The 227,233-nt window shown below is 69.2% G+C and carries 185 protein-coding genes, 1 tRNA gene, 1 other RNA gene and 1 pseudogene (1 of these 188 cut by a window edge); 109 read left to right on the plus strand and 79 right to left on the minus strand.

All coding sequences use genetic code 11. The annotated features are described in order from the left end of the window. The 3 genes from AC1PLR_RS02775 to AC1PLR_RS02785 all read left to right on the plus strand — a co-directional run. On the plus strand, nucleotides 1–89 hold the 3' end of the coding sequence (locus AC1PLR_RS02775) for a DUF4253 domain-containing protein (RefSeq protein ID WP_481102587.1). 583 nt of this gene lie to the left of the window's left edge; only the last 89 of its 672 coding nucleotides appear in the window; its start codon lies beyond the left edge, outside the window; it ends in the stop codon at nucleotides 87–89. Nucleotides 90–326: 237 nt separating this feature from the next. Further along, entirely contained in the window at nucleotides 327–989 is a 663-nt protein-coding gene (locus AC1PLR_RS02780; protein ID WP_481102588.1) for a CPBP family intramembrane glutamic endopeptidase, read from the plus strand. Nucleotides 990–1,360: 371 nt separating this feature from the next. Further along, nucleotides 1,361–2,599: a sensor domain-containing phosphodiesterase gene (locus AC1PLR_RS02785; RefSeq protein ID WP_481102589.1), complete on the plus strand. Its 1,239-nt coding sequence runs from the start codon at nucleotides 1,361–1,363 to the stop codon at nucleotides 2,597–2,599. 43 nt (nucleotides 2,600–2,642) lie between these two features. Here the strand turns inward: AC1PLR_RS02785 and AC1PLR_RS02790 are convergent, their stop codons facing one another. Continuing rightward, the gene (locus AC1PLR_RS02790) at nucleotides 2,643–3,347 is read right to left on the minus strand and encodes an SDR family NAD(P)-dependent oxidoreductase (RefSeq protein WP_481102590.1); all 705 of its coding nucleotides are present in this window, start codon (nucleotides 3,345–3,347) and stop codon (nucleotides 2,643–2,645) included. Between the two features lie 156 nt (nucleotides 3,348–3,503). Here AC1PLR_RS02790 and AC1PLR_RS02795 point away from each other — a divergent pair, with 156 nt between their 5' ends. From AC1PLR_RS02795 to AC1PLR_RS02805, 3 genes are all read left to right on the plus strand, one after another. Beyond that, complete coding sequence (locus AC1PLR_RS02795) at nucleotides 3,504–4,424, plus strand: LysR family transcriptional regulator (protein WP_481102591.1); 921 nt, start codon at nucleotides 3,504–3,506, stop codon at nucleotides 4,422–4,424. 100 nt (nucleotides 4,425–4,524) lie between these two features. Further along, a complete protein-coding gene (locus tag AC1PLR_RS02800) occupies nucleotides 4,525–5,259 on the plus strand; it encodes a hypothetical protein (RefSeq protein ID WP_481102592.1) in 735 nt (244 codons plus the stop codon). Nucleotides 5,260–5,452: 193 nt separating this feature from the next. Next, the gene (locus tag AC1PLR_RS02805; RefSeq protein WP_481102593.1) at nucleotides 5,453–6,277 is read left to right on the plus strand and encodes a DUF6348 family protein; all 825 of its coding nucleotides are present in this window, start codon (nucleotides 5,453–5,455) and stop codon (nucleotides 6,275–6,277) included. Between the two features lie 45 nt (nucleotides 6,278–6,322). Here the strand turns inward: AC1PLR_RS02805 and AC1PLR_RS02810 are convergent, their stop codons facing one another. Further along, nucleotides 6,323–7,156, minus strand: coding sequence for a lysophospholipid acyltransferase family protein (locus tag AC1PLR_RS02810; protein WP_481102594.1), 834 nt, complete (start codon nucleotides 7,154–7,156; stop codon nucleotides 6,323–6,325). A 311-nt stretch (nucleotides 7,157–7,467) separates the two neighbouring features. Between AC1PLR_RS02810 and AC1PLR_RS02815 the strand changes: the two genes are divergently transcribed. After that, on the plus strand, nucleotides 7,468–7,695 hold the full coding sequence (locus tag AC1PLR_RS02815) for a hypothetical protein (RefSeq protein WP_420008813.1): 228 nt from the start codon (nucleotides 7,468–7,470) through the stop codon (nucleotides 7,693–7,695). A gap of 129 nt (nucleotides 7,696–7,824) precedes the next feature. Here AC1PLR_RS02815 and AC1PLR_RS02820 read toward each other — a convergent pair whose 3' ends face one another. Together AC1PLR_RS02820 and AC1PLR_RS02825 are read right to left on the minus strand one after the other, a co-directional pair. Beyond that, nucleotides 7,825–8,253 (minus strand): hypothetical protein, encoded by a 429-nt coding sequence (locus AC1PLR_RS02820; RefSeq protein WP_481102595.1) that lies wholly within the window; start codon nucleotides 8,251–8,253, stop codon nucleotides 7,825–7,827. A 153-nt stretch (nucleotides 8,254–8,406) separates the two neighbouring features. After that, a complete protein-coding gene (locus tag AC1PLR_RS02825; protein ID WP_010342424.1) occupies nucleotides 8,407–8,613 on the minus strand; it encodes a hypothetical protein in 207 nt (68 codons plus the stop codon). A 74-nt stretch (nucleotides 8,614–8,687) separates the two neighbouring features. Here AC1PLR_RS02825 and AC1PLR_RS02830 point away from each other — a divergent pair, with 74 nt between their 5' ends. Beyond that, entirely contained in the window at nucleotides 8,688–9,815 is a 1,128-nt protein-coding gene (locus AC1PLR_RS02830; RefSeq protein WP_481102596.1) for an exodeoxyribonuclease III, read from the plus strand. A 71-nt stretch (nucleotides 9,816–9,886) separates the two neighbouring features. On the opposite strand, the gene AC1PLR_RS02835 is transcribed toward AC1PLR_RS02830, so the two are convergent. After that, a complete protein-coding gene (locus AC1PLR_RS02835; protein ID WP_019800317.1) occupies nucleotides 9,887–10,705 on the minus strand; it encodes an HDOD domain-containing protein in 819 nt (272 codons plus the stop codon). 157 nt (nucleotides 10,706–10,862) lie between these two features. After that, complete coding sequence (locus tag AC1PLR_RS02840; protein WP_017913175.1) at nucleotides 10,863–11,336, minus strand: YehS family protein; 474 nt, start codon at nucleotides 11,334–11,336, stop codon at nucleotides 10,863–10,865. Nucleotides 11,337–11,496: 160 nt separating this feature from the next. Here AC1PLR_RS02840 and AC1PLR_RS02845 point away from each other — a divergent pair, with 160 nt between their 5' ends. The 4 genes from AC1PLR_RS02845 (at nucleotide 11,497) to glpK (ending at nucleotide 16,724) form a co-directional block, all read left to right on the plus strand. Continuing rightward, nucleotides 11,497–12,339, plus strand: a complete 843-nt coding sequence (locus tag AC1PLR_RS02845; protein WP_481102597.1) for a DeoR family transcriptional regulator — start codon at nucleotides 11,497–11,499, stop codon at nucleotides 12,337–12,339. A 285-nt stretch (nucleotides 12,340–12,624) separates the two neighbouring features. Further along, nucleotides 12,625–14,139 carry a glycerol-3-phosphate dehydrogenase gene (gene glpD / locus AC1PLR_RS02850; RefSeq protein WP_481102598.1) on the plus strand — a complete coding sequence of 505 codons (1,515 nt, stop codon included), beginning with the start codon at nucleotides 12,625–12,627 and terminating at the stop codon, nucleotides 14,137–14,139. 160 nt (nucleotides 14,140–14,299) lie between these two features. Next, complete coding sequence (locus tag AC1PLR_RS02855; protein WP_017916383.1) at nucleotides 14,300–15,121, plus strand: MIP/aquaporin family protein; 822 nt, start codon at nucleotides 14,300–14,302, stop codon at nucleotides 15,119–15,121. 103 nt (nucleotides 15,122–15,224) lie between these two features. After that, entirely contained in the window at nucleotides 15,225–16,724 is a 1,500-nt protein-coding gene (gene glpK, locus AC1PLR_RS02860) for a glycerol kinase GlpK (RefSeq protein WP_152180520.1), read from the plus strand. A gap of 112 nt (nucleotides 16,725–16,836) precedes the next feature. On the opposite strand, the gene AC1PLR_RS02865 is transcribed toward glpK, so the two are convergent. After that, nucleotides 16,837–17,055 (minus strand): hypothetical protein, encoded by a 219-nt coding sequence (locus AC1PLR_RS02865; RefSeq protein ID WP_010342416.1) that lies wholly within the window; start codon nucleotides 17,053–17,055, stop codon nucleotides 16,837–16,839. Nucleotides 17,056–17,221: 166 nt separating this feature from the next. On the opposite strand from AC1PLR_RS02865, the gene AC1PLR_RS02870 reads away from it, so the two are divergent. From AC1PLR_RS02870 to AC1PLR_RS02900, 7 genes are all read left to right on the plus strand, one after another. Continuing rightward, the gene (locus tag AC1PLR_RS02870) at nucleotides 17,222–17,929 is read left to right on the plus strand and encodes an HAD-IA family hydrolase (RefSeq protein ID WP_481102599.1); all 708 of its coding nucleotides are present in this window, start codon (nucleotides 17,222–17,224) and stop codon (nucleotides 17,927–17,929) included. Beyond that, nucleotides 17,926–18,384, plus strand: coding sequence for a hypothetical protein (locus AC1PLR_RS02875; RefSeq protein ID WP_481102600.1), 459 nt, complete (start codon nucleotides 17,926–17,928; stop codon nucleotides 18,382–18,384). The genes AC1PLR_RS02870 and AC1PLR_RS02875 overlap by 4 nt, the downstream gene beginning before the upstream one ends. Before the next feature lie 411 nt (nucleotides 18,385–18,795). Next, nucleotides 18,796–19,830 carry an aldo/keto reductase gene (locus AC1PLR_RS02880; RefSeq protein ID WP_481102601.1) on the plus strand — a complete coding sequence of 345 codons (1,035 nt, stop codon included), beginning with the start codon at nucleotides 18,796–18,798 and terminating at the stop codon, nucleotides 19,828–19,830. Next, nucleotides 19,827–20,708 carry an amidohydrolase family protein gene (locus AC1PLR_RS02885; RefSeq protein ID WP_481102602.1) on the plus strand — a complete coding sequence of 294 codons (882 nt, stop codon included), beginning with the start codon at nucleotides 19,827–19,829 and terminating at the stop codon, nucleotides 20,706–20,708. Before AC1PLR_RS02880 ends, AC1PLR_RS02885 begins: the two co-directional genes overlap by 4 nt. A gap of 31 nt (nucleotides 20,709–20,739) precedes the next feature. Further along, nucleotides 20,740–21,486, plus strand: coding sequence for an SDR family oxidoreductase (locus AC1PLR_RS02890; protein ID WP_481102603.1), 747 nt, complete (start codon nucleotides 20,740–20,742; stop codon nucleotides 21,484–21,486). Between the two features lie 33 nt (nucleotides 21,487–21,519). After that, a complete protein-coding gene (locus tag AC1PLR_RS02895) occupies nucleotides 21,520–22,377 on the plus strand; it encodes a fumarylacetoacetate hydrolase family protein (RefSeq protein WP_481102604.1) in 858 nt (285 codons plus the stop codon). Between the two features lie 269 nt (nucleotides 22,378–22,646). Then, on the plus strand, nucleotides 22,647–23,966 hold the full coding sequence (locus AC1PLR_RS02900) for an L-fuconate dehydratase (protein ID WP_481102605.1): 1,320 nt from the start codon (nucleotides 22,647–22,649) through the stop codon (nucleotides 23,964–23,966). A 198-nt stretch (nucleotides 23,967–24,164) separates the two neighbouring features. Here the strand turns inward: AC1PLR_RS02900 and AC1PLR_RS02905 are convergent, their stop codons facing one another. Next, entirely contained in the window at nucleotides 24,165–24,539 is a 375-nt protein-coding gene (locus AC1PLR_RS02905) for an L-rhamnose mutarotase (RefSeq protein WP_481102606.1), read from the minus strand. A 3-nt stretch (nucleotides 24,540–24,542) separates the two neighbouring features. After that, entirely contained in the window at nucleotides 24,543–25,850 is a 1,308-nt protein-coding gene (fucP, locus tag AC1PLR_RS02910; protein ID WP_481102607.1) for an L-fucose:H+ symporter permease, read from the minus strand. Nucleotides 25,851–26,328: 478 nt separating this feature from the next. Here fucP and AC1PLR_RS02915 point away from each other — a divergent pair, with 478 nt between their 5' ends. The 6 genes from AC1PLR_RS02915 (at nucleotide 26,329) to AC1PLR_RS02940 (ending at nucleotide 30,658) form a co-directional block, all read left to right on the plus strand. Then, a complete protein-coding gene (locus tag AC1PLR_RS02915; RefSeq protein WP_267095854.1) occupies nucleotides 26,329–27,081 on the plus strand; it encodes an IclR family transcriptional regulator in 753 nt (250 codons plus the stop codon). Between the two features lie 157 nt (nucleotides 27,082–27,238). Next, nucleotides 27,239–27,670, plus strand: coding sequence for a hypothetical protein (locus tag AC1PLR_RS02920; protein WP_481102608.1), 432 nt, complete (start codon nucleotides 27,239–27,241; stop codon nucleotides 27,668–27,670). A gap of 676 nt (nucleotides 27,671–28,346) precedes the next feature. Beyond that, entirely contained in the window at nucleotides 28,347–28,646 is a 300-nt protein-coding gene (locus tag AC1PLR_RS02925; protein WP_481102609.1) for a hypothetical protein, read from the plus strand. Between the two features lie 398 nt (nucleotides 28,647–29,044). Further along, nucleotides 29,045–29,605 (plus strand): peroxiredoxin family protein, encoded by a 561-nt coding sequence (locus tag AC1PLR_RS02930; protein WP_481103519.1) that lies wholly within the window; start codon nucleotides 29,045–29,047, stop codon nucleotides 29,603–29,605. 3 nt (nucleotides 29,606–29,608) lie between these two features. After that, nucleotides 29,609–29,824, plus strand: coding sequence for a hypothetical protein (locus tag AC1PLR_RS02935; protein WP_267097823.1), 216 nt, complete (start codon nucleotides 29,609–29,611; stop codon nucleotides 29,822–29,824). A 231-nt stretch (nucleotides 29,825–30,055) separates the two neighbouring features. After that, a complete protein-coding gene (locus tag AC1PLR_RS02940) occupies nucleotides 30,056–30,658 on the plus strand; it encodes a hypothetical protein (RefSeq protein WP_481102610.1) in 603 nt (200 codons plus the stop codon). Nucleotides 30,659–30,855: 197 nt separating this feature from the next. On the opposite strand, the gene AC1PLR_RS02945 is transcribed toward AC1PLR_RS02940, so the two are convergent. After that, nucleotides 30,856–31,926 (minus strand): pirin family protein, encoded by a 1,071-nt coding sequence (locus AC1PLR_RS02945; RefSeq protein WP_481102611.1) that lies wholly within the window; start codon nucleotides 31,924–31,926, stop codon nucleotides 30,856–30,858. A gap of 353 nt (nucleotides 31,927–32,279) precedes the next feature. Here AC1PLR_RS02945 and AC1PLR_RS02950 point away from each other — a divergent pair, with 353 nt between their 5' ends. The 6 genes from AC1PLR_RS02950 to AC1PLR_RS02975 all read left to right on the plus strand — a co-directional run bounded on the left by AC1PLR_RS02950 (nucleotide 32,280) and on the right by AC1PLR_RS02975 (nucleotide 41,736). Beyond that, on the plus strand, nucleotides 32,280–32,795 hold the full coding sequence (locus tag AC1PLR_RS02950; RefSeq protein ID WP_481102612.1) for an RNA polymerase sigma factor: 516 nt from the start codon (nucleotides 32,280–32,282) through the stop codon (nucleotides 32,793–32,795). Beyond that, a complete protein-coding gene (locus AC1PLR_RS02955) occupies nucleotides 32,788–33,870 on the plus strand; it encodes a FecR family protein (protein WP_481102613.1) in 1,083 nt (360 codons plus the stop codon). The genes AC1PLR_RS02950 and AC1PLR_RS02955 overlap by 8 nt, the downstream gene beginning before the upstream one ends. 114 nt (nucleotides 33,871–33,984) lie before the next feature. Next, a complete protein-coding gene (locus AC1PLR_RS02960; RefSeq protein WP_481102614.1) occupies nucleotides 33,985–36,486 on the plus strand; it encodes a TonB-dependent receptor in 2,502 nt (833 codons plus the stop codon). Between the two features lie 8 nt (nucleotides 36,487–36,494). Beyond that, complete coding sequence (locus tag AC1PLR_RS02965) at nucleotides 36,495–37,805, plus strand: histidine-type phosphatase (protein WP_481102615.1); 1,311 nt, start codon at nucleotides 36,495–36,497, stop codon at nucleotides 37,803–37,805. Nucleotides 37,806–38,021: 216 nt separating this feature from the next. Beyond that, nucleotides 38,022–39,044 (plus strand): NAD(P)H-quinone oxidoreductase, encoded by a 1,023-nt coding sequence (locus AC1PLR_RS02970; RefSeq protein WP_481102616.1) that lies wholly within the window; start codon nucleotides 38,022–38,024, stop codon nucleotides 39,042–39,044. A gap of 280 nt (nucleotides 39,045–39,324) precedes the next feature. Further along, entirely contained in the window at nucleotides 39,325–41,736 is a 2,412-nt protein-coding gene (locus AC1PLR_RS02975; protein WP_481102617.1) for a DUF3772 domain-containing protein, read from the plus strand. A gap of 37 nt (nucleotides 41,737–41,773) precedes the next feature. Here AC1PLR_RS02975 and AC1PLR_RS02980 read toward each other — a convergent pair whose 3' ends face one another. After that, complete coding sequence (locus tag AC1PLR_RS02980; RefSeq protein WP_481102618.1) at nucleotides 41,774–42,451, minus strand: TIGR02466 family protein; 678 nt, start codon at nucleotides 42,449–42,451, stop codon at nucleotides 41,774–41,776. 355 nt (nucleotides 42,452–42,806) lie between these two features. Then, nucleotides 42,807–44,498, minus strand: a complete 1,692-nt coding sequence (locus tag AC1PLR_RS02985; protein WP_481102619.1) for an ABC1 kinase family protein — start codon at nucleotides 44,496–44,498, stop codon at nucleotides 42,807–42,809. A 394-nt stretch (nucleotides 44,499–44,892) separates the two neighbouring features. Between AC1PLR_RS02985 and AC1PLR_RS02990 the strand changes: the two genes are divergently transcribed. Continuing rightward, nucleotides 44,893–45,033, plus strand: a complete 141-nt coding sequence (locus tag AC1PLR_RS02990) for a hypothetical protein (RefSeq protein WP_481102620.1) — start codon at nucleotides 44,893–44,895, stop codon at nucleotides 45,031–45,033. A gap of 84 nt (nucleotides 45,034–45,117) precedes the next feature. Then, a complete protein-coding gene (locus AC1PLR_RS02995) occupies nucleotides 45,118–46,275 on the plus strand; it encodes an XAC2610-related protein (RefSeq protein WP_481102621.1) in 1,158 nt (385 codons plus the stop codon). 367 nt (nucleotides 46,276–46,642) lie between these two features. Here the strand turns inward: AC1PLR_RS02995 and AC1PLR_RS03000 are convergent, their stop codons facing one another. Then, a complete protein-coding gene (locus tag AC1PLR_RS03000; protein ID WP_481102622.1) occupies nucleotides 46,643–48,268 on the minus strand; it encodes a dihydroxyacetone kinase subunit DhaK in 1,626 nt (541 codons plus the stop codon). Nucleotides 48,269–48,408: 140 nt separating this feature from the next. Between AC1PLR_RS03000 and AC1PLR_RS03005 the strand changes: the two genes are divergently transcribed. Continuing rightward, the gene (locus AC1PLR_RS03005; protein WP_481102623.1) at nucleotides 48,409–49,305 is read left to right on the plus strand and encodes a DUF808 domain-containing protein; all 897 of its coding nucleotides are present in this window, start codon (nucleotides 48,409–48,411) and stop codon (nucleotides 49,303–49,305) included. A 106-nt stretch (nucleotides 49,306–49,411) separates the two neighbouring features. Here AC1PLR_RS03005 and AC1PLR_RS03010 read toward each other — a convergent pair whose 3' ends face one another. Beyond that, nucleotides 49,412–51,016, minus strand: coding sequence for a GGDEF domain-containing protein (locus AC1PLR_RS03010; protein WP_481102624.1), 1,605 nt, complete (start codon nucleotides 51,014–51,016; stop codon nucleotides 49,412–49,414). A gap of 455 nt (nucleotides 51,017–51,471) precedes the next feature. Between AC1PLR_RS03010 and AC1PLR_RS03015 the strand changes: the two genes are divergently transcribed. Continuing rightward, a complete protein-coding gene (locus AC1PLR_RS03015) occupies nucleotides 51,472–52,098 on the plus strand; it encodes a ParB-like protein (protein ID WP_481102625.1) in 627 nt (208 codons plus the stop codon). On the opposite strand, the gene AC1PLR_RS03020 is transcribed toward AC1PLR_RS03015, so the two are convergent. Next, a complete protein-coding gene (locus AC1PLR_RS03020; protein ID WP_481102626.1) occupies nucleotides 52,059–52,559 on the minus strand; it encodes an MgtC/SapB family protein in 501 nt (166 codons plus the stop codon). The genes AC1PLR_RS03015 and AC1PLR_RS03020 overlap by 40 nt on opposite strands. Before the next feature lie 91 nt (nucleotides 52,560–52,650). Continuing rightward, nucleotides 52,651–53,577, minus strand: coding sequence for a carbohydrate kinase family protein (locus tag AC1PLR_RS03025; RefSeq protein WP_481102627.1), 927 nt, complete (start codon nucleotides 53,575–53,577; stop codon nucleotides 52,651–52,653). Nucleotides 53,578–53,961: 384 nt separating this feature from the next. Here AC1PLR_RS03025 and AC1PLR_RS03030 point away from each other — a divergent pair, with 384 nt between their 5' ends. After that, nucleotides 53,962–54,594, plus strand: a complete 633-nt coding sequence (locus tag AC1PLR_RS03030) for a Rossmann-fold NAD(P)-binding domain-containing protein (RefSeq protein WP_481102628.1) — start codon at nucleotides 53,962–53,964, stop codon at nucleotides 54,592–54,594. A gap of 73 nt (nucleotides 54,595–54,667) precedes the next feature. Here AC1PLR_RS03030 and AC1PLR_RS03035 read toward each other — a convergent pair whose 3' ends face one another. Next, entirely contained in the window at nucleotides 54,668–55,429 is a 762-nt protein-coding gene (locus AC1PLR_RS03035; RefSeq protein WP_481102629.1) for an SDR family NAD(P)-dependent oxidoreductase, read from the minus strand. 218 nt (nucleotides 55,430–55,647) lie between these two features. On the opposite strand from AC1PLR_RS03035, the gene AC1PLR_RS03040 reads away from it, so the two are divergent. Beyond that, entirely contained in the window at nucleotides 55,648–55,977 is a 330-nt protein-coding gene (locus AC1PLR_RS03040; RefSeq protein ID WP_010340968.1) for a DUF6172 family protein, read from the plus strand. 43 nt (nucleotides 55,978–56,020) lie between these two features. Here the strand turns inward: AC1PLR_RS03040 and AC1PLR_RS03045 are convergent, their stop codons facing one another. From AC1PLR_RS03045 to AC1PLR_RS03080, 8 genes are all read right to left on the minus strand, one after another. Next, nucleotides 56,021–57,298: a DEAD/DEAH box helicase gene (locus AC1PLR_RS03045; protein ID WP_481102630.1), complete on the minus strand. Its 1,278-nt coding sequence runs from the start codon at nucleotides 57,296–57,298 to the stop codon at nucleotides 56,021–56,023. 352 nt (nucleotides 57,299–57,650) lie between these two features. Then, nucleotides 57,651–59,222 carry a M4 family metallopeptidase gene (locus tag AC1PLR_RS03050; RefSeq protein WP_481102631.1) on the minus strand — a complete coding sequence of 524 codons (1,572 nt, stop codon included), beginning with the start codon at nucleotides 59,220–59,222 and terminating at the stop codon, nucleotides 57,651–57,653. 936 nt (nucleotides 59,223–60,158) lie between these two features. Continuing rightward, nucleotides 60,159–61,598, minus strand: a complete 1,440-nt coding sequence (locus AC1PLR_RS03055; RefSeq protein WP_481102632.1) for a dihydrolipoamide acetyltransferase family protein — start codon at nucleotides 61,596–61,598, stop codon at nucleotides 60,159–60,161. Beyond that, a complete protein-coding gene (locus tag AC1PLR_RS03060) occupies nucleotides 61,595–61,945 on the minus strand; it encodes an SH3 domain-containing protein (RefSeq protein ID WP_010340973.1) in 351 nt (116 codons plus the stop codon). Before AC1PLR_RS03060 ends, AC1PLR_RS03055 begins: the two co-directional genes overlap by 4 nt. A gap of 1 nt (nucleotide 61,946) precedes the next feature. Next, on the minus strand, nucleotides 61,947–63,026 hold the full coding sequence (locus AC1PLR_RS03065) for an alpha-ketoacid dehydrogenase subunit beta (RefSeq protein WP_481102633.1): 1,080 nt from the start codon (nucleotides 63,024–63,026) through the stop codon (nucleotides 61,947–61,949). After that, nucleotides 63,019–64,107: a pyruvate dehydrogenase (acetyl-transferring) E1 component subunit alpha gene (pdhA, locus tag AC1PLR_RS03070; RefSeq protein ID WP_481102634.1), complete on the minus strand. Its 1,089-nt coding sequence runs from the start codon at nucleotides 64,105–64,107 to the stop codon at nucleotides 63,019–63,021. Before pdhA ends, AC1PLR_RS03065 begins: the two co-directional genes overlap by 8 nt. A gap of 515 nt (nucleotides 64,108–64,622) precedes the next feature. Beyond that, nucleotides 64,623–68,204 (minus strand): lamin tail domain-containing protein, encoded by a 3,582-nt coding sequence (locus tag AC1PLR_RS03075; RefSeq protein ID WP_481102635.1) that lies wholly within the window; start codon nucleotides 68,202–68,204, stop codon nucleotides 64,623–64,625. Nucleotides 68,205–68,246: 42 nt separating this feature from the next. Next, nucleotides 68,247–68,323, minus strand: a non-coding RNA gene (locus AC1PLR_RS03080) — sX9 sRNA. Between the two features lie 192 nt (nucleotides 68,324–68,515). Here AC1PLR_RS03080 and AC1PLR_RS03085 point away from each other — a divergent pair. The 3 genes from AC1PLR_RS03085 (at nucleotide 68,516) to AC1PLR_RS03095 (ending at nucleotide 71,851) form a co-directional block, all read left to right on the plus strand. Then, the gene (locus tag AC1PLR_RS03085; protein ID WP_355503474.1) at nucleotides 68,516–69,430 is read left to right on the plus strand and encodes a tryptophan 2,3-dioxygenase; all 915 of its coding nucleotides are present in this window, start codon (nucleotides 68,516–68,518) and stop codon (nucleotides 69,428–69,430) included. 282 nt (nucleotides 69,431–69,712) lie between these two features. Beyond that, nucleotides 69,713–71,236 (plus strand): peptide MFS transporter, encoded by a 1,524-nt coding sequence (locus AC1PLR_RS03090; RefSeq protein ID WP_481102636.1) that lies wholly within the window; start codon nucleotides 69,713–69,715, stop codon nucleotides 71,234–71,236. A gap of 15 nt (nucleotides 71,237–71,251) precedes the next feature. Next, nucleotides 71,252–71,851 (plus strand): thioredoxin family protein, encoded by a 600-nt coding sequence (locus tag AC1PLR_RS03095; RefSeq protein WP_019800686.1) that lies wholly within the window; start codon nucleotides 71,252–71,254, stop codon nucleotides 71,849–71,851. 129 nt (nucleotides 71,852–71,980) lie between these two features. On the opposite strand, the gene AC1PLR_RS03100 is transcribed toward AC1PLR_RS03095, so the two are convergent. After that, nucleotides 71,981–72,463 carry a MarR family winged helix-turn-helix transcriptional regulator gene (locus tag AC1PLR_RS03100; protein WP_010341302.1) on the minus strand — a complete coding sequence of 161 codons (483 nt, stop codon included), beginning with the start codon at nucleotides 72,461–72,463 and terminating at the stop codon, nucleotides 71,981–71,983. Between the two features lie 182 nt (nucleotides 72,464–72,645). Between AC1PLR_RS03100 and hppD the strand changes: the two genes are divergently transcribed. The 3 genes from hppD to hmgA all read left to right on the plus strand — a co-directional run bounded on the left by hppD (nucleotide 72,646) and on the right by hmgA (nucleotide 75,549). Beyond that, a complete protein-coding gene (hppD, locus tag AC1PLR_RS03105; RefSeq protein WP_371183982.1) occupies nucleotides 72,646–73,713 on the plus strand; it encodes a 4-hydroxyphenylpyruvate dioxygenase in 1,068 nt (355 codons plus the stop codon). A gap of 126 nt (nucleotides 73,714–73,839) precedes the next feature. After that, a complete protein-coding gene (locus tag AC1PLR_RS03110) occupies nucleotides 73,840–74,232 on the plus strand; it encodes an endonuclease domain-containing protein (RefSeq protein WP_371183770.1) in 393 nt (130 codons plus the stop codon). 18 nt (nucleotides 74,233–74,250) lie between these two features. Next, entirely contained in the window at nucleotides 74,251–75,549 is a 1,299-nt protein-coding gene (gene hmgA / locus AC1PLR_RS03115; RefSeq protein WP_481102637.1) for a homogentisate 1,2-dioxygenase, read from the plus strand. A 70-nt stretch (nucleotides 75,550–75,619) separates the two neighbouring features. Here the strand turns inward: hmgA and AC1PLR_RS03120 are convergent, their stop codons facing one another. Then, the gene (locus AC1PLR_RS03120) at nucleotides 75,620–76,126 is read right to left on the minus strand and encodes a hypothetical protein (protein WP_420008858.1); all 507 of its coding nucleotides are present in this window, start codon (nucleotides 76,124–76,126) and stop codon (nucleotides 75,620–75,622) included. Nucleotides 76,127–76,350: 224 nt separating this feature from the next. On the opposite strand from AC1PLR_RS03120, the gene AC1PLR_RS03125 reads away from it, so the two are divergent. Further along, nucleotides 76,351–77,037, plus strand: a complete 687-nt coding sequence (locus AC1PLR_RS03125) for a lectin (RefSeq protein WP_481102638.1) — start codon at nucleotides 76,351–76,353, stop codon at nucleotides 77,035–77,037. A 155-nt stretch (nucleotides 77,038–77,192) separates the two neighbouring features. Here AC1PLR_RS03125 and AC1PLR_RS03130 read toward each other — a convergent pair whose 3' ends face one another. The 4 genes from AC1PLR_RS03130 to AC1PLR_RS03145 all read right to left on the minus strand — a co-directional run bounded on the left by AC1PLR_RS03130 (nucleotide 77,193) and on the right by AC1PLR_RS03145 (nucleotide 85,545). Beyond that, nucleotides 77,193–80,312, minus strand: a complete 3,120-nt coding sequence (locus AC1PLR_RS03130) for an efflux RND transporter permease subunit (RefSeq protein WP_481102639.1) — start codon at nucleotides 80,310–80,312, stop codon at nucleotides 77,193–77,195. A gap of 148 nt (nucleotides 80,313–80,460) precedes the next feature. Continuing rightward, complete coding sequence (locus AC1PLR_RS03135) at nucleotides 80,461–83,694, minus strand: efflux RND transporter permease subunit (protein WP_481102640.1); 3,234 nt, start codon at nucleotides 83,692–83,694, stop codon at nucleotides 80,461–80,463. Between the two features lie 65 nt (nucleotides 83,695–83,759). Beyond that, complete coding sequence (locus AC1PLR_RS03140) at nucleotides 83,760–84,200, minus strand: hypothetical protein (protein ID WP_481102641.1); 441 nt, start codon at nucleotides 84,198–84,200, stop codon at nucleotides 83,760–83,762. A 103-nt stretch (nucleotides 84,201–84,303) separates the two neighbouring features. Next, nucleotides 84,304–85,545 carry an efflux RND transporter periplasmic adaptor subunit gene (locus AC1PLR_RS03145; protein WP_481102642.1) on the minus strand — a complete coding sequence of 414 codons (1,242 nt, stop codon included), beginning with the start codon at nucleotides 85,543–85,545 and terminating at the stop codon, nucleotides 84,304–84,306. Nucleotides 85,546–85,834: 289 nt separating this feature from the next. Between AC1PLR_RS03145 and AC1PLR_RS03150 the strand changes: the two genes are divergently transcribed. Further along, nucleotides 85,835–87,139, plus strand: coding sequence for a M20 family metallopeptidase (locus AC1PLR_RS03150; RefSeq protein WP_481102643.1), 1,305 nt, complete (start codon nucleotides 85,835–85,837; stop codon nucleotides 87,137–87,139). A gap of 104 nt (nucleotides 87,140–87,243) precedes the next feature. On the opposite strand, the gene AC1PLR_RS03155 is transcribed toward AC1PLR_RS03150, so the two are convergent. Further along, complete coding sequence (locus AC1PLR_RS03155) at nucleotides 87,244–88,215, minus strand: IS110 family RNA-guided transposase (RefSeq protein WP_481101059.1); 972 nt, start codon at nucleotides 88,213–88,215, stop codon at nucleotides 87,244–87,246. Between the two features lie 485 nt (nucleotides 88,216–88,700). Between AC1PLR_RS03155 and queF the strand changes: the two genes are divergently transcribed. The 6 genes from queF (at nucleotide 88,701) to AC1PLR_RS03185 (ending at nucleotide 96,344) form a co-directional block, all read left to right on the plus strand. Next, on the plus strand, nucleotides 88,701–89,519 hold the full coding sequence (gene queF, locus AC1PLR_RS03160) for an NADPH-dependent 7-cyano-7-deazaguanine reductase QueF (RefSeq protein WP_481102644.1): 819 nt from the start codon (nucleotides 88,701–88,703) through the stop codon (nucleotides 89,517–89,519). 267 nt (nucleotides 89,520–89,786) lie between these two features. Further along, on the plus strand, nucleotides 89,787–90,080 hold the full coding sequence (locus AC1PLR_RS03165) for a LysM peptidoglycan-binding domain-containing protein (protein ID WP_209032196.1): 294 nt from the start codon (nucleotides 89,787–89,789) through the stop codon (nucleotides 90,078–90,080). A 48-nt stretch (nucleotides 90,081–90,128) separates the two neighbouring features. Continuing rightward, nucleotides 90,129–90,653, plus strand: a complete 525-nt coding sequence (locus AC1PLR_RS03170) for a hypothetical protein (protein WP_010341580.1) — start codon at nucleotides 90,129–90,131, stop codon at nucleotides 90,651–90,653. Between the two features lie 506 nt (nucleotides 90,654–91,159). After that, nucleotides 91,160–93,391 (plus strand): NADP-dependent isocitrate dehydrogenase, encoded by a 2,232-nt coding sequence (locus AC1PLR_RS03175; protein WP_481102645.1) that lies wholly within the window; start codon nucleotides 91,160–91,162, stop codon nucleotides 93,389–93,391. Between the two features lie 258 nt (nucleotides 93,392–93,649). Then, nucleotides 93,650–95,389 (plus strand): bifunctional isocitrate dehydrogenase kinase/phosphatase, encoded by a 1,740-nt coding sequence (gene aceK, locus AC1PLR_RS03180; protein WP_481102646.1) that lies wholly within the window; start codon nucleotides 93,650–93,652, stop codon nucleotides 95,387–95,389. Nucleotides 95,390–95,450: 61 nt separating this feature from the next. Next, nucleotides 95,451–96,344: an energy transducer TonB gene (locus AC1PLR_RS03185; protein WP_481102647.1), complete on the plus strand. Its 894-nt coding sequence runs from the start codon at nucleotides 95,451–95,453 to the stop codon at nucleotides 96,342–96,344. A 62-nt stretch (nucleotides 96,345–96,406) separates the two neighbouring features. On the opposite strand, the gene AC1PLR_RS03190 is transcribed toward AC1PLR_RS03185, so the two are convergent. The 3 genes from AC1PLR_RS03190 to trxA form a co-directional block, all read right to left on the minus strand. After that, entirely contained in the window at nucleotides 96,407–97,207 is an 801-nt protein-coding gene (locus AC1PLR_RS03190; RefSeq protein ID WP_481102648.1) for a COG4705 family protein, read from the minus strand. A gap of 123 nt (nucleotides 97,208–97,330) precedes the next feature. Beyond that, nucleotides 97,331–99,130: a transcription termination factor Rho gene (gene rho, locus AC1PLR_RS03195; RefSeq protein WP_481102649.1), complete on the minus strand. Its 1,800-nt coding sequence runs from the start codon at nucleotides 99,128–99,130 to the stop codon at nucleotides 97,331–97,333. A 241-nt stretch (nucleotides 99,131–99,371) separates the two neighbouring features. Further along, a complete protein-coding gene (trxA, locus tag AC1PLR_RS03200) occupies nucleotides 99,372–99,713 on the minus strand; it encodes a thioredoxin TrxA (RefSeq protein ID WP_010341563.1) in 342 nt (113 codons plus the stop codon). Between the two features lie 202 nt (nucleotides 99,714–99,915). Here trxA and rhlB point away from each other — a divergent pair, with 202 nt between their 5' ends. From rhlB to rpoH, 6 genes are all read left to right on the plus strand, one after another. Then, nucleotides 99,916–101,673, plus strand: a complete 1,758-nt coding sequence (gene rhlB / locus AC1PLR_RS03205; protein WP_481102650.1) for an ATP-dependent RNA helicase RhlB — start codon at nucleotides 99,916–99,918, stop codon at nucleotides 101,671–101,673. 73 nt (nucleotides 101,674–101,746) lie between these two features. Continuing rightward, the gene (gene ftsE / locus AC1PLR_RS03210; protein ID WP_017909423.1) at nucleotides 101,747–102,433 is read left to right on the plus strand and encodes a cell division ATP-binding protein FtsE; all 687 of its coding nucleotides are present in this window, start codon (nucleotides 101,747–101,749) and stop codon (nucleotides 102,431–102,433) included. Next, nucleotides 102,430–103,374: a permease-like cell division protein FtsX gene (ftsX, locus tag AC1PLR_RS03215; protein ID WP_017909424.1), complete on the plus strand. Its 945-nt coding sequence runs from the start codon at nucleotides 102,430–102,432 to the stop codon at nucleotides 103,372–103,374. The genes ftsE and ftsX overlap by 4 nt, the downstream gene beginning before the upstream one ends. A gap of 7 nt (nucleotides 103,375–103,381) precedes the next feature. Then, the gene (locus AC1PLR_RS03220) at nucleotides 103,382–104,224 is read left to right on the plus strand and encodes a response regulator (protein ID WP_019800711.1); all 843 of its coding nucleotides are present in this window, start codon (nucleotides 103,382–103,384) and stop codon (nucleotides 104,222–104,224) included. A gap of 25 nt (nucleotides 104,225–104,249) precedes the next feature. After that, nucleotides 104,250–104,981, plus strand: a complete 732-nt coding sequence (gene ung, locus AC1PLR_RS03225) for a uracil-DNA glycosylase (protein ID WP_010343180.1) — start codon at nucleotides 104,250–104,252, stop codon at nucleotides 104,979–104,981. Nucleotides 104,982–105,200: 219 nt separating this feature from the next. Next, complete coding sequence (gene rpoH / locus AC1PLR_RS03230; protein ID WP_029562116.1) at nucleotides 105,201–106,079, plus strand: RNA polymerase sigma factor RpoH; 879 nt, start codon at nucleotides 105,201–105,203, stop codon at nucleotides 106,077–106,079. Between the two features lie 113 nt (nucleotides 106,080–106,192). On the opposite strand, the gene AC1PLR_RS03235 is transcribed toward rpoH, so the two are convergent. Further along, a complete protein-coding gene (locus AC1PLR_RS03235; protein ID WP_019801572.1) occupies nucleotides 106,193–106,810 on the minus strand; it encodes a trimeric intracellular cation channel family protein in 618 nt (205 codons plus the stop codon). A gap of 58 nt (nucleotides 106,811–106,868) precedes the next feature. Continuing rightward, nucleotides 106,869–108,173 carry an NAD(P)/FAD-dependent oxidoreductase gene (locus AC1PLR_RS03240; RefSeq protein WP_481102651.1) on the minus strand — a complete coding sequence of 435 codons (1,305 nt, stop codon included), beginning with the start codon at nucleotides 108,171–108,173 and terminating at the stop codon, nucleotides 106,869–106,871. A gap of 192 nt (nucleotides 108,174–108,365) precedes the next feature. On the opposite strand from AC1PLR_RS03240, the gene AC1PLR_RS03245 reads away from it, so the two are divergent. Then, nucleotides 108,366–110,099 (plus strand): VanW family protein, encoded by a 1,734-nt coding sequence (locus AC1PLR_RS03245; protein ID WP_481102652.1) that lies wholly within the window; start codon nucleotides 108,366–108,368, stop codon nucleotides 110,097–110,099. Between the two features lie 291 nt (nucleotides 110,100–110,390). Here AC1PLR_RS03245 and AC1PLR_RS03250 read toward each other — a convergent pair whose 3' ends face one another. After that, nucleotides 110,391–112,580, minus strand: a complete 2,190-nt coding sequence (locus tag AC1PLR_RS03250; RefSeq protein WP_481102653.1) for a primosomal protein N' — start codon at nucleotides 112,578–112,580, stop codon at nucleotides 110,391–110,393. Between the two features lie 696 nt (nucleotides 112,581–113,276). Here AC1PLR_RS03250 and AC1PLR_RS03255 point away from each other — a divergent pair. The 3 genes and pseudogenes from AC1PLR_RS03255 to sppA form a co-directional block, all read left to right on the plus strand. After that, nucleotides 113,277–114,236, plus strand: a pseudogene (locus AC1PLR_RS03255) (hypothetical protein); the annotation flags it as partial. 615 nt (nucleotides 114,237–114,851) lie between these two features. After that, entirely contained in the window at nucleotides 114,852–116,222 is a 1,371-nt protein-coding gene (locus AC1PLR_RS03260) for an MATE family efflux transporter (protein ID WP_481102654.1), read from the plus strand. A 76-nt stretch (nucleotides 116,223–116,298) separates the two neighbouring features. Then, entirely contained in the window at nucleotides 116,299–118,197 is a 1,899-nt protein-coding gene (sppA, locus tag AC1PLR_RS03265; RefSeq protein WP_420008881.1) for a signal peptide peptidase SppA, read from the plus strand. Between the two features lie 82 nt (nucleotides 118,198–118,279). Here the strand turns inward: sppA and AC1PLR_RS03270 are convergent, their stop codons facing one another. Further along, nucleotides 118,280–118,507 carry a hypothetical protein gene (locus AC1PLR_RS03270; protein WP_481102655.1) on the minus strand — a complete coding sequence of 76 codons (228 nt, stop codon included), beginning with the start codon at nucleotides 118,505–118,507 and terminating at the stop codon, nucleotides 118,280–118,282. A gap of 66 nt (nucleotides 118,508–118,573) precedes the next feature. Here AC1PLR_RS03270 and AC1PLR_RS03275 point away from each other — a divergent pair, with 66 nt between their 5' ends. Further along, nucleotides 118,574–119,347 (plus strand): SDR family oxidoreductase, encoded by a 774-nt coding sequence (locus AC1PLR_RS03275; protein WP_481102656.1) that lies wholly within the window; start codon nucleotides 118,574–118,576, stop codon nucleotides 119,345–119,347. A gap of 247 nt (nucleotides 119,348–119,594) precedes the next feature. Here the strand turns inward: AC1PLR_RS03275 and AC1PLR_RS03280 are convergent, their stop codons facing one another. The 9 genes from AC1PLR_RS03280 to AC1PLR_RS03320 all read right to left on the minus strand — a co-directional run bounded on the left by AC1PLR_RS03280 (nucleotide 119,595) and on the right by AC1PLR_RS03320 (nucleotide 129,977). Then, complete coding sequence (locus AC1PLR_RS03280) at nucleotides 119,595–120,245, minus strand: DUF4124 domain-containing protein (RefSeq protein ID WP_481102657.1); 651 nt, start codon at nucleotides 120,243–120,245, stop codon at nucleotides 119,595–119,597. Beyond that, a complete protein-coding gene (locus AC1PLR_RS03285) occupies nucleotides 120,245–120,976 on the minus strand; it encodes a DUF4124 domain-containing protein (protein WP_481102658.1) in 732 nt (243 codons plus the stop codon). The genes AC1PLR_RS03280 and AC1PLR_RS03285 overlap by 1 nt, the downstream gene beginning before the upstream one ends. Nucleotides 120,977–121,802: 826 nt before the next feature. Continuing rightward, nucleotides 121,803–122,363, minus strand: a complete 561-nt coding sequence (gene tsaC, locus AC1PLR_RS03290; protein WP_371183805.1) for an L-threonylcarbamoyladenylate synthase type 1 TsaC — start codon at nucleotides 122,361–122,363, stop codon at nucleotides 121,803–121,805. 288 nt (nucleotides 122,364–122,651) lie between these two features. Next, complete coding sequence (locus AC1PLR_RS03295; RefSeq protein ID WP_481102659.1) at nucleotides 122,652–125,138, minus strand: DNA topoisomerase I; 2,487 nt, start codon at nucleotides 125,136–125,138, stop codon at nucleotides 122,652–122,654. A 227-nt stretch (nucleotides 125,139–125,365) separates the two neighbouring features. After that, on the minus strand, nucleotides 125,366–126,307 hold the full coding sequence (locus AC1PLR_RS03300) for an RDD family protein (RefSeq protein ID WP_481102660.1): 942 nt from the start codon (nucleotides 126,305–126,307) through the stop codon (nucleotides 125,366–125,368). Nucleotides 126,308–126,346: 39 nt separating this feature from the next. Continuing rightward, the gene (locus AC1PLR_RS03305; protein WP_481099865.1) at nucleotides 126,347–127,066 is read right to left on the minus strand and encodes a pilin; all 720 of its coding nucleotides are present in this window, start codon (nucleotides 127,064–127,066) and stop codon (nucleotides 126,347–126,349) included. 21 nt (nucleotides 127,067–127,087) lie between these two features. Continuing rightward, nucleotides 127,088–127,561, minus strand: coding sequence for a DUF494 family protein (locus AC1PLR_RS03310; protein WP_010340686.1), 474 nt, complete (start codon nucleotides 127,559–127,561; stop codon nucleotides 127,088–127,090). A 43-nt stretch (nucleotides 127,562–127,604) separates the two neighbouring features. After that, complete coding sequence (gene dprA / locus AC1PLR_RS03315) at nucleotides 127,605–128,759, minus strand: DNA-processing protein DprA (protein ID WP_481102661.1); 1,155 nt, start codon at nucleotides 128,757–128,759, stop codon at nucleotides 127,605–127,607. 81 nt (nucleotides 128,760–128,840) lie between these two features. Next, nucleotides 128,841–129,977, minus strand: a complete 1,137-nt coding sequence (locus AC1PLR_RS03320; protein WP_481102662.1) for a LysM peptidoglycan-binding domain-containing protein — start codon at nucleotides 129,975–129,977, stop codon at nucleotides 128,841–128,843. A 138-nt stretch (nucleotides 129,978–130,115) separates the two neighbouring features. Here AC1PLR_RS03320 and def point away from each other — a divergent pair, with 138 nt between their 5' ends. The 8 genes from def to AC1PLR_RS03360 all read left to right on the plus strand — a co-directional run bounded on the left by def (nucleotide 130,116) and on the right by AC1PLR_RS03360 (nucleotide 139,257). Continuing rightward, the gene (def, locus tag AC1PLR_RS03325; protein WP_010340689.1) at nucleotides 130,116–130,628 is read left to right on the plus strand and encodes a peptide deformylase; all 513 of its coding nucleotides are present in this window, start codon (nucleotides 130,116–130,118) and stop codon (nucleotides 130,626–130,628) included. A gap of 111 nt (nucleotides 130,629–130,739) precedes the next feature. Next, nucleotides 130,740–131,663, plus strand: a complete 924-nt coding sequence (gene fmt / locus AC1PLR_RS03330) for a methionyl-tRNA formyltransferase (protein ID WP_481102663.1) — start codon at nucleotides 130,740–130,742, stop codon at nucleotides 131,661–131,663. Between the two features lie 140 nt (nucleotides 131,664–131,803). Then, nucleotides 131,804–133,123, plus strand: coding sequence for a 16S rRNA (cytosine(967)-C(5))-methyltransferase RsmB (rsmB, locus tag AC1PLR_RS03335; protein ID WP_481103520.1), 1,320 nt, complete (start codon nucleotides 131,804–131,806; stop codon nucleotides 133,121–133,123). Nucleotides 133,124–133,148: 25 nt separating this feature from the next. Continuing rightward, nucleotides 133,149–134,864 carry an ArnT family glycosyltransferase gene (locus tag AC1PLR_RS03340; protein WP_481102664.1) on the plus strand — a complete coding sequence of 572 codons (1,716 nt, stop codon included), beginning with the start codon at nucleotides 133,149–133,151 and terminating at the stop codon, nucleotides 134,862–134,864. 76 nt (nucleotides 134,865–134,940) lie between these two features. Further along, nucleotides 134,941–135,975, plus strand: coding sequence for a glycosyltransferase (locus AC1PLR_RS03345; protein WP_481102665.1), 1,035 nt, complete (start codon nucleotides 134,941–134,943; stop codon nucleotides 135,973–135,975). A 54-nt stretch (nucleotides 135,976–136,029) separates the two neighbouring features. Next, nucleotides 136,030–137,304, plus strand: coding sequence for an O-antigen ligase family protein (locus tag AC1PLR_RS03350; RefSeq protein WP_481102666.1), 1,275 nt, complete (start codon nucleotides 136,030–136,032; stop codon nucleotides 137,302–137,304). An 82-nt stretch (nucleotides 137,305–137,386) separates the two neighbouring features. Then, nucleotides 137,387–138,220, plus strand: a complete 834-nt coding sequence (locus AC1PLR_RS03355; protein WP_267127261.1) for a glycosyltransferase family 2 protein — start codon at nucleotides 137,387–137,389, stop codon at nucleotides 138,218–138,220. Then, nucleotides 138,220–139,257 (plus strand): CDP-glycerol glycerophosphotransferase family protein, encoded by a 1,038-nt coding sequence (locus tag AC1PLR_RS03360; RefSeq protein ID WP_481102667.1) that lies wholly within the window; start codon nucleotides 138,220–138,222, stop codon nucleotides 139,255–139,257. The genes AC1PLR_RS03355 and AC1PLR_RS03360 overlap by 1 nt, the downstream gene beginning before the upstream one ends. A gap of 22 nt (nucleotides 139,258–139,279) precedes the next feature. On the opposite strand, the gene AC1PLR_RS03365 is transcribed toward AC1PLR_RS03360, so the two are convergent. From AC1PLR_RS03365 to ribA, 3 genes are all read right to left on the minus strand, one after another. Then, nucleotides 139,280–140,812, minus strand: coding sequence for a PH domain-containing protein (locus AC1PLR_RS03365; RefSeq protein WP_481102668.1), 1,533 nt, complete (start codon nucleotides 140,810–140,812; stop codon nucleotides 139,280–139,282). Beyond that, nucleotides 140,809–141,348, minus strand: a complete 540-nt coding sequence (locus AC1PLR_RS03370) for a PH domain-containing protein (protein ID WP_226980597.1) — start codon at nucleotides 141,346–141,348, stop codon at nucleotides 140,809–140,811. The genes AC1PLR_RS03365 and AC1PLR_RS03370 overlap by 4 nt, the downstream gene beginning before the upstream one ends. A gap of 152 nt (nucleotides 141,349–141,500) precedes the next feature. Then, on the minus strand, nucleotides 141,501–142,625 hold the full coding sequence (gene ribA / locus AC1PLR_RS03375; protein ID WP_481102669.1) for a GTP cyclohydrolase II RibA: 1,125 nt from the start codon (nucleotides 142,623–142,625) through the stop codon (nucleotides 141,501–141,503). A gap of 288 nt (nucleotides 142,626–142,913) precedes the next feature. Here ribA and AC1PLR_RS03380 point away from each other — a divergent pair, with 288 nt between their 5' ends. Beyond that, entirely contained in the window at nucleotides 142,914–143,435 is a 522-nt protein-coding gene (locus tag AC1PLR_RS03380; protein ID WP_152182280.1) for a GNAT family N-acetyltransferase, read from the plus strand. Nucleotides 143,436–143,460: 25 nt separating this feature from the next. On the opposite strand, the gene AC1PLR_RS03385 is transcribed toward AC1PLR_RS03380, so the two are convergent. Further along, nucleotides 143,461–144,375: a lauroyl acyltransferase gene (locus tag AC1PLR_RS03385; RefSeq protein WP_481102670.1), complete on the minus strand. Its 915-nt coding sequence runs from the start codon at nucleotides 144,373–144,375 to the stop codon at nucleotides 143,461–143,463. 174 nt (nucleotides 144,376–144,549) lie between these two features. Here AC1PLR_RS03385 and dtd point away from each other — a divergent pair, with 174 nt between their 5' ends. Together dtd and rpoD are read left to right on the plus strand one after the other, a co-directional pair. Further along, entirely contained in the window at nucleotides 144,550–144,990 is a 441-nt protein-coding gene (dtd, locus tag AC1PLR_RS03390; protein ID WP_481102671.1) for a D-aminoacyl-tRNA deacylase, read from the plus strand. Nucleotides 144,991–145,104: 114 nt separating this feature from the next. Next, nucleotides 145,105–146,967, plus strand: coding sequence for an RNA polymerase sigma factor RpoD (gene rpoD / locus AC1PLR_RS03395; protein ID WP_010340704.1), 1,863 nt, complete (start codon nucleotides 145,105–145,107; stop codon nucleotides 146,965–146,967). A gap of 241 nt (nucleotides 146,968–147,208) precedes the next feature. Here the strand turns inward: rpoD and AC1PLR_RS03400 are convergent, their stop codons facing one another. The 3 genes from AC1PLR_RS03400 to AC1PLR_RS03410 form a co-directional block, all read right to left on the minus strand. Then, nucleotides 147,209–148,495, minus strand: a complete 1,287-nt coding sequence (locus AC1PLR_RS03400; RefSeq protein WP_481102672.1) for an AGE family epimerase/isomerase — start codon at nucleotides 148,493–148,495, stop codon at nucleotides 147,209–147,211. A gap of 89 nt (nucleotides 148,496–148,584) precedes the next feature. Continuing rightward, nucleotides 148,585–149,889 carry a sugar MFS transporter gene (locus AC1PLR_RS03405; protein WP_481102673.1) on the minus strand — a complete coding sequence of 435 codons (1,305 nt, stop codon included), beginning with the start codon at nucleotides 149,887–149,889 and terminating at the stop codon, nucleotides 148,585–148,587. Further along, nucleotides 149,886–150,935, minus strand: a complete 1,050-nt coding sequence (locus AC1PLR_RS03410) for a LacI family DNA-binding transcriptional regulator (protein WP_150410424.1) — start codon at nucleotides 150,933–150,935, stop codon at nucleotides 149,886–149,888. The genes AC1PLR_RS03405 and AC1PLR_RS03410 overlap by 4 nt, the downstream gene beginning before the upstream one ends. 131 nt (nucleotides 150,936–151,066) lie before the next feature. Between AC1PLR_RS03410 and AC1PLR_RS03415 the strand changes: the two genes are divergently transcribed. Further along, nucleotides 151,067–153,445 (plus strand): GH92 family glycosyl hydrolase, encoded by a 2,379-nt coding sequence (locus AC1PLR_RS03415; protein WP_481102674.1) that lies wholly within the window; start codon nucleotides 151,067–151,069, stop codon nucleotides 153,443–153,445. 376 nt (nucleotides 153,446–153,821) lie between these two features. On the opposite strand, the gene AC1PLR_RS03420 is transcribed toward AC1PLR_RS03415, so the two are convergent. Then, nucleotides 153,822–154,868: a hypothetical protein gene (locus AC1PLR_RS03420; protein WP_481102675.1), complete on the minus strand. Its 1,047-nt coding sequence runs from the start codon at nucleotides 154,866–154,868 to the stop codon at nucleotides 153,822–153,824. Nucleotides 154,869–155,368: 500 nt separating this feature from the next. Here AC1PLR_RS03420 and AC1PLR_RS03425 point away from each other — a divergent pair, with 500 nt between their 5' ends. The 7 genes from AC1PLR_RS03425 (at nucleotide 155,369) to AC1PLR_RS03455 (ending at nucleotide 167,229) form a co-directional block, all read left to right on the plus strand. Then, a complete protein-coding gene (locus AC1PLR_RS03425; RefSeq protein ID WP_481102676.1) occupies nucleotides 155,369–158,530 on the plus strand; it encodes a maltotransferase domain-containing protein in 3,162 nt (1,053 codons plus the stop codon). Beyond that, complete coding sequence (gene treS, locus AC1PLR_RS03430) at nucleotides 158,527–161,880, plus strand: maltose alpha-D-glucosyltransferase (RefSeq protein WP_481102677.1); 3,354 nt, start codon at nucleotides 158,527–158,529, stop codon at nucleotides 161,878–161,880. Before AC1PLR_RS03425 ends, treS begins: the two co-directional genes overlap by 4 nt. Continuing rightward, nucleotides 161,877–164,060, plus strand: a complete 2,184-nt coding sequence (gene glgB / locus AC1PLR_RS03435; protein ID WP_481102678.1) for a 1,4-alpha-glucan branching protein GlgB — start codon at nucleotides 161,877–161,879, stop codon at nucleotides 164,058–164,060. Before treS ends, glgB begins: the two co-directional genes overlap by 4 nt. A 153-nt stretch (nucleotides 164,061–164,213) precedes the next feature. Continuing rightward, on the plus strand, nucleotides 164,214–164,816 hold the full coding sequence (locus AC1PLR_RS03440) for a hypothetical protein (protein ID WP_481102679.1): 603 nt from the start codon (nucleotides 164,214–164,216) through the stop codon (nucleotides 164,814–164,816). A 341-nt stretch (nucleotides 164,817–165,157) separates the two neighbouring features. Continuing rightward, nucleotides 165,158–165,904 (plus strand): hypothetical protein, encoded by a 747-nt coding sequence (locus AC1PLR_RS03445; RefSeq protein WP_481102680.1) that lies wholly within the window; start codon nucleotides 165,158–165,160, stop codon nucleotides 165,902–165,904. 2 nt (nucleotides 165,905–165,906) lie between these two features. Next, nucleotides 165,907–166,437, plus strand: coding sequence for a hypothetical protein (locus AC1PLR_RS03450; RefSeq protein ID WP_481102681.1), 531 nt, complete (start codon nucleotides 165,907–165,909; stop codon nucleotides 166,435–166,437). A gap of 716 nt (nucleotides 166,438–167,153) precedes the next feature. Beyond that, a tRNA-Ile gene (locus tag AC1PLR_RS03455) sits at nucleotides 167,154–167,229 on the plus strand. Nucleotides 167,230–167,331: 102 nt separating this feature from the next. On the opposite strand, the gene AC1PLR_RS03460 is transcribed toward AC1PLR_RS03455, so the two are convergent. After that, nucleotides 167,332–168,114, minus strand: a complete 783-nt coding sequence (locus AC1PLR_RS03460; protein WP_481102682.1) for a protein NO VEIN domain-containing protein — start codon at nucleotides 168,112–168,114, stop codon at nucleotides 167,332–167,334. Between the two features lie 450 nt (nucleotides 168,115–168,564). Between AC1PLR_RS03460 and AC1PLR_RS03465 the strand changes: the two genes are divergently transcribed. The 4 genes from AC1PLR_RS03465 (at nucleotide 168,565) to AC1PLR_RS03480 (ending at nucleotide 172,553) form a co-directional block, all read left to right on the plus strand. Next, nucleotides 168,565–168,702, plus strand: a complete 138-nt coding sequence (locus tag AC1PLR_RS03465) for a hypothetical protein (protein ID WP_481102683.1) — start codon at nucleotides 168,565–168,567, stop codon at nucleotides 168,700–168,702. Between the two features lie 409 nt (nucleotides 168,703–169,111). Further along, nucleotides 169,112–170,413, plus strand: a complete 1,302-nt coding sequence (locus AC1PLR_RS03470) for a hypothetical protein (RefSeq protein ID WP_481102684.1) — start codon at nucleotides 169,112–169,114, stop codon at nucleotides 170,411–170,413. A 1,080-nt stretch (nucleotides 170,414–171,493) separates the two neighbouring features. Next, nucleotides 171,494–171,751: a helix-turn-helix domain-containing protein gene (locus AC1PLR_RS03475; RefSeq protein ID WP_481102685.1), complete on the plus strand. Its 258-nt coding sequence runs from the start codon at nucleotides 171,494–171,496 to the stop codon at nucleotides 171,749–171,751. 313 nt (nucleotides 171,752–172,064) lie between these two features. Next, on the plus strand, nucleotides 172,065–172,553 hold the full coding sequence (locus tag AC1PLR_RS03480) for a hypothetical protein (protein WP_481102686.1): 489 nt from the start codon (nucleotides 172,065–172,067) through the stop codon (nucleotides 172,551–172,553). Between the two features lie 144 nt (nucleotides 172,554–172,697). Here the strand turns inward: AC1PLR_RS03480 and AC1PLR_RS03485 are convergent, their stop codons facing one another. The 3 genes from AC1PLR_RS03485 to AC1PLR_RS03495 form a co-directional block, all read right to left on the minus strand. Next, nucleotides 172,698–173,354: a serine/threonine protein kinase gene (locus AC1PLR_RS03485; RefSeq protein ID WP_481102687.1), complete on the minus strand. Its 657-nt coding sequence runs from the start codon at nucleotides 173,352–173,354 to the stop codon at nucleotides 172,698–172,700. Nucleotides 173,355–173,374: 20 nt separating this feature from the next. After that, entirely contained in the window at nucleotides 173,375–173,899 is a 525-nt protein-coding gene (locus tag AC1PLR_RS03490; RefSeq protein ID WP_481103521.1) for an RNA polymerase sigma factor, read from the minus strand. Between the two features lie 211 nt (nucleotides 173,900–174,110). Beyond that, on the minus strand, nucleotides 174,111–174,860 hold the full coding sequence (locus tag AC1PLR_RS03495; protein ID WP_481102688.1) for an SDR family oxidoreductase: 750 nt from the start codon (nucleotides 174,858–174,860) through the stop codon (nucleotides 174,111–174,113). A 97-nt stretch (nucleotides 174,861–174,957) separates the two neighbouring features. On the opposite strand from AC1PLR_RS03495, the gene AC1PLR_RS03500 reads away from it, so the two are divergent. Continuing rightward, on the plus strand, nucleotides 174,958–175,908 hold the full coding sequence (locus AC1PLR_RS03500) for an AraC family transcriptional regulator (RefSeq protein WP_481102689.1): 951 nt from the start codon (nucleotides 174,958–174,960) through the stop codon (nucleotides 175,906–175,908). A gap of 14 nt (nucleotides 175,909–175,922) precedes the next feature. Here AC1PLR_RS03500 and AC1PLR_RS03505 read toward each other — a convergent pair whose 3' ends face one another. Next, nucleotides 175,923–176,573 (minus strand): TetR/AcrR family transcriptional regulator, encoded by a 651-nt coding sequence (locus AC1PLR_RS03505; protein WP_481102690.1) that lies wholly within the window; start codon nucleotides 176,571–176,573, stop codon nucleotides 175,923–175,925. Between AC1PLR_RS03505 and AC1PLR_RS03510 the strand changes: the two genes are divergently transcribed. Continuing rightward, the gene (locus tag AC1PLR_RS03510) at nucleotides 176,572–177,606 is read left to right on the plus strand and encodes an NADP-dependent oxidoreductase (protein ID WP_481102691.1); all 1,035 of its coding nucleotides are present in this window, start codon (nucleotides 176,572–176,574) and stop codon (nucleotides 177,604–177,606) included. The genes AC1PLR_RS03505 and AC1PLR_RS03510 overlap by 2 nt on opposite strands. Before the next feature lie 85 nt (nucleotides 177,607–177,691). Here AC1PLR_RS03510 and AC1PLR_RS03515 read toward each other — a convergent pair whose 3' ends face one another. Next, nucleotides 177,692–178,108, minus strand: coding sequence for a hypothetical protein (locus tag AC1PLR_RS03515; protein WP_481102692.1), 417 nt, complete (start codon nucleotides 178,106–178,108; stop codon nucleotides 177,692–177,694). A gap of 492 nt (nucleotides 178,109–178,600) precedes the next feature. Here AC1PLR_RS03515 and AC1PLR_RS03520 point away from each other — a divergent pair, with 492 nt between their 5' ends. The 6 genes from AC1PLR_RS03520 (at nucleotide 178,601) to AC1PLR_RS03545 (ending at nucleotide 191,163) form a co-directional block, all read left to right on the plus strand. Continuing rightward, nucleotides 178,601–181,993: a GH92 family glycosyl hydrolase gene (locus tag AC1PLR_RS03520; protein ID WP_481102693.1), complete on the plus strand. Its 3,393-nt coding sequence runs from the start codon at nucleotides 178,601–178,603 to the stop codon at nucleotides 181,991–181,993. Between the two features lie 297 nt (nucleotides 181,994–182,290). Next, a complete protein-coding gene (locus tag AC1PLR_RS03525; protein WP_481102694.1) occupies nucleotides 182,291–185,392 on the plus strand; it encodes a TonB-dependent receptor in 3,102 nt (1,033 codons plus the stop codon). A gap of 139 nt (nucleotides 185,393–185,531) precedes the next feature. Beyond that, the gene (locus AC1PLR_RS03530) at nucleotides 185,532–187,979 is read left to right on the plus strand and encodes a GH92 family glycosyl hydrolase (protein WP_481102695.1); all 2,448 of its coding nucleotides are present in this window, start codon (nucleotides 185,532–185,534) and stop codon (nucleotides 187,977–187,979) included. Between the two features lie 75 nt (nucleotides 187,980–188,054). Continuing rightward, a complete protein-coding gene (locus AC1PLR_RS03535) occupies nucleotides 188,055–189,239 on the plus strand; it encodes a LacI family DNA-binding transcriptional regulator (protein WP_481102696.1) in 1,185 nt (394 codons plus the stop codon). A gap of 183 nt (nucleotides 189,240–189,422) precedes the next feature. Beyond that, nucleotides 189,423–189,866, plus strand: a complete 444-nt coding sequence (locus AC1PLR_RS03540; protein WP_481102697.1) for a DUF2231 domain-containing protein — start codon at nucleotides 189,423–189,425, stop codon at nucleotides 189,864–189,866. Then, nucleotides 189,859–191,163 carry a PQQ-dependent sugar dehydrogenase gene (locus AC1PLR_RS03545; protein ID WP_481102698.1) on the plus strand — a complete coding sequence of 435 codons (1,305 nt, stop codon included), beginning with the start codon at nucleotides 189,859–189,861 and terminating at the stop codon, nucleotides 191,161–191,163. The genes AC1PLR_RS03540 and AC1PLR_RS03545 overlap by 8 nt, the downstream gene beginning before the upstream one ends. Nucleotides 191,164–191,366: 203 nt before the next feature. Here the strand turns inward: AC1PLR_RS03545 and AC1PLR_RS03550 are convergent, their stop codons facing one another. Beyond that, on the minus strand, nucleotides 191,367–192,449 hold the full coding sequence (locus tag AC1PLR_RS03550; RefSeq protein WP_481102699.1) for a macro domain-containing protein: 1,083 nt from the start codon (nucleotides 192,447–192,449) through the stop codon (nucleotides 191,367–191,369). Nucleotides 192,450–192,940: 491 nt separating this feature from the next. Here AC1PLR_RS03550 and AC1PLR_RS03555 point away from each other — a divergent pair, with 491 nt between their 5' ends. Together AC1PLR_RS03555 and map are read left to right on the plus strand one after the other, a co-directional pair. Further along, nucleotides 192,941–193,153 carry a ParD-like family protein gene (locus tag AC1PLR_RS03555; RefSeq protein WP_010340731.1) on the plus strand — a complete coding sequence of 71 codons (213 nt, stop codon included), beginning with the start codon at nucleotides 192,941–192,943 and terminating at the stop codon, nucleotides 193,151–193,153. Then, entirely contained in the window at nucleotides 193,150–193,926 is a 777-nt protein-coding gene (map, locus tag AC1PLR_RS03560) for a type I methionyl aminopeptidase (protein ID WP_481102700.1), read from the plus strand. The genes AC1PLR_RS03555 and map overlap by 4 nt, the downstream gene beginning before the upstream one ends. A 155-nt stretch (nucleotides 193,927–194,081) precedes the next feature. Here the strand turns inward: map and AC1PLR_RS03565 are convergent, their stop codons facing one another. Further along, nucleotides 194,082–197,213, minus strand: a complete 3,132-nt coding sequence (locus AC1PLR_RS03565) for a multidrug efflux RND transporter permease subunit (RefSeq protein WP_481102701.1) — start codon at nucleotides 197,211–197,213, stop codon at nucleotides 194,082–194,084. Between the two features lie 15 nt (nucleotides 197,214–197,228). Then, the gene (locus tag AC1PLR_RS03570; RefSeq protein ID WP_481102702.1) at nucleotides 197,229–198,377 is read right to left on the minus strand and encodes an efflux RND transporter periplasmic adaptor subunit; all 1,149 of its coding nucleotides are present in this window, start codon (nucleotides 198,375–198,377) and stop codon (nucleotides 197,229–197,231) included. A 150-nt stretch (nucleotides 198,378–198,527) separates the two neighbouring features. On the opposite strand from AC1PLR_RS03570, the gene AC1PLR_RS03575 reads away from it, so the two are divergent. Beyond that, nucleotides 198,528–199,259 (plus strand): response regulator, encoded by a 732-nt coding sequence (locus tag AC1PLR_RS03575; RefSeq protein ID WP_481102703.1) that lies wholly within the window; start codon nucleotides 198,528–198,530, stop codon nucleotides 199,257–199,259. Next, nucleotides 199,256–200,335 (plus strand): ATP-binding protein, encoded by a 1,080-nt coding sequence (locus tag AC1PLR_RS03580; RefSeq protein ID WP_481099904.1) that lies wholly within the window; start codon nucleotides 199,256–199,258, stop codon nucleotides 200,333–200,335. The genes AC1PLR_RS03575 and AC1PLR_RS03580 overlap by 4 nt, the downstream gene beginning before the upstream one ends. 10 nt (nucleotides 200,336–200,345) lie before the next feature. Here AC1PLR_RS03580 and AC1PLR_RS03585 read toward each other — a convergent pair whose 3' ends face one another. Both AC1PLR_RS03585 and AC1PLR_RS03590 read right to left on the minus strand, forming a co-directional pair. Continuing rightward, nucleotides 200,346–200,957, minus strand: coding sequence for a cytochrome b (locus tag AC1PLR_RS03585; RefSeq protein ID WP_481102704.1), 612 nt, complete (start codon nucleotides 200,955–200,957; stop codon nucleotides 200,346–200,348). Between the two features lie 41 nt (nucleotides 200,958–200,998). After that, nucleotides 200,999–201,592, minus strand: a complete 594-nt coding sequence (locus AC1PLR_RS03590) for a TetR/AcrR family transcriptional regulator (RefSeq protein WP_481102705.1) — start codon at nucleotides 201,590–201,592, stop codon at nucleotides 200,999–201,001. A gap of 423 nt (nucleotides 201,593–202,015) precedes the next feature. Here AC1PLR_RS03590 and AC1PLR_RS03595 point away from each other — a divergent pair, with 423 nt between their 5' ends. After that, complete coding sequence (locus AC1PLR_RS03595) at nucleotides 202,016–202,171, plus strand: hypothetical protein (RefSeq protein ID WP_019796750.1); 156 nt, start codon at nucleotides 202,016–202,018, stop codon at nucleotides 202,169–202,171. 43 nt (nucleotides 202,172–202,214) lie between these two features. Here the strand turns inward: AC1PLR_RS03595 and AC1PLR_RS03600 are convergent, their stop codons facing one another. From AC1PLR_RS03600 to AC1PLR_RS03625, 6 genes are all read right to left on the minus strand, one after another. Beyond that, nucleotides 202,215–202,454, minus strand: coding sequence for a DUF1653 domain-containing protein (locus AC1PLR_RS03600; RefSeq protein WP_481102706.1), 240 nt, complete (start codon nucleotides 202,452–202,454; stop codon nucleotides 202,215–202,217). Between the two features lie 421 nt (nucleotides 202,455–202,875). Then, nucleotides 202,876–203,865, minus strand: a complete 990-nt coding sequence (locus AC1PLR_RS03605) for an MBL fold metallo-hydrolase (RefSeq protein ID WP_481102707.1) — start codon at nucleotides 203,863–203,865, stop codon at nucleotides 202,876–202,878. 116 nt (nucleotides 203,866–203,981) lie between these two features. Further along, complete coding sequence (locus AC1PLR_RS03610) at nucleotides 203,982–205,277, minus strand: carbohydrate porin (RefSeq protein ID WP_481102708.1); 1,296 nt, start codon at nucleotides 205,275–205,277, stop codon at nucleotides 203,982–203,984. Nucleotides 205,278–205,560: 283 nt separating this feature from the next. Then, the gene (locus AC1PLR_RS03615; RefSeq protein ID WP_010340742.1) at nucleotides 205,561–206,490 is read right to left on the minus strand and encodes a dihydrodipicolinate synthase family protein; all 930 of its coding nucleotides are present in this window, start codon (nucleotides 206,488–206,490) and stop codon (nucleotides 205,561–205,563) included. Between the two features lie 109 nt (nucleotides 206,491–206,599). Next, entirely contained in the window at nucleotides 206,600–208,006 is a 1,407-nt protein-coding gene (locus AC1PLR_RS03620; RefSeq protein WP_481102709.1) for an MFS transporter, read from the minus strand. A 103-nt stretch (nucleotides 208,007–208,109) separates the two neighbouring features. Then, the gene (locus AC1PLR_RS03625; RefSeq protein ID WP_481102710.1) at nucleotides 208,110–208,964 is read right to left on the minus strand and encodes an IclR family transcriptional regulator; all 855 of its coding nucleotides are present in this window, start codon (nucleotides 208,962–208,964) and stop codon (nucleotides 208,110–208,112) included. A 405-nt stretch (nucleotides 208,965–209,369) separates the two neighbouring features. Here AC1PLR_RS03625 and AC1PLR_RS03630 point away from each other — a divergent pair, with 405 nt between their 5' ends. From AC1PLR_RS03630 to AC1PLR_RS03645, 4 genes are all read left to right on the plus strand, one after another. Next, a complete protein-coding gene (locus AC1PLR_RS03630; RefSeq protein WP_481102711.1) occupies nucleotides 209,370–209,840 on the plus strand; it encodes a hypothetical protein in 471 nt (156 codons plus the stop codon). A gap of 105 nt (nucleotides 209,841–209,945) precedes the next feature. Then, on the plus strand, nucleotides 209,946–210,749 hold the full coding sequence (locus AC1PLR_RS03635) for a YiiX/YebB-like N1pC/P60 family cysteine hydrolase (RefSeq protein WP_481102712.1): 804 nt from the start codon (nucleotides 209,946–209,948) through the stop codon (nucleotides 210,747–210,749). Between the two features lie 120 nt (nucleotides 210,750–210,869). After that, a complete protein-coding gene (locus AC1PLR_RS03640) occupies nucleotides 210,870–213,152 on the plus strand; it encodes a methyl-accepting chemotaxis protein (protein WP_481102713.1) in 2,283 nt (760 codons plus the stop codon). Nucleotides 213,153–213,505: 353 nt separating this feature from the next. After that, the gene (locus AC1PLR_RS03645) at nucleotides 213,506–214,147 is read left to right on the plus strand and encodes a DUF6766 family protein (protein ID WP_010340750.1); all 642 of its coding nucleotides are present in this window, start codon (nucleotides 213,506–213,508) and stop codon (nucleotides 214,145–214,147) included. A gap of 105 nt (nucleotides 214,148–214,252) precedes the next feature. Here the strand turns inward: AC1PLR_RS03645 and AC1PLR_RS03650 are convergent, their stop codons facing one another. From AC1PLR_RS03650 to fabR, 5 genes are all read right to left on the minus strand, one after another. Continuing rightward, nucleotides 214,253–215,155, minus strand: coding sequence for a manganese catalase family protein (locus tag AC1PLR_RS03650; RefSeq protein WP_481102714.1), 903 nt, complete (start codon nucleotides 215,153–215,155; stop codon nucleotides 214,253–214,255). Nucleotides 215,156–215,283: 128 nt separating this feature from the next. Beyond that, the gene (locus AC1PLR_RS03655; protein WP_152240350.1) at nucleotides 215,284–215,790 is read right to left on the minus strand and encodes a YciE/YciF ferroxidase family protein; all 507 of its coding nucleotides are present in this window, start codon (nucleotides 215,788–215,790) and stop codon (nucleotides 215,284–215,286) included. Between the two features lie 74 nt (nucleotides 215,791–215,864). After that, nucleotides 215,865–216,377 carry a ferritin-like domain-containing protein gene (locus AC1PLR_RS03660; protein WP_481102715.1) on the minus strand — a complete coding sequence of 171 codons (513 nt, stop codon included), beginning with the start codon at nucleotides 216,375–216,377 and terminating at the stop codon, nucleotides 215,865–215,867. A gap of 456 nt (nucleotides 216,378–216,833) precedes the next feature. Beyond that, nucleotides 216,834–217,700 carry an SDR family oxidoreductase gene (locus tag AC1PLR_RS03665; RefSeq protein WP_481102716.1) on the minus strand — a complete coding sequence of 289 codons (867 nt, stop codon included), beginning with the start codon at nucleotides 217,698–217,700 and terminating at the stop codon, nucleotides 216,834–216,836. A 143-nt stretch (nucleotides 217,701–217,843) separates the two neighbouring features. Further along, on the minus strand, nucleotides 217,844–218,488 hold the full coding sequence (fabR, locus tag AC1PLR_RS03670) for an HTH-type transcriptional repressor FabR (protein WP_017912841.1): 645 nt from the start codon (nucleotides 218,486–218,488) through the stop codon (nucleotides 217,844–217,846). Between the two features lie 94 nt (nucleotides 218,489–218,582). Here fabR and AC1PLR_RS03675 point away from each other — a divergent pair, with 94 nt between their 5' ends. The 3 genes from AC1PLR_RS03675 to AC1PLR_RS03685 all read left to right on the plus strand — a co-directional run bounded on the left by AC1PLR_RS03675 (nucleotide 218,583) and on the right by AC1PLR_RS03685 (nucleotide 221,394). Then, nucleotides 218,583–219,659: a ferredoxin reductase gene (locus AC1PLR_RS03675; RefSeq protein WP_481102717.1), complete on the plus strand. Its 1,077-nt coding sequence runs from the start codon at nucleotides 218,583–218,585 to the stop codon at nucleotides 219,657–219,659. Nucleotides 219,660–219,670: 11 nt separating this feature from the next. Next, complete coding sequence (locus tag AC1PLR_RS03680; RefSeq protein WP_481102718.1) at nucleotides 219,671–220,795, plus strand: fatty acid desaturase family protein; 1,125 nt, start codon at nucleotides 219,671–219,673, stop codon at nucleotides 220,793–220,795. A 167-nt stretch (nucleotides 220,796–220,962) separates the two neighbouring features. Beyond that, the gene (locus AC1PLR_RS03685) at nucleotides 220,963–221,394 is read left to right on the plus strand and encodes a low affinity iron permease family protein (RefSeq protein WP_481102719.1); all 432 of its coding nucleotides are present in this window, start codon (nucleotides 220,963–220,965) and stop codon (nucleotides 221,392–221,394) included. Nucleotides 221,395–221,474: 80 nt separating this feature from the next. Here the strand turns inward: AC1PLR_RS03685 and AC1PLR_RS03690 are convergent, their stop codons facing one another. Continuing rightward, entirely contained in the window at nucleotides 221,475–221,702 is a 228-nt protein-coding gene (locus AC1PLR_RS03690; protein ID WP_481102720.1) for a hypothetical protein, read from the minus strand. A gap of 199 nt (nucleotides 221,703–221,901) precedes the next feature. On the opposite strand from AC1PLR_RS03690, the gene AC1PLR_RS03695 reads away from it, so the two are divergent. The 4 genes from AC1PLR_RS03695 (at nucleotide 221,902) to AC1PLR_RS03710 (ending at nucleotide 226,955) form a co-directional block, all read left to right on the plus strand. Beyond that, nucleotides 221,902–222,240 (plus strand): hypothetical protein, encoded by a 339-nt coding sequence (locus AC1PLR_RS03695; protein ID WP_481102721.1) that lies wholly within the window; start codon nucleotides 221,902–221,904, stop codon nucleotides 222,238–222,240. A gap of 128 nt (nucleotides 222,241–222,368) precedes the next feature. After that, nucleotides 222,369–224,078, plus strand: a complete 1,710-nt coding sequence (poxB, locus tag AC1PLR_RS03700) for a ubiquinone-dependent pyruvate dehydrogenase (protein ID WP_481103522.1) — start codon at nucleotides 222,369–222,371, stop codon at nucleotides 224,076–224,078. Between the two features lie 118 nt (nucleotides 224,079–224,196). Further along, nucleotides 224,197–225,633 (plus strand): sensor histidine kinase, encoded by a 1,437-nt coding sequence (locus AC1PLR_RS03705; protein ID WP_481102722.1) that lies wholly within the window; start codon nucleotides 224,197–224,199, stop codon nucleotides 225,631–225,633. Beyond that, nucleotides 225,618–226,955, plus strand: coding sequence for a sigma-54-dependent transcriptional regulator (locus tag AC1PLR_RS03710; RefSeq protein WP_481102723.1), 1,338 nt, complete (start codon nucleotides 225,618–225,620; stop codon nucleotides 226,953–226,955). The genes AC1PLR_RS03705 and AC1PLR_RS03710 overlap by 16 nt, the downstream gene beginning before the upstream one ends. The last annotated feature ends 278 nt before the right edge of the window (nucleotides 226,956–227,233 follow it).

The raw sequence follows: 227,233 nt of genomic DNA on the forward strand, positions 1-227,233 counted from the left end.
CGGACACAGTGGACCAGGGCGTGGAGAGCGTGGAGGCTCTGGCGGCGCAGATGCGTCAGTCGCGCAGCGTCTTTCTGTGGTGGGACTGACGACCGGCTTGCGTAGCCGCTGCGATGTGATCGACAGGGCAGCGCGGTAGTGCGCTCGCTACAGCTTCGTCGCCGCCAGAGAATCACTGTGGGGCGCAGTGAGGGGGCATGCCGGCAGGGTACGACGCCACGCGTGCGCCCCGATCCCGACTTCATGCAGGTGGCCCAGCAGGCCTGTGTCCAGGCGGTTCGCCGCACAGGTCGGCTAACCGGAATCGACGCACGACAAGGACATCGATGAAACAGCGTGACGCGTCTTCTTTCAGTTGGGGTGAACTGCTGCTGGTCACGGCAGTCGCGTTCGGGTTGCCGATCTACTGGAGCGCGCTGGCGGTGCTGGCCCCGGTGGTGGAGCCGTCGTTTTCCGACGCGAACCTGTGGGGCATGGTGTTCTACGAGCTGCTGGTACTGGCGTTGTTGCTGCCGACGCTGTGGTTCCGCGGCTGGACGCTGCAGGCGCTGGGGTTGCAGTGGCAGGCGCGCGACATCGGCGTTGGCCTGGCGCTGTTGGCCGCCTGCGTAGTGGCGACCTATCCGTTGAACCTGTTGAACGACAGCGTGGCGGCGGAGGTGAATCCGTCGATGGACGCGATGGTGGCCGGGCCGCTGTCGGCCGGCGTGGTGGTGCTGGTCTCGCTGCTCAATCCGATCTTCGAGGAAGTGTTCGTCTGCGCCTACGTGATCCGCGCGCTGGAGCGGCGGCACAGCCAGGCGTTCGCGGTGAACGTGAGCGTGGCGATCCGCGCGTCGTACCACCTCTATCAGGGGCCGGTCGGCACCATCGCCATCGTGGTGATAGGGCTGATCCTGGGCTGGTGGGTGGCGCGCACCGGGCGGCTGTGGCCGGCGATCGTGGCGCATGCCGCGCTGGACCTGATGGGGTTGATGGCCTACGCCTGACGGGCAGGGCACACGCCGGCAGCCGGGCATGCGTCAGCGTGGCGTGGAGCGACTATCGCGCGGTGCCGCCTGCTCGGAGCCGACGAAAGGCGGTCGACCATGCCTGCCTGCGGCAGTGCCATTCGGCCGGTCGCTGAATACGCGGCGGCGACTCGACGAAACGGTCGGTGGCGTAGACAGCTACCTTCCTGAACAGACCGGCGCTTTCGCTGCTGTACGTCACGCTTTACAGTCGAACGACAAGGACGTGTCGCCCGCTGGACAACGGGGGGAAGTCCGGGGTTCCCCGCTGCTCGATCACCTCGCCTACGGCGCAGCGCCGTGCGCGGCGCGCGCAGCGCGGGCCGCAACGCTTTCAGGGGAGAAGCGGGATGGCGTCGACCGAGGATCTTTCAGCACCGCATCCGTTATTCGAGCTGCTGTCGGGCGAGATCAGCGACCGCGAACTGCGCCGCTGCCTGCGCGTGGTGCGTCGGCATCTGGGCATGGACGTGGCGTTCCTGTCGCGCTTCCGCAAGACCGACCGCGTGCTCGATCACGTGGACGGGCCGCCCGATGGGCCGATCCACGAGGGCCAGATCCTGCCGTTCGCCGATGGCTACTGCATGGGCGTGGCACGGGGCGAGTTGCCGCAGCTCATCCCCGACACCTCGCTGCTGCCGGCGGCGCAGTGCATTCCGGCGACGCGGGAGATTCCGATCGGCGCGCACATGAGCGTGCCGATCCAGGTGGGAGGGCGGATCTACGGCACGCTGTGCTGTTTCAGTTTCCTGCCCAGGCCCGACCTGGGCGAGCGCGACATCGGCATGCTGCGTGCGTTCGCCGAGATCTTCGCGCTGCGCCTGCACGAGGTGGAGGCGCACAAGCTGGAACGGCAGGCGATGATCGACGAGATCGACGGCGCGCTGGCGGCGGGCGCGCCGCGCATCGTGTTCCAGCCGGTGTTCGCGCTGCAGGGGCTGCGCCTGCATGGATTCGAGTGCCTGTCGCGTTTCGACGTCGTGCCGCAGCGTGGGCCTGCGCAGTGGTTCCAGCAGGCCGAACTGGCCGGTGTCGGCATTCGCCTGGAGTTGCACGTGCTGGCCAAGGCGCTGGCGTATCTGCGGCGCTTCCCGCCGCAGTACCGGCTCAGCATGAACATGTCGCCGGAACTGATCATGTCCGCGTCCCTGGCGGGGCTGCTCGGCGACGACACCGAGGTGACGCGCCTGACCCTGGAGATCACCGAGCACGCCATCGTGCGCAACTACCAGACGCTGGCGCAGGCGCTGGCACCGCTGCGCGAGCGCGGCGCGCAGGTGGCGGTGGACGATGCCGGCGCCGGCTACGCCAGCATGCGCCACATCCTGCAGTTGCAGCCGGACGTCATCAAGCTCGACATGAGCATCACCCAGTGCATCCATTCCGACCGCAGCCGCCGCGCGCTGGCCAAGGGGCTGACCAACTTCGCCCACGAGATCCGCACCCAGGTGGTGGCCGAAGGCGTGGAGACAGCGCAGGAACTGGAGGCCCTGCGCGAACTGCAGGTGGATTTCGTCCAGGGCTATTTCCTGTCGCGGCCGCTGCACGAGGATGCGGCGCTGGCACTTGCGTTGAAGGAGATCGGCTAGTGGGGCTTTAGCGTCGCGCGGGCCGCTGCAGCACGCGTGGCGTCTACCACGGCACCACGCGGCCCAGGTAATCCAGGTAATGCAAGCCGCGGCCGTGCGCGGTGTCGATGGTGTCGAGCAGGGGCGGGATGCTGTCGTCGATGGACAGGCGCGCGTCCGGCCCGCCCATGTCGGTGCGGACCCAGCCGGGGGCCATCAGCAGCAAGGTGTGCGCGCTGTCGCGGTGGCGGGCGGCGAAGCTGCGCATCAGCATGTTCAGCGCCGCCTTGCTGCTGCGGTAGATCTCGTACTGGCCGTTCGTGTTGTTGGCGATGCTGCCTTGCCCGGACGACATCACGCCGATGGTGCCGGTCTCGCGGACCAGGTCGCGCAAGGTTTCGATGGCGCGCATCGGGCTCAGTGCATTGGTGACCATGACCCGGACGAATTCGTCGGTGGCGACATCTGCGACGGTCTCGCGGTCGTCGTTCTTGACGCCGGCGTTGACGAACAGCAGATCCAGGACCTCGCTGTGCAGGCGCGCGCGCAGCGCGACAAGCTGCGCTGGATCGGTGATGTCGACGCGTTCGATACGCAGTGCCTGTGGATGGGCGGTAACCAGATGGTGCAGCGCCGCGCTGGGCGCGCCGGCGCGCTCGGTGGCGATGACGCGCCAGCCGCGTCTCAGGTAGCCTTCGGCCATCGCCAGGCCCAGGCCGCGCGAGGCGCCGATCAGCAGGACGGTTTTGGGTGCAGGGGTGTCGGTCATGGTGGGTCTCCGCGTGGCCGGTGCGGCCTCGGCATGCGAGGTCCACCGGCGGTCTGCGCACTCTAGGCGCGCGTGCCGCCCGGCGGAACGCGCGTCGCATGCATTGAGGCCTTGCATGCGACGCCTGTGTCCATTCGCCATTGTCGGGAAACGCGTATGCCGGAACCGGATCTGAATCTGTTGATCGCCCTCGACGCCTTGCTGGCCGAGTGCAGCGTGGCCGGCGCCGCGCGGCGGCTGGGGCTGAGCGCGTCGGCGATGAGCCGGACGTTGACCCGGCTGCGCGAGGCGACCGGCGATGCGCTGCTGGTCCGCGCCGGCGGCGCGATGGTAGCGACACCGCATGCGCTTGAACTGCGCGCGCGTGCCCGCGACGCGGTGGAGGCCGCGCGCGCCGTGCTGCGCCCGGCAACGGCCGAGCTGGATCCGGCGGGCCTGCAGCGCACCTTTACCGTGCGCGCCAACGACGCCTTCGTGGAGGCGTTCGCGGCGATGCTGGTGGCCGCAGTGGCGGCGTCGGCGCCGCAGGTGCGCCTGCAGTTCGTGGCCAAGGCGCAGAAGATCGCGGCGCCGCTGCGCGAGGGCCTGGCCGATCTGGAAATCGGGGTGCTGAGCGAGATGGGGCCGGAACTGCGCGTGCAGGGTCTGTTTCGCGATCGTTTCGTCGGCGCGGTGCGCAGCGCTCATCCGCTGGCGCGCGATGGGGAAGTGAGCGTGCAGCGCTATGTGGCGTTCGGCCACGTTGTGGCTTCGCGGCGCGGGCGGGCGCACGGGCCGGTGGACGCGGCGCTGCAGCAGTTGGGCCTGGTGCGTCATGTCGCGACCGTGGTGCCCAGTTTTTCCGCGGCGCTGGCGGTGGCGCGCGCGTCGGACCTGATCGCACTGGTGCCGGCCTCGTTCATGGCGGCGCAGCCCGACATGCTGCGCGAGCCCGCTTGCACGTTCGCGCTGCCGGTGGTCACCGAGCCCGTCACCGTATCGATGCTGTGGCATCCGCGCCTGGAGCACGACGCGGCGCATCGGTGGCTCCGCGGCCTGTTTCTGTCCGAGTTCCGCGCGCGCATGTCGTTGCGCTGAGTCGCGCAGGCCGTCGCTGCGGGGATGCGACATCGGCACTGGTCCGCCGCTGCGGCGATGGCGCACACTTGCCGGCTCTGATCGAAGACAGGAACAGGCGATGGCACGGCGATACGGATGGAGCGCGATGCTGCTGGGGCTGGTGGCGTTCGCCGCGGCTGCGGCCGGCCCGACCCCCGGCGAATACAGCACCAAGGAAGGCTGGGGCAGCATGCGGGTCACCGAGAAGGGTGGGGCGCGCCAGTTCGACCTGTTGTCGGTCGGCGCCAACGGCCACACCTGCTCGCTGTCGGGCACGCTGCAGGGCGACAAGGCGGAGGTGAACGACGCTGGCGACGTGCCGTGCAAGCTCGCCTTCAAGCCGGTGCCGGGTGGGTTCAACGTGGCCGCGCTGACCGAGGAAAGCTGCCGCGACTACTGCGGCATGCGCGCCAGTTTCGAGGGCGATTACCTGCAACTGCCGGCCGGCTGTACTGCCGCGGCCAGCAGCCGGCGGCGCGAGGCGTATCTGCAGGACTATCGCGGCAAGCGCTACGACAAGGCCCTTGCCGGCATGCAGGCGTTCGCAGGCGAGTGCGGCGGCTTCCTCAACTGGCTCGATCGTGACCGCTTCGCCAACGACCGCGCCATCACCCTGCTGCGCCTGGGCCGGCCGCAGGAGTGCCTGGCGGCGCTGGACGGGACCATGGCCGGCCGCAGCCACGACGAGGCCTCGTTCCAGGCCGAGCTGGAAAAGCAGAGCACCATGCTGCCGCCCAGCGACTGGGATGCCTACCTGCCCATCGCCAAGTCCACCTGGTTCAACCGCAAGCTGTGCGAGGCGGCCAGGCACTGACGGAGGCGCCGTGGGTGCGGCGCGCCGATGGCCGCTGCGCCCGTGCCGCCAGCCACTGGCAGACGCGGTGCCCTGGCGCCGCCATGCGCTCCGCTGGTCGCCGTGACGCACGTAGCGTCGGCGGTTGCCGTGGCCGCGGGCGACTGCGCATACTTCCGGCGACCGATGGCGGGTTGGACGCCCTGGAGCAAGGATGATCGATCGACTGCGACGCCTGTTGTCCCGCACCTCGCCACGCGAGGCCGATGCCGCTGGGTCGGAGCCGGCGCCCGACGTGCAACCGGGCCGCGCACTGCAACAGCTGTTGCTGCAGGTGCTGCAGCGCGAGGGGCATGCGGCGAGCTTGCACGATCAGGTCGTCGTGCTCGGCAACGGGCTGCAACTGCGCACCGAACTGGTGGACCTGGCCGAACTGCGCAGCGGCGTGCGCACGGCCAGTTGCATTCGCGTGCATCATGCCAGCCTGTTCGCGGACGGGATCGTCGAGTTCCAGCATTCCATCGGCGAGGACACCGAGGCGAGCCTGGCCTCGGGCTTCACCACCTGGGCGCGCACCGATCTGGTGGCGCTGTCGGAGGCGGTGGCGGCGCCGGCCGAGGCCCGCTGCATGACGTTGCAGATGGAGTTCCCCGCCTCGGCCACGACCGAGGCCGCGGTGCGGCGCACGGTGGTGCTGGGGCCGGTGGCGCACATGAACGGTGACGCGGCCCGGGCCGCGGCGGGCGACGACACGGAACACGCGTTCTGCCCGTGCTGTCTGTTCACCAACAGCCTGGATGCCTTGATGCCGTTGCTGCAGCGGGATCAGCGCATGCTCGGTATCCGCCTGTTCGCCTCGCGCGACGCCGACGGCGAGGTCGCGGCCGACTGTCGGGTCAACGGCGAGGACTTTCCGGACGGCGTGGCCTGCCTGCGCCGTTATGCCGAGACCTGGCCGGCGCTGGGCGCCTTGGAATTCCGCAAGCAGTACGCGGTGGTGCGGCTGCCGGAGCCGGTGGTGCCGGATACCGCGGACTGACGCGCAGTCGGGCATCGCCCGCGCACGCCAGCAAGGCACGCCATCCTAGGCCGCGGCGGCATTCGTCGACGCAGCCGGCAGCGCCGAGGCCACGATGCCATGCAGTTGCGCGGCCAACGCCTTGCGGTCGCTGCCCGGCGCCACCGCGATCGGCGCGTGGAAGGTCACCCTGACCACCGCACCGGACAGGCGCAGGAAGTGCGCGACGTGCGCACCGGCTTGCATCTCGCCGTAGAAGGCATAGGCATCGCGATCGCCGCCCTGCGCCAGCGGCTGCCCATCGACGCTGCGCACCTCCAGCGTGAACGGCTGCAGCGTCCAGCGCCGCGCGTCGGAGTCGGCACCGAGGAACAGAGAGAACAGGCTGGACTTGAACGGCGCCACGCGCTCGCCGGAGGAGGTGGTGCCTTCGGCGAACAGCACCACGTCGTGATCCGGGCGCAGTTGTGCTGCCACGGCGGCCGCCACCGCCGCAGCATCCTGACGACGCCGGCTGATGAACACGGTCTGCGCCAGCGCGCCGATGTGGCGCATGCCCGGCCAGCGTTCCATGTCGTTCTTGGCGATGAAGCGCGCGCGCAGCAGGCTGCCCAGCACCACGATGTCGAAGTGGGAGATGTGGTTGCCGACGAACAGCGTGCCGCCCGCGTCGCGCGGCGTGCCCACCACCTCGACGCGAATGCCCAACGCGCGCCGCAGGCAGCCGAACCACAGCCGCGGCAGCACGAATGCGGCGCGGCCGCGGGTGAAGCGCATCAGCAGCCACTGTGGCGGGATCAGCAGCAGGCTGGCGAATACGCAGATGGCGACACGGCCAATGGTGCGCAGGCGGCCGACGAGTGTGCCTGCGGCAGGGCGGGGCGAAGCGGCAGCGGGCATGAGCGAGGGCAATGAGGAGACGGTCGGCGCGCACGACGGCGCGCACGCGGCGATGTTAGCCGAGGCATGCCTTCTTCGGCAGCGCTGCAGGCGGCCGTCTCTTCAAGTTTCCGTGGAGGCGCTCCCGTTGCGCGCCGCCGAAGCGGTCCCGCTGCAGATGCGCTGGGTCTGGGTCGAACGGTCGCATCGTGGCGGCACGAAGATCAGGCGTATGCCGATTGGTCCCGGTCACGGTACGCATAACCATGGCATCGCACGCCGGTATTGCGCTGGCGCGCGCAGATCCATCACCAACCTCAGGAGTCCATGCCATGTCGTATCCCGTCTGGAAGAAGATCCGTGCCGAACGTCTCAACGATCCAACCAACTGGGCGCGGACGTACACCCGCTACCTGCATAGCCATGCGGAGGAAACCCAATTCAAAGTCGACATCGTCACCGCGGCCGCGACGGAGACCGGGGATAACAACCCACAGCACTACAGGCTGTCCTACGGCCCCAGCTCCAATGCGCAACCCGCCGACGCGCGTGCGATCTGACACGCGCTGCTTCAGTCGCGGCGAGGCTTACCGACAGTGCCTGTCGTGGCTCGGCCACGCCGCGTCGCGGCAAGGCGCGCGGCGCGACGTGACCTGACGCAGCGTACGGGACGGGTGCAGCCTGCAGCATCAATGCGTGCCATCGGCATGCTTGCAATCCGCAGTCTGCGAGGTGGCAAACGATGTAAGGGTCCACGCATCTGCGGGTCGCGCCTCGACGCCGTAGATCCACGACTGCCTCACGCCGCCGATGCAACTGGCGATGGCGATGCTGTCGCCTGGCACGCCCTGGTCGGGTAGCGGCAGCGGTTCGGGTGCACGGGTCTGCACGCCGTGCAGTGTCCTCGCGTAGGTCAGGACGATGGGGCCGAGCCGGTCGAGATTGCCCATGCTCATCACGTCTCCGCGCGTTTTTTGCTTCGCCAGCCAATCGCGCACCTGCCGCCATTCGGGCGTGCCCGCGGCGTAGGTGTTGGTACTGGACACGCGCAGGCTGTCCGGCACGTCCGGCGCCGCGTGCGTCGCCAGGGGCAGCAGGGCGAGCAGCAGCGGGCCCATGACCCATCCGGTGCGCCGAGCGCGTCGTTGACTGGTCCCGACAGCACCACCGTTGCGCCTGTGCATCCGCCCGCTCCCTGCTGGTTGCCGAAGCCGCGACGATAGCACCATCGGCGGCCACGTTTGCCCGCGTGGCGCCGGCCGCGCTGACGCTCAGCGCTTGCCCGGGCGATCGGCCAGCGACGCCTGCAGCGCGGTGGCCAAGGCGGCGTCGCCGCTGACCAGCGCACTCCAGCGCAAGTCCAGGCCCTTGCGACGACCTTTCTCGGTGAGCTTCAGGCCTTCCGGGTCCACGGTCAGGGTGTAGTGCACGCCGTCGATCTCCAGTGCGCGACGCAGGGGTTTGTCGAGCGGGGTCATGCGGCGGCTCCCGTTTTCACGATGCGACGAGGGTAGCGGGGCCAAGGTGATGGCAGGTTCTGCACGCGTGCCGGATGAAGACGCTCAAGATCGCCACCTACAACGTCAACGGTATCCGCAGCCGCTTGCCGCAGCTGCTGCAGTGGTTGCAGCGCGAGGCGCCGGACATCGTCGGGCTGCAGGAGCTCAAGAGCGTGGACGCCGGCTTCCCGCTGGCCGAGTTGCATGCCGCCGGCTACGGTGCGGTGTGGATGGGGCAGTCGGGCTGGAACGGGGTGGCGCTGCTGGCCAAGGGCTGTGACCCGGTCGAGAGCCGGCGCGGCCTGCCTGGCGATCCGCGCGACACCCAGAGCCGCTACATCGAGGCGATGGCGCACGGCGTGCTGGTCGGCTGCCTGTACCTGCCCAACGGCAATCCACGCCCAGGGCCGAAGTTCGACTACAAGCTGGACTGGTTCGCGCGGCTGCAGCGGCATGCGCAGCACCTGGTGGCGCTGCCGCATCCGGTGGCGCTGATCGGCGACTTCAACGTGGTGCCCACCGATGCGGACATCTACAACCCGGCCTCGTGGCGGCGCGATGCGTTGCTGCAGCCGGAAAGCCGCCAGGCCTATGCGGAGTTGCTGGCGCAGGGATGGACCGACAGCCTGCGCCAGGTGCACGGCGAGCGCCGCGTGTACACGTTCTGGGATTATTTCCGCCAGCACTGGCAGCGCGATGCCGGGCTGCGCATCGACCACCTGCTGTTGAATCCACCGCTGGCCGCGCGCCTGCGCGACGCCGGCGTGGACCGCTGGGTGCGCGACCTGCCGCATGCCAGCGACCATGCGCCGACCTGGGTCACGCTGGGCGTGGCGCCGGCCCGCGGTGCAGCCAAGTCGTCGGCCAAGCCGAGGCGCAGTGTCGAAGGCGCTGGAAGCAAGACCACGCGCGGCGCTGCGAAGAAAGCTGCACGTACACCCGCGTCTGGCGCGACGTCCTCAGCGGCGAAGGCGGCAGCGCGGCCCAAGCGCAAGACGACGACCAAGGCCGCGGCGACATCGGAGCGGCCGACGCCGGCAACAAAGACGACAAGCGCGACAAAGGCCAAGGCCCCGAAAGCGCGCAAGCCGCACGCCGCGAGCGCGGTGCCGCAGACGCCCGCGCGCCGCGGCAAACGCCGCAAGCTATCCCTTCTCCCACCGGGAGAAGGTGGCGCGTAGCGCCGGATGAGGGTGCGGCGAAGCGGGGAAGGCACCGACCCCGCGCTACCGCCGCGTCCCGGCGGCTTCTCTTACTTCAACATCTCGGTGAAAGCGCGATCGGCCTCGATCACGTCCGGCAGCGCGGCGAACAACGCGTCCAGATCCACGTCGTCCAGCAGCGGGCCGGTCACCGCCTGCCGCGCCTGGTCGTTGGCGCCGCCGTGGCGCTGCAGCGCGTCGGCGACCAGCGCGGCCTGGGCGACGACCTTCGGCATCGGCTCGCCTTCCGGCGCCTGCAGCGGCCGCGCCTGGAAAGCGATGGCGGTCTGGATCACCTGCGGCAGATGCCAGCGCCGCGCCAGCTCGGCGCCCACTTCCGGGTAGCCGAAGCCCAGTTGCACGGTCTCGTCGGCGGCGCGGCCGCTCGAGGAGGCGTCCGGGTGCAGTTGTGCGGCGTAGTCGGGCGCACCGGTCTGGATCAGCAGTTCGCCGATGTTGTGCATCATGCCGCAGGTGAACGCGGTCTCCGCGTCCAGGCCCTTCTGCCGCGCCAGCAGCCGGCACACGCCGGCCACTTCGAAGCTGTGCAGCCAGAACGCGCGCAGGTCGAAATGCGCCGGCGCATGGAAGGCGCCGGTCACCGAGGAGGCCAGCACCAGGGTGCGCAAGGTGTTGAAGCCCAGGCGCAGCGCCGCGTCTTCCACCGTGGTGGAGTCGCGCGCGCCGCGGAAGCGCGCCGAATTGGCCAGCCGCAGCACCTTGGCCGCGATCACCGGGTCCCGCTCGATGTTGCGCGCCACCGCGTCCAGGCTGGTGCCCGGTGCATCGAACTGCAGGATCAGGTCCTGCGCCACCTGGGGAATGGTCGGCAGGGTGTGCAACTGGTCGAACAGCGCCTCTAGCTTCATGGGGACCCTCGGAACGGAACGGGAGGCGGGCAGGGCCGGCAGCCGGCCGCGCCGCCACGGTGGCGGAATGCGCGCATCCTACCGATTCGCGATGGCCGGCGTGTGGAAGACCGGCCTCGCGGCGACGGCCGCGCCCTGGTGCAGCGGAGGACGCGGCTCAGCCGGCGCCGCGCACGCGCAGGGTCAGGCCCTTGAGGAAGTTGCGCAGCAACTGGTCGCCGCACAGGCGGAAATTCTTGTGTTCCGGCTGCCGGAACAGCGCCGACAGTTCCGGCTTGGACACCGGGAAACCGGCGGCGTCGAAGATCTGATGCATGTCCACGTCCTTGAGCTGGAACGCCACGCGCAGCTTCTTCAGCACCACGTTGTTGGTGATGCGCGCCTCCACCGGGCGCGGCGGCAGGCTCTCGTCGCGGCCGCGGTAGTGGAACACCAGCCCGTCCAGCACATGCGCCAGCACCGCGTCGCTGCATTCGACGAAGCCGTCTTCGTCCTCCTTCTTCAGCCACGCCGGGATCTGCGCCTTGTCGATCGGGAACGCGGGATCGGCGAGGTGCGCCAGATCGACGATCTTCTGGTCGCTCAGGTCGAGCATGTAGCGGATGGAGCGCAGGATGTCGTTGTTGAGCATGGCAGGGACGGGAGTGCCGGGCGGCCCGGCGGGGGGCGCTAGTCTAGGCGCTGGCCCGCATCGGCGCGTAGACCGCGCAGGCCCAGGCCATGGCTGCGGTTCACCGAGGGTGTGCACGCGCTGCGGTTGCATCCACCGACGCATGCGCCATCATCGGGGCATGGACCATCCGATTCCCAAGCCGAACGCAGTCTCTGCGCTCAATCCGCGCCAGGAGCAACTGGTGGCGCTGGTGCGCCAGCAGGGCTACGCCGAGGTGGAAGGACTGGCGGCGCGTTTCGAGGTGACCCCGCAGACCATCCGCCGCGACCTGACCCTGCTGTGCGAGGCCGGCGTGCTGCGCCGCTACCACGGCGGGGTGAGCCTGCCGTCGAGCGTGGAGAACCTGGCCTACGCGGCGCGCAAGTCGCTGCAGGCGCAGGAGAAGCGGCGCATCGCCACGCTGCTGGCGCAGCACATTCCCGACGACGCCTCGCTGTTCATCAACATCGGCACCACCAACGAGGACGTGGCGCGCGCGCTGATGGGCCACAGCGGCCTGCGCGTGATCACCAACAACCTCAACGTCGCGGTGATGATGAGCGCCAACCCCAGCTTCGAGGTGATGGTGGCCGGCGGGCGCGTGCGCGGCCGCGACCAGGGCGTCACCGGCGAGGCCACCATCGAGCTGATCCGCCAGTTCAAGGTGGATTTCGGCGTGATCGGCATCTCCGGCATCGATCCGGACGGCACCCTGCTGGATTTCGACTTCCACGAGGTGCGGGTGGCGCAGGCGATCATCGAGCACTCGCGGCAGGTGTTTCTGGCCGCCGACCACAGCAAGCTCGGTCGCAACGCGATGGTCCGGCTGGGGCCGATCGGGCGGGTGCACGCCTGGTTCACCGATCGCGTGCCGCCGGCCGAGCTGGCCGCAGTGCTGGAGGCGGCCGGCACCCGCGTGTTCGTCGCCGAGGGCGATGCGGCCGACCAGGGCGCGCCGGCGCTGGACGCGGCCGCGGACTGAGCGAGGCCGGCCCTGCCACCGGGGTGGCACAGGGCGTGTGTTCGGATTGTTTCGTTAATGTTGCGTGATGTGGCGCGATCATCGCGCCACAGTGGTCCTGCGCGTCCGCCCGGCTGTCTCTGAGCTAAGCTGCTGGCCGGTTACGGCAGATTTCCAGGATGCCGTCGACGCCACGCTGCAGTGCAGCGTGATATGTTCGGAAATGTTCGTTTACGATCTTTTCGTCCTCAGTCCTGAACCCGGTGAGCGTGCCGGCGCCGGGACACGACACTTCCGGAGTCGGCTATGCGTGAGACCTACGATGTGCTGGTGGTCGGTGGCGGCATCAACGGCGCGGGCATCGCCCGCGACGCGGTGGGCCGCGGGTTGTCGGTGTGCCTGTGCGAGCGCGACGATCTGGCCGCGCATACCTCCAGCGCCAGCACCAAGCTGATCCACGGCGGCCTGCGCTACCTGGAGCAGTACGAGTTCGCCCTGGTCGGCAAGGCCCTGGCCGAGCGCGAGGTGCTGCTGCGGCTGGCCCCGCACATCATCTGGCCGCTGCGTTTCCTGCTGCCGCACCAGCCGCACCTGCGCCCGGCGTGGATGATCCGCACCGGCCTGTTCCTGTACGACCACCTCGGCCGCGGCCGCCGCACCCTGCCGGGGTCGCGGCGCCTGGCACTGCGCACGCACCCGGTGGGCGCGCCGTTGCGCGAGGAGTTCCGCACCGGTTTCGTCTATTCCGACGCCTGGGTGCAGGACGCGCGGCTGGTGGTGCTCAATGCGATGGACGCCGCGCAGCGCGGCGCGCGCATCCTCACCCGCACCCGCTGCGTCGGCGCGCGCCGCGTCGATGGCCTGTGGCAGGTGCAGTTGCAGCATGCAGACGGTCGCCGCGAGGAGCTGCGCGCGCGGTCGCTGGTCAACGCCGCCGGGCCGTGGGCGGTGCAGTTCCTGGACGAGGTGGCGCACGTCGGCCACGACCACGCGCTGCGCCTGGTCAAGGGCAGCCACATCGTGGTGCCGCGGCTGTTCGAGCACGACCATGCCTACATCTTCCAGCAGCCGGACCGGCGCATCGTCTTCGCCATTCCCTACGAGCAGGACTACACCCTGATCGGCACCACCGATGTCGACTACCGCGCCGACCCGGCCGCACCGCGCATCGACGGCGAGGAGACGCGCTATCTGTGCGAGGCGGCCAACCGCTACTTCCGCAAGCAGATCGCCCCGGACGACGTGGTGTGGAGCTACAGCGGCGTGCGCCCGCTGCTCGACGACGAGGAGGACAACGCCGCCGAGGTCACCCGTGACTACCTGCTGGAACTGGACACGCGCGACGGTGCGGCCCTGCTCAACGTGTTCGGCGGCAAGCTCACCACCTACCGCAAGCTCGCCGAGGAGGCGGTGGACCGGCTGACCGCGCATGCCGGGCGCAAGGCGCCGGCCTGGACTGCGCACGGTGCGCCGCTGCCGGGCGGCGAGCGCAGCGACATCGCCACGCTGGCGCGCGAGTTGCGCGCGGCACGGCCGTGGCTGCCCGAGGCCACCGCGCAGCGGCTGGCGCGCAACTACGGCACCCGCGCGGACACGCTGCTGGGCGATGCCGCCTCGCTGCAGGACCTGGGCCAGCACTTCGGCGCCGACCTGTACCAGGCCGAGGTCAACTACCTGCGCCAGCACGAGTGGGTAGTGGAGGCCGAGGACCTGCTGTGGCGCCGGAGCAAGCTCGGCCTGCGCGTGGACCCCGCCAGCCGCCAGCGCCTGGTCGCCTATCTGCAACAGGCGCCGGCCACGCTGGCCGCGGCACCGGCATGACGAAAACGCTGCCGTCGGCCCGGTTCGGGCCGCGGCGGCGCGTGCACAATCGCGCTGCGCCCGGCACCCGCCGCGGCGCACGAACCTGGACGCAACCGTGGAGGGTGGCAGGCATGGGTGGATCGACAGCGGCAACGACGGCAGGCCGGGAGGCAGGGGCATGAGCCGGCAACTGGTGGGCGAACTGATTTCCGAGGCGATCGCGATGCTGATCATCATCGCCTTCGGCTGCTCGGTGGCATGCATGTACGTGCTCTACGACCCCAGCCCGTACCAGCACGCCTACTGGGGCGTGTGCATCGCCTGGGGCCTGGCGGTGACCATCGCCATCTACGTCACCGGCTCGGTGTCCGGCACCCACGCCAATCCGGCGGTGACCCTGGCGCTGGCGCTATACCGCGGCTTTCCCTGGCCCAAGGTGCTGCCGTACTGGGTCGCCCAGGTGATCGGTGCGTTTCTCGGTGCGTGGATCGTCTACCTGTTGTTCGCGCCGGTGATCGACCACTACAACCAGGCGCAACATCTCACCCGCGCCGGCGGCGGTGCGGCCGGTGTGTTCTTCACCGCGCCGGGCCTGGCGATCACGCCGATGCACGCGCTGCGCGACCAGGTGATCCTGACCGCGTTCCTGATCTTCGGCATCTTCGCCATCACCGAGCGCTACAACGAGGCCGCGCCCACCGCCAACTCCGGTGCGCTGATCATCGGCCTGCTGGTGGCCACCATCGGCGCCTCGATGGGTTATCTGGAAGCCTGGGCGATCAATCCGGCCCGCGATTTCGGCCCGCGCCTGTTCGCCTACGTCGCAGGCTGGGGCTCCTCGGCGCTGCCGTCGGCCGACAATTACTGGTGGATCCCGATCGTCGGCCCGCTGATCGGCGGGGTGATCGGTGGTGCCGCCTACCAGTGGCTGATCTATCCGTTCCTGCCGGCGCGGGTGAAGGCGCTGGAGGAAGAACAGGCCGCCGCGCGCCGCGGCTAGCGCGCCGGCAGCGCGGTCGTTTCCGCGCGCGGCGTGCGCGCCTCCCTAATTCCCCGTTGGCGCCGCGCCTGTGCGCGCGGCGTGCATCCCGCAGGAGTCTCCGATGGAAAAGCAGTTCATCCTGGCCATCGACCAGGGCACCACCAGTTCGCGCGCGATCCTGTTCGACCGCCAGGGCCGCATCGTCGGCATGGCGCAGCGCGAGTTCTCGCAGATCTTCCCGCAGCCGGGCTGGGTCGAGCACAACCCGCGCGAGATCATGACCAGCGTTTACACCACGATCACCGAACTGCTCAACAACCACCAGGTGGACGCCAGCGCGATCGCCGGCATCGGCATCACCAACCAGCGCGAGACCGCGGTGGTGTGGGACCGCGCCACCGGCCAGCCGATCTACAACGCCATCGTCTGGCAGTCGCGGCAGACCAAGGACATCTGCGACCAGCTCAAGGCCGACGGCCACGAGGACATGGTGCGGGCCAAGACCGGCCTGCTGATCGATGCGTACTTTTCCGGCACCAAGGTCAAGTGGATCCTCGATCACGTCGAAGGTGCACGCGAACGCGCGCAGCGCGGCGAGCTGGCCTTCGGCACCATCGACAGCTGGCTGATCTGGAACCTCACCGGCGGCAAGGTCCATGTCACTGACTACACCAACGCCTCGCGCACGCTGCTGTACAACATTCATGAGTTGCGCTGGGACGAGGAACTGCTGCAACTGCTCGACATCCCCACCTCGATGCTGCCCGAGGTGCGCTCGTCCAGCGAGATCTATGGCAACACCCAGGGCCAGTATTTTTACGGGCATGCGGTGCCGATCGCCGGCATCGCCGGCGACCAGCAGGCGGCGCTGTTCGGCCAGGCCTGTTTCGAGCCGGGCATGGCCAAGAACACCTACGGCACCGGCTGTTTCATGCTGATGAACACCGGCGAGAAGGCGGTGGCGTCGAAGAACGGCCTGCTCACCACCATCGCCTGGGGTGTGGACGGCAAGGTCGAGTACGCGCTGGAAGGCGCGATCTTCGTCGCCGGCTCGGTGGTGCAGTGGCTGCGCGACGGCCTGCGCATGCTCGGCAAGGCCAGCGACTCGCAGGCCTACGCCGAGCGTGCCGGCGACAACGACGGCGTGTACTTCGTGCCGGCCTTCGTCGGCCTGGGCGCGCCGTACTGGCGCAGCGACATCCGCGGCGCGGTGTTCGGCCTGACCCGCGGCACCACCAAGGAACATTTCATCCGCGCGGCCATCGAATCGATGGCCTACCAGACCCGCGACGTGCTGACCGCGATGCAGGTCGATTCGGGCATCGAACTGAAGGAACTGCGCGCCGATGGCGGCGCCATCGCCAACGACTTCATGGCGCAGTTCCAGAGCGACATTCTGGACGTGCCGGTGCTGCGCCCGGAGGTGGCCGAGACCACCGCGCTCGGTGCGGCCTACCTGGCCGGCCTGGCCACCGGGTTCTGGAAGGACCGTGCTGAGATCGCCCAGCAGTGGGCGGTGGACCGCCGCTTCGAGCCGGACATGCCGGCCGAGCGTCGCGAAGCACTGTATGCCGGTTGGCAGCAGGCGGTGGAGGCGACGATGGGGTTCCGGATTCGTTGAGGCGCGCAAAACACGTAGGAGCGGTTTCAACCGCGACCGGGCATTCCTGGTAAGGCCTGGTCACGGCTGAAGCCGCTCCTACGACGGTGGATTCTCTCCGCCCGGCGATGGTTCAGACGTACTGCGTCGGCCCATGCGGACCCGGCACCGGGGCGTCGACGTCGCCGACCGGGTCCTGGATCGGCGGGATCGTCGGGTCGATCGGTTGGTCGGGAGTCGGATCGATCGGGCGATCCGGGGTCGGGTCGACACCCGGGTTCGGGACCTGGCCCGGCACCTCGTTCGGTGGCTGCTGCGGATCCTGGCCGGGATTGGGGGATTGCATGTGCATGGGCGTCTCCGTGCGATGAGAGTCCAGCGTGCGCGCTGGGCCGGCGGTTGCGGGTGAAGCGCACGGCAACGGTGGATGAAAGACGGGCCAATCCGCGCACCTCGCCGTCGCGATCGGCAGGCTTGTCGCTGGCGCCGACTCCAACGCTCCGGCATGCTGGCGCCGCATGCGCCACTACGACCTGGTCATCTTCGATTTCGACGGCACCCTGGCCGACTCGTTTCCCTGGTTCCTGGCGACCATCAACGGCGTCGCCGACGAGTTCGGCTTCCGCCGCTTCGACGTGGCGCGGCTGGATGAGATCCGCAGCCTGAGTGCACGCGAGCTGATGGCGCGCAGCGGCCTGCGCTGGTGGCGGGTGCCGGCGGTGGCGCAACGCATGCGCGCGCTGATGAGCGCGCAGATCGCGCGCATCGCGCTGTTCGACGGCGTCGCCGAACTGCTCGCGCAATTGGCGCAGGCCGGCGTGCAGCTGGCCCTGGTCACGTCCAACAGCCACGCCAACGTCGCGCGCGTGCTCGGCCCGGCGCTGCTCGCGCAGTTCCGCGACGTGCGCTGCGGCGCGGCGGTGCTGGGCAAGCGCCGCAAGCTGCGCGCCAGCCTGCGCGCCTGCGGCGTTCCCGCCGCGCGGGCGCTGTGCGTGGGCGACGAGATCCGCGATGCCGAGGCCGCGCGCCAGGCCGGCATCGCGTTTGCCGGCGTGGCCTGGGGCTACACCTTGCCGGCCGCGTTGCAGCCACACACGCCGCTGCCATTGCTGCAGCGGCCGGACGCGCTGCGGGCGCTGGTGCTGGGTACCGGTGCCTGCGCGCAGTCGCGTGCGGCGCAGGCAGACGCGCGCGGCGCCTGCGCGGCCGTGGGCGGTGACGCATGACGTGGCTGCCCTATGTGGTCGCGGGTGTGATCGCGGTCGTCTTCCTCGGCAGCGCCACCCTGTCGATCGGCGCGCTGTATCGCATGGGGCGCAACCAGGTGACGGACCTGCTGGAGGCTTCGTTCCGCGAGCAGGCGTTTCCGGGTGAGCACGGGCCGTTGCGTGGCAGCGACCTGACCGTGGTCAAGCGATCCAAGCAGACCATCGAGGGTAGCTACGGCCATGTGTATTCGATCGCGCCGGGTGCCGCGCTGCAGACCGCCGATGCGTTCTGGTACTGCGTCGGGCCGGGACCGAGCTGGTTCCTGGCCATTCCGGTGGTGACGTCCGGCTTCGGCGAGGCGCAGGTGCGTTGGATCGTGCGGCCGATGACCGAGGGGCGCATGCGCGTGGCGCTGCAGTTCGACCGCAAGGCGACCCGCCTGGCCTTCGGTACGCGGCCGGCTGCGCACTGAGCCTGTCGGCGCAAGCAGAGCGTCGGAGGCGCGCGGGGCGAAGGGACCTGTCGATCACGTCCTCGCGCCATCCCACTATCCTCGGCCTGCCAGCGGCATGCGCCGCCACCGACGCCGCGGAATCCAGCGGCGCACCGAGTGCCATCGGGTGGACGTCGGCCCCGCCATGCGCCCGCTGGCTCGGCCGGGCGCCGAGCGGAATTGCTGCGCTGCAGGTTGATTGTTCACTTGTGATTGCTATATTCATATGCGAACAGTCGCTGTGCCATCGCCATCCCGGGCGTGCATGCTGCGGCCTTCCTTCATCGCGCCCGATCCCGGGCAGAGGCGTGCCATGCGTGACCCCAGCAACTTCCGTCCCTCGCGCGTCCGTGGGCGATCCGCTGTGGCCGTCGTTCCGGGCGTGCGCGCATGGCGCTGAACGCTGTCGCCCCCGACGCCGCCCTGGCGTCGCGCGCGCTGGGCCGAAGTGGCGTGCAGTTGTCCACCCTGGGCTTCGGCGCCGCGCCGATCGGCAATCTGTACGCCGAGGTGGACGATGCGGTGGCGCTGGCCGCGGTGGCCGATGCCTATGCCGCCGGCATCCGCCATTTCGACACTGCGCCGTACTACGGCTACGGGCTGAGCGAGCAACGCCTGGGGCAGGGCCTGCGCGGGCTGCCGCGCGCCAGCTACACGCTTTCGACCAAGGTCGGGCGCTGCGTCTACGACGATGCCGAGGCCGCGCCGGGGCGCGATGGCTTTGCCGTGGCCGGGCGCCGCGCCGAGTTCGACTACAGCCGCGACGGCGTGCTGCGTGCCTTCGAGAGCAGCCTGCAGCGGCTCGGCACCGATCACATCGATGTGCTGCTGCTGCACGACATCGGCCGCCTGACCCACGGCGAGCGCCATCCGGCGATGCTGCGGCAGGCGCTGGACGAAGCGCTGCCGACGATGGCCGCGCTGAAGGCGCAGGGCGCGTGCCGGGCGATCGGCATCGGCGTCAACGAAGAAGACGTGGCGGTGGAACTGATGCCGCTGTTCCCGCTCGACTGCGTGATGCTGGCCGGCCGCTACACCTTGCTCGAACAGCACGCCGCGCAGCGGATCATGGCGCAGGCGCTGCAGCGGCAGGTCGGCATCCTGGTGGCCGGGCCGTACAGTTCCGGCCTGCTGAGCGACGCGCGGGGCCCGGGCGAAACCTACAACTACGCGCCGGTGGATGCGGCCACGCTGCAGCACGCGCAGCGCCTGTTCGCGGCTTGTGCGGCACACGGCGTGGACGTGGGCGCGGCGGCGCTGCAGTTTCCGCTTGCGCATCCGGCGGTGAGCGCGGTGGTCGCGGGCATGCGCACGCCGGCGGAAGTGGCCAGCGCCGCCACGCGCCTGCGCGCGGCGATTCCCGCGGCGCTGTGGCAACAGCTGCGCGACGACGACCTGCTGCGCGCGCCGGTGCCGACGCCGTGACCATCATCGACGCCCATGTGCATTTCTGGCGCCTGGCGCGTGGCGACTATGCCTGGCTGACCCCGGACCTGGGCGTGCTATACCGCGATTACCTGCCCGAGGACCTGGCCGCGACGCTCGACACGCAGGGCGTGACCGCGCTGGTGGCGGTGCAGGCGGCGCAGAGCGAGGCGGAAACCCGCTATCTGCTGCAACTGGCGCGGACCGAACCGCGCATCGTCGGCGTGGTCGGCTGGGTCGATTTCGACGCCGCCGATGTTGCTGCGCGTATCGCCGCGCTGTGCGCCGACGGCGCCGGCCTGCTCAAGGGGCTGCGGCCGATGGTGCAGGACCTGGCCGACCCGCAGTGGCTGGCGCGGCCGCAGCTGGATGCGGCGTTCGACGCGCTGCTTCAGCACGATCTGGCCTTCGACGCACTGGTGCGTCCGCTGCATCTGCCGGCGCTGCTGGCACGGCTGCAGCGTCACCCTCACTTGCGCGTGGTGCTGGACCATGCCGCCAAGCCCGCCATCGGCGGTGCCGACTTCCGGGCCTGGGCAGACGGCGTGGCGCAACTGGCGCAGCACCCCAACGTGGTGTGCAAGCTGTCCGGCCTGCTCACCGAACTGCCGGCCGACGCCGCCATCGACGATCCCACACTTGCCCCCTACGTGGCGCACCTGTTCGCCAGCTTCGGCGCGCAGCGGCTGCTGTGGGGCAGCGACTGGCCGGTGCTGACCCAGCGTGCCGACTACCCCGCGTGGATGGCGCTGGCGCAGGCCTGGGTCGCGCAGCATGCCGCCGGCGCCGCGGAGGCGGTGTTCGCCGGCACTGCGCGGCGCGTCTATCGCCTGTCCGATCCGATTGCTTCCTCCCCCACCTGGAGTCCCGCCCCATGACCACCTTCGCGTCCGTTTCCGGGAGCCGCGCATGAGCGGCCGTCTGCAAGGCAAGCGCTGCCTGATCACCGCCGCCGGCGCCGGCATCGGCCGCGAGAGCGCGCTGGCCTGCGCACGCGAAGGCGCGCAGGTGCTGGCCACCGACATCGACGCCGCCGCGCTGCAGGCTTTGGCCGCCGAGGCCGATGGCATCGTCACGCAAACCCTGGACGTCACCGATGCCGCCGCGATCCAGGCGCTGGTGGCGGCGCAGCCGACCTTCGACGTGCTGTTCAACTGCGCCGGCTACGTGCACCAGGGCAGCATCCTCGACTGCGACGCGTCGGCCTGGAAGCGTTCGTTCGCGATCAACGTCGATGCCATGTACTACCTGTGCCAGGCGGTGCTGCCGGGCATGCTCGCGCAGGGGCGCGGCAGCATCGTCAACATGTCCTCGGTGGCCTCCAGCATCAAGGGCGTGCCCAATCGCTTCGCCTACGGCGTCACCAAGGCGGCGGTGATCGGCCTGAGCAAGGCCATCGCCGCCGACTACGTGGCCAAGGGCATCCGCTGCAACGCGATCTGCCCCGGCACGATCAAGACGCCGTCGCTGGGCGAGCGGGTCAAGGCGCTGGGCGGCGACGAGCAGGCGGTGTGGAAGAGCTTCACCGACCGCCAGCCGATGGGCCGCCTGGGCGACCCGCGCGAGATCGCGCAACTGGTGGTGTACCTGGCCTCGGACGACTCCTCGTTCACCACCGGCCAGACCCACATCATCGACGGCGGCTGGTCGAACTGACCGCGCCTTCCCCTTTTCGATAGAGGACTTCCCATGAAACTGCTGCGTTATGGCGAACCCGGCCACGAACGCCCGGCCCTGCTCGATGCCGACGGCCACCTGCGCGATCTCTCTGCGGTGATCGACGACGTCGCCGGCGAGCATCTCACCGCCGCCGGCCTGGCCAGGCTGCGCGCGCTCGACCCGGCCACGCTGCCGCAGGTGGACGGCGAAGTGCGCTACGGCGCCGCCGTGGGCCGCGTCGGCAAGTTCATCTGCGTCGGCTTGAACTATGCCGACCACGCCGCCGAGTCGGGCATGGCGGTGCCGGAGATGCCGGTACTGTTCATGAAGGCCACCAGCGCGATCAGCGGCCCCAACGACACCGTGACGATCCCGCGCGGTTCGCTCAAGACCGACTGGGAAGTGGAGCTGGGCGTGGTGATCGGCGATACCGCGCGCGACGTGTCGGTGGACGAGGCGCTGTCGCACGTCGCCGGCTATGCGGTGATCAACGACCTGTCCGAGCGCGCGTTCCAGCTCGAGCACGGCGGGCAGTGGGTGAAGGGCAAGAGCTGCGACGGCTTCGGCCCGATCGGCCCGTGGCTGGTCACCGCCGACGAGGTGCCGGACCCGCAGAACCTGTCGATGTGGCTGGAGGTCAACGGCCACCGCTACCAGAACGGCAGCACCCGCACGATGGTGTTCGGCGTGGCCGAGCTGGTCAGCCACATCAGCCGCTACATGACGCTGTTGCCGGGCGACGTGATCAGCACCGGCACGCCGCCGGGCGTGGGCCTGGGGCAGAAGCCGCAGGTGTACCTGAAGCCGGGCGACGTGATGCGGCTGGGCATCGAAGGCCTGGGCGAGCAACGCCAGGCCGTGGTCGCGCATCCGCGCGACGCGCAATAAACAACGCGCGAGATGTAAGCCCCTCTCCCCTCGGGAGAGGGGTTGGGGTGAGGGTACGGGGCGAAGCCACCTCGCCATGCATCCCGGTGTGGCTTTCGCTCGCGAGAGAGCAATCCCGCTGCTTGCTCCTCGCTCCGTTCTTGTTTTGCAGGGTCGGCTGCAGCCATGCACCACCGCACCCTCACCCCAACCCCTCTCCCGAGGGGAGAGGGGCTGCTCCATCGTTGTTTTCGACCGTTCCTCTTTCCGCCTCACCCACCAGGATCCCCATGAGCAAAATCGTCGCGCTCGAGACCTTCGACGTCCGTTTCCCCACCTCGCGCGAACTGGACGGTTCCGATGCGATGAATCCGGATCCGGACTATTCGGCCGCCTATCTGCGCCTGCGCACCGACGCCGACGACGGCCTGGCCGGCTACGGCCTGGCGTTCACCATCGGCCGCGGCAACGACGTGCAGAGCGCGGCGGTGGCGGCGCTGGCGCATCACGTGGTCGGCCGCGACGTGGAGACGGTGATCGGCGACCTGGGTGGCTTCGCGCGCAGCCTCACCGACGACTCGCAGCTGCGCTGGCTGGGCCCGGAGAAGGGCGTGATGCACATGGCCATCGGCGCTGTGGTCAACGCCGCGTGGGATATGGCCGCGCGTCGCGCCGGCAAGCCGCTGTGGCGCTTCATCGCCGAGCTGTCGCCGGAACAACTGGTGGCCGCGATCGACTTCCGCTACCTCAGCGACGCGCTGATCCCCGACGAGGCGCTGGCCATGTTGCGCGCCGCCGAACCGCTGCGCGCCGAACGCATCCAGACGCTGCTGGAACAGGGCTATCCGGCCTACACCACCTCGCCGGGCTGGCTCGGCTATTCCGACGAGAAGCTGGTGCGCCTGGCCAAGGAAGCGGTGGCCGATGGCTTCCGCACCATCAAGCTCAAGGTCGGCGCCAACGTGGAAGACGACATCCGCCGCTGCCGCCTGGCGCGCGCCGCGATCGGCCCGGACATCGCCATGGCGGTGGACGCCAATCAGCGCTGGGACGTGGGCCCGGCGATCGCCTGGATGCGCCAGTTGGCCGAATTCGACATCGCCTGGATCGAGGAGCCGACCAGTCCCGACGACGTGCTCGGCCACGCCGCGATCCGCCGCGGCATCGCCCCGGTGCCGGTGTCCACCGGCGAGCACACCCAGAACCGGGTGGTGTTCAAGCAGTTGCTGCAGGCCGGCGCGGTGGACCTGATCCAGATCGACGCCGCGCGCGTGGGCGGGGTCAACGAGAACCTGGCGATCCTGCTGCTGGCGGCCAAGTTCGGCGTGCGCGTGTTCCCGCATGCCGGCGGCGTGGGCCTGTGCGAACTGGTGCAACACCTGGCGATGGCCGATTTCGTCGCCATCACCGGCAAGATGGAAGATCGCGCGATCGAGTTCGTCGACCACCTGCACCAGCACTTCGTCGATCCGGTGCGGATCGTGCACGGCCGCTATCTGGCGCCGACCACACCGGGCTTCTCGGCCGAGATGCACGCCGCCTCGGTCACCCAGTTCCTGTATCCGGATGGCCCGTTCTGGAGCGCGGATCTGGCGGCGCAGGGCGGCTGAGGTTTGCCGTATAGGTGCGTTTCCGCTGACGGAAGCGCACCGGCGGCGTCAAAGCGGTCGCGGCTGAAGCCGCTCCTGCGACAGCGCCAGTGGCCCCGGATCGCTTTCCGTAGGAGCGGCTTCAGCCGCGACGAGCGAAGCCGATCAACCCACCCGGCCGCAGCAGCGGTCGGGACGAAAGTCCTTCCAGCAAACGCCTCAGCCCGCGCCCTTGCGCTCCTGTTCCGCCAGCGCCGCCTGTAACGAAAAGATCTGCAGCGCCTCGCGCCATTTCTCGCCGGGCGCCGAGCCGGGCAGCGGCTTCTGGAAGCGCCACATCAACTCCTCCCACGCCTGCACGCGCGGGTTGGCGGCGTCGGCGGCGGCTTTCGCCGCGGGCGAATAGTCCTCGTCCACCTCCATCAGCATCACCAGGCGGTCGCCGCAGCGATGGATGTCCAGCTCGCGGATGCCGGCGTCACGCAGCGAGGCGACGATCTCCGGCCACACGGTGTCGGGCCGGTGCCAGCGTTCGTATTCGGCGATCAGCGCCGGGTCCTCGTGCAGGTCCAGCAGGTAGCAATGACGCGGCATGGCTCAGGCTCCACGGGCAGAGGGCAGGGACGCCGCGTCGCGGCGCGCCGCGTGGAGCGCGAAGCCGAGGATCACCGCGAAGCCGACGGCGGGCACCGCCAGCGCCCAGTGGATGCCGGCATGGTCGGACACCGCGCCCATCACCGCGGTCAGCGCGGCGCCGCCGATGATCGCCATGACGATCAGCGACGCACCCAGCTTGCGCGCATCGTCGTCCAGTCCGTCCAGGCCCAGGGCGAAGATGGTCGGGAACATCACCGACATGAACAGACTGCTGGCGACCAGCGCATACAGACCGATCCAGCCCGGCAGCGCCACCGCCACCGCGCACAGCAGCAGGTTGAGCAGGGCGAACACGCCCAGCAGCCGCGCCGGCGCCAGGAACCGCAGCAGCGCGGTGCCGATGAAGCGGCCGGCCATGAACAGCACCAGCGACAGGGTGAGGAAATCGGCGGCGGTCTTTTCCGGGGTGCCCGGCACGCCGTCCTGCAGGTAGCGGATCAGGTAGCTCCAGATGCCGACCTGCGCGCCGACGTAGAAGAACTGCGCGATCACCGCGAACACGAAGCGGCCATTGCGCCGCAGCTGGCCGAAGCCACCGGCGCGCGCGCCCTCGCCATCGGCGCGGGTGGCCGGGAAGCGGGTCAGCCAGATCAGCAGCGCCCACAGCAGCACCACCGCGCCGATGATCAGGTACGGCGTCTGCACCGCCAGCGACTCGGTGGCGAAGAACGCCTCGCGCGCGGCCGGTGCCATCGCCGCCAGTTCCTGCGGGGTGTGCTCCACGCCGGAGAGGATGAAGTGCTGACCGACCAGGATGCCGGTGATCGAACCCAGCGGATTGAACGCCTGCGCCAAGTTCAGCCGCCGCGCCGCGCCCTCGGCGGGGCCGAGCACGGTGACCAGCGGGTTGGCGGTGGTTTCCAGAAAGGCCAGGCCGCTGGCGATGACGAACAGCGCCAGCAGGAACAGCCAGTAGGTGTGCACCTGCGCGGCGGGGTAGAACAGGAACGCGCCGACCGCGTACAGCAGCAGGCCCAGCACCACCGCGGCCTTGTAGCTGTAGCGGCGCATGAACATGGCTGCCGGAATGGCGAACACGAAGTAGCCCAGGTAGAACGCGCTCTGCACCAGCCCGGCCTGCAGGTCAGTCAGCTCGAAGGCCTTCTTGAACTGCTTGATCAGGATGTCGTTGAGGTTGTTCGCCATGCCCCAGAGGAAGAACAGGCTGACGATCAGGACCAACGGCGCAAGCGCGGTCCGGGTGAGACTCGCGGACGCCGGTGTGGCGGATTCGCTGCTGTAGTGCATTGCCGCCTACCCCTCCCAAGGTGTGCCGCGTCGCGTTCGGATTGTCGGCGGAGCGTACTGCGCCGGCGAGTGCCATGCAAATATAAAATTTGAGTTCATATGTGCATGAGGCGATCGGCGCCGATCCCTGCAGCGCAGGTGGCCATGGTGCGGCCCGGCGCGGCGTCCCTGTACCCTAGGGCGTGTCACCAATCCCCGAGCATGCCGCGCCGCGATTGCGCGCGCCTGTGGCAAGGAAGAGCGAGGAAGTGGACGTCCGTCCACGCCCGAGCGATGACGCGGCCACGGGCGCGCGCAATCGCGGCCCTTCGGGTTGGGCCTGGCAGGCGCGCGGCCGGCGCCGCGCGGCTTGACCTGACGGCCAGTCAGGCGCTGCGCCACGCAACGCCGGCCGCGCGCCTGCCAGGCCCAACGCGGCATACTCGGGGATTGGTGACACGCCCTAGTCCTCTTCACCTGCTGCCGGGCCCTCGACGGAATGACCACCCCCTTGCCCAAGTACCGCGCGCCCGCCCTGGACAAGGGGCTGGACATCCTGGAGTTGCTGGCGCGCGACGGGCGGCCGATGAGCATGGGCGAGATCTCGCAGGGCATCGGCCGTTCGCGCGGGGAGATCTTCCGCATGCTGCAGGTGCTGGAAGAGCGCGGCTACCTGACCCGCACTGCGGGCGAGGGCGGCTACACGCTGACCAACCGCCTGTTCATGCTCGGCATGCAGCAGCCGCGGGTGCAGAACGTCACCGAAGTGGCGCTGCCGGTGATGCGCGCGCTGGCCGACGCGATCCGCCAGCCCTGCCACTTGGTGGCGCCGTCGGACGACCAGATCGTGGTCATCGCGCAGATGGACGTGCCCAGCGACCTGGGGCTGGTGGTGCGCCCCGGCCACCGCCGGCCGTTCGCGCATTCCACTTCGGGCCTGGTGCTGTTCGCGTTCCAGCCGGCCGATGCGCAGGCACAGTTGCTGCAGCGCCTGGATGCCAGCGAGGTGGCGTACGACCGCGCCGCGTTCCTGGCCGCGGCGCAGGAAGTGCACACGCTAGGCTACAGCATCCACCCCAGCGAGGCGGTGGTCGGGGTGATCGACCTCACCGCGCCGATCCTGCAGCACGGCATCGCCCGCTACACCCTGACCGTGCCCTTCATCGAACGCCGCCCGCAACCGATCGATGCACAGGCGGCGATGCGCGCGGTGTGCGATGCCGCCGCGCAGATCAGTGCGGCGCTGGCGTAGGCGCGGTGACCACCCTGTGCCGGTGTGCCGTGGCGCGTCTGTTTCCGCAGCGCATGCGTTCGCGCTCCATGTCGCGTGCGGACGACGGCCCGCGCGCCCGGCGAATGCAGGTCTCGCTGCGCAGCGGTCGTGATGGTCGGCTGACCGAGGGCGGGTGATGGCGAACGCGCTCTTCTATCTGTTCGCCGCGACAGTGGCGCTGGTGACGGTCAGCCTCTATCGGTACAACAGGCGCCGCATGGACCTCCTGCTGATGGAGTCCTTCCGCCAGCTGTCCTTCAGCAGCGATGGCGTCGTCCTGCGCGGCGCGGACCTGGAGGTGGTGAAGAAGGCGCAGCAGTTCATCCGCACGAACGAGAATTTTTTGCTCTTGCCGGATAGTCCCGTCGTCAATCAAGGCGATGCGTTCTGGTACTGCTGCGGCCCCGGCGCAAGCTGGTTCCTGGCGATTCCCACAGTGATGTCGCGTGGTGGCGAACTGGAGGTGAGCTGGGTCGTGCGCCCCCTCACCGAGCAGCGCATGCGTGCCGCCCTGCAGTTCGATCGCAAGGCCTGCCGGCGTGCGTTTGGCGAGCCAGACGCATCCTGAGCGTCGTGACAAGCCGCTGCGGGTCGAAGCCGATGCGATGCCGAGGTGCAGATCAGCGCAGCGTTGGCGTAAACATCGCGCTTGGCGATTCCGACGCTTGGGATGCCCTGATGGCGTGTACGAGAAGCGAGCGGGGATCGTCCGCGCAATCGCGATCCGTGGCATGCTCAACGCTCGGTGACGGTGGTGGGGGGCACGGTCCATTCAGTACCACCTCCTGGCATTGATGTAGCGGAGCGCTGGGGCAGGCAATGACGTGGTTTTGCCTGACAATTCATTCAAGCCGAAGCCGCTTCGCGGCTCGGCGCAATTCTGGTGTCAGGCATCAGTGACAGTTCTTGCGCCAATGTGGTTTCCAGTCGCCTATGCCGCGATTGCTGGCTATGTGATGTGGGAGCGCCGCCGAGACTTCGCTCGCAGCCCGAAGAAGGCGCATCGCTACAGCCTACTGCCTTGGCCCTACAAGGCAGGCTGTTGGTTAGGGGTCATTCCGCTCTGCGTCTCCGGAGTATGCGTGCATCCTGCGCTCTTTCTGCTTGTGTTTGTTGGCATGTTTCTCTTGGAGGCCGCGTGCGTGCGCTGGTATCGGCGAAATGGGCTTTGGTAGCGTGAAGCCCGATAATTCGTCCAGGTCAAAGCCGCTTCGTGGCTCTGCTCAATTCAAACGGTAGGGCGCATGTTCAAGTTCAACCCAATTCCGAAGTTCGGTTTGCTGGGTCTGGTCCTGCCGGTTGCCTATCTGCTCGCCATTTCGTGGCAAGATCGCGCCAAGGATTTTTACCTTACGGGCGAGGAAATGTACTGGCCCGAGAAGCTCTTCGTGCTGATGTGTGTTGCACCAGTGATCGCTACCTGGTTTCTTGGCATTTATCGAGCATATTTTGCTGGTAGCTGGCGTTGGTTCTTAGGTTGCTTCATCTGCTGGCCGCTCTCTTTTGTCTACACCTTGTTGGTAAATCGGGGCGAATCCCCCTGATCAGGCAATCAAGTCGACGTGCCTACGGCACGCGGCTGATTCCGACATTCGACCGCCTGGCCCGTCTGCGGACATGCAGTGCTGGGGGGGAAGTCTTGACCAACGTACCACCACCGGTGCGTCGACCACGCGAAGCATCCCCGTGCCGCTGCTCTCGCGCCGTGCACGCGCCGAGCAAGCGGCAAGGTCAGTAAATGCCTGCGCCTGCGCTGCATGCCCACATATGCGCCACACCGCTGGAATGCGCGCCCATGGTGCACGTGACTCGCTCCCCAGCCTGATCACGCAGTCGCTGCGCATGCGCGCAAAGCGTTGACCATCGCACCGAGGCTGCGCAGCCTGCGCAGAACATGGCGACATGGGCACACGGCATGGCACGGCGGTTTCCCTGGAGTTGGTTGGCGTTGCTGGCGGCCTGCGCGTTGGTGCTGGTGCTGGCCTGGCAGAACCGCGGACTGCGCGAGGAACGGCGCTGGTTCGTCACCCGCACCACCGAGCCGTATCCGGGCATGTATGTGCCGCGCATCGACGTCCCTGCGGTCGATGGCACGCCATTGACGCTCGGCGTGCCGTCCGCCGAGCGCCAGGTGCTGTTCTTCTTCACCACCACCTGCCCGTACTGCAAGCGCTCGGCGCCGCAGATCGTGCAGGCGGCGCAGCGGCTGGCCGCGCAGCAGCCGCGCGTGCAGGTGCTGGGCGTGTGCCAGTGCAGTCCCGCGCAGGCGCAGCGCTACGCCGCCGAGCAAGGTTTTACGTTTCCGGTGACCACGTTGACCGATCGCCGCGCGGTGATGCTGTTCCGCGCGCGCAACGTGCCGACGCTGCTTGCCCTGGACCGCGAGGGACGCGTGCGCTATGCGCGCGTCGGCGTTTTCGAGACCACGGAGCGGATGCAGGACCTGATGGCCGCAGTGCGCAACACGGAGGCGCCACCGGCCTTGGCAACCATCGAGGAGTAAGCCATGAAACAGCGTTGGACAGCGTTACGCAACGGGATGCTTGCGGCCGTGTTCCTGGCCAGCATGGGCTTCGGCGCCGTACAGGCGACCGCCGGCGACGGCATCGAGAAGGAGGCGGCCTGCAGCGCCTGGGCCTGCCAGCAGGAGTGCGCGCCGTTCGGCGGCGAGTTGGGGCCGGGCGGACCCGGACAGCCGTTGGTCTGCTACTGCTGCGGCTGAGCAGTGCCGGAGCCGGCCGCGCCAGGCCGGCTCCGGGAACGGGGATACGATGGCGGCGATCACCGCTCGCAGTGAGCGTACGCCGCAGTGTGATTCCGGCATCACCCCGGCCAACCTGCCCGGCACGTCTGGTACGCGATCGCGCCCCGCGTCGCCGCCAACCGCCGACGATTCACGCGGGTTTGCGCGGGCACTGGGCATGGTGGAGCGCAGACCAACCAGGAGCGCTTCATGACCTCATCTCTTCATCCCGTCCGTCTGTCCCTGCTTGCCGCGCTGATCGCCGTGGCATTGAGCGGCTGCGGCAAGCCCGGCGACCAGGCCTCGCGCACCGCGCCGGCCACCTCGCCTGAGCCCACCGCCGCACCGGTGGGTGGCGAAAGCGGGCGCGCACCGATCGGCGGCGACGCCTCGGCCAAGGCGATGCTGCAGGTGCTGGAGGGCAACGTGGTGGCGCTGTCCAAGCAGGCGCTGTCGCGCAACGTCAGCAAGACCGTGGCCGACTTCGCCCGCGAGACCATCGCCGTGCATCACGACGCCGACCCGGCCACCGCCGGCAAGGGCGGCCCCGGCGATGCGGAGAAGATCGAAGCGCAGGTGGCCAAGGGCCGCGCGCAGTTGCAGGCGCTGGGCGACGAGAAGGACAACTCCGCCTACATGAACGCCTACGCCGCGGCGGTGGTGCGGCAGTACTCCGATGCGCTGTCGGTGATCGATGCCGAATTGGTGCCGGCGGCCAAGCAAGACGCCACCCGCCAGGAACTGCAGCAGGCGCGCAAGCGCATCGCCGAGCAACTGGAGCGCGCGCAGGCGCTGGCCTCGGCGCGCTACTGAGCACCTAGCCCCTCTCCCGTTTGGCCGACAGGGTGCGGCCTGCGCGCCACTGGCGCGCGCACCCTGGAGCGCCCGCGCCGCAAGCGTGGGCCGGGGCGCGGAGCGGGGGGTGGGGTGAGGGTACGGCGCGAAGCGACTCGCAGAGTTCGGGTGCACGAGGCTGGGAACGCGGCGTCCTCTCGCACCGGCGACACGCCCTAGCCGTCGGCGGCGACCGCGCGCGACGCCGGCCGCTCCTCGCGCCCATCCGGATGTCGCGCGAAGCGGGTCGGGTCGCTGCCGTGCACCGGCGCCTCGTCCTGCCATGGCCAGCCGCCGAACTGGGTGCGGCGATAGTCGGCCATGGCCTGGGCGATCTCGGCCTGGGTGTTCATCACGAACGGACCGTGTTGGGCCACCGGTTCGGCGATCGGTCGGCCTTGCAGCACCAGGAACTCGCTCGCCTCGCCGTCGCCATTGACCAACTCGACCGCCTGATCGGCGCGCAGCTCAATCGCCGCATGGCGGGTCACCGGGCGACCGCCCACCGTCACCGCTGCGCCCCTGAAGAAGTACAGGCTGCGGCGCGTGCCGCGGCCTTGTGCGGCGGGCAGGGTCCAGCGTGCGCCGGGTGCCATGCGGATCGTCCAGATGGCCACATCGGCATCGTCCTGCGCGGCCCACGAATCCGGCGGCGGCGCGAGCGGGCCGCCGGCGCTGCCGGGCGCGGCGTCGACCGGGCCGATGCGGCCGGCCACGCAGGTCACCTCGGTGGTGCGGCCGGCGTCGTCGGTGGCCGTGAAGCGCGGCAGGTCTTCCGACCAGAACATGGTGAAGTGCGGCGCAGCCAGCTTGTTGCGCGCCGGCAGGTTGAGCCAGATCTGGAACAGTTCCAGCGGGTTGGGCGCCGCCGTGTCCAGCAGCGGGAACATCTCCGAATGCACGATGCCCGCGCCGGCCGTCACCCATTGCACGTCGCCGGCGCCGAAGCGCGCCGCCGCACCGAGCGAGTCGGCATGGTCGATCAGGCCCTTGCGCACGATGGTCACGGTCTCGAAGCCGCGGTGCGGATGGCCGGGAAAGCCGGGAATCTCCTCGCCGTGATACATGCTCCAGCCGTCCTTGCGGCTGAAGTCCTGGCCGATGGCGCGGCCGTGCAGGGGCGCCGCCGGGCCCATCGCGCCGTTGCCGGCGGGGTAGGCATCGTCGTGGTAGACGCAGAACAGGAACGGGTCGATCGTGTCCCAAGGGAAGCCAAGCGGCTTGATCTGGACGATGGGGTCGGTCATGGCGAGATCCTTCATGCGAACGCCGCCCAAGAATTGGACGCGGCAACCTTCACGATATGGGGCGACGCCGATGGAACGGAAGGTCGGTCCGAAGGACATCCTGTCCCGCACGGGAAACGCTGGGATGCGCGGCCGCCGCCCGCATGGCGGGGGCGCAGCCGCGGTGACCGGCCGCGTTGCATGCGCCGATCGCGCGAACCCGGCAGGCAGCGGTGAACTGAATGCTTGCCGGGGCGCACCCGCTTCGCTGCGCCCGCAGGACCCGTGCGTCATCGGACTGTCATCGCCGAGGACCAGCATCGCAGCCTTTCCGAATCGCCGGCCGCCGATGGCGCCGGCACTGCGAGTGGCTGGTGCGTTCCGAACCCCTGCCGGCGTTGTCGCGGCTGTTCCTGCAATGGCGGCCGTCGCTGAGCCGCTATTTCCGCAAGCGCCGCGCCGCGGCCTGGGATACCGACGACCTACTGCAGGAAGTGTGGCTGCGGCTGCAGCGCAGCGAGGCGCACGCGCCGGAGATCGCCAATCCCGAAGCCTACCTGTTCACCATCGCCGCCAACCTGATGCGCGAGCACGCGCTGCTGCACCAGCGCAGCAGCCAGCGCGACACCTGCCTGGACGATGTGCTGGAGCGGCTGGCGGTGCCCTGCGAAGCCGATGCGCAGGTGCATCGCGCGCAACGGCGGCAGCGCCTGGCCGAACTGATGGCGCGGCTGCCGCCGAAGTGCCGCGCGGCGATGACGCTGCGCTACCGCGACGAACTGGGCTACCAGGAGATCGCCGAGCAACTGCAGATCTCCAGCCACATGGTCAAGAAATACATCATCAAGGGCCTGGCGGTGTGCCGGCAGGGCATGGCGCGCTATGCGTGAGGATGCGCAGCGCGTCGCCGAGGCGGCCGCGGACTGGTACCTGGCGCAGCGCGAGACCGCGCTGCCGCCGGCGCGGCAGGCCGAGTTCCTGGCCTGGCTGCGGCACTCGCCGGCGCACGTGGCTGCCTATTTCGACATCGCGCGGATGCACGGCGACCTGCCGTCCGCGGCGCAGGCGCAGCAGGCCAGCAGTGCGCAGCTGCGCGCGCATGCCTTGCGCAGCGGGGCAGTGGTGGTGCCGTTGCGGCCGGATGTGGATACGCCGATGTCGGTGCCCAGCCCGCGTCGTGTCCTGCCACGGCGCAGGCGCTGGCCGCTGGCGGCCGCCGCCGTGCTCGCGCTGGCCGCTGCGGGCGTGGCGCTGCGCCTGAGCGCGCCGGAGCCGGTGCCGGCGACGGTGTACGCAGCGCCGGCGGACGCGCCGCGCAGCGTCGCGCTGGACGACGGCAGCGTGGTGCAACTGGACCGTGGCGGCGCGATTGCGGTGCGCTACGGCACGCAGCGCCGCGACATCGCCCTGCTGCGCGGCAAGGCGGTGTTCGATCTCGGCCATGATCCGGCACGGCCGCTGCGGGTCAGTGTCGGGACGCTGGTGCTGCGCGACGTCGGCACGGTGTTCGGGGTCGACCCGCAGGCCGGCGGCGCGCGCGTCACCGTGCTGCAGGGGCGAGTGCAGGTGTCGCGCGATACCCCGGCGTGGTGGCGCCGCAGCGACCTGCCGTCGGAGGGGACGACGCTGGCCGACCTGGGCGGCGGCCAGCAGGCGCGGGTGGATGCGCAGGGCCGTGTGCTGGCGCGGCGCGACCATGCCGACATCGCCGACGCCACTGCCTGGCTGCCGGCGCAGGTCGGCGTGCACGATCGCAGCCTGGGCGAAGTGGCGCGCCTGTTCAATGCCTACACCACGCAGCCGCTGCGCATCGCCGACCCGGCGCTGGCGGCGCGGCGGGTCAGCGGCGTGTTCCACCTGCGCGACCCGGAGGCCTTCGTCGCCTATCTCGGCAGCCTGCCGGACGTGCAGGTGCAGCGCGATGCGCACGCGGTGACCATCCGCCACGCACCGGCGCCGCTGTAAGAAAAAATTCACGCAATCGACGGTAGCCGTACGGCGCACCGGAGCACTCCTAGGAAGCATGGTCGTCGCGCAGCACGCGCGGGGCCGCCCTTCCTCCCCTCCGGTGTGATCGTCATGCGCAAGCCTCTCGTCGTCTCCATCGCCCTGCTGTTGGGCTGTACGTCTTCGCTGCCGGCCTGGTCGGCGCCCGCCGCCACGGCCCAAGCCATCGCGCCCATGCCGTTGGCGCAGGCGCTGGACCAGTTCGCGCGCAGCAGCGGGCTGCAACTGATGTACGACCCGGCGCTGGCCGAAGGCCTGCGCAGCAGCGGTGCCCCGGCCGGTCTGGCGCCGCCGCAGCAACTGCATGCCTTGCTTGCCGGCACCGGGCTGGACTACCGCATGCTGACGCCCGGCTCGGTCGCCATCGTACGCAGCAGCGTCGCCACCGCGCCGGCCGCCGCGCCGCGGGCGCCACGCAGCGCCGCCCCGGCGCACGCCGAGGCGGACGGGGAACACGACGGTCCGCGCGAACTGGCGCCGATCAACGTCACCGCCAACAGTGTCGACATGCTGGCGCCCAGCGCCGCGCCGCTGGAGGCGAGCCAGCCGACCTCGGTGATCGACGAACGCTTCATCCGCGACGGCCTGCGCCTGAATTCCAACTACGACGACATCATCAAGTACGCGCCCAGCGTGGTGACCACCTCGCCGGAAGGCCCAGGCCTGGGCAAGAACGAAGGCATCAGCATCCGCGGCTTCCAGGACGGCCAGTTCAACATCACCTTCGACGGCATCCCGTTCGGCGATGCCAGCGATCTGCACCACACCACCTCGGCCTACTTCAACAACCATGTGCTCGGCCAGGCCGAGATCGACCGCGGCCCCGGCGGCGGCGCCACCATCGGCAACGCCACCTTCGGCGGCACCCTGGCGCTGCGCACGCGCAATCCCAGCGAGGTCGATGGGATCACCGTCTACGGCACCGGCGGCAGCTGGAACACCTGGGCCGGCGGCGTCAGCGCCGACGAGCACATCGGCAACACGCGCCTGTTCGCGGACCTGTCCAAGGAGGCCAGCGATACCTACCTCAAGGGCACCGACGACCGCCGCGAGCATGCCTTCCTCAAGACCGTCACCGATCTGGGCGAGGCGACCACGCTGACCTTCGTCAGCAGCTACAACCAGGAGCACCAGAACACCGTGCAGGGCGCCACCCGCGCGCAGATCGCGCAGCATGGGTGGCGCTATGGCCTGGGCAACGATCCGACCCTGCAGAACTACACCGGCTACAACGCCGCCGCCTACTATTCCAGCTTCACCTACCTGGGCCTGAGCACGCGCCTGGGCGATTGGGATCTCGACAACAAGGTCTACTACAACAGCTTCGACCACACCGCTTCCAAGACCAGCATCCCCACCAGCGAGAGCGCTGCCGACAACGGCGTTACCTTCTACGGTGCGACTGGCAAGAAGCTGTCCAAGGCCGCCAAGGACGTGCCGGGCAAGCTCTCGGACAACGACTTCCGCGCCTTCGGCGATGTGCTGCGGCTGGCCCGCGACCTGGGACCGGGCCAGTTGCAGACCGGCGTGTGGGTGGAGCGCAACCTGGACGAGCGCCAGCAGTTGCCGGTGGACATGACGACCGGCGCGGCCAGCGGCACCAAGTACGGCCCGCTGTACAACTACAACCTGCACGACCGTACCGACACCCTGCAGCCGTACCTGCAGTACGACTGGAAGCTCAGCGACAGCCTTACCCTCAGCCCGGGCCTGCGCTATGCGCGCGTGCAGCGCCAGCTCGATGCCGAACTCAACAAGAGCACGCCACCGGCGCCGGCGCACAGCGAGGCCAGCTACGACGCCACGCTGCCGTCGCTGAGCCTGCACCAGAGCTTCAACGAGCACTGGAGCGGTTACGTGCAGGCCGCGCGCGGCTTCCTGGCACCGCCGATCGACGTGATCGAACTCAACGGCGCGCGCGGCCTGCGCCCGGAGCTGACCAGCAATTACCAGCTCGGCACCAGCTACGCCGCGCGCGGCCTGACCTTCGGCGCCGACGTCTACTACATCGACTTCAGCAACTACATCAGCCAGACCCTGATCAACACCGACAGCGGCACCGAGAGCGCCTTCGTCAACGGCGGCGGTGCGGTGTACCGCGGCGCCGAGGCCGAGGCCACCTACGCGCTGACGCCGATCCTGAGCCTGTACGCCAACGCCAGCTACAACGACGCCACCTACAAGCACAGCAGCACCCAGGTCGCCGGCACGCCGCGGGTGACCGCGGCGCTGGGCCTGCTGTACAACAGCGGTACCGGCTATTTCGGTTCGCTGATGGAGAAGGTGGTGGGCGCGCAGTACGGCGTGGACAACACCACCTCGACCAGCGGCGCCACCGTGTTCGGCAACGACCAGCGCCTGGGCGGCTACGCCAGCCTGGACGCGGCGCTGGGCTACCGCAGCACGCACGGGCCGTACGGCCTGAAGGGCTACTCGATCAGCATGGACGTCAACAACCTGCTGAACCGGCATGCACTGATCGGCTACGCCGGCACCCGCTCTTCCGACAACCAGCCGCTGTACTTCGGCCTGGCCGGGCGCGGCGTGTTCCTCGACCTGTCGCTGAAGTTCTGAGGCCGGCCATGTTCGCTCCCCGATTCGCACGACTGCACAGCGGATGGTGCCTGGCCGCGCTGCTGTGCGTCGCCAGCGCCGCCTGGCCGGCGGCGGCATCGCCCAAGGCGCCCACCGCACCGGATGCCGCGCAGGTGCGCCTGACGATCATGGTGATGCGCCATGGCGTGCGCGCACCGACGCAATCGCCAGAAGATCTGGCCAAGTACGCCGCGCAACCCTGGCCGCAATGGCCAGTGGCACCCGGCCAGCTCACGGCGCACGGTGCCGCCGGCATGCAGGCGCTGGGCGCGCGCTACCGGCAGCGCTGGCTGGCCACGGCGGTGCTGGCGCCGGATTGCGCCGATTCCGGCGCGGTGGTGATCGGCGACAGCACGCCGCGCAACCACGACAGCGCAGCAGCCTTCACCGAGGGACTGCTGCCGGGGTGCCAGGCGCACTACCTCGCATTGCCGACGACGCAGAACAACCCGCTGTTCCATTTCGGCAAGGACGAGGACAAGGACGACGATGCGCCCGCACCGCCGCCACACCTGGACGCGGCCACACGCGCGCGGCTGCACGCGCTGCAGCGGGTGCTGTCCGGCTGTGCGGGGTCGTCCTGCGCTGCGCAGGACGCGCCGCGCCTGGACGATCCGCAGCGGCTGCAGGAGCCGACGCAGGCGGCCAAGGTCTTGAAGACCGCCGGCAGCCTGGCCGAGAACCTGATGCTGGAGTACGCGCAGGGCCTGCCGTTGCCGCAGGTGGCCTGGGGGCGTGCCGATGGCGCGGCGCTGCAGGGGCTGATCGGCCTGCACAACGCCTCCTTCGCCTACAGCAAGCGGGCGCTTCCGGCGGCGCGTGCCGGCGGCTCCAACCTGCTCGCGCACCTGCTGGCGACGCTGCAGGCCGCGGCCGGGCAGACCCCGGCGGTGGCGCCGCTGGCGCCGGCGGACACGCGGGCGCTGGTGCTGCTGGGCCACGACACCAACCTGGCGCACCTGGCCGGCCTGTTCGGCATCGATCCTCTGGTGCCCGGCCAGCCGGATGCGTATCCGCCGGGCGGTGCGCTGCTGCTGGAGCTGGTGCGGCAGGACGGCCACGACTTCCTGCAACTGCGCAGCGTGGTGCCGACCCTGCCGGCGCTGCGCGGCAACCGCTTCGACGGCCGCGGCCTGCGCGAGCGGCGCTGGCCCTTGCCCGGCTGCGGCGGTCGCCTGCGCTGCCCGCTGGCGATCGCGTTGCCGGCGCTGCAGGCGCGGCTGGATCCGCAGCGGGTCGAGGCTGCCGAGCCGCCGATGACCGAGTGGCCAGCGCAGGCGGCGCCGGTGGGCGAGTAGCTGGCGCCTGCGCTGGGCGGCACCGCAGGAGCGGCTTCAGCCGCGACCGGGCATTCCTGCGTCATGCCTGTCGCGGCTGAAGCCGCTCCTACGCGTGCCACGGGCCGGGGTAAAGGCCGCCCGCCGTCACGGACCCCTCAGCGCGAAGGGTCGATCATCGCGGTTCCCCCACGCGCCTGCGCCTGTGCGCGCCGCGCTCTTTGCCAGGACCCCGCCATGTCCCCGACCCATGCCGCCGTGCTGCCCGACACCATGACCGCGATCGAAATCCGCCAGCCCGGTGCGCCCGAGGTGCTGGTACCGGTGCGCGTGCCGCTGCCGCACCCCGGGCGCGGCGAACTGCTGGTGCGGGTGGCCGCGGCCGGCGTCAATCGTCCCGACGTGATGCAGCGCCAGGGCAGCTATCCGCCGCCGCCGGGCGCGTCGCCGCTGCCGGGGCTGGAGTTCGCCGGCGAGGTGGTCGGCCTGGGCGAAGGCGTGGAGCGCTACCGGCTGGGCGACCAGGTCTGCGCGCTGGTTGCCGGCGGCGGCTACGCCGAGTACGCGGTGGTGCACGAGCGCAACGCCCTGCCGGTGCCGGCGGCGCTGAGCCTGACCGAGGCCGCCGCGGTGCCGGAAACCTTCTTCACCGTGTGGACCAACGTGTTCCAGCGCGGCCGTCTGCAGTCCGGCGAGACCCTGCTGGTGCACGGCGGCACCTCCGGCATCGGCAGCGTCGCCACGCTGCTCGGCCGGGCCTTCGGCGCGCGGGTGATCAGCACCGTAGGCTCGGCCGACAAGCGCGCGGCCAGCCTGGCGCTGGGCGCGGAGGCGGCGATCCTGTATCGCGAGGAGGACTTCGTCGCCGAGACCATGCGCCTCACCGAGGGCCGCGGCGCGGACGTGATCGTAGACCTGATCGGCGGCGACTACCTGGCGCGCAACTACCAGGCCGCGGCGCTGGACGGGCGCATCGTGCAGATCGGCATCCAGCAGGGCAAGGTGCGCGAACTGGACCTGATGCCGCTGCTGGCCAAGCGGCTGACCCACACCGGTTCCACCCTGCGTCCGCGCTCGGTGATGGAAAAGGCGGCGATCGCGCGGGAACTGGAGGAGCGGGTGTGGCCGTTGCTGGCAGAGGGTCGCATCAAGCCGCAGGTGGACCGCTGCTTCCCGCTGCAGGAGGCGGCGCAGGCGCATGCGCTGATGGAATCCAGCGCGCATATCGGCAAGATCGTGCTGGTGACGGACGCGCGGTGAACCCGGGCGTCGGTCGCGGCGACTCGCCTGCTGTCGTAGGAGCGGCTTCAGCCGCGACGGGCGTTCCCGGTAAAGCCTCTCGCGGCTGAAGCCGCTCCTACACGTTGTCGGTCGTGACGGGGGCAACCCCCCCCGATCGCCACCGGGTGCGCAGGTGTTCCGCACCCACTCGCACCACGTGCCCTGCGCCCGACGCGCCCGGCGCTGGCCCGGTTCAAGCGCCGCGCCGTATAGTGCGCCGCACGCGCGGTGGTCCGCGCTTGCCCGTGCCGGTCCCTGCGTGCGCCTGCTGCCCCGTTCCGCATCCTCGTCTTCCCTGTTGCGTTGCGTCCTGCTGCTGTTGTGGCTGTGCGCGGCGGTGGCCTCCGCCCAGCCGCAGGACACCGCCGACGCGCCGCCGGACCCGCAGACCCTGCTGGACAACGCCGCCAAGTCGCTGAAGGACGCGCGCGGCAAGGAAGTGGATGCCGGCAACCAGGCCGCCTTCCAGGACCTGGTGGCGCAGGTCTCCGATGCCGCCAACGATGCGCAGACGGCGGTCGACGCTCTAGCGCCGCAGCTGGCGCAGGTGGAGGCGCGCCTGCAACAACTTGGGGCCGCCACTGGCGACTCCCCCGACATCGCCGCGCAGCGCAAGGCGCTGACCAAGCAGCGCGATACCCTGGACTCGGGGGGCAAGCGCGGCAAGTTGCTGGTGGTGGAGGCGCGGCAGCTGGCCGACGACATCGAACGCGCGCGCGCCGAGCATTTCAGCCAGGAGCTGTCGCTGCGCTCGCCGTCGCCGCTGTCGCCGACGCTATGGAAGCAGATCGCCGACGACTTTCCCGACGACCAGGCCAAGCTGCTGGCGTTGTATGCGCTCGGCCAGCAGTCGCTGCAGGGCGCGCTCGCCGAACACGGCAACGGTGCGCTCGGCATCGGCATCGCCATCGCGCTGATCCTGCTGTTCCCGCTGCGCTACCTGCTGCGCTGGCTGGGCAAGCGCTACGCGGTGTCGCGCGCGCCGGGCAGCCGCCTGCGCCGCTCCGGCCTGGCGATCTGGTTCCTGCTGCTGGGGACCTTGACCCCGGGCCTGGCCGCGCTGGCCCTGGCCGAGGCCCTGCGCAGCATCGATGCGGTGCCCGAGCGGCTGGATGCGGTGCTCAATGGGTTCGTGTGGGTCAGCTTCGCCGCCGCCTTCATGGGCTCGCTCGGCGCCAGCGTGCTGCTGCCGAACCAGCCGAGCTGGCGGCTGTTCCCGATCGACGATGCCACCGCGCGGCGCCTGCGCAAGTACACCTGGGCCACCGCGGCGCTGGCCTGGCTCAGCAGCATGCTGCTGGTGATCAACCAGGCCGCGCGCACCAGCGACTCGGCCACCGTCGCCGCCGACGGGGTGATCGCGCTGGTCTACGGCGTGCTGATCCTGGCGACGCTGACCAGCCTGACGCGGCTGCGCCGGCGCCAGTACGCCGAGGCCGCGGCGCAGGCGCTGGCCAACGACCAGCCGCCGCCGCCCGGCCAGCACGGCGGGGTGCTCGCGCTGATCGGCGTGCTGGTCAAGGTCGCGGTGGTGGTGGCGCTGCTGGCGGCGCTGCTGGGCTACCTGCACCTGGGCCTGTTCATCACCCGGCAGATCATCTGGATCACCATGATCGTCGGCGCGGTGCGGCTGCTGATGACCTTCGCCGACGACTTCGCGCTGTGGCTGTTCGCCAGCGAAGGCCGCATCGGCCGCGCCGCCAATGGCGCGCTGGGAGTACGCTCGAGCAGCCTGGAGCAGGCCGGGGTGCTGACCTCGGCGCTGCTGCGGGTGGTGCTGCTGCTGATCGGCATCGGCGCGCTGCTGATGCCGTTCGGCACCAACGTCTCGATCATCTCGGACTGGTTCTCGCTGCTGTCCGACGGCATCCGCGTCAGCGACAAGGTGGTGCTGTACCCGGGCGCGATCGCGCGCTCCGTGCTGGTGCTGCTGCTCGGTCTGGGCGTCATGCAGTACCTGCATCGCTGGCTGACCCAGACCTATCTGCCCAAGACCGAACTGGACGACGGTTCGCGCAACTCGATCAGCACCGTGGCGCGCTACGTCGGCATCATCCTGGCGGCGTTGTGGGCGCTGGCCGCGCTGGGCATCGGCCTGGAGCGGATCGCGCTGGTGGTCAGCGCCCTGTCGGTCGGTATCGGCTTCGGCCTGCAGTCGATCACCCAGAACTTCGTGTCCGGCCTGATCCTGCTCGCCGAGCGCCCGGTCAAGATCGGCGACTGGATCAAGATCGGCGACCAGGAGGGCGATGTGCGCCGGATCAGCGTGCGCGCCACCGAGATCCAAGTCGGCGACCGCTCCACCCTGATCGTGCCCAACTCCGAACTGATCACCAAGACCCTGCGCAACATGACCCTGGCCGGGCCGCTGGGGCGGGTGCAGATCCAGTTCGCGGTGTCGCTGGGCACCGACGTGGTCAAGCTGCGCGCCATCCTGCTGGAACTGTACGCGGCGCATCCGGGCGTATTGGACGACCCGGCGCCGTCGGTGTTCATCGACTCCATCGCCAATGGCCACGTGACCCTCAACAGCTTCGCTTACGTCGCCTCGCCGCGCCTGACCTACGGCACCCGCAGCGAACTGTTCTTCGCTCTGCTGCAGCGCCTGGCCGAGGAGGGCATCGCGCTGGAGTCGCCGCAGGAAGTGCGGCTGCTGCGCAAGGAGCCGTAGGCGCGGTCGGCGATGGAAGAACCGCGGCTGCGTTCGCTCAGGCGCTGAAATTGAATGCGACGGAGATGCGCGGCCGCGAACCGGTAAACGCGGTGACCGAGTGCAGCAGCCAGGAGGGGAACATGACCAGCGTGCCGCTCTCGGCAGCGATGGAGGTGGTCAACCCCGCGCTCAGGCAGCCCGCGACGCGAATCTTGAGTTCCGGGTTGTACAACGAGGGCATGACCCCTCTCGGGTCGAGAAACTGCAGGTCTCCGCCCGCTTCCTGGCCGTCGTCGCGACCATCGTCCACCCAGTAGACGCCCGACCAGAACGCGCCGGGATGCGCGTGTTGCGCGTTGGAATCGCCGGCGTTGTTGACGTTCGCCCACGCGTTGACCTTCCACTCGAACTCGGGCGCCACCAGGCCGTACTCGGGGTGGTAGACCGCAGTCAATGCGTAGGCCAGTTCCGTGGCGTACGCGGTCAGCGCCATGGCGCCTTCGCCGTCCCAGGTGTTGAAGTCCGGACTGGACTGCCATCCCCCGGAATTGCTGTGGCGCACGCCGGCCGGATCTTCGGCCCTGTGCCGCGCGACTTCCTCCTTCAGCACGTCATTGAGCCGGTTCGCCGCCGGATACGCGATCTGCGCCAGCGGCGTGGCGAACAACCGGTGTATCGCGATCTGCTCGGGCACGATCCGCTGAGGAGCGACGCGGTTCGGAGGGAGTGACATGCGCGGCGTTTCTGCTCTCTACGGACGGTTTCGATGCGTGGCCACTGCGGTCTCGCTGGCGCTTGCGCGCATGGCGCGGGAAATGGCGTTCGTCAGGTGGCCGGCATCACTCTAGCGGCGCGGTTGCCGAGGCGTATGTCACGCGGTGTCATACAGGGCGCCTAGGTCACCCTGCGAGTGCGGCAACGAGTACGGGAGCGCATGGCATGCCCAGGACCGGGCCACCGCGTTAGCGGCGCGCATGCGCAGGGGCGGCGCGCAGCGTGGCGGCACCCGATCGCGGTCTGTGGCGGCACGTCGTGCCGGCTGGCATGTCCCAACCTGGCGCGCCGCTACCGCGCATCGCCGAGACGGCCTAGCGCCGTCCTCGCTCTTCGCGCGCGTGCGCGCGCCGGTCGAACAGCACCGCGCTGACCACGATGCCCAGCCCCAGCACCACGCCCAGCAGGAACAGCATCATCGCGATGGCCGGGTAGCCGAACAGCTTGCTGCCGGTGTCGATGCGCATCATCTGCGTGGAGGCCAGGATCAGCGCGGCGGTGACGATGCCGGCGGCGACGCGGTTGGCGATCTTCTGCAGGCTCTCCATCAGCCGCGATTCCTCCAGCCCGGCCACGCGCACCTGCAGGCGGTTCTCCGCGGCCAGGGTGAGGATGTCGGAGATGCGGCGCGGGCCCTCGCGCAGCAGCGCCTGCAGTTCCATCGCCTCGCTGGCCAGGTTGGCTGCCGATAGCGACTTCTTCAGCCGCGCGCGCATCACGTGCTGCAACTGGTCCTCGACCACCACGCGGGTGTCCAGGTGCGGCGACAGTGCGCGGCACACCGCTTCCAGGTTGAGCAGGGTCTTGCCGAGCAGGCTCAGCTCCGGCGGCGTGCGCAGCCCGTAGGCGGTGGCGATGCGCACCAGGTCCAGCACCACCCGGCCTTCGGACATGGCGTCGTGCGCGGCGTAGCGGGCGATCATCTGCCCGGTCTCACGCTGGTAGCGCTCCTCGTCGAAGTCCTCCAGGCGCGTGCTCAGCGCGATGGTTTCCTCGGCCACTTCCTCGCCGCGCCCGTCGACAGCGGCGAACAGCAGCTTGAGCAGGCGCTCGCGCAGCTTCGGCGGCACGTGCGCGACCATGCCCAGGTCGAAGATCGCCAGGCGCCCGTCGGCGAGCACGCGCAGGTTGCCCGGATGCGGGTCGGCGTGGATCTCGCCGTGCACGAACATCTGATCCAGGTAGCCGCGCACCAGCGCCGCGGCCAGGTCGTCCATCGGCTGCTCGGTGCGGCGCAGCCCGGAGATCTTGTCCACGCGCACGCCTTCGGCCAGCTGCATGGTCAGCACGCGGCGGCTGCACAGGTCCCACACCGGCTGCGGCACCCACAGCTGCGGGAACGGCCGCAGGTGCTCGCCGAAGCGCGCCAGGTTCTCGGCCTCGGCCTCGTAGTTCAGTTCGGCCAGCAGCGCCTTGCCGAACTCGGCCAGCCAGTCGGCGAAGCGGATGCGCCGGCCCAGCCCGGTCAGCTTGTCGGCGGCGCTGGCGAAGCTGCGCAGTACCTCCAGGTCCGCGCGCACCTGCGCGGCGACCTCGGGCTTCTGCACCTTGATCGCCACCGGGGTGCCGTCGCGCAGCGCGGCGCGGTGCACCTGCGCCAGCGAGGCGCTGCCCAGCGGGGTGTCGTCGAAGGCGGAGAAGGCCTTGTTGATGCCGACGCCGAGCTCGGCCTCGACGATCTCACGGATGCGTTCGCTTGGAATCGGCGTGGTGTTCTCCTGCATCCGCTCCAGGGCGGTGGCGAACTCCGGCGGCACCACGTCCGGGCGCGTGGACAGCATCTGCCCGAGCTTGACGAAGGTCGGGCCGAGCGCCTCCAGGTCGGTGACGAACTGTTCCGGCGTGCCTTCCGGCGGCAGCTCGTGCTCGCCCTGGGCGGTCTCCATGTCCATGCCGGAAAACACCCCGGAGCTGCGGTAGCGCAGCAGCAGGCGCAGGATCTGGGTACGGCGGCTGAGGCCGCCGATCACGTGCGGTGTGGCCGCAGCGTCGGGCGTCGCGCTCAAGGTGGGCTCCGGGCAGGCGAAAGGCTGCGACGAGTGTGGCCACGGCCGGGTCGTCGCGCAGTGAATCCCGCGCGGTGTCGGGCCCGGTGCCGGGGATCGCGGGCGCCAGGCTGCGTTGCCGCGGCGGCGCGCTGCCGGCAACAGGCTCGCCGGGACCGCGGTTTGGCCAACCGGCTTGTGCCGATGGTCGGGCGACATGCCCGCCGCGTATGCTGCCGCGCAACGCGGGTAGAAGAATAGCGCGCAGTGCGGAAGGGGGAGTGGCGATGGCTGTGAGTAGGGTGGGACGCAGCGGACGCTCCCGGTGCGGCGACGGAGCGCGGGTGGCCCCCGCGCCGCGGCGCGCTGCACCGTGCGTTGCGCAATCGCACCTGGTCGGCCGGGCGCCCGGCCGATGAGCGGACGTCGGCTCGCGCTGCTGGCGGCCGTGGTGGTCGTGGTGCTGCTCGTGGTGGCCTGGCTGGGCGAGGACGGCGGCGGCATCGCCACCGAGGCGCGCGCGGCGCTGCGGGCGTTGGCACGCACGCTGTTCTGACGCGCCGCCGTCCGCTGGCCCCTGGCCGGCCGCCACGGCCGGCCTTACCCTTGGCGTCCGCTGCCCGCCGCCAGGAACGCCACCATGTCCTCCATCGTCTCGCATGCCGTTGGCCATGCCCGTGTGCTGTCGGCGCGTGCATGCCTGGCCTTGCTGCTCGTGCTGCTGTCGTCGACCGCGACCGCCGCGACGCAGACCCAGCGGTATGCCGGCGACGACTTCGATGCCAAGGCCTTCGCCGCCAGCACGCATCGCCGTTACGACCTGCAGGACTTCTCCGATCGCTACCGCGCCACGTTGGAGATCGAGGACAGCGGCGAGGTGTTCCGTCCCGGCATCGTGCGCGTGTTCGTCCGCGGCAACGCCACGCCGCTGCTCGAGGTGGCCTCGCCGGAGCTGGTGCTGGACACCGATGCGAAGAGCGGCAAGGTCAAGGCCAACGTGCACGAACTGCCGTACGGCGAGCAGAGCGTGCTGATCTACGACGATTTCAATTTCGACGGGATCAAGGATCTGGCGGTGATGGACGGCCAGAACAGCTGCTATCACGGCCCGTCCTATCAGGTGTACCTGGGTACCGCCGACGGCTTCGAGGCCGATGCGGACTTCACCGAGCTGGCGCAGAGCAACTGCGGCCTGTTCGAGGTGGATGCCAAGGCGCGCGAGCTCCACACCATGACCAAGGACGGCTGCTGCTGGCACCAGTTCGCGACGTACTCGATCCGCGATGGTGAGCCGCTGCTGGAGCGCGAAGTGGTCGAGGACGCGCGTGGCGACGGGCCGGGACTGGCGCAGGAGACGGTGTATCGCGACCGTGGCGGCAAGCGCGTGCCCGACATGCATTACCTGTGGGACGAGGAAGGCGAGACCGCGGTGGGCCAGCGCAAGATCCTGCTCGAGTTCCGCCTGGCGCCGGCCGGCAAGCGCATCGTGGTGTTCGCCAACGTCGGCGACGGCGCAAGCGGCACGCCGTACTACGTGGCGCTCGGTGCGCAGCAGCGGGTGGATCTGCTGTATCCGGACGCGCAGGGCGAGGCGATGGACTACGACGCCGACCGCCATCTGCTCAGCTTCGCGCGTGGCGACACCACCTACCGCATCGTCGGCAATGCGCAGGGCGTGCCGCAGCGCATGGAGGTGGTGGCGCGTGGCAAGACCCAGCCGCTGACGCTGCAGTCCGGCTCGGTGCATGGCTCGCTGCAGGCGGTGGCGCAGGTGCTGGAGGCGGCGTCGGCAGAGTAGCGGGCGACCGGACGCTGCTTCAAAGGGGCTGGCGATTCCGACTTGCGCGCGTTGGGACTGAAGTCCCTCCCACAGTGCGCTCGGACAGCGCGCTGCAAGCCTTGTAGGAGCGGCTTCAGCCGCGATGGGCGTTATCGGTGAATCCTGTCGCGGCTGAAGCCGCTCCTACAACGAGGGAGGGCACGGCCGCCGATTCCTGGTGGCATTGCATGCGGAGTTGTCTACGTGTGCAGCGACGACGCCATGCATGAGGCGTGGGGCGCGTCGTAGGAGCGGCTTCAGCCGCGACAGGCGTTCCAGAACACGCCTGCCGTCCCGATTGACCCATACCTGCCTCGCACCGCATCGGCCGACCCGACCGGCTGCTTCACCGCCACGCCGCGAATGCCCGCGCCACCGCTTCGGCGCCCGGGTCGATCACGCCACGCAAGGCATCCGCCGGCACCGCGGCGGCGCGGCCGGCGCCGGCGCGGATGAGCTGTGCGGTGGCATCGGCACCCGCGCGCGCGGCGTGCGCGGCGGCGTCCACGCCTGTGCCCTGCGCCAGGGCGTCCAGCGCCGGCAGCAGCGCATCGAGCAGGGTGCGGTCGCCGCGTTGCGCGCCGCCGTAGTGCTGCATCCGCGCCACGCCGGCCTGCAGCGCCTGCACCCAGTCGCGTCCCTCCGCCAGAGCACCGGCGGCGGTGGTGAACAGGATCGACAGCAGCACGCCGCTGGAGCCGCCCATGCTGTGTTCGATCGTCGCCGCCAGGCCGCGCGCCAGTGCGGTGGCATCGCCGGTGGCCAGCGCATCGGTGTCCAGGGCCTGCTGCAGGGCGCGCGCGCCGGCGGCGAAGGTGCTGCCGGCATCGCCATCGCCGCTGCGCGCGTCCAGGGCGTCCAGTTCCGCCTGCGCGGCGATCAGCGCCTGCGCCACCCGCGCCAGTGCGGCCGCGCATTGCGCATCGCGTGGGCCCTGGCGATGGTCGTCGTCGCGCTTCAGTGCCGGGGCGAAGGTCTGCACCGCATGCGGTACGCGCACGCCGGGCCAGCCCAGGGTCTGCACCGGCGCCTGCAGCGCGGCGAGCACGTCGGCGTCGGCCGGGGCGAGGGTGATCGAGAAGCCGTGCATGTCCATCGAAGTCATCAGCGCTGCCGGCACCGGCATCAGCGCGACCCGCTCGACGCCGATGCGCTGCAACGTCAGCCGCGTCAGCACGCCCAATTCCTGCGTCGAGCAGCCACCGAGGTCGTTGAGCATCAGCACCAGCGGCGCGTCGGCGCCCAGGCGCGCATCGGCCTGCGCCAGCAGCGGGTCCAGCACCAGCGCCAACGCCTCCTCCACGGTGCCGGGCTGCACCGGCCGCGCGCCCGGCTCGTTGTGGATGCCCAGGCCCAGTTCCGGCGCGCGGCGGCCGGCCTGCTGGCCTGGCACGCTGCAACTGGACAAGGCCATGCCCAGCGACAGCAGGCGGTCGGCGAAGGCCTGGCCGCGCTGCGCCAGTTCGGCCAGCGGCACGCCCTCGCGCGCCAGGTGGCCCACGTACTTGTGCACCAGCACCGTGCCGGCGATGCCGCGCGGCTGCGCGACGTCGGGCAGGGCGATGTCGTCGGCGACCAGCACGCTGGCCACGTCGATGCCCTCGGCGCGGGCGCGCTCGGCGGCCAGGCCGAAATTGAGCCGGTCGCCGGTGTAGTTCTTGATCACCATCAGCACGCCGGGCGCGTCGGCGCAGGCGCGGATCGCCGCCAGCACCGCCTCCACCCCGGGCGAGGCGAACAGGTCGCCGGCGATGGCGCCGCTGAGCATGCCCGGGCCGACGAAGCCGGCATGCGCCGGCTCGTGCCCGGCGCCGCCGCCGGACAGCACCGCGACCTGGCGCGGATCGCGTGCGGCCTGCAGCACGATGCGGGTGCCGCTGTCGGTCTCGGACAGCCGCAGCGGTTGCAGCATGGCCGCGGACGCGAGCACGTCGTCGACGATGGCGCGGGGGGCGGTGAGGAACTGGTCCATTCGGGTCTCCTTCGCGGGCAATGCGGGCCTGCCGCGCACGGTAGCCGAGCCGGCGTTATGCGCGGCTGAGGCGGCACCGCTCACGCACGTGGCCGGCGGAATCGGCGAGAATCGCCGCTCATCCCGAATGGAATCCCCGCATGGCCGGCGCCAGCCTGTTCACCCTGCTCGACGACATCGCCACCCTGCTCGACGACGTGTCGATCCTGACCAAGGTCGCGGCCAAGAAGACCGCCGGCGTGCTCGGCGACGACCTGGCGCTGAACGCGCAGCAGGTGACCGGGGTGAACGCCGACCGCGAACTGCCGGTGGTGTGGGCGGTGGCCAAGGGCTCGCTGCTGAACAAGGCGATCCTGGTGCCGGCGGCGCTGGCGATCAGCGCCTGGCTGCCGTGGGCGATCACCCCGCTGATGATGATCGGCGGTGCCTTCCTGTGCTTCGAGGGCGTGGAGAAGCTGGCGCACCGTTTCCTGCATTCGAAGGAAGAGGATGCGGCACGTCACGCGCAGCAGGTGCAGGCGCTGGCCGACCAGCAGGTGGACGTGGTGGCGCTGGAGAAGGACAAGGTCAAGGGCGCGATCCGCACCGACTTCATCCTCTCGGCGGAGATCATCGTGCTGTCGCTGGGCGTGGTCGCCGGCGTGCCGCTCCTGCAGCAGCTCACGGTGCTGGTGGCGATCGCGCTGGCGATGACCGCTGGCGTCTATGGGCTGGTCGCCGGCATCGTCAAGCTCGACGACCTGGGCCTGTACCTGAGCCGCAAGGGCGCCGCCGCCGCGGCGATCGGCCGCGGCATCCTGTGGCTGGCGCCGTGGCTGATGCGTACGCTGTCGGTGGCCGGCACCGCGGCGATGTTCCTGGTCGGCGGCGGCATCCTGGTGCACAGCATCGGCCCGCTGCATCACGCCTTGCAGGGCATCGCCCCGAGCGGCGGGCTGGGCAGCCTGGTGCTTGCGGTGGGCAATGCGGTGGTGGGCGTGATCGCCGGCGCAGTGGTGCTGGCGGTGGTGCTGGGCATCAAGAAGGTGCGGGAGTAGGGATCCGGGATTGGAGATTCGGGATTCGCAACAGCGCCGCACAGGCCCGCTTTTGCGAATCCCCAATCCCGACTCCCCAATCCCGCGCCGGCCACGCCGGCGCCAGCTAATCGGCCGACACCACCCGATTCTTGCCGGCCTTCTTGGCCTCGTACAGCGCACGGTCGGCGCGGCGGATCAGCGCGTCCTGCGCTTCGCCGGGCTGGCGCAGCGCCACGCCGGCGCTGAAGCTGACGAACACGCGCTGGTCTTCGTGCACCACCGCGCGCTGGGCCAGCGCGCGCTGCACGCGGGTCACCGCCGCACTGGCCTCGAAGATCGTGCAGTCCGGCATCAGCAGCACGAATTCCTCGCCGCCGAAGCGGGCGACGGCGTCGCTGGCGCGCAAGGTGGTGCGCGCCACTTCCACCACGTGGCGCAGCGCGCTGTCGCCGCCGGGGTGACCGTAGGTCTCGTTGAGCTTGCGGAAATCGTCCAGGTCCAGCATCGCCACGCACAGCGGCTGCGCGCTGCGTTCGGTGCGCACCAGTTCGCGCGCGAACAGGTCCTCCAAGCCGCGGCGGTTGAGTGCGCCGGTGAGCTGGTCGACCCGCACCAGGCCGCTGACGTCCTGCAGTTCCTGCTCCAGGCGCAGGATGCGCTGCTCCGCCGCCTCCACCTCCTGGCGTGCGGCGATCAGATGATCGCGCGCGCGCAGCGCCTGCTCCTGCACGTGGCTGGTGTCCTGCAGCACTTCCTGCAGCAGGCGATTGAGGTCGGCGATGCTGCGCGCATCGCGGATGGTCTGCGAGTAGTCGGCGATGCGGTCGTGGAATTCGCCGGTGCTGGCGGCCATGCCGTCCAGGTCCGCGACGAAGGTCAGCATCAGATCCTTCATCGCCTCCTTGGATTCGGCGATGCCCTGCTTGAGCAAGCCCTGCTTGTAGATCACCTCGCGCAGGCTGCCGCGCGCCTCCTCGATCGAGTAGCGGTCCAGCGGTCCGGCGATCAGGTCGCGCACCACTGCGATCTGGCCCTGCAGCCAGCTGGTGTCGTCGAGCAGTTCGCCCACGTTCTCCAGCAGCAGGTCGAACAGGCTCAGCAACAGCGCCTGCTGCTCCTGGCCGTCGTTGGCGCGCAACGCGATCTGGTGGCACAGCTCGCGCACCTGCTGCGCCACCGGTTCCAGCGGTTGCCCGGGGCGCCACTGGCGCAGCGCCTCGCCGCTGGCCTCGGCCTCGCCGGCCAGTTCGGGCAGGGTGTGCAGCAGCGCCGCCAGTGCGCCGGCCACGGTCTGTCGCAGCAGGTCGCGCAGGCGCTCGCTGTCGCTGGGCCCGGCCAGCGGGTCGTCGACGTCGATGGTGCGGATGTACTTGTCGATCAGCTGGCGCAGTGCGCGGCCGTAGCTGGGCCAGTCGCCGCTGCTCGCCGCCGATTGCAGGCGCCGGCCCATGTCGCCCAGTTCGCCGTGCAGCGCCGCCATGCCGTCGGCGAAGGCACCGAGCAGGCCCAGCGGCTCGTGCGCCTGCTGGAACAGGCGGATCAGCGCGGCCGTGGCGGCAGCCGGGTCGGTCGCCGCCTCTGCAGGCGGCGCCGCGTGGCCGTGCTTGTGGCCGTGGCCGTGCGCCTGCGCGCGCGCCGGCAGCGTCGCGGTCGCCGCCGGATCGCGCCGACGCGGCGACAGCAGCTTGCGCAATCCGCTGATCGGCGGCTCGTCGCGTTGGTCCGACATGCCAGCCGGCTCCTCCCCAGGTCAATGCGCCGCCCATGGTGGCGCTCAGGATCTGGATATCGGCGCCGGCGGCGCGCGCTTGAGCGGGCGGATGGCGGGTCTGTGAAGAGGACTCCATGGCGGTCGTACCCTCACCCCCGGCCCCTCTCCCGGAGGGAGAGGGGAGTGGCGTGGCCGGCGGCGGAGTCCATCGGCGTGACAGACCCCTCCCTTCTCCCACCGGGAGAAGGTGCCCCGAAGGGGCGGATGAGGGTACGGTTCGCTAGGGAAGTGTCTGGGGGAAATGCTCCCTAGCCGTCGCACCCTCACCCCCAACCCCTCTCCCGGAGGGAGAGGGGAGCAACACCTGGCTTCCGAAAGATCGCGCGTGCCACGGCGCTGTGCAGAACGCGCACGACGCTGGCACTCTGGCGGCCGCGCCTGCCGCGGCGCGCCCACCACCACGGAGACTGCGCATGGCCGATTCCCGCGAACCCCTGCTGCACCCGGTCCCGATCCTGTCCTTGCGGCCCACGCAGATGACCGTGGGCATGCGCGAGGTCAAGGAGAAGCGCAGGCGCTGGCGTGCGCATGCGTCCAAGCACAAGCAGGCCGAGTTGCTCGGCACGCACATGATCCCGGTGGTGCTGGGGCCGGACGGCAAGTACTACGTGGTTGATCACCACCACCTGGCGCGGGCGCTGCACGACGAAGGGGTGGAGGACATCCTGGTCACGGTGATCGCCGACCTCAGCGTGGTCGACAAGGGCGCGCTGTGGAGCGTGCTGGATCATCGCCGCTGGGCCTATCCCTACGACGCCAAGGGCGAGCGCCGCCCGTTCAAGGACATGCCGGCGTCGATCGCCGACCTGAAGGACGACCCCTACCGCAGCCTCGCCGGGGAGGTCCGGCGCGCCGGCGGCTACGCCAAGGACACCACGCCCTTCAGCGAATTCCTGTGGGCCGACCTGTTCCGCCGCCGGCTGCGGCGCCGCGACATCAAGGAGGATTTCGCACGCGCCGTCGAGACCGCACTCGCGCTCGCCAAGAGCCGGGACGCGAGCTACTTGCCCGGCTGGTGCGGGCCGTCGTCCGACGACTGATCGGTCGCCGCGGCACCGTGCGGCTTGCCGCCCAGGACCGTGTGCAACGCGCGTTCGACGCGCCCGCCGAACAGCAGGATGAGGAAGGCGATGACCAGAGACACCGCCACGATCTGCCACTGGCCGGCGCCGCACATGATGCCGACGCAGGCGGTGAGCCAGACGCAGGCGGCGCTGGTCAGGCCGTGGACCCGCACGTGCTTCTCGACGTGATAGATGACGCCGGCACCGAGGAAGCCGATGCCGGTCAGGATGCCCTGGATGACGCGGCTGCCGGCATCGGTGAAGCCGCCCTTGCCGAGCGGGTCGGCCAACAGCACCACCATCGCGGTGGCCAGGCCGACCAGGCCCAGCGTGCGGATGCCGATCGGCTTGCCGTGCAGGTCGCGGTTCAACCCGATCGCCGCGCCGGCAAGCGCAGCGATGCCCAGGCGCACGGCGATGTCGGACAGCTCGATCAAGGCAGGTCTCCTGGTGGATACGGCGGGGTGGACGGCCGGCTCATCTTAGGCAACTCGGCCGCGCGCGCTGCGTGCACACTGTCGGCCGAGGTCAGAGCGCGGCGCGGACCTCGTCCAGACGGGGCGGGTTGGCGCCGGCGCGGGTGCAGTTGATCGCCGCGGCGGCCACGCAGAACTGCAGCAGGCGCTCCAGCGCGGCCGGTTCGCTGTCCAGCGCCGCCAGCGCGGCCGGATCGGGCAACTGCTGCAGCAGCGCCGCCTGGAAGCTGTCGCCGGCGCCGACGGTGTCGGCCACCTGCACCACGCGGCCGGGCACGCGCGCTTCGCTGTCGCCGCGCCAGGCCACCGCGCCGTCGCCGCCCAGGGTCATCACCACCAGCGACGGGCCCTGCTGCAGCCAACTGCGGGCGACGGCGAACGGATCCTGCTGCGGATACAGCAGCTCGATGTCCTCCTGGCTGACCTTGACCACGTGCGCCAGCGCGATCCAGCGCGCCAGCCGCGCGCGCCACACCGCCATGTCCGGCTCCACCGTCGGCCGCACGTTCGGATCCAGCGAGATCAGCCGCTGTCCGCGCTCGCGTTCGGCCAGCGCCTGGAAGGTGCTGGCGGTGGTCTCGGCGACCAGGGTGTAGGAGCCGAAATGCAGGCCGCCGACGCGCGCGTCCAGCGCCGGCAGGTCAGCCTCGGTCAGCGCGCGGTCGGCGCAGCCGGTGCCGTAGAAGGCGTAGTTGGGCACGCCGCTCGCGTCCAGCGCGACCATCACCAGGGTGGTCGCCTCGCGCTTGTCGATGCAGTAGTCCAGGGCCACGCCTTCGCCTTCGAGGGTGGCGCGCAGCTGGCGGCCGAGCGGATCGGTGGACAGGCCGGTGAACAGCGCCGACGGCGCGCCCAGGCGGGCCAGGCCGATCGCCACGTTGAACGGCGAACCGCCCTGGCGCGCGGTCATCGCGACCGAGGTGCCGGCATAGCCGTCGATGAAGATGTCGTACAAGGCCTCTCCGCACACCACGAACATCGAACCGCTCCTCGTCAGGTTGCAGCGCGCCGGCCGGCGCGATGGGGCGGCTATTGTGGCGTACCTGCTGCGGCGCGGCGACCGTGGGGGGTGGGTTGCTGGGCTGCCTTGTGGGATGGACGCCTGGCTGGGCTGCCGTTCCTTCTGTAGGGAGATGCCTGGCTGGCGCCCGTACCCTCATCCGCCCCTGCGGGGCACCTTCTCCCGGTGGGAGAAGGGAGAAGCCGCGCGGCCAAAGCCCCTCTCCCCCTGGGAGAGGGGTTGGGGTGAGGGTACGAGCGCGCAGCGCCTCATGGCCCACGCCGGCCGCAAACATCCCCGACAGCACCTTGCCACCACCCCTGCGATAGTCGCCCCATCCCAGCCAACCCCAAGGCCGTTCCCATGAAAATCCTGCTCGCCGGCGCCACTGGCCTGGTCGGCGGCCACGCGCTGACCCAGTTGCTGGCCGAGCCGGCCTGCAGCGCGGTGATCGCGCCGACCCGGCGCGCGCTGGCCATGACCCATCCCAAGCTGCACAACCCGGTGTTCGACTTCGACGCGCTGCCGGCACAGGCGCCCTGGTGGCAGGTGGAGGCGGCGATCTGCGCGCTCGGCACCACGATGCGCCAGGCCGGCTCGCGCGCGGCGTTCCGCCTAGTCGATCACGACTATCCGCTGGCGATCGCGCGCCTGCTGCGCCAGCACGGCACCGAGGCCTTCGCGCTGAACTCCGCGCTGGGCGCGAATCCGCGGTCCTGGGCGTTCTACAACCGGGTCAAGGGCGACCTGGAACACGACCTGCGCGCGCTCGGCTTTCCCTCGCTGACCCTGGTGCGGCCCGGCCTGATCGGCGGCGAGCGTGCGCAACGCCGCCGCAGCGAGCATGTCGCCAGCGTGGTGCTGCGCGCGCTCGGACCGCTGTTGCCGCGACGCTACCGGATCAATCCGGCCGAACATATCGCCGCGGCGCTGGTCGATGCCGCGCTGCGGCCGCGACCGGGCGTGCAGGTGATCGAGGCGGCGCAGTTGGCTTAGGAGCGGGGATTGGGGAGTGGGGATTCGGGATGGGCAATGAAGCTCAGGCGCGCAGCAGTGCGCGCGCGTCGCCTCAGGCGCCCAGCGACTGTCCGCCGTCCACCGCCAGCACCTGGCCGGTGATCCAGCGCGCCTGCGGCGAGGCCAGGAACAGCGCCGCGTTGGCGACGTCGTCGAGTGCGCCGAAGGCGCCGAACGGAATGCTGGCGCGGATCTGCCGGTAGAGCTCGGGCTGCTGCTGGCGGCGCTGCTCCCACAGGCCGCCGGGGAATTCGATGGACCCGGGCGCGATCGCATTGACCCGGATCCGCTCGCGCGCCAGCTGCGTCGCCAGGGTGGTCGTGTAGTAGTTCAGTGCCGCCTTCGCCGCTGAGTACGCCGGCACCCGCGGCGTCGGCCGCAGGCCGTTGATCGAGCTGATGTTGAGGATGCAGCCGCGACCACTGCCGCGCAGGTGCGGCAACGCGGCGCGGTTGCAGCGCACCGCGGCCATCAGGTCGATGTCGAAGCCGGCCTGCCAGCTCGCATCGTCGTCGCCATGGCCGTAGCCGGAGGCGTTGTTGACCATCACGTCGACGCCGCCCAGCGCGTCGGCGGCCTGCGTCACCCAGGCCTCGATCTGCGCGGCGTCGGCCAGGTCGCAGCACTGCTGCGCCACCGGATGGCCATGGCGCTGCAACTGCGCGGCGGCCTCGGCCAGCGGCGCGGGACTGCGCGCGCAGATCGCCACCGCCGCGCCGTGGCCGGCGAAGGCGTCGGCGATGGCCAGGCCGATGCCGCGGCTGGCGCCGGCGACGAGCACGCGGTATCCCGCGAAGGCGGACGGATCGTTCATCGGTGGCTCCTGCGTGGCGGTGGGGCGTGCGTCGATTATCCGCGCAATCCGCAGCGCGCGGCCGCTTCTGGCACCATGGCAGCCCATCCCACGCAGCGCCGTCCCGCGACGGCCGCCTGAGCGTGGCTCACAACACGTCGCGCGTAGTTCCGCACCCGCTTGGCGGCTGCGCAGTCGTTTTGTTGGCTGCGCTTGTTCCCTTTCCAGGATTTCCCGCAATGAAGAAGACCTACCGGCTCCGCATCGAAGGCAAGCATCCCGATCGCCTGCTCGATGCCGCCAAGCACGACATCCGCAAGTACATCCGCCGCGAGCGCCGCAAGACCCTGCCGGCCGGCGCCGACTATTGGGATTTCGACACCCTGTTCGGCACCGAGGAAGCCACCGCCGCCGTGCTGCCGCCGGCCGAGCTGCTGCGTGCGGTCGACGCGTTGGTCGCCGCCGGCGGTGAGCAGTTCTACGTGGAGATCCGCAGCCGGGCGTGCACGCGGCCGCCGCGGGCCAAAGGCGGACAGGGCGAAAGCGAGCACGATTTCTTCGAGGACTGAGCGCGATCCGGCGCACCCGCGCGTCGGGGCCGTGCCGGGCGGCTCAGCCGCTCGCGGGTGGTTCGCCGCCCTGCGCACGCGCCGCGCGCAGCCTGTCCTTCTTGCTCGGCCGCTTGCCCTTGACGCCACCGGTGGAGGCGGCGGCTTCCGTGGCCGCCGCGGCCGGCGCAGGCGTCGGCTCGAAACCGGGAATGCGTTCGCGCAGCACGCGCACGCCCTGGCGTTTCTCGATCAGGCGCAGATGCGCCGCGCTGGCGGCATCGACGAAGCTCAGCGCCTGACCCTCGGCGCCGGCGCGGGCGCTGCGGCCGATGCGATGGGTGTAGTCCGCGGTGGAGCGCGGCAGGTCGTAGTTCACCACCACCGGCAGCGCGGCGATGTCGATGCCGCGCGCGGCCAGGTCGGTGGTCACCAGCACCCGCAGTTGTTGCTGACGGAACGCCTCCAGAGTGCGCTGACGCCGGCCCTGGGCGAGGTCGCCGTGCAGCGGTTGCGCGGCGATGCCGGCCTTGCTCAGCGCCGTGGCGACCTGCTCGGCGCTGCGCCGGCTTGCCACGAACACCAGCGCGCGCGGCCAGGCTTCGTGTTCCAGCAGATGCAGCAGCAGGGCCACGCGACGGCCTTCGTCGACCTCGATCGCGCGCTGGCGCAAGGTTGCGGGAATCGGCGCGGCGTCGGCGGCAACGCCGATCCGCCGCGGCGCGCGCAGCAGGCGCGTGGCCAGCGCCGCGATCGGCGCCGGCATGGTGGCCGAGAACAGCAGGGTCTGCCGCGTCGGCGGCAGCAGGTGCAGCAGCCGCTCCAGTTCGGCGCCGAAGCCCAGGTCGAGCAGACGGTCGGCCTCGTCCAGCACCAGGTGCGCCACCGCGTCCAACTGCAGCGCGCGCTGCTCCAGCAGATCCAGCAGGCGTCCGGGCGTGGCCACCACCACGTCCGCACCGCCGCGCAGCGCCAGCATCTGCGGATTGATCGAGACCCCGCCGACCGCCACCACCACCCGCGGCCGCCGCGGCAGTTCCAGGCCCAGCGCGACGAAGCTGTCGGCGACCTGCACCGCCAGTTCGCGGGTCGGCACCAGCACCAGCACGCGGGTGGAGCGCGCCGGCCTGTCCGCCTGTGCGCAGGCCTGCAGCAACGGCAAGGCAAACGCCGCGGTCTTGCCGGAACCGGTCTGGGCCATGGCCAGCAAGTCGTGGCCGGCGACGATCAGCGGCACCGCCTGCTGCTGGATCGGCGTGGGCGTCTGCCAGCCGGCACGCGCGAGCGCGGCGGCGAAGGCGGGATACAGCGCGGACGACAGACCGAGGGAAGCGAACGACATCGGGGGCGGGCAGGGCGCGGGAGAGACCGCACAGTATCGCCGACCCGGCGCAGGAGCGGCTTCCGTCGTGACGTTTTGGCGATCGCGCGTCGCGGCTGATCCCGAAAAGGGGACAAGAGCCGCTCCCACAAGGGCGTGCGGCCAGCTCGCCGAGTGCGTTGTGGGAGGGACTTCAGTCCCGACGCATTGCGCCATCGGAACGCACGCCACTTCGCCCGTCGCGGCTGATCCCGAAAAGGGGACAAGAGCCGCTCCTACGAGGCGATATCAGGTGTTGCCAATCCCCAATCCCCAATCCCAAACCGCAACGCACGGCCATCCACGCGGATGGCCGTGCGCGTCCTTGCGGACGTTACTGCGGGCAGCTCACGCCGACGGCGGCGAAGGCATTGCGCACCGCGGTCACCGAACGGCTCAGGTCGCTGGCCGCGGTCTGCACGCCGCAGGCGCCGCTGTTGAAGGTGGTGCTGGGCGTCCAGTACAGCTGGTTGGCGCGGGCGAACACTTCGAACGCGCTGCGCGTGTTCCAGCCGGAGGTGGTGGCAAGGGTGTAGAACGCCTTGTTGTAGACGCCCGAGGAGTAATGCACGTCCAGGCCGCTGCGGTAGTTGGCGGCGTTGTCGATCGAGCTGCCGTCCTGGGTCGGGGTGGCCATGTAGCGCAGGGCACCGTTGGCCTTGAAGATCTCGGTGCCGACCTTGAAGTCGTTCGTGCCCTTGAGGTAGTACTCGGTGGCCTCGCCGGCCATGTCCGAGAACGCCTCGTTGATGCCGCCGGACTGGCCGGAATAGGTGAGGTTGGAATGCTGCTCGGTGAAGCCGTGCGAGACCTCGTGGCCGGCGACGTCGGCGCTGACCAGCGGATAGAAGCGCGTGTTGCCGTCGCCGAAGTTCATCGTCGAGCCGTTCCAGAAGGCGTTCTCGTAGCGCGTGCCGTAATGCACGCGCATCACCAGCTGGAAGGTCAGCGGCGCCACGCCGACGTAGCTGCGGTACATCTTCTCGATCACGCCGCCGAAGTAGTGCGCGTCGTTGATCGGCGAGTAGGCGCCGTTGATGGTCTTGTAGGTATTGCGCGGGCAGGTGAACTGGTACGCGGTGGTGCCGGAGCTGCCGCCGTTGAGGTTCACCGACTTGACGTTGGTGTTCTGCATGCGGCAGTTGTCGTCCACCTCCAGGAAGCCGTGGATGCTGTCGCTGCCGTACTCGTACTGGCCGGTCTTGGCGTTGCCGCCGGGGCCGGTGGCGTCGCGCGTGGTCAGCGCGTCCCACTGCTTGAGGATGGCGCCGCTGCGCGCGTCCACGATCACGAACGGCCGGCTCGGCGCGCCGCCGTTCGGCGCATCGGCGAAGAACGACACCACGTAGACCAGGTGCGCGCGGTCGCTGTCGTCGAGATAGATCATCTGCGGCGCCTGCGCGCGTTCGATGCGGCGCTCGGCCTGGGCGGCGCCCAGCGCGACGCGTTGGGCCACACGTAGCGCGGCATCGGCGCTCAGCGAGGTGCTGGCGGCGTTGGCGGCGGTGGCCGGCAGTTCGCTGGCCAGCCCGGCGACCGAACGGCCGAACAGACTGCGCACGCTGCCGTCGGCACGTTCGCTGACGATCACCTGCTCGCCCCACACCGGAATGCCGCGGAAGGTCTGCTGGTAGCGGCGGTGCACGGTGCCGTCGGCATCTTCGCTGCTGCCGAGCAGGGTGAGCGCGGACTCGGCGTCCAGCCCGATCAGTTCGGCATGGCGGACCGCGGGTGCGGCCGGGATGCCGCCGACGCGGGCGGCGGCGCTGCGGTACTGGGTACCGAGCGTATTCGGGTTCTTGGCGTGCAGGTCGACGCGTTGCGCCGCCTGGGCGGACGTGGCGGCGAGCGCAAGCAGCAGGGACGGCAGCAGTGCCAACGGGCGATGACGAAGCGACTGGGTCATGTGCGGAATCCTCGAGCGCAAGAAGGAAGGACGCGCCGACGCGGCAGCGAGGCGGCCGTGGCGCGGTGCGTGGCATGACGTTTCTTGGCAGTGCGGCCGATCGGCGCAGTGCCTCCCCTGTGCAACGACCATAACGGCGTCGCTGCGTCGCGTGGTAGACAGGTTGCGTTCAGGGTTTTTGCATCGAGCAGATGCGGTATCGCCGTAGCTGCGACGTGTGATGCGCAATCGAGCCAAGGCGGTTGGCCATCACGTGCCTGCAGGTCGGCGGATGTGCACCGAATGCATGCGAAGCGATCGCAGCACCAATGCCGGACCGCCGGTAGCACTTGATCCCTGCACTGTGGGAGGGGCTTCAGCCCCGACGCGCTGTGCAGGAATTGCTCGGGAGAGCATCCCGTAGTGTGTAGAAGACTGCAGAGACCACGCGCGCCTCTGCTTGGCCTCCGAGGCATCCAATGCAGAACGGCCTCAATCCCGATGCCTTTAGTTCGTCGCGTCGGGACTGAAGTCCCTCCCACAATGGGAGGCATCTACTGCCTGGCGCGCAGATGCACCGTTTGGTTTCATGCAGATCGGCTGATGTGTACCGAATGCATGCGAAGCGATCGGCAGCACCAATCCCGAACCGCCGGTAGCGCTTGGTCACTGCACTGTGGGAGGGGCTTCAGCCCCGACGCGCTGTGCTGGAATTGCTCGGGAGAGCATCCCGCGGTGTGTAGAAGACCGCAGAGACCACGCGCGCCTCTGCGTGGCCTCCGAGGCATCCAATGCAGAACGGCTTCAATCGCGATGCCTTTCGTTCGTCGCGTCGGGACTGAAGTCCCTCCCACAATGGGGATGCATGCCGCCATGGCGGCGCATCTGCTGCGTCAGGCGCAGCAGATGCGCCGTCTGGTGTCAGGCAGGTTGGCTGATCTGCAAGACGGCCGGCGCTCAGGCCGGCAGCGCCAGATCGTCGATCATCGCGCGCAGGAAGCGCGCAGCCTCCCCGCCGGTGCAGGCGCGGTGGTCGAAGCTCAGCGACAGCGGCAGGATCTTATGCGTCTCCACGCCGCCCATCACCGGCACCAGTTGGTGACGGGCACGGCCGGCGGCGACGATGGCCACGCACGGCGGTACCACGATCGGGGTGGCGTAGCGGCCGGCGAACATGCCGAAGTTGGACAGCGAGATGGTGTAGCCGCTCAGCTCCGAGGCCGGGATGCTGCGCGCCTCCACCTGCTGGCGCAGGCGGTTGATGCCTTCGCGCACGCCGCGCGCATCGAGCATGTCGGCATTGCGCAGGGCCGGCACGAACAGGCCGTCGTCGGTGTCCACGGCGATGCCGATGTCCACGTGCGCGTGCAGGGTGCGGGTCAGCGCCTCGCCGTCGAACCAGGCGTTGAGCGCCGGCACCGCCTGGCAGGCGGCGACGATCGCGCGCACCAGGCGCCCGGTGGTGTCGTTGCCCGGCGTCCACGCGTGCAGGTCGGCATCGTCGTTGAGCGTGGTCAGCACCACCTGGCGCTGGGCCTCGGCCATCACCCGCGCCATGTTGCGGCGTACGCCCTTCAACGGCTCGGGCTGGCCCTGCGCGGCCACGCCCGGCGGCTGCGTGCGCATTGGCTTGCCGGCGGCGGAGAGCGGGGTGCGCGTGGGCGCGGCTTGGGATGTGCGGGCTACCGTAGGAGCGGCTTCAGCCGCGACGGCAGGATGGCGTGGGGTCGCGGCTGAAGCCGCTCCTACGACGGCGCCGGCCTTCGCCGAACCATCGGCCGCGGCCTGCTTGACGTCGGCCAGGGTGACTGCGCCGTCGGCGCCGCTGGCGCGCACCCGGCCCAGGTCCACGCCCAGCTTCTTGGCCAGGGCGCGCACGGCCGGCATCGCGCGCACGCCGCCGACCGACACGGCCTGCTCGCTGTGCACGGTGTTGGAGCTCTGCATCGCCCCGACCACGGTGCCGGCATCGTCGCGCTCGCCGGCGGTCTGCGCGTTGTCGGCGTCGTGCAGTTCGCCGCCGTCGTCGGAGGCGACCACGCGGTCGTCGGCCGCGGCGGTGTCGGCGCCGGCGCCCTTGCCGGACGCGGCCGGTGCCGCGCCGCCGTGGTGATGGCCGGTGTCCTGGCCTTCGGCGCGCTGCGGCAGGTTCGGGTCGGGCGCGAACTGCGCTAGCATGCTGCCGGTCACGACGATGTCGCCCGGCGCGCCGGCCAGCTTCAGCACCTTGCCGGACACCGGCGAGGGCACTTCGACCACCGCCTTGGCGGTTTCCATCGACACCAGCGGCTCGTCCAGCCGGATGGTGTCGCCTTCCTTGACGAACCACTCGACGATGGTGGCGTCGGGCAGGCCTTCGCCCAGGTCGGGCAGATTGAAATTCTTGGTTTGGCTCATGTGGTCTCTTCCAGCAGTTCCAGGTCGCGTGCCGGCAGCCAGCCCTGCGTGCCGTCGGCGCGCTCGGCCCACCACCAGTCGCCGTATTCGTGATGCAGGACGACGGTGTCGCCCTGCGCGGCATCGAGTTCGCGCGCGTCGTAGTCGCGCAGCGCAACGGCATGGCCGTCGCCGGTCGGCTGCAGCCAGGCGAGCGGCGCCCAGCCGGCGCTGCCGGCGGCATTGGTGATCCAGACGAACGCGGGCCACTCTTCGTCGCGCACGCCCAGCGCGATCCGCTCGCCGGCGGCGATGCGGATCGGATGCGGATAGGCGGCGCGGTAATCGCTGATCAAACGTGCCTGCATATCAACCCGCGGCCATCGCCCGCTTGGCCGCTGCGACGATCTTGTCGGTGCTCGGCAGGTACTTCATTTCCAGCCGGAACAGCGGGATATGGGTGTCGTAGCCGGTCACGCGCTGCACCGGCGCGACCAGGTCGTACATCGACTGCTCGGCCAGGCGCGCGGCGATCTCGGCGCCGAAGCCGGCGCTGCGCGGGGCTTCCTGCACGATCACGCAGCGGCCGGTGCGTGCCACCGATTCGGCGATGGTGTCGAAATCCAGCGGGCGCAGCGTGGCCACGTCGATCACTTCGGCGCTGATGCCGTCGGCGGCGAGCCGGTCGGCTGCCTCCAGCGCTTCCTTGACCTGCGCGCCCCAGGCGACCAGGGTCACGTCGGTGCCGTCGCGCAGCACGAAGCACACGTCCAGCGGCAACGCCTCGCCGTCGTCGGCGACCACTTCTTTGTACTGCCGGTAGATGCGCTTGGGCTCCATGTAGATCACCGGATCCGGCTCGCGGATCGACGCCAGCAGCAGGCCGTAGGCGCGCTGCGGCGAGGACGGCAGCACCACGCGCAGGCCGGGCACGTTGGTGAAGATGGCTTCGTTGGCCTCGCTGTGGTGTTCCGGCGCGCGGATGCCGCCGCCCCACGGCACGCGCAGCACCAGCGGGCAGTGCAGGCGGCCGCGGGTGCGGGTGCGCAGGCGCGCGGCGTGGCAGATCAGGTGATCGACCATCGGGTAGACGAAGCCATCGAACTGCGCTTCGGCCACCGGCTTCATGCCCTGCGCGGCAAGGCCGACGCTGAGCCCGGCGATGGTGGTCTCGTCCAGCGGGGTGTCGAGCACGCGCTGCGCGCCGAAGCGCTGCTGCAGGCCGGCGGTGGCGCGGAACACGCCGCCGTTGACGCCCACGTCCTCGCCCAGCACCAGCACCGACGGGTCGTGCTGCAGTTCCCAGGCCAGCGCCTGGGTCACCGCTTCGATCAGGGTAATGGGCGTGCTGGTCATCGGGTTGTCTCCGCGCGCGGTGGCGGCGCTGTGGGCGGTGCCGGCCGCGGACGCGGCCGCGTGGTCGGCGAGGCGGGGGCTCAACTCATCCATGGCGCTGCTCCAGAGCGATGGCCTCGGCGCGCTGCGCGAGCAGGTCCGGCGGCGGGTCGGCGTACAGGTAATCGAACATGGCTTCCACCGGCTGCACCGGGGTTTCCAGGTAGGCGTTGAGCTCGATGTCGGCCAGGCGCGCGCATTCCTGCTTCCACGACGCTTCCTCGTCCTCGCTCCACAGGCCCTGCGCGCTCAGCCAAGCGCGCAGGCGCAGCAGCGGCTCGCGTTCCCAGGCCTGCTTGACCTCGGCATCGTCGCGGTAGCGGCGCGCGTCGTCGGCGGTGGTGTGGTCGGACAGGCGGTAGGTCATGAACTCGATCACCGTGCCGCCCTGGCCGGCCAGCGCGCGCTCGCGCGCCTGGCGCATCGCTTCCAGCACCGCGATCAGGTCGTTGCCGTCCACCTGCAGGCAGTGCAGGCCGCCGGCCAGGCCCTTCTGCGCCAGGGTCTGCGCGCCGGTCTGGGCGTTGCGCGGCACCGAGATCGCCCAGCCGTTGTTGATCACGCACAGGATCAGCGGCAACTGGTAGGCGCCGGCGGAGTTGAGCGCGGCGTAGAAGTCGGTCTTGGACGAGCCGCCGTCGCCGCAGGTGGCCACCGCCACCTGTTGCTCGCCGCGCAGCTTGAACGCCAGCGCGGCGCCGGCGGCGTGCAGGCACTGGGTGGAGATCGGCACGCAGATCGGGAAGTCGCGGGCGGCGTCGGAATCGCGCTGGAAATCGTTGCCGCGCTCGTCGCCGCCCCAGTACAGCAGCACTTCGCGCGGACGCACGCCGCGCATGAACATCGCGCCGTACTCGCGGTAGCTGGGCGCCAGCACGTCGCCGCGGCGCATCGACGCGCCGATGCCGATGTGGGTGGCCTCGTGGCCCAGGCAGGAGGCGTAGGTGCCCAGCTTGCCGGTGCGCTGCAGGGCCACCGCCTTGCTGTCGAAGGTGCGCACGTAGAGCATCTGCTTGAACAGCGCCAGCAGTGTCTGCGGGTTGGCCGAATCGGCCGGAAGCGCGTCGCGGACTGGCTGGCCGCCCGCGTCGAGGTACTGCAGGAACTCAATTTCGAACTGGGCGGCGATGGGCATGGCGATGGCGCTCTCGACAACAAGTTTCAAATGATATGAGTCGGCATGTTAAGGAAGCCGTGCACAAAAGCCGTCGTGCACCGCAGCACGCGGCGATGCCGTATCGCACAAGAAAAGCGTGGTCCTCTCGCGTTGCCGATTGATGGCGTTGGGTATCGACGATGTTGCAGTGCGATGCATGCCGTTCATGTGCGCGTGGGTGTCCACCGGTGGCGGTGGCAATGCCGTCGTCGTGGCGCGCATGCAAGCGCGCGGGCGCCTCGGAACGGCAAGGAGGCAGGGCGTGCATGCGCGCCCCGGAGCACCGCTCATCGTTGGCGCCGCGCATGGCGCTTGTCCCGTAGGAGCGGCTTCAGCCGCGACGGGCGTTCACGGGAATGCCCCGTCGCGGCTGAAGCCGCTCCTACGCGATCGCGCTGCCGGCAGCACCGTGATCAGCATCGGGATGGCGTTGCCCCAAGCAAAAAGGGCGTGGCCTCGCGGCCACGCCCTTGCACCTGCACCGCTTGCCGCGATCAGCGGCCGAACAGGCGCAGCCCTTCCACGTATGTGCTGAAGCGTGCGCTGTTGTCGCTGGGATCGGCGTCGGCCGACGTCGAGCCGGCGCTGGCGCCGATCACGATCTGGCGGTCGGCCGGCAGCGGCCGCGTCGCCAGGCTCAGGCGGAACGCGGCGCTGGCGCCCGGCGCCAGGTCGGTGCCGCTGCGGCACTGGAAGCGCGCGCTGCGCAGGCCGTGGTTCTGCCGCACGCACTGCCAGCCGCGCGGCGGCACCAGCGCGGTGAGCGCCGACAGGGTGCTGCCGTCGATCTCCAGGCTGGCGCCCTGCACCGGCGCATTGCCGTGGTTGCGCACATCGATGCGGTAGTCGGCGAAGAACGCCAGGAACGGCAGGGTGGCCGGGCCGTCGATCGACACCGCCAGGTCGCCGGCCGGACGCGCCTGCACCGCCACCGTGGCGCTGCCGCCATTGTCGCCGGGGGTGGGGTCCTCGGTCTGCGAGGCCACCGACGCGGCCAGGCTCAGGCTGCGCCCGACCAGGGCGGCGCCGGCCGGCACCGCCACCTCGAAGCGCGGCGTGGTGCCGGCGGCGAACTGCGCGGTGCTGCAGGTGACCACGGTCTGCGCGGCCACCTCCGGCGCGGCGCAGTCCCAGCCCGGGGCGGCGGTCACGCTCGGGGTCACCGCCGCGTCCAGGGCGAAGGCGACCGCGGCGGCGCGCGCCGCGTCCGGACCGGCGTTGGCCAGGTCCACGCTGTAGCGGATGGTGTCGCCGGCGTAGACCGACGCGTTGGCGGCGCTCACGCGCAGGCTCAGGTCGGCACGCTCCAGCGGCTTGAGCTTGATCAGCACCACCGCCGGGTCGTGGTCGGACAGCCGCGCCGGCGAGTTGGCGTCGTTGCGGGCCACGGCCGGGAAGTCGGCGTTGAGCCGCGCGTGGGCTTCGCTGAGGCCGGCGATCTGCGCCGAGCGCATCAGCGCGCGGTTGGCCAGGATGTGGTCCAGCGACTGCACGTTGCCGTCGTAGGCGTAGGAGTAGCTCTGGTCCGGCGTCGACAGCAAGGTCAGGTTGTACAGCGCCGGATCGACCAGGGTGGCGCCGTCGCCGGGCACCACGGTCTGCGCGTCCGCCGCCGGCAGGCCAGTGATGGTGCCCATCGCATCGACGTAACCGTCGTTGAACTCGAAGGCGTTGAAGTCGCCCATCACCAGCAACTGCTCGCTGGGATCGGCGGCCTGGCGCGCCTGCAGCAGGTTGGCCAGGAACACCGCCTGCGCCTGGCGCTTGGCGCGGATGCGCTGGCCGCTGGCGTCGTCGGTCTCGGCGCCGTTGAGCGAACGCTGGTGCACCTCGACCACGGTCAGCGGCAGCGTGCGGCCGTCGGCGAAATGCACCACCGCCTTCAGCAGCAGCGGCGGGCGGTCGTTGAGCAGGCTGACCGTACCGCTGGGCTCGGTCCAGGTGGTGGCCTTGCCTTCCTGGCTCACCGAGACCACCTCGACGCGGGCGATGCCGGCGCCGACCTGCGCGGTCTTGACCAGGAAGCCGACGTCGATGCCGCCCACGTCGTTGCCTTCCTGCAGGTAGGCCACGTACTGCGGATCGGGCTGGCCGGCGGCCACCGCATCGCGGTTGACGCGGTCGGCCAGGGTCTGCAGCACGCTCAGGTTCTCGATCTCCACCGTGCCGAGGATGTCGGGGGTGTTGAGGTAGTTGCGGATCGCCAGCGAGGCCTTGTTGAGGCGCGCCTGGTAGGCGGCCGGGGTCAGTACCGGTTCGCCGATCGCCGGATCGTTCTGGTCGTCGAAGAAGCGCTCCATGTTGTAGGTGGCGATGTTGACGTCGTCGGCCTGCGGCGCCGGGGCCGGCTTGGGCTGGTCGGCGCCGTTGCACTGCACGGTGGGCGCGGTTTCCGGGTAGATCGTGTAGCGGCGGAAGCTGTAGTCCAGCGGGCCGCTGACGCCGAGCACGGTGCAGCCGGCGGCCACGTCGATGCGCTCGCCGCCGAGGCCGGCGCTGCCGACCGCGATCACCTGCGGGCTGGTGTTCCAGCGCGGCACATCGGCCGGCGAGCCGGCCGGCAGTGCGTCGGGCTGCTGCACGCCGGCGGTGCGCCAGGCGCGCGGCAGGCCGGTGACCACGGCATGGAACACGCCGTTGCTGGTCGCGCTGGCGTTGGTCTCGTTGACGTTGCCCAGGGTCGGGGTGTTGACGGTCAGGCTGGGCACGGTGACGCGCATGCCTTCCAGGCGCTCGAGCTGGTCGTAGGCGCCGTTCGGGTCGGGGAAGCGGGTGGTCAGCTCGACTGCGGCCGGCAGCGGATTGCCGGTGGACTGCAGCAGCACCGTCGGCGAGCTCAGTTCGGTCAGCGGCGGCTGGCTGGGGTCGGTGCTGGGCACGTATTCGACCACCGTGGCCTGCACCCGCACCGCGTTGCCCACCGCGGCCTCGGCCGGCGGCGCGCTGCCGGTGTAGACGTAGATGCCCTCGGAGGTGAGCGGGTCGGCATCGGCCTGGGCGTCGGGCGTCTGCAGGAAGAAGCCGGCGCTGCGCCGCGCGGTGACGATGCCGCTGGTGGCGACCACCTGGCCGACCAGCGGCGAGCGCGCGCCGCTGCCCTGGATGCTGTGAATCGGCACCAGGTTGAAGTCGTCGTTGAGGATCACCCCGCTGGCGGTCAGCGTGGACGGCAGCGCGCCGCTGACCCCGCTGATGTCGAGGTAGAAGGTTTCGTCCGGCTCGTTGCTGGTGTCGCCGTTGACCAGCACGCGCACCTCGGCGCTGCTTTCGCCGGCCGGGATGGTCACCTGGGTCGCGGCCAGCGCCTGGTAGTCGCTGCCGGCGGTGGCGGTGCCGTCGCGGGTGGCGGCGGTGAAGGTGACGCCGGCGCTGCCGGCCGGCTGGCTCAGCGTCACCGTGAACACGAACGCGGTGCTGCCGCTGTCGCCTTCGGCGCGGCTGACGTTGGCCATGCTGGCCACCGGCAGGTTGCCGCCGCCGCACAGGCTGACCGGCGCGGCGCTGTTGCGCGGGGTCGGTGCGCCAGTGGCGAAGTCGGCGTTGTTGTTGTCGCTGTCGGTGCAGCCGCCGTTGCCGCGCAGCACCGCCAGGGTGTTGCTGGGCGCGGCGGTCGGGGCGCTGCCTTCGGCGCAGCTGGCGCTGCTGCCGTAGCCGACGAAGTCGGCGTTGCCGGCCGGGCAGGCGCCGCTCAACGCGGCGCTGCTCTTGCTCAGAGCGATCTTGCCAGCGCTGCCGCTCATGGCGATGGTGCCGGTGGCGTCGGGCGTGGGCAGCGCGGTGCTGCCGCCGCTGCCGTCGGCCTGCTTGACCAGGTAATAGCCGCCCGGCGCGATGCTGCCGCTGAGCGTGGTGACCTGCCAGCTGCTGCCGGCGGCCGAGGCGTACTGCACCGACCAGCCGGCCAGGCTCACCGCCTCGCTGCCGTTGTTGTGCAATTCGACGAAATCGCTCTTGTAGGTGGCGCCGCTGTTGCCGCCACCGCCATAGACCTGGCTGATGACCACCTGGGCCTGGGCGTACCCGGCACCCCCCAGCGCGCACGACAACACTGCAGCTCGAAGCAGCATGGTTTGCATGAACAAGATCTCCCCAATCCTTGAAGACGTGGACTTAAGAGTGGCTAACGAAACGTAGCGAGCAGTCGCCAGGTGGGTGCGGACGGCGCGGAGGAACCGCAGTGTACGAGTGGGTACCTGAGGATTCCGAGCACCGTCCGCGCCCGCTTGGTGGCTGCGCAGTCGTTTCGTTTGCCGCTCTTACGCAGATGACGTGACGGCGCCCCCCAGGCGCCGCCGACGATTGTGCCGGAGTTTGTCAGCCGGTGCTGACCAATGTGTGACATTCGTCGCTGCGGTACCCTTGCCGGCCCGGAACGCCCACGCCGCCCATGCCCGTCGAACAGAACCAGCGCCCGCTCGAAGCCGGCATCCATACCGACCTGGAAGGCCGGCTGACCTACGGCGGCTACCTGCGCCTGGACCGGCTGCTGTCGGCGCAGCAGCCGCTGTCGAATCCGCCGCACCACGACGAACTGCTGTTCATCGTCCAGCACCAGACCTCCGAGCTGTGGCTGAAGCTGTTGGCGCACGAGCTGGGCGCGGCGATCGCGCACCTGCAGCGCGACCAGGTGTGGCAGTGCCGCAAGGTGCTGGCGCGCAGCAAGCAGGTGCTGCGCCTGCTGACCGAGCAGTGGTCGGTGCTGGAGACCCTGACCCCGTCCGAGTACATGGGCTTTCGCGACGTGCTGGGTCCGTCCTCCGGGTTCCAGTCGCTGCAGTACCGCACCATCGAATTCATGCTCGGCAACAAGAACGCGCAGATGCTGCCGGTGTTCGACCACGACCCGCAGGGCCAGGCGGCGCTGCAGGCGGTGCTGGAAGCGCCCAGCCTGTACGAGGAATTCCTGCGCTACCTGGCCCGCTTCGGCCACGCGGTGCCGGCGCCGTACCACGCCCGCGACTGGCGCCAGCCGCATGTGAGCGACCCGCTGCTGCGCCCGGTGTTCGAGCGCATCTACGAGAACACCGACCGCTACTGGCGCGAGTACGCGCTGTGCGAGGACCTGGTGGACCTGGAGACTCAGTTCCAGCTGTGGCGCTTCCGCCACATGCGCACGGTGATGCGGGTGATCGGCTTCAAGCGCGGCACCGGCGGTTCCAGCGGCGTCGGCTTCCTGCAGCAGGCGCTGGCGCTGACCTTCTTCCCGGAACTGTTCGAGGTGCGGACCTCGGTGGGGCTGGAGGGGCGCGGTCCGCAGGCCGGCGATGCGACTGCGGCCACGCAGGGATCGTCCTCGCAGTAGCGTGCCGGCGCGCCGCAGACGCGCGCGCACCTGCGTGGGGACGGACCGAAGCGGTGCCGATCCAGGCGTCGCCCGGCCATGTTCGCGTGCAGCAAGGCGCGCGTGCGCGGCCATCGCGGCGCCGCACCAAGGCCATCGTTTTGCGGGGCGCAGGCCCGGAAATCGCGACGCGCGGGCCGTCCGGGATTTGACGCCACGCCGTCCCTCGGTGATCCTCGCGCGTTGCCCGGCCTGGCCGGACGCACCGCCCCAGCCCATCCTGAATACGCAAGGGAACACCGCATGAGCGTTGACGTCGTCGCGTCGAACCACCCCGCCTCACCGCAGCCGCCGTCAGCGCAACCGCCCGAATTCAAGACCCTGCTGGGCCATCCACGTCCGCTGTGGATGCTGTTCATGACCGAGTTCTGGGAGCGCTTTGCGTTCTACGGCATTCGCTGGGCGCTGGTGCTGTACATCGTGGCGCAGTTCTATGACGGCCAGGGCGCGGGCCAGGCGCCGGCCAGCGCCACCTACGGCGCGTATCTCGCGCTGGTGTATGCCGCGGCGATCTTCGGCGGCTACATCGCCGACCGGGTGCTCGGCTACCAGCGCTCGATCCTGGTCGGTGCGGCGGTCATGTCCACCGGCCTGTTCCTGATCTCCGTGCCCAACCCGCAGGTCTTCGAACTGGGCCTGGCCACCGTGGTGGTCGGCAACGGCCTGTTCAAACCCAACATCTCGACCATGGTCGGCAAGCTGTACAGCGCCGCCGATCCGCGCCGCGACAGCGGGTTCACCATCTTCTACATGGGCATCAACCTCGGCGCGATGATCGCGCCGTGGCTGACCCAGCAGCTGGCCGAGAAGGTGTTCGGCACCGAAGCGATGCCGTCCTACAAGATGGTGTTCATCGCCTCCGGCATCGGCATGCTGATCAGCCTGGTGTGGTTCTGGTTCGGCCGCCGCCAGCTCAAGGGCATCGGTGCGCCGTTGCCGGGCGGTGCCGGCGGCATGCGCGTGGTCTACGTGCTGCTGGGCATGCTGGTGGCGATCCCGGCGGTGTACCTGGCGCTGGCCGCCGGCGCCGAAGTGCTGCAGTGGATTCTCAGCACCATGTTCGTGGCGTTGGCGGTCATGCTGCTGGTGGAAGGCATCCGCAACGGCAAGGTGGCGCGCGACAAGGTCATCGCGATGCTGATCATCTTCGCCTTCAACGTGCTGTTCTGGATGTTCTTCGAGCAGGCCGGCAGTTCGTTCACCTTCCTCGCCGACGAGATCGTCAATCGCCAGTTCGGCGACTGGACCTTCCCGACCGCGTGGTTCCAGTCGGTCAACTCGCTGGCGATCATCACCCTGGCGCCGATCATCGCCTGGATCTGGGTCAAGGCCGGCCGCTTCAATCCGTCGATCTCGCGCAAGTTCGCGCTCGGCCTGGCGTTCAACGGCCTGGCCTTCCTGCTGCTGATGTTCGCGCTGTCGAGCCTGGTCAACGACGCCGGCAAGATCCCGTTCTGGACCCTGTTCATGGTCTACGTCATCCAGTCGGTGGGCGAGCTGTGCCTGTCGCCGATCGGGCTGTCGATGGTGACCAAGCTCGCACCGGTGCGGCTGGTCGGCTTCGGCATGGGCGGCTGGTTCCTGTCCACCGGCATCGGCAACAACCTGTCCGGCATCTTCGCCAGCCATGTCAGCGGCGAAGGCGGCATGACCGTGTCGTCCGCGCTGGGCGGGTATACCTTCGGCTTCTGGGCGTTGCTGGGCGCCGGCGTGGTGCTGTTCCTGATCGCGCCGCTGATCAGCAAGCTGATGCACGGTGTGAAGTAACGTGAGGACCAAGCAATGGCGATGAACAAGACGATCTGCGCTGCCCTGGCGGCGATCTTGGCCCTGGCGGGTTGCAGCCAGACGCCGCCGCCCGACGATCAGGCGCCGGCCAAGCCGCTGGACACCTCGGTGCAGAAACCGCCGGTGGCCGATCCCAACCAGCCGGTGGCCTCGGGCAATACCCCGGCCGCCGCCGACATCGCCGCGGCCAAGGCGCTGGGCGCGCAGTTCGATCCGCAGCGCAACCCGGCCGACGACCTGGAGACCGCCATGGTCGAGGCCAAGCGCGGCGGCAAGCGCATCCTGCTCGACGTGGGCAACGAGGCCTGCGACTGGTGCCACACCCTGGACACCTTCATCGAGGGCGATGCGGAGCTGCGCAGCTTCCGCGACGCCAACTTCGTGTGGGTCAAGGTCAACGTCAGCGACGCCAATAAGAACGAGGCGTTCATGGCGCAGTACCCGAAGATCGTCGACTTCCCGCACCTGCTGGTGCTCGACGCCGACGGCAAGCTGCTGCACTCGCAGATACTCGCCGACCTGCAGAAGGGCAAGGACTACGATCGCAAGAAGTTCTCGGACTTCCTCAAGGAATGGGCGCCGCCCAAGGCCTGAGCGGCGGCGACGCCTGGTTTTTTCGTAGGAGCGGCTTCAGCCGCGACCGGGGCACTCGGAATGCCTGGTCGCGGCTGAAGCCGCTCCTACAATAGTTTTTAAGGCCTGCCTTTCGAGGCCCCCGGCGCCTCAGCGCCCGGTCATGCTCGGCAGGCCCTCGGCCGCCAGGCGGTCGATCAGCCGGTTCAGCAGCCGCTGCTCGTCCTCGCTGAAGGGCGCCAGCAGGCGCCGCTCGCACTCCAGCACCATCGGCGCCACCACCTGGTACACCTCCACCCCGGCCGCGGTCAGGTGCAGCACCGAGCGGCGGCGGTCGTCGCCATGGGTCTCGCGCTGGATGAACCCGCGCTCCAGTTGCCGCGCCACCGCCCGGCTCACCGCCACCTTGTCCATCGCGGTGCGCTCGGAGACTTCGCCGGCCGACAGGCCCGGATACAGCGCCAGCACCGCCATCACCCGCCACTCGGTCACCGCCATGCCGTAGCGCTCGCCGTAGACGCGGGCGATGTTGCTGCTGATGCGGTTGGACAGCACGCTGATGCGGTACGGCAGGAACCGTTCCAGATCCAGAGAGGGCGAGTCGGGCGTCGGGGCGGGCGTGGCGATCGTCATGCTGCATTGCACCTTGCTGGTGGTTTCACTTGTAACTATAACGGAGGATACTACGGTCCATTCTCGCGAGTCTGGCGCCCGTCCGCATCCGAAATTTCGGCCCGGCCGCCGCGACTCCCCCCTCCAGGAGACGCGTCATGAATGCACAAGCGCAGCATCCGTCGCAGCCGACCAACCTCGGCATGCAGGTCACCACCTTTGAGAACCCGATGGGCATCGACGGTTTCGAGTTCGTGGAATTCGCCGCGCCGGCCGGGCAGGGCGAGCAGTTGCACGCGTACTTCCGCAGCATGGGCTTCACCGCGGTGCTGCGTCATCGCCAGCGCGCGATCACCGTGTACCGCCAGGGCGGGGTCAATTTCCTGGTCAACGAGGAACCGGATTCCTTCGCCGCCGATTTCGCTGCCGCGCACGGCCCCTGCGCCTGCGGCTTCGCGATCCGCTTCCGACACCCGGCCGACGAGGTGTTCGCCAAGGTGCTGGAGAACGGCGGCGAAGCCATCGCCGACAAGGCCGACACCCGCGCAGTGCCGGCGCCGGTGGTCAAGGGCATCGGCGACTGCATGCTGTACCTGGTCGACAAGTACGGCGAGAAGGGGTCGGTGTACGAGGGATTCGAGCCGGTGCCCGGCGCCGAGCAGCATCCGGCCGGCTTCGGCCTGACCTTCATCGACCACCTGACCCACAACCTGTACTTCGGCAACATGCAGCGCTGGTCGGACTACTACGAGCGCCTGTTCAACTTCCGCGAGATCCGCTACTTCGACATCAAGGGCGCCAAGACCGGGCTGGTGTCCAAGGCGATGACCGCGCCGGACGGCGTGGTGCGCATCCCGCTCAACGAATCGTCGGACCCGAAGAGCCAGATCAACGAGTACCTGGACGCCTACCACGGCGAAGGCATCCAGCACATCGCCTGCTTCACCGACGACATCTACGAAACGGTCGAGCGCATGCGCGCGGCCGGCGTCGAGTTCCTGGACACCCCGGACACGTATTTCGACGTGATCGACCAGCGCATTCCCAACCACGGCGAGGACGTGGCGCGGCTGGCGCGCAACAAGATCCTGATCGACGCCGACCCGGAGACCAAGCAGCGCAAGCTGCTGCAGATCTTCACCCAGAACTGCATCGGCCCGATCTTCTTCGAGATCATCCAGCGCAAGGGCAACGAAGGCTTCGGCGAAGGCAACTTCCAGGCGCTGTTCGAGAGCATCGAGCGCGACCAGATGAAGCGCGGTGTGCTCTGACTTCGGGTTTTGACCGCAGGTTCTGACAGCGAGCGAATGCTGACAGCGCATCGCGGAGGCTTCCGACAGCGGCGTTAGCCCCTCTCCCACCGGGAGAGGGGTTGGGGTGAGGGTACGGTAAAGATCATGACGATCAAGCCGCCTTTACCCACAGTCACGCTGGCACACGCACGTCAGCTACGTCGCACCATGACCGACGCCGAGCGCGCACTGTGGCGGCATCTGAGAAGCGGGCAGTTGCAAGGCTTCAAGTTCCGGCGGCAGTACCCGATCCCTCCCTACATCGCTGATTTCTGCTGTGTGTCAGCGAAGCTGATTGTCGAAATCGATGGCGCGCAACACACCGGACCATGCGATGTCACAAGAACGCGTTGGCTTCAATCGCAGGGCTGGCGGGTCATGCGCTTCTGGAACAATGACGTGCTGCGTTCGTTAAATGCCGTCGTCCAGGCGATTTGCGAAGCGGCCGAGGCGCCGTACCCTCACCCCAACCCCTCTCCCGATGGGAGAGGGGCTTGATACCCAAGGCTCAAGCATATGCATGACCATCATCGCTACATGTCCGGCTTCGGCAACGAATTCGCCACCGAGGCGGTGCCCGGCGCGTTGCCGGTCGGGCAGAACTCGCCGCAGCGCGTGGCCCATGGCCTGTACGCCGAGCAGTTGTCGGGCACCGCGTTCACCGCGCCGCGCGGCGTGAACCGGCGCAGCTGGCTGTACCGCATCCGCCCGGCGGTGATGCACGGCGGCTTCGTCGCCTACGACCGCGCCAGCGCGTTCCACAACGACTTCCAGCGCGGCCCGGTGCCGCCGGACCAGTTGCGCTGGAGCCCGTTCCCGCTGCCGGAGACGCCGGTGGACTTCGTCGATGGCCTGTACACGATGGCCGGCAACTGCTCGGCCGAGGCGCAGCATGGCGTGGCGGTGCACCTGTATGCGGCCAACGCGTCGATGCAGGGCCGGTTCTTCTACAACGCCGATGCGGAACTGCTGTTGGTCCCGCAGCTCGGGCAACTGCGCCTGTGCACCGAACTGGGCACGCTGGAAGTGGCGCCGCAGGAGATCGCAGTGATACCGCGCGGGGTGCGCTTCCGCGTGGAACTGCCCGACGGCCCCGCGCGTGGCTACGTGTGCGAGAACTTCGGCGGCCTGCTGCGGCTGCCCGACCTGGGGCCGATCGGCGCCAACGGCCTGGCCAACCCACGCGACTTCCTCACGCCGGTGGCCGCCTACGAGGAAGACGAGGGCGCGTTCGAACTGATCGCCAAGTTCCAGGGCCATCTGTGGCGCGCGCCGATCGGGCATTCGCCGCTGGACGTGGTCGCCTGGCACGGCAACTACGCCCCGTACAAGTACGACCTGCGCCGCTTCAACACCATCGGCTCGATCAGCTTCGACCATCCCGATCCGAGCATCTTCACCGTGCTGACCGCGCCAAGCGACACGCCCGGTACCGCCAACATGGATTTCGCGATCTTCCCGCCGCGCTGGCTGGTGGCGCAGCACACCTTCCGGCCGCCGTGGTTCCACCGCAACGTGGCCAGCGAGTTCATGGGTCTGGTGCACGGCGTCTACGATGCCAAGGCCGACGGCTTCGCCCCGGGCGGCGCGTCGCTGCACAACTGCATGAGCGGGCACGGCCCGGACGCGGCCACCTTCGACAAGGCCTCGCAGGCCGATCTGTCGCGGCCGGACGTGATCGCCGACACCATGGCCTTCATGTTCGAGACGCGCGCGGTGCTGCGCCCGACCGCGCAGGCGCTGGACGCCGCGCATCGCCAGCGCGACTACCAGCAGTGCTGGCAGGGCCTGCGCCGGCACTTCCGCGCGCCCTGAGCGCGCACCGGCGGTGGCGCTGCTCAGGCCGCCGCCGAGGCAACCGCTGCCGCGGACGTCATCGCGACGCTCAGGCGGCCTCCGCCGCGGTCGCCAGCGCGCCGTGCAGCGATGCCGGCAGGATCTCCAGCACGCGCTCGCGGATGCGTTGCGCGTAGCGCTCGGAGGTCATCTCCGGCATCGTGCGCAGCGCCAGCCCGATCGCGCGCAGGGTGTCGTGTTCCTCGCGCGCTGCACGCAACTGCTGCTGCAGCGCCGGCGAGGCCGGATGGCGCTGCAATTGCAGCAGGTCCAGCAGATACATGCGCGCATTGAGCAGGGCGCGGCGCGGGTCGGCCGGTGGTGGAGGGGCGCTTGTCGCCATCGGTGCGGCGGCGCTGCTGCGGCCGTCGTCCAGATAACCCTGCTGCAGCAGCCCCTGCACGATCGCATCGGCCCCGCGGCCGCCCAGCGTGGCCAGTTCCTCTAGGCTGCGCTGGCCGTCGGCGAGGATCAGCACGCGTCGCTGGCGCATGTCCAGCGGCGCATCGTGCGATTGCAGTGCCGCAAGGGCGAGGGCGGTCTTGCGCGGATGCATGGCGGCGGGGTCGGTAGGCGCGCAGCTTGGCGCGCAGCGGTGAAATGCCGATGACAGGGGCGATGCGCTGGCGTGTCGGTGCCGGCGGCCGGCTTGCCGTCGGTGTGCTCTAACGCCGGTTCGGGACGCGGGTGCTCGGCCGCGTGCCTGGCAGTGTTTCGCCGCTGCCGTGCAGGGCGAGGGCATGCACGCTAGCCTATGCGCTGGTCCAGCGAGGAAGTGCGATGAAGCCGATTCAACCAGGCGTGGCGGTGTTGCTGCTCGCACTCGCCGCCTGCGACCGGCAACCACCCGCGTCGCCGGCCGCGCCTCCTGCACCGTCCGCGCCGGCTCCGGCTCCGACACCCGCCGCAGCCGACGACGGCGCCTTGCCGCCGCCGGACATCGACCAGCCCGACGGCGACGTGCCGCCGGCACAGGCGCCGGCCTCGGCGTTGCCGCCGGAGCTGGCCGCGGGCGACCGGCAACTGGCGCGCATCGACGGCTACGGCGACCTGCGCCTGGGCATGCCCGCGGCGCAGGCGCGCGCGGCCTGGGGCGGCGAACTCGACGGCCAGCCCAGTGCCGGCAGCAGCTGCTACGTGCTGCGTCCGCGCTGGGCCAAGGGCAACCAACAGTTCGGCCTGATGATCGAAGGCGACACACTGGTGCGCTACGACGTGCGCACCGCCAAGGAAACCGCACCGGGCGGCGGCAAGGTCGGCATGGACCTGGCGCAGCTGCGCGCGCTGTACGCCGGTCGCCTGGAGGAGCAGCCGCACAAGTACGTGGAGGGCGCCAAGCTGCTGCGCGTGCGCGGCGAGCCCGGCCAGCCCGGCGTGCTGGTGTTCGAGACCGACGCAGCCGGCAAGGTCGTCGCCTGGCGTGTGGGCCTGCCGCCGCAGGTGGATTACGTGGAGGGTTGCGGCTGAAGGGCCGGGAATGGGGATTAGGGATTGGGGATTCGCAAAAGCAGCTTTAGCGAGCGCCTGAAAGACATGGGCTTACACCAGCTATCACGCTGCCTGCCTGCCGCTTTTACGAATCCCCAATCCCGACTCTCCAATCCCGGCGCATCTCCCAATCCCTAATTCCGAATCCCGGCCACAAGCTGGCGCCGCTCGCGCCGCCGCGCGCGACGGGCGTACCAGCGTTCGCGCAGGCAGGAGAAGATCACGTACAGCGCCGGGGTGCTGAGCAGGGTCAGGCTCTGCGAGATCAGCAGGCCGCCGATCATCGCGATGCCGAGCGGGCGGCGCAGCTCCGAGCCTTCGCCCAGGCCCACCGCCAGCGGCACCGCGGCCAGGATCGCCACCATCGTGGTCATCATGATCGGGCGGAAGCGCACGATGCAGGCCTCGCGCGCGGCCTCCAGCGGGGTCTTGCCATGTTCGCGCTCGGCGACCAGGGCGAAGTCGATCATCATGATCGCGTTCTTCTTGACGATGCCGATCAGCAGCACCAGCGCGATCATCGAGATCACCGACAGTTCGGTGCCGGTGACCCACAGCGCCAGCAGCGCGCCCATGCCGGCGGCGGGCAGGGTGGAGAGGATGGTCACCGGGTGCACCAGGCTCTCGTAGAGCATGCCCAGCACGATGTAGACCACCACGATCGCGGCCAGCACCAACACCAGCATCGAGTTCGGCTGCAGCTGCACGCCGAAGCCGCCGCCGTCGGCGATGCGGATGTCGCCGGGCATGCGCAGCCCGGCCACCGTGGCGGCGATGATCGCATCGCCTTCGCCGGTGCTCACGCCCGGCGCCAGGTTGTAGCTCAGGTCCATGGTCGTGTACTGGTTCATGTGCGTGATCTGCGACGGCGCCAGGCCCGGGACCTGGCGCGCCACCGCGGTCAGCGGGATCATCGTGCCGCTGCGCGTGGGCACGTAGATGCGGTCCAGTGCCGCCGGCGTGGCGGTCTGGTCCGGCAGCGCGTTGACCACCACGCTGTACTGGTTGAGATCGGAGTAGATGGTGGAGATCTGGCGCTGGCCGAACGCGCCGTACAGCGCGCCGTCGATGGCGCCGACCGATACGCCCAGGCGCGCGGCCAGGGCGCGGTCGATGACGATGTTCTGGCGCAGGCCGGCGTTGTCCACGTCGGTACCCACGTCGCGCAGCTTGGGGTTCTGCTTCAGTGCGGCCTGCAGCTTGGGCAGCCACTCCTGCAGCTGCGCGTTGTCGTTGCCCTGCAGCGAGACGCGGTACTGCGCGCCCTGGCTGGTGCCGCCGCCGCCGTCGCTGGGCAGGTCCTGGATCGCGCGCAGGCGCAGCTGCAGGTCGGGGTAGCGGTCGGCCTTGGCGCTGAGCCGCGCCAGCACCTGTGCGGTGGTGTCGGTGCGGCCTTCGTCGCGGCGCTTGAGCTCGATGTTGAAGCTGGCGCTGGAACCCTGGCGGCTGCTACCCAGGCGCGCGCCGACGATCTTCACCGCCGGATCGGACATCAGCATGTCGGTGATGCGGCGCTGGCGGGTGACCATGTCGGCGAAGGACACGGTGGCGCTGGAGGTGGCGCGGCCCCAGATCAGGCCGGTGTCCTGCGCCGGGAACGAGCCCTTCTGGACCGCGCCGGCCAGGAACACCGTGGCCGCGATCAGCAGCAGCGGGGTCAGCGCCAGCAGCAGCGCGTGGCGCAGCGAGAAGTCCAGGGCCACGGTGTACACGCGCAGCATGCGTGCGTGCATGCGCTCCAGCCAGGCGCCGAAGCGGCCGGGTTTTTCCGGCTCGGCGTGCGCGGACAGGAAGCGGCTGCACAGCGCCGGGGTGAGCGTGAGCGAGACCACCGCCGAGACGCAGATCGCCGCCACCAGGGTGACGGTGAACTCGCGGAAGAACACCCCGATCATGCCGCTGGCGAACAGGATCGGAATGAATACCGCCACCAGCGAGGCGGTGATCGAGACGATGGTGAAGCCGATCTCGCGCGCGCCGGCCAGCGCCGCGTCCAGCCGCGACATGCCCTCGTCGAGGTGGCGCATGATGTTCTCGATGACCACGATCGCATCGTCGACGACGAAGCCGATCGCGATCACCAGCGCCAGCAGGCTCAGGTTGTTGAGGGTGAAGCCCATGACATACATCGCCAGCGCTGCGCCGGCCAGCGACAGCGGCACGGTGGCCGCGGCGATCAGCGTGGGCGCCAGCCGGCGCAGGAACAGCGCCATGGTCAGCACCACCATCGCCAGGCTGATCATCAGCGTGGCCTGCACCTCGTTGAGCGAGGCGCGGATGGTCGGGGTACGGTCGAAGTACGCCGTCATCTTCGTGCCCGGCTGCAGGTAGGTGCGCAGCATCGGGATCTCGGCCTTGACCCGGTCCACCGTCTCCACGATGTTGGCGCCGGCGCGGGTGAACACGTACATCACCACCGCCGGCTTGCCGCCGAACCAGGCCGCCTGGTAGGCGTCCTGCTGGCCGTCGTAGACGTTGGCGATGTCGCGCAGGCGCACCGCGCGGCCCTGTTGCTGGCTGATCACCACCTGGCCGAAGTCGGCGGCCTTGGCCACCGCATCGTTGGCGACGATGGCCGTGGTGGTGGCGCCGTCGCTGAGGAAGCCGGTGGGCGAGGTGACGTTGGCCGCGCGCACCGCGTTGCGCAGGTCGTCCGGCGTCAGGCCCATGGCATTGAGCGCGCGCAGGTTCACGTCCACCCGCACCGCCGGGGTGGAGGCGCCGCCGATGTCGACCGAGGCCACGCCGGTGATCTGGCGCAGGCGCTGCGCCAGCAGCGAATCGGCGACGTTGTACAGCTCGTCGGCCGACTGCGTGTCCGAGGTCAGGGCGATGGCGATGACCGGGTCGTCGTTGGGATTGGCCTTCTGGTAGCGCGGCGTGGCCAGGCCGGAGGGCAGGTCGGCTTGCGCGGCGTTGATCGCGGTCTGCACGTCCTGCGCGGCCGAATCGATGTTGCGGCTGCTCTGGAACACCATGAACACCTGGCTGTTCCCCTCCGAGCTGGAGGAGCGCATGGTGTCGATGCCCGGCACCTGGCCCAGGTGCCGCTCCAGCGGCGCGGTGACCGTGGCGGCCATGGTCGAGGCGTCGGCGCCGGCCTGGCTGGCCTGCACGAAGATCACCGGGATCGAGATGTTCGGCAGCGCCGCCACGCCCAGGCGCAGGTAGCACATCATGCCGATCACGAACAGGCCGATGGCCAGCAGCGCAGTGCCGATGGGACGGCGGATGAAGGGCGCGGAGATGTTCATGGGGCCGGGAATCGGGAATGGAGAATCGGGAATCGCAGTGCGCGCCCGGTGTCAGTCTTTCGAGGATCCGGCATGGAGCGAACGAGTCGGCAGCGCGCGGACTCGGCGCTTTCCGATTCCCGACTCCCGATTCCCGATTCCCGGCCCCTCACGCCCGCCCCTCCGCCGCCGTCGCGTGCCGCGCGGCGCGGCGCTCACGCCAGGCGCGTGCGCGTTCGGAGGCGCGTTCCATGTACAGGTAGATCACCGGGGTGGTGTACAGGGTGACCAACTGCGACAGCAGCAGGCCGCCGACGATGGAGATGCCGAGCGGGCGGCGCAGTTCCGAGCCGATGCCGTCGCCCAGGGCCAGCGGCAGCGCGCCGAGCATCGCCGCGGCGGTGGTCATCATGATCGGGCGGAAGCGCAGCAGGCAGGCGCGGCGGATCGCGTCGTGGGCGTTGGCGCCCTCGCGGCGTGCGTCGATCGCGAAGTCGATCATCATGATCGCGTTCTTCTTGACGATGCCGATCAGCAGCACGATGCCGACGATGCCGTCCACCGACAGGCTCAGTCCGCACAGCATCAGCGCCAGCAGCGCGCCGACGCCGGCCGGCGGCAGCGTGGAAATGATCGTCAGCGGGTGGATGTAGCTCTCGTAGAGCACGCCCAGCACGATGTAGATCAGCACCACCGAGGCCAGCAGCAACCACACCACGTCGGTCTGGCTGCCGGTGAACTCGGCGGCCTTGCCGATGAACTCGGCATGCAGCTGCGGCGGCAGCTGCAGCTGCGCACGGGTTTCCTCGATCGCCGCCACTGCCTGCGACAGCGAGTAGCCCTGCGCCAGGTTGAACGACACGGTCACCGCCGGCAGCTGCTGCTGGTGGCTGACCACCAGCGGCGTGGTCGACTGCTTGGCCTCGGCCACCGCCGCCAGCGGCACGGTGCCGCCGCTGCCGACGGTGATACCGGTGTTCTGCGCGCCGATGCCGGTGGCGGTGGAAGAGTTGCTGGAGGTGGTCTGGCCGAAGCTGGTGGCGTTGCTGGCGGTCAGCGCGCCGCTGCCGTTGCTGGCCACCGCCAACTGGTTCAGCAGCGCGGTGCTGGTGCGGAACTCCGGCGCCACTTCCAGCACCACGCGGTACTGGTTGAGCTGGGTGAAGATGGTGGAGATCTGGCGCTGGCCGAAGGCGTCGTACAGCGTGTCGTCGATGGTCTGCATCGGCACGCCGAGGGTGCTGGCCTTTTCGCGGTCCACATGCAGTTCCAGCGCGCGGCCCTGGTTGGCCAGATTGTTGTCCACGTCGGCCAGTTCCGGGCGCTTGCGCAGCGCCTCGGTCAGGCGCGTGGCCTGGGTCGCCAGTTCGGCGCTGTCCACGTCCGAGAGCGAGTACTGGTACTCGGTGGCGGCCACGCGGGTGTCCAGGGTCACGTCCTGCACCGGCTTCAGGTACAGGGCGACGCCGGGCAGCCCGGCCACCGCCTTCTGCAGCCGCGGCAGCAGGTCTTCCAGGCTGTCGCGGTCGCTGCGCGGCTTCAGCACGATGCTGAGCTGGCCCTGGTTGAGGGTGGGGTTCATCGAGCCGGCGCCGATGAAGGCGGCCACGCCGGTCACCGCCGGGTCGCGCCGCAGCGCCTCGGCCACCGCCTGGGTACGCTGCTCCATCTGCGGGAATGCCACGTTCTGGTCGGCCTGGACCACGCCGGTGATCAGCCCGGTGTCCTGCTCGGGCAGCAGGCCCTTGGGGATCACCACGTACAGCAGCACGGTCAGCACCATCGTCGCCAGCGCCACCAGCAGGGTCAGCTTCTGGTGGCCCAGCACCCAGTCCAGGCTGCGCTCGTACACGCCGACGGTGCGCGACCACAGCGTGGTCTTGCCGGCCGCCGCGGTGCGTTCGTGCGCGTCCTCGCCCTCGGGCAGGGCGTCGGGCTTGAGCAGGTAGGCGCACATCATCGGCGTGAGCGTCAGCGACACCAGCATCGAGATCACCACCGCGATGCTCAACACCCAGGCGAACTCGTGGAACAGGCGGCCGGTGACGCCGGGCATCAGGATCAGCGGCAGGAACACCGCCACCAGCGACACGGTCAGCGACAGCACGGTGAAGCCGATCTGGCGCGCGCCGATCTCCGCGGCCTCGCGGCCGCTCTTGCCCTGTTCGATGTAGCGCACGATGTTCTCGATCATCACGATCGCATCGTCGACCACGAAGCCCGTGGCCACCACCAGCGCCATCAGCGACAGGTTGTCCAGCGACATGCCGGCGAAGGCCATCACCGCGAAGGTGCCGGCCAGCGACAGCGGCACCGCCACCGACGGAATCACCGTGGCCCACAGCCGGCGCAGGAACACGAAGATCACCGCCACCACCAGGCCGATGGTCAGGATCAGGGTGAACTTGACCTCGTGCACCGAGGCGCGAATGGTCTCGGTGCGGTCGGAGAACACGTCCAGGTGCACGCCGGTCGGCAGCACGCCCTGCAACTGCGGCAGGATCGCGCGGATCTGCTCCACCGTCTGCACGATGTTGGCGCCGGGCTGGCGGCGCACTTCCAGCAGCACCGCCGGCTTGCCGTCGGCCCAGGCGGCGAGCTGGTCGTTCTCCACCCCGTCCACCACCTTGGCCACGTCCGACAGCCGCACCGGCGCACCGTTCTTGTAGCTGATGACGGTGTCGCGGTACTCGGCGGCGCTGGACAGCTGGTCGTTGGTGCCGATGCTGTAGGACTGGGTCTTGCCGTTGAGCGAGCCCTTCGGCGCGTTGACGTTGGTCTGGGTCAGCGCGCTGCGCAGCGCCTCCAGGGTCAGGCCCATGTTCGACAGCTGCGCCGGATTGACCTGGATGCGCACCGCCGGGCGCACGTTGCCGGCGATCGACACCAGGCCCACGCCCGGCACCTGCGACAGGCGCTGGGCCAGGATCGAGTCGGCGTAGTTGTTGACCTCGCGCAGCGGCAGCGTGTCGGAGCTGAGCTTGAGGGTGAGGATCGCCGCATCGGCCGGGTTCACCCGGTTGTAGACCGGCTGGTAGGGCAGCGACGAGGGCAGGGTGGCTTGGCGGATCGCCGCCTGCACGTCCTGCGCGGCGATGTCGATGTCGCGGTCCATCGCGAACTGCAGCACGATCGTGGACAGGCCCGCCGACGAGTCGGAGGTCATCATCTGCAGCCCGGAGATCTGCCCGAGCTGGCGCTCCAGCGGCGTGGTCACCAGCGAGGCCATGGTGCTGGCGTTGGCGCCGGGATATTGCGTGGTCACCACCAGGCTGGGCGCGTCGATTTCCGGCAGCGCCGACACTGGCAGCTGCCGGTAGCCGAGGATGCCGAGCAGCAGCACGCCTGCCATCAGCAAGGTGGTGGCGATCGGGCGGCGGATGAAGATCGTCGAAAAGCCCACGGGGAGATCCTTGCTGGTGAGATCCCGGGTCCGGACGCTGCCGGAACCCGGGAGAAAGCGTTACGTCAGTCGAGCGTCAACTGGTCGAACAGACTGGTGAGGTCGGTGTTCGGTGTCACCGTGACGAAATTGCCCTGGAACACGAACCCGTTCGGCCCCCATTGGCCGTAGACGTCGGTGCTGGAGGCGATGACGTTGCGGCCGAGCGTATTGGCGATGCGCTCGGCCGGCGTCAGCAGCTCGCTGCCGAAGTCCAGGCTGGCGGCGCTGCACACGATCAGCACCACCTCGAAGGCGACCTCCATCGGGAAGTCCGTGTTCTGCAGCAGATTGCTCAGGAACGCGCTGCCGTCGCCCAGTTCGCTGTCGTGGGCGACGATCCACAGTTGGTTGCCGTTGCCCAGCGGATCCAGCGGCGGGCCGGCGACGAAGCCCTGCCGATTGATCAGGAAGGCCTGCAGGTTTTGCGCGAGCGGATCGTTGGAGGCGATGACGACGTTGGTCATGGTGTGGTTCCTCTGGAGGGTGGGCGGCGGAGAGAAGCTTCTCCGCCGGCCATCCAAACGCGCCGCGATGCCAGATGTGAGGCGCTCGGACCGCGCGGCACGCTCAGCGTGGCCCGCCGCCACCGCCGCGGCGTCCGCCGCCGCCGCGCTGCTGCTTGCCCTCGGCGGCCTTCAGCTCGGCCTCGGTCGGCTCCGGCGGCGCCTCGCCCGGCTTCAGCGCGTTCACCTTGGTGCCGGGCTTGAGCCGGAACTGGCCTTCGGTGACCACCCGCTCGCCGGCCTTCAGGCCCTCGGTCAGCTGCACATGGCTGTCGCCCACTTCCGCGCCCTGCTTCACCGTCTGCATCTTGACCGTGTTGTCGGCCTGCACCACGTACACGTAGTCGCCGTTGGGACCGCGCTGCACCGCCTGGGTCGGCACCACCACCCCGTCGGGCACGGTGCGCAGGGTCAGGCGTACGTTGACGAACTGGCCCGGCCACAGCGCGCGGTCGTTGTTCGGGAACACCGCGCGGACCTTGAAGGTGCCGGTGTCGGCGCTGATCTGGTTGTCGATCACGTCGACCTGGCCGTCGCTGGCGATGGGGTGCGCATCGGTGCGGTCCAGCGCAGTCACCGGCAGCGGCGCGGCCGCCTGCGCCTGGCGCACGTCCTGCAACTGGATCTCGGGCAGGTTGAAGGTCACGTAGATCGGGTGCACCTGGGTGATGGTGACGATGGTGCTGCTGGTGCTGACGATGTTGCCCACGTCCACCCCGCGGATGCCGGCGATGCCGTCGCTGGGGGCGAGGATGCGGGTGTACTGCAACTGCACCTGCGCCGCGCGCATCTGCGCGTCGTTGGCGGCGACGGCCGCTTCGTACTGCGCCACCTGGTTGCGCTGGGTGTCCAGGTCGGTCTTGGCCACGTACTGGCGGTAGGCCGGCGAGTCGGAGCGCTGGAAGGTGGAGCGCGCGGTGGCCAGCAGCGCCTGGTTCTGGCGCTTGCTCGCCGCGGCCTGGTCGTAGCTGGCCTGCAGCGAACGCGGGTCGATCTGCGCCAGCAGCTCGCCCTTCTTCACTTCCTGGCCCTCGCGGAAGTTCAGGCTCATCAGCTGACCGCCGACCTGCGGGCTGACGGTGACGGTGCTCAGCGCGGTCACCGTGCCGGTGGCGGTGGCATAGATCGGCACCGTCTGGCTGCTTGCGGCGACCACCGTCACCGGCACCGGCGTGTTGTCGCCGTCTTCGCCCGTGCCGTCGCTGCCGCCACCCTTGTGATGCCCGCCGCGCATGAAACGCATGCCCACCAGCACCACGGCCACCGCTGCGAGGATCAGCAGCGCAATCTTCCAGAAACGCGACATCCGGGGAAACTCCTGTGGCGAGGCGGGGTGGGGGACCCTCCCGCAGTGGCTGGTGCAAACGGTCGCGAAAGCATATCGCCGGCGCGTTGCGATTGGACCATGACTGAAGGGACAGACCCCGCGGGCGGGCAGGGCCGGTCGTCCGTTCTCGCAACGCACCGGCGGCGCATCGGTTGACACGGATTCGCAAGGGTTTTTTCTCCGCAGCGGGATCCGTGGCCGCCCTCTGCCGGTCGCCGATGCACTACAGTGACTGAACGCCCGTTGCGTCCCGATCTGGAGCCCTGCCATGCCGCGCCTGTCCCGCCTGCTGTCCGCCCTGCTGTTCGCCGTCCCCGCCCTGGCCTGGGCGCAGAGCGCCGAGCGCCCGGAAGTGACGGCCGCGGCGGCCAGGCTGCAGGCCAAGGTGGTGGAGTGGCGGCGCGACTTCCACCAGCACCCGGAGCTGTCCAACCGCGAGGAGCGCACCGCCGCCAAGGTCGCCGAGCGGCTGCGCGCGCTGGGCCTGAAGCCGCAGACCGGCATCGCCCATCATGGCGTGGTGGCCATTGTCAAAGGCGCGCTGCCCGGGCCGAAGATCGCCCTGCGCGCGGACATGGACGCGCTGCCGGTGACCGAGCAGACCGGCCTGCCGTTCGCCTCCAAGGCCACCGGGCAGTACCGCGGCGAGACCGTCGGGGTGATGCACGCCTGCGGTCACGATGCGCACACCGCGATCCTGCTCGGCGTGGCCGAGGCGCTGGTGGCGATGCGCGCGCAGTTGCCGGGCGAGGTCATGCTGGTGTTCCAGCCGTCGGAGGAGGGTGCGCCGGGCAACGAAGAGGGCGGCGCCTCGCTGATGCTCAAGGAAGGCCTGTTCCGCGACTTCAAGCCGCAGGCGATGTTCGGCCTGCACGTGTTCTCCAGCGTCCAGGCCGGCAAGATCGCGGTGCGCGGCGGGCCGCTGATGGCCGCCTCGGACCGCTTCAGCATCAAGGTGATCGGCCGCCAGACCCACGGCTCGGCGCCGTGGAACGGCATCGACCCGATCGTCGCCAGCGCCGACCTGATCGGCACCGCGCAGAGCGTGATCAGCCGCCGCGCCAACCTGTCCAAGCAGCCGGCGGTGCTCAGCTTCGGCGCGATCAAGGGCGGCATCCGCTACAACATCATTCCCGACGACGTGGAGATGGTCGGCACCATCCGCACCTTCGACGAGGGCATGCGCCAGCAGATCTTCGCCGACCTCAAGACCGTGGCCGAGCACACCGCTGCCGCGCACGGCGCCAAGGCCGAGGCGCACGTGCCCGACCAGGACGGCAACCCGGCCACGGTCAACGACCCGGCGCTGACCGCGCGCATGCTGCCCAGCCTGCAGGCGGTGGTCGGCGCCGGCAACGTCTACGAACCGCCCCTGCAGATGGGTGCGGAGGATTTCTCGTTCTACGCGCAGCAGGTGCCCTCGATGTTCTTCTTCGTCGGCGCCACCGGCCCCGGCATCGACCCGGCGACCGCGCCCAGCAACCACTCGCCGCAGTTCCTGCTCGACGAAACCGCCCTGGACGTCGGCCTGCGCGCGATGCTGGAGGTGACGTTGGATTACTTGAAGCAGTGATTGGGGATTCGGGATTGGGGATTGGCAAGAGCGTGGGTGCGGCGGCGCGGGCGGAATCGTCATAGGTCCGGCCCGATCGACGTCCGTAGATACCGTCTTCCCCTCTAACAGGCAAGGGCCTTTTGAGGGAGGAAGGGCGTGCGGGATTTGAGCACGCCGTAGGCGATATGCAGCAGCTTGCGCATGGCGGCGCAGATGATCTGCTTGTTGGCCTTGCCGCGTTCGCGCAGGCGTTGTTTGAGCGCGCGCACGACCGGGTTGTGGGTCATGGCGACCAAGGCCGGCAGGAACAGGCCGGCGCGCAGGCGTGGGGAGCCGGTGCGGGAGATGCAGACCTGGCCCTGGCGCTTACCCGACTCCTGCAGCCGTGGATTCAACCCGGCAAAGGCAGTCACCGCCGAGGCGTGAGAGAAGCGCTCCACGTTGCCAAGCTCCGCCAGCAACAACGCTGCGCTCCTGTGGGCAATCCCGTCGATGCTGACCAGCAGCTCGCGCTGCCCGCGCAGGGTCGGATCCTGGTCGATTTGGTCGTCAATGGCCCGTTCGATCTGGGCGATGCTCGCCTGGAGCTGGCTGATGATCTCCAGCAGCGAGTCGCGCACCACCGGCGCGGCGACATCCAGGCGATTGCGCTCCATCTGCAGCATCTGCAGCAGGTCGTCCCGGCGGCGCACCAGCGCCTTGAGATGCTTGAGGGCCGGCGGATCGGGCTGCCACGGCCGCAATTGCGACGCATGGCGCAGGCCATAGCTGGCGATCAGCTTGGCGTCGCTCCGGTCGGTCTTGACCCGAGTCAGCTGGCTGCGCGCATACAGCGCCGTCTGCGCCGGGTTGAGGACACACACCCGGTAGCCCAAGGCGTGCACGAACTCGGCCAGCGCCTCGTGGTAGGTGCCGGTGGCTTCCATCACGATCCAGCTGTCCGCCTGCGCGTGGGTCTGCAGCCACGTGCGTAGGGTCTGGAACCCCGTGGGATCGTTCGCAAGCTTGGCTTTGGTGCGGTACTTGCCGTTGGCCAGATCGATGGCCAGATCGAAACTGTGTTTGGCGACGTCGATACCGACGACTGGGGACATGGGGAATTCCTCCATCGTAGGGTGAACACGATCACCGCTGCGCCCGGTCCTGCCTTGTGGATGCGAGTTCACGCCAGCGGCGGACTCTGGATACCGTACGGACACCGATGGGCCAGCATGCGCAATGCGGGAGCCAATCTACAATGCAAGCTCGTGGCTTTAGGAGCGACTGGGCTTCCCGCACTGCTCCGATGATCAGTCGGAAGACATAACGCCGCGGGGGCCTCATGTCCAGATACAAGGAGCGGCTTCAGCCGCGACGGGCATTACCGGGAAGGCGGTCGCGGCTGAAGCCGCTCCTACGCCATGCGGCGCTCGATCGCCCACTGTGGGAGCGACCTCGGTCGCGACGTGCAACGCCTCGCATCGACGCAAGCACGCGATCCAAGTGAGCCAGATTTTGCTTTGACCAATCCCGAATCCCAAATCCCAAATCCCCGCCCCATACACCTGCCAGCCAGAACCCGCCCGCTACACTGCACCGCATGAACACCCCCCAGGATTCCAGCCTCGGCCGCGAGGTCGCCTACCCGTCGCAGTACGACCCCGCGCTGCTGTTTCCCATCCCGCGCGCCGCGGCGCGCACCGAGATCGGTCTCGACCCCGCGGCGCTGCCGTTCTTCGGCGTTGACCGCTGGCATGCCTATGAACTGAGCTGGCTCGATGCGCAAGGCAAGCCCTGCGTCGCCACCGCGACCCTGCAGGTGCCGTGTGCTTCGCCGAACCTGATCGAATCCAAGTCGCTCAAGCTCTATCTCAACTCGCTCAACGCGATGCGCTTCAACAGCGCCGAAGCCCTGCGCAGCTGCATCGTCACCGACCTGTCGGCGCGCGCCGGCGCCGACGTGGCGATGGAGTTCGGCTTGCCGCCGATGGACACGCTGGGCGAGGGCGAGTCGCTGGACGCGCTGGACATCGCCATCGACTGCTACGGTCCGCCGCGTCCGGACTTTCTGTCCGCCGCCGACGGCGAGGTGGTCGAAGAGACCCTGACCAGTGAATTGCTCAAGTCCAACTGCCCGGTCACCGGCCAGCCGGACTGGGCCTCGCTGCACCTGCGCTACCGCGGCAGCCGCATCGACCGCGAAGGCCTGCTGCGCTACCTGATCAGTTTCCGCGAGCACGCCGGCTTCCACGAGCAATGCGTCGAGCGCATCTTCCACGACCTGATGACGCGCTGCCGTCCGCAGTCGCTGCAGGTGGAGGCGCGCTACACCCGCCGCGGCGGCCTGGACATCAATCCCTGGCGTGCCACCGCGGATGTGGCCGAACCGCTGAGCTTCCTGCGCGATCTGCGTCAGTAGGCACCTCCGAAACCGCGATTGCACCATCCGCCGCGACGCGCCGACATCGTCGACGCGGCCGAGCGTGCTGCGTCGGGACTGAAGTCCCTCCCACAAGGAGCGGTCTCGCTGGCATGCACGGTGCCGACCTTTCGAGCGACACGTCTCGATGCGTTGGAATGCTTGCGATGCGCCTGAACCGCAGCGGCGCAGTTCACGGCCGCGCGATCCTTTTTTAACAAATGCTGTGACACCGTGGCAGCGTCCCATTACGCAGGGAGCCATGCGATGAACAGCGACAAGCGCGCCGATTTTTCGGCAGTCACCGCCAAGGTGGACACCACCGCCGACGTCGTGCAGAAGCCGGACTTCTCCGCCGTGCAGAGCAAGGTCGACAGCACCGCCGAGCAGGTGCAGCAGGTGTATGTGGTCAAGCCCGGCGATTCGCTGTCCAAGATCGCCAAGCTGCATTACGGCGACGGCAATGCCTGGACGCGCATCTTCGAGGCCAACCGCGATGTGTTGGTCGATCCCGACAAGATCTATCCGGGCCAGACGCTCAAGTTGCCAGCTGGCGCCTGAGCCGCTGCCGCCGCCTCTCTTCGTTAATCCGACAGGAGTCTTCTACCGATGAAGAATCGCACGATGTCCTCGTTTTCGCCCCTCATGCTCGCACTGGTCGGCGCGTTGGCGCTGGCCGGCTGCAAGAAGCAGGAGCAGCAGCAGACCGTGTCGCCCGATCCCACGTCGTCCGCGCCGACCGAGCAGATGCCGGGTCCCGCGGCTGCGCCGGCAGAACAACCCGCGCCCGCTGCTGCTGGCGCCAATGCAGTGAACGTTGCCGCAGTTGCCGTCGGCAACACTGCCGCGGCCGACAAGTCGGTGGCGCCGCTGACCACGCTCGCCAGCAAGGACAAGATCATCGTGTCGGTGAAGACCGAGGGCTCGGCGACCAATGCCAACGTCGGCGCCAAGCTGGTGTTCCAGGACGGCCAGACCGCCGGCGAGCGCACCGAGACGCTCAACACCAGCGGTGCCGAGACCACCAACTTCGAGTTCACCAATCCCAAGGGCTGGCCGGCTGGCCAGTACAAGGCCGAGGTCACCGTGAACGGCCAGGCGGCGGGCACGCCGCAGACGTTCGAGGTGAAGTGATCCAGGGCTGAGCCCGGGTCACGGGTCGCACGCGCCGCCTCTCTCCCGGCGCGTGCGACACGCTGGCGCAGCCGCGAGGCTGCGCCTTTTTTATGCGGCTTGATGACGCGTAACGTCCGTTGCCGTAGATCGTGCGCCTTGTGGGAGGGACTTCAGTCCCGACGCGGACCGTCGATGGCGGCGTTGTCAGGCTTGCACACAGATCCCTTGTTCGTTTCGATCCACGCCCCGTCGTAGGGCGCCATTGCCTATCGCATTGACGACGGCATGCGGGACGTGCAGGTCACTTCGCTCACTCGGGCGACAGGCATCCTCCTGCAATCGCGAGGGCATGAACCCCGCATACGGATTGCACCACCCCCGCGCTTTGCCCGCAGCCCGCAGACACGCGACAATGGACGGCCGATGTCCGGCGGTTGGCGGCATCGCGAAACCCATAAGAAAACATACGCCGCCGTACTGTCGGTGCTGCCTATTTCCCCCTGCCAGAGGTCATCCGTCGCGTCATGTCGAATACGCCCAAGATCCTGTACACGCTCACCGATGAAGCCCCGTACCTGGCGACGCAGTCGCTGCTGCCGATCGTCTCCGCGTTCGCCGGCACCGCCGGCATCGCCGTGGAGACCCGCGACATTTCGCTGGCCGGCCGCCTGATTTCGCAGTTCCCCGAATACCTGCGCGAGGACCAGCGCATCGCCGACGACCTTGCCGAGCTCGGACAGCTGGCGACCACGCCGGAAGCCAACATCATCAAGCTGCCCAACATCAGCGCCTCGGTGCCGCAGCTCAAGGCCGCGATCAAGGAACTGCAGCAGCAGGGTTATGCGCTGCCGGACTACGTGGACGAGCCGAAGGACGAGAAAGAGAAAGAAGCCAAGGCGCGCTACGACAAGGTCAAGGGCAGTGCGGTCAATCCGGTGCTGCGCGAGGGCAATTCCGATCGCCGCGCGCCGGCCTCGGTCAAAAACTATGCACGCAAGCACCCGCACCGCATGGGCGCATGGAGCGCCGAGTCCAAGTCGCACGTGGCGCACATGGACGCCGGCGATTTCTACGGCAGCGAGCGTTCGGCGCTGATCGAACAGGCCGGCAGCGTCAAGATCGAACTGGTCGGCAAGGACGGCACGGTGACCGTGCTGAAGGAAAAGACTGCGGTGCAGGCCGGCGAGCTGATCGACGCGGCGGTGATGAGCAAGCGCGCGCTGGCCGCCTTCGTGCAGGCGCAGATCGCCGATGCCCAGCAGCAGGGCGTGCTGTTCTCGCTGCACCTGAAGGCGACGATGATGAAGGTCTCCGACCCGATCATGTTCGGCGTGGTGGTCGAAGCGTTTTACCGCGACGTGCTGGACAAGCACGCCGCCACGCTCAAGCAGGTGGGCTTCGACGCCAACAACGGCATCGGCGACCTGTACGCGCGCATCGCCAGCCTGCCCGAAGCGCAGCGCACTGCGATCGAGGCCGACCTGCAGGCGCTGTACGCGCAGCGTCCGGGCCTGGCGATGGTCAACTCCGACAAGGGCATCACCAACCTGCACGTGCCCAGCGACGTGATCGTCGATGCGTCGATGCCGGCGATGATCCGCGACTCCGGCAAGATGTGGAACGCCGAAGGCAAGCTGCAGGACACCAAGGCGGTGATCCCGGACCGCTGCTACGCCGGCGTGTACCAGGCGGTGATCGAGGACTGCAAGCTGCACGGCGCGTTCGACCCGGCGACCATGGGCAGCGTGCCCAACGTCGGCCTGATGGCGCAGAAGGCCGAGGAATACGGTTCGCACGACAAGACCTTCCAGATCCCGGTCGACGGCACTGTGCGTGTCACCGACGCCGGCGGCACGGTGCTGCTGGAGCATGCGGTGGAAGCCGGCGACATCTGGCGCATGTGCCAGACCAAGGACGCGCCGATCCAGGACTGGGTCAAGCTGGCGGTCGAGCGTGCGCGCCTGAGCAGCACCCCGGCGGTGTTCTGGCTGGATCCGCAGCGCGCCCACGATGCGCTGATGATCCAGAAGGTGGAGCGCTACCTGCAGGACCACGATCTCAACGGCCTGGACATCCGCATCCTGCCGCCGGTGGAAGCCACCGCGTTCTCGCTTCAGCGCATCCGCAAGGGCGAGGACACCATCTCGGTCACCGGCAACGTGCTGCGCGACTACCTCACCGACCTGTTCCCGATCATGGAGTTGGGCACCAGCGCCAAGATGCTGTCGATCGTGCCGCTGATGGCCGGTGGCGGCCTGTTCGAGACCGGTGCCGGCGGTTCGGCACCCAAGCACGTGCAGCAGTTCGTCGAAGAGAACTACCTGCGCTGGGATTCGCTGGGCGAGTTCCTGGCCCTGGCCGCGTCGCTGGAACACCTGGGTCAGCGCCACCACAACGCCGCCATCGGCGTGCTGGCGCGCACCCTGGATCAGGCCAACGGCCAGTTCCTGGACAACGACAAGTCGCCCTCGCGCAAGGTCGGCGGGCTGGACAACCGCGGCAGCCACTTCTACCTGGCCCTGTACTGGGCGCAGGCGCTGGCCGCGCAGGACGAGGACGCCACGCTGAAGGCGCGCTTCGCCCCGCTGGCCAAGCAGCTGACCGAGCAGGAAGCGACCATCGTCGCCGAGCTCAACGGCGTGCAGGGCCAACCGGTCGACATCCAGGGCTACTACCGCCCGAACCTGGACCTGGTCAGCAAGGCGATGCGGCCGAGCAAGACCCTCAACGACGCCCTGGCGACGTTGAACGCCTGATCGCCCGAACTGGATGTGACGCAAGGGCCGCCCCTCGGGGCGGCCCTTTGCATTTCCGGCGCAGGAAGCGTCCCGTAGGAGCGGCTTCAGCCGCGACAGGGCGTTCCCGGTAAGGCCGGTCGCGGCCGAAGCCGCTCCTACGGCCGACCTGCGTCCGGCTCGATCCTGGCGAAGCAGGCCGCTGGATGCGCCCACGAGGCGGAGCGTGGCAGGGTGCCCCACGCCCGCGTGCCGCCGCCACCTGGGTACACTGCAGGCATGCCCTCCACGCCGCTGCCGCTGCCGTCCGAACGCCGTGCCCTGGTCATCGGCCGCATCGTCTTCGAGGCGTTCGAGGACTACCACGCGCGCTTCGCGCAGATCTCTTCGCGTGCGCGCCAGCGCTTCGAGGCGCGCGACTGGAGCGCGGCGCGCGAGGATGCGATCGAACGCATCGCCCTGTACGACCAGTGCATTGCCGAGTGCATGCTGCGCCTGCGCGCCGTGCTCCTAGGCCAGGCGCACGACCGCGCGCTGTGGATCCGCGCACGCGACCATTACGCCGAGCTGATCGCCGCGCTGATCGACCAGGAGCTGTACAAGACCTTCTACAACACCCTGACCCGGCGCTTCTTCCGCACCCAGGGCGTGGACGCGCAGATCGAGTTCGTGGCGCTGGACATCGAACCCACCGACGCCATCACCCACCCGGTGGCACGGCACAACTACGTGGTGTCCGAGGCGCGGCCGGTGGACGCGTTCGTGCGCGTGCTCGGCGACTACCGCTTCGACGTGCCGTATGCGCACCGCACGCGCTGCGCGGCGGCCATCGCGGTGCGGCTGCAGGACGACCTCGCCCACTGGGGCGAGAACCCGGTGCGCGGCATCGAACTGCTGGAGACGGTGTTCTATCGCGAGCGCCGTGCCTACCTGATCGGCCGCGTGTTCGGCGAACACCGTTTCTCGCCGTGCGTGATCGCCCTGGTCAACGACGAAAAGGGCCTGCGCGCCGAAGCGGTGCTGACCAAGCGCAACGACGTGGCGCAGCTGTTCGGCATCTCGCGCAGCTATTTCCAGGCCGACCTGTCCACTGTCGGCGACGCAGTGGTGTTCCTGCGCAGCTTGCTGCCGCACAAGCCGATCGACGAGCTGTACACCATGCTCGGCCGCGCCAAGCAGGGCAAGACCGAGCGCTTCCGCACCTTCTTCCGCCACTTCCAGGCGCATCCCAACGAACAGCTGGTGCATGCCGAGGGTACGCCGGGCATGGTCATGGCGGTGTTCACTCTGCCCAGCTACCCGCTGGTGTTCAAGCTGATCCGCGACCGCTTCGCCTATCCGAAGACGATGAGCCGCGAGGAAGTGGAGGAGAAGTACGCGCTGGTGTTCAACCTCGATCGCGTCGGCCGCCTGCTCGATGCCCAGCCGTACCGCTCGCTGCGCTTCCCGCGTGCACGCTTCGCGCCGGCGCTGCTGAAAGAGTTGATGGAGGGCTGCGCGCGCAGCCTGCGCGAGGATGGCGACGACCTGATCGTCGAGTTGTGCTACGTGCAGCGACGCCTGCGCCCGTTGAACCTGTACCTGCGCGAGCAGGGCGCCGAGGCCGCGCGCGAGGCCGCACTGGACTACGCACAGGCGATCAAGGACATGGCCCGCAACAACATCTTCCCCGGCGACATGCTGCTGAAGAACTTCGGCGTATCGCGGCAGGGCCGCGCGGTGTTCTACGACTACGACGAACTGTGCCTGGTCACCGACTGCAACTTCCGCGACTGGCCGCAGCCGCGCAACGAGGAAGAGGCGATGGCCGCCGAACCCTGGTTCCATGTCGCCCCGCGCGATGTGTTCCCGGAGCGTTTCGCGATGTTCATGGGCCTGCCTGCCGCTTCGCTGGAGGCGGTGCGCCACTCCCACGGCGAACTGTTCGATCCGCAGTGGTGGCGCGACCTGCAGGCGCGGCTGCGCGAGGACGACTATCCGGACGCGCCGCCTTACCCGGATGCGCTGCGCCTGGCCTGAGTTGCCGGCGGGCCGCCAGTGCGTTGTAATCGGCGCCTCATCTCAGGCAAAGGAATGCGCGATGCACCGTCGATCCCTCCGTTCGTGGTGGCGCTGGAGCGCTGTGTTGTCGCTGCTGCTGGCGTTTAATGCTGTCGCCGCAGACGGGGTCGGCCCCGGCGCGGTGCGCAAGCAGATCGAGAGCAGCATGCTGGTGAGCGGCACCATCGACATCGAGCCCAGCGGCACGGTGTCGGCGCTGGCGCTGGACCAGCAGGAGCGCCTGCCCGAGGGCGTGGTTGGCTTCGTCCGCAACAGCGTGATGCAGTGGAAGTTCGAGCCGGGCATGCGCGATGGCAAGCCGGTGCCGGCGCGCGCGCCGATGACCCTGCGACTGGTCGCCAAACGCCTGCAAGGCGACGACTATCAGATCGAGATCCGCAGTGCCGACTTCACCCGCTACGATCCGAACGATCACAGTGTGGTGACCGCGATTCAGATGAAGCCGCCGGCCTATCCGCAAGCGGCCTACAGCGTCGGTGCCGCGGGCTCGGCGTATCTGGTGCTCAAGGTGGGCCGCGATGGCCGCGTGGCCGATGCCGTTGTCGAGCAGGTCAATCTGCGCGTGGTGGCGTCCGAGCAGCAGATGCAGCAACTGCGCGAGGTGCTGGGCAAGAGCGCGCTCGGCGCGGCGCGCAAGTGGACCTTCCGCCCGCCGAGCGAAGGCAAGCACGTGGATGCGCCGTACTGGAACGTGCGCGTGCCAGTCGATTACGCGCTGCTCGACCAGACCCGCCAGGGTGCGCCGTCGGCTTACGGCCGCTGGATGAGCTACGTGCCTGGCCCGCGCCAGCGCGCGCCGTGGAGTGCCGAGGAGGATGCTGCCGGTTTCTCGCCGGACCTGCTGCCGGCCGGTGGCGTGTACATGGCCGGCAACGGCGGCCCGCGCCTGCTGACGCCGCTGCAGGGTGGTTGATCGGCGACGGTGTTCGCCCGGTCTTACAGGCCGGGCTGCCCCGCGTAGACCACCCACCGACGTTAGCGCGCCGCGCGGCGGTCGCCGTCGCGGCGTCGCGTCGAGACGACCAGCACCGCCAGCAATAGCGCGGCCAGCAGCAGCGATGCACCGACCGTACCCAGGTCCAGGCCACCCTTGCCGGCCGGCTTGCTGAGCAGGTCGCCGAGGGTCGCGCCGAACGGGCGGGTCAGCACGAACGCCGCCCAGAACAGCGCCGTGCGCGAGATGCGTGTGAAGGCATAAGCCAGCGCGATCGCCGCCAGCAGCGCCGCGATCAGCAGCGCGCCGCCGGCGAAGCCCAGCCCCGAGCTGTCGGCCAGGTAATCGCCCAGCGCGGTGCCCAGGGTGTTGGAGACCAGGATCGCCAGCCAGTAGAAGACCTCGGCGCGGCCACTGCCGATGCGCTCGACCGACAGGCTGCGTTCGCACAGCCACCACGTCGCCAGTACCACGACCAGCAGGCTCACCAGCAGCAGCGCGCCCTGCGCGTAGCCCAGGCCCAGGCTGCGGTCCATGTAGTCCGACAGCGTGGTGCCGGCGGTGCTGGTGGTCAGGATCACCCACCAGTACCGCCACGGCTGGAACCGCCGCGCGCGCAGCTGCGCCCACAGCGAGACCAGGAAGACCGCCAGCAGCAGCACGCTGCTCAGCGCATAGCCGACATCCAGGGTCATCGACAGCAGGTCGCCGCCGGTCTCGCCGAGGGTGGTGGCGCAGATCTTCATCACCCAGAAGCCGAGAGTGACCGGGGCGACCTTGCTGACGGCGGTCGTGGCAGTGGTGTGCATGGCGGCGGACGCGGCGGGGCGAATGCCGCCCATCTCACCCGCGCCCACGTCGAAAGACCGTCGGACCCTGTATCGGCACGTCACCGGGCATGACCGATGGCCACAAACGCGAACGCCCCGCCGAAGCGGGGCGTTGCGGTCGAACCGGCGCTGGACTCAGCGCTTCATCGAACCGAAGAACTCGTCGTTGGACTTGGTGTTCTTCATCTTGTCCAGCAGGAATTCCATCGCCGCGATCTCGTCCATCGGATGCAGCAGCTTGCGCAGGATCCAGATCTTCTGCAGCAGTTCCGGCTCGATCAGCAGGTCTTCGCGACGGGTGCCGGAGCGGTTGATGTCGATGGCCGGGTACACGCGCTTCTCGGCGATACGGCGGTTCAGGTGCACTTCGCTGTTGCCGGTGCCCTTGAACTCTTCGTAGATCACCTCGTCCATCTTGCTGCCGGTCTCGACCAGCGCGGTGGCGATGATGGTCAGCGAGCCGCCTTCCTCGACGTTGCGCGCCGCGCCGAAGAAGCGCTTCGGGCGGTGCAGGGCGTTGGCGTCAACGCCGCCGCTGAGCACCTTGCCGGAGGACGGCACCACGTTGTTGTAGGCGCGGGCCAGGCGGGTGATCGAGTCGAGCAGGATCACCACGTCCTTCTTGTGTTCGACCAGGCGCTTGGCGCGTTCGATCACCATTTCGGCGACCTGCACGTGGCGCGCGGCCGGCTCGTCGAAGGTCGAGGAGATGACCTCGCCGCGCACGGTGCGCTGCATTTCGGTCACTTCTTCCGGGCGCTCGTCGATCAGCAGCACGATCAGGTGCACGTCCGGGTGGTTGGTGGTGATCGCCGTGGCCACCTGCTGCATCAGCATGGTCTTGCCGGCCTTGGGCGGCGACACGATCAGCGCGCGCTGACCCTTGCCCTGCGGCGCCATCAGATCGAGGATGCGGCCGGAGATGTCTTCCGAGGAACCGTTGCCGCGCTCCAGGGTGAAGCGCTTGCGCGGGAACAGCGCGGTCAGGTTCTCGAACAGGACCTTGTTCTTGCTCGCTTCCAGCGGCTCGCCGTTGATGGTGTCGACGATCGACAGCGCGAAGTAGCGCTCGCCGTCCTTCGGGAAGCGGATGCGGCCGGACAGGTGGTCGCCGGTACGCAGGTTGAAGCGGCGGATCTGGCTGGGCGAGATGTAGGTGTCGTCCGGACCGGCCAGGTAGCTGGCCTCGGCCGCACGCAGGAAGCCGAAGCCGTCCGGCAGGATTTCCAGCACGCCGTCGGCGGCGACGCCTTCGCCGTGGCGGGTCAGCACCTTCAGCAGGGCGAAGATCACGTCCTGCTTGCGCGCGCGGGCCACGCCGTCCTGGATGTTGAGCTGCTCGGCGATGTCCAGCAGCTTCTGCGCCGGCATCTTCTTCAGATCGCTCAGCGAGTAGATCGGGAAGCCTTCCGGCACGCTGGCGTGCGGGCGCGGCACGAACGGCTCGTTGCCGCCGTTGTCGCTGGGCAGGCCGTTGTCCTGGAAGCGGTCGCCGCCGCGCTGGTTGCGGTCGCGGTCGCGGCGATTGCGGAAGCGATCGCGGCGGTTGCCCTGCTGGTTGTTCTGGTTGTTCTGGTTCTGATTGTTGAAGCGGTTGTTGTTGCCGCCGTCGCGCGGCTCACGGCCTTCGCGCGGCTCGCCGCCTTCGGACGCCTGGCCGCCGCCCTGATGGGCCGGCGCGTCGCCGCCGCCGTGGTTCTGGCCGCCGCTGGCGGCCGGGGCTGGGGCCGACTCCGGGGCCGCGGCGCGCGGCGCCTCGGTCTGGACGGGCGCAGGCGCGGGCGCGGGATTCAGCGGCAGGGTCGGCTGTGCCGGCGCGCCGTGCTCGGCGGCGCCTTCTGCGCCGCTCGCGGCCTTGCTGACGCGCGGCTTGCGCACGCGCTTCTCGGCGGGGGCGTCGGCGCTCCCGGGTTCGGACATGGTGTGATCGGACAAGTGGTGTTCCTCGCTAAGAGTGCGAGCGCCCAGCGTGGGGGCATACGGGGTTGGGAGGAGGTCTGGGAGAGAATCTTCCAGAGGGGGTGCGGTGTGCGAATGCCACCGGATGCATCGACACTATCACCGCCACGCAGGCACGGCAAGCAGGCGTTTGCGGGCGATTCAGCCGCCGGCGATGCAGCGCCGGCGGGACTGCCGCGGCGCCGCTCCGGTTGCGGAGCGGTGCCGGCAGCGGGCGTCAGGCGGCGCTGCTGCCCAGGGTCTTGTCGATCATCTGGGTCAGCTGGCCCTTGCCGACTGCGCCGATCTGGGTGGCCTGGATCTGGCCGTTCTTGAACAGCAGCAGCATCGGGATCGAGCGGACGTGGTACTTGATCGCGGTGGCGCGGTTCTCGTCCACGTTGACCTTGGCGACCTTGAGGCGGCCGTCGTAGGCGTCGGCGAGGTCATCCAGCACCGGCGCGATCATCTTGCACGGGCCGCACCACTCGGCCCAGAAGTCCACCAGGACCGGCTCGTCGGACTGCAGCACCGTGGCATCGAAATCGGCGTCGCCGACGTAAAGGACCTTGTCGCTCACTTTGGGGGTTCTCCTGGGCCAATGCGACTGGCCGGACCGGGTGGCCGCCGCATTGCGGTAAACTGGGGCATTGCGCGGCGATCTCAAGGGATTCCCCCTGTCGCGCGACCCGGCATGGAAGACGCCAGTGTGCGACGCTGCCGGGACCGATGCAAGCCGCGACCTTACGCTTCGGGCGGGGTGGCCTCACGAAGATGGAATGATGAGCGACAAACCGCTGACCGATGTGACTTTTTCCGCGTTCGACCTGCATCCTGCGCTGCTCGCAGGCCTCGAAAGCGCCGGCTTCACCCGCTGCACCCCGATCCAGGCGCTGACCCTGCCGGTGGCCCTTCCGGGCCGCGACGTGGCCGGCCAGGCCCAGACCGGCACCGGCAAGACCCTGGCGTTCCTGGTGGCGGTGATGAACCGCCTGCTCAGCCGTCCGGCGCTGGCCGACCGCAAGCCGGAGGATCCGCGCGCGCTGATCCTGGCCCCGACCCGCGAACTGGCGATCCAGATCCACAAGGACGCGGTCAAGTTCGGCTCCGAACTGGGCCTGCGCTTCGCCCTGGTCTACGGCGGCGTGGACTACGACAAGCAGCGCGAACTGTTGCAGCAGGGCGTGGACGTGATCATCGCCACCCCCGGCCGGCTGATCGACTACGTCAAGCAGCACAAGGTGGTGTCGCTGCACGCCTGCGAGATTTGCGTGCTCGACGAAGCCGACCGCATGTTCGACCTGGGCTTCATCAAGGACATCCGCTTCCTGCTGCGGCGCATGCCCGAGCGCGGCACCCGCCAGACCCTGCTGTTCTCGGCCACCCTCAGCCACCGCGTGCTGGAGCTGGCCTACGAGCACATGAACGAGCCGGAAAAGCTCGTGGTCGAGACCGAGAGCATCACCGCCGCGCGCGTGCGCCAGCGCATCTACTTCCCCTCCGACGAGGAGAAGCTGACCCTGCTGCTGGGCCTGCTCTCGCGCAGCGAGGGCGCGCGGACCATGGTGTTCGTCAACACCAAGGCCTTCGTCGAGCGCGTGGCGCGTTCGCTGGAGCGCAACGGCTACCGGGTCGGCGTGCTGTCCGGCGACGTGCCGCAGAAGAAGCGCGAGACCCTGCTCAACCGCTTCCAGAAGGGCCAGCTGGAGATCCTGGTGGCCACCGACGTGGCCGCGCGCGGCCTGCACATCGACGGGGTCAAGTACGTCTACAACTACGACCTGCCGTTCGACGCCGAGGACTACGTGCACCGCATCGGCCGCACCGCGCGGCTGGGCGAGGAGGGCGACGCGATCAGCTTCGCCTGCGAGCGCTACGCGATGAGCCTGCCGGACATCGAGGCCTACATCGAACAGAAGATCCCGGTCGAGCCGGTCACCGCCGAGCTGCTGGTGGCGCTGCCGCGCACCCCGCGCGCGCCGGTGGAGGGCGAGGCCGCCGAGGCCGAGGGTGACGAGAGCATCGGCGAGATCTTCCGCGAGGCCCGCGCACAGCGCGAGGCCGACGAGCAGCGTCGCGGCGGCGGTCGCGGCAAGCCCGGCGGCGGTCGCAGCGGCCCGGGCGGCCGTGGCGAGTCGCGCAGCGCCGACGGCAAGCCGCGGCGTCCGCGCACGCCGCGTCCGGCCGATGCCACCGCCGCTGCGGCCGACGGCACTGCGCCGGCCGTAGCGGCGCCGGCGCCTGCTCCCAAGCCGCCGCGTGCTGCGCCGGCCGAGGGCGCAGCGCCCGCGGTCGAGGGCGAGCGTCCGCCGCGCAAGCGCCGTCGCCGTCGCGGCGGGCGCCCGCTGGAAGGTGCCGAGGGTGCACCGGCCGGCAACGGCAGCGCCGCGCCGGCGACCGCGGCCCCGGCCAAGCCGGTGCAGGTCGTGGCCACCCCGGTCAAGGCTGCGCGCCAGGCCGAGCGTGGTGCGGCGGCGAAGAACGATTCGTTCCTGACCCGCCTGGGCCGCAAGCTGCGCTCGCTGGTGTCCAGCTCCTGAGCCGGACCGGCCGTCCGCCGCGCGCGACGCGCGCGGTGGACGAACACCCCAGCCGCTCCGGCATAATCGCCGGATGAGCGTTCTGCGGTTCGACAATGTCAGCAAACAGTACGCCGGCGGCCACGCGGCGCTGGTGGACGTCAGCTTCGAGGTCGAGGAGGGCGAGATGCTGTTCGTCACCGGCCATTCCGGTGCCGGCAAGAGCACCCTGCTCAAGCTGATCCACCTGAGCGAGCGGCCCTCGCGCGGCGCCGTGCTGTTCGGCGAGCGCAACCTGCTGAAGGTGCGCGGCCGCCGCGTGCCGCTGCACCGGCGTGAGGTCGGCGCGGTCTACCAGGACCACCGTCTGCTCACCGACCGCAGCATCGCCGAGAACGTCGCGCTGCCGCTGATCCTGCGCGGCACCCGTCGCGCCGAGATCGGCAAGCGCGTGCGCTCGGTCCTCGAGCGCATGGGCCTGGGCCACCGCGAGAAGGCGCTGCCCTCGCAGCTGTCGGCCGGCGAGCAGCAGCGCGTCGGCATCGCCCGGGCGATGGTCGGCGAACCGCGGCTGCTGGTCGCCGACGAACCCACCGGCAATCTCGACCCGACCCTGGCCGCGGAAATCATGCAGTTGTTCGCCGAACTGCCGGCCCGCGGCACCAGCGTGCTGGTGGTCAGCCACGACCTGGCCCTGCTCAAGCAGATGCGCAAGCGCGTGCTGATCCTGGACCACGGCCGCCTGATCGACGACATCTCGCCGCAGGACCTGGCCGAATGAGCGCGCGCAACGCCGGCGCCGCGGCGCCCTCGCGGCTGGGCGTGTGGTGGGATCACCACCTGCACAGCATCGTCTACAGCCTCGGCCGCGCCATGCGCAAGCCGTGGGCGACGCTGCTGACCATGGCGGTGATGGCGCTGGCGCTGACCCTGCCGCTGGGTCTGTCGATCGCCCTGGACAACCTCAAGCAGTTCGCCGGCAGCGTGCAGCAGTCGCGCGACATCAACGTGTTCCTGAAGACCGACGTCGACGCCGCCGCGGCGCAGGCGCTGGCGCAGACCCTGCGCGGCCGTGGCGACGTGGCCGCGGTGACGCTGCGTACCCCCGCCGAGGGCATGGCCGAACTGCGCGACAGCGCCGGCCTGGGCGAAGCGCTGGACGCGCTGCAGGACAACCCGCTGCCGACGCTGCTGATCGTCACCCCGGCCGCGGCCGACGACACCCCGCTGGCGACGGCGCTGACCGCGCTGCCGCAGGCCGACCTGGTTCAGCACGACGCGCTGTGGCGCAAGCGCCTGGACGGCTGGCTGCATTTCGGCGAACGCCTGGTGCAGGTGCTGTCGCTGCTGCTCGGCGCCGGTGCAGTGCTGGTGGTCGGCAACACCGTGCGCCTGGACATCCAGTCGCGGCGCGAGGAGATCGGCGTGCTGCAGTTGCTCGGCGCCAGCGACGGCTTCATCCGTCGTCCGTTCCTGTACCTGGGCGCCTGGTACGGTTTCGGCGCCGGGGTGCTGGCGCTGGGCCTGCTCGCCGCCTCCGGCATGGCCCTGGGCCAGCCGCTGGCGGCGCTGGCCGACAGCTACGGCAGCCACTTCGTGCTGCACGGGCTGGACGCGCTGCACGCCGGCTTCGTGCTGCTGGGTACCCTGCTGCTGGGTTGGCTCGGCGCCTGGCTGGTGACCGGCCACTTTCTGCGCCAGACGCGGCCCACCGACACCTGAGGCGCACATGGCCGGGCATGAGCTCAAGCATCTGATCAGCGCCGCCCCCCGGGTGATGGTGGTCGATGGCTCGAAGCTGGTGCGCAAGCTGATCGCCGACGTGCTGCATCGCGAACTGCCCGACGTGACCGTGGTCGGCTGCGCCAGCATCGCCGAGGCGCGCGCGGCGCTGGAGGCCGGCCCGGTCGACCTGGTCACCACCTCGCTGGGGCTGCCCGACGGCGACGGCCTGACCCTGGCCCGCAGCGTGCGCGAAGCCGCCGGCCAGGCCTATGTGCCGGTGATCGTGGTCTCCGGCGACGCCCAGCAGCACCTGGTCGAGCGCCGTTTCACCGAGTACGTCACCGACTACTTCGACAAGGCGCTCGGCCACGAGGCGTTGGCCACCTTCATCCGCGGCTACGTGCAGCCGCAGCCGGTGGCCGGCGCCACCGTGCTCTATGTCGAGGACAGCCGGGTGGTGGCCGAGGCGACCAAGCGCATGCTCGAGCGCCAGCAACTGCACGTGGTGCACGTGCTCAGCGCCGAGGACGCATTCGCGCTGCTCACCGCCGAGTCGCTGGGTCGCACCACCCGCCGCATCGACCTGGTGCTGACCGACGTCACCTTGAAGGGCGAGCTCAACGGTCGGGATGTGGTCCAGCGCATCCGCGTCGACTTCGCCTACGGCAAGCGGCGCATGCCGGTGCTGGTGATGACCGGCGACAGCAACCCGCATACCCAGTCCGAGCTGCTGCGCGCCGGTGCCAACGACCTGGTGCAGAAGCCGATCGAAGAGCGCCTGCTGGTCACCAAGGTGCTGTTCCAGTTGCGCCTGGCCCGGCTCGACGAGATCGCCGTGAGCTTTTGACCCCGATGTTCCGAACCTGGAAACGATGAGCAACAACGAAGACGAAAGCCGGATCCAGCTGGAGCCGTCATGGAAGGCGCAGGTCGGCGACTGGTTGCTGCGCCCGGAGATGCGCGAACTGGCCACGTTCCTGCGCCAGCGCAAGGCCGCCGGCGCGCGGGTGTTCCCGCCGGGGCGGCAGATCTTCGCCGCCTTCGACGCCACCCCGTTCGAAAAGGTGGAGGTGGTGATCCTCGGCCAGGACCCCTACCATGGCTACGGCCAGGCGCACGGGCTGTGCTTCTCGGTGCTGCCAGGGGTGCCGGTGCCGCCGTCGCTGCTGAACATCTATAAAGAGATCGAGGACGACCTGGGCATCCGCCGGCCGGACCACGGCTGCCTGCTGCCGTGGGCGCAGCGCGGCGTGCTGCTGCTCAACGCGGTGCTGACGGTAGAGGAGGGCCGCGCCGGCGCCCATCAGGGCAAGGGTTGGGAGGGCTTCACCGACCACGTTGTCGAGACCCTCAACCGCGAGCGCGAGGGCCTGGTGTTCCTACTCTGGGGCAGCTATGCCCAGGCCAAGGGCAAGGTCATCGATACCCGCCGCCACCGCGTGCTGAAGGCCCCGCACCCCTCGCCGCTGTCGGCGCACCGCGGCTTCCTCGGCTGCAAGCATTTCTCCGCGGCCAACGAGTACTTGAAGCGCCGGGGCGCCGCCCCCATCGACTGGAGTCTGCCGCCGCGCGCGGAGCTGGAAGCGGCGTTGCGCGGCGCCTGAACCCCGGTTGGACAGGGCGCGGCGTCCACCGCATGTGGACGTCGTTTTCGCGAACTGGATGGTAGTTTGGTGGTCAGAAGATGGAAGCCGCGATGCTTCCGTATTGTTTCAGTGGCTTGTGCTGCAGTGTCATTCCTGATTCATATGTTGCATAAACAGAACACAGGAACTTTTTACTGTACCCAGCAGTCCAATTAGTAGACTGCTAAGATGAGCCCTATGAGCCAGACTCTTACTTCCAACGCTTTGGTTGCCAACAACCTCCCGATTCCCAGTCCGCTCGGTTCGCTGGATGCCTACATCGGCGCCGTGCATCAGATCCCGGTGCTGACGTCCGACGAGGAACGCGCACTGGCGGTGCGGTACCGCGACCAGGAAGACCTGGATGCGGCCCGCGAACTGGTCCATTCCCACCTGCGTTTCGTGGTCCACGTGGCTCGTGGCTACAACGGCTACGGTCTGCCGCTGGGCGACCTGATCCAGGAAGGCAACATCGGCCTGATGAAGGCGGTCAAGCGCTTCGACCCTGACATGGGCGTGCGCCTGGTCAGCTTCGCGGTGCACTGGATCCGCGCCGAGATGCACGAATACATCCTGAAGAACTGGCGCATCGTCAAGGTCGCCACGACCAAGGCGCAGCGCAAGCTGTTCTTCAACCTGCGCAAGTCCAAGACCCGCCTGGGCTGGATGAACGCGGCCGAGGTCACCGCCGTGGCCAAGGACCTGAACGTGTCCGAGCGCGAGGTGATGGAGATGGAGTCGCGCCTGTCCGGTCGCGACATCGGCTTCGATGCGCCGTCCGATGAGGACGATGACCACGCGCCGCCGTCGCCGGCCGCGTACCTGATGGCCAACGAGGAAGATCCTTCGCAGGCCTACGAGCGCGCCGACAGCGAGGATAACCAGCTGCAGCTGCTGCGCGAAGGCCTGGCGGAACTGGATGCGCGTTCGCGCGACATCATCAAGCGCCGCTGGCTGGATGCCGACAGCAAGATCACCCTGCAGGAGCTGGCCGACGAGTACGGCGTGTCGGCCGAGCGCATCCGCCAGATCGAGGCGAACGCGCTGAAGAAGATGAAGGCGCTGTTCGTCGCCTGAGTCGCCTGCGGCGATTGCTTGCAACGCGCGAAAGGGCCCGGCATCGCCGGGCCTTTTCTGTTTGTGCCTGGGCTGTCTCGGGGATCGGCGACTGCCGGCGCGCACGCGATCGGCTACGACTCCGGCGGCCGCGCCACCGGCAGGTGCCAGCCGTAGCGGATCGCCATGAAGCGCAGGCCGAAGCACAGCACCGCGCCCACTGCCAGGCCCCAGGGCTGCGGCAGGTGCAGCACCTGCGCTGCGGCGACCACGCCGCCGCCGAGCAGGGCCGCCACCGCGTACAGCTCGGCCTGCAGCACCACCGGCGTGCGCGCCACCAGCAGGTCGCGGACGATGCCGCCGCCGATGCCGCTGAGCATGCCCAGCAGGGTCGCGCTGAGCGGGCCCAGGCCGAACGCCAGCGCCTTGCTGGTGCCGTAGACCGCGAACAGCGCCAGGCCCATCGCATCGAAGATCTGCACCGGATTGCGCAGGCGCTCGACCGTGTGGTGGCGGTAGAAGGCCAGCAGCCCGGCCAGGCAGGCGACACCGAGATAGCGCACGTCGGCCAGCGCTGCCGGCGGGGTGGCGCCGATCAGCACGTCGCGGGCGATGCCGCCGGAGACCGCGGCCGCGCACGACAGCACCAGCACGCCGAACAGGTCCAGGCGATGGCGCACGCCGACGGTGGCGCCGCTGATCGCGAACACGAAGGTGCCCAGCAGGTCGAGCAGGAACAGGAAGGTCGCCAAGACGGGCACTGCGCTGCAGCAAAAAGGCCGGCTAGGATCGCAGCCCGGCCCTGCAGTGTCACCTGTCCTTGGGTGGCGCGGCCTGTGCCTGCGTTGCCTCGGCTGCGGGCGGGTCGCCGAGGATGATCCGCGCAGCACGCTGGTAGCTCCAGTACGCCCAGGCCCAGTTGAGCAGCACCACCACGCGGTTGCGGAAGCCGATCAGGAAGAACACGTGCGCGGCCAGCCAGAACCACCAGGCCAGCACGCCGGAGAGCTGCAGCCGGCCCAGGTGCACGATCGCGGCCATGCGCCCGATGGTGGCCAGGTTGCCGTAGTCGGCGTAGCGGAACGGCACGCTGGCGGTGTCGCCGCGCAGCCGCCGGCGCAGGGTGTCGGCGACGTGCCGGCCCATCTGCTTGGCGGCCGGCGCCACCCCGGGGACCGGGCGGCCGTCGGCCTGCTGCACCGCGGCCAGGTCGCCGGCGACGAACAGTTCCGGATGGCCCGGCACGCTCAGGTCCGGCTGCACCTGCACGCGGCCGCTGCGGTCCAGCGGCGTCTGCAGTGTCTTCGCCAGCGGCGAGGCGGCCACGCCGGCGGCCCAGACCACGGTGCGCGCCGGCACGAAGGTGCTGCCAAGGCGATAGCCGCTGGCGTCGATGTCGGCGACCGGCACGCCGGTCAGCACTTCCACGCCGAGCTTTTCCAACTGCTTCTGCGCCTTGGCCGAGAGGTGCTCGGGGAAGGAGGACAGCACCCGAGGGCCGGCCTCGATCAGCCGCACCCGCGCCTCGGCCGGGTCGATGCGGCGGAATTCGTGCTTCAGCGTGTGCCGCGCGATCTCGGCCAGGGTGCCGGCCAGTTCGACGCCGGTGGGGCCGCCGCCGACGATGGCGAAGCTGAGCCAGGCCGCGCGCGCGGCGGGGTCGGTTTCCGCTTCAGCGCGCTCGAATGCCAGCAGCAGGTGCCGGCGCAACTGCAGCGCGTCGTCCAGGGTCTTCAGGCCCGGCGCGTGCGCCGCCCAGTCGTCGTGGCCGAAATAGGCGTGGGTGGCGCCGGTGGCGACCAGCAGGTAGTCGTAGGCCAGCGTCTGGCCGTCGGCCAGGCGCACCTGCCGCGTCTGCTTGTCGATGTCGACGACCTCGCCCAGGCGCACTTCGACGTTGTCCTGGTGGCGCAGGATCTGCCGCAGCGGCGCGGCGATGTCCGGCGCCGACAGGCCGGCGGTGGCGACCTGGTACAGCAGCGGCTGGAACAGGTGGTGGTTGCGGCGGTCGATCAGGGTGATGCGCAGCGGCGTCCTGGCCAGGGCGCGGGTGGCCCACAAGCCGGCGAATCCGCCGCCGATCACGATCAGGTGCGGCACGCGTGTGTCGTCCATGCAGGACTCCAGGAGGGGGAGGGGAAAGGGGGCGTCCGGTGTCGGCGCGAAGGTCGTGGGCGCGCGTGGCGCACCGATCCACGGAAACGCGCGCGGCCAGTGGGGCGCTGCGCGATCGTCGAGGGCCGGACCTGCATGCTCGTATAGTAGCGCGATGCCAAGCGCGGTCAGCGACAGGGAGGACGCACGGTCATGCCAGCGACAGTGAAGCCGCGCGCGTCGGCGCCGCCACAGGCGCCACTGCCGTCGCGCTGGCGCAGCCTGCTGTTCAGGGCCAAGACCCGCGCGCTGCAACTGCGCCGCGCGCTGCACGATCTGCGCGACGGTCCGCGCCGGCATCGCCGCGACGCCGGCCTGGCGATCGCCGACGGCAGCTGTGCCGAATCGGTCACCGCGCTGTGGCCCGACAGCGAGGAGACCGCACCGCAGCTGGTGGCCGGCAAGATCCACAACCTGCGCCTGGCCGCGCGTGCGCTGCACGGCGTGGAGGTGCCGGCCGGGGCCACCTTCAGCTTCTGGCGCCAGCTCGGTCGTGCCACCCGCCGCCGCGGCTTCGTCGCCGGCCGCGAACTGCGCGAGGGCTGCCTGGTGCCGTCGATCGGTGGCGGCCTGTGCCAGGTGTCCAATGCGATCTACGACGCGGCGCTGCGGCAGGGCCTGGAGATCGTCGAGCGGCACCGCCACACCCAGGTGATTGCCGGTTCCCTGGCCGAGCGCGACCGCGACGCAGTGGTGTTCTGGAACTACGTGGACCTGCGCCTGCGCGCCGCCGCGCCGTGGCGGCTGGAGGTATGGCTGGATGGCGAGGCGCTGCACGTGCGCATCCGCGGCGGCGCTGCGACGCCGGCGGCATTGCCGTTGCCGCCGCTGCAGCGCCGCACCGCGCCCGCCGGCGTCGATGCCGCCAACGACTGCACCCGCTGCGGCCGCAGCGCCTGCCATCGGCATGTGGCGGCGGTGCCGGAGGGCTTGCACCGCACCTGGCTGGTCGACGAGGACTGGCCGGAATTCGCCGAAGACCGCCGGCGCCGGCAGCAGCCGGGCGATCGGGTGCTGGCATTGCCGCGGCACAGCGTCGTGGCAGTGTGCGCGGCGTTGTTGCGGCGCTGGTGGCTGTGGCGTGGGATGCCGTTGCCGCAGGCGCGCCAGCGCGCGCAGCGCATCCGCCTGCGGGCGCTGCGGCAGCGCCTGGGCGCGCGCGACGTCGACCTGGTGGTGCCGCAGAGCCTGTTGCCGGACCTGTGGCTGGCCGGCGAGCTGCAGGGTCGGCGCTGGGACGTGTGCATGACCGCCTTGCCGATGCACCTGCTGCAGGCGCGCCTGGACGTGGCCGCGCAGCGGCATCGGCACAGTCCCACCTTGCGCGATTTCCGCGCAGATCCGGCGCTGGTCGAGGCCGAGCGTGCGGCGCTGGCGCAGGCGCGGCACTGGATCACCCCGCACCGCGAATTGCTGGCGCTGGCCGGCAGCCGTGGCCTCGCGCTGCAATGGCAACGGCCGGCGCTCCCGGCGGTCGCGGCGAAGCAGGCGGTCATCACTGAGGACGCTGCGCCGCGGGTGCTGCTGGCGGCCTCGGCATTGGCACGCAAGGGCGCCTACGAACTGCGCGAGGCGATGCGTGATTTGCCGCTGGTGGTGCTGCTGCCGCCCGGTGCGCAGGAGACGCCGGACTTCTGGAACGGCATCGCGATACAGCGGGTCGCGTCGATGGCCGAAGGCGTGCACGCAGCCTCCCTGGTGCTGCTGCCGGCCTGGATCGAACAGCAGCCGCGTGGGCTGCTGCTGGCCATGGCGCTGGGCAAGCCGGTGATCGCCACCGCCGCCTGCGGCCTGTCTCCGGATGCTGGCGCGTGGCGCTGCGTGGAGGCCGGGGACAGCACGGCATTGCGCGCGCAAGTGGTCGACGCATTGGGGCTGGTGGACTGAGCGAAACGCATGGCGTCAGGGCCGCCGTCTGCTTTGCCACGGCGATCGGATGCGCGTTCGTCTGGAGCTTTAGAGCGGAACTGCTTGTCGACACGCGCCATTGCCGCGTAGGAGCGGCTTCAGCCGCGATGAGCCATTACCGGTAATGCCCGTCGCGGCTGAAGCCGCTCCTACGGAAGCGGATTGCGTAAAATCGGATCGCGCATTGGATTGCGTTGATCCGCGGCTTCATCCATGCGGGTGACGCGTGCCGGTGCTCTAGCGCTGTATTGCTGGGAATGCGCCGTCGCCTCAGTACAGATCCTGCGGATCCACATCCAGGGACCAGCGCACCCGCCGGGCCTGCGGCAGCGCGTGGATCGCCGGCACCGCTGCGTCCAGCACGGCATGCAGCGCGCGCCGCGTGTTCGCCGACAGCAGCAACTGGGTGCGCTGGAACCCGGCGCGGCGCGGCATCGGTGCCGGCATCGGGCCGAAGCGCTGCACCTCGTCCTGCACCGGCAGCAGCGCGCGCACGGCGGCGAGGAAGGCGTTGGCGTGTTCGACCTGCTTGGCCTCGGCGCGCAGCAGCGCCAGGTGCGCGAACGGGGGGAAGCCGGCGGCCTCGCGCTGCTCCAGTTCCGCCACGGCGAAGGCGTGGTAGCCGCCGTGCACCAGGGTCTGCAGCAGCGGATGCCCGGGGTGGTGGGTCTGCAGCCAGACCTCGCCCGGCCGTGCGGCGCGGCCGGCGCGGCCGGCGACCTGGATCAACTGCTGCGCCAGCTTCTCGCTGGCACGGAAATCGGCCGAGAACAGGCCTTCGTCGATGCCGACCACCACCACCCGGCTCAATTGCGGCAGGTCGTGGCCCTTGGCCAGGATCTGCGTGCCGACCAGGATGCCGGGCGCAGTGCCGAGCGTGGCCAACTGCGTCTCCAGCGCGTCGCGGCGTTGGGTGGTGCTGCGGTCGATGCGCAGCACCGGCACGCCCGGGAATGCCTGCACCAGGCGTTCCTCCAGGCGTTCGGTGCCGATGCCCTGCGGCTGCAGCGCCAGGCTGCCGCAATCCGGGCAGGCCAGCGGCGCCGGCTGGCGCGCGCCGCAGTGGTGGCATTGCAGGCGCCGGCCGCCGGCATGCACGGTCATCGGCGTGGCGTGCAGCGGGGTGCTGCAGCGCTGGCACGGCGCGGTCCAGCCGCAGTCGTGGCACAGCAGCACCGGCGCGTAGCCGCGGCGGTTCTTGAACACCAGCACCTGGCCGCCTTCGGCCAGTGCCGTGCCGATCCCGGCCAACACCTCCGGCGACAGCCCGTCCTGCAGCGGGCGCTTGCGCACGTCGAGCACGCGCACCGTCGGCGGCCTGGCGTCACCGGCGCGGCGGGTCAGGCGCAGATGCGCGTAGCGGCCGCCGGTGGCGTTGTGCAGGCTCTCCAGCGACGGCGTGGCGCTGCCCAGCAGCACCGGCACGTCCAGCGCCTTGCCGCGGACGAGGGCGAAATCGCGGGCGTGGTAGCGGATGCCGTCCTGCTGCTTGTAGCTGCCGTCGTGTTCCTCGTCGACCACGATCAATCCGGCCTGCGGCAGCGGCACGAACACCGCCGAGCGTGTGCCGACCACCACCTGCGCCTCGCCACGCCAGGCGGCGGCCCAGACCCGCGCGCGCTCGTTGTCGTTGAGCCCGGAATGCAACGCATGCACCGGCACGCCGAGGCGGGCACGGAAGCGCGCCAGGGTCTGCGGGGTCAGGCCGATCTCCGGCACCAGCACCAGCGCTTGGCGGCCGCGCGCCAGGCAGGCGGCGATCGCCTGCAGGTAGACCTCGGTCTTGCCGCTGCCGGTGACGCCATCGAGCAGGAACGGGGCGAAGCCGGCGGCGCCGACCACCGCGTCGATGGCCGCCTGCTGCTCGGCGTTGGGCACCGGCCCGGGCTGCGGCTGCGGCGCCGCGGCGCTGGCCGGCACGGCGATGCGTTCGGCGTGGCCGCGCTTGGCCAGCGCGCGGGCAGCGCTGCGCCAGTCGTCCATCGCCTGGTCCAGCCGGTCCTCGTCCACGGCGCCGTCGGCCAGCAGCGCGGCGAAGCGGTGCGGGCGGGTGCCGGCGCGGGCGCGGTGGCTGGCGCCGGCCTCGGTCAGGCGCCAGGCCCAGGCGTGGGTGTCGGGCAGCGGTTCGCCGCGGCGCAGCGGCACCGGCAGGGCGGTCGCCAGCACCTCGCCCAGCGGCGCGTGGCTGTAGCGCGCCAGCCAGCGCAGCGACTCGGCCAGTTCGCCGTGCAGCAGCGGCGCCGGGTCCAGCCACGCCAGTGCCGCGCGCAGGCCATCGGCGTCCTCGACCTGGCCGATCGCCGCGACCACCCCGCTCAGTTCGCGATTGCCGAACGGCACCTGCACCCGGCGGCCGACGTCGGCGTCGGCGACCGCGCCGCCGGGCGGCGGCAGGTAGTCGAACAACTGCGGCAAGGGGACGGGCAGGGCGACGCGGAGCGTGGCGACGGGGGAGGGCATCCACCTAGTCTAGGGCGTGTCACCGATCCCCGAGTACGCCGCGTTGGGTCTGGCAGGCGCGCTGCCGGCGTTGCGTGGCGCAGCGCCTGACTGGCCGTCAGGTCAAGCCGCGCAACGCCGGCAGCGCGCCTGCCAGACCCAACCCGAAGGGCCGCGGTTGCGCACGCCCGTGGCCGCGTCATCGCTCGGGCGGGGACGGACGTCCACTTCCTCGCTCTTCCTTGCCACAGGCACGCGCAACCGCGGCGCGGCATGCTCGGGGATTGGCGACACGCCCTAGCGGCCGTGGCAAGTGGCTTCCGGGCGCCAGGAGTTGCGCGCGATTGCTGCCCGCAAAGTGATAAACCGGTCGTAAATAGCCGCCGCGCTTGGAGAAACGAATTTATCCACATCTGCTGTGGATAAAGCTGTGCATGACGGGCATGCTCCACGCCGTGAAGACGGACTCACAAGCCTCTGCCACGAGTTGGACAAAAAAGCGCCAATCGCATTTATTCTTTTAAGAACAACAACTTGGCCGTGAAACACAGATGCAACATGGTTTCGCGGGGGCTTGACAAGACATGTCGCAGGCAATTCCAGGCGCTGTGCACAACCCGCCGTCGCGGTGGCCGCGGATGAGCCGATCGCGGCGCTTCTGTCAAGCGCGCGATGCGGCTGCCGCCTCGCTATCATCGCGCCGATGATGGAGTTCCGATGACCGCCACGTCCCCTTCCGACGGCGTGGCCGCACCGCCCGCCCTGGCCGCGTTCCTGCGCGGGATCGAACGCCGCGCCGCGGTCCTGGCCGACCTGCAGAGCGGCCGTCCCGAGCGTGGCCTGCCCGCCCTGGCGGCCGCGATGCGGGCCTTCCGCAGCCACGCCGCGTCGCTGCCGATGGCCGACTGGCCGCTGCGGTTCTGGAAGCTGCTCGGCGCGGTGCCGACACTGCGCCAGGCCGATGCCGCCGAGGGCACCTGGCCGGCGCCGCTGGCCCATCTGCGCAGCCTGCAGCCGGCCGACCGCTTGGCGCTGCTGCTGCGCATCGTCGCCGGGCTGGACGAGCCGCTCGCCGCACAGGTGCTGCAGCTGTCCACCGAGGATTACCAGCAGGCGCTGGCGCGGGCCTGCCCGCGCGATGCCGCAGGCCGCCCGGATGCGGCAGGCTGGCGCGCGCTGGCCGATGCGGCGCAGCAGTGCCTGCGCGACCTGCCGCCGGCGCGGTTGCAGGCCCTGGCGCAGCTGCGCGATGCGGCGATCGCCGGCAGCACGGCGCCCGCTGCCGCGGCGGCGCCCGCGTCGGCACCTGCTGCGGCCGCCGCGCGCCCGCGCCGCCGTGGTGCGCGCCCGGCCCTGCGCACGCGCCTGGCCGGGGCGGTGATCGCCGTCGTGGTCCTGGCCCTGGTCGGCACCGTGTTCTGGGACCGCCTGCCCTGGCACCGTTCCCGTGCCGCGGCCGCGGCCGGCGGCAGCGACGCGAGCCTGGCACTGGGCGATACCGGCCCGGTGCAGGTGGAAGTGCTGCCGCCGGAGTCGGACACCGCCAGCGCGCCGCCGCTGCCGGCCGAGCCGCCGGCGCCGCTGCCGGAGCCGGCGATCTACGACCTGGACTTCTATGCGTGGTACGCGGCGGGTGCGCCGCCGCCGCGGATCGAGCGCAGCGCCCCCAGCGCCGCCGATCTGGCCGAGGCGGCCGAAAACCCGCCGGTCGCTGCGGTCGTCCCGGCCGGCGCGCCCGCCGCGGCGGCGGCCACGCCACCGGCGCTGACCCCAGCGCAGTTGCGCGCACGCCAGGCCGCCTGGGACGCGCTGCCGGCGGCGGCGCAGGCGCGGTTGCGCCAGGTCGCCACGGCCTTCGCCGGCCTGCCGATCGAGCAGCAGCACAGCCTGCACGCGCAGTTCGCCGAGATGGACGCACTGGAGCGCCACGGCTGGTTGCTCGGCCCGGAACTGGGCGCCGAGTTCTGGGCGCTGCAGCCGCTGCTGGGCTATGTGCCCGAGGCGCAGCGGCAAGCGCTGCTGGGCCTGCTGCGCAGCCTGCCGCCGGACCAGCGCGAGCATCTTGCGCTGCTGTCGCAACGCACTCCGCCGCAGGACCGCGCTGCCTTGCGCCGCGACCTGCTGGCGCAGAGTACCGACAGCCGTGGCGCCTGGCTGAAGCAGCGCGCCGCGCGCTGAGCCGCGCGCGGCAACGCAGTCATCCGCCGCAGCAGGTAGAATGCGCGGCCTCCGCCACCCGGTGTCCGGCGCTGTCTGCGCGGCCGCAGTCGGCGGGATCGCCAGAGTCTTGCAATGTTTTCGTCTTCCACCCCGGCCCCGGTCCGGGGCCGCGAACTGCGCACCACCGCGCAGCTCGCCCTGCCGCTGGTCCTGGGGCACGTCTCCACCGGCTTGATCAGCTTCATCGACAACGTGATCGCCGGCCACCACGGCACCCGCACGCTGGCCTCGGTGACGGTCGGCACCGCGCTGCTGTGGCTGCCGATGATGATCCCGATCGGCACCCTGATCGCCCTGACCGCGTCGGTGTCGCAGCTCGACGGCGGCAAGCGCCAGGCGCAGATCGGGCCGCTGTTCCGCCAGGCGCTGTGGCTGTCGCTGGGCCTGGGCCTGCTGATGTTCGCGTTCCTGAGCGTGATGCCGATGGCGCTGCCGCAACTGGGCATCGCCCCGGAGATCGTGCCCGGCGCGCGCGACTTCCTGCATGCGATCCGCTGGGGCGTGCCGGCGCTGGTCCTGTATTTCTGCATGCGCTACCTCAGCGAAGGCATGCACTGGACCCTGCCGACCATGCTGCTCGGCTTCGGCGGCCTGCTGTTGCTGGCCCCGCTCGGCTATGCGCTGACCTTCGGCCTGTGGGGCCTGCGCGAGCACGGTGCCGGCGGCCTGGGCATGGCCTCGGCGATCACGATGTGGGCGCAGGCGCTGTGTTTCGCGGTCTACCTGGCGCGGTCCAGGCGCTTCGCGCCGCTGCGCCTGTTCGCGCAGTTCGAGGCGCCGGATCCGCGCGCGATCGCCGGCTTGCTGAGGACCGGGCTGCCGATCGGCGTCACCATCCTGATGGAAGGCGGCCTGTTCATCGTCACCGCGCTGCTGATCGCGCGGCTCGGCGAGGTGCCGGCGGCGGCGCACCAGATCGCGATCAACGTGGCGCAGCTGTGCTTCATGGTGCCGATGGGCGTGGCCGAAGCGACCACGGTACGGGTCGGCCGCGCCGCCGGCGCGGGCGATGCGGTGGGCGTGCGCGGCGCGGCCTGGGCCGGCTATGCGATCGTACTCGGCACCCAGGCGCTGTCGGCGCTGGTGCTGCTGGTCGGCCACGACGCCATCGTCGGCATCTACACCAGCGACCTGGCGGTGGCGGCATTGGCCTCCACGTTGCTGCTGTACGCGGCCACCTTCCAGTTCCCCGACGGCGTGCAGGTGCTGTCGGCCGGGGCGCTGCGCGGCCTCAAGGACACCCGCGTGCCGATGCTGCTGGCCCTGTGTTCCTACTGGGGGCTGGGCATGCCGCTGGGCGCCGGCCTCGGCCTGTGGCTGGGCTGGGGACCGCAGGGCATGTGGATCGGCCTGATCCTGGGCCTGACCGCGGCCGCGGTGATGATGGGCGCGCGTTTCCGCTGGAGCAGCGCGCGGCTGTCGGGCGCCTCGGCGGCCCCCTGACTTCAGACGCATGTGCGGCGCCTGACGCAGCCGGTATGCTGCGCAGGCGCAAGACGCCTACCTTTCGGAGTTTTCCATGAACCAACCCGTGCGTCGCAGCCCCGTCGCCAACTTCTTCGTCGGCCTGTGGGATGTGATGAACTTCACCCGCCGGTTGATCTTCAACCTGGTGTTCTTCGGTTTCCTGTTGCTGATCCTGCTGGCGATGGTGTTCGCCATGGCGCGCGGCGACGGCGGCAAGGCGCTGCGCGACCGCACCACGCTGCTGATCGCGCCGGAAGGCAAGCTGGTCGAGCAGTTCAGCGCCGACCCGGTCAGCCGCGCGCTGGCCAAGGCGATGAACGACAAGGGCGCGCAGGAGATCCAGTTGCGCGACCTGGTGCGCGCGATCGAGGCGGCCAAGACCGATCCCAAGATCGAGCGCGTTGCATTGCGCCTGGACAAGTTGCAGCCCAGCGGCTTCGCCTCGATGCGCGAGGTGGAGAAGGCGCTGCAGGACCTGCGCGGCTCCGGCAAGCAGATCGTCGCCTACAGCGACAACCTGAACCAGTGGCAGTACCTGCTGGCCGCGCAGGCCAACGAGGTCTACCTGGACCCGATGGGCTCGATGACCCTGGAAGGCCTGGGCCGCTACCGCCAGTACTTCCGCGAGGGCCTGCAGGACAAGCTCGGCGTGGACGTGCACCTGTTCAAGGTCGGCGAATACAAGTCCGCCGCCGAGCCGTACGTGCTCGACGCGGCCTCGGCGGCATCCAAGGAAGCCGACCTGTTCTGGATGAACGATGTGTGGCAGCGCTACGTGGCCGACATCGCCAAGGCGCGCAAGCTGGCGCCTGAGCAGATCAACGCCGGCATCGACACCATGCCCGAGGGCGTGGCCGCCGCCGGTGGCGACCTGGCCAAGTTCGCCCTGCAGCAGAAGCTGGTGGACGGCCTGAAGACCCGCGAGGACGTCGAGCAGTTGCTGGCCAAGCGCGGCGTCGCCGACGACGATGCCGACACCGGCTACCGCAATGTCGACCTGGACGGCTACCTGCAGCAGCTGGACCTGCGCCGTTCGCCGGTGGATTCGCGGCCGCAGGTGGCGGTGGTGGTCGCCGCGGGCGAGATCAGCGGCGGCGAACAGCCGGCCGGCCGCATCGGCGGCGAGTCGACCGCGGCGCTGCTGCGCCAGGCGCGCGACGACGACGCGGTCAAGGCGGTGGTGCTGCGCGTGGATTCGCCCGGCGGCGAAGTGTTCGCCTCGGAGCAGATCCGCCGCGAGGTGGTGGCGCTGAAGGCCGCCGGCAAGCCGGTGGTGGTGTCGATGGGCGACCTGGCCGCGTCCGGCGGCTACTGGATCAGCATGAACGCCGATCGCATCTACGCCGATCCGTCGACGATCACCGGCTCGATCGGCATCTTCGGCATGATCCCCAACATCACCCGCACCCTGGACAAGATCGGCGTGCATACCGACGGCGTCGGCACCACCCGTTTCGCCGGCGCGTTCGACATGACCCGGCCGATGGATCCGGCGGTGGGCCAACTGATCCAGTCGGTGATCAACAAGGGCTATGCCGACTTCACCGGCAAGGTCGCGCAGGCGCGCGGCAAGTCGGTCGAGGCCATCGACCAGGTCGCGCGCGGCCGCGTGTGGAGCGGTGCGCAGGCCAAGGAGCGCGGGCTGGTGGACGCGTTCGGCGGCTTCAAGGACGCGGTGGCCGATGCCGCGGCGCGCGCCAAGCTGGGCGGCCCGGACAAGTACCGGGTGCGTTACGTGGAGAAGCCGGCCACGCCGTTCGCGCAGTTCGTCAGCGGGTTCGCCGGCAGCCGCCTGGGCGTGTGGATGCTGAGCGACTCGGCGCTGGGCCATGCGCTGCTGGCGCGCAGCATGCCGGAACTGGACACCCAACTGCGTTTCGTCAAGGACGCGGCCGACACCCGTCCGGGCGCACCGGTGAAGGCGCTGGCCTACTGCTTCTGCGGTCTGTAAGCCGGTCCCGCGCCGGCAGCGGCGCGCTCATGCGAGCGCGTCGCCTGCTTCCTGCAACGCCGGCCCCCGTGGCCGGCGTTGTTCATTGCGCGGTCGCGGCGTCCAGCGCGGCGTTCTGTGTGGACGCGGCGCGGTCGAGCGTGGCCTGGGTCTGCCTGGCGCGGTCCAGTGGCTGGGCGATGGCGCTGCGCAACGCGCTGGCCTTCGGCGGTGGCGGCGCATCGGGCGGTTGCGGCGGTGCCGGCTTGCATGCGGCCAGCAGTGCGAGCAGCGGCAATGCCAACGTCATCCTGCGCAGTGGTGCGGACATGGCGGCGACCTCCTCGAGGGTGGAGGTATCATCCTACGCCTCTCACGTGAGCACACAGGCACGCGCATGCAGCACCGTTGGCGGCTGGACGGACAGACCGCGCTCATCACTGGCGCCAGTGCCGGCATCGGCCTGGCGATCGCGCGCGAACTGCTCGGGTTCGGCGCCGACCTGCTGCTGGTGGCGCGCGATATCGACGCGCTGGAAGCGGTGCGCGATGAACTGCGCGAGGCCTTTCCCGAGCGCGAGATCCTGGCGCTGGCCGCCGACGTCGCCGACGACGAGGACCGCCGCGAGATCCTGGACTGGGTCGAGGATCATGCCGACGGCCTGCATCTGCTGATCAACAACGCCGGCGGCAACGTCAGCAAGCCCGCGGTGGACTACACCGAGGACGAGTGGCGGGGCATCTTCGAGACCAACCTGTTCTCCGCGTTCGAGCTGTCGCGCTACGCGCATCCGCTGCTTGCGCAGCACGCGGCCTCGGCGATCGTCAACGTCGGCAGCGTGTCCGGGCTGACCCACGTGCGCAGCGGCGCGCCCTACGGCATGACCAAGGCGGCCTTGCACCAGCTCACCCGCAACCTCGCCGCCGAATGGGCGGAGGACGGCATCCGGGTCAATGCGGTGGCGCCCTGGTACATCCGCACCCGCCGCACCTCCGGCCCATTGTCGGACCCGGACTACTACGAGCAGGTGATCGAGCGCACGCCGATGCGCCGCATCGGCGAACCGGAGGAAGTGGCGGCGGCGGTCGGCTTCCTGTGCCTGCCGGCGGCCAGCTACATCACCGGCGAATGCATTGCGGTGGACGGCGGGTTCTTGCGTTACGGGTTCTAGCGGCTGTGCGGCGGCTGCGTGCGCGCCGTGCGCCGGCCGAAAGCGCAGTGCAGGAGGCACCGGGCGTACGCCGTCGGGACTGAAGTCCCTCCCACAAAGGTGGGTGCGCGCTTACCGCGGTGGATCGGCTGCGGGGGTAATCCGTAGGGGCGGCTTCAGCCGCGACCGGGCTTTCCCGGTAACGTCCGGTCGCGGCTGAAGCCGCTCCTACGCAACCAGGCGCACACCCGCGCGCGAGCGAGACGGATTACGGCGCGGGCGGCTCTGCGCCGCAGTTGCTGGCCTCGAGCAGGTGCTGGCGGCGTTCGAACTCCGCGTGCAGCGCTTCGGCATGCTCGGGCACGGCGAAGCGCCAGTGCGTCTCGGCTTCGGCCACGTAATTCTTCCAGGCATCGCACAGCTGCTCGGCGGGCAGTGGCTGGCACTGGTCGCGCAGCACTTCGCAGGCGCTGCCACCGGCCTGGTTGGGGCCACCGTCCAGGTCCGTCGTGTGCAGCGGCACGCAACGCGGCGGCGGTTCGGCGGCCTCGCCGATGTAGGACGATTGCTCGCGGGTGGTACAGGTGTACAGCGATGGCGGTGGCAGCTTTGGAGGTGGTGGCGGTGGCGGTGCAGCCGCCGCGGTGTCGGCCGGGGCCGGCGCGTCCGCAGGCGTGGCATCGTTCGTAGCGCTCGCCGGGGGCGACGATGGCGCGGGCTTGGACGCGAGCGTGGTCGGCAGTGCGGCGCTGCTCACGCCCTGCATGATCTTCTTCTGCTGGCGCATGCCCTTGGGACAGGGCTGGTTCTGGATGGTCAGGTTGTCCTGCGCGTCGGTGCAGCGATAGAACACCACCGGTTCGGCGTGCGCCGCGCCGGCGCAGGCCAGCCACGCGGCCAGGCAGAGCGCACGGCGCATCAGGTGCCGCCGCAGTCGCGCGCCAGGCGTGCATCGATGCCGCGCTGTTCGGTTTCGAGCGCATGGCGCTCGCTCTGCAGGGCGCTGTTGTAGCGACGGATCAACTCCCAGCGGCGGTCGCTCAGGCGCGCGCAGACCTCCTGCTCGGGCAGCGCCGTGCAGGTATCGCGGATCAGGGTGCTGCCGGCCGGCACGATCACGCCGGCGCCGGCGGCCACTCCCGGCGGCGGTGGCCCTGGCGGGTATGGACGGCCGGGCGAGCGGCCATCGGGGCCGCGCCCGGACGGCCGCGCGTACGGGCCCTCGGCATAGCCATAGGCCCACAGCGGCACCCAGCGCGGATTGCCGGCGTTGTCGTCGCTGGTGTAGCGCGTGCCTTCCGGGGTCACGCACTCGTACATCGGCTGCGCCGGCTGCACGGTGACGATGCGCAGTTCGCGCTGCGGCAGCGGCGCCGGGGAGGCCTCGCCGCGCGCCGGATCGGTGCTGACGGTGGTGGTCGGGCGCGGCGGCGGATCGCGCGGGCGCTGCATGTCCAGCACCTGCTGCCGGCGCGCATTCTCGCAGGGCGCATTCTGCAGGCTGACCGCGCCGGAGGCAGCGATGCAGCGGTAGATGCGCACTGAGCCGGTGCTGCCTTCGCTGCTGACCGTCTGCGTCTGTTGCGCCCAGCCGACGCCGATCCAGGGCGACAGGCTCAGCAGCAGCAACGGGCGAAGAAAGCGGCGCATGCGCGCATCTTGCGCGCCTTGGGCGGCCAGGGAAAGGGCAGGCGAGCGGGGATTCAGGAGGCGATGGCACGGGTGGTGCGCAGCGGGGTCTTGTCGCGCATCGGGCAGGCCGCGGGTCGGCCAGCGCGCTTCCTGCAGCATTTCGCAGCTGCTGTAAGGGGCCGCCGGCCTCGGCCAGGGCGCGCTCGTGCAGTACTGGCGCGTTGCTCTGTCGCTGCGAGGCTTCGCCCGACCCTCATCCGGCCCTTCGGGCCACCTTCTCCCAATGGGAGAAGGGAACGGCTAGCCCCTCTCCCGTCGGGAGAGGGGTTTGGGGTGAGGGTCCGGCGCGAAGCGACTCGCGTAGTTTGAGTGCACGAGGCTGCGCCCGCACCCTCATCCGGCCCTTCGGGCCACCTTCTCCCATTGGGAGAAGGGAACGGCTAGCCCCTCTCCCGTCGGGAGAGGGGTTGGGGTGAGGGTCCGGCGCGAAGCGACTCGCGTAGTTTGAGTGCACGAGGCTGCGCCCGCACCCTCATCCGGCCCTTCGGGCCACCTTCTCCCAATGGGAGAAGGGAACAGCTAGCCCCTCTCCCGTCGGGAGAGGGGTTGGGGTGAGGGTCCGGCGCGAAGCGACTCGCGTAGTTTGAGTGCACCAGGCTTCGCCCGACCCTCATCCGGCCCTTCGGGCCACCTTCTCCCAATGGGAGAAGGGAACAGCTAGCCCCTCTCCCGTCGGGAGAGGGGTTGGGGTGAGGGTCCGGCGCGAAGTGCCCATGTGGCTCCATCGCGCCGTTGCCGCCAGACGCCGACACGGTGGACGACAGGCGTGCCGAAGAGCAGCGCCTCAGGCGCGCAGGATCTCGCCGCTGGCGGCGTCGCGGATCGGGGTCGGCTGGGCTAGGCCGCCGGTGTCGCCATCGAGCAGCCCATCGAGGTCGCGCAGCACCAGCGGGTCCAGCTCGCTGCGCTGTCGTGCCGGCGGCTCGCCGCCGCGGTTGGCGCTGGTCGAGACCAGGGCGCCGCCCCAGGCGCGGCACAGGGCGGCGACCAGCGGATGCGCGCTGATCCGCACGGCGATGCCCTGGTGCGCGCCGGTGACCCACGGCGGCGCGTGCGCGGCGGCGGGCAGGATCCAGGTGTGCGGTCCCGGCCAGCTGGCCAGCACCGCGGCCAGCCGGTCTGCTGGCAACGCGGACAGGTCCAGCAGCGGACGCAGCGGATCCAGTTCGGCGGCGACCACGATCAGGCCCTTGTCCACCGGCCGTTGCTTGATCCGCAGCAGGCGGGTCACGGCGGTCTCGTCGTGCGGATCGCAGCCCAGGCCCCACACGGCTTCGGTGGGGTAGGCGATCACGCCGCCCTGGCGCAGGACGGCGACGGCATGGCTCAGCGACAGGTCGGTCATGCGCGCATCATGCGGCACGTCCTCGTCTAAGGACAATGAGGGTCGGATGGGCGGGACTCGGGATTTTTCGCAAGTCTCCGGCCGTGCCGCCATTCTGTGGGAGAAGGGGCGGCCCGACACCTTGCCGATAACGCGTCGGGGCTGAAGCCCCTCCCACAGACAGCCGCGGTGTCGCGGTTCTTCAGGCGCTGAGAGACGCCGTGGGCACCGCGAGAAGACGGCTCAGCGGCCGCGCTCGTACTATCCGATGTGGCGCATTGGGCCACCCTCGGTCATCCGCAGAGCGGATCAGCCGCCCTTGGTCACCGTCTTCTTGGCGGCCTTCTTCACCGCTTTCTTGGCGGTCTTCTTCGCGACCTTCTTGACCGCCTTCTTCGCCGCCGGCTTGGCCGGGGCGTCGGCGGCGGCCTTCTTCGCCGCGCTCTTCTTCGGTGCGGCTTCCTTCTTGGCCGCGGCCTTCTTGGCGCCGAAGCCCTTGCGCACCGGCTTGCCGGTTTCCTCCAGCAGCTTCTGCACTTCGTCCAGGCTCAGCGTGGCCGGCTCGCGATCCTTGGGGATCTTGCCGTTGAGCTTGCCGTCGCTGATGTACGGGCCGAAGCGGCCGTTCAGCACCTGGATGTCGCTGCCGGGGAATTCCTTGATGATGCGGTTGCGCGCGATCTCTTCCTTCTCCTCGATCAGGAATACCGCACGGGCCAGATCGATGGTGTAGGGGTCGTCTTCCTTCTTCAGCGAAGCGTAGACGCTGCCGCGCTTGGCGAACGGGCCGAAGCGGCCGATGCCGACGCTGACCTCCTCGCCCTTGTCCTGGCCGAGGCTGCGCGGCATCAGGAACAGCTCCAGCGCCTCCTCCAGGGTGATGGTGTGCATGCTCTGGCCGGGCCGCAGCGAGGCGAACTTGGGCTTGTCCTCGGCGTCCTCGGCGGTGCTGCCGATCGCCGCGTACGGCCCGAAGCGGCCCAGGCGCACGCTCACCGGCTTGCCGGTCTTGGGGTCGGTGCCGAGCTCGCGCGCACCGCTGGCTTCGGCGCGATCGACCGATTCCTTCTTGTCCTCGACCAGTTCCTTGAACGGTTCCCAGAACCGCGACATCAGCGGGATCCACTCCTCCTCGCCGCGCGAGACCGCGTCCAGCTCGTCCTCGAGCTTGGCGGTGAAGTCGTAGTCCACGTACTGGGTGAAATGGCTGGACAGGAACTTGGAGACCGCGCGGCCGACGTCGGACGGGCGGAAGCTGCGACCTTCCATCTCCACGTACTTGCGGAACAGCAGGGTCTGGATGATCGAGGCGTAGGTCGAGGGGCGGCCGATGCCGTACTCTTCCAGCGCCTTCACCAGCGCCGCTTCGGTGTAGCGCGGCGGTGGCTGGGTGAAGTGCTGCTCGGCCAGGATGCGTTCCAGCGGCACGCGTTCGCCGGGCTTCATCGCCGGCAGCTTGCGGCCCTCGTCCTCGTCCTCGGCGCTCTTGTTGTCCTTGCCTTCCTCGTACACGGCCAGGAAGCCGGGCACCACCACGGTGGTGCCGCTGGCGCGGAAAACGTGTTCGCTGCCGGCCGACAGGTCCACGCTCACGGTGTTGAGCGTGGCCGGGATCATCTGGCAGGCCACCGCGCGCTTCCAGATCAGTTCGTACAGCTTGCGCTCGTCGTCGGTGAGGAAGCGGGCGACCTGCGACGGGGTGCGCAGCGCCGAGGTCGGGCGCACCGCTTCGTGCGCTTCCTGGGCGTTCTTGGACTTGGTCTGGTAGGTGTTGGGCTGGTCCGGCAGCGAGGCGATGCCGTAGTCGCGGGCGATCACGTCGCGGATCTCGGCCAGCGCGTCCTGCGACAGGTTGACCGAGTCGGTACGCATGTACGAGATCAGGCCGACCGTGCCTTCGTCGCCGATCGCCACGCCTTCGTACAGTTTCTGGGCCACCTGCATGGTCTTGCGGGTGGTGAAGCCGAGCTTGCGCGAGGCTTCCTGCTGCAGGGTCGAGGTGGTGAACGGCGGCGCCGGGCGGCGCTTGCGCTCCTTGCTGGCCACGTCGGTGACGTGCAGCGCGCCCTGCGCGGCCTGCTGGATACGCAGGCGTGCGGCCTCGGCGGTGTCGCCGTCGGTGATGGTGAACTGCTCGAACTTCTGCCCGTCGAGCTTGATCAGCTTGGCGTTGAAGTGCTGCGAGGGGTGCGCGCAGTCGGCGGCGATGGACCAGTACTCGCGGGCGACGAAGGCTTCGATCTCCTCCTCGCGCTCGACGATCATGCGCAGCGCCGGCGACTGCACGCGGCCGGCGGACAGGCCGCGCTGCACCTTGCGCCACAGCACCGGCGACAGGTTGAAGCCGACCAGGTAGTCCAGCGCGCGGCGCGCCTGCTGCGCATCGACCAGGTCGCCGGCGATCTGCCGCGGCTGCGCCATCGCTTCCTTGATCGCGCGCGGGGTGATCTCGGTGAACACCACCCGGTGCAGCGGCTTGCCCTTGAGCAGCCCGCGCTCCTGCAGGATCTCGGCGATGTGCCAGCTGATCGCCTCGCCCTCGCGGTCCGGGTCGGTCGCCAGGTAGATGTCTTCGGCCGCCTTGGCCGCCTTGGCGATGGCCTCCACGTGCTTCTCGTTCTTGTCGATCAGCGCGTAGCGCATCGCGAAGCCGTCGTCCGGATCCACCGCGCCTTCCTTCGGGATCAGGTCGCGCACGTGCCCATACGAGGCCAGGACGTGGAAATCCTTGCCGAGGTATTTGTTGATCGTCTTGGCCTTGGCGGGCGATTCGACGATGAGCAGGTGCTTGGACATGGCGGGTCGGGCTTCGATGGGCGTGGGCGGACGCCCTGGGGGCGGTAGGGTGGCGCAATTGCTCCGGTTAGTGAAGCGTTGCGGTCTCGCAGAGAAGCCGACGCCCGGGGCGGAACCCCCGGGCGTTCAGCAACGGCGCTTATTTATTAGTGGACATGTCCGGCGCCCGCTGTCAAGCCGGCGCCGGCCGGGGCGGGCCGCCGCGCGGCCCCCGGAGGCCGCCGGACTCAGTGCCAGCCGCCCTTGGCGGCCATGCCGATCGCCAGGATCACCACCAGCAGCGCGCCGGCCATCATCAGGCCGAACAGCGACAGAATCACCACGGTGACCGTGCCCAGCTTGCGCTGCTGCCATTCCGGGTGGTCGGTGTAGGCCCATTTGTCCACCACCAGGGTGTCGCAGAGCATGTCGTGCAGGGCCTGCTTGCGCTCGGTGAAGGCCGCCATCAGGTAGCCGATGCCCACGGTCAGGCCGCTCAGCATGAAGCCGAAATAGCGGCCGATGCCGCGGGCGACGGTGATGCGGCTGCCATCGGTGCGCACCACCTTGATGCCGACCGCCATCTTGCCCAGCGTGGCCTGCTTGGTGGAGGCGTGGAACAGGCCGTAGTACAGGGCCGAGATCGCCAGCGGCACCAGATACATCATCAGCAACATGATGATGCCGGCGGCGGAGGTGAAGTTGGGCTCGCTGCCGACGCGGTTGACCCCCATGAAACCGAGGATCGCCACGAACTGGATCACGTTGGAGACGATGCCGACCAGGACCGCGTCGATCAGGTAGGCGGCTACGCGCTTCCAGAACCCGGCCTGCACCACCTCGCCGCCGCCGACCACCCGCGTGCCGCTGTCCAGCATGGCGCTGGGCGCCGCGTAGGGCGATGCCGCCACGGCGGGCGCGGTCCAGGCGTCGGGCACGGCCGGGGGCGGGGCGGGCGGTGGCACGTCCGTACCGATCTCCGAGGGGGGCAGCGCAGGTGCCGGGGGCGGCGCCTGGGCCAGGCCAAGCTCGTCGACGAACTCGGCCAGTGTGCGCCATTCGCTCAGGCCCTCGCGCCAGACCAGGGTGGATAGCCCGATCTCGCCGCGCTGGAAGCGCTGTTGCAGGTCGGCGGCCGCCAGCGGGCCATGGCGCTGCTGCGCCGCATCGGCGTAGTACCACTCAGTCATTCTGTTCCCCGGGAGTTGCAGTCGAAAACGGTGCGCCGGTCAGCCGCCGCGGCAGTGGACCGGCAGGACGCGATCGTCCAGGTCGGAACTGCAGTTCCAGGCGGACGTGCGCTCATCGTAGTCCAGCCACAGCGCTTTGCCATCCAGGCGCTTGGTGCCGGGCAGGTGCAGCGTGGCTTCCAGGCCGCAGTGGCCGTTGTCGAAGCGGCCGATCCGCACCTGCGCGATGGCGTCGCCGGCATAGCTCTGCGGGGTGCCGAAGCCGGTGTCACCGTTCACCGGGCACCGGTGCTCCTGCGCCGTGAATGCGCCGATCTGGTCCTTCAGTGGCGCAAGGGTGCCGAGCGCCTGCGCGACCTTCGCGCGTGCCAGGTAGTCCTGATAGGCAGGCAAGGCGATCGCCGCGCCGATGCCGAGGAAGGCCACCAGCAGCACGCCGGCGACGGCGCCGACGATGGCCATGATCGCGCAGCCGGACAGGCCGCTGCGTGGCGGGGCAGCAGCGGGGCCTGCGGGAGCGGCCGCCTGGAGGGTCGGCGGCAACGGCGGCGGGGTGGGGGCGTCTGGCAGGCCCAGTTCGGCGGCGAGCGCATGCAGCGGCCGCCACTCCGGCAGGCCTTCGCGCCAGACCAGGGTGTCGCGCTGCAGGCGGCCGTCGTGCAGGCGCTCCAGCAGCGCCGACGCCGGCAACGGCCCATGCCGCTCGCGGGCGGCATCGACGTAATACCAGACCGCCAATGGGGAGGTGTCTTCGTGCATCCGTGCGCGACCGTCAGCGGCTCAGTGGACCGGCTCCGGCTCGTCGACGAACATCTGCGTTTCCATCCACGCGTACGCCGCCTCGGCACCGGGTTGATTGAACAGCACCATCAGCACCACCCACTTCAGGTCGTCCAGGTCCAGTTCGTCCTGGTCCAGGGCCATGGCCCGGTCCAGCACCAGTTCGCGCTGGTCGCTGTCGAGGATGCCGTGCTGCTCCAGAAACAGCAGGAAGCCGCGGCATTCCACGTCGAGCTTGTCCAGTTCCGGGCCGTGGTAGATGCGGATCGGACCGTCGATGCGCGGCTGCGCCACGGCCGGGCGCTGATCGGCCAGGGCATCGAGCCAGTCGAACGCCTTGCTGATCTCGGTGGGGCTGAAACCGGCCTGGATCAGGCCATTCTGGAGGGAGTCGCGATCGCGGACCGGATCCGCGTCTTCGCTGAAATAGTGTTCGAACAGGTACAGCAGGACATCCAGAATGCTCTCTTTCATTGCCCCTCGGCCTGCGTCGCGAGACGCTGTGGAGGTGAAGAAACTAGGGTTTGCGGGTGTAACGACCGCGTTCGACCGCCACGTAGCCATCCAGTTCCATGGCCAGCAGCATGGAGGACGCCGCTGCGGCCGTCAATCCGCTGCGTGCGATGACTGAATCCATACAGATGGGGTCGTGGCCCAGCGCCTGCCACAAGCGCTGGTAGTCGGGGTCGGAGAAGGCCGGCGTGGCGCCGCGCGCGGTGTTGGCTCCCTGTGTGGGGGCGTTCAGGCGCCCGCGCAAGGCGTCGGCCAGTTCGGCGGCCAGCGAGGCGACGCCGGCCACCACCTCCTCGGCGCTTTCCACCAGCCCGGCGCCGTCGCGGATCAGCAGATGGCAGCCGCGTGCCAGCGGGTTGTGGATCGAGCCGGGCAGGGCCAACACCTCGCGCCCGGCCTCCGCCGCCAGCCGCGCGGTGATCAGCGCGCCGGAGCGGGTGGCGGCCTCGATCACCAGGGTCGCCAGGCTCAGTCCGGCGATGATGCGGTTGCGCGCCGGGAAGTGGCCCGCCCGCGCGGGGGTGCCGGGCGGATGCTCGCTGACCACCGCGCCGCGTTCGGCGATCTGGTCGCGCAGGGCGGCATGCTGGCGCGGATAGGCCAGGTCGGGACCGGTGCCGACCACCGCCACGGTCCGTCCGTCGGCGCGCGACAGTGCCGCCCGGTGCGCGGCGGCATCCACGCCGCTGGCCATGCCGCTGGTCACCGCGAAGCCGGCCGCGGCCAGGGCCAGGGCGAAGCCGTAGGCGTTGTCGCGGCCGCCTGCGCTGGGTGCGCGGCTGCCGACCACGGCCACCGCCGGATGCCACAGCACCATGGGATCGCCGTCCACGTACAGCGCCAGCGGCGGGTTGGGCGTGCGCCGCAGCAGGGCGGGGTAGTCGGGATCGTGGCAACCGAGCAGATGCCGGCCCGGCTGCGCCAGCCAGCGTTCGGCGGTGTCCAGCGCAGCGCGATCGGGACGCTGCAGCGCGGCGATCTGCGCCGCATCCAGGCCGGCGGCATGCCAGGCGGCGGGACCGGCGGTCAGCGCCGCAGCCGGGCTGCCATGCCGCTCCAGCAACTGCCGGCGCGGGGCGCTGGCGCCGCCGGCCAGCGACAGGAGCAGCAGGGCCGGATCGGTGGGTGCGTCGAAGGAGGGGGTGGCCGAATGGGACATGCGCCCAGGCTAGGCCGCAGACGCAGACGGCGCCCTCGGGCGCCGTCTGCAATCGCTGTAGGGGGACTCCCCGGCGGCGGGTCAGCGCGCGTCCGGATGCTTGACGTCGTAGCCGATCCGGGTCGGCTTGATGCCGTCCATCACCAGCGCGTAGCTGACCTTGTCGAAGGTGCGGAACACCATCGCGTGCGCGGCGTACTCGTCCGGCAGCGCCACCGTACTGCCGCTGCCGCCGGTGAAGCCGTCGTCGGCACGGGAGGTGTTGGGATGACGCACGCGGTCGTTGACCCGGGTGCCATGGCGCCACAGCGACACCACCGTGCCGTTGTCGATGCCTTCGCGGCGGCCGCCGGAGATGGCGATCACGTCGCGCGGACCGGCCGCGCTGAACGCGTCGGCCACCGCTAGCACCCGCAGGCCGGCGGCCAGCGCCTGCTCGGACGGCGGATGCGGCACGAACTGCAGATCGTAGGGTTGCGCCTCGACCGGGATCAGGCGGTCGCCGGCGCGCACTTCGCGGGCGTTGTCCTGCAGCAGCAGGGCGGTGGCCTGGCGGCCGTCGGGGGAGACCCGGGCGACGGTGCCGATGTTGACCTGGGCCAGTTCGTAGCCGAGGGTCTCGCGGCGCTTGTCCGGCGGCACGAAGGTCTGCCACAGGTTGCCGCTGCCGGGGGTGCTGCGGCCTTCGGCGTTGAGGTCGTCGCTGAGCTTGGGCAGCAGGTAGCGCACGGTCGGACGGACCACGGCGTAGCGCTGCCCGGCCTGGGCCTGGCCGAGACCGACCGCGTAGACCAGTTGCCCGTCGGTGGCGCGCAGGCGGTTGTCTTCGGTGCCGACCACGTAGGGTAGGTCGTCGATGCGGTCGACCACGCGCAGGTTCTTCAGGAACGGCTCCACCTGCGCCAGCGGGATCGCGTCGATCGGCGCGTCCTGGCGAGGGCCCGGCTTGACCTCGGCGTGCGCCACACGGTCCAGGTAGGCCAGGCTCAGCACGTCGCCGGGGTAGATCAGGTGCGGGTTGTGCACCTGCGGATTGGCCTGCCAGATCTCCGGCCACAGCCAGGGCTTGCCGAGGAAACGCCCGGCGATGTCCCACAGCGTATCGCCCTTGCGCACCACGTAGGTGTCGGGGTGTTCGGCAGCCATGCTGGCGGAAGCAGCGTAGGTCGCCACGGTGAGCATCGCCACGGCGACGACCGTACGGAGTCGATTGAACATGAGCGCGGAGCCTGATTCCCCAACAGGTTGGCGCACTATAGTGCAGAACCCTGGTGCGGGCGCAAGCGTCGGGCGCAGAAACGGGTAGAATTCGCAGGCCTTGCCGAATCGTCCGGCGCCCCCATCTTGGGTACCGCTATGGCCCTGCTCCCCATTCTCGAATTCCCCGACCCGCGCCTGCGCACCAAGGCGGTGCCGGTCGACGCCGCCGAGGTCACCTCCGCGGCCTTCCAACGCCTGCTCGACGACATGTTCGAGACCATGTACGACGCGCCCGGCATCGGCTTGGCCGCCAGCCAGGTGGACGTGCACAAGCGCTTCATGGTCATCGACGTCAGCGAGGAGAAGAACGCCCCGCAGGTGTTCATCAATCCGCAGATCGTGCAGCGCGACGGCGAGCAGGTGTACCAGGAAGGCTGCCTGTCGGTCCCCGGCATCTACGCCGACGTGACCCGCGCCGACGCCATCACCGTGCGCTACCTGGACCGCCAGGGCCAGCCGCAGGAACTGAGCACCGACGGCCTGCTGGCGGTGTGCGTGCAGCACGAGATGGACCACCTCGACGGCAAGCTGTTCGTCGACTACCTGTCCCCGCTCAAGCGCGAAATGGTGCGCAAGAAGCTGGCCAAGGCGCGCAAGCACGTGGCTTGACGGCCGGGATTCGGGAATCGGGATTGGGGATTCGCCAGAGCGAATCGCACCCTTCCGGTTGCCGATCCTGCCGTTGCGAATCCCCAATCCCCAATCCCGAATCCCCGCCCAATGAAACTCGTCTTCGCCGGTACGCCGGACTTCGCCGTGCCGTCGTTGCGCGCGGCTGCGCAGCGCCATGAAGTGGTCGCGGTCTACACCCAGCCGGACCGGCCCGCCGGGCGCGGCCGCGGGCTGACCCCGTCGCCGGTCAAGCTGGAGGCGGTGGCGCGCGGCATCCCGGTGCTGCAGCCGCAGACGCTGCGTTCGCCGGAGACGCTGCAGGCGCTGCGCGCGCTGCAGCCGGACCTGATCGTGGTGGTGGCCTACGGGCTGATCCTGCCCAAGGCGGTGCTGGCGATCCCGACCCATGGCTGCTGGAACGTGCATGCCTCGCTGCTGCCGCGCTGGCGCGGCGCCGCGCCGATCCAGCGCGCGATCGAGGCCGGCGACAGCGAGACCGGGGTGTGCCTGATGCAGATGGAGGCGGGGCTGGATACCGGCCCGGTGTTGCTGTCGCAGCGCACCCCGATCGGCGCCGACGAGACCGGCGGCCAGTTGCACGACCGCCTGGCCGCGCTGGGCGCGCAGGTGCTGGCCGACGGCCTGGGCCTGCTGCGCGCCGGTCTGCGCCCGGTGCCGCAGCCGCAGCCGGAAGCGGGCGTCACCTATGCGCACAAGCTGGACAAGGCGCAGGCGCGGCTGGACTGGCAGCAGCCGGCGGCGCAGTTGGCGCGGCAGGTGCGCGCCTTCGATCCGTGGCCGGTCGCCGAGGCGGTGCTGGCGGGCGAGCGGGTGCGGGTGCACGGCGCGATCGCGCTGGACCTGGCCCACGGGCAACCGCCGGGCACGGTGCTGACCGCGTCCAGACAGGGCATCGATATCGCCTGCGGCCAGGGCGCGCTGCGCCTGCGCGTGCTGCAGCGCGACGGTGGCAAGGCGATCACCGCCGCCGACTACCTCAACGCGCGGCGCGACCTGCCGGTCCTGGCGTAAGGCGTCGGCATGCCTGCGTACGCCGTGTCGGGCCTGGCAGGCGCGTCTGTAGGCGCGTCCTCGCGCCTTCGCGCCATCCGCGCGGGCGACCACTGTGCGGCATGCGCACGAAGCGGCGGCACGGCCTGGGGCGCACGCCGATGACCGCGACGCCCAACGCTGCGTGGCCGCCGGGCGTGGCCCCGCGGGTGCTTGCCGCCCGCGTGCTGACCGCGGTGATCGATCGCGGCCGCTCGCTCAAGGCCGAACTGGGCGCGGCGTTGCCAACGCTGCCGGATCCGCGCGACCGCGCGCTGGTGGAGGCGATCTGCTTCGCCGTGCTGCGCCGCCGCCCGGCCTACGAGGCCGCGCTGCGCATGTGGCTGCAGAAGCAGTTGCCGCAGCGCGACGCCGAACTGCGCGGCCTGCTGCTGGCCGGCTTCGCCCAGCTCGATGCGCTGGGCCTGGCGCCGCATGCGGCGCTGTCGGCGACGGTGGAGGCAGCGCGCGCGCTGGATCGGCCGCGCCAGGCCGGGCTGGTCAACGCGCTGCTGCGGCGCGCGCTGCGCGACGGGCTGCCGGCGGTCGCCGCCGACGCGGGCTGGCCGTTGTGGCTGCGCGATGCGCTGCGCGCCGACTGGCCGCAGCAGGCCGAGGCGATCTTCGCCGCCAGCCAGCAGCCGGCGCCGCTGTGGCTGCGGGTCAACCGCCAACGCGGCACCCGCGACGCCTACCTGCAGGAACTGGCCGCGGCCGGCATCGCCGCCCAGGCCTCGCCGCTGCTGGCCGATGCGATCCGGCTGGAGACGCCGCTGGCGGTGGGCGCCTTGCCGGGCTTCGCCGAGGGGCGCGTGTCGGTGCAGGACGGTGCGGCGCAGCAGGTCGCCGACGTGCTGGCGCCAGCGCCGGGCGCGCGCGTGCTCGACGCCTGCGCGGCGCCCGGCGGCAAGTCCGCGCACCTGCTCGAACGCGATCCCAGTCTGCGCCTGACCGCGCTGGACGTGGATGCGCGGCGCCTGGCGCGGGTCGGCGAGACCTTCGCGCGCACCGGGGCCGGCGCGCAGGCGCAGTTGCAGGTCGCCGATGCGGCGCAGCCGCAGGACTGGTGGGACGGGGTGCCGTTCGACGCGGTGCTGCTCGACGCGCCGTGTTCGGCCACCGGCATCGTGCGCCGCCAGCCGGACGTGCTGCTGCACCGCCGCCGCGAGGACGTGGTGGCGCTGCAGGCGCTGCAGGCGCGCCTGCTCGACGCCGCCTGGCAGGTGCTGCGGCCGGGCGGGGTGCTGGTCTACGCCACCTGTTCGCTGCTGCAGGACGAGAACGCGCGGCAGGTGCAGGCCTTGCTGGCGCGGCAGCCTGGTGCGGCGCTGGAGGACCCGGGCGCGGCCTGCGGGCATGCCTCCGGCGGCGGCCGCCAGCGCTTCCCCGGCGAGCAGGACTGCGACGGTTTCTACTACGCGCGGTTCCGCAAGACGGCATGAACCGGCGCCGGTATCATCGCTTCCCATGCTGAAGACCCGCGCCTCCCGAGAGTTCTGGTTGTTTGCCATCCTGGCGGTGCTGGTGCTCGGCGCCGGCCTGGGCCTGCGCGATCCGCATCCGGCCGACGAACCGCGCTTCGCGCTGGTCGCCAAGCAGATGGTGGAGAGCGGCAACTGGCTGTTCCCGCACCGCGGCACCGAGCTGTACTCGGACAAGCCGCCGATGCTGATGTGGCTGCAGGCCAGCTTCTACACGCTGTTCGGCAACTGGCGGGTGGCGTTCCTGCTGCCCTCGCTGCTGGCCGGGCTGGGCACGCTGGCCTGCGTCTACGATCTCGGCCGGCGCCTGTGGACGCGCCGCGTCGGCATGTACGCGGCCTACGCGCTGCTGTTCGCCTTCCACTTCACCTACCAGGCGAAGAAGGCGCAGATCGATCCGCTGGTGGTGTTCTTCATCACCCTGGCCAACTACGCGCTGCTGCGCCACCTGTTGCGCGGGCCGGACTGGCGGTTGTGGGCGCTGGGCTGGTTCGCCGCCGGGCTGGGCACGATCACCAAGGGCGTGGGCGTGCTGGCGCTGCTGATGCTGCTGCCGGCCGCGGCGGCGTCGCTGGCGCACTGGCGCGGCGTGCGGGTCGGCCTGCGCGATCCGCGATTCTGGCTGGGGCCGCTGGCGTTCCTGGCGGCGGTGTCGATCTGGCTGGTGCCGATGGTCGCCACCGCGCTGTCGAGCAACGCGCCCGAGTACCGCGCCTACCTCAACGACATCCTGTTCCGGCAGACCGCCGGGCGCTACGCCAAGTCCTGGGACCACGCGCACGGGCCGCTGTACTTCTTCGGGGTGATGCCGAGCATGTGGCTGCCGGTGCTGCTGGCGCTGCCGTGGGCAATCCCCGCCTGGGCGCGGCGCCTGCGCCGGCGCGACGCGCGCTACCTGCTGCCGCTGGCCTGGTGGGCGCTGGTGGTGCTGTTCTTCTCGATCCCGACCGGCAAGCGCGATGTCTACGTGCTGCCGGCGCTGCCGATGCTGTGCCTGGCGATGGGGCCGCTCATTCCAGGGCTGTTGCGCAAGCCCGGGATCAAGCGCCTGCTGCTGGCGTTCACCGCGCTGCTGACGTTGGCGCTGGGCGGCGTGGGCGCGGCGATCCTGCTGGGGCACGGCTTCCGCGCGAAGATGATGGAAGACCGCGGTATCGACCTGGCCACCGTGCAGGTGCTGGCCTGGATCCTGCTGGCGATCGGCCTGTGGGGCGTGGCCAGCCTGGCCGCATTCGCGCGGCGCCGCCCGGAACTGGCGACGGTCTCGACCCTGACCATGGTCTGGGTGATGGCTGGCTTGCTGGTGTACCCGCTGATCAACATGTCCAGCTCGGCGCGTGGGGTGATGGAGTCGGTGGGGCGCCGTATCGGCCCGCAGGCCGAACTCGGCCTGGTCGCCTGGAAAGAGCAGAACCTGCTGATGGCCGACCGCCCGGCCACGACTTTCGGCTTCGTGGTGCCCTGGGACGAGCAACTGCGTCGCGGCATCGCCTGGCAGGCGCAGGCGCCGCAGCGGCGCTGGCTGCTGGTGCAGGAAGCGGCGATGCTGGGCTGCGTCGACCGCAACGCCAGCATCCTGGCCGGCGTGTCCAACCGACGCGACTGGTGGCTGGTCCCGGCCAGCGCCGTGCACGGCCACTGTGTGGTCACCCAGGACGACCGCGACCGCCTGCGCGAGCAGGACAAGGACCGCTTCGAATGAGCCGCACCCGCGCACCCCGGCGGTGTGCTGCGACTGCCGGTGGCGGCCAGCGCGTCGCGCGGGCCGGGGAGCGCGCATGCCGTCTCCCCTGATTCGGGTGATCAGCCGCGACAACGGCGGCGGCCTCAGCCGCGACCTGCAGGTGGTCGCCGACCTGTTGCGCGAGACCGGCCGCTACCGCGTGGAGGTGCTGGGTTTCGGCACCGTGCGCATGGCCAATCGCTTGCGCGAACTGCGCCTGTTCCTGCGTAGCCTGCTGTTCGGGCGCGCCGACCTGCAGATCTTCCTGGAGCGGGTGTATCCGCGCTGCCTGGGCAGCGGCCTGCGCAATGCCTTGATCCCCAACCCGGAGTGGTTCCGGCACAAATGGCTACGCTGCCTGCCGCGCTTCGCCCAGGTGCTGTGCAAGACCCGCCAGGCCGAGCAGCGGTTCTCCACCATGGCGCCGACCGCCTTCATCGGCTTTTGCAGCGACGATTGCTACCGTCCTGAGGTCCCGCGCGAACGCGCCTGCCTGCATGTGGCCGGGCGCAGTTCGGCCAAGGGCACGGCGCTGCTGCTGCAGACCTGGGCACGGCACCCCGAGTGGCCGCGGCTGACGGTGGTGCAGAGCGCGAAGAAGTCCCACCCGATCGAGGCCGAGAACATCGACTACCTGACCGGCTACCTCGACCAGCAGGAACTGCGGCGGCTGCAGAATGCGCACCGCTTCCACCTGTGCCCCTCCGAGGTGGAGGGCTTCGGCCACTACATCATGGAAGCGCTGAGCGTAGGCGCGGTGGTGATCACCACCAACGGGGCGCCGATGAACGAGCTGGTGAGCGCCGACCGTGGCGTGCTGATCGATCCGGTCGGCGAGGGGCCGGACAATTTCGGCGTGCGCTACCGGATCGAGGCCGCCGGCCTCGAACAGGCGATGGCGCAGGCGCTGGCGCTGTCGCCGATGCAGTGCGACGCCCTGGGCACCGCCGCGCGCGGCTTCTTCGAGACGCGCCGGCGCGAGTTCGGCGAGCGCCTGCGCGCGGCCGTGGCCGATCTGCTCGGGGAGGCGCCGCCGCCCGCCGCGCCGGCCAGCCGCGGCGCCGATCGCGAACAGGTCAGGCCGGGTTAGGGAAGCGCCCCGGATCATCGCCGACCACCCCCACCCCGACGGCTTCCCTCCTTGATGTCCCAGCCCATCGCGCCACGCCATGCCGTTTCCGCGTTCTCGCGCCAGTCCCTGGCCGAGCGAGGCGCGGCGCTCGCGCTGCTGTGCCTGCCGGCGCTGGTGATCAGCATGCCCAGCGGCCTGCTGCCGTTCGGCCTGCTGCTGCTGGCGACCAGCCTGCTGGCATTGCCGCAGCTGCGCCAGGCGGTGGCGCCGATGCAGCCGTCGCTGCGCTGGCTGTGGATCCTGGCGCTGCTGGTGATCGGGCTGTCGCTGTGCTCGGTGCTGTACTTCGGCCAGCCGCTGAAGGACATCGACAACCGCACCCGCTTCCTGGTGCTGCCGTGGGCGGCACTGTGGACCTATGCGCTGCGGCCGCCGCAGCGCCTGCTGTGGTGGGGCGCGCTGCTCGGCATCCTCGCCGCCCTGGTGCTGGCCAGCGTGCAGGTACTGCAGGGCCAGCCGCGTGCCGAGGGCTGGACCAACGCCATCGTGCTGGCCGACGTAGTGCTGATGCTGATGGTGCTGGCGGTATTCTGCCGGCCGCGCGGCCAGTGGCCGTGGGCCGCCGCCGCGGTGGTGGCCGGCGGCATCATCATCCTGCTCAGCGGCAGCCGCGGCGTGTGGCTGGGCGTGTTGCTGCTGCTGGTGGTCAGCGCGCTGTGCCTGCGCTGGCGCGACAGCGCGACCCGGCTGATGATCCTGGGCGCGTGCACCGCGCTGGCGGCGGTGCTGGTGCTGAGCGTGCCGGCGCTGACCAAGCAGACCCGCCTGGCCGAACTGCACCACGACGTGCAGCGCTACGAACGCGGCGACAGCGATTCCTCGGCCGGCGCGCGCATCGAACGCCTGCAGGTGGCGGCGGCGACCTTCGTCGAACACCCCGTGGTCGGGGTCGGCGTAGGCCGTTTCGACAACGCCATGCTGCGCCTGCCCGACTGCCGCAAGGGCTTCGTCGAGCGCTGCCACCTGGGCCACGCGCACAACGACCTGGCCGAGTGGAGCGCGACCCAGGGCCTGCCCGGCACCGTGCTGATCCTGATGGTGTACGGGGTGCCGCTGTGGCTGCTGCTGCGCCTGTACCGGCGCCGGTCGCAGCCGCATTTCCATGGCGCGGCGGCGGCCGGGATCATGGTGGTGGTGGCCTACGTCCTGTGCGGCATGACCCAGTCGATGTTCGCGCACCAGGTGAGCACCGGTTTCTACGTCGCCCTGGTCGGCGTGCTGATCGGGCTGGCCGCACGCGAGGCGGAGCCGGCATCGGGCGCTGAAGGCGCCGCGCGAAGCCGGTAGACTGCCGATCCCGCATCGCCGGGCGGCTAGGCGCTCGGCGCCGACCGCCGGCACCGCGCCTGACTTCCGGATACCGCGCGCCATGGCCGACGCTGCCGCCGCCACCCTGCCGCTGAGCCTGGTGGTGATGACCTACAACGAGGCCGCCAACATCGCGCGCTGCCTGGACAGCGTGCCGTTCGCCGCCGACAAGCTGGTGGTGGACTGCGGCAGCACCGACGACACCGTGGCGATCGCCCGCGCGCACGGCGCGCGCGTGGTCGAGCAGGCCTGGCTGGGCTTCGGCCCGCAGCGCAACTTCGCCTCCACCCAGGCCGCGCACGACTGGATCCTGGTACTGGACGCGGACGAGTTCCTCTCCGACGCGCTGCGCGCCGAATGCCAGGCGCGGCTGCCGCAACTGCTCGCCGAGGACCGCGTGGATGCGGTCTGGCTGCGCCGCAGCACCTGGTACATGGGCGCGCCGATGCGCTGGTACAAACCGATGGTCGGCGAGCGCCTGGCGCGGCTGTACCACCGCGGCCGCGCGCGCTGGAGCGATGCGCGGGTGCACGAATCGCTGCGCTTCGACGGCGCCAGCGCCGAGTTCGCACCGCCGTTCAATCACCTGCACAACCCGACCCTGGTGCACAAGCAGCTCAAGGTGCTGCGCTACGCCGAACTCAAGGCGCTCGGCTGGCGCGACAAGCGCAAGCCGGTGAGAATGTGGCAGAGCCCGTTCGTGTTCGCCGGCGCCTTCCTCAAGGACTATCTGCTGCGGCTGGCCTTCCTCGACGGCTGGCGCGGCTTCGTGGTGGCGCAGACTGCGGCCAGCTACGCGCTGTACAAGCGCATGCGCTACTACGAGATGCAGATCAACCCGGCCTCGGTGGAGCAGGCGCGGGCGCAACTGCAACGGCACGATCTGGAGCACTGATGAGCAAGCACTATCTGCTGTACGGGTCCGAGCGCTATGCGCTGGCGATCCTGCGCCCGCTGCAGGCGGCGATCCGCGCACGCGGCGACCAGGCGGCATGGTTCTTCGACGGTCCCGGCGCCGAGGACCTGAGCGCCGACGAGCGCCACCTGGCGACGGTGGAGGAGGTGCTGGCGTGGGATCCGTATGCGGTGATCACCTCCAGCAACGCGGTGCCGCATTTCTTCCCCGGGGTGAAGGTCGAGACCTTCCACGGCTTCGACGCTGGCAAGCCGCGGCACATCTACGTGCGCGGCTTCTTCGACCTGTACTGCACCACCGGCCCGCGCGACACCGCCGCGTTCGGCGCGCTGGCGCGCAAGCTCGGCCACTTCGCGGTCAAGGAAACCGGCTTCCCCAAGATCGATCCGTTCATGCGCGAGATCGGCGCGGAGCTGGCGCCGGTGCGGCAGCCGCCGGTGATCCTGTACCACTCCACGTTCTCACCGTCGTGGAGCGCGGCCGGCATCCTCCACGACGAGGTCGCGCGGCTCTCGCGCAGCGGCGAATGGCGCTGGATCGTCACCTTCCATCCGAAGATGGACCCGGCGATGGTCGCGCGCTACCGCGCGCTGGAGAGCGAGTACCTGCGCTTCGCCGACAACGACAACATCCTGGAGCTGTTCCCGCAGGTGGACATGATGTGTTCGGACACCTCGTCCGCGCTCAACGAGTTCCTGCTCACCTACAAGCCGGTGGTGACCTTCAAGAACCGGCGTCCGGGGCCGCAGTTGATCGACATCGACGATCCGGCGCAGTTCGAACCGGCGATCCGTCGCGCGCTGCAGCGGCCGCCGGAACTGATGGCGGCGATCCGCGAATTCGCCGATGGCCTGCATCCCTACCGCGACGGCCAGTCCAGCGAGCGCGTGCTGCGCGCGATCGACGAGTTCGTCGCCGAGGGCGCGCGCAACCCGCGGCGCAAGCCGCTGAACCTGTGGCGCAAGCTGAAGATCCGCCGCCGCATCGGCTACTGGGGCCGCGGCGCGCGTCGCTGACGCGCACCGCCGTCGCACCGGCTCACCAGCGCAGCCGTCGCTGCGCCAGCGCCTGGCCTAGTTGCCGGTACAGCGCCCGTGCCTGCGCGTCCGGCAGCAGCCGCACGCGCAGCGGCGGTTCGCCGTGGCGAGCGCCGGCGGTGTCCAGCCACAGCGTCGCGGTGCCGCAGCAGCGGTCCAGCGGCGAACGGCTCAGGTGCAGCGTCTGCAGCTTGTCCAGTTCGGCCAGCCGCCACCAGCGCCGCCACCAGCCACCGCGCACCGCCACGTAGCGCGCATCCAGCGCGTAGCCCATGCGCTGCGCCTGACGCCAGGACTTGAACGCCGACCACGGCAGCCACAGCAGGCCCAATGCGGCCCAGGCACCGAGCGTGGGCCACAGCCCGGCGCACAGCAGCGGCACCAGCAGCAGCGCCGGCAGCGACAGGCGCCACCAGTGGCGCGTGGCGATGCCGTGCCAGTGCGCTGGCGGCCATGCGACCTGCGGCAGCAGCCGCTGCAGCAGCGCATCGCAGGCGGCCGGCGTGGCCAGCGGCGCCAGTTCCGTCAGTGCGTGGCCGTGCCCGTGGTGCGACTGGATCACCGCGGTGTCGATGTGCAGGCTGCGCCGCCGCAGCAGCCGCTGCAGCACGTTCTCGTGCAGGGTCCAGGCCTGGATCCGGCGCCGCGCCACGCTGCTGCGCAAGCGCGTCAGCAGGCCGCGCTCCACGGTCAGCCGGCGTTCGCTCTCGCTCAGCCGGAAGCCGTGGTACTGCACGATGGCCAGCCCCATCGACAAGGCGCGCATCAGCAGCAACAGCGTCGCCAGCATCAGCGCGAAGGTCACCGCGCCGGCCATCCAGCCCAACTGCAGGTGCGTGGCGTAGCCGAACAGTTGCCGCCCGTAGTGCTCGATCGCGTTGGAGATCATGCGCTCGGGGAACAGGTGGTAGGTGGCGCCGAACGCGGTGAGCAGCACCACCATGCCGCGGTTGGAGATCAGGCCCTGGCGCAGTACCTCGGCGGTGGGCAGGGCCAGCAGCAGCTCGCTGTCCGGGACGGCGGGCGCGGCGCCCGCGTCGTCGCCGGCCTCGGCACGCTCGGCGGCGGGCGCACGGTGGCGGATCTGCTGTTCCAGCGCCAGTGCCTGGTCCAGCCGCAGCACCCGCATCTGCGCCTCGGGCTTGGTGCCGCCGGCCGATTCCAGGCGCACCTCGGCCACGCCGAACAGCCGGTGCAGCAGCGACTGGTGCACCACCACGTTGTGGATGCGCGCGAACGGGATCTCGCGCAGGCTGCGTTCCAGCCAGCCGCTGCGGATGCTCAGGCTGTCGTGGCCGATGCGGTACTGGTAGGTGAGATAGCGCAGCAGCGACACCGCCACCAGTCCGCTGCACACCGCCAGCATCACCAGGTGATCGGCGTGATCGCGGTGGCCGTCGCGGCTGCCGAACACCAGCAGCGCCAGCAACGGCAGCAGGAAGTGCCTGAGGTGCTGCAGCAGCACGAACAGCCATGACCACGGATGCAGGCGCCGGACCGGCGTGGCGTGCTCGGTGTCGGCGAGGTCGCTCACAGCGCGTCGTCGTCGTGGTCGAGCTGGTGCGCCAGGCGTTCGCGCAGGCGCTGCGCGTCGGCCTGGTCCAGGCCAGGCACGGCGACCGCGGTATGCCGGGTGCCGGCGGTGTGCACGACCAGGGTGGACAGGCGCAGGGCGCGTTCCAGCGGGCCGCGGCGCAGGTCCAGGTGCTGCACGCGCGAGATCGGCACGTGCGTCTCGCTCTGCCACAGGCGTCCGCGGAACACGTCCAGGCCCTGGGCATTGAGCCGCCAGCGGATGCGCCGGTGGCGGACGAAGCCGACCCAGGCGCCGCATAGGCTGCCCACCGCCGCCGCCACGGCGCCCAGGGCCAGCGCATGCAGGCTGTGCAGGCTGAGGCCGACGATGCCGGCGGCGACCACCAGGCTCAGCCCGAGCATGCAGCCGCCGCCGAGTGCGGCCAGCCAGGCACCGCGCAACGGCACCGGTTGCCAGTCGGCCGGCGGCCAGTCCGCGGGCGCCGGGGTGGCGGCGAAAGCGCTGGGCGCGGGCGCGGCGGGTGAGTCTTCCATGGGCGGCGGTGCGATCACGTCGGGGTCTCGGGGCGCGGGCGCGCGGCGTGGCCTGCGATCCTAACGCGGCGATGACGGGCGTGCGCTGTCCGCCGCGCGGTTTCCGTCCCGATCCGCGCAGGCGGTGGAGAGTGCCGAGCCGCGGCGGTGGTTCAGCGCGCCGCGCGCAGCAGCGCGTCCACGTCCAGCGCGTGGCCGGCGCGGGCGGCCTTGGTGCGCAGGTAGCCTTCGTTCTCGGCGGTGATGGTGCCGGTGACCGGGATGCGCTCGGTCACCTCGATGCCGGCCGCGCGCAGGCGCTCGGCCTTGTTCGGGTTGTTGGTGAGCAGGCGCACGCGGCCGATGCCCAGTCCGCGCAGCATCGCCACGGCGCTGCCGTAGCGGCGCTCGTCGGCGCCGAAGCCCAGTTGCGCGTCGGCGTCGATGGTGTCCAGGCCGTCGTGCTGGTAGCCGTAGGCGCGCATCTTGGTGGCGATGCCGGTGCCGCGGCCTTCCTGGTCCAGGTACAGCAGCACGCCGCCGCCCAGCGCCTTGAGCTTGGCCAGGCCGTGCCGCAGCTGATCGCCGCAGTCGCACTTGAGCGAGCCGAACAGGTCGCCGGTGAGGCAGGAGGAATGCACGCGCACCGGGACCGGCGCGCTCAGGTCGGGCTGGCCGATCACGATCGCGACCTGGTCGCGCTGCGCCACGCCGCCGCGGAATACCACGAATTCGCCGGGGCCCAGGTCGCGCAGCGGCACCTGGGTACGGGTGACCAGGGTGTAGCTGTCGGAGGCGGCGAGGGCGCAGCCATGTTCGAGGTCGTCCAGCCGCAGCGACTGGCAACCCTGGAAGGCGCTGCTGTCCGCGCCCAGGTCGGCCGCGACCATCGCCGGCAGGAGCAGGCCCAGGCGCGCGATCTCGGCGGCGCCGGCATCCAGCGCGTCGCCGGGCTGCCACTGCGCCGGCACCGGTCCGTCGCGCAGGTAGGCCAGCGCCGCCAGCGCGTCGTAGGAGTGCCCGGCCAGGGCGATGCGCGCGCCCTGCGGCGCGTCCAGGCCCAGCACCTGCGCGCGCGGCGGGGTCACGAACAGGTAGTGCCGCTGCCCGCTGGCCTCGGCGAAGCCGAGGTAGGACGGTTCGGTGCTGCTGTCCAGCGCCATCACCGCGCGGGTGCGGCCGTTGCCGTCGTCGAGCAGGACCGGGCGCCCGGCACGCAGCTCCGATGCCGCGCGTTCGCTGCGGATCGCGGCAGGATCGCCGAAGGCGTGCGCGGAAGGGGCGGTGGGGCTGGTCATGCACGACTCCAGATGGGGGATCGGCGGCGGCGCTTCAAGGCTGCCGCATTTGGTCGCGGCGGCACCGGCGCGGCGCCGGCAGGCGCATGGCGCCCGGCGCCATTGTCGCGCGCTTTGCCTGTCCCGCCAGCCCGCGGGCGATGGAACGCACTGTGCCCGGCCGCACGGCATCGCCGATGCAACCGGATGCGGCGTTCCAGGCAATGCCGCCGGCGCTGGGCGGGTGTGCACGTGCCGCCGGTTGCTTGCTACTGTGCGGCGTCGCGTCCCTTCTGGCCCCACGCCCGCATGCAGCTCGTCGATTGCACCGAACCGCGCCACGCGATGGCGATCCTGGAGATCTTCAACGACGCCATCGTTCACTCCACCGCGCTGTACGACTACCGGCCACGCCCGCCGGAGAGCATGGCGGCCTGGTTCGCGACCAAGCGCGCCGGCAACTTCCCGGTGCTGGGCCTGGAGGACGCCGACGGCACGCTGGTCGGCTTCGCCAGCTACGGCACCTTCCGCGCCTGGCCGGCGTTCAAGTACAGCGTCGAGCACTCGGTCTACGTGCACCGCGACCATCGCGGCCGCGGCGCGGGGCGGCGCTTGTTGCAGGCGCTGATCGAGACCGCGCAGGCGCGCGGCGTGCACGTGCTGGTCGGCGGCATCGACGCCAGCAATGCCGGCAGTATCGCCCTGCACGAGCAACTGGGCTTCGTGCACGCCGGCACGGTGCGCGAGGCCGGCTTCAAGTTCGGCCGCTGGCTGGACCTGGCGTTCTACCAGCGCATCCTCGCCGGCCCGGCGCAGCCGCACGACGACTGACGGGGTTCTGCCTGGGGCGAACGCCCTAGTGCGGATGGCGCTCGGTGGCGTAGGGATTGGGCTCGGCCGGGTCTGGGCGCAGGGTGTAGCGCTTGTAGGTCCACTGATACTGCGCCGGGTCGCGCCGCGCCACCCGCTCCACGCCCGCGTTGAGCGCGGTGGCCGCGCGCAGCGGGTCGGCATCGGCGATGTCCGGCGGCGCCGGCTGCACGTGCAGGGCAAACTCCAGGTCGTTGCCGACGCGCTCGCACCAGGCGAACAGCACGGTGGCGCCGGTGCGCTCGGCCAGGCGGTTGACCAGCGTCATGGTCAGCGCCGGCACGCCGAAGAACGGCGCGAACACGCCGTCGCCGGCCTTGGGCTGCTGGTCGGGCAGGATGCCGACCGCGCCGCCGTCCTTGAGCGTCTTGAACAACTGCCGCACCGCCGGGCCCTCGGCGCGCACCTGGCGCACCCGTTCGCCGCTGCGGACCAACTGCAGGAAGGCATCGCCGACCGCCGACTCCGGCGCCTTGTAGACGATGGCGATGTCGCCGCGCGAGGCCAGCCACTGGTTGAGCAACTCCCAGTTGCCGAAATGCGGTGCGGCCACGATCACCCCGCGGCCGGCGGCCAGCGCCGCGTCGTACAGCTCCTGGCCATGGCGCAGGCGCAGCCGCGCCAGGTTCTGTGCCGGCGGCCGGGTCCACAGCGTCAGGGTCTCGAACGCCTGCCGTGCGGTCGAGCGCAGCACGTCGCGCTGCAGGGCCACGCGCTCGCTGGGCAGCAGTTCCGGATAGGCCAGCTCCAGGTTGCGCCGAACCACCCGGCTCTCGCGCGCGTCCAGGCGCAGCCACAGCCCGGCCAGGCCGTCGGCCAGGCGGCGCAGCCACGGCCACGGCAGGCGCGCCACGGCGGCGGCGCAGCGATACAGCAGGGAGGCGAGCGTGGCGGGTTTCATCGGCCCAGTTTATCCGCTCGGCGCGTCGGGCCCGCCCACGGCGTCGCGGAACGCGTCGGTGGCACGCGATCCGGCTTCCCCAATCCAAGCGGTTCGGCGATGATCCTGCGTGATCGCCGCCGTTCGCCAAGCGCGCGGGCGATACCGAATCCCCAATCCCCAATCCCGGCCCTAATGCTCTCGTTGATCCAACGCGTCACCCAGGCCTCGGTCAGCGTCGATGGCGAGGTCGTGGGCCAGATCGGGCCCGGCCTGCTGGCGCTGGTGGCGGTGGAGCCGGGCGACGACGAGGCCAGGATCCGGCGCATGGCCGAGCGCCTGCTCGGCTACCGGGTGTTCTCCGACGCCAGCGGGCGCATGAACCGGTCGCTGCGCGACACCGGCGGCGGCCTGCTGCTGGTCAGCCAGTTCACCCTGGCCGCCGATACCGGCTCGGGCATGCGGCCCAGCTTCACCACCGCGGCACCGCCGGCCGAGGCTGAACGCGGCTTCAACCGATTGGTGGAGGTATGCCGGGCGCAGCACCCGCCGGGGGTGGAAACCGGCCGCTTCGGTGCCCATATGGTCGTCAGCCTGGTCAACGACGGCCCGGTCACTTTCCTGCTCCGGCCGTAGACGCCGGCGCGTTCCTGGCGGAGCCGTTCAGGCTCCTCGTCCGGCAAGCGGCGGTCCGGGCTGTTATAATGCTAGGTTCACTCATTCACCTACCTGCCGGTGGCGCGAGCACTCATGGCCAACGAACGTCCTGCCCAGCAATCCGACATCAAGCAACTGATCAGCAAGGGCCTGGAACAGGGCTATCTGACCTACGCGGAAGTCAACGACCATCTTCCCGACGATCTGGTCGACCCCGAACAGATCGAAGACATCATCGGCATGATCAACGGCATGGGCATCGATGTCCATGAAGTTGCGCCCGATGCCGAAACCCTGCTGCTCAACGACGGCAACACCGGCAACCGCGAAGTCGACGATACCGCGGCCGAAGAAGCCGCCGCGGCGCTGACCGCGCTCGACACCGAAGGCGGCCGTACCACCGACCCGGTGCGCATGTACATGCGCGAGATGGGCACAGTAGAACTGCTGACCCGTGAAGGCGAGATCGCCATCGCCAAGCGCATCGAGGAAGGCCTCGGCCAGGTGCAGGCCGCGCTGGGCGCGTTCCCGCTGGCGGTGGAGACCCTGCTCGAAGACTACGAACAGCACAAGGAAGGCAAGAAGCGCCTGGCCGAGATCGTGGTCGGCTTCAACGACCTGATCGAGGAAGAGCCGGCCCCGCCGGTCGCGGTGTCCGACGACGACAGCGCCACCGATGCCGATGCCGACGAGGATGACGACGAAGACGTCGACACCGCCGAAGAGGATGCCGGCCCGACCGGTCCGGATCCGGCCGAGGTCGCGCGGCGCATGGAAGTGCTGGCCACCGAATACGCCAAGTTCAAGAAGGCCCACGCCAAGAACGGCGCCGAGCACAAGCTGGTCACCAAGCTGCGCAACGACATCGCCGAGGTGTTCGTCACCCTGAAGCTGCCGCTGCCGCTGACCGACGTGCTGGTGCGCAAGCTGCGCGACACCATGGCCCAGGTCAAGGACCACGAGCGCCGCGTGCTGCACCTGGCCACCCACGTGGCACGCATGCCGCGCAAGGACTTCATCCGTTCCTGGGAAGGCAACCAGACCAACGTGGCCTGGGTCGACGACGCGCTCAAGCGCAAGCAGAAGTGGTCGTCGGCGCTGCGCGACGTCAAGGACCAGATCATCGCCGAGCAGGAAGCCACCGTGGCGGTGGAGCAGGCCACCTACCTGAGCCTGGCCGAGCTGAAGGAAATCAGCCGGGCCATGGCCTACGGCGAAGCCAAGGCGCGCAAGGCCAAGAAGGAAATGGTCGAGGCCAACCTGCGCCTTGTGATCTCGATCGCCAAGAAGTACACCAACCGCGGCCTGCAGTTCCTCGACCTGATCCAGGAAGGCAACATCGGCCTGATGAAGGCGGTGGACAAGTTCGAGTACCGTCGCGGCTACAAGTTCTCGACCTACGCCACCTGGTGGATCCGCCAGGCGATCACCCGCTCGATCGCCGACCAGGCGCGCACCATCCGCATCCCGGTGCACATGATCGAGACGATCAACAAGTTGAACCGCATTTCCCGGCAGATGCTCCAGCAGTACGGCCGCGAGGCCACCCCGGAGGAGCTGGCCAAGGAAATGGACATGCCCGAGGACAAGATCCGCAAGGTGATGAAGATCGCCAAGGAGCCGATCTCGATGGAAACCCCGATCGGCGACGACGAGGATTCGCATCTGGGCGACTTCATCGAGGACACCAACGTGGAGTCCCCGATCGAGAACACTACCAACATCAACCTGTCCGAGACCGTACGCGACGTGCTCGCCGGCCTCACCCCGCGGGAAGCCAAGGTGTTGCGCATGCGCTTCGGCATCGACATGAACACCGACCACACCCTCGAGGAAGTCGGCAAGCAGTTCGACGTGACCCGCGAGCGCATCCGTCAGATAGAGGCCAAGGCGCTGCGCAAGCTGCGTCACCCGAGCCGCTCGGAACAGCTGCGCAGCTTCCTCGACATCGACTGATCGAGCGCGGTTCGCGGCAACGAAAAAGCCCCGCCAGGTGCGGGGCTTTTTTGTGGGCGGAGGAGTGAGCCGTACCTTCCGCGTGAATGTTGCCATGCGACGCGCCGCCGCCCGGCCTTCGTAGGAGCGGCTTCAGCCGCGACCGGGCCTTCCCGGGAACGCCCGGTCGCGGCTGAAGCCGCTCCTACGACCGACACATAAGGGCGTCGAACCGCCGGCGCCCTTGCTTGCCGCGTCGGCGTTACGCGAACGCCCTGCTGCCGCGCATCACCGCCAGCACGTCGTGGCAGGCGCCCATGGTGTGGTAGTCGGTCTTGCCGGCCGGGCTCTTCTCGTCGCTGTAGCTGCGGTTGTCGCGGCTGAGGATGCGGAACCAGGCGCCGTAGCGGTGGTCGACCAGATGCTCCCAGGAATACGCCCACAGCGTGTCGTAGGCGGCGCGATACGTGGCGTCGCCGGTGGCGGCCAGCAGCCGCGAGGCCGCGGCGATGGCTTCGGCCTGCACCCAGAAGTACTTGTCGTCGTCGCAGAAGTAGGTCGGCGCCGCGGCCACGTCGGGCACGCCGACCACCGGCGCCTCTTCGGTACCGGAGGCGAAGCCGTAGACGATGCCGCCATGCTGCGCGTCCCAGCCGTGCGCCAGGGCGGTGTCGAACAGGTGCCGCGCGGTCGGCAGCAGCCACGCCGGCGCGGTGCCGGTGGCGGCCTGCAGATGCCCATGCAGCAGCACCAGCAGCTTGGACCACTCGACCTGGTGGCCGGGCTGGAAGCCCCACGGCCGGAACAGGTGCTTGGGATTGTCGCGGTTGTAGTCCCAGTCCACCTGCCAGTCGGCGTCGTAGTGCTCCCACACCAGGCCGCCGGCCAGTGCCGCCTGGCGGCGGGTGATGTGGTCGGCCAGCAGCAGCGCGCGCTGCAGGTAGCGCGGCTCGGCGCTGGCCTCGTAGGCGGCGATCAGCGCTTCGCACAGGTGCATGTTGGCGTTCTGGCCGCGGTAGCTGGAGAACGTCCACTCCGGGGTGGCCTCGTCGCGGTACAGGCCGGCGGCGGCGTCCCAGTAGCGGGTTTCCAGCAGTTGCCAGGTCTCGTCCATCCACGCGTCGGTGTCCAGGCCGGCCTTCTTCGCGGTGGCGTAGGCCAGCAGCACGAAGGCGGCGCCGTAGGCATGCTGGGTGCGGTCCTCGGCCACGCCGTCGCGCAGGGTCCACACGTAGCCGCCGCTGGCGCTATCGCGGTGCACCTCGCGCAGGTAGCGCAGGCCGTGGCGCGCGGCGTCCAGGTACTCGGCGGCCAGCACCGAGTCGGCGAACTCGATCGCGGCCATCGCGTAGTTGAAGACGAAGCGGGTGCTGCTGACCAGGTGGCGATGGCCGGCGTCGTACACGCTGCCGTCGTCGCGGAAGTAATGGAAGAAGCCGCCCGCCGGGTCGATCGCGCGCGGGTGGTAGAAGGCCATGGTGTCGGCAATGTGCGCGCGCAGGACGGCGGCGTCGGCGAAGTCGGGCAGGGGCGTGGCAGGCAGGTTCATGCGGTTGGCTGGCGAGCTGGGTGAGGGAAGGGAAGACAGCGGCGCACGGCGGCAGCGTGTGCGCCGCCGTGCCGGGAACGGATCACGGATCAGTGCATCACGCGCGCGGTCGGCGCGGCGGTGGGCGCGGCCGCCGTCAGCTCCGGCGACAGGCGCGAACCGCGCAAGCCGTACCAGACGATGTAGACGTAGCACAGCAGCGGGACCACGAAAGCATGCTGGATGCCGATCGCATCGGCCAGCAGGCCCTGCACCAGCGGCACGATGGCGCCGCCAACGATCGCCATGATCAGCAGGCTCGATGCCTTGCTGGTGAGCACGCCCAGGCGTTCGATGGCCACGGTGAAGATGGTCGGGAACATGATCGAATTGAACAGGCCGATGGCGATCACGCTCCACATCGCCACGTGGCCGGTGCTGACCATGGTCACGACCAGCAACAGTGCGGCGATGCCGGCGAACACCGCCAACAGCCGGCGCGCCGGGATGAACTGCAGCAGCGCGGCGCCAGCGAAGCGGCCGACCATCGCGCCGAACCAGTAGTACGACAGATGGTGCGTGGCGTCGGCTTCGTTGAGGCCGCCGGTGGTGGGGCCGGAAATGTAGTTGATCAGGAAGCTGCCGATCGCCACTTCCGCGCCCACGTACATGAAGATCGCCACCACGCCCCACAACAGGTGCGGGTGGCGCAGCGCGTCGGCGAAGCGGTGATGCGACTCGGCCCCGGTCTCCTTGTCCTCCCGCAGCGACGGCACCCGCATGACCAGCATGAACACCGCCAGCAACAGCAGGCCGCCGGCCAGCATCAGGTAGGGGATTTCCACCGTACGCGCCTGTTCGATGCGGTAGGCGGACAGCTGCGCGGGATTCATCGCCGCGATCTGGTCGGCGCCGAGCACCGCGCCGGCCAGGATCAGCGGGCCGATCAGCCACGGGAACACGGTGGTGCCCAGCGAGTTCAGCGCCTGGGCGAAGTTGAGCCGGCTCGGCGCCTTCTCCGGCGCGCCGATCAGGCTGATGTACGGATTGGCCGCCACCTGCAGCAGGGTGATGCCGCTGGCCAGTACGAACAGCGCGGTCAGGAACAGCGGATAGGAAGGCAGGCGCGCGGCCGGGTAGAACATCGCCGCGCCGATCGCCGCCACCACTAGGCCGATGACGATGCTGGCCTTGTAGCCGGTCCGCGACACCACCGCGCCGGCCGGCACCGACATCAGGAAGTAGGCGCCGAAGAAGGTGAACTGGATGAGCATCGACTGCGCGTAGTTCATCTGGAACACGGCTTTCAGATGCGGGATCAACACGTCGTTGAGGCTGGTCAGGCCGCCCCAGGTGAAGAAGATCATGCTGACCACCGCGATGGCGGCGGTGTTGGACAGCGGGCGACGGCTCATGCAGCGACTCCGGGAACGGGCGAGAGGGCGACCCGGCTGCTGGCGCGCAGGCACAGCCGGGCGGGGGCGATGGTAAGCGCAGGCAGGGCCTGGCGGTGGCGCAGCGCGTCCAGCACCAGGCGCGCGGCCTGCATGCCGCGCTCGCGCGGGGCGACGGCAACAGTGGACAGCGGCGGGGTGGCGACGGCGGCTTCGGGGATGTCGTCGAAGCCGATCAGCGCGTAGTCGCGGCCGGCGATGCGGCCACGTTCGGCCAGGCCGCTGGCCAGGCCCAGCGCGACCACGTCGTTGTAGCAGACCAGCGCGGTCGGCAGCGGGTCGCGCGCGCACAGCGCGCCGGCCTGGCGCGCGGCTTCCAGCCGGGTCGGCGCGCATTCGATCAGCCACGCCGGGTCGACCGCGATGCCGGCGGCGGCCAGCGCCTCGCGATAGCCGGCGCGGCGCTCGGCGCAGGAACTGGACTGGCGGTGGCCGCCGAAGAAGGCGATGGCACGATGGCCCTGCGCCAGCAGGTGTTCGGTGGCCAGGCGCGCGCCACGGCGGTTGTCCAGCGCCAGCAGCGGCCAGTCGCCGTCCAGCGCGCGGTTGAACAGCAGTACCGGCAGGCGTGGTCCCAGCAACTGGCGCAGCCGCGCCGCGTCGGTGTTCTCGGTGGGCGAGAGGATCATCGCCGCCGGGTGGTGCTCGATCAGCGAGGCCAGCACGGTCTGCTGGCGCTCCGGCGATTCGCCGGTGCTGCCCATCAGCATCACGTAGCCGGCCTCGGCCAGCGCCGCATCCACGCCACCGGCGAACTCGGCGAAGAACGGATTGGCCAGGTCGTTGACCACCAGCGCCACCGCATTGGACGCGCGGCCGCGCAGGCTGGCCGCGCCGCGATGGTAGACGTAGCCCTGGCGGGCGATTTCCGCCGCCACCCGCGCGCGCGTGTCGGCGTGCACCAGCGGGCTGTTGCGCAGCACCAGCGACACGGTCGCCCGCGACACGCCGCAGGCGGCGGCGATGTCGGACACGGTGACGCGTTTGTCGGCGGGAGACGGCGCCACGGCGCATTAGACCGGTTCAAAAGGTCGCTCATCCTGCGCCGTCGTGATCCGATCCGCATTTTGCAGTGCAGCAAGGCATTGCAGTGGCTTTGTGCTATCCGTTTGGATCGATTCGATACGGGGAGCCTGCCATGCGCAGCTCGAGGACGCTGGGCGGCGCTGCCGCGCTGCTGCTGGCCGCGCTGTGGCCGATCGCATCCGCCGTCGCAGCGGCGGGCGGTGACGCCGGCGAACGTGCGGTGGCCGCGGTGGACCCCTTCATCGGCACCGGCGGCGAGGGCCACACCTATCCCGGCGCCACGGTGCCGTTCGGCATGGTCCAGTTGAGCCCGGACACGCGCATCCAGCCGCGCAAGGACGCCTATGGCTGGGCGGCCGGCTACCGCTACGACGACCGCAGCCTGGTCGGCTTCTCGCATACGCATTTCTCCGGCACCGGCCACTCCGACCTGGGCGACGTGCTGTTGATGCCGATCAGCGGCGCGGTGCGGCTGGAGCGTGGCGACCCGGACACCCCCGGCAGCGGCTACAGCGCGCGCTTCCGCCACGACGACGAGCGCGCCGAGCCGGGCTACTACGCGGTGACCCTGGACGACTACAACGTGCGCGCCGAACTCACCGCCAGCGCCCGCGTCGGCGTGCATCGCTACACCTATCCGGCCGGCCAACCGGCGCACGTGCTGCTGGATCTGCGCACCAGCCTGTACGACTACCCGGGCAAGATCAGCTGGTCGCGGCTGCGCCTGCGCGCCGACGGCACCGTCACCGGCTTCCGCGAGACCCGCGGCTGGGCGCCGGGGCGGCAGCTGTACTTCGCCCTGCGCTTCTCGCAGCCGCTGCGCGGCCACGCCTTCCACAACACCGAGCAGGACATTCCCTACAAGGGTTTTCCGCCGCCGGGCGACAACGACCCCAGCCAACGCGCGCAGATCGAAGGCCGGCAACTGGTGGGATCGTTCGATTTCGGCGACGCCCTGCGCGGGCCGCTGCTGGTGAAGGTGGCGATCTCGCCGGTCAGCGAGGACAGCGCCATCGCCAATCTCGACGCCGAAGTGCCGGGCTGGGATTTCGATGGCGTGCGCCGCGCCGCACGTGCGCAATGGGCGCAGGCGCTGGGCGCGGTGGAGGTGGACGCGCCGCCCGCCCAGCGCACCCAGTTCTACACCGCGCTGTACCACAGCCTGCTCGGCCCGACCCTATTCATGGACAGCGACGGCCGCTATCGCGGGCCGGACAACGCCGTGCACCAGGCGCAGGGCTACACCCACTATTCGACGTTCTCGCTGTGGGACACCTACCGCGCGCTGCATCCGCTGCTGACCATCGTGCAGCCGCCGCAGCGTACCAACGACATCGTCAACTCGCTGCTCGCGCACCAGCGCGAAAGCCCCTACGGCGTGCTGCCGGTGTGGGCGTTCCACGGTCTGGAGACCTGGTGCATGATCGGCTACCACGCGGTGCCGGTGATCGCCGACGCGTACATGAAGGGCATCCGCGGCTACGACACCGACGCCGCGCTCAAGGCCATGGTGGCCAGCGCCGACTACGGCCCCTACGACGGCATCGCCCAGTACCGCGAACTGGGCTACGTGCCGATCGACGAGGAAGGCGAGGCCGCCTCCAAGACCCTGGAATACGCCTTCGACGACTGGACCATCGCGCAGATGGCGCAGGAGATGGGCCGCAGCGAGGTCGCCGCCACCTTCGCCAAGCGCGCCGGCAACTGGCGCAACGCCTTCGACCCGGACACCGGCTTCATGCGCGCACGCAAGCGCGACGGCCGCTTCCGCACCCCGTTCGATCCGGACGCCAGCGGCTACGGCACCGACTACACCGAAGGCAACGCCTGGCAGTACTCCTGGTACGTGCCGCAGGACGTGGCCGGCCTGGCGCGGGCGCATGGCGGCGACGACAGGCTGCTGGCGCGGCTGGACCAGGTGTTCGATGCCAAGGTCGATCCCAAGGTGTTCGCGCACATGGAGGACATCACCGGGCTGATCGGCTGGTATGCGCACGGCAACGAGCCCAGCCACCACGTCGCCTATCTGTATGCCTACGCCGGACAGCCGTGGCGCACCCAGGCGCGCCTGCAGCAGATCATGCGCAGCCAGTATGCGGCGCGGCCGGACGGGCTGGCCGGCAACGACGACATGGGGCAGATGTCGGCCTGGTACGTGTTCACCGCGTTGGGCTTCTACCCGGTGGCGCCGGCCAGCAACCAGTACATCCTTGGTCGCCCGTTCCTGCCGCGCGCCACCCTGGCGCTGCCCAACGGCAAGCGCTTCACGGTGATCGCCGACGGCCTGGACGACGCGCATCCCTATGTCGGCGGCGTCACGCTCAACGGTCGCCCATTGAACCGCGCATTCCTGCGCCACGAGGAACTCATGGCCGGCGGCGAACTGCGCTTCACCCTGCAGGCCACGCCCAACACCGCCTGGGCGGCGGCAGGCGCCGAGCGCGCCTATTCCATGAGCCCAGGTGGGGCGGATGCGCCGCAGGACCAATAGCACGGCCGTCCCGTGCGGCGGTCCTGAGCACGTGGCTGCGACGAATCGGTCGCGCCGCGACTCGCCACCGCCTTGTAGCGGTGCGAGGAACGCTGCATGAGGCGCGTCTAGACGGGCGTTGAGCGCCTGGCCCGTGATCAGCCCGGACCAAGCGCGTGCCTTGTCGCGGCACGTGACAGCGTGATGTCCAGTGTCGTTTCAATGGAAACGGCCCGTCCCGGGATAATTCTCCGAATCTTTGATGCCCTTGCGCGTGCCGCTGGAATGCCGTTCGTTCGATTTCGGCACTCGTCCAAGCCGAAAGCCAAGTCTCCGCGCGCGGTGGAGATGACGTCGGCAGTTGCTCCAATGCGAATGGAAACGCTGTCGGAGGTCGCTAGATGCACCCGAGCAGCCCGGCCCTTCCTTTAAAGAAGCCTTTAGGCGAAAGCGTGACCTTCACGGTCTGGCCAGGGGTCTTGATTTCGACGAATTTCTCGAGGACATCATTGAATCTGGATGTGAAATTCTCGGTCTGATAGTAGGTGGTCACCGTAGGCCGGCCATCGACGCCTTCCAGGCTGGTGCCCAGGTTCTTGGTTGTGCTCCCCTGGACATCCAGCGCCATCGTCGCCAGGAGGTAGTAGTTTCCTGGCTTGAGGTTGGAGAATTGAAATTGTCCCTTGTCGTTGGTCATGCCATCGACGCGGACCTGCAGGGCCATTGGCGAGACTTTGAGGGTGTCGCGCCCCTGCTTCATATTCGACGAAAGCGCAATTGCTTCCTTGAGGTAGGGGGTAACCGGAAATAGGGAGATGGATTGATTGCGCGCCAGATAAGTGCCTCCGCCGTTCTCCACGTGATGCACCGCGCAGGCCGTGCCCTTGATGGCGGAGGTGCCCGGCTCGAGCGCGGCCTGAGCAGCGCCAAGGTCGAAGACCGATCGGGGTTCCAGCACATTCAGCTTGCCGGATGCCGATGCCGTGGACTTCGCGGTCCCTTCGTTCCTGCCGTCGCCGGTGTCTAGTCTTACCTTCGCCAACATCCCGCACATGGCGCTGCGCATGTCCTCCGGCTTGGCTTGCATGCCGGGCGGTAATACGGCGATGAGCGTCAATGTATTGAGGTTCCGGTCCGCCGTGGCAACTACATCAAAGCTGCGGGAGTTGCTCGTGGCGTCCTGGGAAAACGTGAGTTCCGTCTTCCCGCCTTCGCTCTTCTGTTCGCCAATGGTGAATCCTTCTTGCTTGGCGACCTGACGGATTTGCGCGATGGCATCGAGTGGTTCCAACTTTTCCGACGTTTTCCATGCGCTGAACATCAAGATCTCCGACGAGGAGCTCATGTTGAAGTTCTCTTCGCAGGAGGCTGCACTGGCCATTGGCGCATGACATGCCAGCAAGGCGCCGAACGCCAAAAAACAAACGAGTTTCGAAAATCGCATTGCGCTCTCCATGCCTGATGAGCTCCGAGTCCTTGTGGATTGTAGTTGATGCCAATTGCTTAGTGACGGCGGGAGCCTTGCGTCGGTACCAGGGCTGCCTCACCGTTCGAGCCGCCGCGGCATCCCCCCGATCTGCGGTACGGCGTGTAATAGAAGTGTGAATTCACGATGAAGTTAAGACGCACTGCCGTGGCGACAGTCTCATTGCTCCCTGAAACGCCATGGTGGCGGTGCGTTGGCGCCATTCCATTCCGCGCGCGGGCGCGCCCCGTATGCGCTGACTTAATGCCATGAACACGTTTTATTGGCATCCCCTGTGGTCTTGTGACGTTGCCGCGTGCCGCCGAGGGTCATGGTCGCTTCGGCGCCTGATCCGATAGCGAACGCGGCGTATTGCAGTCGCACCCGTTTGCGCCTAGTGACACGGCTGATCCGGGTTGCCGATGCTGCCGCTGCGGTCTGGATCGCGTACTCCTCACCACGCCGAACGGGATATACGAATGCATGTCTGCCTGCTGTCCCTCTTTCCTCCTCACGATGCGGCCGCGCTGGACGCGGCCATGGCGGCGGCGCAGGCACAGGGCTGCGATCACATCGTCTTGCCCAATCCGTTCGCACAGGATGCGCAAGGCCGTCTTCACGACCCCGCAGCCGACGACGCGGCGGGCCAGACACAGTTGCGCCACTGGCTGCAGCGGGCCGAGCAGCACGGGCTGCGCGTGCTGCTGGATCTGCGCATCGACGAGATCGGCGGCGGCAGCCGCCTGCTGCAGGAACACCCGCACTGGTTCCGCGCACGCAGCTCGGCGCTGCCGGATCCGCGCGCCGAACGCGCCGCGCCGGACATCGCGGTGGGCCGCTTCGCCTCCGCCGAAGAAGGGGCGGGCCTGGCGCAGTGGTGGAGTGCGCGCCTGGTCGACTGGCTGCGCAGCGGCGTGGCGGGCTTCCGCGTGCTGCAGCCAGAGCGCATTCCGGCGCCGTTGTGGCGCACGCTGATCGAGGGGGTCCACGCACAGGCACCGCAGGCGCGGCTGCTGGCCTGGACGCCCGGGTTGGGCCTGGATGCCTTGCGCGGCCTGGCCGGCGCCGGCTTCGATGCCGCGTTCTCTTCGCTGGCCTGGTGGGACGGCCGCGGCGACTGGTTCTTCGACGAGGACAGCGCCCTGCGTGCGCTGGCGCGTTGCGTGGTCGCCACCGTCGACGCCGAGACGGCCTCGCATACGCCGCTGCCCTTGCCACGCGCGCAGCGGCAGCGCCTGGCCGCGGCGTTCGGTGGGGCCTGGGCGATCGCCGCGCAGGACACATTGACGGAACACGGGCAGCCCACGTCTGCGCAGCACGGATCCTCCGAGAGCGATGCGTCCGCGCCGGCTGAATCGCTACCCGACGCCACCGCGTCGCTGCGCCTGCGTCCGCTGCTGCGCGATGGCGCGCTCACCGCGGTGGCGGTGGAACCGCTGGACGCCGCGCCATGGCTGGTGCTGCTCAACAGCGACCGCGACCACCTGCTGCCGGTACCGGGGCCGGCGCTGCTGCGCCTGCTCGGCGACAGCGAGGGCCTGCTCAGCGACCATGGCGAGCCGATCCAGGGCGAGCAGGGCGGCACCCTGGAAGCGGGCGAGGTGCGCATCTATCGCAGCCTGCCGGCGCGCCCGGTGCTGACCGCCGCGCGTGCACGCACCCCGGCCGAGGTCGCCGCCGGTGAGGCGCGGGTGTGCATCGAGGCGGTGACGCCATCGGTCGACGACGGGCGCTTCCCGGTCAAACGCACGGTCGGCGACCGCGTGTGCGTGGAAGCCGATGCGTTCTGCGACGGCCACGACCGCATCGCCGTGGCGCTGTTGTGGCGCGCCGCCGACGCGCGTACCTGGTCGAGCGCGCCGATGCGTGCCCTAGGCAACGACCGCTGGCGCGGCGAGTTCCCGCTACAGCGCATGGGCCGCTACGAGTTCCGCATCGAGGCCTGGCGCGATGTGTACGCCACCACCCATGCCGACCTGGAAAAGAAGCGCGCCGCCGGCACGCTGCTGCCGGTGGACGTGCAGGAGGCGCTGGCCCAGGTCGAGGCGGCGCGCGCCCGCAGCCGTGGTGCACTGGCAACGCGCTTGAAAGCCATCGCCACCCGCATCGCCCGCACCGACGACCTGGCCGAAAAGGCGCAGCTGCTGCTCGAACCCGACACCGCCGATGCGATGGCGCGTGCCGACGCCAAGCCGTTCCGCACCGAATATCCGATGACCTTCCGGGTCGAGGCCGAACGCCGCGCCGCGCACTTCGCCAGTTGGTACGAACTGTTCCCGCGCTCGCAGAGCGGCGATCTGCAGCGCCACGGCACCTTCGACGACGTGATCGCACGGCTGCCGCACATCCAGGCGATGGGCTTCGACGTGCTGTACATGCCGCCGATCCATCCCATCGGCGAGAAGAACCGCAAGGGCCGCAACAACGCGGTGACCGCCGAGCCGGGCGAACCCGGCAGCCCGTATGCGATCGGCTCCGCCGAAGGTGGACATACCGAGGTGCATCCCGAGCTGGGCGGGCTCGACGGTTTCCGCCGCCTGCGTGCCGCCGCGGCCGAGCATGGCCTGGAGCTGGCCCTGGATTTCGCCATCCAGTGCGCCCCGGACCATCCGTGGCTGCGCGACCACCCGGACTGGTTCACCTGGCGCGCCGACGGTTCCATCCCGTATGCGGAGAACCCGCCGAAGAAATACCAGGACATCGTCAACGTCGACTTCTACGCCAGCGGCGCGGTGCCGGCGCTGTGGAACGCACTGCGCGATGCGGTGCTGTTCTGGGTCAACGAAGGCGTCACTCTGTTCCGCGTCGACAACCCGCACACCAAGCCGTTCCCGTTCTGGGAATGGCTGATCGCCGAAGTGCGCGGGCGCCATCCGCAGGTGGTGTTCCTGTCCGAGGCCTTCACCCGGCCCAAGCCGATGTACCGGCTGGCCAAGGTCGGCTTCTCGCAGTCCTACACCTACTTCACCTGGCGCCAGCACAAGGCCGAACTGCAGGCCTACATCGAGGAGCTCAACAGCGGTGCGCCCAGAGAGTGCTTCCGCCCGCACTTCTTCGTCAACACGCCGGACATCAATCCGCTGTTCCTGCAGCACAGCGGCCGCAGCGGGCACCTGATCCGCGCCGCGCTGGCGACCACGCTTTCCGGGCTGTGGGGCATGTACCAGGGCTTCGAACTGTGCGAGGCCACGCCGCTGCCGGGCAAGGAGGAATACCTCGATTCGGAGAAGTACCAGTTGCGGGTGTGGCCCGAGCGCGCACCGGGCGACATCGTCGAGGAGATCACCCGCCTCAACCTGCTGCGCCGCCAGCATCCGGAACTGCAGTCGCACCTGGGCACGCGCTTCTACGTCGCGCACAACGAGCAGGTGCTGTACTTCGGCAAGTTCCTCGATGAAGCGCATCTGGCGCGCGGGCGCAGCCTGGTGCTGGTGGCGGTGAGCCTGGATCCGCATGCGGCGCAGAACGCGCAGATCGAAGTGCCGCTGTGGGAGCTGGGCCTGCCCGACCATGCCAGCGTCGCCGTGCGCGACCTGTGGGACGGCCACGACTTCACCTGGTACGGCAAGACCCAACACATCCGCCTCGATCCGTCGCGGCCGTTCTCCCTGTGGCGCATCCGCGCCGGAGTTCCTGCATGAATGTCGCCGCGCCGTCGTCTCCCCACCTCGAGCCGCGCGCACCGGCCGGCGATGCGCGCTGGTACAAGGACGCGATCATCTACCAGGTGCACGTCAAGTCGTTCTTCGACTCCAACGACGACGGCATCGGCGACTTCCCCGGGCTGATTTCCAAGCTCGACTACATCGCCGACCTGGGCGTGGACACGATCTGGCTGCTGCCGTTCTACCCCAGCCCGCGCCGCGATGACGGCTATGACATCGCCGAGTACATGGCGGTGCATCCGGACTACGGCAGCATCGCCGACTTCCAGCGTTTCGTGGAGCAGGCGCACGCGCGCGGCATCCGCATCGTCACCGAGCTGGTGATCAACCACACCTCCGACCAGCATCCCTGGTTCCAGCGCGCGCGCATGGCCCCGGCCGGCTCGCCGGAGCGCGCGTTCTACGTGTGGTCCGACAGCGACCAGGACTACGCCGGCACTCGCATCATCTTCTGCGACACCGAAAAGTCCAACTGGACCTGGGACCCGGAAGCCGGCCAGTACTTCTGGCACCGCTTCTACTCGCACCAGCCGGACCTGAACTTCGACAACCCGGCGGTCATGGAAGCCGTGCTGGAAGTGATGCGCTTCTGGCTGGACCTGGGCGTCGATGGCCTGCGGCTGGACGCGGTGCCGTACCTGATCGAGCGCGAGGGTACCTCCAACGAGAATCTGCCCGAGACTCACGCCATCCTGCGTCGCATCCGCGCCACGCTCGATGCCGAATACCCGGACCGCATGCTGCTGGCCGAGGCCAACATGTGGCCGGAAGACACCCAGCAATACTTCGGCGAGAACGCCGACGAATGCCACATGGCGTTCCACTTCCCGCTGATGCCGCGCATGTACATGGCGATCGCCCGCGAAGACCGCTTCCCGATCACCGACATCATGCGCCAGACCCCGGAGATCCCGGAGAGCTGCCAGTGGGCGATCTTCCTGCGCAACCACGACGAGTTGACCCTGGAGATGGTCACCGACTCCGAGCGCGATTACCTGTGGCAGACCTACGCCGCCGACCGCCGCGCGCGCATCAACCTCGGTATCCGCCGGCGCCTGGCACCGCTGCTTGAGCGCGACCGCCGCCGCATCGAACTGATGACCTCGCTGCTGCTGACCATGCCCGGCACGCCGGTGCTGTACTACGGCGACGAGATCGGCATGGGCGACAACATCCATCTCGGCGACCGCGATGGCGTGCGCACGCCGATGCAATGGTCGATCGACCGCAACGGCGGCTTCTCGCGTGCCGATCCCGCCGCGCTGGTGCTGCCGCCGATCATGGATCCGCTGTACGGCTTCCAGGCGGTCAACGTGGAGGCACAGCAGCGCGACCAGTACTCGCTGCTGACCTGGACCCGCCGCGTGTTGTCGGTGCGCAAGCGCTACCGTGCGTTCGGCCGCGGCGCGCTGCGCTTCCTGTATCCGGGCAACCGCCGCCTGCTCGCCTACCTGCGCTGCCACGAGGACGAGACCGTGCTGTGCGTGGCCAACCTCTCACACACGCTGCAGGCGGTGGAGCTGGACCTGTCCGAATTCGAGGGCCGGGTGCCGGTGGACATCCTCGGCGGCGGCAGCTTCCCGCCGATCGGGCGCCTGACCTACCTGCTCACCGTGCCGGCGTTCGGTTTCTACGCCTTCCAACTGGTCGGCAACGCCACCCTGCCGGACTGGCACGTGCCGGCGCCGGTGCCGCTGCCGGATTACCAGACCCTGGTGCTGCGCAGCACGGTCGACAGCGCCGGCCTGCAGGCGCACCTGCCGACGCTGGAGCGCGACATCCTGCCGACGTGGCTGTCCACGCGGCGCTGGTTCGCGGCCAAGGACCGCGCGCTGCGCAGCGTGCGCATCGCCCGGCGCACGCCGCTGTCCGGCGGCGACGGCCTGACCCTGCTGGAGATCGAGGCGGAGCTGGACGACGGCGCCCACGAGCGCTACATCCTGCCGCTGGGCATCGTCTGGGAGCGCGAGCAGCCGAGCGTACTGGCCGAGCAACTGGCGCTGGCGCGCGTGCGCCACGGCCGCGAGGTCGGCTACCTGACTGACGCCTTCGCGCTGAAGCCCTTTACCCTGAGCATGCTCGCCGCATTGCGCGACAAGGCGGAACTGCGCGTGGACGGCGACGCCGGCAACGAGACAGCCGCCGAGCGCATTCGTTTTTGTCCCACCGCGGCACTGCAGCGCGTGGACATCCCCGCCGATCCGGAGATCCGCTGGCTGTCGGCGGAGCAGAGCAACAGCTCGCTGATCGTCGGCGACGCGGCGGTGTTCAAGCTGCTGCGGCGCGTGTCGGCCGGCATCAATCCGGAGATCGAGATCGGCGAGCGCCTCACCGCGTTGGGCTACGCCAACGCCGCGCCACTGCTGGGCCATGTCGCGCGCGTCGAGGCCGACGGCAGCGAGACCACGCTCGCCTTGCTGCAGGGCTTCGTGCGCAACCAGGGCGATGCCTGGCGCTGGACCCTGGATCACCTGTCGCGTAGCGCCGAGGAATACGACGCGGCACAGGACGATGCCGCGCGGCTGGAGATCGTGGCGAGCTACGACGCCTTTGCGGCGATCGTGGGACGGCGCCTGGCGGAACTGCATGCCTTGCTGGCGCAGCCCACCGATGCACCGGCCTTCGTGCCGCAGAGCGTGGATGTGACCGCCGCGCAGCAGGTGGTGGACGGCGTGGTGCACGAAGTGCAGGCCATGTGGGACACGCTGCTGGCGCACCGCGATGCCAACGACGACCCGGCTGAACACGCCGCGGTCGATAGCCTGCTGGCCGAACGCGCGCGCCTGGATGCCTGGTTGCAGCAGGCGCCGTCGCTGTTGTCCGGTGCGCTGCTGACCCGCGTGCACGGCGATTTCCACCTCGGCCAAATCCTGGTCGCATTCGACGACGTGGTGCTGATCGACTTCGAAGGCGAGCCGGCCAAGTCGCTGGACGAACGCCGCGCCAAGGCGAGCCCGCTGCACGACGTGGCCGGCTTCCTGCGCTCGCTGGACTACGCCAGCGAAGTGTCCGCACGCGGCGAGGAAGGCACCGCGGCGCGTGTGGGCGCGGGTTTGGATACCGCGCAGGAGGCATACCTGGCCGCGTTCCGCAGCCGCGCCAGCGCCGCCTTCCTGGCCGCCTACCGCGCCGTGCTCGATGCCAGTCCGCACCCGTGGGTGGCGCCGGCCGCGTTCGAGGCCACCACCTTGCTGTTCCTGATCGAGAAGGCCTGCTACGAAATTCGCTACGAGGCCGCCAACCGCCCGGCATGGATCATGGTGCCCATACAGGGACTGTTGCGCATACTCGACCGCTTTCCCGCGCCCCAGGAGTCGATTCGATGAGTGATGCCGTCCACGTCTGGGACGACGCGACGCAACGCGCCTTCGCCACTGCCCGCCACGGCGACCCGTTCGCCGTGCTGGGCGTGCATCGCCTCGGCAATGCGCGGGTGCTGCGCAGCTACCAGCCGGGCGCCGATGCGGTGCTGGCGGTGCTGGAGGACGGCAGCGAAGTGCCGCTGCAGCAGGGCCCGGAAGGCTTCTTCCACGCCGAACTGCCGGGTGAGGGCCGTTACCGCCTGCGCATCCGCTGGCCCGGCGGCGAGCAGGACACCGCCGACGCCTATGCCTTCGGCCCGCAGCTGAGCGACTTCGACCTGCACCTGATCGGCGAAGGCCACCACCTGCACCTGGCCGACGCGCTGGGCGCCAACGTGGTCGAGGTCGACGGCGAGCAGGGCACCCGCTTCGCGGTATGGGCGCCCAACGCCTCGCGCGTGGCGGTGGTCGGCGACTTCAACAGCTGGGATGCGCGCCGCCACCCGATGCGCCTGCGCCACCAGGCCGGCGTGTGGGAACTGTTCGTGCCCGGCATCGGCCCCGGCGCGCGCTACAAATTCGCCCTGCGCGGCCCGCGCGGTGAAGAACTGCCGGCCAAGGCCGACCCCGTCGCGCGCCAGGCCGAACTGGCGCCCGGCACCGCGTCCATCGTCGCCGACCCCGCGCCGTTCCAGTGGCGCGACGACGCCTGGATGGCCACGCGCGCGCGCCGCCACGCCCCGCAGGCGCCGATCAGCGTGTACGAAGTGCATGCCGGCTCGTGGATGCACGCCGCCGACGGCAGCATGCTCGACTGGGACGCGCTGGCCGAGCGGCTGATTCCTTACGTGGCCGACATGGGCTTCACCCACATCGAACTGCTGCCGGTCACAGAGCATCCGTTCGGCGGCTCCTGGGGCTACCAGCCGCTGGGCCTGTTCGCGCCCACCGCGCGCTTCGGCAGTCCGGAAGGCTTCGCCCGCTTCGTCGACCGCTGCCACCGCGAGGACATCGGCGTCATCGTCGACTGGGTGCCGGCACATTTCCCCACCGACGCGCACGGCCTGGCCCACTTCGACGGCACCGCCCTGTACGAACACGCCGACCCGCGTGAAGGCTTCCACCGCGACTGGAACACGCTCATCTACAACCACGGCCGTCGCGAAGTTTCCGGCTTCCTGATCGCCAGCGCGCTGGAGTTCCTGCAGCGCTACCACGTCGACGGCCTGCGCGTGGACGCCGTCGCCTCCATGCTCTACCGCGACTACAGCCGCAACGCCGGCGAGTGGGTGCCCAACATCCACGGCGGCCGCGAGAACTACGAGAGCATCGCCTTCCTGCGCCGGCTCAACCAGGTGGTGGCCGAGCACGCACCCGGCGCCATGACCATCGCCGAAGAATCCACCGCCTGGCCCGGTGTCACCGCCGACCTCGCCCACGGCGGCCTGGGCTTCGACTACAAGTGGAACATGGGCTGGATGCACGACAGCCTGCACTACATCGAACTGGACCCGATCTACCGCCGCTACCACCACGGCGAGATGACCTTCAGCATGGTCTACGCGTATTCCGAGCGTTTCATGCTGCCCATCTCCCACGACGAAGTGGTGCACGGCAAGCGCTCCCTGCTCGGACGCATGCCCGGCGACGACTGGCAGCGCTTCGCCAACCTGCGCGCCTATCTCGGCTACATGTACACCCACCCCGGGCGCAAACTGCTGTTCATGGGCTGCGAGATCGCCCAGCCCACCGAGTGGAACCACGACGCCGTGTTGCCCTGGCACCTGCTCGACCAGCCCAACCACCGCGGCATCCAGCGCCTGGTCCGCGACCTCAACCGCCTCTACGCCGAACACCCCGCACTGCACGCCCGCGACGACGAACCCGAAGGCTTCGCCTGGGTCATCGGCGACGACGCCGGCAACAGCCTGTTCGCCTACCTGCGCAAGGCCCGCAGCGGCGATACCCCGCTGCTGGTGGTGGCCAACCTCACCCCGCAGGTGCAGCACGGCTACCGGATCGGCGTGCCGCGTGGCGGCCGCTGGCGCGAACTGCTGAACTCGGACAGTGAGATCTACGGCGGCAGCAACACCGGCAATGGTGGGAGCGTGCGGGCCGAGAACGTCGGTGCGCATGGGCATCCGGCGTCGCTGACGTTGACCATTCCGCCGCTGGCGGTGCTGGTGCTGGGGTTGGAGGATTGAGGGCAGGGCGGCTGCGTGCTTAGCTACGTCGCGTGCGCGGCCAGCGGTGCCGCGTATCGGCCCCACTACGAGATGTGCCCCTGATCGGTCCTCCTCGTTGAGCGGTGTTGCAAGCCGATGCATGCTTGGCACTTGAGCCAAGGACGAGAGCGCATGCCAGCACCTGAACTTTGTATCCCAGTTGTGTGGACGCTCTGCGAGCGGCCGGAGGCCTGGTCGGTATGGGCCGCTTTCCTTCAGGCGTTGCTTGCTGGGGCGGCCATCTTTTTCGCAGCCCGTCTCGCCACACGCCAAGAGCGGCGCGCGGTCGCCCGTCGAACAGAGGTGTTCCTAGAGCGCATTAAGCAGGCTGCGACGCAAGCCGGGCGAATAAAGACCTTCTTCGGCATAGTGCCCAACGAGGAGCCACGTGATCTTGTGTATGGTGCCCAGCGTAAGCTTTTCGAACAATTCGCTCAGTCCTTGCGCGCCGTGCCATTGGAGAACGTAGTGGACTCGCGTTTGCTTATGCCACTTCACAACGCCGCCACCTCCTGCGAGATCGTCGCCGAGCTTCTTGGTAACGAACCTCCGCGAAATGGGTCGGCTGAATTGAAGGTTTGGTTCAAGAAACTTGGCGAGGCGCAATTTCAGCTCTTCGAGTGCTACAACACCGCATACGCGGTTCACGTGGAATTCGCTTATGAGAGTTTCGCCCATAAGGCTGCTAGGAGATTCCTGAGATGGAAGATCAGTCGATCGCGCAAAAAAAACTAGGCTATTCTCAGCGCCCTTGATGCCCCAAATGACCCCGCTGACGCCGGGGGCGGAATCTTCCGATGCATCATTGAGCCGGTCGCTGATATCGCCAGACCGGCGCCGGCGCGATACTGGCCATGCCGGACACGGGATCAAGGTGGCCGTTCAACACGCGAGCCTTGAGCAAGCCTCGCCGGTATCTAGCGGCCGAATTCGTAGACAGCTCCCGGCGCTATTAAGCTCCAAACTCGCTAGCGTCGTCGTTGCCAGGGCGGAGGACGTGCGTCTGAGCTCCCATCATGGCAAGCTTGTAGTGAACGCGCGAGCGGTTTCGGGTGCTCGAGCTCAGGGAGCAGAGAATGGTTGCCACGCCAAGATGGACCTACATGCTGCGGATCCCAGGTGGCAGTCCTGCGACCTTGCCGATGGATAGGCTTGCTGACTATCTGAAGGAGTTCGCCGAGTTGCTCGGGCTAGAGAACAAGCCTGTGTTTGTTGGAATCAAGAACGCCAGCATTGGTCTTAAAAGCAAAGTTCCGGCGCGGCGGCGTGAGCGCGCTTGGAAGCGCATTCAGGAGGCTAAGTACAAGCCCGCGAGCCGGCCGGGGAGACACCTTAAGAGCATCGAAAGCATGCTCGGGCGTGATGGTTTCAGAACAGCAGAGCTGAGGGACAATACTGACAAAGTGCTTTGCTTGTTCCGCTCTGAGGAGCAGTTGTCCATGCACACTATTTCGATAAAGAAGCGTGGCGATGTCGACGGCGTTGTCACTGGCCTTCGGGGTGCTGACGATACGATGCACTTGTACTTGCGCGACCAGCTCAGCCGCGACCACAGCCTAGTGGTGCGTGACGAGACGCTCGCGCGAGATTTGCTGCGCCACTTTCGCACGGGGCTTGTGCGCCTTCGCGTTCATGGCAGTTGGCAACGTACTGAAGACGGCTGGGTTCCCGAGAGTGGCAAGTGCGTGGTGGATGGTTACGACGAGCTCGACCAGACGCCAGCGGCGGAAGTGATGGCGAGCTTGATAGCTATTCCAGGCAACGGTTGGGTCGATGTGGAAGATCCAGAAGCGGTGTGGCGCGAGCTCCGGGGAGTTGAATGAACATGGATGTGATTCCGTTGTTTGTCGCGCTTGACTGTAACGCGTTGACTTGCCTCACCGGTCCTGATGGTGATGACAAGATCCGGCTCAATCATCTGCTTGAGGAAATTGACAAGCGGAGGGGCAAGGTGATCATCCCAACCCCCGCTATCGCTGAGTATTTGGTTAAGGCAGATCAAGCTGCCCTTGAGTTTGTTGGTGCGCTCGACAGGCGCGCTTGTATAAAGATGGCTGATTTCGATTTAGCAGCTGCTTTTGAAGCGGCGCAGATGGATGCGGCATCCCTGTGGCGCGGTGACAAAAAGGATGGCAGCAGCGAAGCCTGGCAGCGAGTGAAGATCGACAGGCAGATAGTTGCGATTGCCAAAGCAAACGGTGCGAAGCTCATCGTTTCGAACGACAAGGGGGTGTGCACCTGCGCGGCTCGAGTTGGTCTCAAGGGACTTCGGATCGACGAACTAGCTTTCCCAGATGCCGCGCGGCAGCGGACACTGCAGATTGACGGGAGCGTAGCAACACAAGCCGCCACCTGAACTGCGGTCTCCTGTTGCTGCACATCGCATCCAAAAATCTTCAGGCGCGCATCTCGGCCGGTAGGACGGCGGCCGGTAGCGTGCCGGCCATGCGCCACGACCTGCCGCTCGGCTTGGCCGGGGATCCCACGGTCCAGTGGGCTAGGAACTGGCTCAAGTGTTTGTACAAAATTGTGGCCAGCGTGAGCGAAACCGGGGTCCGCGGGATCTGGATCGCGAACGTGATCGGCACCGAGAGGGCGCTGTCTCATGCCCCTACGCATATTTGCAGCGACGCGTGGTGATGCGCTCTGCGGAGCGGTGGGCCTGCGCTCATGCAGCGGGCTGCGTTGCGATTGCGATGGGTACCGCGTCTAAGGCTGGCCGCCGGTCAGCTGGAGTTCCTCGGCGGGAATGGCATCAGGCATTACTTGGACAACAGCGGTCGGCCGGTAGTGCTTCGTGCCGCTATGGCGCTGGCCCCATCACTCCCACGCCAGTGCCGGCCTGAAAGCCAAACAAGGCTCTTCCTCAGCTAGTGAGGTGCCGGCGGGCTATCTTGTAGTAAGTTGATGTCGTCCGCAAACCCGAGCATCTCCGCTCTAGCGACCTTGCCAGCAAGACAAGGTACCACCTCAGACGTTAAACTCGCGCCCGCCTCGGCGCCTTCCTCTGCATGCACGCCAGAGGCGCCAAGCCGGCGGCGGACGCATCGCCCGCCCGCTCCGGACGCGTCCGGGCCTATAGCTCAACGGTTAGAGCAGAGGACTCATAATCCTTTGGTTCCAGGTTCGAATCCTGGTGGGCCCACCATTAGCATGCAAAAAGGCAATCGCATGCTGTCTGCTCTTCAAGATGAGCGGACGTTGGAAGTGAGCCTGATCCCATTCTTGTAGTGTTGGTGAGGCCGTCGTCTTAGAAGCGCGCGATGTACATGGTTGCCTCGAGATGGCAATGCGAAGCTATAGCGCCGGGTAGATCGAATAGACGTGGTTTTGCACGGAAGTCGAAGAGACGATAGAGGCGGTATTTGTCAGCATCGACTTCCGAACGCGCCAGTTCATTGCGGCTGACATGGAATGGAGTCAGGATGCCGAACGCGGTGGTCTTTACCTCGATGAGTCGTTCTCGGCCATCGGTCTCGTAGGAGAGTATGTCGTAGCCTAGGCCATCGCCTTGAGAAGCGGCTATGTGTTCGACCCGATTGGCCAGGCGTTTCTGGCCAGCTGCATGAAGGCGGCGGGTTTCCAACTCTATTACGAACAACTCGCCGGCCCGGCCCAACGATTGATTCCTCGCTTCTTGTGCCAGGTAGTCACGTTGCATAGGCGAGAATCGGGGCAGGTAGATAGGTGATGTCTCTCGTACCCGTGCCGCTGTCGGTGCCGGAACCCATACGGTTTCCGTATCCTCTGGGGCAATCATCACGGCAGGTCGTAGCACGGCGGATTGAGCGGCGGCCTGTAGTGCATCGTTCGACTGCGTTTGACTTCCCGCTACGTCGAACAACAGGGTCTGGTAATTGCCACGCGGCTTGTAGCCATCAATGTACGGGTAGCCGAGTGCGAGAAGGACTGCGCTGATGTTGCAATGTTTGAACTCGATGGCGGCCCTGTTGCGCCCGTCAAGCCGCTCGGCCAGCGCACGTGCATGGGCGGTCTTGCTATACCGCTGGCCGTTCAGTTCGAGCGTGAGCATGTGCAAGTAGTCGGCGACGCAGGCCTCCACTTCTTCATGCGACCAGTCTGTGCCCCGTGCCATATAGTTCCTCTCGCCTGTCACTAGGTTAACTGGCATGGGGTGTGGGGACTAGTCCTGATAGTGATAGCTGCGTGGGCAATGTGGGGCGGTGGCGGCGATTTTTGGTAGCTAACAAGAGCTTGCAAAGGCAATTGCATGTTGTCGCTCTTGAAAGTAAGCGGATGCTAGAAGTAAACCTGACCCATTCTTGGCAGGGTAGGTTGCTTGGCTGATGATGCCCGTCGCCCATTGCGTTAGTCAGTCATTGCTCCGTCCTCCATTGTAGTAACGTAACTACATTGCGTTAGTACAGGAGGCGTCCTATAGCAATCACAACCCTGTCCAGTTGGGAACTCAGTCAGGACGTGACACGGGGCAAAGAAGGCCCCTAAGAATGGTCCAGTGTTCATGACGGATCGAGACGGGCCTGCGCACGTGCTGTTGAGCTTCGAGGACTACCAACGGCTGACCAGGCAGCGGCCCAACATTGCCGATGCGCTGGCGATGCCGGGCGTGCGGACATCGAGTTCGAGCCGCTGCGAGTGACGATTGGAGCCCGGTCGGTTGATCTTCCGTAACGTACGTGCTCAACCAATGTGCTGTGTGACTTGCGTAAGTGCGGCTCGGCAAGTCGGCTCGAATGTGTCGGCATGAGCGGAAAGCGTCGATGCCGCTGATCTCTTCACATCGACCATCACCGTCATGGAGCTGGAGCTCGGCGTTCTGTCGACTGAACGCAAGGACCCCCACACAGGGTGCCATGCTGCCGGCGTGGCTGGAGCAACAAGTATTGCCTAAGTTCTCCGGGCGTACATTGCTGATCGATGCCGCTGTGGCGCAGCGCTGCGCCCTGTTGCATGTACCCGATAAGCGAGACTAGCTTATCGCGGCGACGGCGACGACGCATGTATGGCGCTGATCACATACAACGTAAATGATTTATCTGGAGATTATAATGTCTAGTTTAGTCGACGAAACGACTAGTAATATCATTAATTCAATTTGCAATGCCTCCACGGCACTCGATGCGTTCCAGCTCTATGCTATCCATCACGATCAGTTGGCTGAATGGAAATTTCTTCTTCGTGATGAATTTGGTACCTTGCCATCTCATGCTATTCAACGAGAATTTGCACATGGCGCGACAGTTAGTTCTGTATTCGGTGCGTCCCCCGTATTGGTGCTTGATCAGAACGTATATCGCGACATGCTTTCAGGTTCTGCGAATTTCCATTTTGACTTCTCGATTGCGCTTGATACGCAAGCAGTTAGCCATCTTCATCCTTATATTTCCGGGCGAGACGCGGACAATATCGATCTTGATTTGAAAGATGTATTTTCTTTCATTGCTCGCCCTGACGTCAACGTGGATGCAATGCCATATCTTTTGGAGAATATTGATAAGGTAGGGGTGGTCGCCGGTGTTGATCTGAAAATTTATGAGAAGATACTTGCTTACGAGGTGCTTCGGACTCTTGATCAAGAGGCTTTACAAGATCGTGGAGAGGTGCGTTCTCGCCTAAATATACAAGAATTATCTCAAAGTGCTGGCACTCACATGTCGCGTCTTTCTGATTACGCGCGCAACAAACAGTTTCTAGAGGGATTGGCGCGGCAGTATCAATTTGTATATGCCTGCCTATTGAAAATAGTGATGTTGAAGCTTAATGATAGTAGTGCTTCGATAGATCGACGCATTGGGGAGTTTACCGAATTTTGCCATGAAATTCTTGCATGCATTGCTGGTCGCGAGCTTGTTCTTTGTCGTTGGTTACTCAGCTCAAAAAAACTTCCTAGTTTTTTTGGTAAGATCAATGGAAAGAGTATAGATTATCTACGGAATATGGCGTGGGACTTGTTTCATGTGCGGCAAATGGAGTACAGGTTTAGTTTAAATCTGGATGATCGTGCTGGCTTTTTCTTTCCCGCATTTCTTACCTTTGACAGGGGTATGTCGGAAATAATTGGCCTTTATCCATTGCGGGCGGTGGCTTGCCATAGAACCCTTCCAATTTCTATTCCTTTTTTTGCCAATGATTGGCATGGTCAGATAGCTGGCACCAAAGCAGCCGTTGATGACTATATACAGCGGTTTTTTAGCGGAAAGGCGGTATCGGATCGAGCAAAGAGGTTGGAGGGTGCAAAGGTTGGGTTATCTGAGAATATCCGTCTTCTGGAGCGGCGACTGGTTGAAGAACAAGGATTCATAACTGGCCGTCCCAGAAGTATTGCCGTGTATCCATATGGCTGGACCTAGCCGATTTTGGTGTTGACAAGTCGCTCTTGATCGAGACTATTTGTTTGCTGCGGCAAATTCTGCAGCGTGATTGGTCTCCCGAAATCAAATGGCGCACCAGCGCCCTTCGTCCATGTCAGGCGCTTTTTTGTTGCCTCGACTTCGCGTTGGGTCTGCTTGCTCTTCAATGGCGGGCTGTGCGTGGGGCCTTCGGGCCGCCGGGTTGCCTTTTGACCGGTAGACCAACCCGCACCGTCCGCCACCTCGATTGGTCTCGCGTTGGCGGACTCCACTCAAAAGGAGAACGTCATGCCCCGTCAGACTCCCGTTCGTTCGAGCGCTCCATCCCCACGCAGTAGGAGTAAGGCAACTCTTCGTCAGTCCAAGGCCGAAGCGTCTGCGTCTGCTGTAGTCGCGTCCAATGAGTCGCCACAGCCATGGCCTGATGTCGCTTCGGCATCGTCTGCGCCTACCGAAGCCGACGAAGCTCCCGCCGCCAGGCGTCTGGTTCCTCGCCGCCCCAAGCAGTGCACCATCGGCTATCGCTACTACGATGTGGAGCGCAACGGCATGCGCGTTGGGCGGCAGGTTCCGAGCCTGCGCTTGTATGGCATATGACTGGAAGGCATCGGCTTCGCCGTGGGTGGCAAGGTGCGCATCACGATGGCCAATGGCGCCCTGCTGATCACGGCTGCGCCGACCGGGACGCCGCCTGCGGCGAAGAAGCGACGCAGGTGCAAGGTGGCGCCGTAGCCGCTCGGTTTTTAAGGTGGCTTTGCCGGGGCGGGGGGCATGAGCCGAAGCGCTTGACGGTGGAGATGACACGTGCCGGTCGCGTCGTCGCTACACGTCGACCCTTCCCAGCAAATTTCACCATTGGCAGGCGCGTCATGCCAACGCGCATGGCGCGTTCGCCAACTCAGCCCGCCCCCGCCGTCCACTGCACCGCATCTCTTTCGTGAGGCATGCGCAGACCATTCGGCACCCGGCGTCTTCGCGGGAGGATCGTACACATCAATCGAATTACCCGAATATCAGCTATTCGAATTTTATTCGCTTTGCAGGTATTTTTCGTTTAGCTGGATGACGGGTACCACCCCAATGCCGCCACGCCACGTTCTGGTCACCGCCACGCAACTAGGCGCGACGCTGCAGGCCGCACGCAAGGCCCAGGGACTGACCCAGTCTGCACTGGCCGGCCGTCTCGGCCTGAGTCAGTCGCGGGTCTCCCATCTGGAGTTGAACGCCCACGCGTTGAGCGTGGAGCAACTCTTGGCCTGGTGCGCGGCGCTGGGGTTGGAGCTGACCATCGGCACCCGCGGCGACTCCGCCGCCGTCAGCGCGCAAGCGGAATGGTGAGATGGGGCGCCGATCGCATAGGCGCAGCCTCTCCATCTGGGCCAATGGCGTGCGCGTGGCGAGATGGACGCTGCCTGCGCGCGGGGAGATGGAACTGCACTACGACGCGGATTGGGTTGGCGCGGACATCGACCAGCTGCTGTCGCTTTCGCTGCCGCGGCGCTCGAAGGGATGACTGCATAGCTAACGAAAAATGCGGAGAGGGGGCAGAGTGGACTTATTCGCATCAGTTCCGAATGAGCAAGGACCCAAATCCATGTGGTGTGAGATGTGCTCTGACCCCAGGCTTCTAACCGTGGGCCATACTGCGCAGATGAACATCCGTCGATTGATCTTATGCCTCAGCTGGCTCTCGATCGCTGGCCCCGCGTTCGCAGGGGGCGGCCGCTGCGATCTGCACGAATTCACCAGCTCGCGCGAGTTGCACCGGTTCCTGAGCCTTCGCGCCGTTGACGTCCTCAGGCAGGCAGAAAATTCCGGTAGCGGACTCGCGGACCTGGTTGCCCCAATGGCCACTTTTAACCTCGGTGCTGGTGACGTAGGCCGTCCGTTGGGCACAGGCATCGACGGCGCTCGTGCGCTTGCACGAACCATGCACGCCGACTCGTACCGTTTCCTTGGTTGGGACTACATGGACATGGCGCCCAATGCCTGCTCAGAGCGTGAGGTGGACGTCGAGGTCGAGTTCATCGACAGCCAAGGCAAGCGCGTTTCCCGCGTGAAGTTCACGTTCGAGGTGGAGCGCGTTCGCTTGGTGAGTGCCGTGGGCTGGGAAAGATCGTTCGAAGCGGGTCAGTTGTAGAAGCGGTTCGAGCAGAGCCAATTGAACCAGGGTGTCACGACACTCAACCCTGGTTACGCGTAGCGCTGCTCACAGGCAGCAGGGGTAGGCCGGTAGTTGAACCAAGCGACATTTGTGGATGGTAACGACCGTGGGAAAGCGCGCTCAGTCGCGCTCGAAGCGCTGCAATTCGTCCAGTTGCGCCAGCGCCTTGCGCAGGCTGTCGCCGCTCAAGGACTCGTCCATCTTCCGGCCGAACTCGGCGCGGTGCGGGCGGCGTGCCCAACGGTGGAACCACCCGGTGCCGAGCAGGCCGGCGACGCCGATGCCGTAGCCGCTCCACACCAGCGCGGGGGCCTTGGCCAGCAGATCGACATCGCCCAGGCCAGCCAAGGTCTGCAAGACCGCGATCCACAGGAACCACCACGGCAGACCGGCGACCATGCCGCTGCGGATGTACAGCGTGCGTGCGCGCAGCAATTGCTTCTGGATGCCGACGACCGGCTGCGCATAGTCGATGTTGCCGAGTCGCCCCAGCACCACACCGGCCGCGATGATCGTCAGCACGCCATACGCCTGCACCAGCACGCCGGCGACGATGGACGAAGCATGTGCTGGCTGGCTCATCCACAGCAGCGACGCGAGCAGGACGAACGCGATGCCGAACAGGATCTGCATCACCTGGCCCCAGTACAGCGGACGCAGGCTGCCGCGCGTCCTGTCCAGCTTGCGCTCGCGCAGTTCGTGCAGCTTCAACGTGTTGTCCAGTTGTAGCCGGCGGTCCAGCGATTGCCAGGCCGATTTGAAGTCGTCGAGTTCCATCATGGTCTCCATGGCGTGGTTTAGCGAAATTCGTCGCGGATGCGCTGTTTCAGGCGTCCGATCTTGGTGGAGACATTGCTTTCGGTGATGCCGAGGATCTGTGCGATCTCGCGTTGCGGGCGGTCTTCGAGGTAGAGCAGCAAGAGTGCGCGGTCCAGCGGCGGCTGGCGGGCGATGACGTCCTGCAGCAGGCGAAGCCGCTGTTCGTTCTCCGGGTCCGCGGCATTGCTGTCGGCCACGTCGTGCAGGGTTTCGTCCAGCGGCATCGCGTCGTGCCGCTGCCGCAGTTCGCGGTTGCGCAGGTGGCTGATCGCCACGTTCAGCGCGATCCGGTACATCCAGGTGCTGACGCTGCGCGCGGGGTCGTACGTCGGCCAGGCGTGCCAGAGCTGTGCCGCGATTTCCTGGGCCAGATCGGCCCTGTCCTCGGCACCGCGCGCATAGCTGCCGGCGACCTTGAACACGATGCCGGAATGGCGCTGCAGCAGCGCGCTGAAGGCATCTCGGGCGTCGTTCGCGGTCATGGCGGTTGCGATGGTATCCATTGGTTCACCGGCGCGGCCTTCGCGCCCCTCGACACCATGATTCGCACCAGCGCACGGAATCTCACATCGCGCCGGCAAGAAACTTCAAGGAGATGCCGGCCCTGAGTCCCTCGGTGATCACTTGCAGCATGCCGGCGATACCATTGGCGGCTTACACCAGTGGCATAACTGCCAGGCGCGCCATGCGAACGCACCTGAGGCGGCCGTCGGCTCATCCCGCCTCCGCCGCCCACTGCACCGCATCCGCCCCGGCCGGCAGATACAGCGGCGCCGATGGATCGGTCGCCGCGCGCCAGACGGCCTCGGCGACGTCCTGCATGCGCGTGCCGGGACCGGTGGAGTCGGCCATGCGCGCGATGGTGTGGCGCATGAAGTCGCCATAGACCGCATCGTCCATGCCGCGCAGGCGGGTGCGGGCGGTGTCGCGAAAACGCGTTTCGCCCGAGGATCCGGGCAGTACGAGGCGCACGCGCACGCCGAACGGTTCGACTTCGTTCGCCAGCGATTCGGTGAAGGCATTCACCGCCGCCTTGGCCGCGCGGTAGACGCCGACCAGCGGTAGCGGCTTGTAGGTGACGCTGGAGGTGACGTTCACCACGACGCCGGCGCCGCGCGCACGCATCTGCGGCAACACCGCCTGGGTGAGCGCCATCGTGCCGAAGGTGTTGGTGTCGAACAGGGCGCGCACGGTGTCCATGTCCATCAACTCGAACGGGGCGGGTGCGCCGAAGCCGGCGTTGTTGACCAGCACGTCGATCGGGCCGGCCGCTTCGACGGCTGCGCGGATGCTCTGCGCGTCGGTGACGTCCAACGGCAGCACGCGTAGCTGGGCCGATGGCGGCAGCAGGTCCTCGCGCGGCGCGCGCATGGTGGCGAGCACCCGCCAGTCGCGGGCGAGGAAGTAGCGTGCGGTTTCCAGGCCGAAGCCGGAGGAGCAGCCGGTGATCAGGACGGTCTTCAAGGGAATGCCTTTGCGCGTGGACGAGTCACGACGATAGATTGCCGTCCCCGTACTCGCTACGATCCAAAGTCCTTGATTCGTTTGCGAGCGTCCAGCGATGGTGGATCCCCTTGCCGAGGTGGTGACGCTGCTGCAGCCGGCGGCCCGGTTCTCCAAGCAGGTGGTCGGTGCCGGTGCCTGGCGCATCCGGCGCTCCGACGCCGGGCAGCCGTTCTACTGCGCGGTGCTGGAGGGCGGCTGCCACATGGCGCTCGATGGCGGCGCGCCGATCCTGCTGCAGGCAGGCGATTTCGTCCTGGTGCCCGCGGCTTACCGCATCACGATGTCCAGCCTTGCGCCGCACGCGGACGTGGCCGAGACCATGCCGGCCGCACTGGGGAACGGCGTGTTCCGGATCGGCGCGCAGGACGGCCCGACCGACCTGCGCATCCTGGCCGGCCACTGCAGTTTCGGCTCGCCGGATGCGGCGCTGCTGGTGTCGCTGCTGCCGCAGATGGTCTATGTGCACGGCGAGCACCGGCTCGCCACGCTGGTGCACCTGGTGAGCGAGGAGTCGCGCGAGGCGCGGCCCGCGCGCGAGGTCGTGCTCTCGCGGTTGCTGGAAGTGCTGTTGATCGAAGCGCTGCGTTCGGCCGCGGGCACCGCGTCGTCGCCGGGCCTGGCGCGCGGGCTGGCCGATGCGCGCCTGGCCGCGGCGATCCGCGCGATGCACGCGCAGCCCACGCGCGCATGGACGGTGGCGGCGTTGGCGAAGGAAGCCGCCTTGTCGCGGTCGGCGTTCTTCGAGCGCTTCGGCCGCACGGTGGGCATGGCGCCGATGGAATACCTGCTGGCCTGGCGCATGGCCTTGGCCAAGGACCTGTTGCGCCGCAACGAGTTCGGCATCGCCGCGATCGCCGAGCGCGTCGGCTACAGCTCCGCGAGTACCTTCAGCGTGGCGTTTGCGCGCCATGTCGGACAGCCGCCGACGCAGTACGCGCGGGCCAGCGGCCGCGGCGCGGGGCGCGGTGAACCGTCGTTCTCCGGGCAAATCGAGGGCGTGGAGTAGGCACGCGTCGGGGATTACCGCTTCCGGGCCGGCGACTTCGCCGGAGGCGTTGCGGGTTGCGCAAGAATCGCGCCGGTCACGAGTTCGAACAGGCGCTCGGCGCGTTTGGCGTGCGACGGCTGTTCGCGCAGCCAGGCCAGCGCCGCAATCAGGTCGAACAGTTCGTCGCCGTCCATGTCGGCGCGGGCCTTGCCATCGGCCTGCGCGCGCGCGAGCAGTGCGGCGCCTGCGGAGCGTAGCCGTACGCAGGAGGCATGCAGCGCGGAGGCGTCGTCTTCGATGGCGGACATCATCGGGGCGAGGATGCCGCGCTGGCGATGGGTGAAGGCGATGATCTCCTCAAGCCAGGCCAGCAATGCCTGGTCGGAGGCCGCTGCCGTGCGCAAGGTGTCGGCCTTGGCCGCCAGGTCCTCGAAGTCGTTGCGCAGCAGGGCCTCGAGCAGGGCTTCGCGGGTGGGGAAGTGGCGGTACAAGGTGCCCAGGCCGACCTCGGCGCGGCGGGCGATGTCGCGCAGCGAGGTGTCCGCACCCGCTTCGGCCAGGGCCTCACGGGCCACGTCCAGCAGGCGTAGGTAGTTTTTCTGGGCGTCGGCGCGCATGTTGTCCTTTACAAGTGGAGCGGTGCTCCGTATATTCGGAGCACTGTTCCGATCAGGATACGCCATGCACGGCTCCAACGACATTCGCCCCACCATGAAAGCGGTCCGCCAGCACGCGTTCGGTGGTCCCGAAGTGCTCCACTACGAGGACGCGCCTCTGCCGGTGGTGCGGCAGGGTGAGGTACTCATCCGGGTTCACGCCATCGGCTTGAACCCGCCGGACCTGTACCTGCGGGAGGGCTACAGCCGCCTGCCGCCGGAATGGCGCCCGCCAGTGGCGTTCCCGCTGATCCTGGGCACAGACGTGTCGGGGGTGATCGAGGCGGTGGCGGAGGACGTGGACGGGCTGTCGCGCGGCGACGCGGTCTACGCGATGGTGCGCTTTCCGGACGGGTTGGCCGGCGGCAGTCAGGCGTATGCGCAGTACGTCACCGCGCCCGCCGCCGAGGTCGCGCGCAAGCCGGCCGGGATCGATCACGTGCACGCCGCGGCGGTGCCGATGTCGTTGCTGACGGCGTGGCAATTCCTGATTGCGCAGGGCCACGACGTGGCCAATCCGCTGCAGCCCATGCCGCATGTGCCGGTGCCGTTGCAGGGCAAGACCGTGGTGATCAACGGGGCGGCTGGCGGCGTCGGCCACTTCGCACTGCAACTGGCCAGGTGGCAAGGCGCGCGCGTGATCGCGGTCGCGTCCGGCAAGCACGAGGCGTTCGTGCGCGGTTTGGGCGCCGAGACCTTCGTCGACTACACCAAGACGGCGCCGGAGGATGTGCTGCACGACGTGGACCTGGTGGTGGACGCCGTCGGCGGCGCCGGGGCCGGCAAGTTCCTGCGCACGCTCAAGCGCGGCGGCGCACTGTTCCCGATCTTTCCGCTCGGCTTCGACGGGCACGATGCGGCGGCGGCGCTGGGCGTGACGGTGTCCACCACCCAGGTGCGCTCCAGCGGCGCGCAACTCGGCGAACTCGCGGCATTGCTGGACGCCGGCAGGGTGCGCGTGGCCATCGACAGCACCTTCGCGCTGTCGCAGGCACGGCAGGCGCACGAACGCGCGGAGCAGGGGCACGTCCAGGGCAAGATCGTGATGACGGTTGAGTGAGGCCTGGATCGCGGCGTTGCCGCCGGCATCGAATGGCCCAGCGGCTCGGCGATGCATCGGCCGCCGAGCCGCGAACCACGTTGCCCTAGTCGCTACGGGTCGTGGTATTGCCGTAGGAATCTGTGGATGTGCGAGTGACGCTCCCGTCGTCGCCGCGGCAGGTTTTGTTGCCGTACGAGTCCGTGGAGCAGCGAATCGTGTTGCCCCGGTCGTCACGGGTCGTGGTATTGCCGTAGGAGTCTGTGCTGCTGCGCGTCACGCTTCCGTCGTCGCCACGACAGGTTTTGTTGCCGTACGAATCCGAAGAGCAGCGAATCACGTTGCCTTGGTCGTCGCGGGTTGTGGCATTGCCGTAGGAGTCGGAGCTGGTGCGCGTCACGCTTCCGTCGTCGCCGCGGCAGGTCTTGTTGCCGTACGAGTCCGTCGAGCAGCGTGTTGTATCGGCAAGTGCGCTCGACGTGGCCAGCAGTCCAGCCAAAAGTGCGAGTGTGGTCATTTTCATTTTGAAACCCCCTGAGTGTGTGGAGCGATCCAGCGCTTGTCAGTGTAGCGGCTGAAGACGGTCAGGCAGATCGCTCTGTCGTCTCCCATCGCTCCTCGTCGCGGGACGGTTCAGCGTCATTCTTCTTCGCATTCAACGCGGCGCAGTGACGCCAGATCGCGTATCGATCCGCAGACGAACTGTTGCGCAGCAGCATGCAACCCCACGACGGGCGTGTTACATCTAGCCGTGTTGGATCGATCCAAAGCCGTTGATGCAGCGCATCCTTGGGGGAGACGGCGGGTAGGGATCGCGTGCGACGAGTTTGTTGACGCCTGCTCTCCAGTCCGCATGCATCTGCGGTCGTGAGGCTGTGCTGGATGCAGACTCAAGCGGCGATCCCTCTGGCGATCCGGTCCACGTTGCGCGCCTTCGCTGTGCGCCGTTGCCACCGGAAGTGCGTGACGCCACGCGTCGCGGCACAACCGACCGAGAGAGTTTGGGGAGCCTGCCATGCCAATCCGTCTGCGCTTCGCGCACCTGTCTGAATCGTCTTGCGGGTGGGTGGCGTCGCTCCTTGCCTCAGCGTTGCTGTGCGCGGGAACTGGCGCGGTACACGCGGCCGATGCCGATTTTGCGTCCTCGTTCGAGCGGGGCGAACCTGCGCCAGCTTCGGTGGCGCAGTCCGACAAAACAGGCGTGAGCGTCGCCGTCGGTAACGGTCCCGAACAGCCCTACGCGGCCAAGGCCGGCGTGGGCTACACCGGGCTGCATGCGCTGCACTATTGCGCCAATGCGGCCGGGCGCGCACAACTGTTCGCGGTCGATCTGCCGGTGGAGCCGGACACGACGCTGTCGTGGATGGTGCTGCCGGAGATCGTCGATGGCGATACGGTGGCGTCGACCGGTGTGGCGGTGGATCTGTTGTTCGACGATGGGCGCCGCCTGTCCGAGTTGGGCGTGGAGGATCAGCACGGTGCGCTGGTCAGTGCGGCGGGGCAGGCGGCGTCGAAAACGCTGTATCCGCAGCAGTGGGCATTCAAGCAGGTGCGGCTGGGTGAGGTGGCGGCCTTGCGCGGCAAGCGCATCCGTGCGATCGAGGTGCAGGTGCAGCCCGGCGCCGGCAAGGTGGCGGCGGGCTGGATCGACGATGTCGCGGTGCGCCGCGAACCAGCGCCGCAGGCGGCACGGCGGCCTAGCGACGAGGTGGTGACCACGCGCGGCACGCAGTCCAACGGCACGTTTTCGCGCGGCAACAACATCCCCGCCACGGCGATGCCGCATGGCTTCAACTTCTGGGTGCCGGCGACCGATGCGGGGACGCTGAGCTGGCTGTACCGCTGGAACGAGCAGAACGGCGAGGACAACCGGCCGCGCTTGCAGGCGCTGTCGATCAGCCATGAACCCAGCCCGTGGATGGGCGATCGCCAGACCTTCCAGGTGATGCCGTCGACCACGCGCGGGGTGCCGGAGGCGGACCGCGCCAAGCGCGCGTTGTCGTTCAGCCACGACCACGAGGAGGCGCGCCCGCATCTGTACCGGGTGGACTTCGACAACGGCATCCGTGCTGAGCTGACGCCGAGCGAGCGGGCGGCGATCTTCCGTTTCCGCTTTCCCGAGGGCGGCGATGCCAATCTGCTGTTCGACAATGTCGACGCGCGCGGCGGGCTGACCCTGGACGCGGCAACGCAGACCCTGCGTGGCTACTCCGACACGCGCAGCGGCCTGTCCAACGGCGCCACGCGCCTGTTCGTGTATGCGCGCTTCGACCGTCCGTGGACGGCCAGCGGCAAGATCGCCACCGGGCGGCCGACCGGCTACGTGAAGTTCGCGCCGGGCGCGGACCGCACGGTGGTGATGCGCATCGCCACCTCGCTGATCTCGGTGGAGCAGGCGCAGCGCAATCTGCAGCAGGAAATCGGCGACGCCGGGTTCGAGCTGGTGCAGGCGCGTGCGCAGGATGCGTGGGACGCGGTGTTGGGGCGGGTGCAGGTGCAGGGCGCCAGCCATGACCAGCGGGCCACGGTGTACTCCAATCTGTACCGGTTGTTCCTGTATCCCAACATTGCCCACGAGAACGTCGGCGACGCGGCGCATCCGGATTGGCGGCATGCCGACCAGAACAGTTGGTCCAAAGACAACACCGGCGGCGATGCCGAGCGCAGCGCGGCGCCGATCGTGCCGGGCAAGGTCTACGTCAACAACGGCTTCTGGGACACCTTCCGCACCAGTTGGCCGGCGTATGCGTTGTTCGCGCCGGAGCAGGCCGGGGCGATGATCGATGGCTTCCTGCAGCAGTACCGCGACGGCGGCTGGGTGGCGCGCTGGTCCTCGCCGGGCTATGCGGACCTGATGGTCGGCACCAGTTCCGATGTGGCCTTTGCCGATGCCTGGCTGAAGGGCGTGCGCGGGTTCGATGCGCACGAGGCCTATGGGGCGGCGCTGCGCAACGCGACGGTGGTGCCGCCGGTTTCGAATGTGGGCCGCAAGGGCCTGGCCCGCTCGATGTACCGCGGCTACGCCGCCAACGACGTGCACGAAGGGCTGTCGTGGACGCTGGAGGGCGCGCTCAACGATTTCGGCCTGGCGCAGATGGCGCACGCGCTGGCGGATCAGGAACAAGATGAGCAGCAGGCGCAGCGCTACCGCGAGGAAGCCGAGTACTTTCGGGCGCGCGCCACCGACTACGTGTATCTGTTCGATCCGGCCACGCGCTTCTTCCGCGGGCGCACGCCGGCCGGCCAGTGGAGCATGCCAGCGTCCACGTTCGATCCGCGCGTGTGGGGCGGCGACTACACCGAGGCCAATGCCTGGACCTTCGCCTTCACCACACCGCACGACGCGGCCGGGCTGGCCGGGTTGCTGGGCGGCGAGGATGCCATGGCCGTGCGCTTGGACGAACTCTTCGCCACGCCGGAGACCGCAGACAAGCGTTTTGCCGGCAGCTACCGCGGTGTCATCCACGAGATGACCGAGGCGCGCGACGTGCGCATGGGCATGTACGCGCAAAGCAACCAGCCCTCGCACCATCTGCCGTGGATGTACGTGGCGGCGGGGCAGCCGTGGAAGACCCAACGCCTCACCCGCGAGGTGCTGCGCCGGCTGTACCTGGGCAGCGAGATCGGCCAGGGCTATCCGGGCGACGAGGACAACGGCGAGATGTCGGCGTGGTACCTGTTCGCCATGCTCGGGCTGTATCCGCTGCGGATGGGCGCGCCGGAGTACGTGATCGGCTCGCCGGCGTTCCCACGCGCCGAGGTCGATCTGGGCAACGGTCGCAAGCTGGTGGTGATCGCGCGCAACAACAGTGCGCGCAACGTGTACGTGCAGTCGCTCACGCTCAATGGCAAGCCGTGGAAAAAGGCCTGGCTGCGACACCAGGACATCGCTGACGGCGCCACGCTGGAGTTCGTGATGGGGGCGACGCCCTCGCGCTGGGGCAGCGGCGTGGACGCGCTGCCGCCGTCGCTGACGCCGCCGGGCAGCGCGCCGCGCGGGCTGGAGGATGTGGCGTCGCAGGCCGTGGCGGTGTCGTTGCAAGGGCAAGCCAAGGCCACGGTCTTGATCGACGACGATGCAACGACGGCGCTGCCGCTGCCGGCCGGGCGCAGTGTCGACCTGCGTTTCGGCACGCCGATGCCCGCCACGTACTACACGCTGACCAGCGGCGATGCCGCGGTGTCCGGCCTGGCGTGGACGCTGGAAGGGCGCAACGGCGATGGTGCGTGGACCACGCTGGACCAGCGGCGTACGCAGGCGTTCGCCTGGGCGCGGCAGTTGCGGCCGTTTCGCATCGCCACGCCTGGCGCGTACAGCGCGTACCGGCTACGCCTGGAGGCGGGCGAAGGGGTGGCGCTGGGCGAGATCGAGCTGCTGCGGCCAGTGACACGGCAGGCCATGCCATGAACACGCGACAGCGCCGCGCCTGCGCACTGCGCATCGCTCACTGCAGCACTCGTCGACTGCATTAGCGCTGTTGCGCGGCAGCATGCGCTGCGCGAGGCGCTGTGATACTTAGTTTTCCAACGGATTAGAACGATCCAATTAAATGGGATCGTCGCGAGGGGAGGGACCGCACGACCGGCATGCCGCGATGGCGCCGGATGTCTTCACTACAACGATGCACGCATGTTCGCTCGGTCTGGATCGAGCGACACCCATGCACGCCGCAAGCCGATCAATCTTTGGGAGAGGATGATTGACATGAATTGCAAGCCACATGCACGCCACCGCAGCGCCTTGTCTGCGGGTATCGCCATCGCCTTGTTCGCCAGCGCCGCCTCCACCACCGCCTTCGCCCAGCAGGCCGACGGCACGCCAGCCCCCACGGGGCAGGCCGAGGTCAAGGCTACCGACCTGGACGCGGTGACGGTCACCGGCTACCGCTACGCGATCGAGAAGAGCCTGGAGCAGAAGCGCAACGCCAATGCCGTGGTCGATGTGATCACCGCCGAGGACGTGGGCAAGTTCCCCGACAAGAACGTGGCCGATGCGCTGCAGCGCGTGCCCGGCGTGGTCATCACCCGCGACGGCGGCGAGGGCAAGAACGTCAGCGTGCGCGGCCTGTCCTCGGAGCTGGTGCTGACCGAATTGAACGGCAACTACATCGCCACCGCCGAATCCAACGGCGACCCGACGCGCTCGTTCAACTACACGCTGCTGCCGTCGAACCTGCTGGGCAGCGCCGAGCTGTACAAGACGCCGGAAGCGCGCATCGACGAAGGTGGCATCGGCGGCACGGTGATCCTGCAGACGCGGCGCCCGCTGGAGCTGGAGCCCAATTCGGGCTTCCTGTCTGCCGAAGGCGTGTGGTCGGACAGCAGCAAGAAGACCGACGGCCAGTTCTCCGGCTCGTACTCGTGGCACGACCAGGACAACCGCTTCGGCGTGTTCGTAGGTTATACGCAGCAGAAGCGCACGGCGCGCACGCTCAACGCAACCACCGAAAACTGGCAGTGGTATGGGCGCGACGAAGGCGGCCGCGGGTTCGACGTCAACGGCAACCCTTCGGACTTCAACGCCATCTGGGGGGGCGCTCCCGGCTTCTGGGACCAGAATGGAAAGTACTACACCGGATTCATGATGCCGACGGCGGTCGCGCTGGAAGCCAAGCGCGAGGACCGCGAGCGCAAGGGTGGCCAGCTGACCTTCCAGTTCAAGCCCACCGACGACCTGACCCTGACCGCGAACTACTTCCGCTTCGACCTGTCGCAGAATTCGCAGACCAACACGGTCAAGATCCCCGAGTGGAACATCGCGCGCTCTTCCGGCGATGGCAACTGGCGCGGCGGGCGCCTGCTCGACGGACTGCAGTTCGACCCCAGCGGCACCATCGTCACCGGCGCCAACTACAGCCTGCATCCGGGTAAGGCCTACTACTGCAGTGAGGCCCAGGCCGCCGCGGCTGGTCTGCCGCCGGGCGGCTGGGGCTCGGACGACTGCACGGTGCCCACGCCGCAGATCACCGGCAGCTACAACATCGAAAAGTCGCTGTCGCAGACGGTGGACCTGGGCGGCGAATGGCGTGGCGAGAAGGTGGACGTGTCGTTCAAGGCCGGCCGCACCTGGGCCAAGGGCGGGCCGGAACTGCAGTTCTCGCTGCCGATCAAGCCGCGCCGCCAGAACGCCGACGGCAGTTGGACCAACGGCAACTTCGCCAGCGCCTGGGACCTGACCGGCACGCCGTCCATGACCTTCTCGCCGGAACTGATGCAGAACCTGCGCGACGGCATCCTGCAGGTCGACCTGGGCTCGACTGGTTCGTCCTGGACCCGCAACACCAACCAGCAGCAGTACGCGCAGATCGATACCACCTGGCACATGGACGGCGAGTTCTTCGACTCGCTGCAGTTCGGGCTCAAGCGGCGCGACGGCGGCGTCCACCGCAACACCGGCAACAACTACTGGGTGTGCCCGGGCACCGACCCGAGCGACTACAACAACCGCTACTGGAACGGGCGCTGCAACGCGCTGGCCACGCAGTTCTCGCCGGACCTGCTGTTCCCGCTGGACAACCTGGCCGGCGGGGTCAGCTCCAGCGCGTTCCCGGCAATCAACTTCCCGGGCTACATCGGCTACTTGAACAACACGTATGGTGCGATGCAGACCCGCAGCGAAGACAACTTCGTCTACAACGTCGACGAGAAGATCTATTCGACTTATCTGCAGCTCAATTTCCACACCGAGCGCCTGCGCGGCAACGTCGGCGTGCGGGTGGCGCGCACCGGCCAGCATGCCGATTCCACCGACAAGGTGACCGCCTACAACGACTATTTCTTCGATGGCGCCGACGGTAACCCGCTGGCCTGCCAGCAGGGCGCCGCCATGCCTGTCGGCGCGCCGGCCGATACCTACTGCGGTACGGAAGGCTATTGGCGCTTGTCGGACGACCAGCAGCGCGCCGAGTCGTTCGTGGTCAGCACGCTGGACCGCAAGTACACCGACGTGCTGCCGAGCTTCAACCTGGCCTACGACCTGACCGAGAACCTGCTGCTGCGCGCGGCGGCCTCGAAGGTGATCGCGCGGCCCAGCTACAACGCCATCGCCGCGCCCGGCAGCCTGGAGTACTACAGCCCCGAGTACGTGGCCGACCGGCGTCTGACCGGCGGCGCCAACGAGCAAGGCTGGTACGGCTCGGGCAGCAACAAGAAGCTGGAGCCGTACAAGGCCAACCAGTTCGACCTGGGGCTGGAATGGTACTTCCAGCCGGGCTCGGTGGCGGGCGTGGGGCTGTTCCGCAAGAACGTGGAGAACTTCTCGGTCGATGTGATCAGCGACGTCAACATGCTGATCAACGGCCAGACGGTCACGGTGCAGAACTACAGCACCAAGGCCGGCGGCCAGGACGCGGTCTCGCAGGGCGTGGAGCTGTACGCGCAGCACACGCTGCCCTCCGGCCTCGGTGTGCAGTTCAACTACACCTACAACGATGCCAGCAAGGCCGCGGTGCGGCTGGAGGATGGCACCGAGGTCGGCAAGACCTCGATGCCGGGCAGCGCCAAGAACCAGACCAACCTCACCGTGTTCTACGAGACCGACCGGCTGCTGCTGCGCGCCTCGTACAACCGTCGCGGCGAACTGGTGCAAGGCCTGGTCAACGGCTTGAACGTGTACGAGGAGCCGTACTACCAGATCGATCTGAATGCGGCGTACAACATCACCCCGGCGCTCAGCCTCACCGCGTCGGTGCTCAACCTGACCAAGCAGGAGTCGCGCCAGCACCTGGGTGACGACACCCGGGCGCGCTTCTACACCGGCGGCTACGCCGGGCGGTTGGCGTACCTGGGGTTGACCTACAAGTTCTAAGCTAGCGCGTGTCGTGCCCATGTCTGCCGCGCGGCGGATGGCATGGGCGCGACGGTCCGGCGATGGCCGGGCCACCGTTTTCGCCGTCCACGACCGCGCCGTCGCGCCGGTCGCGGTCGTTCACCACAGGACCCATCGCATGACGTCTTCCCCGTTGCCTTCCCTGCTGCGCACGCTCGCTCTGTCCTTGCTGCTGGTGACGCCGGCACTGGCCGCCGCGCCGCGGCTCAGTGCCGAGGTCAACACCTTCATCGGTAGCAAGGACGACGGCAACACCTTCCCGGGGGCGTCGGCCCCGTTCGGGATGATCCAGGTCAGCCCGATCGGCGCGCACTACGCCGGCTGGCGCTACGACGATCCGCAGATCCGCGGCTTCGGCCATTCCTTCCTGTCCGGTGCCGGCTGCTGGGAGCAGGGTGGCCAGGTCTCGGTGCTGCCGGTGACCGGGCGCATCGGCCCCGGCGGCGATTTCGATACGGGCGACCCGAAGGCGTTCGACCACACCCGCTATGGCGCGCGCTACCAGCACGACGGCGAGCGCGGCCAGGCCGGCTACTACAAGGTGCGGTTGACCGATTACGGCGGCATCGATGCCGAAGCCACCGCGCTGACCCGCGCCGCGGCCGAGCGCTATACCTTCAGCGCCTCGGGCGAGGGCCACGTGCTGGTCAACATCGGCCAGGCCAACGCCCGCCACACGGTCACCGGCAGCACCCTGACCGTGGTCGGCGACCGCGTCGTGGAAGGCAAGCTGGTGACGCAGAGCTTCTGCGGCGGGCACCAGTACACCACCTGGTTCCGCCTGGAGTTCGATCGCCCATTCAAGGCGTTCGGCACCTGGGGCGAGGCCGGCGGCGTGCCGGGCTCGCGCCATGGCATGGAGGGCGAGGGCAAGCCCAGCGGCGCGTGGCTCACCTTCGACCTGAGCAAGGGCCGCGCAGTGACAGCCATCTCGGCGATCTCGCATGTGGATGCCGAGGGCGCGCGCAACAACCTGCGCCGCGAGGGCATGGTCAATGGCCGCCTGCTCGGCTTCGATGCGATGCGCGCCCGCGCGCAGCAGGCCTGGGACAAGGAACTGGCCAGCGTGCGCGTGCAAGGCGCCAGCGGCGACGACCGCGTGGTGTTCTACACCGCGCTGTACCACGCGCTGCTGCAGCCGCTGACCGGCAGCGATGCCGATGGTCGCTACCGCGGCTACGACGACGGCATCCACCACGCCGACGGCTGGACCTACCACGAGTTCTTCTCGCTGTGGGACACCTATCGTGCGCAGAACCAGTTGCTGGCGTTGTTGCGGCCGCAGCGCGCCGCCGACATCGGCCGCTCGATCCTGGCGATCAATGCACAAGGTGGCTGGTTGCCGCGCTGGGGCTATGCCAACTTCGAGACCAACGTGATGACCGGCGATCCGGTCACGCCGTTCCTGGTCGATCTGTGGCGCTTCGGCGCGCTGCAGGGGCGCGAGGTCGAGGCCTACACCGCGCTGCGCCGCAATGCGTTCGAGATGCCGCCGTTGAACTCGCGCCACGCCGGGCGTTCCGGCAATGCCAATTACCTGGCGCAGGGCTTCGTGCAGTACGACCGCGCGTTCCCGTCCAAGGGCATGGATGTCGACCCGCACCACGGCGGCTCGGCGACGCTGGAGTACGCATTGGCCGACTGCGCGCTGTCGACGATGGCCGGTGCGCTGGGGCATGCCGAGGACGCGGCGGTGCTGAACCGGCGCGGGCGCAACTGGCGTTCGATCTGGGATCCGTCGGTGCGCGATACGCAGACCGGCTTCACCGGTTTCCCGCGGCCGCGCACCGAGGATGGGGCGTGGTACACGCCGCCGGACGGTCATTACGATCCGCGTTCGCAACACGGCTTCCACGAGGGCACAGCCTGGCAGTACCAGTGGCTTGTGCAGCAGGACGTGCCGGGCCTGGTGGAGGCGATGCACGGGCCGGAGCAGACCGCGCGGCGACTGGATACCTTCTTCGCCTACGACGCGCTGCTGGCCGACCCGGCCGGCGCCGCGCGCAAGGAATGGGTGATGGGGCCGTACAGCTACTACAGCCAGTTCCGCTACAACCCCAACAACGAGCCGGACCTGCATGCGCCGTGGATGTACACGCTGATCGGCCAGCCGTGGAAGACCAGCACCGTGCTGCATGCGGCGCAGACGCTGTTCACCAACGCGCCCAACGGCGTGACCGGCAATGACGACCTGGGCACGATGTCGGCGTGGTACCTCTTCAGCGTGATGGGCCTGTACCCGGCGGTGCCCGGCACCGGGCAGTTCCTGCTGCACGCGCCACGCTTCTCGCGCATCGAACTGGACGTGGGACCGGGCCGCACGCTGCGCATCGATGCGCCACAGGCCGGTGACGGCAAACTACGCTACGTCGGTGGCGTGTCGCTGGATGGCCGCGCGCATGCGCCGGTGTGGCTGGATTGGGCGCAGTTGCGCCAGGGCGGGCGCCTGCGCTTCGACCTGCGCGACGTGCCGCAGCCGCAGGGCTGGGGCACGCAGCCGCAGGACCTGCCGGTGTCGCCGTGCGCGGCGCCGGCCGCCCCCACCGCCAGCCTTGGTTGGCGCTGAGTCCATGCGGTCCCGCCGCGGCGGCGCGCAGCCGATGGTTTAGGCTGCGCGTCTCGTCCGAAAGGAATCGATCCGATGCGCCAGAAGCGTCCATCCCGTGCCGGATCCGCAGGCTCCACGCCGGTCAAGGCGGCCAAGGTCGCGCCGCGCAGGGCGGCCCCGGCTGCGGCGGAGCGCGCGGACAAGGCGAACAAGGCCACGAAGACCGCACCGGCCGCCGCCGCACGCGACCGCCAGCGGGTGGTGACCGTCACCGATATCGCCGATGCGGTCGGCGTCTCGCGCGCGACCGTGTCGCTGGTGCTGCGCGGCAGTCCGCTGGTGCATGCCGACACCCGTGCGCGGGTGGAAGCGGAGTTGAAGCGGCAACGCTACGTCTACAACCGCGGCGCCGCCAATCTGCGCCGGCGCACTTCGACCTGCGTGGCCCTGGTCATCAACGACCTGGCCAATCCGTTCTTCGCCGAGTTCGCCGCCGGCGTGGACGAGGCGCTGGGAGAGCAGGGCTACGTGACCCTGCTCGGCAGCACCGGCGAATCGCCCGCGCGGCAGCAGGCCGTCCTTGCCTCGCTGATGGAACACACGCCGGCCGGCGTGATCCTGTCGCCGGCCGAGGGCAGCGACGCTGCCGAACTGCACACGGTGCTGGATGCACGCGCGAACGTGCTGCTGTTCAATCGCGAACTTGCCGGCGCCGACGACTGGGGCTTCCTCGGCCTGGACAACCAGCGCGGCGCGCAACTGGCCACCGAGCACCTGATCGCGCTCGGCCACCGCCGCATCGCCTTCTACGGCGGCCATGCCGACTCCAGTTCCTGCCGGCAGCGTCGCGCCGGCCACGCGCAGGCGATGCGGCAGGCCAGGCTGCCGGTCGACCCGGCCTGGCTGATCGAGTCCGCCCCCAATCGCCTGGAAGCGGCGGCGCGCCACGGCGAACTGTTCGCCCACGACGCACCGCCCACGGCAGCGGTCTGCTACAACGACACGGTCGCGTTGGGCCTGATGCTGGGCCTGCTCGCGCGCGGCATCCGTCCGGGCAAGGACTTCGCGATCACCGGCTTCGACGACATCCCGGAGGCTGCGGTGAGCACGCCCGCGCTGACCACGCTCGCCGCGCAACCACGCGCCCGTGGCCGCCAGGCGGCGCAGCTGGTGCTGGAGCGGCTGGACGCGGCCGTACCGCCGCGCAGGACGATCGTGCCGGTGCACCTGTCGGTGCGCGAGAGCAGCGGCGCGCCGGTCGCGCCAGAACGCACCTAGCGCTGCGAATGCGGCTGCGGCCGCGGCAGCGATGCGCGAGACAGCCGCGTGCGCAGTGCCATCGCGACGCCCTCTAGACAGAGGCGGGCAGATAGTGGGTCGCACCCTCACAGCGGCGCGTCCCCTGCGGGTTCGTGCTGAGCGAGCGCTTCGCCCCTTCTTCCTTTCGTCGAGAGCCGTCTCATGCATCTGCAGACTGCACCGCGCCGTTCCGTGGTGGCCAACGCCTTCTACGGCCTGCTCAATCCCATTCCGTTCGGCTGCTTCGTCGCCGCGCTGATCTTCGACATCGTCTATGCCCGCAGCGGCGTGATCCTGTGGACCAAGGCGGCGGCCTGGCTGATCGCGATCGGGCTGGTCATCGCCATCTTGCCGCGCCTGATCAACCTGGTGCAGGTCTGGATCACCGCGCGGCGCTCGGTGCTGCCGGTGGAACGGCTCGACTTCTGGCTGAACCTGCTCGCCATCGTCGCCGCCATCTTCAATTCCTTCGTGCACAGCCGCGACGCGTATGCGGTGGTTCCGGCCGGGCTCTGGCTCTCGATCGTCACGGTCGCGCTGTTGGCGATCGGGCATGTGCTCATCGCCATCCGCACCACGCCACGCGAGGGTTACGTCCATGGCTAAGCGCCTGAGCCTGTCCGTTTTCGCGCTGAGTTGCGCCATGGCCCTGGCTGCCTGCAGCGGCAAGGCCGCGCTCGAGCCCATCCAGCAGGCGGGCAACGCGCCGCCGTTGCCGCAGCCGCGCAACTTCCTGCTGCCGCCGATGCAGGTTCCCGAGGGTGTGGGCTGGAAGGAGGGGCAGGCGCCCACAGTGGCGGCTGGCCTGAAGATCGAGAAGATCGCCGGCGGCCTGAAACATCCGCGCCAGCTGTACGTGCTGCCGAACGACGACGTGCTGGTGGTGGAGGCCAATTCGCCGGGGATGGAGCCGGTCACCACGCCCAAGCAACTGATCGCAGGGCTGGTGCAGAGCCGCTCCGGCAAGAGCGCCAAGGGCGGCAACCGCATCACCCTGCTGCGCAGAACCGCGGACGGTAGGTGGGAGCAGCATGCGTTCTTGAAGGGGCTGCATTCGCCGTTCGGGGTGCAGCTGATCGGCGATGCGCTGTATGTCGCCAACACCGACAACATCATGAAGTTCCCCTACGTCGCCGGCCAGACCGAGATCACCGCGCCCGGCACGCTGTTCGCCGATCTCCCCGGCACGATCGAGCACCATTGGACCAAGGCACTGCTGGCCAGCCCCGACGGACGCAAGCTGTACGTCGGCGTGGGCTCCAACAGCAACATCGGCGAGAACGGGCTGGATGTGGAGTACCGCCGCGCGGCCGTCCTGGAAGTGGACGTGGCCTCGGCCAGCAGCCGCATCTTCGCCTCGGGCATCCGCAATCCGACCGGACTGCAGTGGGAGCCGCGCACCGGCAAGCTGTGGGCGATCGCCAACGAGCGCGACGAGATCGGTGCCGACCTGGTGCCCGACTACCTGACCTCGGTGCAGGACGGCGGCTTCTACGGCTGGCCTTACAGCTACTACGGGCAGAACGTGGATGTGCGGGTCAAGGACCAGCGCCCGGACCTGGTGGCCAAGGCGATCAAGCCGGACTATGCGCTGGGTTCGCATGTGGCGGCGTTGGGCTTGTGGTTCACCCGCGGCGAGACGCTTCCGGCCAAGTACCGCGAAGGTGCGTTCGTCGCCGAGCACGGCAGCTGGAACCGCTCGCCGCTCAGCGGCTACCAAGTGGTCTACGTGCCGTTCCAGCACGGCCGTCCGGCCGGTCCGCCGCAGACCGTGGTCAGCGGCTTCCACTCGCAGGACGAGTCGCAGCTGTTCGGCGCTCCGGTCGGCCTGGCGCAGGACAAGGACGGCGCGTTGCTGATTGCCGACGATGTCGGCAACAGCGTCTGGCGCGTGCGCTTCTGACCGGTCGCACGACGCCGCCCACCGGTATGTGGGTGGCGTCGTCTGTACGCGATGCCGCCTCGTGTAGGCGCCGGCCTTGTCGGCGCGGTGCAGTATGTGGGTGGTCTAGCCGCGCAGCCGGATTGAGGAAAGGAAGAGCAGATATCTACAGCCGCACGTCCACTAGACCAAGTGCGTCGTAACACGCCTTGGCAGCGCGGCGCTCAGCCCAAGCGGATCCAGTCCAGCGCCAGCAGCATGTCGATCGCCGCTGCCGCCGCCTGTTGCGCGTTTTCCAATGGCTCGATCGCGTGTGCGTCATTCAGATGGGCAAGAAGCTGCTCGGCCTCGCGCAACTGCCCAGGATGCGCCGCCTGGAGGCGGCGCGCGGCCTGGAACACCGTCATGATGTCCTCGGCGTGGTCGGTGTTCCTGATCCGCGCGAACAACTCCACCGCCTTGCCGATCTCTGCATCGTAGGGCGCGTACGCCGCTGCGAATCGGGCGTGCTCCCGGATGTACTGGGGCGACGCGTGCAGTGCCATCGTCCGCGCCTGCGGCTGTTCCTGCAGCCAGTTGCGGTTGGCCAGGTCGGCCAGGATGGACCGGACATCGCCCTGGCGCGGCCCGCGGCCGGCATTGCCGAACGCCAGCCCGGTCGGCACGCCGAGTTCGGTCATGGCCCAGCAGAGCGTCTGGAACAGCGTACGCCCGATCGGCCGTGCCTCCGATCGGGCCTGCAGCCGCCGCAGCACTTCCATGATCGCGATCCAGCCGGGCTGGGGCGCGACCCGCGTGCCGGTGCCCTCGGCCGACCCATGCGCAGGCTGCGACAGGAAGGCGGACTCAAGCTGCGCCAGCGGCGTGCCGTACGGCGCATAGACCTCGATGTCGACCGGCAGGTGCGCGAGTCTGCGGTAGATCAGCGGACCCACCTCGCTCCAGGCCAGGCCGCCATTGCCGCAGCCCAGCGGCGGCAGGGCGAGGCTGCGCACGTCCCATTCGCGCAGATGCGCTGCGAGGTAGTCGAGTCCCGCCGCGATGTCCTGCAGACGCGACGGCGAGCGCCAATGGCGCTTGGTGGGGAAGTTGAGAATGCGCAGGCCGCTGGCATCCTGATAGAGATACGGTTCGCCGATGCGCACGCGGCCTTCCCGGCAGCGCGCTGCGTAGTCTTCGAACATGGCCGGGTAGCGCCGCTTGAATTCCTGCGCGATGCCCTTGCCCATGATGCCGGCGCAATTGACCGCGTTCGCGTAGACCTGGGCGTGGCTGGCGAACAGGTCGCCGATACGTGCCTTGAACATGCTGCGATCCGTCGATGAAGGAATTCCCGCGGCAGTGCTGATCGGTCGCCCGCCATGGGCAGGTCGCGCTGCGTGTGCGGTGCGGCGACATGCATGGCCTGGCCCAGGACAGGCCGACGCGGCCGCGGTGATGACGCGTCAGCGCGTGTGCGCAAGCAGCGTCCTGCAGCGAAAAGGCGGCCATGGCAGCAGCGGGAAGCGCGCGAGCATGCGGCGGCGGCGTCTCATGTCTTGAGATTGGCGAACCTGGGCGGACGGTGCGGGTTGCATGTGATCGCCGACGCAAGACCCTCCCATCGACGGCAACGATCCTCGGCCGTAGGAGCGGCTTCAGCCGCGACGGGTGACCGGTGATGCCTCGTCGCGGCTGAAGCCGCTCCTGCGGAGGCGGCTGCTCTGATGATGTCCTGCGCGCAAGAACAAATGGGTGGCTTGCTGGGCGTATATGAATCATATACGATCCATATACATTTGCCACGTCGGAAGCCACCATGGGCATCGTCAACATCGATGACGACCTGCACGACCAGCTGCGCCGCGCCTGCACGGTGACCAGCCGGTCGATCAATGCGCAGGCCAATTTCTGGATCAAGGTCGGCATGCTGTGCGAGATGAACCCGGAGCTGTCGTTCCAGGACATCGTGGCGCGCGAGTTGCGTGCGGCGGGGGTGCGGCCGCAGGCGGTGACACCGGGGCGGACGTGATCAAGCAGCCGGACGAGCTGGCGCGGCTGGCCGAGTCCGGGCGCCTGTTGGCGCAGGTGTTCGCGCGGCTGGACGGGATGTCGCTCCTTGGCCGCAGCACGCTGGAACTCAACGACCTCGTAGAGCGGATGATCGTGGACGAGCTGGGTGCGCGGCCGGCGAGCAAGGGCCAGTACGGGTTCCCGTTCGTGCTCAATGCCTCCATCGACGACGTGGTCTGCCACGGTGTGCCGTCGGCCGACGCGGTGCTGCGCAACGGGCAGATCGTCAATCTGGACATCACCCTGGAGAAGCACGGCTATATCGCCGACTCCAGTACCACTTACCTGGTGGGCGAGGTGGGCTATCCGGCGCGGCGCCTGGTGCAGGCCGCGTACCAGGCGATGTGGAAAGGCATCGCCGCGGTGCGTCCCGGCGCGCGGCTGGGCGACATCGGCCACGCCATTGCGCGGCATGCGCGTGCGCACGGCTATACCGTGGTCAAGGAGTATTGCGGCCACGGCATCGGCCGCGCCATGCACGAGGAACCGCAGATCCTGCACTACGGGCATGCCGGCACCGGCCTGGAGTTGCGTGAGGGCATGGTGTTCACCATCGAGCCGATGCTCAACCAGGGGCGCGCGGCGATCCGCTCGCAGCCGGAGCAATGGCCGGTGCACACGCGCGACGGCAAGCTGTCGGCGCAGTTCGAGCACACCGTGGCGGTCACCGCCAGCGGCGTGCAGGTGCTGACCTTGCGGCCGGGGGAAGTGCCGTTGTGCCGGGTGGGGTGAGGACGGCGATCGGTGGTGGCGCGGGTGCGATCGATGCTGAGCATGATGGGTGGCGATCGTCGTGTCGTGCTTGGTCGCGTCGCGGCTGAAGCCGCTCCTACGAAGAGGGGCGGCAGCGCCAGCGGCGCGTTGGCTCGACGCATGGGCCTGCCGGTCTAACTCTCGGCCGACGCACCCCCGCCGCGCCGTGCACGCCAGCGCGCCACGCGCTCCTGCAGCCCAACCACGCAGACGAAGAACGCCGGCACGAAGAAGATCGCCAGCACGGTGCCGCTGACCATGCCGCCGAACACGCCGGTGCCGATGGCGTGCTGGGTCTCGGCGCTGGCGCCGCTGGCCAGCATCAGCGGCACCACGCCCAGGGCGAAGGCCAGGGAGGTCATCAGGATCGGCCGCAGGCGCAGGCGCGCGGCGTGGGTCGCGGCCTCCGCCAGGCCCTGGCCATCGCGATGCAACTGCCGCGCGAACTCGACGATGAGGATGGCGTTCTTCGCCGACAGGCCGATGATGGTGATCAGGCCGACCTTGAAGAACACGTCGTTGGGCAGGCCGCGCAGCATCACCGCGGCCACCGCGCCGAGCAGGCCCAGCGGCACCACCAGCAGCACCGACAGCGGAATCGACCAGCTCTCGTACAGCGCCGCCAGCACCAGGAACACCACCAGCGCCGACAGTAGCATCAGCAGCGGCGCCTGCGCGGCCGACTGCCGCTCCTGCAGCGATTGTCCGGTCCAAGCCACGGCGAAGCCGGGCGGCAATTGCGCGGCCAGCCGTTCCATCTCGGCCATGGCCGCGCCGCTGGATACGCCGGGTGCGGCGCCGCCGGCGATGCGCACGGCCGGGAAGCCCTGGAAGCGCATCAACTGTTGCGGGGCGTCGGTCCAGCTGGCGCGCACCACTTCGCGCAGCGGCACCATGCCACCGCTGTCGCTGCGTACGCGCAGGTCCAGCACGTCGTCCAGTTGCATGCGCGACGCGGCGTCGGCCTGCAGGATCACCTGCTGCATGCGCCCGGCGTTGGGGAAGTCGTTGACGTACAGCGAGCCCATAGCCGCCGACAGCGTGTTGCTGACCGCGGCGAACGACAGACCCATGGCTTCGGCCTGTTGGCGGTCGATCTCCAGGTGGATGCTCTTGCCCGGCGGCAGGCCGTCGGCATAGACATCGCTGACCACGTCGCTGCGCGCGGCCAGCTCCAGCAGTTGCGCCTGCGCGGCCATCAGCGCCGCCTCGCCGCGGTTGCCGCGGTCCTGCAGGTACACGGTGAAGCCGGAGGAAGTGCCGAGCTCGTCGATGGCTGGCGGCAGCAGGCTCATCACCGTGCCTTCGGGTAGCGTCGCCATCGCCTGTTGCGCGCGCTCGGCTTCGTCGCGCGCGCTGGCGCCGTCGCGCTGGTCCCAATCCTTGAGCATGGTGAAGGCCATGGCCGCGTTGCTGCCCGAGCCGGAGAAGCTGAAACCCAGGATCGTCAGGTTGGACGCCAACGCCGGGCGGGTGGCGACGTGCCGCTCGAACGCCTTGACCACGTCCAGGGTGCGCTCGCTGGTGGCGCCGGTGGGCAACTGGATCGAGGTCATGAAATAGCCCTGGTCCTCTTCGGGCAGGAACGCCGAGGGCAGCACGCGCATCGCCAGGACCAGCGCCACGCACAGCGCCGCGAACACCGCCATCACCCGCCCGCCGCGGCGCAGCAGCCAGGTCACGCGCGCGGCGTAGCCACCCGCAAGACGTTCGAAGCCACGGTTGAACGCGCCGAAGAAGCCGCGCCTGGTGTGGTGGCCGGGTGCGACCGGGCGCAGCACGGTGGCGCACAGCGCAGGCGTCAGGGTCAGCGCCAGGAACGCCGAAAACAGGATCGACACCGCCATCGCCAGGGTGAACTGCTGGTAGATCACACCCACCGAGCCGCTGGCGAAGGCCATGGGGATGAACACCGCGGTCAGCACCAGGGTGATGCCGACCACCGCGCCGCTGATCTCGCGCATCGCCTTGGTGGTGGCTTCCCGCGGCGGCAGGCCTTCGCTGGCCATGATCCGCTCGACGTTCTCCACCACCACGATGGCGTCGTCGACGATGATGCCGATCGCCAGCACCATGCCGAACATGGTCAGCACGTTGATCGAGAAGCCGGCCAGCAGCATCACCGCGAAGGTGCCCAGCAGCGCGATCGGCGCGACGATCGCCGGGATCAGCGTGTAGCGCACGTTCTGCAGGAACAGGTACATCACCAGGAACACCAGCACCATCGCCTCGAGCAGGGTCTTGAGCACCTGCTGGATCGACAGCTTGACGAACGGGGCGGTGTCGAACGGGATCGAGTAGCTCATGCCCGTCGGCATGCTCGCGGCCAGTTCCGCCAGCCGCGCCTTCACCGCCTGCGCGGTGCGCAGCGCATTGGCGCCGGGCGAGAGCTGGATCGCCGCGCTGGTGGCGGCGGCGCCGTTCTCGCGGTTGGAGAAGCCGTAGGACTGCGCGCCCAGTTCCACCCGCGCCACGTCGCCCAGGGTCACCCGTGCGCCGCCGCTGTCGGCGCGCAGCACGATGGCGGCGAACTGCGCGGGCGTGGTCAATTGCCCGGCCACGGTCAGCGGCACGCTCAGGCGTTGCCCGCGCACGGCCGGCTCGTCGCCGAGGCGGCCGGGCGCGATCTGCGCGTTCTGCTGCTCGATCGCCTGCGCCAGCTCGGTCATGGTCAGGCCGTAGGCGATCAGCTTGTCCGGATCCACCCACACGCGCATGGCCTGCTCGGCGCCGAACAGCTGCACGCGGCCGACGCCGTCGATGCGCCGCAGTTCCTGCACGATGTTGCGGGCCAGGTAGTCGTTCAGCGCCACTTCGTCGTAGCGGCCGTCGGGCGAGGTCAGGCCGACCAGCATCAGGAAGCCGGAGGCGGCCGATTCCACCTGCAGGCCGTTCTGCCGCACCGCCTGCGGCAGCCGCGGTTCCACCGCCTTGAGGCGGTTCTGCACGTCCACCTGCGCCAGCTCCGGGTCGGTACCGGGCTTGAAGGTGGCGGTGATCTGCGCGCTGCCGGCGCTGTCCACCGAGGACTCGAAGTACAGCAGGTTCTTGACCCCGGACAGTTCGCGCTCGATCAGGCTCACCACCGAGTCGTTGAGCGTCTGTGGCGTGGCGCCGGGGTAGACGGCCATCAGCGATACCGACGGCGGCGCCACCGACGGATAGCGCGCCACCGGCAACTGGCCGATGGCCAGGGTGCCGAACAGCACGATGAACAGCGCGATCACCCAGGCGAAGACCGGGCGTTCGATGAAGAACTGCGGCATGGCGGCGTCCCCGGCTCAGTCCGTGCCCGCGGTCGCGACCGCCGGCGGCTGCCATGCGCGTGCATGCACCCGTGCACCGGCGCTGAGCCGGTCGATGCCCTCGACCACCACCCGCTGCCCGGCCTGCAGGCCGGCGACTAAGCGGTACTGGCCCTGCACCAGCTCACCCAGTTGCACCGTTGCGCTGCGCACGCGCGCGTCGGCGTCCAGCACCCACACCTGCGCGCGCTTGCCGACATGGGTGACCGCCTGCTGCGGCACGCGCAGCGCCTGCGCGTAGTGGGCGCGCGGCACTCTTGCGCGCACGTACATGCCCGGCAACAGGCGCCGCTGCGGGTTGTCGACGAGGATGCGCAGCAGCACATCGCCGGTGGCGGCATCGACGTTGATGCCGGAAAACAGCACGCGCCCGCTCAGCCCCGAGGGCGTGCCGTTGCGGTCGAGGATCTGCGCCGGCAGGCCGTCGCCGGCGGCGGCCTTTACGCGCGCGGCCGGGTCCAGCGGGTCCTGGTCGGCGGCGGACTGGCGCACGTCGACGTAGACCTGGTCGATCTGCTGGATCACCGCCATTGGTGCGCTGTCGCTGGGCGAGACCAGCGCGCCCTCGGTGAGCAGCGCCTGGTCGATGCGGCCGTCGATCGGCGCATCGACCGTGGCGAAGGCCAGGTCCAGGCGCCGCCGCGCCAGCGTCGCCTGCGCTTCGGCCACCGCCGCGGCGGCCTGCGCGCGCTGGGAGGCGGCATCGTCGTACATCTGCCGGCTGACCATGCTGGATTCCAGCAGCCGCTGCAGTCGGGCGTGCTGCACATCGGCCAGCACCTGCGCGGCCTGGGCGCGGTGCAGCGCGGCCGCCGCGGTGTCCATCTCGGCCTTGAACGGCGCCGGATTGATCTGGAACAGCGCATCGCCGCGGCGCACGTCGGCGCCCTGCTCGAAGAAGCGGCGCTGCACGATGCCGCCGACCTGTGGGCGGATCTGCGCGCTGCGTACCGCGGCCACGCGTCCTGGCAGATCCACGCTCACCGTCATCGACCCCGGCTGCAGGGTCACCGCGGTGACCTGCACCGGCGCGGCCACGACCTGCGGCTGTGCGCCGCCACCGCAGCCCGCCAGGGCCAACGCCAGCGCCCCACCGATGCCCAGAATCCATACCTGTTGCCGCATGCCCATGCCTCGTGCCTCGCCGCTGCCGCCGCGGATGCGGCGGACGCCTAAGCCGCGCATGGTCGCGGCCGCGGGTTGCGCGGCGTTCGATGCGATGTGGAGATATGATGGAGATCCGCCCGTTCGGGCCGACGCGCCTTCGCTGCCACCATGTCCGTTTCCTCTCCGGGCGCCGCCGTGCCCGCGTCCGCGCCGCTGGTCCTGATCGCCGAAGACGAGAGCGAGATCGCCGAGATCCTCAGCGCCTACCTGGCGCGCAGCGGGTTGCGCAGCGCCCACGCCGCGGATGGCCGCGCTGCGCTGGACCTGCACCTGGCGCTGGACCCGGACTTGATCCTGCTGGACGTGCAACTGCCGGCGGCGGACGGCTGGAAGGTGCTGGCCGAACTGCGCCACCGCGGCGAGACGCCGGTGATCATGCTCACCGCGCTGGACCAGGACATCGACAAGCTGATGGGCCTGCGCCTGGGCGCCGACGACTACGTGGTCAAGCCGTTCAATCCGGCCGAGGTGGTGGCGCGGGTGCAGGCGGTGCTGCGACGCTTCCGCGGCAATGGCGCCGAAGAGGCGCGCAGCCTGCGCGTGGGCGCCTTCCATGTCGATCTCGACCAGCACGCAGCCAGCGTGCGCGTGGGCGAGCAGCGGCACGCACTGGACCTCACGCTCACCGAATTCAAGCTGCTGGTGCGGCTGATGCGCGCGCCGAAGCGGGTGTTCAGCCGCGCCGAATTGCTCGACGCCTGCCTGCCGGAAGGCGACACCCAGGAGCGCACCATCGACAGCCACATCAGCAAGCTGCGCAAGAAGCTGGAGGCGCTGGGCGTGCAGGGCACGCCGGCCAGCGTGCGCGGCGTCGGCTACCGGTTCGGAACCGGCGTGTGAGTCGCGCCCCCGGCCTGCGCCGCCAGGTGATCCTGTCGCTGGGCGCGCTGGCGCTTTGGATCATCCTGCTGTCGGTGGTCGGCTCCTACGTGTTCTATGCGCTGGCGGCGGCGTACAAGCCGGACAGCATCTCCGACACCTGGGTGCCCTCGCGCGTGGAGATGCTGTGGATCGGCGCCACCGCGGCGTTGGCCGTGGCGATCGCGGTGGCGGTGGCGGTGCGGCTGTCGCGGCGCATCCTGACCCCGTTGAATTCGGTAGCGCACAGCCTGCGCGAAGTGGCCCAGGGCAATTTGAGCGCGCGCGCGAGCATGGACGCGCATGCGCTGGGCGAGACCGCGCAGCTGGTGCGCGACTTCAACGCCATGGCCGATCGCCTGCAGGCGATGACCCGCGAACGCGCGTTCTGGAATGCCGCCGTCGCCCACGAGTTGCGTACACCGGTGACGATCCTGCGCGGGCGCCTGCAGGGCCTGGCCGAAGGCGTGTTCGCGCCGGACGTGGCGGCGTTCGAGAGCCTGCTGCGGCAGGTGGAAGGCCTGAACCGGCTGATCGAGGACCTGCGCGTGTTGAGCCTGACCGACAGCGGTCACCTGGAGTTGCAGCCGGCGCCGACCGACCTGGTCCAGGAAGTGGCCGCGGTACTGCATGCGTTCGACGCCAGCCTGGCCGCGCGCGGGCTGCTGCTGGAACCCGCGCTGGCGCTGCGCACGCCGGTGCTGTGCGATGCGGTGCGCATCCGCCAGGCACTGATGGCCTTGCTGGAGAACGCGCAGCACTACGCCGAGCCGGGCCCGCTGCGGGTGGGCGTGCAGGCCGACGCGGGCCAGTGCGTGCTGTTCGTGGAAGACAGCGGCCCCGGCATCGCGCCGGAAATCGCCGCGCGCGTATTCGATGCCTTCCGCCGCGGCGATCCCTCGCGCTCGCGCAAGAGCGGCGGCAGCGGCCTGGGCCTGGCGGTGGTCAAGGCCATCGCCGTGGCGCATGGCGGCGACGCGCTGTGCCTGCCTGCCGGCAGCGGGACGCGGTTCGAGGTGCGCTGGCCGCTGGCGTCGGCGGAGGCCGCGCCGCGCTAGGCGCGTGGCCTCAGGCTGAGGGTGCGTCGCCGGACACGCGCGCCGCGCGCCCCGGCAACATGCGGGTCAGGACATCGTCGCGCCGTACCCAGTGATGGAACAGTGCGGCGGCCACGTGCAGCAGCACCACCACCCACGCGATCCATTTGCCGATGAAGTGGTGGACCACGTCGATCGGCGCTTCGAACGCCTCCCAGCTGAGGTGCCAGGTGCGGCTGATCCAGGCGAACAGCGCGGTCTCGTTGAAGCCGGTAATGCGGAACAGGCCGACATCGGTCGGCGCGCCGGTGCCGATGTAGCCGGTCAGCGGCATCACGATCAGCAGCGCATACAGGCTCCAGTGCGCCAGGTGCGCGAGGCGGTGCTCCAGCGCGGAGCCCGGTGGGTCGTCCGGTTGCACGTCCAGCCAGCGCCACAGCAGCCGCGGCAACACCAGGAATCCCACCAGCAGGCCCAGCACCCAGTGGATGTTGAGCACCGGCAGCGAGGCGTCGGAGCTGTCGTCCATGAACCAGATGACGTAGTACACCACCGCATATGCGCCGATGAAGGCGGCCGCGGTGGTCCAGTGGAACAGCTTGGTGAGGGCGCCGAAGCGCTGTGTGGTGTTGCGCCAGTGCATGTACGTGGTCCGGTACGGGGGCGAGGTAGGGCGTTGCGCGCTCAGCGGGTGCGCAGGCTGTCGAGCAGCCGATCCAGTGCGTGGAGCGCGTCGGCCAGCCGTGCATGCAGGTCGGCGTCCGGCTCGGCGATCCAGAACGCCGCCTCGGTGATCGCGCCGTAGAGCATGTGTGCCATCACCCCGGCATGCAGTGGCGCCACCGTGCCGGCGGCGATTAGGGCGTCCAGCGCGTCCTGCAGCGCGGCGATACCTACCGACTGCGCCGCAGGCGGCACGTCGCCGAACACGGCGCGCGCGTCCTGCAGGATGATCCGGCGGATCTCCGGTTCCAGCGCCAGTTCCAGGTAGGTGCGGCAGCGGCGGCGGAAGCCGTCCCACGGCGTCGGCGCGGCATCGGACACCGCCTGCAGGCGCAGTCCGACTTCGGCCTCGATCTGCTCGATGACCGCGATGAGCAGGCCGTCCTTGCTGCCGAAGTGGTGATACAGCGCGCCGCGGGTGAAGCCGGCCTCGGCGGTCAACACGTCCATCGAGGTATGCGCGAAGCCGTGTGTGGCGAACGCCTGCCTGGCCGCGGCCAGCAGGCTGGCGCGGGTGGTCTCGATCATCTCGCGGCGGCTGCGGCGCTGGTGCATCGGGGAATCTCATTCACATACGAGGCGTACGTTATTTGCGTACACAGCGTATGTCAATGCGTTTGGTTGGGTTTGTGCTGGATGGCCGGGCGCTCTGGACGCTCGCCGCCGGCACTCCGTTGCACCTTCAAGGCGTGTGGTGTGGGTGGCTTTGCCTATTCGCCGCCAACGCCACCGAGAGGCGTCCAGCCGTGACAGCGCAGACGCCGTGGCGTGTGAGTGCGATAGGGTGCAATTAGGTGCTGTCGGCGGTGCCGCGAAGGCTGCAGCAAAGGGCGCCGATCGGACCGGTCAGGATCGACCGGCGCATCCGGTTGTCGCTCGCACGCGATGCGCGTGGCATGGACTTCGCTCACGCACTACCCAAGGCCTTCACTGCGTCTGTGGTCTGGTGACCACTGCACAACCGAACTGGAGTGTCGAATGGACACCACGCTGATGCCCTGGGTCGCCGGACTGTTCGTCCTGCTCATCGCCGCGATGCTGTACCTGGTGACCCGCGCCAAGAAGAACCGCAACCGCCCGGCGCAGGATCACGCCGCCACCAAGAGCGACGTGGACAGCGCATCCAAGCGCTAGCGTGTCGCGGCAGGCGTGGCGGCGGCCATTGCCTGCATCCCGGTCAGGTGTCCGTGTCGATCGGTGCGAAGCGCGGGCGGTGCACGCCGTCCACCTCCACCTGCTCGACGAACATCGGATACGGCCGCACCCACAACTCGCCTTCGCCGTACAGCGGCCGGTACAGCACCAGCGGTTCCAGCGTCTCGCTGCTGCGGACCACGCCCAGCACCTCGTATTCGCCGCCCTTGAAGTGGCGGTAGCGGCCCAGGGCGATGGAAGGCAGCGGGCTGAGGTCGCGCATGACGGAGTTCTGTTGGGCGGGGGAGCGCGAGTGTAGCTGGCTACGTCTGCGCGCTTTCGGCGTCGCGAGGGCGAATTGCGCGGACCGCGACGGTTCGCCGCTTCGTCTGACCCACGGAAAGCATCTCTCGTAGGAGCGGCTTCAGCCGCGACGGGCGTTCCCGATCATGCCCGTCGCGGCTGAAGCCGCTCCTACAGGGTGGCTCCCAGACAATCAGACAACCGGCGCTCGAGAGACCCCGTCCATCGTAGCCAGCACGCTGTACGTCGGCGCGTGCGCACCGCTCATGTTGCGCATGACCCGCAAGCAGATGACCGGCGCGTCGTTGGGCGCCCGGCCCGCGATGTCATTGCCGAGCATGTCGGGTGGACGATGTCCGCCGCTGTACGCCGTGTGCAGGTTGATCGAGCGCGCGCAAAGGTTATGGCGCCAAATCGGCGAAGTCGAACGCCTTCCCCGGCTCGGCGGCGACGAAGTCGGAGGCGGCGATGCCGGCTAGATGCAATGCGGCGGACAGCGCTTCGCGCGGCTCATCACGGCCTTCGTCGGTGAGCTGGAAGGTGCCCCAGTGGATGCCGAGCGCACGCCGCGCGCCGGTGTCGCGGAAGATCCGCACCGCTTCGGTCGGGTCGATGTGCTGCGGCGCCATGAACCAGCGCGGCGCGTAGGCGCCGATCGGAATCAACGCCACGTCGGGCGCGCCGTGGCGGTCGCGGATCTCGCGGAAGATGGCGCCATCGCCGTAGCCGGTATCCCCCGCGAACCACACCGATCCCCGCGCGGTCTGGATGAAGAAGCCGGACCACAGCGCCATCCTGCGGTCGGCGATGCCGCGGCTGGACCAATGGTTGGCGCGGGTCAGCGTCGCCGTCGCGCCCCCGCCGATCGGCAGCCGGTCGTGCCAGTCGCCGGTGGTGATGCGTGCATCGGGAACGCGCTTGCGCAGCAGGACGTCGTTGCCCAGCGGCATCACGAACAGCGGCTGGTGCACAGCGTGCAGCTTGCGCAGGGTCGCCAGGTCGAAGTGGTCGTAGTGGTTGTGGCTCAGCAGCACCGCGTCGATGGGTGGCAGGTCCGCGAAACGGATACCCGGCTCCGTCACCCGCTTGGGCCCGGCGATCTGCGAGGGGCTTGCGCGCTGCGACCACACCGGGTCGGTGAGCAGGTTGAGGCCGGCGGCCTGGATCAGCAGCGTGGCGTGGCCGACCATGGTGATGCGCAGGCCGTCGTGCCGCCGCGCAGGCACGGCCGGCGTCACCGGCACCTGCGCGGGCCAGCGCACCGCGCCCATGGCGGCTTTCCAGCGCAGGACCTTGCTCAGCGCGTTGTCGATGGTGGGCTGGCCGGGGTTGAAGAAGCGTACGCCATCGAAATGGTCGCTGACGGGGCCACGGTAATAAGGGTTGGCCATTGAGGCGCGATCCGGATGACGCGAGGGGAGGGAAGGTTACCCGTCAGCGGCGTAAGCGTGCGTGCGCGCCTGCCTCGGCTGCCGCGCTATGGTCCCGGCCGGTGCCACGTGCGGCTTCACTTCGGCGTGCCCAGCCCACCCATGTTGAGCATCGCCCGCAAGCCGATCACCAGCGCGTCGTCCGGCGCACGGCGCGCCGCGGGATTGCCCAGGATGTCGGGATGGACGATGTACTGCACGTTCGGCACCAGGAACAGCGGCGTCTGCGCGATGCGGTAGCTGTAGTTGAGTTCGAACATGAGTTCGTTGCGCGCGATGTCCGGGGCGGCGCCGCGCTTGCGCAGCAGGTCGTTCATGTAGCCCTGCTGGTCTGCACTGAAGCGGTAGTAGTGCGCGATCGCGCCCATGCCGTCGCCGGGCCGCGATGCGAACGGGCCGCTGTAGTACAGGCCGGCGGTGACCTGCAGGTCGTACACCTGGTGCTTGTCGAACGGGGCGGCGATGTTGCCGAAGGCGACCAGCATGCGCTTGCTCGCCATGCCCTGCGGCCGGTACAGCGCGCGTTCGCCGAGCGCGTAGGCGCCCCAGCGCCCGCCGTCGTACAGGCGCGCAGGGCCACCGACCAGCCCGCGCAGGCCGCCGGCCTGGTTGTAGCGCAGGTCGCTGTAGTCGGCCGAGTTGTACCAGAGGCCGGCGAGGTAGCGCGGTGCGCCCTTGCCCAGTGCGGGATCGGGTTCGTAGCCGACCTCGAGCGTGCCCAGCACGCCGCTGCTGTCGGCGGTGCTCCAGTCCAGGCCGTGGTTGTTCTTGCGCTGCGAGTTCAGTTCGAATGCGCCCACCGAGACATAGGTGGCCTCTGGCTTGTAGCGCAGCTTCGCGCCCCAGTTCACGTAGGGAAAGCCGACGAAGCCGCCATCGGCCTGGCTCAGCTGGAACGGGCAGTCCGAAGCGCTGACGAAGCGGCAGCCGTAGCGGCTGCGCGCGAATTGCCAGGTGGTGTTCATGCGTCCGGCGACCAGTTGCCAGCGCCCGTCGGCGAAGGTCTGTTCCCAGGTCAGTTGCGCCAGTTGCGCCTGCTGTTGCGGATACCAGTAGCCCTGCACCTTGACCGCGTTGCCGATCTGCCGCTGCGACAGGCTGTCGCCGTAGTACCAGGCACCTGTGGCGTGCAGCGTGGCGCCGGGAATGCCGAACAGCCGCTGCAGATCCAGGTCGGCACCGGCGACCACGCCGCCGGCATTGCGGTCGCCACGCGACAGGCCGCCGTCGACGTTGCGCGCGTAGTCGTTGGACCAGACCAGGCGCGGCGCGATGCCGTGGTCGTCGAGCCATTGCGCGGTGTCGGCGGCAATGGCGGAGGCCGGCAGGGCGGCGGCCGCAAGCAACGAGACGCAGGAAAGAGAACGGGACATGGGACGCTCCACGGACGAGACGAAGCACTCGCCGGACGTGCGCGGTGGGTGCGCGGCGACGCGGCAGTGCGCGAAGGGAAGACACCTTCCGGTCGTGGAGCCGCAGCACGGCGTCGCGTCCGTCGGCGACGGGCACGCCTGTGTGCAGACCTGTGGGGGGGACCGGCAAAGAAACGCGAGGGCAGACCGGAACGCGTTGCGCGGCGCCGAGGTGCACGCCATCGCCGCAGCGGATGGGCCGCGCAACTGCGCGGCCCATCGAGCTGGAGGCAACCCGTGCGGGTCAGCCCACCTTGCCGAGGCCGGCGGCGGCCATCGCCGCGGCGATCTCCTTGTCGGCACCCTCGGCCAGCGGCAGCAACGGCGAACGCACCGTGGCGTGGTCGAGCAGGCCGCGCGCGACCAGCGCCCACTTCAGCGCCACCGAGCCTTCCATGTGCGAGCCGCGGTGATAGACGCTCTTGGTCACCGGCAGCAAACGGTCGTGCAGCGCGCGCGCCTTGGCGTAGTCCTTGGCCTTGCCGGCGGCGATCATTTCCAGCAGCGGCTCCGGGGCGATGCAGCCATAGCCCACCAGCGCGCCATCCACGTCGAACATGGTGTGCAGCAGATACTCGTCGTGGCAGGTCAGCACCGGCACGTGCGGGCGCTCCTTGCGGAACACCGGGATCTCGGTGTCCCAGCGCTTCATGTTGCGCACGCCGTTCTTCATCGCGACCACGCCCGGCAGCGCGGCGATCTCCAGCAGCGTCTCCAGGTCGTAGGTGGCCTTGGTCGCGTCCGGGTACTGGAACAGGATCATCGGCAGCCCGCTGGCCTCGTGGATGGCCTTGTAGCGGTCCTGCGGCGCGCCCTTCTGGTAGCCGAAGCGCAACCAGCCGTGCGACGGGTAGATCAGGCCGGCGGAGGCGCCGGCGGCGACCGCGCGCTTGGCTTCGTCGGCGGCGACGCGGGTGCCTTCCAGGGTGATGCCGGCGATGATCGGGATGCGGCCGTCGACCGCGTCGCGGAACGCGGTGATCACCTTGGCCTGTTCGTCGCGCTCCAGGAACGTGCCTTCGCCGGCGTGGCCGAGCACGGTCAGGCCCTTGACCCCGTCGATGCCGCCGAGCCAGGCGCCGATGCGCTTGATCGCGGGATAGTCGACGGCGCCGTCGCGGGTGAACGGGGTGACCGGGGCGGGGACCAGGCCTTTCAGGTCGAGAGTGCTCATGCTCATTTCCTCTTCTTCGGATCAACGGGGGATGGAATCGAACGCGGGGTCCGACGGGGGTGGTGCGGAGGTGTTGTGCGATGCGCCAGCGGCGGTGCCGGCGATGCGCTCAGGGAGACAGCTGCTCCAGCGATTTGCCCTTGGTTTCCAGGGCGAAGCGCCAGGTCACGACGGCGCCGGCCAGCAGCACGGCGGCGAAGGCCGCGAACACGTAGCGGATGCCGAGTCCGGCGATCACCGCGCCGACCAGCAGCGGCCCGCAGGCCGAACCCAGGCGCAGCCAGGCGCTGCCCAGTCCGGTGCCGATGGCGCGGATGCGGGTGGGGTAGAGCTCGGCCGAGTACAGGTACAGCGAGAAGGTGATGGTCTGCACCGCGGCATAGCCCAGCGCCGCGAACACCAGCACCTGCGGCGCCGAGGTGCCGCCGAGCGTCGCCAGCGCCAGCAGTGGCACGCCGCCGGCCACGAACGCCAGCCCATACCAGCGCTTGCGCCCGACCTTGTCGATCGACAGCGCGCAGGCCACGGCGGCGGCGACGCCGGCCAGCGAGGTGAAGAAGCCATAGGCGATGCTCTGCTGCAGCGACAGCCCGAAGTGCGTGCGGTACAGCGTCGGCAGCCAGGTGATGATGCCGTTGGCCACCAGGTAGGAGCAGAACCACAGGCTCCAGATCACCAGCGTGCGCTTGCGATAGACGCTGCCGAACAGCTCGCGCCAGTCCGAGCGCTGCGCCTTGGGCAGCGCGCTGCGGTCGAACGCTGGCGCCGGCAACGGGCCATGCTGGCGCTCGGCGCTGCGCTCGAGTTCGGCCACGATCGCATCGGCCTTGGCGTAGCAGCCCTTGGACGCCAGCCAGCGCGGCGATTCGAACATGAAGAAACGCAGCGGAATCATGATCGCCGCCGGGATCAGCCCGACCATGAACATCGCCTTCCAGCCATAGGCCGGCACCAGGAAGTAGCCGATACCGCCGGCGGCGACCAGGCCGAGCAGGAACATCACCTCGTACAGCAGGAAGAAGCGGCCGCGCTTCTTCGAACCGATCAGTTCGTTGATGTAGGCGCTGGCCACCGGCACCTCGCCGCCGGTGCCGATGCCCTGGACGAAGCGGAACGCGATCATCGCCGCGGCGCTGCCGGCGAACAGGCAGGCCACGTCCATCGACACGAACAGCAGGATGGTGAACAGCAGCACGTGCAGGCGGCCGATGCGCTCGGCCAGCCAGCCGAAGAACACCGAGCCCAGCAGTTGGCCCAGGTAGCCGGCCGACAGGATCGCGCCGATCTGCGCCGGCGACAGCTGCCACTCCTTGGTCAGCACCGGCATCGCGTAGGCGATGGCGATCACCGTATAGCCGTCGAAGAACGTCGCGGCGCCGACGATGTTGCGCGCCCACCACACCTTGCGGGTGATCGGCAGGCGCTCGAGGCGTGCGCCGATCTCCGCCTGCGCCTCGGCGATGGACGGCGCGTGGGCGGTGGTCGTGGCGGTGGTGGCAGGGGCAGGGGTGGACATGAGCATCGTGGCTGCCTTTCGCAGGAAAAGGGGCGCCTGGCGCGGGCGCCGAAGCGTCCACGAGGCGAGACGGACAGGGAGAGCCGGGCGGCGCCCGGGCGGATCAGGTGCTAGGCGCGGTCACGGCAACGCTCCCGCTGGCCTGGATCGCGAAGGCGATGTCCTTGGCGGCCAGCAACGTGGGCTGCAGGGCGGTGTCGAGCAGTTCGGCGTGGCTGGTGCGCACCGACGGCGCCGCGACGCTGATCGCGCCGAGCGGATAGTCGTCCGCATCCAGCACCGGCACCGCCAGCACGCGCAGGCCTTCGGTCAGCATCGACTCCAGGATCACGTAGCGGTCGCGGCGGATGCAGTCGAAGGTACGCCGCATCGTGGCGATCTCCGGGGTCTGCGGACCATCCACGTCGACCCCGGTCACCCGCGTCACCTCCGCCGGCGCCAGGTGCGCCAGCATCGCCAGGCCGATCGCGGTGCGGGTGCTGGGCACCGTGGTGCCGATGCGGATGTCCACGCCGAGGCGGGTGATGCCGGCACGGACGCGTTCGATGTAGAGCACGTCGGGGCCTTGCAGCACCGCGAAGCTGGCCGCTTCGTTGACGTCGCTGACCAGCGTGCGCAGCAGCGGCCGCACCACGCTGCGCAGGTCGCGGCGGGCGATGGCGTGGAAGCCGAGGTCGAGCACCTTCAGGGTCAGGCGGAAGCGGCGGCTCTCCGGCACGCGATGCACGTAGCCCAGCTCCACCAGGGTGTTGAGCATGCGGAAGGTGGTGCCGGGATCGAGCCGGGCCAGGGCCGCGATCTGGCTCAGCGACAGTTCCTCATGCTCGGACGAGAACGCCTCGAGCACGCGAAAGCCCTTGGCCAGCGACTGCACGGTGCTGCGCAGCTTCTTGTCCCCGGCCTCGTCGCCGTCGTCGGGCGCGGCGCTGGGCGCGCGCTGGGAAATCGTCTTGATCATCTGCAGTTCCTGGAGAACCCGGGGAATCGCCAGCTTGCTCGACCCGCCCGATACTGTCGCTTGACAAGTGAATTTCGGATTGCGAAAATTATTTCGTAATTTCATGCCAAGACCCCGCCTGGGCGCTCGATGCGTCAAGTTGCGGCGCAACATGCTGCGTGGGCGGTTCGCCCTGCGCGTCGACGATCCGTGGTTTCGAAACCTCCGAAAACCGAGTCATCGCCTGCTGGTGTTGCGTAGGCGCGAGGCCATGCCGCGCCATCGCGCGATGTCCATTCCTGGAGCGGCGCCTGTCGCGAGGCACGTGGCGTCGCGTCTGTATCGCCAGGTAGACGAACGCGGCCGTGCGCGGCGATGTCAGCCCTGCTGGCAGACATCGAGACGATCGCGCCGATACCGTGATGCATGGCTCGAACGACCCGACAGACGCCGCCCCCGCCGGCGCAGACATGGTGGCAAGGACTCTCGTTCAAGCGCACCGCGGCCGAGGTGTCGGCGGTGCTGGTGGTGATCGGCGCGACCTACGGCTTCGTGCAGTACGTGGAGGTCAAGCCGCTGCAGCGGCAATTGGCCGAGGCGAAGGCCGCGGCCTGCAAGTCGGAGGCCGCCGCGTCGTCGGCGATCATGACGCTGCTGCCGGGCGAGAGCCGCACGCTCTTCGACGGTGCGCTGACCGTCGCCAACCTCACGCCAGCACAGGACGACGCCAAGGTGCGGTTGCGCATCGCGCCGTTGGGTGCGGCCACGGTCGACAAGCTCCAGCCGGTCCCGGGAGACCGCTTCCTGGTGCAGGCGCCGGGGCGTGGCCGCTATGCGGTCTACCTGCATTCCAGCAGCGTGCAGTTCGTGGAACTGTCGATCCTGCGGCAACCGTGAGCGTGGCGCTGGCGCTGCCGCGCCATTCAAGAAATCCCGCGCATGGCCGCCATTGCGGATAGAGAAGCCGTTTCGCCGGAACGGCCGCCGCTCGGGGGAACGCGCATGCTGTCCTTGCCACGCCTGCTGGGTCGCCACCTGGCCAAGTTCCTGTCCAAGCCGCGCCGCCACGGCTCGCAGCTGCCGACCAGCCCGCCGCAGCTGTTGCGCGCCACGCTGCGCAAGGGCGATGTGCTGCTGGTCGAGGGCAACAGCCGCTTCTCCACCGCCATCAAGTACCTGAGCCAGTCCACCTGGTCGCATGCGGCGCTGTACATCGGCGACCACGTGGCCGCGGTTCCCGGCGAAGAAGCGCCGCTGTTCTGCGATGTCGACATCAATGTCGGTGTGCGCCTGGTGGGGTTGAGCGAGTTCGCCGGCCTGCATACGCGCATCTGCCGCCCGGTCGGGTTGAGCGCGCAGGAGATCGAGACCGTGGTGGAGTACATGGTCACGCGGGTCGGCAACAGCTACGACCTGAAGAACATCTTCGACCTTGCGCGCTACCTGATCCGCACGCCGCCGCTGCCGTCGTCAGTGAAGCGCCGCTTCCTGGAGCTGGGCAGCGGCGAGCCGACCCGGGCGATCTGCTCGACGCTGCTCGCGCAGGCCTTCGGCGCGATCCGCTATCCCATCCTGCCGGAAATCGACAGTGCGCCGCCTGCGGACGCCGACGCCGTGGAGGACGCGGAAGTCCTGCATCCGCGCCACCATAGCCTGACCTTGCCGCGAGATTTCGACGTCTCGCCGTACTTCAACGTGGTCAAGCCACGCTTGCAGCACGGTTTCGATTTCCATCGCCTGGTGTGGGAGCCGCATGCCGCCACACCGCATGCGGCCGCGACGCCGCTCGATGCGGCGATGGCCTGACGGGGAGCGTCTCCAGCGCAGAACTGTGGTGCGCGTTCATCTTGCGCCACCCGCTGCGGTTCAAGTTCGAATGCCGGTGGGCCGATACAAGAGTCCGTTTTTAGGGTTTTTCCTGACACCATGAATCCCATCCAGTTCCTTCGTCGCCATATCGCCAACCTGCCCATGGCACGCAAGTTCGTCGTGCTGTGCACGTTGATCGCGCTCGGCGTGATCCTGTTGGCCGTTGCCGCGGCACGCCTGCAATATCTCGATTTGATCGACGCGCGCAAGCAGACCGTGAAGACGCAGGTCGACATGGGCCTGAGCGTGATGCAGCACTACGCCGACCTGGCCAAGCGCGGTGAGATGACGCAGGCGCAGGCGCAGGCGGCGGCCAAGGGTGCGCTCGCCGACATGAAGACCAACCGCGGCGTGGACTACTTCTTCATCGTCGACCCGCAGATGCGCATCGTCATGCATCCCAAGCGCGCGGTCGGCACCGACATGAGCGGCTACAAGAGCGACGCCGGCGAGTACGTCTATCGCGATATCCAGACCGCGGTGCGCAGCGGCGACGGCTTCAGCTACTACACCGCGCCCAAGCCCGGCAAGAAAGAGCAACTGCCGAAGATCAGCTACGCCGCGCTGTACCCGCAATGGAACTGGGTGCTGGTGATGGGCGTGTACGCGGAAGACATCCAGGCCGAGGCGATGGGCTTCACCAGGATCCTCACCGTGATCGGCGCGGCGCTGGTGGCGCTGGTGGTGGGCCTGTGCTGGCTGATCGCCGGCGCCATCGTCGCTCCGTTGCGCGGTGCCACGCGGACCGCCGAGGCGATCGCCTCCGGCCGCTTCGACAATCCGATCAAGGTGGAGTCGCGCGACGAGACCGGCCAGTTGATGACCAGCATGCAACAGATGCAGACCCAGCTGCAGCGCTTCAACGGGGAGATGCAGACCCTGGTGCGGCTGCAGCAGGGCGAGGACATCAGCCATCGCATGCCGGAAGACTTCCCGGGTGACTACGGCACGCTGGCGCACGGCATGAACACGGCGCTGTTCGAACACCTGGACGCCATCGTCGAGGCGATGGCGATCATGGACGAGTACGGTCGCGGCGACCTGCGCCGCGACATGCGCCGGCTGCCGGGGCAGCGCGCTGCGCTGCACGAGGCGCTGGACGTGGTCAAGGCGAACCTGTCGGCGGTCAACGGCGACATTGCGCGCCTGGCCGATGCGGCCGCGCGCGGCGACTTCAGCGCCCGCGGCGACGAGGCGCGCTACGAGTTCGCGTTCAAGGAAATGGTGGAGGCGCTGAACCGGCTGATGCGTCAGGCCGACAGCGGCCTGGCCGACGTCGGCCGGATCATGGGCGCGATCGCCGATGGCGACCTGTCGCAGCGCGTGGACGTGCGCTACGAAGGCGCGTTCGGCACCCTTGCCGACGCCGCCAACCGCACCGCCGAGCAACTGACCGGCATCGTGCAGGGCATCCAGCGTGCGGTCGGCTCGATCAACACCGCCGCCAGCGAGATCGCCAGCGGCAATAGCGACCTGTCGGTGCGCACCGAGCAGCAGGCGGCCAGCCTGGAAGAGACCGCCGCCTCGATGGAGGAACTGACCTCCACCGTGAAGCAGAACGCCGACAGCGCGCGCCAGGCCAACCAACTGGTGCTGAGCACCGGCGAGGTGGCCGAGAACGGCGGCCGCGCGGTCGAAGAAGTGGTGGCGACCATGGCCTCGATCAGCGCCGCGTCGGCGCGTATCGCCGACATCATCGGCGTGATCGACGGCATCGCGTTCCAGACCAACATCCTGGCGCTCAACGCCGCGGTGGAAGCCGCGCGCGCCGGCGAACAGGGCCGCGGCTTCGCGGTCGTGGCCTCGGAAGTGCGCTCGCTGGCGCAGCGTTCGGCAGCCGCGGCCAAGGAGATCAAGACCCTGATCTCCGACTCGGTGCAGGAAGTGGAACAGGGCTCGACCCTGGTCAACCGCGCCGGCACCACCATGACCGAGGTGGTCGCCTCGGTGAAGCGGGTCACCGACATCATGGCCGAGATCTCCGCGGCCAGCGCCGAGCAGAGCGCGGGCATCGACCAGGTCAGCAAGACGGTGATGCAGCTGGACGAGGGTACCCAGCAGAACGCGGCACTGGTGGAAGAAGCCAGCGCGGCGGCCAAGAGCATGGAAGACCAGGCGGCGGAACTGGCGCGCGCGGTGGCGGTGTTCCGCCTCGCCGGCGGCGCCGCCATCAGCGCGGCACCGGCCCGAGTGACGAAGCCGCAGCCGGCCAGGCCGGCGGTGCGTGCGGTGGCCGCTGCCGCCAAGCCCAAGCCCGCGGCGCCCGTGCGGCAACCGGAGGCCAAGCCGCGCGCGATCCAGGGCGTGCCGGCGGACAGCGCGGAGTGGGAAGAGTTCTGAGCCAGTGCGGCGTGGTGGCATCCGCCGCCACGCCGTGTTCGTCTGGTCTTTGCGGGAGCGGCTGCGGTTGCGACGGGCTTTCCAGGGAAGGCTTCGTCGCGACCGACGTCGCTCCCACATTGCATTCCGGGATGCTGGCGAACGCGCGATGACATTGTCGTAGGAGCGGCTTCAGCCGCGACCGGGGCGTGCCCAGGAATCCTGGCCGCGGCTGAAGCCGCTCCTACAAGTGATGGCACCGCCTGGCAGGAGAGGCGCGTCCGCTAGCTTCTTCATCCACTCTTTGCCCGTCGCTGCCTATGGTCGCAGCGACGGTGCGCCGGCATCGCGGCGCGTGGAGGAGAGCCGATTGCATGTTCTGGAAACGCAATAGCCTGTCGATCGTACTGCTGGCGCTGAGCCTGCTGTTCATGGCCGGCCAGGCGCTCAGTGGCCACCAGGCCTACAACGAGGAACTGCGCCAGCAGGGGCTGGCAGCCTTGCCGATGTGGGAGTACCTGCACAGCGGGCATTTCATCGGCGCGTTGTTCGAGAACTGGGAGAGCGAGTTCCTGCAGATGGGCATGTACGTGGTGCTGACGGTGAAGCTCCGCCAATGGGGCTCGGCCGAGTCGCGGCCGCTGGCGCCCGCCGAGGAAGACGACGCCGTCGCGCCCGGCCCGGTGCCGTGGCCGGTGCGCGCCGGCGGCATCTGGCTGGCGCTGTACGAGCGCTCGCTGGCGCTGGCCTTCGGCGCCCTGTTCCTGCTCAGCTTCGTCCTGCATGCGCTGGGCAGCTGGCGCCACGAGGTGGCCGAACAGGCGATGCAGCATCGGCCGCCGCCGTCCTTCTGGGAACACGTCAGCGGCGCGCAGTTCTGGTTCGAATCGATGCAGAACTGGCAGAGCGAGTTCCTGGCCGTGTTCGCGCTGGTGGTCCTGACCATCTGGCTGCGGCAGAAGGACTCCCCGCAATCCAAGCCGGTGCATGCGCCGCACCGGCAGACCGGCGACTGAAACGGGGGCTGCCGCGAAAGGGGCGATCACAGCCTATGCCCGGACACACGAACGCCGCGATGCTTGCGCATCGCGGCGTCCTGCGATGGAACCTGCAATGGCGCGTTAGCGCGCCACGCTGCCCTTGGTCGAGCCGGCGCCGGGGCCGGCACCCAGGTCGGCGCCGGTGGTCGGGTCGCTGTCCGGTTGCGACAGCGTGCGCGCCGCCAGCGCCTGCAGCGCGCTCTGCTCCAGTTCGCTCAGGCCCACGCTGGGCATGCCGCTGCCGCCATCCACGGCCACTTGGCGATTGCGGTCGGCAATGGACTCCCACTGGCTGCCGCTGTTCCAGGGACCGTGCATGTCGCCATCGCCCTGCGACATGTCGTAGTAGCGATCGGTGAAGGCCGGATCGCCCGGCAGCTTGCCCGGCGGGAAGTTCGGCTCGATGGAATACAGCGCCTTTTCGAAGGACTTCTGGTGCGCCACTTCGCGTGTCATCAAGAAGGTCAGCGCATCGACGATGCCGGGATCGTCGGTCACGTTGATCAGTCGCTCGTACACGATCTTGGCGCGGGCTTCGGCGGCGATATTGGAGCGCAGGTCGGCGGTGGGTTCGCCGATGCTGTCCACATAGGCGGCGGTCCAGGGTACGCCGCTGGAATTGACCAAGGCAGGACCGCCGCCATAGAGGATCTGCTGGGTCTGGCTGGTGTTGTTGTTGCGGGTGAGGTTGCGCATGTCCTCGGCTTCGGCCATGCCTTCGGACAGCACCGCCTTCGGCCCCTGGTTGAGCATGGCGATGATCGAACCGATGATTTCCAGGTGGCTCAGTTCCTCGGTGGCGATGTCGTACAGCAGATCCTTGCGGCCGGGGTCGACCTCGCCGATGGCCTGGGTGAAATAGCGCATGGCCGCAGCCAGTTCGCCCTGCGGGCCGCCGAATTGCTCCAGCATCAGCGAGGCCAGCGCCGGGTCGGGCTGCGCTACGCGCACCGTGTACATCAGCCGCTTGTTGTGCATGAACATGAAAAATCTCCTGGAGTGCCGCCCGAACGTCGCGACGACGCAGTGGCGCGGCCGGTGGCCGCGCATGGGGGATAGGCGTCTGGGGCGCCGCGGTCCGCCTTTGCCTCAGCGGACCGCAGCGAGGGCGGTCAGGCCGCCTTACGCTTGCGCGCTGCTTCTTCGTTGCCGCCCTGTTCGGCGAGCAGGGTCAGCTTCTCGTCGGTGGACTTCTCTTCATTGAGCGTTTCCAGCAGCAGGGACAGCGCGTCGTCCATGCCCAACTGCTTGGCCATGGCGGCGAGCGTGCCGTAGGACGCGATCTCGTAATGTTCGACCTTCTGCGCACCGCCGATCAGCGCGGCATCGCGCACCGGGCCAGCCTCGATCGACTCGATCACTTCCTTGCCTTCTTCCACCAGGCCTTCCATGGCGGCGCACTTGATCCGCTTCAGGCGCAGGTTGCCTTTCTCGACGATCTGGTCGATGCGTTCGATCTGGCCCTGGGTTTCCTCCAGGTGCGCCTCGAACGCCGCGCGCAGGGCCGGGTTGGTGGCCGCGCGCGCCAAGCGCGGCAAGGCCTTGGTCAGCTGCTTCTCGGCGCTGTAGATGTCCGACAGCTCGTGGATGAACAGTTCGTCGATGGTCTTGACGGCCATTGGGAGTCTCCGGTCGGTGATGGTGGTGGTGCTGTGGGGGGAATGCGCGCGCGTCGTCTCGTGTACGACGGCGTTCAGTGCTTGGCGGTTTCGCCTTCGGTGCGCTCGCGCTTCAGGAACGCCAGGATCGTGGCCTCCTGGTGCTCGATCAGCCATTCGGCCATGGCGATTTCCTGGTCGAGGATGGCGGCGCAGATGTCGGCGATTTCGGTCTGCCCGGCTTCCTTGGCGGCGATGACCAGGGAGCGGTAGCTGGCGATCTCCATGTGCTCGAAGGCGTAGCTCACGCCCAGGCTCTTGGCCACTTCGTCGCTCATCATCGAGTTGCCGGCAGCGTGCACGGTGGCCATCACGCTGGCGACCGTGCCCTTGATCGTGGGGATCGAGCCGTCGAGCATCTCGATGCAGCGCTTGACCTGTTCGGACTGATCGCGGGTTTCGTTGACATGCTGCTCGATGCGCGCCTTCAGCTGCGGGTAGTGCTCCAGGCGACCGGCGGTAGCGGTGAGCATGGTGTTGGCCTCCTGCTCCATCGCATAGGCGTCCTGCAGCCACTTCAACAAGCGTTCGGTGTTGCTTCGGGTCATGGATATCGCTCCAGATGTTGTGCGCGACGCACCTGCATCGCATCGCGCGTCCGTGTGTTTTTCCCCTGTGCGATCAACCTAGACCTGCCGCCGTTAGAGCAGTTGCAGCGCAGAGTGAATGCCGTGCGAGATGCGGCGTGAGGAGCTGTACACGGTCGCGATACGCGCGATGCGCGGGTGATGCGCGTCTTTTGCGCTCGCGCGCTCGTAGGAGCGGCTTCAGCCGCGACAGGCCTTCATGGGAATGCCTGTCGCGGCTGAAGCCGCTCCTACGCGGGAGAGTGCAATGGAACTGTGGCCTGCTACCGAGACAGCAGCAGGCGCGATGCGTGTGTTTGCGTGAGGATCACAGCGACAACATCAGGGGAGAGCCTGTCGCGGCTGAAGCCGCTCCTGCAGCACCGCCAGTCCGCGGCGCTTTTCCCATTCCCGATTCCCCACTCCCGATTCCCAGCCTTACAGCGTCACCGCTCCGCCCGAAATCGTCAGCAGCGTGCCCGAGGTATAGCTCGAGGTATCCGCGGCCAACAGCACGTACGCCGAAGCCAGTTCCGCCGGTTGCCCTGGGCGGCCGAACGGGGTCTGCTCGCCGAACGTGCGCACCGATTCCTCGTCCATGCCGGTGGGGATGAACGGGGTCCAGATCGGGCCCGGCAGCACCGCGTTGACGCGGATTTTCTTCTCGGCGAGCAGGCCGGCCAGGCCGATGGTCAGGTTGGCCAGCGCGCCCTTGGTGGCCGAGTACGGCAGGATGTTGGGCGTGGGCTTCTTCGAATTGACCGAGGCGGTGTTGATGATCGATCCGCCCTCGGGCATGTGCGGCAGTGCCAGCCGCACCAGGTGGAACGGCGCGTGCACGTTGGTGGCGAAGGTCTTCTCCCACTCGTCGAGCGTGATCTCGTCGAAACTGTGGAAGTAGCGCTGGTAGGCGGCGTTGTTGACCAGCACGTCGAGACCGCCGAAGGCCTCGGCCACGGTCTTGATCAGGGTCTCGGCCTGCGTGCGGTCGCTGATGTCGCACGGATGCAGCAGCACGCGCACACCGGCGGCCTCGACCAGCTTGGCGATGCGCTCGGCATCGTCCTGTTCGTCGGGCAGATAGGCGATGGCGACGTCGGCACCTTCGCGCGCATAGGCGATCGCCACCGCCGCGCCGATGCCGCTGTCGCCGCCGGTGATCAGGGTGCGCTTGCCCTGCAGCAGGCCATGGCCGACGTAGCTGTCTTCGCCGTGATCCGGTTTCGGATCCATGGCCTGGGTCTTGCCGGGGAAAGATTGCTGCTGGGCCTTGAAGGGCGGCGACGGGTAATTGGGAACGGCCATGTGCGTACCTCGTTGGGGGAGTGTCCAACGAGGGTGGGCAGGCGAAGGTAAAGCCAAGGCCAACACCATGTGCGCGGCATGTCACGACGCCGGCCCATGCACGCGCCGGACAGCGCGCTGCGGCAGCGGGCGCTGCCGCGAACTCAGCCGGCGGCGAGCGTGCGCGCGCCGACGATGATCATGCGCAGCATCGCGGTGATCTGCCGGATCAGTTCAGGATCCTTCTCCGGCGGCAGGTCCATCGCGGTGGCTCCCATCGCGAACACCAGCCGGGTGATCGCCTTGGACACCAGTGCCGGCTCGTGCAGCGGCGCGCCTTCCAGCGCGGCCAGGCGGATCAGGTCCACGCGCAGTTCGTCCTCGAAATAGTTCAGCTCGCGATCGACCGCGTGCTTGAACGCGTCCGAACCGACCGTGCCCTCGCGTAACAGGACGTGCAGCAGCTTGTCGTCGGCGCGCAACTGTTCCATGAAAGTCTCCACGGAACTGAGGATGATGCTGCGGCGGTTGCCGGCGGCGCGCTGCCGCGCCTGGCCGATGATGGTGCGCAGCGAGCTGCCGGCCAGGTCGATCAGCGCCACCGCCAGTTCGTCCATGTCGCGGAACTGGCGGTAGAAGCTGTTGGGGGCGATGCCGGCCTCGCGGGTCACCTCGCGCAGGCTCAGCGTGGACACGCTGCGGTGCGGCCCGATCAGTTTGAGCGCGGCAGCCAGCAGGTCCTCGCGCGAGATGGCGCCCTTGCGGGCGTTCGGCGTGTCCGCGGACGGGGGAGGGGAGAGCGTCGTCATGGGCAGACCGGGCCAGGCAATGAGGGATGATAGCGTCTTCAATGAATGCACAAGTGTATAGACATCTGTCTCTGCGCCTGTATAGTGGACACCCATGAATGCTGCCCGCCGTCCCGCCAAACTCCGCCCTGCCGCCCGCGCCCTGCGCGCCTGGGTCAAGCCGGACGTGTTCGATTTCTGGTCCACCCGCCTGCATCCGCTGTGGACCTGGCAGCGCCCGCGCGCCCGGCTGGTGCAGCGCGAGGCCGCCAGCAGCGATGCGGTGACCCTGGTGCTGCAGCCCAACCGCCACTGGCGCGGCCTGCGTGCCGGCCAGCACGTGGAGCTGGGGGTGGAAATCGACGGCCGCCGCTTGCTGCGCAGCTACAGCCCCACGCCGCTGCCGGGCGGGCGCCTGGCGATCACGGTCAAGACCATCGACGGCGGCCGGGTCAGCCAGTACCTGGCCGGCGCCGCGCGCATCGGCGAGGTGTTCGAGCTCGGCCAGGCCTATGGCGAGATGGTGCTGCCGACCGCGCCGCACGGCCGCTGGCTGCTGCTGGCCGCCGGCAGCGGCATCACCCCGATGCGTGCGCTGCTGCGGCAATTGGCCGATGCGGGCATGCCGGCCGACGTCGACCTGCTGTACTGGGCGCGGCGCCACGACCAGGTCTGCTTCCGCGAGGAACTGCAGGCGCTGGCCGCGGCGCATCCGCGCTTCCGCCTGCAGTTGGCTATCACCGGCGAGGGCGAAACGCCGGCGCCGCGCGTGGACACGCTGCCGCTGGACGCCCTGGGCGACCTGGGGCAGGCGCAGGTGCTGGCCTGTGGCCCGGGCGGTTTCGTGCAGGCCGCGCGTGCACGCCTGCAGCACCAGGTGGCGCGCTTCCAGGCCGAGGCGTTCACCCCGCCGCCGGCGCCTGCCGATGTCGAGCAGGGCACCGTGGCGGTGACCCTGGCGCGCAGCGGTCGCGTGCTGCAGCTGCCGCGCGGCCAGTCGCTGCTCACCGCGCTGGAGGCTGAAGGCCTGCGGCCCAAGCACGGCTGCCGCATGGGCATCTGCAACAGCTGCGCCTGCGGCAAGCAGGCCGGCATCACCCGTGATCTGCTCAACGGCGCCCATGCCGCCGAACCCGGTTCGCTGAAGCTGTGCGTCAACAGCGCCAGCAGCGACCTGACCCTGGACCTCTGAAGGACTTCCCCATGGCGGCTCCCCGCAACCGCGCACTCTCCCCGGCCGAACTGCAGGCCTTCGGCGACGAACTGGACGCGCTGCGCGCGCGCACGCTCGCCGACCTCGGCGCGCGCGATGCGCGCTACATCCGCCGCATCGTCGCCGCGGTGCGCTACACCGGCGTGGCCGGCCGCGCGCTGCTGTTCCTCGGCGCCTTCGTGCACAGCGTGCTGGTGCCGGCGTGGATCGCCGGCGTGCTGCTGCTGACCCTGTCCAAGATCCTGGAGAACATGGAACTGGGCCACAACGTGATGCATGGCCAGTACGACTGGATGGGCGATGCGCACCTGAACGGCAACACCTACGAGTGGGACATCGTCGCCACCGGCGACAACTGGCGCAAGACGCACAACTTCAAGCACCACACCTACACCAACGTGCGCGGCATGGACGACGACATCGGCTATGGCCTGCTGCGCATCTTTCCCGAGCAGCGCTGGCGCCCGTTCTACCTGGCGCAACCGTTCATCGCGGTGGTGTTCGCGCTGCTGTTCGAATGGGGCGTGGCGATCCAGGACCTGCGCCTGGGCCGCTGGCTGGCCGGCAAGATGAAGCGCGGCGAATTGAAGCGGACGTTCCTGCCGGTCGGGCGCAAGATGGGGCGGCAGATCTTCAAGGACTACATCCTGTTCCCGGCCCTGGCGGGCCCGTTCTTCCTGACGGTGCTGCTGGGCAACCTGGCCGCCAACGTGCTGCGCAGCATCTGGACCTTCGTGATCATCTTCTGCGGCCACTTCACCGCCGATGCCGAAACCTTTCCCAAGGAGTCGATCAAGAACGAGTCGCGCGGGCATTGGTACCTGCGCCAGCTGCGCGGTTCCTCCAACCTGGCCGGCGGCAAGTTGCTGAACGTGCTGTCGGGCAACCTCAGCCACCAGATCGAGCACCATTTCTTCCCGGACGTGCCGGCCAACCGCTATGCGGGGCTGGCGGTACAGGTGCGCGAGATCTGCGCGCGCTACGGCCAGCACTACAACACCGGCTCGCTGCCCAAGCAGTTCGGCCAGGTGGTGTGGCGGATCCTGCGCCACGCCTTCCCGAGCCGGCCACGTCCGGTGCGCGCGCTGCAGGCGGCGACGCAACAAGCCGGCTGAGCGCCGCGCCAGGGATGGCAAAAAGGCGGGGGCAACCCCGCCTTTTTCGTTGGCTCGGCACTGGCGCGATGTGCACGTCTCGCTCACGGCGCGCTTCAGATCATCCTGGGCGCCTGCACATGCCGGGCGCGGCGTTGCAGGCATCTCCCGTTGCGCGAGGGCCTGCGATGAAACCTGCCAAGCTGTTCAATGTCGTCGCCAAAAAAGCGTCGTATGCGGCCGGCACGCCATGGACGTTCTGCATCGCCGTGGCGATCGTGCTGATCTGGGGCATCAGCGGGCCGGTGTTCGGCTTCAACGACACCTGGCAACTGGTCATCAACACCGGCACCACCATCATCACCTTCCTGATGGTGTTCCTGATCCAGCACACCCAGAACGCCGACACCGCGGCGATGCAGATCAAGCTCGACGAGCTGATCCGGGTCAGCGCCAAGGCCAACAACGAGCTGCTGGATCTGGAAGAACTGGACGAGAAGCGGCTGGAAGAGATCCGCCGCCAGTACGAGGAACTGGCGCGCAAGGCCGGGGAGGAACTGCGTGCGCGCAATTCGCACCACGGCGATGGCCGCGAGACCCACGATCGCCCCAAAGGTTGAGCTGACGTCCACGTCCCTGCAAACGGCGGAAGCAGCGTGTCGGCGGTGGGCGCGCGACACGCCGCTGCGCGTTGCGGGGATCAGGCCGGCGCGGCGCCGTCCGGATCGTCTGTGGCCGCAGTCGCCGAGGCACGCTCGGCGCCCTGCAGGGTGTCGCCATGCGGCGGCGTGGACCGGCCGTCATCCAGTTCGGCTGGTGGCATGGGCGAGGCCGTGTCGGCCACGGTGGTGTGGGCGTTGCGGCGATAGGCGCGGATGGCGGCATAGGCCGTGCCGGCCAGCGCAAGTTTCCAGAGTAGACCGGACATCGCAGGGCTCCAGTGCGGAAGGAACGGCCAGCGTCGGCCAGCACGGGTGGCGCAGGCGTGCAGGTTGCGTGCGTGCGGCGTGGTCGCGCCGGTCGGCATCCTGGCCGTTGCTCGCGCGGCCTTCATCGCAGCTTGCATGCCGGCTAACGCATGCCGGCCTAGCGTAAGTCGCTCACACGCTTCTGCAGGAGAGTTCGTCATGGCCCAGCGCAACGCACCTCCCACCGGCACGCACGATGTCCGCCAGGCCGCCTACCGCGGCACGCAAGGCGATGTGTCGACCGACAGCGGCGTGCCGCGCGGTCGCGACCGCGACGTGCCATCGCAGCCCATGCCATCGCCGCTCGCACGGACACCGCAGGACCACGGCGAGGACCGCAGCGGGCGCAGCCAGCCCAACCTCGGCCAGGCCGGTACCTACGGCGCCACCGGCGAGCATGCCGGCGGCGCACACGGCAAGGCCGCCACACCTGGCGGCTATCACGAGGACGATGGCGATGCGGCACACGACGCTGCCGCTGCACGCGGCGAAGACTAGCCGCACCGTGCGCTGAACGTACACTCTGCAGGCGCGGGCGTGTGCCGGCTGCGCCACGCGTCGGTAACGCGCGCGGTGCGACCATGCCGCTCCCCACCCGGAGATAAGCGCGTATGTCCAAGCAGACCATGGCCCGCCTGCTCGCCGAAACCCTGCACAGTGCGGGCGTGGAGCGGATCTGGGGCGTCACCGGCGACAGCCTCAACGGCCTGACCGACGCGCTGCGGCAGATGGACAGCATCGAGTGGATGCACGTGCGCCATGAGGAAGTGGCCGCCTTCGCTGCTGGCGCCGAAGCCGCGGTCAGCGGCAAGCTGGCGGTGTGCGCCGGCAGTTGCGGGCCCGGCAACCTGCACCTGATCAACGGCCTGTTCGATTGCCACCGCAGCCATCAGCCGGTGCTGGCGATCGCCGCGCACATCCCGTCCTCGGAAATCGGCCTGAGCTATTTCCAGGAAACCCACCCGCAGGAACTGTTCCGCGAGTGCAGCCACTACGTCGAACTGGTGACCAACCCGGCGCAGATGCCGGAAGTGCTGCAGCGGGCGATGCGCACGACGATCCTGCGCCGCGGCGTGGCGGTAGTGGTGATTCCAGGCGACGTGGCGCTGCAGGAGATGCCCAAGGGCACGCCGACGACCTGGCCTGCGCTGGCCACCCCGCGCATCCTGCCGGCCGACGCCGACGTGGCCAAGCTGGCCGATCTGCTGCAGGCGAGCAAGGCCACCACCTTGCTGTGCGGCAGCGGCTGTGCCGGCGCGCACGACGAGGTGGTGGCGCTGGCCGACGCGCTCGGCGCGCCGATCGTGCACGCGCTGCGCGGCAAGGAACACGTGGAGTGGGACAACCCGTTCGACGTCGGCATGACCGGCCTGATCGGCTTCAGTTCCGGCTACCAGGCCATGCTCAACTGCGACACCTTGCTGATGCTCGGCACCGACTTCCCCTACCGGCAGTTCTATCCCAAGGACGCCACCATCGTGCAGGTCGACAACGACCCGGCCGCGCTGGGGCGGCGTACGCCGTTGCAGCTAGGCATCGCCGCCGACGTGCGCGAGACCATCGCCGCGCTGCTGCCACGCCTGCAGCGGCGCGAGGACCGCGGGTTCCTGGAGAAGTCGCTGGCCCACTACCGCAAGGCGCGCGAAGGGCTCGACGATCTGGCGGTGGCCTCGGCGCCCGGCGAGCCGCTGCATCCGCAGTTCGTCACCCGCATGGTCGATGCGCTGGCCGACGCCGATGCCATCTTCACCTGCGACGTCGGCACGCCGACGGTGTGGGCGGCGCGCTATCTGACCATGAACGGGCAGCGCCGCCTGCTCGGCTCGTTCAACCACGGCTCCATGGCCAATGCGATGCCGCAGGCATTGGGCGCACAGGCGCAGTTCCCGCGCCGGCAGGTGATCTCGCTGTCCGGCGATGGCGGTTTCACCATGCTGATGGGCGATTTCATCACCCTGGCCCAGCTCGGCCTGCCGGTGAAGGTGGTGGTCTACAACAACGGCTCGCTGGGCTTCGTAGCGATGGAAATGAAGTCGGCCGGCTATCTGGACACCGGCACCGACCTGAGCAATCCCGACTTCGCCGCGATGAGCAACGCCATGGGCATCCTGGGCCTGCGCGTGGACGAATCGGCGCAACTGGAATCGGCGCTGCGCGAAGCGTTCGCGCATCCCGGCCCGGCGCTGGTGGACGTGCGCGTGGCCAGCCAGGAGCTGGCGATCCCGCCGGCGATCAAGCTGGAACAGGCCAAGGGCATGGGCCTGTACCTGCTGCGCGCAGTGATGAGCGGACGCGGCGACGAGGTGCTGGAGTTGGTCAAGACCAACCTGCGCTGAGCGCGGCCCACACCGCGGCCCGCGGCGGTCGTTCGCCACGTCGGGTCGCGGGACCGCGACGACCCGGCTACGATCGCCGCGGTTCGCCCCGCCTCTTCCGTTGCGCCCAAGGTAGGCCATGCCCCGTTCGCTGCTGCGGCAACTGCTGTTGATCTGGATCGTCATCGTCGCCGCCTGCGTCGGCATGGCGGTGGTGCTGGTCGGGCTGTACCGGCACAGCGAGGGCGTGCGCGCGGAACGTGCGCAAACCGGGTTGCGCGAGGTGTGCACGCGCATGGTGCAGCGCTACAACGGCGCCAGCGCCGCTGCCCACGGCAGCGACGGCACCGGCCTGGCGGCGGTGGTGTCGCAGTTGGTGCTGGCCGATGCGGCCGGCGTGGAAGGCGGCTTCTGGGACCGCCAGCGCGGCTTCCTGGCTTACGCCTACCCGACCTACGATGGGACCGAGCACAAGACCGATGTGCCCTCGGCCGAGCGCAACGTCATCGTCGCCACCGTGCAGCGCGGGGTGGAGGCGCAACACACGGTCGACTACCGCCGCGACGGGCAGCGCGAGAGCCTGCTGATCGCGGCCTGCCCGCTGGACCGCAACGCCGCGGCCTGGGCCATGACCCGCGTGGCTTCCAGCGACGCCGCGGCCAGCCTGCCGCTGGCGCTGGGGATGGCGCTGATCCTGGCGCTGGTGGTGGTGTCGGCGCTGGCGCTGGGCTGGGTGGTACGGCGCTGGAGCCAGCGCCTGCAGGGCATCCAGCAGGCCCTGGCGACGCCGGCCGAGGTGCCGCAGATCCCCAAGACCGGCGCGCCGGAACTGGACCGGCTCGGCGCCGCGGTCACCGACTACGCGCAGCGCAACGCGCAGGCGCTGGCCGAGACCCGTCGGCTCGGCGAGGAACTGTCGCGGCACGAGCGCTTGGCCGCGCTGGGGCGCATGACCGCGACCGTGGCGCACGAAATCCGCAACCCGATCGCGACCCTGCGCCTGGCGCTGGAGAACCAGATCGCCGCGCACGCGCACGGTGCCGACGATGCCCAGGCACAGTTGATGCTGGCGCAGATCCAGCGCCTGGACGGCGTGGTGGAAAGCCTGCTCGGCATGGTCCAGCCGATCCGCCTGCACCGGCAGACGGTGGCGCTGCAACCGTGGCTGCAGGCGCTGCTGGACCCGGCCGACTGGGATGGGCAGACGCCGCCGATCGCGCTGCGCCTACAGGCGGCATCGGAGCAGTGGATGCTGGATCCGCAGCAGGCTGCGCGCGCCCTGCACAACCTGCTGCGCAACGCCCTGCAGCACGCCGCGCCCGGCACCGAGGTGATCCTGGCGGCGCAGGCCGAGAACGACCTGCTGCACCTGCGCGTGCGCAACCAGGGCGAGCCGGTGCCGGCGCCGGTGGCCGCGCACCTGTTCGAACCGTTCGCCAGCGGCCGCAGCGACGGCAACGGCCTGGGCCTGGCGCTGGTGCGCGAGATCGCCCGCGCCCATGGCGGCGAGGCGCACTACACGCATCGCGACGGCATCACCGAGTTCAGCCTGGAGCTGCCATGGCGCGCATCCTGATCATCGACGACGACCTGGCATTTCTGAGCACCCTGCAGGCGACGCTGCGCTCGTTCGGCCACGACGTCGTGGCCGTGGCCGACCCGCGCGAGGGCCTGGCGCGGCTGGGCGAGGGTGGCCTCGACCTGGCCTTCGTCGATTTCCGCATGCCCGGCATGGACGGCATCGCGCTGATGCGCGCACGCCAGGACGACGCGCAGGCCATGCGTGTGCCGTTGGTGATGCTCACCGCGCATGCGTCCAGCGGCAACACCATCGAGGCGATGAAGCTCGGCGCCTTCGATCACCTGGTCAAGCCGGTGGGCCGCGCCGATATCGCCGAGGTGGTCGAGCGCGCCCTGCGCAGCCGCGGCGAGGACATGCCGGATGTCGCACCGGCCATGCCGGCGGAGGAGGACGACGCGCTGCTCGGTCACAGCGCGGCGATGCGCACCGTGCACAAGCGCATCGGCCTGGCCGCCGCCTCCGACCTGCCGGTGCTGATCACCGGCGAGACCGGCACCGGCAAGGAACTGGCGGCGCGCGCGCTGCACCGCGCCAGCGCCCGCGCCGCGCAGCCGTTCGTGGCGATCAATTGCGCCGCCATCCCCGCCGAGCTGATGGAGAGCGAGCTGTTCGGCTACCGCAAGGGCGCGTTCTCCGGCGCGGTGAGCGACCGCAACGGCCTGATCCGCGACGCCGACGGCGGCACCCTGTTCCTCGACGAGATCGGCGACATGCCCTTGCCGATGCAGGCCAAGCTGCTGCGCTTCCTGCAGGAAGGCGAGGTGTCGCCGCTGGGCGGGCGCGGCGCGCAGAAGGTGGACGTGCGGGTGATCGCCGCCACCCACCGCGACCTGCTGCAGGCGGTGGACGCCGGGCGTTTCCGCAGCGACCTGCGCTACCGGCTCAACGTGGTGCCGATCGAACTGCCGCCGCTACGCGAGCGCGGCGACGACATCCTGCTGCTCGCCCAGCACTTCCTCGCCGCCGGCGCCAGCGCCCCGCAGACCTTGTCGCCCGCGGCACAGGCGCGCCTGCGCGCCTATCCCTGGCCGGGCAACGTGCGCGAACTGCGCAACGCCATGCAGCGCTGCCAGGTGCTGGTGCGTGCGCCGGTGGTGGAGGCGCACGATCTGGACGAGCTGCTGGCCCAGCCCGCCGAGACGCCCACGACGCTGGACACCGAGGCGCTGACCCTGCCGCAGGCGATCGCGCAACTGGAACGGCAGATGATCCAGACGGCGCTGACCCAGGCCCACGGCAACCGCGCCGAGGCCGCGCGCCGGCTCGGCATCCATCGCCAGTTGCTGTACCGCAAGCTCGACGAGTATGGGTTGTAGCGGCGCGCTTTGCGCGCCGCCGGGATTGGGGATTGGGGATTCGTCAAAGCGAGTGCAGCCGCATGATGTCTGGCGCTTTTGCGAATCCCCAATCCCGACTCCCCAATCCCTTCCATCCACACCTGTCCGCAAAGCGGACAGGTGTGGATGGAAAGGAGACACCGCTGATGCCGTGTCAGCGAAAGATGTATTTAAAAATCAATGGCTTAACAGTTGGCACGGCCTCTGCATTATCTCTCCTGCGAGCGGCGCCCCCTTGCCGCTCAGGAGGAACTCCC

This window comes from Xanthomonas sp. NCPPB 3570 (assembly GCF_056725115.1).

Excerpts from the sequence above, each read along its gene's own strand:
- AC1PLR_RS02780 (WP_481102588.1), top strand. The coding sequence starts at position 327 with ATGAAACAGCGTGACGCGTCTTCTTTCAGTTGGGGTGAACTGCTGCTG.
- AC1PLR_RS02785 (WP_481102589.1), top strand. The coding sequence starts at position 1,361 with ATGGCGTCGACCGAGGATCTTTCAGCACCGCATCCGTTATTCGAGCTG.
- AC1PLR_RS02790 (WP_481102590.1), bottom strand. The coding sequence starts at position 3,347 with ATGACCGACACCCCTGCACCCAAAACCGTCCTGCTGATCGGCGCCTCG.
- AC1PLR_RS02795 (WP_481102591.1), top strand. The coding sequence starts at position 3,504 with ATGCCGGAACCGGATCTGAATCTGTTGATCGCCCTCGACGCCTTGCTG.
- AC1PLR_RS02800 (WP_481102592.1), top strand. The coding sequence starts at position 4,525 with ATGGCACGGCGATACGGATGGAGCGCGATGCTGCTGGGGCTGGTGGCG.
- AC1PLR_RS02805 (WP_481102593.1), top strand. The coding sequence starts at position 5,453 with ATGATCGATCGACTGCGACGCCTGTTGTCCCGCACCTCGCCACGCGAG.
- AC1PLR_RS02810 (WP_481102594.1), bottom strand. The coding sequence starts at position 7,156 with ATGCCCGCTGCCGCTTCGCCCCGCCCTGCCGCAGGCACACTCGTCGGC.
- AC1PLR_RS02815 (WP_420008813.1), top strand. The coding sequence starts at position 7,468 with ATGTCGTATCCCGTCTGGAAGAAGATCCGTGCCGAACGTCTCAACGAT.
- AC1PLR_RS02820 (WP_481102595.1), bottom strand. The coding sequence starts at position 8,253 with ATGGGCCCGCTGCTGCTCGCCCTGCTGCCCCTGGCGACGCACGCGGCG.
- AC1PLR_RS02825 (WP_010342424.1), bottom strand. The coding sequence starts at position 8,613 with ATGACCCCGCTCGACAAACCCCTGCGTCGCGCACTGGAGATCGACGGC.
- AC1PLR_RS02830 (WP_481102596.1), top strand. The coding sequence starts at position 8,688 with ATGAAGACGCTCAAGATCGCCACCTACAACGTCAACGGTATCCGCAGC.
- AC1PLR_RS02835 (WP_019800317.1), bottom strand. The coding sequence starts at position 10,705 with ATGAAGCTAGAGGCGCTGTTCGACCAGTTGCACACCCTGCCGACCATT.
- AC1PLR_RS02840 (WP_017913175.1), bottom strand. The coding sequence starts at position 11,336 with ATGCTCAACAACGACATCCTGCGCTCCATCCGCTACATGCTCGACCTG.
- AC1PLR_RS02845 (WP_481102597.1), top strand. The coding sequence starts at position 11,497 with ATGGACCATCCGATTCCCAAGCCGAACGCAGTCTCTGCGCTCAATCCG.
- glpD (WP_481102598.1), top strand. The coding sequence starts at position 12,625 with ATGCGTGAGACCTACGATGTGCTGGTGGTCGGTGGCGGCATCAACGGC.
- AC1PLR_RS02855 (WP_017916383.1), top strand. The coding sequence starts at position 14,300 with ATGAGCCGGCAACTGGTGGGCGAACTGATTTCCGAGGCGATCGCGATG.
- glpK (WP_152180520.1), top strand. The coding sequence starts at position 15,225 with ATGGAAAAGCAGTTCATCCTGGCCATCGACCAGGGCACCACCAGTTCG.
- AC1PLR_RS02865 (WP_010342416.1), bottom strand. The coding sequence starts at position 17,055 with ATGCACATGCAATCCCCCAATCCCGGCCAGGATCCGCAGCAGCCACCG.
- AC1PLR_RS02870 (WP_481102599.1), top strand. The coding sequence starts at position 17,222 with ATGCGCCACTACGACCTGGTCATCTTCGATTTCGACGGCACCCTGGCC.
- AC1PLR_RS02875 (WP_481102600.1), top strand. The coding sequence starts at position 17,926 with ATGACGTGGCTGCCCTATGTGGTCGCGGGTGTGATCGCGGTCGTCTTC.
- AC1PLR_RS02880 (WP_481102601.1), top strand. The coding sequence starts at position 18,796 with ATGGCGCTGAACGCTGTCGCCCCCGACGCCGCCCTGGCGTCGCGCGCG.
- AC1PLR_RS02890 (WP_481102603.1), top strand. The coding sequence starts at position 20,740 with ATGAGCGGCCGTCTGCAAGGCAAGCGCTGCCTGATCACCGCCGCCGGC.
- AC1PLR_RS02895 (WP_481102604.1), top strand. The coding sequence starts at position 21,520 with ATGAAACTGCTGCGTTATGGCGAACCCGGCCACGAACGCCCGGCCCTG.
- AC1PLR_RS02900 (WP_481102605.1), top strand. The coding sequence starts at position 22,647 with ATGAGCAAAATCGTCGCGCTCGAGACCTTCGACGTCCGTTTCCCCACC.
- AC1PLR_RS02905 (WP_481102606.1), bottom strand. The coding sequence starts at position 24,539 with ATGCCGCGTCATTGCTACCTGCTGGACCTGCACGAGGACCCGGCGCTG.
- fucP (WP_481102607.1), bottom strand. The coding sequence starts at position 25,850 with ATGCACTACAGCAGCGAATCCGCCACACCGGCGTCCGCGAGTCTCACC.
- AC1PLR_RS02915 (WP_267095854.1), top strand. The coding sequence starts at position 26,329 with ATGACCACCCCCTTGCCCAAGTACCGCGCGCCCGCCCTGGACAAGGGG.
- AC1PLR_RS02920 (WP_481102608.1), top strand. The coding sequence starts at position 27,239 with ATGGCGAACGCGCTCTTCTATCTGTTCGCCGCGACAGTGGCGCTGGTG.
- AC1PLR_RS02925 (WP_481102609.1), top strand. The coding sequence starts at position 28,347 with ATGTTCAAGTTCAACCCAATTCCGAAGTTCGGTTTGCTGGGTCTGGTC.
- AC1PLR_RS02935 (WP_267097823.1), top strand. The coding sequence starts at position 29,609 with ATGAAACAGCGTTGGACAGCGTTACGCAACGGGATGCTTGCGGCCGTG.
- AC1PLR_RS02940 (WP_481102610.1), top strand. The coding sequence starts at position 30,056 with ATGACCTCATCTCTTCATCCCGTCCGTCTGTCCCTGCTTGCCGCGCTG.
- AC1PLR_RS02945 (WP_481102611.1), bottom strand. The coding sequence starts at position 31,926 with ATGACCGACCCCATCGTCCAGATCAAGCCGCTTGGCTTCCCTTGGGAC.
- AC1PLR_RS02955 (WP_481102613.1), top strand. The coding sequence starts at position 32,788 with ATGCGTGAGGATGCGCAGCGCGTCGCCGAGGCGGCCGCGGACTGGTAC.
- AC1PLR_RS02960 (WP_481102614.1), top strand. The coding sequence starts at position 33,985 with ATGCGCAAGCCTCTCGTCGTCTCCATCGCCCTGCTGTTGGGCTGTACG.
- AC1PLR_RS02965 (WP_481102615.1), top strand. The coding sequence starts at position 36,495 with ATGTTCGCTCCCCGATTCGCACGACTGCACAGCGGATGGTGCCTGGCC.
- AC1PLR_RS02970 (WP_481102616.1), top strand. The coding sequence starts at position 38,022 with ATGTCCCCGACCCATGCCGCCGTGCTGCCCGACACCATGACCGCGATC.
- AC1PLR_RS02980 (WP_481102618.1), bottom strand. The coding sequence starts at position 42,451 with ATGTCACTCCCTCCGAACCGCGTCGCTCCTCAGCGGATCGTGCCCGAG.
- AC1PLR_RS02990 (WP_481102620.1), top strand. The coding sequence starts at position 44,893 with ATGAGCGGACGTCGGCTCGCGCTGCTGGCGGCCGTGGTGGTCGTGGTG.
- AC1PLR_RS02995 (WP_481102621.1), top strand. The coding sequence starts at position 45,118 with ATGTCCTCCATCGTCTCGCATGCCGTTGGCCATGCCCGTGTGCTGTCG.
- AC1PLR_RS03000 (WP_481102622.1), bottom strand. The coding sequence starts at position 48,268 with ATGGACCAGTTCCTCACCGCCCCCCGCGCCATCGTCGACGACGTGCTC.
- AC1PLR_RS03005 (WP_481102623.1), top strand. The coding sequence starts at position 48,409 with ATGGCCGGCGCCAGCCTGTTCACCCTGCTCGACGACATCGCCACCCTG.
- AC1PLR_RS03010 (WP_481102624.1), bottom strand. The coding sequence starts at position 51,016 with ATGTCGGACCAACGCGACGAGCCGCCGATCAGCGGATTGCGCAAGCTG.
- AC1PLR_RS03015 (WP_481102625.1), top strand. The coding sequence starts at position 51,472 with ATGGCCGATTCCCGCGAACCCCTGCTGCACCCGGTCCCGATCCTGTCC.
- AC1PLR_RS03025 (WP_481102627.1), bottom strand. The coding sequence starts at position 53,577 with ATGTTCGTGGTGTGCGGAGAGGCCTTGTACGACATCTTCATCGACGGC.
- AC1PLR_RS03030 (WP_481102628.1), top strand. The coding sequence starts at position 53,962 with ATGAAAATCCTGCTCGCCGGCGCCACTGGCCTGGTCGGCGGCCACGCG.
- AC1PLR_RS03035 (WP_481102629.1), bottom strand. The coding sequence starts at position 55,429 with ATGAACGATCCGTCCGCCTTCGCGGGATACCGCGTGCTCGTCGCCGGC.
- AC1PLR_RS03040 (WP_010340968.1), top strand. The coding sequence starts at position 55,648 with ATGAAGAAGACCTACCGGCTCCGCATCGAAGGCAAGCATCCCGATCGC.
- AC1PLR_RS03045 (WP_481102630.1), bottom strand. The coding sequence starts at position 57,298 with ATGTCGTTCGCTTCCCTCGGTCTGTCGTCCGCGCTGTATCCCGCCTTC.
- AC1PLR_RS03050 (WP_481102631.1), bottom strand. The coding sequence starts at position 59,222 with ATGACCCAGTCGCTTCGTCATCGCCCGTTGGCACTGCTGCCGTCCCTG.
- AC1PLR_RS03055 (WP_481102632.1), bottom strand. The coding sequence starts at position 61,598 with ATGAGCCAAACCAAGAATTTCAATCTGCCCGACCTGGGCGAAGGCCTG.
- AC1PLR_RS03060 (WP_010340973.1), bottom strand. The coding sequence starts at position 61,945 with ATGCAGGCACGTTTGATCAGCGATTACCGCGCCGCCTATCCGCATCCG.
- AC1PLR_RS03065 (WP_481102633.1), bottom strand. The coding sequence starts at position 63,026 with ATGGATGAGTTGAGCCCCCGCCTCGCCGACCACGCGGCCGCGTCCGCG.
- pdhA (WP_481102634.1), bottom strand. The coding sequence starts at position 64,107 with ATGCCCATCGCCGCCCAGTTCGAAATTGAGTTCCTGCAGTACCTCGAC.
- AC1PLR_RS03075 (WP_481102635.1), bottom strand. The coding sequence starts at position 68,204 with ATGCAAACCATGCTGCTTCGAGCTGCAGTGTTGTCGTGCGCGCTGGGG.
- AC1PLR_RS03085 (WP_355503474.1), top strand. The coding sequence starts at position 68,516 with ATGCCCGTCGAACAGAACCAGCGCCCGCTCGAAGCCGGCATCCATACC.
- AC1PLR_RS03090 (WP_481102636.1), top strand. The coding sequence starts at position 69,713 with ATGAGCGTTGACGTCGTCGCGTCGAACCACCCCGCCTCACCGCAGCCG.
- AC1PLR_RS03095 (WP_019800686.1), top strand. The coding sequence starts at position 71,252 with ATGGCGATGAACAAGACGATCTGCGCTGCCCTGGCGGCGATCTTGGCC.
- AC1PLR_RS03100 (WP_010341302.1), bottom strand. The coding sequence starts at position 72,463 with ATGACGATCGCCACGCCCGCCCCGACGCCCGACTCGCCCTCTCTGGAT.
- hppD (WP_371183982.1), top strand. The coding sequence starts at position 72,646 with ATGCAGGTCACCACCTTTGAGAACCCGATGGGCATCGACGGTTTCGAG.
- AC1PLR_RS03110 (WP_371183770.1), top strand. The coding sequence starts at position 73,840 with ATGACGATCAAGCCGCCTTTACCCACAGTCACGCTGGCACACGCACGT.
- hmgA (WP_481102637.1), top strand. The coding sequence starts at position 74,251 with ATGCATGACCATCATCGCTACATGTCCGGCTTCGGCAACGAATTCGCC.
- AC1PLR_RS03120 (WP_420008858.1), bottom strand. The coding sequence starts at position 76,126 with ATGCATCCGCGCAAGACCGCCCTCGCCCTTGCGGCACTGCAATCGCAC.
- AC1PLR_RS03125 (WP_481102638.1), top strand. The coding sequence starts at position 76,351 with ATGAAGCCGATTCAACCAGGCGTGGCGGTGTTGCTGCTCGCACTCGCC.
- AC1PLR_RS03130 (WP_481102639.1), bottom strand. The coding sequence starts at position 80,312 with ATGAACATCTCCGCGCCCTTCATCCGCCGTCCCATCGGCACTGCGCTG.
- AC1PLR_RS03140 (WP_481102641.1), bottom strand. The coding sequence starts at position 84,200 with ATGACCAACGTCGTCATCGCCTCCAACGATCCGCTCGCGCAAAACCTG.
- AC1PLR_RS03145 (WP_481102642.1), bottom strand. The coding sequence starts at position 85,545 with ATGTCGCGTTTCTGGAAGATTGCGCTGCTGATCCTCGCAGCGGTGGCC.
- AC1PLR_RS03150 (WP_481102643.1), top strand. The coding sequence starts at position 85,835 with ATGCCGCGCCTGTCCCGCCTGCTGTCCGCCCTGCTGTTCGCCGTCCCC.
- AC1PLR_RS03155 (WP_481101059.1), bottom strand. The coding sequence starts at position 88,215 with ATGTCCCCAGTCGTCGGTATCGACGTCGCCAAACACAGTTTCGATCTG.
- queF (WP_481102644.1), top strand. The coding sequence starts at position 88,701 with ATGAACACCCCCCAGGATTCCAGCCTCGGCCGCGAGGTCGCCTACCCG.
- AC1PLR_RS03165 (WP_209032196.1), top strand. The coding sequence starts at position 89,787 with ATGAACAGCGACAAGCGCGCCGATTTTTCGGCAGTCACCGCCAAGGTG.
- AC1PLR_RS03170 (WP_010341580.1), top strand. The coding sequence starts at position 90,129 with ATGAAGAATCGCACGATGTCCTCGTTTTCGCCCCTCATGCTCGCACTG.
- AC1PLR_RS03175 (WP_481102645.1), top strand. The coding sequence starts at position 91,160 with ATGTCGAATACGCCCAAGATCCTGTACACGCTCACCGATGAAGCCCCG.
- aceK (WP_481102646.1), top strand. The coding sequence starts at position 93,650 with ATGCCCTCCACGCCGCTGCCGCTGCCGTCCGAACGCCGTGCCCTGGTC.
- AC1PLR_RS03185 (WP_481102647.1), top strand. The coding sequence starts at position 95,451 with ATGCACCGTCGATCCCTCCGTTCGTGGTGGCGCTGGAGCGCTGTGTTG.
- AC1PLR_RS03190 (WP_481102648.1), bottom strand. The coding sequence starts at position 97,207 with ATGGGCGGCATTCGCCCCGCCGCGTCCGCCGCCATGCACACCACTGCC.
- rhlB (WP_481102650.1), top strand. The coding sequence starts at position 99,916 with ATGAGCGACAAACCGCTGACCGATGTGACTTTTTCCGCGTTCGACCTG.
- ftsE (WP_017909423.1), top strand. The coding sequence starts at position 101,747 with ATGAGCGTTCTGCGGTTCGACAATGTCAGCAAACAGTACGCCGGCGGC.
- ftsX (WP_017909424.1), top strand. The coding sequence starts at position 102,430 with ATGAGCGCGCGCAACGCCGGCGCCGCGGCGCCCTCGCGGCTGGGCGTG.
- AC1PLR_RS03220 (WP_019800711.1), top strand. The coding sequence starts at position 103,382 with ATGGCCGGGCATGAGCTCAAGCATCTGATCAGCGCCGCCCCCCGGGTG.
- ung (WP_010343180.1), top strand. The coding sequence starts at position 104,250 with ATGAGCAACAACGAAGACGAAAGCCGGATCCAGCTGGAGCCGTCATGG.
- rpoH (WP_029562116.1), top strand. The coding sequence starts at position 105,201 with ATGAGCCAGACTCTTACTTCCAACGCTTTGGTTGCCAACAACCTCCCG.
- AC1PLR_RS03240 (WP_481102651.1), bottom strand. The coding sequence starts at position 108,173 with ATGGACGACACACGCGTGCCGCACCTGATCGTGATCGGCGGCGGATTC.
- AC1PLR_RS03245 (WP_481102652.1), top strand. The coding sequence starts at position 108,366 with ATGCCAGCGACAGTGAAGCCGCGCGCGTCGGCGCCGCCACAGGCGCCA.
- AC1PLR_RS03250 (WP_481102653.1), bottom strand. The coding sequence starts at position 112,580 with ATGCCCTCCCCCGTCGCCACGCTCCGCGTCGCCCTGCCCGTCCCCTTG.
- AC1PLR_RS03260 (WP_481102654.1), top strand. The coding sequence starts at position 114,852 with ATGTTTTCGTCTTCCACCCCGGCCCCGGTCCGGGGCCGCGAACTGCGC.
- sppA (WP_420008881.1), top strand. The coding sequence starts at position 116,299 with ATGAACCAACCCGTGCGTCGCAGCCCCGTCGCCAACTTCTTCGTCGGC.
- AC1PLR_RS03270 (WP_481102655.1), bottom strand. The coding sequence starts at position 118,507 with ATGTCCGCACCACTGCGCAGGATGACGTTGGCATTGCCGCTGCTCGCA.
- AC1PLR_RS03275 (WP_481102656.1), top strand. The coding sequence starts at position 118,574 with ATGCAGCACCGTTGGCGGCTGGACGGACAGACCGCGCTCATCACTGGC.
- AC1PLR_RS03280 (WP_481102657.1), bottom strand. The coding sequence starts at position 120,245 with ATGCGCCGTGCGCTCTGCCTGGCCGCGTGGCTGGCCTGCGCCGGCGCG.
- AC1PLR_RS03285 (WP_481102658.1), bottom strand. The coding sequence starts at position 120,976 with ATGCGCCGCTTTCTTCGCCCGTTGCTGCTGCTGAGCCTGTCGCCCTGG.
- tsaC (WP_371183805.1), bottom strand. The coding sequence starts at position 122,363 with ATGACCGACCTGTCGCTGAGCCATGCCGTCGCCGTCCTGCGCCAGGGC.
- AC1PLR_RS03295 (WP_481102659.1), bottom strand. The coding sequence starts at position 125,138 with ATGTCCAAGCACCTGCTCATCGTCGAATCGCCCGCCAAGGCCAAGACG.
- AC1PLR_RS03300 (WP_481102660.1), bottom strand. The coding sequence starts at position 126,307 with ATGACTGAGTGGTACTACGCCGATGCGGCGCAGCAGCGCCATGGCCCG.
- AC1PLR_RS03305 (WP_481099865.1), bottom strand. The coding sequence starts at position 127,066 with ATGCACGAAGACACCTCCCCATTGGCGGTCTGGTATTACGTCGATGCC.
- AC1PLR_RS03310 (WP_010340686.1), bottom strand. The coding sequence starts at position 127,561 with ATGAAAGAGAGCATTCTGGATGTCCTGCTGTACCTGTTCGAACACTAT.
- dprA (WP_481102661.1), bottom strand. The coding sequence starts at position 128,759 with ATGTCCCATTCGGCCACCCCCTCCTTCGACGCACCCACCGATCCGGCC.
- AC1PLR_RS03320 (WP_481102662.1), bottom strand. The coding sequence starts at position 129,977 with ATGTTCAATCGACTCCGTACGGTCGTCGCCGTGGCGATGCTCACCGTG.
- def (WP_010340689.1), top strand. The coding sequence starts at position 130,116 with ATGGCCCTGCTCCCCATTCTCGAATTCCCCGACCCGCGCCTGCGCACC.
- fmt (WP_481102663.1), top strand. The coding sequence starts at position 130,740 with ATGAAACTCGTCTTCGCCGGTACGCCGGACTTCGCCGTGCCGTCGTTG.
- rsmB (WP_481103520.1), top strand. The coding sequence starts at position 131,804 with ATGACCGCGACGCCCAACGCTGCGTGGCCGCCGGGCGTGGCCCCGCGG.
- AC1PLR_RS03340 (WP_481102664.1), top strand. The coding sequence starts at position 133,149 with ATGCTGAAGACCCGCGCCTCCCGAGAGTTCTGGTTGTTTGCCATCCTG.
- AC1PLR_RS03345 (WP_481102665.1), top strand. The coding sequence starts at position 134,941 with ATGCCGTCTCCCCTGATTCGGGTGATCAGCCGCGACAACGGCGGCGGC.
- AC1PLR_RS03350 (WP_481102666.1), top strand. The coding sequence starts at position 136,030 with ATGTCCCAGCCCATCGCGCCACGCCATGCCGTTTCCGCGTTCTCGCGC.
- AC1PLR_RS03355 (WP_267127261.1), top strand. The coding sequence starts at position 137,387 with ATGGCCGACGCTGCCGCCGCCACCCTGCCGCTGAGCCTGGTGGTGATG.
- AC1PLR_RS03360 (WP_481102667.1), top strand. The coding sequence starts at position 138,220 with ATGAGCAAGCACTATCTGCTGTACGGGTCCGAGCGCTATGCGCTGGCG.
- AC1PLR_RS03370 (WP_226980597.1), bottom strand. The coding sequence starts at position 141,348 with ATGGAAGACTCACCCGCCGCGCCCGCGCCCAGCGCTTTCGCCGCCACC.
- ribA (WP_481102669.1), bottom strand. The coding sequence starts at position 142,625 with ATGACCAGCCCCACCGCCCCTTCCGCGCACGCCTTCGGCGATCCTGCC.
- AC1PLR_RS03380 (WP_152182280.1), top strand. The coding sequence starts at position 142,914 with ATGCAGCTCGTCGATTGCACCGAACCGCGCCACGCGATGGCGATCCTG.
- AC1PLR_RS03385 (WP_481102670.1), bottom strand. The coding sequence starts at position 144,375 with ATGAAACCCGCCACGCTCGCCTCCCTGCTGTATCGCTGCGCCGCCGCC.
- dtd (WP_481102671.1), top strand. The coding sequence starts at position 144,550 with ATGCTCTCGTTGATCCAACGCGTCACCCAGGCCTCGGTCAGCGTCGAT.
- rpoD (WP_010340704.1), top strand. The coding sequence starts at position 145,105 with ATGGCCAACGAACGTCCTGCCCAGCAATCCGACATCAAGCAACTGATC.
- AC1PLR_RS03400 (WP_481102672.1), bottom strand. The coding sequence starts at position 148,495 with ATGAACCTGCCTGCCACGCCCCTGCCCGACTTCGCCGACGCCGCCGTC.
- AC1PLR_RS03405 (WP_481102673.1), bottom strand. The coding sequence starts at position 149,889 with ATGAGCCGTCGCCCGCTGTCCAACACCGCCGCCATCGCGGTGGTCAGC.
- AC1PLR_RS03415 (WP_481102674.1), top strand. The coding sequence starts at position 151,067 with ATGCGCAGCTCGAGGACGCTGGGCGGCGCTGCCGCGCTGCTGCTGGCC.
- AC1PLR_RS03420 (WP_481102675.1), bottom strand. The coding sequence starts at position 154,868 with ATGCGATTTTCGAAACTCGTTTGTTTTTTGGCGTTCGGCGCCTTGCTG.
- AC1PLR_RS03425 (WP_481102676.1), top strand. The coding sequence starts at position 155,369 with ATGCATGTCTGCCTGCTGTCCCTCTTTCCTCCTCACGATGCGGCCGCG.
- treS (WP_481102677.1), top strand. The coding sequence starts at position 158,527 with ATGAATGTCGCCGCGCCGTCGTCTCCCCACCTCGAGCCGCGCGCACCG.
- glgB (WP_481102678.1), top strand. The coding sequence starts at position 161,877 with ATGAGTGATGCCGTCCACGTCTGGGACGACGCGACGCAACGCGCCTTC.
- AC1PLR_RS03440 (WP_481102679.1), top strand. The coding sequence starts at position 164,214 with ATGCCAGCACCTGAACTTTGTATCCCAGTTGTGTGGACGCTCTGCGAG.
- AC1PLR_RS03445 (WP_481102680.1), top strand. The coding sequence starts at position 165,158 with ATGGTTGCCACGCCAAGATGGACCTACATGCTGCGGATCCCAGGTGGC.
- AC1PLR_RS03450 (WP_481102681.1), top strand. The coding sequence starts at position 165,907 with ATGGATGTGATTCCGTTGTTTGTCGCGCTTGACTGTAACGCGTTGACT.
- AC1PLR_RS03460 (WP_481102682.1), bottom strand. The coding sequence starts at position 168,114 with ATGCTCACGCTCGAACTGAACGGCCAGCGGTATAGCAAGACCGCCCAT.
- AC1PLR_RS03465 (WP_481102683.1), top strand. The coding sequence starts at position 168,565 with ATGACGGATCGAGACGGGCCTGCGCACGTGCTGTTGAGCTTCGAGGAC.
- AC1PLR_RS03470 (WP_481102684.1), top strand. The coding sequence starts at position 169,112 with ATGTCTAGTTTAGTCGACGAAACGACTAGTAATATCATTAATTCAATT.
- AC1PLR_RS03475 (WP_481102685.1), top strand. The coding sequence starts at position 171,494 with ATGCCGCCACGCCACGTTCTGGTCACCGCCACGCAACTAGGCGCGACG.
- AC1PLR_RS03480 (WP_481102686.1), top strand. The coding sequence starts at position 172,065 with ATGAACATCCGTCGATTGATCTTATGCCTCAGCTGGCTCTCGATCGCT.
- AC1PLR_RS03485 (WP_481102687.1), bottom strand. The coding sequence starts at position 173,354 with ATGGAACTCGACGACTTCAAATCGGCCTGGCAATCGCTGGACCGCCGG.
- AC1PLR_RS03490 (WP_481103521.1), bottom strand. The coding sequence starts at position 173,899 with ATGGATACCATCGCAACCGCCATGACCGCGAACGACGCCCGAGATGCC.
- AC1PLR_RS03500 (WP_481102689.1), top strand. The coding sequence starts at position 174,958 with ATGGTGGATCCCCTTGCCGAGGTGGTGACGCTGCTGCAGCCGGCGGCC.
- AC1PLR_RS03510 (WP_481102691.1), top strand. The coding sequence starts at position 176,572 with ATGCACGGCTCCAACGACATTCGCCCCACCATGAAAGCGGTCCGCCAG.
- AC1PLR_RS03505 (WP_481102690.1), bottom strand. The coding sequence starts at position 176,573 with ATGGCGTATCCTGATCGGAACAGTGCTCCGAATATACGGAGCACCGCT.
- AC1PLR_RS03515 (WP_481102692.1), bottom strand. The coding sequence starts at position 178,108 with ATGAAAATGACCACACTCGCACTTTTGGCTGGACTGCTGGCCACGTCG.
- AC1PLR_RS03520 (WP_481102693.1), top strand. The coding sequence starts at position 178,601 with ATGCCAATCCGTCTGCGCTTCGCGCACCTGTCTGAATCGTCTTGCGGG.
- AC1PLR_RS03525 (WP_481102694.1), top strand. The coding sequence starts at position 182,291 with ATGAATTGCAAGCCACATGCACGCCACCGCAGCGCCTTGTCTGCGGGT.
- AC1PLR_RS03530 (WP_481102695.1), top strand. The coding sequence starts at position 185,532 with ATGACGTCTTCCCCGTTGCCTTCCCTGCTGCGCACGCTCGCTCTGTCC.
- AC1PLR_RS03535 (WP_481102696.1), top strand. The coding sequence starts at position 188,055 with ATGCGCCAGAAGCGTCCATCCCGTGCCGGATCCGCAGGCTCCACGCCG.
- AC1PLR_RS03540 (WP_481102697.1), top strand. The coding sequence starts at position 189,423 with ATGCATCTGCAGACTGCACCGCGCCGTTCCGTGGTGGCCAACGCCTTC.
- AC1PLR_RS03545 (WP_481102698.1), top strand. The coding sequence starts at position 189,859 with ATGGCTAAGCGCCTGAGCCTGTCCGTTTTCGCGCTGAGTTGCGCCATG.
- AC1PLR_RS03550 (WP_481102699.1), bottom strand. The coding sequence starts at position 192,449 with ATGTTCAAGGCACGTATCGGCGACCTGTTCGCCAGCCACGCCCAGGTC.
- AC1PLR_RS03555 (WP_010340731.1), top strand. The coding sequence starts at position 192,941 with ATGGGCATCGTCAACATCGATGACGACCTGCACGACCAGCTGCGCCGC.
- AC1PLR_RS03565 (WP_481102701.1), bottom strand. The coding sequence starts at position 197,213 with ATGCCGCAGTTCTTCATCGAACGCCCGGTCTTCGCCTGGGTGATCGCG.
- AC1PLR_RS03570 (WP_481102702.1), bottom strand. The coding sequence starts at position 198,377 with ATGCGGCAACAGGTATGGATTCTGGGCATCGGTGGGGCGCTGGCGTTG.
- AC1PLR_RS03575 (WP_481102703.1), top strand. The coding sequence starts at position 198,528 with ATGTCCGTTTCCTCTCCGGGCGCCGCCGTGCCCGCGTCCGCGCCGCTG.
- AC1PLR_RS03585 (WP_481102704.1), bottom strand. The coding sequence starts at position 200,957 with ATGCACTGGCGCAACACCACACAGCGCTTCGGCGCCCTCACCAAGCTG.
- AC1PLR_RS03590 (WP_481102705.1), bottom strand. The coding sequence starts at position 201,592 with ATGCACCAGCGCCGCAGCCGCCGCGAGATGATCGAGACCACCCGCGCC.
- AC1PLR_RS03595 (WP_019796750.1), top strand. The coding sequence starts at position 202,016 with ATGGACACCACGCTGATGCCCTGGGTCGCCGGACTGTTCGTCCTGCTC.
- AC1PLR_RS03600 (WP_481102706.1), bottom strand. The coding sequence starts at position 202,454 with ATGCGCGACCTCAGCCCGCTGCCTTCCATCGCCCTGGGCCGCTACCGC.
- AC1PLR_RS03605 (WP_481102707.1), bottom strand. The coding sequence starts at position 203,865 with ATGGCCAACCCTTATTACCGTGGCCCCGTCAGCGACCATTTCGATGGC.
- AC1PLR_RS03610 (WP_481102708.1), bottom strand. The coding sequence starts at position 205,277 with ATGTCCCGTTCTCTTTCCTGCGTCTCGTTGCTTGCGGCCGCCGCCCTG.
- AC1PLR_RS03615 (WP_010340742.1), bottom strand. The coding sequence starts at position 206,490 with ATGAGCACTCTCGACCTGAAAGGCCTGGTCCCCGCCCCGGTCACCCCG.
- AC1PLR_RS03620 (WP_481102709.1), bottom strand. The coding sequence starts at position 208,006 with ATGTCCACCCCTGCCCCTGCCACCACCGCCACGACCACCGCCCACGCG.
- AC1PLR_RS03625 (WP_481102710.1), bottom strand. The coding sequence starts at position 208,964 with ATGATCAAGACGATTTCCCAGCGCGCGCCCAGCGCCGCGCCCGACGAC.
- AC1PLR_RS03630 (WP_481102711.1), top strand. The coding sequence starts at position 209,370 with ATGGCTCGAACGACCCGACAGACGCCGCCCCCGCCGGCGCAGACATGG.
- AC1PLR_RS03635 (WP_481102712.1), top strand. The coding sequence starts at position 209,946 with ATGCTGTCCTTGCCACGCCTGCTGGGTCGCCACCTGGCCAAGTTCCTG.
- AC1PLR_RS03640 (WP_481102713.1), top strand. The coding sequence starts at position 210,870 with ATGAATCCCATCCAGTTCCTTCGTCGCCATATCGCCAACCTGCCCATG.
- AC1PLR_RS03645 (WP_010340750.1), top strand. The coding sequence starts at position 213,506 with ATGTTCTGGAAACGCAATAGCCTGTCGATCGTACTGCTGGCGCTGAGC.
- AC1PLR_RS03650 (WP_481102714.1), bottom strand. The coding sequence starts at position 215,155 with ATGTTCATGCACAACAAGCGGCTGATGTACACGGTGCGCGTAGCGCAG.
- AC1PLR_RS03655 (WP_152240350.1), bottom strand. The coding sequence starts at position 215,790 with ATGGCCGTCAAGACCATCGACGAACTGTTCATCCACGAGCTGTCGGAC.
- AC1PLR_RS03660 (WP_481102715.1), bottom strand. The coding sequence starts at position 216,377 with ATGACCCGAAGCAACACCGAACGCTTGTTGAAGTGGCTGCAGGACGCC.
- AC1PLR_RS03665 (WP_481102716.1), bottom strand. The coding sequence starts at position 217,700 with ATGGCCGTTCCCAATTACCCGTCGCCGCCCTTCAAGGCCCAGCAGCAA.
- fabR (WP_017912841.1), bottom strand. The coding sequence starts at position 218,488 with ATGACGACGCTCTCCCCTCCCCCGTCCGCGGACACGCCGAACGCCCGC.
- AC1PLR_RS03675 (WP_481102717.1), top strand. The coding sequence starts at position 218,583 with ATGAATGCTGCCCGCCGTCCCGCCAAACTCCGCCCTGCCGCCCGCGCC.
- AC1PLR_RS03680 (WP_481102718.1), top strand. The coding sequence starts at position 219,671 with ATGGCGGCTCCCCGCAACCGCGCACTCTCCCCGGCCGAACTGCAGGCC.
- AC1PLR_RS03685 (WP_481102719.1), top strand. The coding sequence starts at position 220,963 with ATGAAACCTGCCAAGCTGTTCAATGTCGTCGCCAAAAAAGCGTCGTAT.
- AC1PLR_RS03690 (WP_481102720.1), bottom strand. The coding sequence starts at position 221,702 with ATGTCCGGTCTACTCTGGAAACTTGCGCTGGCCGGCACGGCCTATGCC.
- AC1PLR_RS03695 (WP_481102721.1), top strand. The coding sequence starts at position 221,902 with ATGGCCCAGCGCAACGCACCTCCCACCGGCACGCACGATGTCCGCCAG.
- poxB (WP_481103522.1), top strand. The coding sequence starts at position 222,369 with ATGGCCCGCCTGCTCGCCGAAACCCTGCACAGTGCGGGCGTGGAGCGG.
- AC1PLR_RS03705 (WP_481102722.1), top strand. The coding sequence starts at position 224,197 with ATGCCCCGTTCGCTGCTGCGGCAACTGCTGTTGATCTGGATCGTCATC.
- AC1PLR_RS03710 (WP_481102723.1), top strand. The coding sequence starts at position 225,618 with ATGGCGCGCATCCTGATCATCGACGACGACCTGGCATTTCTGAGCACC.